Annotated in this window: 166 protein-coding genes, 1 other RNA gene and 32 pseudogenes (1 of these 199 cut by a window edge); 117 read left to right on the top strand and 82 right to left on the bottom strand. The window is 38.4% G+C overall.

What is annotated here, in order from left to right; genetic code table 11:
• Positions 1-209: 209 nt before the first annotated feature.
• From P4S65_RS17160 to P4S65_RS17150, 3 genes are read left to right on the top strand one after another with little or no spacing between them, the layout of a single operon-like run.
• Entirely contained in the window at positions 210-1,325 is a 1,116-nt protein-coding gene (locus P4S65_RS17160) for an HDOD domain-containing protein (protein WP_337120651.1), read from the top strand.
• A gap of 15 nt (positions 1,326-1,340) precedes the next feature.
• Positions 1,341-1,892, top strand: coding sequence for a heme NO-binding domain-containing protein (locus P4S65_RS17155; protein ID WP_033030793.1), 552 nt, complete (start codon positions 1,341-1,343; stop codon positions 1,890-1,892).
• Positions 1,885-2,859 carry a sensor histidine kinase gene (locus P4S65_RS17150; protein ID WP_033023292.1) on the top strand — a complete coding sequence of 325 codons (975 nt, stop codon included), beginning with the start codon at positions 1,885-1,887 and terminating at the stop codon, positions 2,857-2,859. Before P4S65_RS17155 ends, P4S65_RS17150 begins: the two co-directional genes overlap by 8 nt.
• Positions 2,860-2,914: 55 nt before the next feature.
• On the opposite strand, the gene P4S65_RS17145 is transcribed toward P4S65_RS17150, so the two are convergent.
• Positions 2,915-3,130 carry a hypothetical protein gene (locus tag P4S65_RS17145; RefSeq protein ID WP_007376172.1) on the bottom strand — a complete coding sequence of 72 codons (216 nt, stop codon included), beginning with the start codon at positions 3,128-3,130 and terminating at the stop codon, positions 2,915-2,917.
• A 171-nt stretch (positions 3,131-3,301) separates the two neighbouring features.
• Between P4S65_RS17145 and P4S65_RS17140 the strand changes: the two genes are divergently transcribed.
• The 3 genes and pseudogenes from P4S65_RS17140 to P4S65_RS17130 all read left to right on the top strand — a co-directional run bounded on the left by P4S65_RS17140 (position 3,302) and on the right by P4S65_RS17130 (position 7,380).
• Entirely contained in the window at positions 3,302-5,209 is a 1,908-nt protein-coding gene (locus P4S65_RS17140; RefSeq protein WP_337120650.1) for a DUF1800 domain-containing protein, read from the top strand.
• 10 nt (positions 5,210-5,219) lie between these two features.
• Positions 5,220-6,560 carry a DUF1501 domain-containing protein gene (locus P4S65_RS17135; RefSeq protein WP_096793531.1) on the top strand — a complete coding sequence of 447 codons (1,341 nt, stop codon included), beginning with the start codon at positions 5,220-5,222 and terminating at the stop codon, positions 6,558-6,560.
• Between the two features lie 107 nt (positions 6,561-6,667).
• Positions 6,668-7,380 (top strand): annotated as a pseudogene (locus tag P4S65_RS17130) (DUF1499 domain-containing protein).
• Between the two features lie 92 nt (positions 7,381-7,472).
• Here the strand turns inward: P4S65_RS17130 and P4S65_RS17125 are convergent.
• Positions 7,473-8,756, bottom strand: a complete 1,284-nt coding sequence (locus P4S65_RS17125; RefSeq protein ID WP_149615305.1) for an MFS transporter — start codon at positions 8,754-8,756, stop codon at positions 7,473-7,475.
• 929 nt (positions 8,757-9,685) lie between these two features.
• Here P4S65_RS17125 and P4S65_RS17120 point away from each other — a divergent pair.
• The 3 genes and pseudogenes from P4S65_RS17120 to P4S65_RS17110 all read left to right on the top strand — a co-directional run bounded on the left by P4S65_RS17120 (position 9,686) and on the right by P4S65_RS17110 (position 14,639).
• Entirely contained in the window at positions 9,686-10,981 is a 1,296-nt protein-coding gene (locus P4S65_RS17120; RefSeq protein WP_008136983.1) for a methyl-accepting chemotaxis protein, read from the top strand.
• A gap of 334 nt (positions 10,982-11,315) precedes the next feature.
• A pseudogene (locus tag P4S65_RS17115) lies at positions 11,316-13,462 on the top strand (TonB-dependent receptor).
• A gap of 214 nt (positions 13,463-13,676) precedes the next feature.
• A complete protein-coding gene (locus P4S65_RS17110) occupies positions 13,677-14,639 on the top strand; it encodes a TDT family transporter (protein ID WP_008136985.1) in 963 nt (320 codons plus the stop codon).
• Between the two features lie 2 nt (positions 14,640-14,641).
• On the opposite strand, the gene P4S65_RS17105 is transcribed toward P4S65_RS17110, so the two are convergent.
• A complete protein-coding gene (locus P4S65_RS17105) occupies positions 14,642-14,833 on the bottom strand; it encodes a DUF2986 domain-containing protein (protein ID WP_007376860.1) in 192 nt (63 codons plus the stop codon).
• A gap of 137 nt (positions 14,834-14,970) precedes the next feature.
• On the opposite strand from P4S65_RS17105, the gene P4S65_RS17100 reads away from it, so the two are divergent.
• Positions 14,971-16,458, top strand: a complete 1,488-nt coding sequence (locus P4S65_RS17100) for a dipeptidase (RefSeq protein WP_337120649.1) — start codon at positions 14,971-14,973, stop codon at positions 16,456-16,458.
• Positions 16,459-16,764: 306 nt separating this feature from the next.
• Here P4S65_RS17100 and P4S65_RS17095 read toward each other — a convergent pair whose 3' ends face one another.
• Entirely contained in the window at positions 16,765-16,899 is a 135-nt protein-coding gene (locus P4S65_RS17095) for a DUF2256 domain-containing protein (RefSeq protein ID WP_337120648.1), read from the bottom strand.
• A gap of 2 nt (positions 16,900-16,901) precedes the next feature.
• Positions 16,902-18,424: pseudogene (locus P4S65_RS17090) on the bottom strand (deoxyribodipyrimidine photo-lyase/cryptochrome family protein).
• Positions 18,425-18,544: 120 nt separating this feature from the next.
• Between P4S65_RS17090 and P4S65_RS17085 the strand changes: the two are divergent.
• From P4S65_RS17085 to P4S65_RS17065, 5 genes and pseudogenes are all read left to right on the top strand, one after another.
• Positions 18,545-19,153 (top strand): flavin reductase family protein, encoded by a 609-nt coding sequence (locus tag P4S65_RS17085; protein WP_337120647.1) that lies wholly within the window; start codon positions 18,545-18,547, stop codon positions 19,151-19,153.
• A 33-nt stretch (positions 19,154-19,186) separates the two neighbouring features.
• Positions 19,187-20,842, top strand: a complete 1,656-nt coding sequence (locus P4S65_RS17080; protein ID WP_337120646.1) for a YHYH protein — start codon at positions 19,187-19,189, stop codon at positions 20,840-20,842.
• Between the two features lie 9 nt (positions 20,843-20,851).
• Positions 20,852-21,382, top strand: a complete 531-nt coding sequence (locus P4S65_RS17075; RefSeq protein ID WP_096793520.1) for a hypothetical protein — start codon at positions 20,852-20,854, stop codon at positions 21,380-21,382.
• A pseudogene (locus P4S65_RS17070) lies at positions 21,382-22,825 on the top strand (ATP-binding protein). Before P4S65_RS17075 ends, P4S65_RS17070 begins: the two are co-directional and overlap by 1 nt.
• Positions 22,826-22,864: 39 nt before the next feature.
• Positions 22,865-23,539, top strand: a complete 675-nt coding sequence (locus tag P4S65_RS17065; protein ID WP_033023590.1) for a response regulator — start codon at positions 22,865-22,867, stop codon at positions 23,537-23,539.
• A 27-nt stretch (positions 23,540-23,566) separates the two neighbouring features.
• Here P4S65_RS17065 and P4S65_RS17060 read toward each other — a convergent pair whose 3' ends face one another.
• A complete protein-coding gene (locus P4S65_RS17060; protein ID WP_007376869.1) occupies positions 23,567-24,424 on the bottom strand; it encodes a PA4780 family RIO1-like protein kinase in 858 nt (285 codons plus the stop codon).
• Between the two features lie 298 nt (positions 24,425-24,722).
• Here P4S65_RS17060 and P4S65_RS17055 point away from each other — a divergent pair, with 298 nt between their 5' ends.
• Together P4S65_RS17055 and P4S65_RS17050 are read left to right on the top strand one after the other, a co-directional pair.
• Positions 24,723-24,998 (top strand): EF-hand domain-containing protein, encoded by a 276-nt coding sequence (locus P4S65_RS17055; protein ID WP_007376870.1) that lies wholly within the window; start codon positions 24,723-24,725, stop codon positions 24,996-24,998.
• A gap of 12 nt (positions 24,999-25,010) precedes the next feature.
• Positions 25,011-25,463 carry a hypothetical protein gene (locus P4S65_RS17050; RefSeq protein WP_337120645.1) on the top strand — a complete coding sequence of 151 codons (453 nt, stop codon included), beginning with the start codon at positions 25,011-25,013 and terminating at the stop codon, positions 25,461-25,463.
• A gap of 88 nt (positions 25,464-25,551) precedes the next feature.
• Here P4S65_RS17050 and P4S65_RS17045 read toward each other — a convergent pair whose 3' ends face one another.
• The 7 genes from P4S65_RS17045 to P4S65_RS17015 form a co-directional block, all read right to left on the bottom strand.
• A complete protein-coding gene (locus P4S65_RS17045; RefSeq protein WP_096793517.1) occupies positions 25,552-26,925 on the bottom strand; it encodes an FG-GAP repeat domain-containing protein in 1,374 nt (457 codons plus the stop codon).
• 111 nt (positions 26,926-27,036) lie between these two features.
• Positions 27,037-28,995 (bottom strand): response regulator, encoded by a 1,959-nt coding sequence (locus P4S65_RS17040; protein WP_337120779.1) that lies wholly within the window; start codon positions 28,993-28,995, stop codon positions 27,037-27,039.
• A gap of 65 nt (positions 28,996-29,060) precedes the next feature.
• On the bottom strand, positions 29,061-30,332 hold the full coding sequence (locus tag P4S65_RS17035) for a PAS domain-containing protein (protein ID WP_337120644.1): 1,272 nt from the start codon (positions 30,330-30,332) through the stop codon (positions 29,061-29,063).
• A 428-nt stretch (positions 30,333-30,760) separates the two neighbouring features.
• Positions 30,761-31,567: an ABC transporter substrate-binding protein gene (locus P4S65_RS17030; RefSeq protein ID WP_337120643.1), complete on the bottom strand. Its 807-nt coding sequence runs from the start codon at positions 31,565-31,567 to the stop codon at positions 30,761-30,763.
• Between the two features lie 214 nt (positions 31,568-31,781).
• Positions 31,782-32,624 carry a glutathione-dependent disulfide-bond oxidoreductase gene (yghU, locus tag P4S65_RS17025; RefSeq protein ID WP_337120642.1) on the bottom strand — a complete coding sequence of 281 codons (843 nt, stop codon included), beginning with the start codon at positions 32,622-32,624 and terminating at the stop codon, positions 31,782-31,784.
• A 77-nt stretch (positions 32,625-32,701) separates the two neighbouring features.
• Positions 32,702-33,283 carry a rhomboid family intramembrane serine protease gene (locus P4S65_RS17020; protein ID WP_337120641.1) on the bottom strand — a complete coding sequence of 194 codons (582 nt, stop codon included), beginning with the start codon at positions 33,281-33,283 and terminating at the stop codon, positions 32,702-32,704.
• 116 nt (positions 33,284-33,399) lie between these two features.
• A complete protein-coding gene (locus P4S65_RS17015; RefSeq protein WP_170072057.1) occupies positions 33,400-34,083 on the bottom strand; it encodes a type 1 glutamine amidotransferase domain-containing protein in 684 nt (227 codons plus the stop codon).
• Positions 34,084-34,239: 156 nt separating this feature from the next.
• Here P4S65_RS17015 and P4S65_RS17010 point away from each other — a divergent pair, with 156 nt between their 5' ends.
• Positions 34,240-35,163 (top strand): LysR family transcriptional regulator, encoded by a 924-nt coding sequence (locus tag P4S65_RS17010; RefSeq protein ID WP_337120640.1) that lies wholly within the window; start codon positions 34,240-34,242, stop codon positions 35,161-35,163.
• A gap of 32 nt (positions 35,164-35,195) precedes the next feature.
• Here P4S65_RS17010 and P4S65_RS17005 read toward each other — a convergent pair whose 3' ends face one another.
• From P4S65_RS17005 to P4S65_RS16990, 4 genes are all read right to left on the bottom strand, one after another.
• Positions 35,196-35,930 carry a dienelactone hydrolase family protein gene (locus P4S65_RS17005; protein WP_096793515.1) on the bottom strand — a complete coding sequence of 245 codons (735 nt, stop codon included), beginning with the start codon at positions 35,928-35,930 and terminating at the stop codon, positions 35,196-35,198.
• Positions 35,931-36,173: 243 nt separating this feature from the next.
• A complete protein-coding gene (locus P4S65_RS17000; RefSeq protein ID WP_007376880.1) occupies positions 36,174-37,499 on the bottom strand; it encodes a glycerophosphodiester phosphodiesterase family protein in 1,326 nt (441 codons plus the stop codon).
• Positions 37,500-37,573: 74 nt separating this feature from the next.
• The gene (locus P4S65_RS16995) at positions 37,574-38,419 is read right to left on the bottom strand and encodes a carboxylate/amino acid/amine transporter (protein WP_007376881.1); all 846 of its coding nucleotides are present in this window, start codon (positions 38,417-38,419) and stop codon (positions 37,574-37,576) included.
• Positions 38,420-38,533: 114 nt separating this feature from the next.
• The gene (locus P4S65_RS16990) at positions 38,534-40,669 is read right to left on the bottom strand and encodes a M3 family metallopeptidase (RefSeq protein WP_337120639.1); all 2,136 of its coding nucleotides are present in this window, start codon (positions 40,667-40,669) and stop codon (positions 38,534-38,536) included.
• 700 nt (positions 40,670-41,369) lie between these two features.
• Here P4S65_RS16990 and P4S65_RS16985 point away from each other — a divergent pair.
• From P4S65_RS16985 to yegD, 6 genes and pseudogenes are all read left to right on the top strand, one after another.
• Positions 41,370-42,231, top strand: a pseudogene (locus tag P4S65_RS16985) (mechanosensitive ion channel family protein).
• Positions 42,232-42,670: 439 nt separating this feature from the next.
• On the top strand, positions 42,671-44,953 hold the full coding sequence (locus tag P4S65_RS16980; protein WP_096793513.1) for a TonB-dependent receptor: 2,283 nt from the start codon (positions 42,671-42,673) through the stop codon (positions 44,951-44,953).
• Between the two features lie 106 nt (positions 44,954-45,059).
• Positions 45,060-45,359 carry a hypothetical protein gene (locus P4S65_RS16975; RefSeq protein ID WP_096793512.1) on the top strand — a complete coding sequence of 100 codons (300 nt, stop codon included), beginning with the start codon at positions 45,060-45,062 and terminating at the stop codon, positions 45,357-45,359.
• Positions 45,360-45,597: 238 nt separating this feature from the next.
• On the top strand, positions 45,598-46,254 hold the full coding sequence (locus P4S65_RS16970; protein ID WP_096793511.1) for an HAD family hydrolase: 657 nt from the start codon (positions 45,598-45,600) through the stop codon (positions 46,252-46,254).
• A 33-nt stretch (positions 46,255-46,287) separates the two neighbouring features.
• Positions 46,288-47,130: a DNA ligase gene (locus P4S65_RS16965; RefSeq protein ID WP_096793510.1), complete on the top strand. Its 843-nt coding sequence runs from the start codon at positions 46,288-46,290 to the stop codon at positions 47,128-47,130.
• A gap of 62 nt (positions 47,131-47,192) precedes the next feature.
• A complete protein-coding gene (gene yegD / locus P4S65_RS16960; protein ID WP_007376888.1) occupies positions 47,193-48,557 on the top strand; it encodes a molecular chaperone in 1,365 nt (454 codons plus the stop codon).
• A 19-nt stretch (positions 48,558-48,576) separates the two neighbouring features.
• Here yegD and P4S65_RS16955 read toward each other — a convergent pair whose 3' ends face one another.
• The 3 genes and pseudogenes from P4S65_RS16955 to P4S65_RS16945 form a co-directional block, all read right to left on the bottom strand.
• On the bottom strand, positions 48,577-49,041 hold the full coding sequence (locus P4S65_RS16955; protein ID WP_002958191.1) for a methylglyoxal synthase: 465 nt from the start codon (positions 49,039-49,041) through the stop codon (positions 48,577-48,579).
• A gap of 67 nt (positions 49,042-49,108) precedes the next feature.
• Positions 49,109-49,752 (bottom strand): annotated as a pseudogene (locus P4S65_RS16950) (LysE family translocator).
• Positions 49,749-50,947 (bottom strand): annotated as a pseudogene (locus tag P4S65_RS16945) (multidrug effflux MFS transporter). Before P4S65_RS16945 ends, P4S65_RS16950 begins: the two co-directional pseudogenes overlap by 4 nt.
• Positions 50,948-51,130: 183 nt before the next feature.
• Between P4S65_RS16945 and P4S65_RS16940 the strand changes: the two are divergent.
• Entirely contained in the window at positions 51,131-51,604 is a 474-nt protein-coding gene (locus P4S65_RS16940) for a hotdog fold domain-containing protein (protein ID WP_008134698.1), read from the top strand.
• A 21-nt stretch (positions 51,605-51,625) separates the two neighbouring features.
• Here the strand turns inward: P4S65_RS16940 and P4S65_RS16935 are convergent, their stop codons facing one another.
• The 12 genes and pseudogenes from P4S65_RS16935 to bcsR all read right to left on the bottom strand — a co-directional run bounded on the left by P4S65_RS16935 (position 51,626) and on the right by bcsR (position 71,592).
• Complete coding sequence (locus P4S65_RS16935; RefSeq protein ID WP_337120638.1) at positions 51,626-52,108, bottom strand: bactofilin family protein; 483 nt, start codon at positions 52,106-52,108, stop codon at positions 51,626-51,628.
• On the bottom strand, positions 52,098-53,261 hold the full coding sequence (locus tag P4S65_RS16930; RefSeq protein ID WP_337120637.1) for a M23 family metallopeptidase: 1,164 nt from the start codon (positions 53,259-53,261) through the stop codon (positions 52,098-52,100). Before P4S65_RS16930 ends, P4S65_RS16935 begins: the two co-directional genes overlap by 11 nt.
• A 135-nt stretch (positions 53,262-53,396) precedes the next feature.
• On the bottom strand, positions 53,397-54,710 hold the full coding sequence (gene fahA, locus P4S65_RS16925) for a fumarylacetoacetase (protein ID WP_337120636.1): 1,314 nt from the start codon (positions 54,708-54,710) through the stop codon (positions 53,397-53,399).
• Positions 54,711-54,846: 136 nt separating this feature from the next.
• The gene (gene hppD, locus P4S65_RS16920; protein WP_337120635.1) at positions 54,847-55,893 is read right to left on the bottom strand and encodes a 4-hydroxyphenylpyruvate dioxygenase; all 1,047 of its coding nucleotides are present in this window, start codon (positions 55,891-55,893) and stop codon (positions 54,847-54,849) included.
• Positions 55,894-56,196: 303 nt separating this feature from the next.
• Positions 56,197-58,944, bottom strand: coding sequence for a metallophosphoesterase (locus P4S65_RS16915; protein ID WP_337120634.1), 2,748 nt, complete (start codon positions 58,942-58,944; stop codon positions 56,197-56,199).
• Between the two features lie 138 nt (positions 58,945-59,082).
• Positions 59,083-60,576, bottom strand: coding sequence for a peptide MFS transporter (locus tag P4S65_RS16910; protein ID WP_033031529.1), 1,494 nt, complete (start codon positions 60,574-60,576; stop codon positions 59,083-59,085).
• A 247-nt stretch (positions 60,577-60,823) separates the two neighbouring features.
• Positions 60,824-64,642, bottom strand: a complete 3,819-nt coding sequence (locus P4S65_RS16905) for a cellulose synthase subunit BcsC-related outer membrane protein (protein ID WP_337120633.1) — start codon at positions 64,640-64,642, stop codon at positions 60,824-60,826.
• Positions 64,633-65,763, bottom strand: a complete 1,131-nt coding sequence (bcsZ, locus tag P4S65_RS16900; protein WP_096793501.1) for a cellulose synthase complex periplasmic endoglucanase BcsZ — start codon at positions 65,761-65,763, stop codon at positions 64,633-64,635. Before bcsZ ends, P4S65_RS16905 begins: the two co-directional genes overlap by 10 nt.
• On the bottom strand, positions 65,763-68,009 hold the full coding sequence (gene bcsB / locus P4S65_RS16895) for a cellulose biosynthesis cyclic di-GMP-binding regulatory protein BcsB (protein ID WP_337120632.1): 2,247 nt from the start codon (positions 68,007-68,009) through the stop codon (positions 65,763-65,765). Before bcsB ends, bcsZ begins: the two co-directional genes overlap by 1 nt.
• Positions 68,002-70,671 (bottom strand): annotated as a pseudogene (gene bcsA, locus P4S65_RS16890) (UDP-forming cellulose synthase catalytic subunit). The gene bcsB and the pseudogene bcsA overlap by 8 nt, the downstream one beginning before the upstream one ends.
• A pseudogene (gene bcsQ, locus P4S65_RS16885) lies at positions 70,668-71,356 on the bottom strand (cellulose biosynthesis protein BcsQ). Before bcsQ ends, bcsA begins: the two co-directional pseudogenes overlap by 4 nt.
• 44 nt (positions 71,357-71,400) lie before the next feature.
• Positions 71,401-71,592, bottom strand: coding sequence for a BcsR/BcsP family cellulose biosynthesis protein (gene bcsR, locus P4S65_RS16880; protein WP_007376902.1), 192 nt, complete (start codon positions 71,590-71,592; stop codon positions 71,401-71,403).
• 112 nt (positions 71,593-71,704) lie between these two features.
• Here bcsR and bcsE point away from each other — a divergent pair, with 112 nt between their 5' ends.
• The 3 genes from bcsE to tyrR all read left to right on the top strand — a co-directional run bounded on the left by bcsE (position 71,705) and on the right by tyrR (position 76,831).
• Positions 71,705-73,324 (top strand): cellulose biosynthesis protein BcsE, encoded by a 1,620-nt coding sequence (gene bcsE / locus P4S65_RS16875; RefSeq protein ID WP_096793497.1) that lies wholly within the window; start codon positions 71,705-71,707, stop codon positions 73,322-73,324.
• Positions 73,325-73,492: 168 nt separating this feature from the next.
• Positions 73,493-75,073, top strand: coding sequence for a cellulose biosynthesis protein BcsG (gene bcsG / locus P4S65_RS16870; protein WP_337120631.1), 1,581 nt, complete (start codon positions 73,493-73,495; stop codon positions 75,071-75,073).
• 201 nt (positions 75,074-75,274) lie between these two features.
• Positions 75,275-76,831, top strand: coding sequence for a transcriptional regulator TyrR (gene tyrR, locus P4S65_RS16865; RefSeq protein ID WP_007376906.1), 1,557 nt, complete (start codon positions 75,275-75,277; stop codon positions 76,829-76,831).
• Between the two features lie 30 nt (positions 76,832-76,861).
• On the opposite strand, the pseudogene P4S65_RS16860 reads toward tyrR, so the two are convergent.
• Positions 76,862-77,355 (bottom strand): annotated as a pseudogene (locus P4S65_RS16860) (hypothetical protein).
• Between the two features lie 105 nt (positions 77,356-77,460).
• Here P4S65_RS16860 and P4S65_RS16855 point away from each other — a divergent pair.
• On the top strand, positions 77,461-77,997 hold the full coding sequence (locus P4S65_RS16855) for a thioesterase family protein (RefSeq protein ID WP_007376908.1): 537 nt from the start codon (positions 77,461-77,463) through the stop codon (positions 77,995-77,997).
• Positions 77,998-78,058: 61 nt separating this feature from the next.
• Here P4S65_RS16855 and P4S65_RS16850 read toward each other — a convergent pair.
• Positions 78,059-78,711: pseudogene (locus tag P4S65_RS16850) on the bottom strand (OmpW/AlkL family protein).
• 500 nt (positions 78,712-79,211) lie between these two features.
• On the opposite strand from P4S65_RS16850, the gene dapE reads away from it, so the two are divergent.
• A complete protein-coding gene (gene dapE, locus P4S65_RS16845; protein WP_337120630.1) occupies positions 79,212-80,396 on the top strand; it encodes a succinyl-diaminopimelate desuccinylase in 1,185 nt (394 codons plus the stop codon).
• Positions 80,397-80,592: 196 nt separating this feature from the next.
• Here the strand turns inward: dapE and P4S65_RS16840 are convergent.
• Positions 80,593-82,301 (bottom strand): annotated as a pseudogene (locus P4S65_RS16840) (GNAT family N-acyltransferase).
• A gap of 544 nt (positions 82,302-82,845) precedes the next feature.
• On the opposite strand from P4S65_RS16840, the gene P4S65_RS16835 reads away from it, so the two are divergent.
• Positions 82,846-83,766: a 2-hydroxyacid dehydrogenase gene (locus tag P4S65_RS16835; RefSeq protein ID WP_337120629.1), complete on the top strand. Its 921-nt coding sequence runs from the start codon at positions 82,846-82,848 to the stop codon at positions 83,764-83,766.
• 858 nt (positions 83,767-84,624) lie between these two features.
• On the opposite strand, the gene P4S65_RS16830 is transcribed toward P4S65_RS16835, so the two are convergent.
• Entirely contained in the window at positions 84,625-84,870 is a 246-nt protein-coding gene (locus P4S65_RS16830) for a hypothetical protein (RefSeq protein WP_007376914.1), read from the bottom strand.
• A 653-nt stretch (positions 84,871-85,523) separates the two neighbouring features.
• Here P4S65_RS16830 and P4S65_RS16825 point away from each other — a divergent pair.
• Positions 85,524-85,907: a response regulator gene (locus P4S65_RS16825; RefSeq protein ID WP_007376916.1), complete on the top strand. Its 384-nt coding sequence runs from the start codon at positions 85,524-85,526 to the stop codon at positions 85,905-85,907.
• A 67-nt stretch (positions 85,908-85,974) separates the two neighbouring features.
• On the opposite strand, the gene rpsT is transcribed toward P4S65_RS16825, so the two are convergent.
• Positions 85,975-86,235 (bottom strand): 30S ribosomal protein S20, encoded by a 261-nt coding sequence (gene rpsT, locus P4S65_RS16820; protein ID WP_002958225.1) that lies wholly within the window; start codon positions 86,233-86,235, stop codon positions 85,975-85,977.
• Between the two features lie 295 nt (positions 86,236-86,530).
• Between rpsT and murJ the strand changes: the two genes are divergently transcribed.
• The 13 genes and pseudogenes from murJ (at position 86,531) to P4S65_RS16755 (ending at position 101,454) form a co-directional block, all read left to right on the top strand.
• Positions 86,531-88,069: a murein biosynthesis integral membrane protein MurJ gene (gene murJ / locus P4S65_RS16815; protein WP_442961873.1), complete on the top strand. Its 1,539-nt coding sequence runs from the start codon at positions 86,531-86,533 to the stop codon at positions 88,067-88,069.
• An 83-nt stretch (positions 88,070-88,152) separates the two neighbouring features.
• Positions 88,153-89,103, top strand: a complete 951-nt coding sequence (gene ribF / locus P4S65_RS16810; protein ID WP_096793492.1) for a bifunctional riboflavin kinase/FAD synthetase — start codon at positions 88,153-88,155, stop codon at positions 89,101-89,103.
• A 5-nt stretch (positions 89,104-89,108) separates the two neighbouring features.
• On the top strand, positions 89,109-91,937 hold the full coding sequence (ileS, locus tag P4S65_RS16805) for an isoleucine--tRNA ligase (RefSeq protein WP_337120627.1): 2,829 nt from the start codon (positions 89,109-89,111) through the stop codon (positions 91,935-91,937).
• A 12-nt stretch (positions 91,938-91,949) separates the two neighbouring features.
• Positions 91,950-92,450: a signal peptidase II gene (gene lspA / locus P4S65_RS16800; RefSeq protein ID WP_007376920.1), complete on the top strand. Its 501-nt coding sequence runs from the start codon at positions 91,950-91,952 to the stop codon at positions 92,448-92,450.
• The gene (gene fkpB, locus P4S65_RS16795) at positions 92,447-92,887 is read left to right on the top strand and encodes an FKBP-type peptidyl-prolyl cis-trans isomerase (protein WP_337120626.1); all 441 of its coding nucleotides are present in this window, start codon (positions 92,447-92,449) and stop codon (positions 92,885-92,887) included. Before lspA ends, fkpB begins: the two co-directional genes overlap by 4 nt.
• Positions 92,887-93,816, top strand: a complete 930-nt coding sequence (ispH, locus tag P4S65_RS16790; protein ID WP_007376921.1) for a 4-hydroxy-3-methylbut-2-enyl diphosphate reductase — start codon at positions 92,887-92,889, stop codon at positions 93,814-93,816. The genes fkpB and ispH overlap by 1 nt, the downstream gene beginning before the upstream one ends.
• A 26-nt stretch (positions 93,817-93,842) precedes the next feature.
• Positions 93,843-94,876 (top strand): annotated as a pseudogene (locus P4S65_RS16785) (sensor histidine kinase).
• Positions 94,873-95,573: pseudogene (locus P4S65_RS16780) on the top strand (LytR/AlgR family response regulator transcription factor). Before P4S65_RS16785 ends, P4S65_RS16780 begins: the two co-directional pseudogenes overlap by 4 nt.
• A 127-nt stretch (positions 95,574-95,700) precedes the next feature.
• The gene (gene pilV, locus P4S65_RS16775; RefSeq protein WP_007378375.1) at positions 95,701-96,261 is read left to right on the top strand and encodes a type IV pilus modification protein PilV; all 561 of its coding nucleotides are present in this window, start codon (positions 95,701-95,703) and stop codon (positions 96,259-96,261) included.
• Positions 96,262-96,263: 2 nt separating this feature from the next.
• Positions 96,264-97,265 carry a PilW family protein gene (locus tag P4S65_RS16770; RefSeq protein ID WP_337120625.1) on the top strand — a complete coding sequence of 334 codons (1,002 nt, stop codon included), beginning with the start codon at positions 96,264-96,266 and terminating at the stop codon, positions 97,263-97,265.
• The gene (locus P4S65_RS16765; protein WP_007378373.1) at positions 97,253-97,756 is read left to right on the top strand and encodes a hypothetical protein; all 504 of its coding nucleotides are present in this window, start codon (positions 97,253-97,255) and stop codon (positions 97,754-97,756) included. Before P4S65_RS16770 ends, P4S65_RS16765 begins: the two co-directional genes overlap by 13 nt.
• 1 nt (position 97,757) lies before the next feature.
• On the top strand, positions 97,758-101,024 hold the full coding sequence (locus P4S65_RS16760) for a pilus assembly protein (protein WP_007378372.1): 3,267 nt from the start codon (positions 97,758-97,760) through the stop codon (positions 101,022-101,024).
• 10 nt (positions 101,025-101,034) lie between these two features.
• Positions 101,035-101,454, top strand: a complete 420-nt coding sequence (locus P4S65_RS16755) for a type IV pilin protein (RefSeq protein WP_337120624.1) — start codon at positions 101,035-101,037, stop codon at positions 101,452-101,454.
• Between the two features lie 201 nt (positions 101,455-101,655).
• On the opposite strand, the gene P4S65_RS16750 is transcribed toward P4S65_RS16755, so the two are convergent.
• Together P4S65_RS16750 and P4S65_RS16745 are read right to left on the bottom strand one after the other, a co-directional pair.
• Positions 101,656-102,195 (bottom strand): GspH/FimT family pseudopilin, encoded by a 540-nt coding sequence (locus P4S65_RS16750; RefSeq protein ID WP_096793486.1) that lies wholly within the window; start codon positions 102,193-102,195, stop codon positions 101,656-101,658.
• Between the two features lie 81 nt (positions 102,196-102,276).
• On the bottom strand, positions 102,277-102,825 hold the full coding sequence (locus P4S65_RS16745; RefSeq protein ID WP_096793485.1) for a GspH/FimT family pseudopilin: 549 nt from the start codon (positions 102,823-102,825) through the stop codon (positions 102,277-102,279).
• Between the two features lie 160 nt (positions 102,826-102,985).
• On the opposite strand from P4S65_RS16745, the gene P4S65_RS16740 reads away from it, so the two are divergent.
• The gene (locus P4S65_RS16740) at positions 102,986-103,324 is read left to right on the top strand and encodes a P-II family nitrogen regulator (RefSeq protein ID WP_096793484.1); all 339 of its coding nucleotides are present in this window, start codon (positions 102,986-102,988) and stop codon (positions 103,322-103,324) included.
• Between the two features lie 462 nt (positions 103,325-103,786).
• On the opposite strand, the gene P4S65_RS16735 is transcribed toward P4S65_RS16740, so the two are convergent.
• Positions 103,787-104,551, bottom strand: a complete 765-nt coding sequence (locus P4S65_RS16735) for an outer membrane protein assembly factor BamD (RefSeq protein WP_007378367.1) — start codon at positions 104,549-104,551, stop codon at positions 103,787-103,789.
• A 141-nt stretch (positions 104,552-104,692) separates the two neighbouring features.
• On the opposite strand from P4S65_RS16735, the gene rluD reads away from it, so the two are divergent.
• The 3 genes and pseudogenes from rluD (at position 104,693) to clpB (ending at position 109,073) form a co-directional block, all read left to right on the top strand.
• On the top strand, positions 104,693-105,670 hold the full coding sequence (gene rluD / locus P4S65_RS16730) for a 23S rRNA pseudouridine(1911/1915/1917) synthase RluD (RefSeq protein WP_007378366.1): 978 nt from the start codon (positions 104,693-104,695) through the stop codon (positions 105,668-105,670).
• Positions 105,670-106,399, top strand: a pseudogene (pgeF, locus tag P4S65_RS16725) (peptidoglycan editing factor PgeF). Before rluD ends, pgeF begins: the two are co-directional and overlap by 1 nt.
• 98 nt (positions 106,400-106,497) lie before the next feature.
• A pseudogene (clpB, locus tag P4S65_RS16720) lies at positions 106,498-109,073 on the top strand (ATP-dependent chaperone ClpB).
• Positions 109,074-109,181: 108 nt separating this feature from the next.
• Here clpB and P4S65_RS16715 read toward each other — a convergent pair.
• Positions 109,182-110,729, bottom strand: coding sequence for a methyl-accepting chemotaxis protein (locus tag P4S65_RS16715; protein ID WP_337120778.1), 1,548 nt, complete (start codon positions 110,727-110,729; stop codon positions 109,182-109,184).
• Positions 110,730-111,251: 522 nt separating this feature from the next.
• Here P4S65_RS16715 and gshA point away from each other — a divergent pair.
• Together gshA and P4S65_RS16705 are read left to right on the top strand one after the other, a co-directional pair.
• Positions 111,252-112,827 (top strand): annotated as a pseudogene (gshA, locus tag P4S65_RS16710) (glutamate--cysteine ligase).
• Between the two features lie 142 nt (positions 112,828-112,969).
• On the top strand, positions 112,970-113,578 hold the full coding sequence (locus P4S65_RS16705; protein WP_007378361.1) for a transglycosylase SLT domain-containing protein: 609 nt from the start codon (positions 112,970-112,972) through the stop codon (positions 113,576-113,578).
• A 144-nt stretch (positions 113,579-113,722) separates the two neighbouring features.
• On the opposite strand, the gene P4S65_RS16700 is transcribed toward P4S65_RS16705, so the two are convergent.
• Both P4S65_RS16700 and P4S65_RS16695 read right to left on the bottom strand, forming a co-directional pair.
• Positions 113,723-114,991: an HlyC/CorC family transporter gene (locus P4S65_RS16700; RefSeq protein WP_008135726.1), complete on the bottom strand. Its 1,269-nt coding sequence runs from the start codon at positions 114,989-114,991 to the stop codon at positions 113,723-113,725.
• Between the two features lie 61 nt (positions 114,992-115,052).
• Complete coding sequence (locus P4S65_RS16695) at positions 115,053-115,859, bottom strand: cytochrome C assembly family protein (RefSeq protein ID WP_007378359.1); 807 nt, start codon at positions 115,857-115,859, stop codon at positions 115,053-115,055.
• Positions 115,860-116,109: 250 nt separating this feature from the next.
• Between P4S65_RS16695 and ffh the strand changes: the two are divergent.
• From ffh to tyrA, 6 genes and pseudogenes are all read left to right on the top strand, one after another.
• Positions 116,110-117,488 (top strand): annotated as a pseudogene (gene ffh, locus P4S65_RS16690) (signal recognition particle protein).
• Positions 117,489-117,747: 259 nt separating this feature from the next.
• Positions 117,748-117,996, top strand: coding sequence for a 30S ribosomal protein S16 (gene rpsP / locus P4S65_RS16685; protein ID WP_002962192.1), 249 nt, complete (start codon positions 117,748-117,750; stop codon positions 117,994-117,996).
• Positions 117,997-118,013: 17 nt separating this feature from the next.
• The gene (gene rimM / locus P4S65_RS16680) at positions 118,014-118,550 is read left to right on the top strand and encodes a ribosome maturation factor RimM (RefSeq protein WP_008135722.1); all 537 of its coding nucleotides are present in this window, start codon (positions 118,014-118,016) and stop codon (positions 118,548-118,550) included.
• Positions 118,550-119,317, top strand: coding sequence for a tRNA (guanosine(37)-N1)-methyltransferase TrmD (trmD, locus tag P4S65_RS16675; protein ID WP_008135721.1), 768 nt, complete (start codon positions 118,550-118,552; stop codon positions 119,315-119,317). Before rimM ends, trmD begins: the two co-directional genes overlap by 1 nt.
• Positions 119,318-119,350: 33 nt before the next feature.
• Positions 119,351-119,710 (top strand): 50S ribosomal protein L19, encoded by a 360-nt coding sequence (rplS, locus tag P4S65_RS16670; protein ID WP_007581406.1) that lies wholly within the window; start codon positions 119,351-119,353, stop codon positions 119,708-119,710.
• A gap of 234 nt (positions 119,711-119,944) precedes the next feature.
• Positions 119,945-121,078, top strand: coding sequence for a bifunctional chorismate mutase/prephenate dehydrogenase (tyrA, locus tag P4S65_RS16665; RefSeq protein WP_096794129.1), 1,134 nt, complete (start codon positions 119,945-119,947; stop codon positions 121,076-121,078).
• A 136-nt stretch (positions 121,079-121,214) separates the two neighbouring features.
• On the opposite strand, the gene P4S65_RS16660 is transcribed toward tyrA, so the two are convergent.
• Entirely contained in the window at positions 121,215-122,375 is a 1,161-nt protein-coding gene (locus P4S65_RS16660) for a chorismate mutase (protein ID WP_008135718.1), read from the bottom strand.
• A 362-nt stretch (positions 122,376-122,737) separates the two neighbouring features.
• Here P4S65_RS16660 and P4S65_RS16655 point away from each other — a divergent pair.
• Positions 122,738-125,757, top strand: a pseudogene (locus P4S65_RS16655) (bifunctional diguanylate cyclase/phosphodiesterase).
• 12 nt (positions 125,758-125,769) lie between these two features.
• Here the strand turns inward: P4S65_RS16655 and P4S65_RS16650 are convergent.
• Positions 125,770-126,099, bottom strand: a complete 330-nt coding sequence (locus P4S65_RS16650; RefSeq protein WP_007378351.1) for a translation initiation factor — start codon at positions 126,097-126,099, stop codon at positions 125,770-125,772.
• A 135-nt stretch (positions 126,100-126,234) separates the two neighbouring features.
• Between P4S65_RS16650 and P4S65_RS16645 the strand changes: the two genes are divergently transcribed.
• The 4 genes and pseudogenes from P4S65_RS16645 to P4S65_RS16630 all read left to right on the top strand — a co-directional run bounded on the left by P4S65_RS16645 (position 126,235) and on the right by P4S65_RS16630 (position 130,175).
• Complete coding sequence (locus P4S65_RS16645; protein ID WP_008135712.1) at positions 126,235-126,540, top strand: STAS domain-containing protein; 306 nt, start codon at positions 126,235-126,237, stop codon at positions 126,538-126,540.
• Positions 126,540-128,188: pseudogene (locus tag P4S65_RS16640) on the top strand (ATP-binding SpoIIE family protein phosphatase). The gene P4S65_RS16645 and the pseudogene P4S65_RS16640 overlap by 1 nt, the downstream one beginning before the upstream one ends.
• 56 nt (positions 128,189-128,244) lie before the next feature.
• Positions 128,245-128,904: a GAF domain-containing protein gene (locus P4S65_RS16635; RefSeq protein WP_337120623.1), complete on the top strand. Its 660-nt coding sequence runs from the start codon at positions 128,245-128,247 to the stop codon at positions 128,902-128,904.
• An 80-nt stretch (positions 128,905-128,984) separates the two neighbouring features.
• Complete coding sequence (locus P4S65_RS16630) at positions 128,985-130,175, top strand: amino acid aminotransferase (protein WP_033031018.1); 1,191 nt, start codon at positions 128,985-128,987, stop codon at positions 130,173-130,175.
• A gap of 82 nt (positions 130,176-130,257) precedes the next feature.
• Here the strand turns inward: P4S65_RS16630 and P4S65_RS16625 are convergent.
• A pseudogene (locus P4S65_RS16625) lies at positions 130,258-131,459 on the bottom strand (aromatic amino acid transport family protein).
• Positions 131,460-131,674: 215 nt separating this feature from the next.
• Here P4S65_RS16625 and P4S65_RS16620 point away from each other — a divergent pair.
• Positions 131,675-132,555 (top strand): annotated as a pseudogene (locus P4S65_RS16620) (DMT family transporter).
• Between the two features lie 31 nt (positions 132,556-132,586).
• Here the strand turns inward: P4S65_RS16620 and P4S65_RS16615 are convergent.
• A pseudogene (locus P4S65_RS16615) lies at positions 132,587-133,464 on the bottom strand (flagellar protein MotY).
• Between the two features lie 207 nt (positions 133,465-133,671).
• Here P4S65_RS16615 and rnt point away from each other — a divergent pair.
• Complete coding sequence (gene rnt, locus P4S65_RS16610; RefSeq protein WP_337120622.1) at positions 133,672-134,364, top strand: ribonuclease T; 693 nt, start codon at positions 133,672-133,674, stop codon at positions 134,362-134,364.
• Here the strand turns inward: rnt and P4S65_RS16605 are convergent.
• Entirely contained in the window at positions 134,348-135,973 is a 1,626-nt protein-coding gene (locus P4S65_RS16605; RefSeq protein WP_337120621.1) for a DUF342 domain-containing protein, read from the bottom strand. The genes rnt and P4S65_RS16605 overlap by 17 nt on opposite strands.
• Before the next feature lie 556 nt (positions 135,974-136,529).
• Between P4S65_RS16605 and ssrA the strand changes: the two genes are divergently transcribed.
• Positions 136,530-136,885: a transfer-messenger RNA gene (gene ssrA, locus P4S65_RS16600) on the top strand.
• A gap of 246 nt (positions 136,886-137,131) precedes the next feature.
• Here the strand turns inward: ssrA and P4S65_RS16595 are convergent.
• The 10 genes from P4S65_RS16595 to P4S65_RS16550 all read right to left on the bottom strand — a co-directional run bounded on the left by P4S65_RS16595 (position 137,132) and on the right by P4S65_RS16550 (position 144,250).
• The gene (locus P4S65_RS16595; protein WP_337120620.1) at positions 137,132-137,299 is read right to left on the bottom strand and encodes a hypothetical protein; all 168 of its coding nucleotides are present in this window, start codon (positions 137,297-137,299) and stop codon (positions 137,132-137,134) included.
• A 707-nt stretch (positions 137,300-138,006) separates the two neighbouring features.
• On the bottom strand, positions 138,007-138,318 hold the full coding sequence (locus tag P4S65_RS16590) for a hypothetical protein (protein WP_337120619.1): 312 nt from the start codon (positions 138,316-138,318) through the stop codon (positions 138,007-138,009).
• A 38-nt stretch (positions 138,319-138,356) separates the two neighbouring features.
• Positions 138,357-138,989 (bottom strand): zonular occludens toxin domain-containing protein, encoded by a 633-nt coding sequence (locus tag P4S65_RS16585; RefSeq protein ID WP_337120618.1) that lies wholly within the window; start codon positions 138,987-138,989, stop codon positions 138,357-138,359.
• Between the two features lie 2 nt (positions 138,990-138,991).
• Complete coding sequence (locus tag P4S65_RS16580; protein ID WP_337120617.1) at positions 138,992-139,309, bottom strand: DUF2523 family protein; 318 nt, start codon at positions 139,307-139,309, stop codon at positions 138,992-138,994.
• Between the two features lies 1 nt (position 139,310).
• Positions 139,311-140,369 carry a hypothetical protein gene (locus P4S65_RS16575; RefSeq protein WP_337120616.1) on the bottom strand — a complete coding sequence of 353 codons (1,059 nt, stop codon included), beginning with the start codon at positions 140,367-140,369 and terminating at the stop codon, positions 139,311-139,313.
• A 448-nt stretch (positions 140,370-140,817) separates the two neighbouring features.
• Positions 140,818-140,952 (bottom strand): membrane protein, encoded by a 135-nt coding sequence (locus tag P4S65_RS16570; RefSeq protein ID WP_024590800.1) that lies wholly within the window; start codon positions 140,950-140,952, stop codon positions 140,818-140,820.
• A gap of 274 nt (positions 140,953-141,226) precedes the next feature.
• Positions 141,227-141,550 carry a hypothetical protein gene (locus tag P4S65_RS16565; RefSeq protein WP_337120615.1) on the bottom strand — a complete coding sequence of 108 codons (324 nt, stop codon included), beginning with the start codon at positions 141,548-141,550 and terminating at the stop codon, positions 141,227-141,229.
• 338 nt (positions 141,551-141,888) lie between these two features.
• Positions 141,889-143,670 carry a replication endonuclease gene (locus tag P4S65_RS16560; RefSeq protein WP_337120614.1) on the bottom strand — a complete coding sequence of 594 codons (1,782 nt, stop codon included), beginning with the start codon at positions 143,668-143,670 and terminating at the stop codon, positions 141,889-141,891.
• Positions 143,637-143,993 (bottom strand): hypothetical protein, encoded by a 357-nt coding sequence (locus tag P4S65_RS16555; protein ID WP_337120613.1) that lies wholly within the window; start codon positions 143,991-143,993, stop codon positions 143,637-143,639. The genes P4S65_RS16560 and P4S65_RS16555 overlap by 34 nt, the downstream gene beginning before the upstream one ends.
• A gap of 2 nt (positions 143,994-143,995) precedes the next feature.
• Complete coding sequence (locus tag P4S65_RS16550) at positions 143,996-144,250, bottom strand: DNA-binding protein (protein ID WP_304180361.1); 255 nt, start codon at positions 144,248-144,250, stop codon at positions 143,996-143,998.
• Positions 144,251-144,395: 145 nt separating this feature from the next.
• Here P4S65_RS16550 and P4S65_RS16545 point away from each other — a divergent pair, with 145 nt between their 5' ends.
• Positions 144,396-144,758, top strand: a complete 363-nt coding sequence (locus tag P4S65_RS16545; protein WP_304180359.1) for a hypothetical protein — start codon at positions 144,396-144,398, stop codon at positions 144,756-144,758.
• Between the two features lie 73 nt (positions 144,759-144,831).
• Positions 144,832-145,824, top strand: a complete 993-nt coding sequence (locus tag P4S65_RS16540; protein WP_337120612.1) for a phage integrase — start codon at positions 144,832-144,834, stop codon at positions 145,822-145,824.
• 18 nt (positions 145,825-145,842) lie between these two features.
• Here P4S65_RS16540 and P4S65_RS16535 read toward each other — a convergent pair whose 3' ends face one another.
• Both P4S65_RS16535 and P4S65_RS16530 read right to left on the bottom strand, forming a co-directional pair.
• Positions 145,843-146,898: a hypothetical protein gene (locus P4S65_RS16535; RefSeq protein WP_337120611.1), complete on the bottom strand. Its 1,056-nt coding sequence runs from the start codon at positions 146,896-146,898 to the stop codon at positions 145,843-145,845.
• A gap of 154 nt (positions 146,899-147,052) precedes the next feature.
• Entirely contained in the window at positions 147,053-148,159 is a 1,107-nt protein-coding gene (locus P4S65_RS16530) for a hypothetical protein (protein WP_337120610.1), read from the bottom strand.
• A gap of 535 nt (positions 148,160-148,694) precedes the next feature.
• On the opposite strand from P4S65_RS16530, the pseudogene P4S65_RS16525 reads away from it, so the two are divergent.
• From P4S65_RS16525 to P4S65_RS16465, 14 genes and pseudogenes are all read left to right on the top strand, one after another.
• Positions 148,695-148,799: pseudogene (locus tag P4S65_RS16525) on the top strand (site-specific integrase); the annotation flags it as partial.
• A 554-nt stretch (positions 148,800-149,353) separates the two neighbouring features.
• A pseudogene (locus P4S65_RS16520) lies at positions 149,354-150,250 on the top strand (restriction endonuclease).
• Between the two features lies 1 nt (position 150,251).
• Positions 150,252-152,680, top strand: a pseudogene (locus tag P4S65_RS16515) (type I restriction-modification system subunit M).
• Positions 152,680-153,723 (top strand): PDDEXK nuclease domain-containing protein, encoded by a 1,044-nt coding sequence (locus P4S65_RS16510; RefSeq protein WP_337120609.1) that lies wholly within the window; start codon positions 152,680-152,682, stop codon positions 153,721-153,723. Before P4S65_RS16515 ends, P4S65_RS16510 begins: the two are co-directional and overlap by 1 nt.
• Positions 153,716-155,002 (top strand): restriction endonuclease subunit S, encoded by a 1,287-nt coding sequence (locus P4S65_RS16505; protein ID WP_337120608.1) that lies wholly within the window; start codon positions 153,716-153,718, stop codon positions 155,000-155,002. The genes P4S65_RS16510 and P4S65_RS16505 overlap by 8 nt, the downstream gene beginning before the upstream one ends.
• Positions 154,995-156,011, top strand: a complete 1,017-nt coding sequence (locus tag P4S65_RS16500) for a virulence RhuM family protein (protein ID WP_337120607.1) — start codon at positions 154,995-154,997, stop codon at positions 156,009-156,011. Before P4S65_RS16505 ends, P4S65_RS16500 begins: the two co-directional genes overlap by 8 nt.
• Positions 156,012-156,063: 52 nt before the next feature.
• Positions 156,064-156,486, top strand: coding sequence for a hypothetical protein (locus P4S65_RS16495; RefSeq protein WP_337120606.1), 423 nt, complete (start codon positions 156,064-156,066; stop codon positions 156,484-156,486).
• A 23-nt stretch (positions 156,487-156,509) separates the two neighbouring features.
• Positions 156,510-156,950: a DUF4145 domain-containing protein gene (locus P4S65_RS16490; RefSeq protein ID WP_337120605.1), complete on the top strand. Its 441-nt coding sequence runs from the start codon at positions 156,510-156,512 to the stop codon at positions 156,948-156,950.
• A 19-nt stretch (positions 156,951-156,969) separates the two neighbouring features.
• Entirely contained in the window at positions 156,970-160,245 is a 3,276-nt protein-coding gene (locus P4S65_RS16485; RefSeq protein ID WP_337120604.1) for a type I restriction endonuclease subunit R, read from the top strand.
• A 274-nt stretch (positions 160,246-160,519) separates the two neighbouring features.
• Positions 160,520-160,930: a hypothetical protein gene (locus P4S65_RS21955; protein WP_442961883.1), complete on the top strand. Its 411-nt coding sequence runs from the start codon at positions 160,520-160,522 to the stop codon at positions 160,928-160,930.
• Positions 160,923-161,162 carry a hypothetical protein gene (locus P4S65_RS16480; protein WP_008136363.1) on the top strand — a complete coding sequence of 80 codons (240 nt, stop codon included), beginning with the start codon at positions 160,923-160,925 and terminating at the stop codon, positions 161,160-161,162. Before P4S65_RS21955 ends, P4S65_RS16480 begins: the two co-directional genes overlap by 8 nt.
• 325 nt (positions 161,163-161,487) lie before the next feature.
• Positions 161,488-162,057 (top strand): hypothetical protein, encoded by a 570-nt coding sequence (locus P4S65_RS16475; RefSeq protein WP_337120603.1) that lies wholly within the window; start codon positions 161,488-161,490, stop codon positions 162,055-162,057.
• 159 nt (positions 162,058-162,216) lie between these two features.
• Positions 162,217-162,438: a hypothetical protein gene (locus P4S65_RS16470; protein ID WP_337120602.1), complete on the top strand. Its 222-nt coding sequence runs from the start codon at positions 162,217-162,219 to the stop codon at positions 162,436-162,438.
• Between the two features lie 537 nt (positions 162,439-162,975).
• Positions 162,976-164,514 (top strand): DUF2235 domain-containing protein, encoded by a 1,539-nt coding sequence (locus tag P4S65_RS16465; RefSeq protein WP_008136358.1) that lies wholly within the window; start codon positions 162,976-162,978, stop codon positions 164,512-164,514.
• Between the two features lie 11 nt (positions 164,515-164,525).
• Here the strand turns inward: P4S65_RS16465 and P4S65_RS16460 are convergent, their stop codons facing one another.
• Both P4S65_RS16460 and P4S65_RS16455 read right to left on the bottom strand, forming a co-directional pair.
• Positions 164,526-164,840 carry a hypothetical protein gene (locus tag P4S65_RS16460; RefSeq protein ID WP_337120601.1) on the bottom strand — a complete coding sequence of 105 codons (315 nt, stop codon included), beginning with the start codon at positions 164,838-164,840 and terminating at the stop codon, positions 164,526-164,528.
• 13 nt (positions 164,841-164,853) lie between these two features.
• A complete protein-coding gene (locus tag P4S65_RS16455; RefSeq protein ID WP_033028289.1) occupies positions 164,854-165,819 on the bottom strand; it encodes a YHYH protein in 966 nt (321 codons plus the stop codon).
• Positions 165,820-166,037: 218 nt separating this feature from the next.
• Here P4S65_RS16455 and P4S65_RS16450 point away from each other — a divergent pair.
• Positions 166,038-166,798, top strand: a pseudogene (locus P4S65_RS16450) (sulfite exporter TauE/SafE family protein).
• A 206-nt stretch (positions 166,799-167,004) separates the two neighbouring features.
• Here P4S65_RS16450 and P4S65_RS16445 read toward each other — a convergent pair.
• Positions 167,005-167,640: an SDR family oxidoreductase gene (locus P4S65_RS16445; RefSeq protein WP_337120600.1), complete on the bottom strand. Its 636-nt coding sequence runs from the start codon at positions 167,638-167,640 to the stop codon at positions 167,005-167,007.
• Positions 167,641-168,149: 509 nt separating this feature from the next.
• Positions 168,150-170,159 (bottom strand): bifunctional tRNA (5-methylaminomethyl-2-thiouridine)(34)-methyltransferase MnmD/FAD-dependent 5-carboxymethylaminomethyl-2-thiouridine(34) oxidoreductase MnmC, encoded by a 2,010-nt coding sequence (gene mnmC, locus P4S65_RS16440; protein WP_337120599.1) that lies wholly within the window; start codon positions 170,157-170,159, stop codon positions 168,150-168,152.
• A 179-nt stretch (positions 170,160-170,338) separates the two neighbouring features.
• On the opposite strand from mnmC, the gene fabB reads away from it, so the two are divergent.
• Both fabB and P4S65_RS16430 read left to right on the top strand, forming a co-directional pair.
• Entirely contained in the window at positions 170,339-171,550 is a 1,212-nt protein-coding gene (fabB, locus tag P4S65_RS16435) for a beta-ketoacyl-ACP synthase I (RefSeq protein ID WP_007377718.1), read from the top strand.
• A gap of 130 nt (positions 171,551-171,680) precedes the next feature.
• On the top strand, positions 171,681-172,190 hold the full coding sequence (locus P4S65_RS16430; protein WP_337120598.1) for a GNAT family N-acetyltransferase: 510 nt from the start codon (positions 171,681-171,683) through the stop codon (positions 172,188-172,190).
• Between the two features lie 127 nt (positions 172,191-172,317).
• On the opposite strand, the gene P4S65_RS16425 is transcribed toward P4S65_RS16430, so the two are convergent.
• The 6 genes from P4S65_RS16425 to P4S65_RS16400 all read right to left on the bottom strand — a co-directional run bounded on the left by P4S65_RS16425 (position 172,318) and on the right by P4S65_RS16400 (position 176,932).
• Positions 172,318-173,415 (bottom strand): ISAs1-like element ISPsesp1 family transposase, encoded by a 1,098-nt coding sequence (locus P4S65_RS16425; RefSeq protein WP_337119939.1) that lies wholly within the window; start codon positions 173,413-173,415, stop codon positions 172,318-172,320.
• Between the two features lie 176 nt (positions 173,416-173,591).
• Positions 173,592-173,978 (bottom strand): MmcQ/YjbR family DNA-binding protein, encoded by a 387-nt coding sequence (locus P4S65_RS16420; protein WP_007377720.1) that lies wholly within the window; start codon positions 173,976-173,978, stop codon positions 173,592-173,594.
• 326 nt (positions 173,979-174,304) lie between these two features.
• Positions 174,305-175,102 (bottom strand): hypothetical protein, encoded by a 798-nt coding sequence (locus P4S65_RS16415; protein ID WP_007377721.1) that lies wholly within the window; start codon positions 175,100-175,102, stop codon positions 174,305-174,307.
• A gap of 27 nt (positions 175,103-175,129) precedes the next feature.
• On the bottom strand, positions 175,130-175,411 hold the full coding sequence (locus P4S65_RS16410) for a hypothetical protein (RefSeq protein WP_337120597.1): 282 nt from the start codon (positions 175,409-175,411) through the stop codon (positions 175,130-175,132).
• A 250-nt stretch (positions 175,412-175,661) separates the two neighbouring features.
• Positions 175,662-176,333, bottom strand: a complete 672-nt coding sequence (locus tag P4S65_RS16405) for a hypothetical protein (protein WP_337120596.1) — start codon at positions 176,331-176,333, stop codon at positions 175,662-175,664.
• Between the two features lie 56 nt (positions 176,334-176,389).
• The gene (locus P4S65_RS16400) at positions 176,390-176,932 is read right to left on the bottom strand and encodes a hypothetical protein (RefSeq protein WP_337120595.1); all 543 of its coding nucleotides are present in this window, start codon (positions 176,930-176,932) and stop codon (positions 176,390-176,392) included.
• 150 nt (positions 176,933-177,082) lie between these two features.
• On the opposite strand from P4S65_RS16400, the gene P4S65_RS16395 reads away from it, so the two are divergent.
• The 12 genes and pseudogenes from P4S65_RS16395 to P4S65_RS16335 all read left to right on the top strand — a co-directional run bounded on the left by P4S65_RS16395 (position 177,083) and on the right by P4S65_RS16335 (position 195,317).
• Positions 177,083-177,397, top strand: a complete 315-nt coding sequence (locus tag P4S65_RS16395) for a hypothetical protein (RefSeq protein WP_337120594.1) — start codon at positions 177,083-177,085, stop codon at positions 177,395-177,397.
• Positions 177,352-177,753 carry a hypothetical protein gene (locus tag P4S65_RS16390; protein WP_337120593.1) on the top strand — a complete coding sequence of 134 codons (402 nt, stop codon included), beginning with the start codon at positions 177,352-177,354 and terminating at the stop codon, positions 177,751-177,753. Before P4S65_RS16395 ends, P4S65_RS16390 begins: the two co-directional genes overlap by 46 nt.
• The gene (locus P4S65_RS16385; RefSeq protein ID WP_337120592.1) at positions 177,735-178,139 is read left to right on the top strand and encodes a phytanoyl-CoA dioxygenase family protein; all 405 of its coding nucleotides are present in this window, start codon (positions 177,735-177,737) and stop codon (positions 178,137-178,139) included. The genes P4S65_RS16390 and P4S65_RS16385 overlap by 19 nt, the downstream gene beginning before the upstream one ends.
• 266 nt (positions 178,140-178,405) lie before the next feature.
• A complete protein-coding gene (locus P4S65_RS16380) occupies positions 178,406-178,612 on the top strand; it encodes a hypothetical protein (RefSeq protein ID WP_096793462.1) in 207 nt (68 codons plus the stop codon).
• Positions 178,613-178,747: 135 nt separating this feature from the next.
• Positions 178,748-179,998 (top strand): hypothetical protein, encoded by a 1,251-nt coding sequence (locus tag P4S65_RS16375; protein ID WP_096793461.1) that lies wholly within the window; start codon positions 178,748-178,750, stop codon positions 179,996-179,998.
• Positions 179,985-180,911: a hypothetical protein gene (locus tag P4S65_RS16370; RefSeq protein WP_096793460.1), complete on the top strand. Its 927-nt coding sequence runs from the start codon at positions 179,985-179,987 to the stop codon at positions 180,909-180,911. The genes P4S65_RS16375 and P4S65_RS16370 overlap by 14 nt, the downstream gene beginning before the upstream one ends.
• Positions 180,912-180,942: 31 nt before the next feature.
• Positions 180,943-181,644, top strand: coding sequence for a phage tail protein (locus P4S65_RS16365; RefSeq protein WP_096793459.1), 702 nt, complete (start codon positions 180,943-180,945; stop codon positions 181,642-181,644).
• A 6-nt stretch (positions 181,645-181,650) separates the two neighbouring features.
• Positions 181,651-182,427: a sulfotransferase family protein gene (locus tag P4S65_RS16360; protein ID WP_337120591.1), complete on the top strand. Its 777-nt coding sequence runs from the start codon at positions 181,651-181,653 to the stop codon at positions 182,425-182,427.
• 106 nt (positions 182,428-182,533) lie between these two features.
• Positions 182,534-184,463 (top strand): annotated as a pseudogene (locus P4S65_RS16350) (DUF4347 domain-containing protein).
• Positions 184,464-184,711: 248 nt separating this feature from the next.
• Positions 184,712-194,089: an Ig-like domain-containing protein gene (locus P4S65_RS16345; RefSeq protein WP_337120588.1), complete on the top strand. Its 9,378-nt coding sequence runs from the start codon at positions 184,712-184,714 to the stop codon at positions 194,087-194,089.
• Between the two features lie 147 nt (positions 194,090-194,236).
• Entirely contained in the window at positions 194,237-194,809 is a 573-nt protein-coding gene (efpL, locus tag P4S65_RS16340; protein WP_007377734.1) for an elongation factor P-like protein EfpL, read from the top strand.
• A gap of 313 nt (positions 194,810-195,122) precedes the next feature.
• Complete coding sequence (locus P4S65_RS16335; RefSeq protein ID WP_033016303.1) at positions 195,123-195,317, top strand: hypothetical protein; 195 nt, start codon at positions 195,123-195,125, stop codon at positions 195,315-195,317.
• Positions 195,318-195,404: 87 nt separating this feature from the next.
• Here P4S65_RS16335 and P4S65_RS16330 read toward each other — a convergent pair whose 3' ends face one another.
• Positions 195,405-197,666 carry a sensor domain-containing protein gene (locus tag P4S65_RS16330; RefSeq protein ID WP_007377736.1) on the bottom strand — a complete coding sequence of 754 codons (2,262 nt, stop codon included), beginning with the start codon at positions 197,664-197,666 and terminating at the stop codon, positions 195,405-195,407.
• A gap of 54 nt (positions 197,667-197,720) precedes the next feature.
• Positions 197,721-200,441 (bottom strand): annotated as a pseudogene (locus P4S65_RS16325) (insulinase family protein).
• Positions 200,442-200,633: 192 nt separating this feature from the next.
• Between P4S65_RS16325 and sixA the strand changes: the two are divergent.
• Genes sixA through P4S65_RS16310 form a run of 3 tightly spaced genes read left to right on the top strand, consistent with a single transcriptional unit; the run spans position 200,634 to position 202,230 of the window.
• Positions 200,634-201,104 carry a phosphohistidine phosphatase SixA gene (sixA, locus tag P4S65_RS16320; protein ID WP_007377738.1) on the top strand — a complete coding sequence of 157 codons (471 nt, stop codon included), beginning with the start codon at positions 200,634-200,636 and terminating at the stop codon, positions 201,102-201,104.
• A 26-nt stretch (positions 201,105-201,130) separates the two neighbouring features.
• The gene (locus P4S65_RS16315) at positions 201,131-201,484 is read left to right on the top strand and encodes a RidA family protein (RefSeq protein ID WP_024591642.1); all 354 of its coding nucleotides are present in this window, start codon (positions 201,131-201,133) and stop codon (positions 201,482-201,484) included.
• An 8-nt stretch (positions 201,485-201,492) separates the two neighbouring features.
• Positions 201,493-202,230 carry an SDR family oxidoreductase gene (locus tag P4S65_RS16310; protein WP_033028245.1) on the top strand — a complete coding sequence of 246 codons (738 nt, stop codon included), beginning with the start codon at positions 201,493-201,495 and terminating at the stop codon, positions 202,228-202,230.
• Between the two features lies 1 nt (position 202,231).
• Here the strand turns inward: P4S65_RS16310 and P4S65_RS16305 are convergent, their stop codons facing one another.
• Together P4S65_RS16305 and smrB are read right to left on the bottom strand one after the other, a co-directional pair.
• Positions 202,232-203,161: an AEC family transporter gene (locus P4S65_RS16305; RefSeq protein ID WP_096793454.1), complete on the bottom strand. Its 930-nt coding sequence runs from the start codon at positions 203,159-203,161 to the stop codon at positions 202,232-202,234.
• A gap of 27 nt (positions 203,162-203,188) precedes the next feature.
• Positions 203,189-203,745, bottom strand: a pseudogene (gene smrB / locus P4S65_RS16300) (endonuclease SmrB).
• A gap of 152 nt (positions 203,746-203,897) precedes the next feature.
• Here smrB and prmB point away from each other — a divergent pair.
• Both prmB and aroC read left to right on the top strand, forming a co-directional pair.
• Complete coding sequence (gene prmB, locus P4S65_RS16295; protein WP_002962167.1) at positions 203,898-204,833, top strand: 50S ribosomal protein L3 N(5)-glutamine methyltransferase; 936 nt, start codon at positions 203,898-203,900, stop codon at positions 204,831-204,833.
• 64 nt (positions 204,834-204,897) lie between these two features.
• A complete protein-coding gene (aroC, locus tag P4S65_RS16290) occupies positions 204,898-205,995 on the top strand; it encodes a chorismate synthase (protein WP_337120587.1) in 1,098 nt (365 codons plus the stop codon).
• Positions 205,996-206,557: 562 nt separating this feature from the next.
• On the opposite strand, the gene P4S65_RS16285 is transcribed toward aroC, so the two are convergent.
• Both P4S65_RS16285 and P4S65_RS16280 read right to left on the bottom strand, forming a co-directional pair.
• A complete protein-coding gene (locus P4S65_RS16285) occupies positions 206,558-207,256 on the bottom strand; it encodes a spermidine synthase (RefSeq protein ID WP_337120777.1) in 699 nt (232 codons plus the stop codon).
• Positions 207,257-207,426: 170 nt separating this feature from the next.
• Positions 207,427-207,945 carry a hypothetical protein gene (locus P4S65_RS16280; RefSeq protein WP_337120586.1) on the bottom strand — a complete coding sequence of 173 codons (519 nt, stop codon included), beginning with the start codon at positions 207,943-207,945 and terminating at the stop codon, positions 207,427-207,429.
• Between the two features lie 372 nt (positions 207,946-208,317).
• Here P4S65_RS16280 and P4S65_RS16275 point away from each other — a divergent pair, with 372 nt between their 5' ends.
• From P4S65_RS16275 to P4S65_RS16220, 12 genes and pseudogenes are all read left to right on the top strand, one after another.
• Positions 208,318-208,482: a hypothetical protein gene (locus tag P4S65_RS16275; protein ID WP_337120585.1), complete on the top strand. Its 165-nt coding sequence runs from the start codon at positions 208,318-208,320 to the stop codon at positions 208,480-208,482.
• A gap of 202 nt (positions 208,483-208,684) precedes the next feature.
• Positions 208,685-210,685: a winged helix-turn-helix domain-containing protein gene (locus P4S65_RS16270; protein WP_232525472.1), complete on the top strand. Its 2,001-nt coding sequence runs from the start codon at positions 208,685-208,687 to the stop codon at positions 210,683-210,685.
• 56 nt (positions 210,686-210,741) lie between these two features.
• Positions 210,742-211,077, top strand: coding sequence for a DUF4112 domain-containing protein (locus tag P4S65_RS16265; RefSeq protein ID WP_337120776.1), 336 nt, complete (start codon positions 210,742-210,744; stop codon positions 211,075-211,077).
• Positions 211,078-211,442: 365 nt separating this feature from the next.
• Positions 211,443-212,120: a TetR/AcrR family transcriptional regulator gene (locus P4S65_RS16260; protein ID WP_033028251.1), complete on the top strand. Its 678-nt coding sequence runs from the start codon at positions 211,443-211,445 to the stop codon at positions 212,118-212,120.
• Entirely contained in the window at positions 212,117-213,061 is a 945-nt protein-coding gene (locus P4S65_RS16255; RefSeq protein ID WP_050482411.1) for an HlyD family secretion protein, read from the top strand. The genes P4S65_RS16260 and P4S65_RS16255 overlap by 4 nt, the downstream gene beginning before the upstream one ends.
• Positions 213,058-214,007: pseudogene (locus tag P4S65_RS16250) on the top strand (ABC transporter ATP-binding protein). The gene P4S65_RS16255 and the pseudogene P4S65_RS16250 overlap by 4 nt, the downstream one beginning before the upstream one ends.
• The gene (locus P4S65_RS16245) at positions 213,997-215,127 is read left to right on the top strand and encodes an ABC transporter permease (protein ID WP_033028252.1); all 1,131 of its coding nucleotides are present in this window, start codon (positions 213,997-213,999) and stop codon (positions 215,125-215,127) included. The pseudogene P4S65_RS16250 and the gene P4S65_RS16245 overlap by 11 nt, the downstream one beginning before the upstream one ends.
• A 500-nt stretch (positions 215,128-215,627) precedes the next feature.
• Positions 215,628-216,275, top strand: a complete 648-nt coding sequence (locus tag P4S65_RS16240) for a glutathione S-transferase family protein (RefSeq protein ID WP_337120584.1) — start codon at positions 215,628-215,630, stop codon at positions 216,273-216,275.
• Positions 216,276-216,376: 101 nt separating this feature from the next.
• Positions 216,377-216,931 carry an elongation factor P hydroxylase gene (locus P4S65_RS16235; RefSeq protein WP_033028255.1) on the top strand — a complete coding sequence of 185 codons (555 nt, stop codon included), beginning with the start codon at positions 216,377-216,379 and terminating at the stop codon, positions 216,929-216,931.
• A complete protein-coding gene (locus P4S65_RS16230) occupies positions 216,921-218,069 on the top strand; it encodes an ATP-NAD kinase family protein (RefSeq protein WP_337120583.1) in 1,149 nt (382 codons plus the stop codon). Before P4S65_RS16235 ends, P4S65_RS16230 begins: the two co-directional genes overlap by 11 nt.
• A gap of 11 nt (positions 218,070-218,080) precedes the next feature.
• Positions 218,081-218,356, top strand: a complete 276-nt coding sequence (locus P4S65_RS16225) for a YfcL family protein (RefSeq protein WP_007377754.1) — start codon at positions 218,081-218,083, stop codon at positions 218,354-218,356.
• A 141-nt stretch (positions 218,357-218,497) separates the two neighbouring features.
• Positions 218,498-220,050, top strand: a pseudogene (locus tag P4S65_RS16220) (AbgT family transporter).
• A 76-nt stretch (positions 220,051-220,126) separates the two neighbouring features.
• On the opposite strand, the gene P4S65_RS16215 reads toward P4S65_RS16220, so the two are convergent.
• The 3 genes from P4S65_RS16215 to P4S65_RS16205 form a co-directional block, all read right to left on the bottom strand.
• Positions 220,127-220,441 carry a hypothetical protein gene (locus tag P4S65_RS16215; RefSeq protein WP_232224766.1) on the bottom strand — a complete coding sequence of 105 codons (315 nt, stop codon included), beginning with the start codon at positions 220,439-220,441 and terminating at the stop codon, positions 220,127-220,129.
• Between the two features lie 510 nt (positions 220,442-220,951).
• On the bottom strand, positions 220,952-222,784 hold the full coding sequence (locus P4S65_RS16210) for a DEAD/DEAH box helicase (RefSeq protein WP_306723813.1): 1,833 nt from the start codon (positions 222,782-222,784) through the stop codon (positions 220,952-220,954).
• 160 nt (positions 222,785-222,944) lie between these two features.
• Positions 222,945-223,208 (bottom strand): GrxA family glutaredoxin, encoded by a 264-nt coding sequence (locus P4S65_RS16205; RefSeq protein WP_007378969.1) that lies wholly within the window; start codon positions 223,206-223,208, stop codon positions 222,945-222,947.
• Positions 223,209-223,547: 339 nt separating this feature from the next.
• On the opposite strand from P4S65_RS16205, the gene P4S65_RS16200 reads away from it, so the two are divergent.
• Entirely contained in the window at positions 223,548-224,507 is a 960-nt protein-coding gene (locus tag P4S65_RS16200; protein ID WP_337120582.1) for a response regulator, read from the top strand.
• Between the two features lie 258 nt (positions 224,508-224,765).
• Here the strand turns inward: P4S65_RS16200 and P4S65_RS16195 are convergent, their stop codons facing one another.
• Entirely contained in the window at positions 224,766-226,001 is a 1,236-nt protein-coding gene (locus P4S65_RS16195) for a helix-turn-helix domain-containing protein (protein WP_008138531.1), read from the bottom strand.
• A gap of 199 nt (positions 226,002-226,200) precedes the next feature.
• On the opposite strand from P4S65_RS16195, the gene P4S65_RS16190 reads away from it, so the two are divergent.
• Positions 226,201-226,602, top strand: coding sequence for an outer membrane beta-barrel protein (locus P4S65_RS16190; protein ID WP_337120581.1), 402 nt, complete (start codon positions 226,201-226,203; stop codon positions 226,600-226,602).
• A 211-nt stretch (positions 226,603-226,813) separates the two neighbouring features.
• On the opposite strand, the gene P4S65_RS16185 is transcribed toward P4S65_RS16190, so the two are convergent.
• Positions 226,814-228,238: a sugar porter family MFS transporter gene (locus P4S65_RS16185; RefSeq protein WP_337120580.1), complete on the bottom strand. Its 1,425-nt coding sequence runs from the start codon at positions 228,236-228,238 to the stop codon at positions 226,814-226,816.
• A gap of 332 nt (positions 228,239-228,570) precedes the next feature.
• Between P4S65_RS16185 and P4S65_RS16180 the strand changes: the two genes are divergently transcribed.
• Positions 228,571-228,813 carry a hypothetical protein gene (locus P4S65_RS16180; RefSeq protein WP_193226673.1) on the top strand — a complete coding sequence of 81 codons (243 nt, stop codon included), beginning with the start codon at positions 228,571-228,573 and terminating at the stop codon, positions 228,811-228,813.
• A 390-nt stretch (positions 228,814-229,203) separates the two neighbouring features.
• Here P4S65_RS16180 and P4S65_RS16175 read toward each other — a convergent pair whose 3' ends face one another.
• A complete protein-coding gene (locus tag P4S65_RS16175) occupies positions 229,204-230,358 on the bottom strand; it encodes an IS110 family transposase (protein WP_337120579.1) in 1,155 nt (384 codons plus the stop codon).
• Between the two features lie 137 nt (positions 230,359-230,495).
• Here P4S65_RS16175 and P4S65_RS16170 point away from each other — a divergent pair, with 137 nt between their 5' ends.
• Positions 230,496-230,686, top strand: partial view of a hypothetical protein gene (locus P4S65_RS16170; protein WP_226929071.1) — the start only. Its footprint extends 196 nt past the window's final position; only the first 191 of its 387 coding nucleotides appear in the window; its start codon is at positions 230,496-230,498; the stop codon falls past the right edge of the window.

Below are 230,686 nucleotides of genomic sequence, written 5' to 3'. Positions count from 1 at the left end.
GTTTAAGGTGATGAAATTTATGGTATTAGATCATAAAATTTGTTTATTTACAAAGTGTGATCCCGCCCTGATATCCTATCAGAGCTCAATGGCTTTATCTTAATCCTATGAATCTCTAATACGATTAGGCCCTTTTCGTTTTATGTCTATTTGTGAATTTATACTACGCTTTGATTAGAAATTAATACGTTATAGCGAAGGTATAGTGAATGCATGAGCAAAAAATAAATATACTTTTAATTGATGATGACGAATTACTATTACGTGCACTAGCAAAAACGTTGAGCCGCTTATGTGCAAATGTAACTGTAGCCTGCTTACAGTTACCTAATGAATTTGAACGCTACATAGGAAGTAATAAAACACCCGACATTATTTTTTGTGATTCTATGATGCCACTTTCTTCAGGGCTTAAAGTACTAGAGCACGCTAAAGCGATCTGTCCTACAGCCTTAAGGTGTTTATTTACCAGTGATTTAAGTAGTAACTATCAACTACAAGTTAACAACACAATCCACTTTCATCTTGTAAAACCTTTTACACAAAAACATTTAGTCGCGGTGCTAGACAGCGCTAAGTTATTAAAATTACTTCCTATTCATGCTCCTCATCGCGTTATTTTAGGGCAGCTTTCAGACTTGCCATTTTTAGGTATTGTGACTCAAAACTTATTAAGTGAGTTAAACATAAATGAGCCAAACATTTCTATTTTAGAAAATAATATTAGCCACGACCCTGTATTAACGGGAAAAGTTTTGCAGGTAGCCAACTCCGCATTTATGGGGTTTGATAGTCAAACTACAAACTTAAAAGAGGCGATTATAAGAATTGGTTTAGTTAGTTTAAAGGCGATTGTGGTTTTTTCTGAATTGTCTCAACAATTACTTAATAAGGCTAAGCAAGAGACGCTTAATGAGTTAATTAATAAAGGATATAAAAAAGCAAGTATGGCGCAATCGCTCGCTAAGTATTTAAAGCAAGATAGGCAAACACAGTTGTTTGCATTTGCAGTTGGTTTGCTTAGTGTTATTGGTGAATTAGCTGCTATGTGTATTGTGCAAGATAACGAAGATGAAAACGTGCCTAAGTACGCTCTTAGTGCCTACTTATTAGCGCTTTGGGGGTTTGAAAAGTCAATTGTTAGGGCGCAGTTACTGGATGATTTACCTGTGGATGAGGGGATATCATTAACTGTTATTCATATGATTGTTGAGCATGCTTATTGCCAGCAAGTAATTGAGTTTAATCAAACTGAATATGACTTTATTGATGATTTGAAAATACTAGAAGATGTACAACAATGGTTTTTAAGTTTTAAAAAGTGATACACGAGGGGATGTATGAAAGGTGTTATTTTTAGAGGACTTGAAGCCCTCGTTATTGAAAAGTGCGGCATGGCTGCGTGGGATGATTTACTTGAAAAAAATGCACCTAGTGATCGTATTTATATTTCAGCAGAAAGCTATCCAGATGAAGAAATAGTGGGGTTGGCGCAAGATGTAGCTGATGCTTTATCTATGTCTATGCCTGATGTTTTAAAGGCATTTGGTGAGTATTTATTTGGTCACTTAAGGGGCCGGCACCCTACAATAGTTGAAAACTTTAATGGGTTTGCGGACTTAATTATGGGTATCGATAAGGTGATTCATGTTGAAGTTGCAAAACTATATCAAGAGCCAAATTTACCAGAAATTAAAGCAGAGCTTATTGAAGATGGATTTATTTTGATGCATTACTATTCCAAAAGGCAGCTGTGCATGTGCGCTGAAGGGCTTATTTTTGGTGCAGCCTCTCATTATGGTATTGAGGTGGCGCTAAATCATGTTGAATGTATGCATAATGGTTTTGATAAATGTGTAATTGAAGTTAAATATGAGATTGGCAATGAGTGAAGATACCCACAACTACAAAAAAGCATACCTTCGTGAAAAAGCAGCAAGAGATGAACTAGAGATGCTACTTGAGGATAAAACACGCGCATTATTTTGTGCAAACCAAGATCTTGAAGAAAAGCTTAACATGTTAAAAAATCAGCAGGTTACTCTTATGCAAAGTGAAAAAATGGCTACTTTAGGGACGCTATCGGCAGGTGTTGCCCATGAAATAAATAATCCACTGGCATATGTAACAAGTAACCTTGAAAGTATTAAATTTTTTAAACCTACGCTGATAGCATTAATGACTGTTGCAAAACAATATATTAATAAATCAATATCTGCTGCAGAGATGGAAACATTACTAATAAAACTTGATAAAGAAAGTGATATTGATTTTATTTTAGATGATCTAGATGAACTATTAAATGATACGCATGAGGGATTACAGCGAATTGCGGCAATTGTTAATAACTTACTTAATTTTGCTAGACCAAAAAATAATTCCATGGCTATGGCTAATATTAGAGAGTCGCTAGAGGGGGCTATTAAGTTACTCGCTAATCAATTAAAAACATGCAACATAACGTGTTCGGATGATGAGTTACCATTAAGTTATTGTAATTTGTCGGCAATTAATCAAATCTTCGTAAACCTTTTACTAAACGCTAAATATGCCTGTGATTTAGTACAAGACCAGCAAGGAGAAATTCTTGTTAATTTATTCTCAGACGAGAAAAATATCTACATTGAAGTGTCCGATAATGGCTGCGGAATGGATGAAAAAACAGTCAATCATATTTTTGAACCATTTTACACTACAAAGCCTGTAGGTGAGGGAACTGGAATGGGAATGGCTATTGTATATAACGTATTAAAGGAACATAAGGGATCTATAGAAATTGAGAGTGAGCTTAACAAGGGCACTCTAATGCGTTGTATATTACCCATAATAACACTGCCAGACTCATCTCTAGCGTGTTAAAAGTAATTAACGTATTTATATTTAATAAATTACGTATGAGAGGGGTTTTGTTTACTTATATTTCTTTACCTGCGTGTCGCTCAGCTAGGTCATCAAGTTCTGCAATAGTGTAATCAAACCCATTTTCGTCATACTCATAGCTTACTTTTACACTGTCGCCACCATTAAAAAGACGAGTTTTTACATCGTTAACAGACCAATTTTTTAGTTCATGTGAAAATCGGTTGGCAACTTGTGAAGATTCAAAACGATAGCTAATTTCTGTTTTCATAAATAATAAAGCCCAGGCTAATTTAAACCACCGTATTTTTTGTGTTTTTGAGGGTTAGTCAAGCTTCGGTTACAAAAAATAAAGGGTTAAATTGTAAATTTTGTGTTTCAATAAATGCATCAAACTCGGTACATGGTAATGTACCTTTATTAAAAGACGATGACGACTTTCATGCATTATAAATATTTTTTGATGGCAAGCTCTGTTTTGCTACTAAGTGCTTGCGGTGGTTCAGGCTCAGATGATACGCCAACTATTAACGGAAATGAAATTCCTATTTTATCTGTGGCTAATATTCCAAGCGATATAACCAAAAGCCAAACTATTGAATTAACTGCAACAGCGAGCGATAACGACGGCACAATAACAAGTGTGATCTGGGAGCAAACTGCTGGTCTTAAGGTACTTGATGAGCCAATAGCTGCTAACTCTGTGATAATAAATATTCCTTCAGCATTGAGTTATTCACCAAAAGAGTATGCCTTTAATGTAACTGCAACGGACAACGAAGGTGCTATTGCAGTTAAAACGGTAAGTTTTATTGCCAGAAACGCGATGGATGAATTTGCTGCTGCACGTTTGCTACACCAAGGTAGTATGGGGCCAACACTTAATGAAATACGCAAAGCCCAAGGGTTAAGTGAGCAGCAATGGCTTGAAAGCCAAATAGCATTGCCAATTGAATACCACCGAAGTTATTTAGTCAAAAGTCCGGATCAAGATGACTTTAGATATATCAACCGTATTGATGGTTGGTGGAAGGCGACCTTGCGCAGTGACGATCAGCTTCGCCAGCGCGTTGCATTTGCATTGAGCGAGATATTAGTCGTGTCGGATGCCAACAGCAGCTTAAGCTCTCAACCAGAAGGAATGGTTACCTACTACGATTTACTGCTTAAAAATGCATTTGGTAATTACCGGGAGTTACTAGAGGATGTCACGCTTTCGCCAATTATGGGGACTTATTTAAGCCATTTAGGTAACGAAAAAGCAGATGATGCACTTAACATTCGTCCAGACGAAAATTACGCACGTGAAGTAATGCAGTTATTTACCATTGGGCTTGAAGAGCTAAATAAAGATGGTAGCGCAAAGCTTGATGCCCAAGGGAATACCATTGCCACTTACGGGCAGTCTCAAATTGAAGGCTTTGCACGGGTATTTACTGGTTGGACGTTTGCCGATAGTGAAACGTTTAAACGCAAAAGCCGTGATTATATTAAACCAATGCAAGCATTTAGCGAATACCATTCAAGTAAACAAAAAGTACTTTTAAATAATGAAGTAATCCCTGAGGGCTATGGGCCAGAGGAATCACTGCAAATAGCACTCGATAATTTATTTAATCACGCGAATGTAGCACCATTTATTACTAAGCAACTAATTCAACGATTAATTACATCAAATCCAACCCCTCAATATATTGAGCGAGTGGCTAATGTGTTTAACGATAATGGCGATGGTGTGCGTGGGGATTTAGCGGCTGTCATTAAAGCTATTTACTTGGATGACGAGGCTCGTCATTTTGGCAGTGTTTTAAGCTATCAAGGAAAAGTTAAGGAGCCCTTACTAAAAACAGTACAATTTTGGCGAAACCTTGATGCAAGGTCTTTAGAAGGGGAGTATAGAACATGGAATTTAATAAATAATTATGGGCAGGGGCCAATGCGTTCGCCATCTGTATTTAACTTTTTTAGACCCGATTATCAGCCAGCTCAATTACGCAGTGATGAGTTAGTCGCACCGGAATTACAAATAGCGGGTGATACTACATTAATTGGCACTATGAACGAGCATTTCTCAGGTTTAGTATGGGGAACTGCAGAAGCACGTGATGATTTAAATCCCAAAGAGTTATATGTTTATATCAAGAGCGATATGAGCTTTTTAAAAAGTAACGGGGTAGGTGCCTTACTTGAACAGTATAATGTTTTATATTTTGCCGGTTTAATGAGTGCTGATACGCGCCAAGCATTACTTGATTTAGATGCATACTTTAATGATGCCGAATATCGAGAACGGGTATCGTATTTACTTTACATAATTGCTATTTCACCTGAATTTAATCTGCAGTATTAGGAGAGACATAATGAGCATAAATAGAAGACAGTTTTTGTCGTTATGTTTAAAAGGCGGTGTGTCGGCGGCCGCGTTAACAAGTTTACAACTGCAAGCATTAACGGGGTCAGTAAATGCGATTGAGTTGGGGGATTACAAAGCGTTGGTGTGTGTGTTTTTATATGGCGGTAATGATTCACTTAATATGCTAGTACCATTAGAAGGTGAGCAACGTAGTTTGTATGAACAAAGTCGTCAAAACCTTGCTGTTTCGGCGCCTATAGCACTTAATAGTGCAACTAATTTTGTTGGTGGAGTTGGGCTGCATCCTTCGCTTGCGCCTATTAAAAGTGTGTTTGATTCGTCTAATCTAGCGTTTGTTGGCGGCCTTGGAACTTTACTCTCACCTACTACTCTCGATGATTATAAAAATAAAACAGTGACGATCCCCAAACATTTGTTCTCGCATAATGATCAGCAGGCATCATGGATGTATGGGCGTGAAAAACAGTCGTTAAATAGTGGGTGGGGCGCACGTTTACTTGAGCGCTTAGAGCAGCAAGATCAGTTTGCCGCTAATATATCGCTTGATGGTACAAACCTTTGGCAAACGGGTAATCAAACAAAAGCATTTGCACTTAATAAAAGCGGTATAAGTAAAATTAATGCATTTAGTGATTATAAGCCGCGCATGGAACATGTAACTACTATAATGAACCGGATTATGAGTAATACAGTTCATCCCCTCAGTAGTGCTTACGCTGATAGCTTCAAGTCGGCGATTAATAACACCCAAGCGATGAATAATGCGCTAGAAACAGCGCCAGCGTTAATTACTTCATTTAGTGATACAAGTTTATCGGAGCAGTTAGCAGCAGTTGCTAAAACAATTAGCGTGCAGTCAAAATTAAGTACTCAGCGCCAAGTGTTTTTTGTGTCTATGGGCGGGTTTGATACCCATGATAATCAGCTAGATACTCACCCTGTATTGCTAAGCACATTAGCCCAAGGGCTTAGTGAGTTTGATAGTGCGATGAAAGAGCTTGATATGGCAGATAAAGTGACTGCGTTTACTATGTCTGATTTTGGTCGTACGTTGACCTCAAATGGCGATGGTACTGATCATGGTTGGGCAGGGAATCAAATAGTAATGGGCGGCGCAGTAAAGGGTGGCGATATATATGGTGAGCTTTTAACTCAGCATTTAGATGGCCCACAAGATACCAGTGGCGGGCGTTTAATTCCAAGCGTTGCAAATGAGCAGTACTTTGCCACATTGGCTCAGTGGTTTGGTGTGCCGAGCTCTGAGCTTGTTGATATTTTTCCTAATTTAAGTAACTTTGATCACACAACATTGGACTTTTTTGTGTAATTAGTCGCTAATAGTAATCTAAAAGCACTTATAGGCAGTATAAGCTACTCGTTAATAGCGTTTATCTGTTTAATAATAAAAATCACACATAATAAAGGAATCATAAAATGAAAATTTTAGTGAGCTTAGTTAGTTTAATTGCCTTTTTGCTGGTCGTTCTGCCTGGGCCTTTGTACAAATTTGGTATTGTAGAACTAGGAACTGCATTTACAGGCTTTCGATTTGGCGTTTATGCAGGTGGCGCTGCACTTGTGCTACTTTTAATACAGATAATCTTTATGCGTAAAACCGTGACATTTGGTAGTGCAGCTATTGCGGTTGTATTTTCAGCAGTGGCTATAGCAATGCCTTTAAATATGATGAACACAGCTAAAAGTGTGCCGCCAATACATGATATTTCTACCGACTTAGTTAACCCCCTCAGTTTGTAGCTATTGCACCACTTCGTGTTGATGCGCCAAACCCAGTTGCCTATGCAGGCGAAGAAACCGCAATTGAACAACGCAAAGCTTACCCAGAACTTGCAACGCTTAGTTTTGCTCAATCTAAAACTGATTTGCTTGAAGCTACAGAGCAAGCAGTGAAAAACTTGGGTTGGGAACTTGTTAACACAGATACAAGTTTAGGTCTTGTAGAAGCGACTGATACAACAACATGGTTTGGTTTTAAAGATGATGTCGTTGTCCGCATTAACGATGAAGGCAGTGAACGTTTTGTCGATATTCGTAGTAAGTCGCGAGTAGGACGTAGTGATTTAGGCAAAAATGCACAGCGCATTCATACATTAATTAATGAGATAAATACTGAGCTAACAAAATAACGCCCAAGCGTTGTTTGGGCTTTTTTGTGTTTATTATTTAAAACTCAGCTTAATATCAATTCGCCTAATTAATCCCTCAAATTGATTAAGTATTATTGTGGATTGCTATAACTGGCGGCTTGCGCTGTTGGTTGCTGTTTATTTAGTTGTAAGTAACTTAGTAGCCACATCCCCAAACCACCTAAAAATAATGCAGCTGCTACGTAACCTGTTTGATTAGGTGCAGCACCCTGTGCTATTGCAATTCCACCGACCCAAGGGCCTATAGCATTGGCAGTATTAAATGCGCACTGTACTAAGGCGCCAATCATAGCGTGGCCTTCGGGGGCGACGTCCATTAAAAGCGTTTGAATCAGCGTAGCCAAGCCCACACTGCAACCAATAAAGAAGATCACAGCATAAAGAGCCCAAATATTATGGCTTGCCGTTACATAAGCAAAGGCAAATACAATGGTACATACAAGTGCAAGACCAGTGGTTTTAATTGCAGATTTATCGGCTGCTTTACCCAGTACATAGTTACCGAGCGTACAACCGATACCAAACATTACCATTGCGATAGAAATAGTATACGGGGCTGTTTTTGTTACCACTAATATGGTGTCGGCAATGTAAGTATAAATACAAAACACCCCACCAAAGCCAATAATTACAATACCTAAAATAGACCAAACCAGTTTATTTTTAAGTACGCCAAACTCGTTTAGTAAGTTAGAGGGTTTAGCGTTATCGATATTTGGCACTACTTTATAAACAAAAATAAAAGCAATAAATGCAAGCACTGCAGCGCCGGCTAAACAATACCGCCAACTTAAATTTTGACCTACAAGTGTAACTACGGGCACACCAACAATAGTAGCCACAGTTAAACCCATAAACACCTTAGACATAAAGCTAGCACGCTTACCTTTTGGGGCAATATCCGATGCTAATAAAATAGCTGCGCCAAAATATGCACCATGAGGTAAACCACTTAAAAATCTGAATATTACAAGTTGCTCAAGCGACGTTGCCATCGCGCTTAATCCGTTTGAGACAAACATTAAGCTTATAAAAATGAGCAATGCTTTGCGCTTTCTCATATTAGCAGTTGTTAGCATTAAAATAGGCGCGCCCACTACAACACCAATGGCGTAAGCACTAATTGCATAACCACTTTGTGATGGCGTTGAACCAAATGTTTCGCTAATCAGTGGCAGCATAGGCATCATCGAAAATTCAGATAATCCTAAAATAAATGTACCGAGCGCTAATACAAGTAAAATAGCGGTTCTGTTAAGTTGACTAGATGCCGACGTTACATCTGATGTCATAAAAAATCCTTTGAAATTGATGTGAAATACATAGATAAAAGCAACAGTAAAATATGTAAAAATATTATATAGGCTAGATTCTGTTTATCTTTCGAGATTGAATTTAACTGCAGTATATTTTTTAGGCAAGACAGAGCTTTTTAGTGTGATTATTCCCTCATGGATGTAGGTAAAAGGTGTGAGCAGAACGCTGAAGCTTTGCTCTGTTTTTACTTAGCCCACTAGGTTACACAACTCGCGCCGCGATTAAATCGAACCTAGATAGAACGAATTTTAATCTATAAACAGACCCTAGAAAAAATGACGTGATTTAGAGATAAACAGGTGGTTATATTAAGTTAAAAAGTGCGCGGCGTCATGTGCCAAACTGAAATTAAATAAGATATATACGATTTATGCATTTAATAGTGATATTTTTATATATAAAATAGATTATTATTGAGCCCGTTTATCTTTGGAAATTGAATTTACAGGAACTTGTTTACTTTTAAGCACAGTGGCCTTATGTACCCTGGTTAACTCCTATAAGCGTTTGATAACGTAGCGTAAATGCAAAGCATGCGCTGTCTTTACTCACTCTTATGTCAATGTAAATCAGTAGAGTAAGCAGGATCAGTTACCTAGCCTACGCCGCGATTTAATCGGCCAAGATAGAGTGAATTTTAATTTTTGAAGATCAACAGGCTCTAGATAGTTAATCTAAACTCGGATTGAAGTTTTTCCTCTAGCCAGAGATTTTCTGTGAAAACAAGACGAGTTTACGCGTTAATAGCTGGCCTATTGCAAGTAAATTAAACGCAGTTAGCGCTGAAAGTAACCACTTGAGATAGATTGATTATCCAGAGTTTCGGTCAATTAGTGTGATGCGGCGCATAAAGTCTAATTTATTAGATTAAATTTGTATTTTTGCCTATATTTAAATTTTATAGTTGTAGTATAGAGCTTAAATAAACAGCTCATTCAGATTAAACATTTACCCTAAGGCAGCTTATATGTTTGGTATAAATAAAAGTAACTCGAAAATAGAAGCACTTGAGTTACAAGTCGCTCAAAAAGAATCAGTATTAAATGCAATAACGAAGCATGTTGCTTATATTGAGTTTACGGCTGAAGGGATTATTTTAGACGCTAATTTATTATTTTTGAACACAGTAGGTTATACCAAGGATGTTGTTGGTCATCATCACCGTATGTTTTGTGAAAAATCATATGCGGAATCGAAAGAGTATACTCAATTTTGGAAAAATCTGAGAGATGGTAAGTCAGTGAGTGGGTCTTTTTTAAGATATAACTCCCAAGGCGAAAAAATATGGTTAGAAGCAACATACTTTCCAGTTGAAATAGATGGGGTTGTCGTTAAGGTAATTAAAATAGCCTCTGATATTACGGCTAATTACACGCAAAGAAAAGCACAAGAAGCAGTTGCAGAAGCATTAAGCAAAGCGTTGGCAACGATTGAATTTACCCCTCAAGGTGAAATATTAACAGCTAATAACAACTTTTTGTCTGCTACCGGTTATAAGCTAAATGAAATAACAGGTGAGCATCATAGGATGTTTTGCACCGACGAGTTTTACGATAAAAACCCACATTTTTGGGATGAGTTAGGGAAAGGGCAATTCAAATCAGGACAGTTTAAACGAGTAAAAGCAAATGGAGACATAATTTGGCTTGAGGCAACATATAACCCTATTTTAGATAACAAGGGAAACGTGATAAAGGTTATTAAATTTGCTTCGGATATAACTGAGCGCATGTCGCGTAACAGAGCCGTTACAGAAGCCGCAGCGATTGCACACGAATCAGCCGTTTCTACGGTTAAAACCGCCGTACTAGGCTCTGGTATTTTAAGCGATTCGATCGCAAATTCCGATGCCATCGTAAATCAGGTCCTTAAATCAGTTGAGTTAATTAAAAATCTAAATGAACAATCTGCGGTCATAGGATCAATTGTTTCTACTATAAGTAGTATTGCCGATCAAACTAATTTACTAGCTTTAAATGCAGCTATTGAAGCCGCTAGAGCAGGTGAATATGGCCGAGGTTTTGCAGTAGTAGCTGATGAAGTTAGACAATTGGCAGCAAGAACGAGTAGTTCTACAAATGAAATTGCAACGGTTGTAAAAAACAATCAAGAGCTGACCAATGATATTTCAAAGCAAATAACATCTGTTTCTGATTCCTCGGTTAAAGGGCGAGAGTTAATTTCAGAAGTATCTGACGTTATAAAAGACATTGAAGCTGGGGCGGAGAAGGTGTCGGAAATTGTGTCGCAGCTAAATGTATAAAATTTAAAGAATACATTTTTATATAAGGGTCACAGTTTTACTGTTGGCTCTTTTTTATAATTAAAACCATCCTTTATTTATGGCCTGCTTATCTTTTGAGGTTGAATTTTCAGCAGTATGTTTGGTATTTAAGTAAGGCAGAGCCTATGTAGTGTTTATTCCTCATAAATAGGCGATAACGTAGAATAAATGCCAAACACGCGCTGCACGAAGGGTTCTGTCTAGGGGCAATTTAACAACATTCTTAATTGATAAAGTGCGACAATATGTCGCGCTTTTGCTTTTGCAGTTCACACTATAATTACGCCAATTATTACAGTGGCATAAATTAACAATGGTTTATAAAAGCAAAACTCAAAAAACTTACTTACTTTCCCCTGTCGCACTTTTTATTAGCGGTGTGCTATCTCCTTTTGCATTTGCCGACGATACGCCTTTAGAAGTAATTGAAGTACACGGACATGCTCAAAATAAGCATTTAGCACTTGGTTCGTCAGAATCGTTATTAAGTGATTTAGGTGTCGATTTTTCAGCCGCGGGCGGCGTATCTAACCTCCCTATTTTAAATGGTTTAATGGGCGACAGAGTTAAAGTGTTAATTGATGGCGCAGATGTTACCGCTGCATGCGCTAATCACATGAACCCGCCACTTTCGTATATTTCGGCTAATCAAATTACGTCTTACAATGTGGTTGCAGGCGTGTCGGCTGTAAGCGCGGGCGGCGATAATATTGCCGGTGTTATAAGCGTAAACTCTATTTCACCACAGTATAGCGATAAAAGTGAATTAGATTGGCACTCAGGTTATGTGTCAGCAAAGTACAGTAGCGTTGATAACGGACGTAAACTTGGTGTAGGCGCTCGTTTAGCAAGCGACACGTTTAGCCTTAATTATCAGGGTTCGTTTAGTGACGCAGATAGTTATGAAGACGGTAACGGCGATGTAGTGCTTGATACATTGTATCGCGCACAAAATCATAGCTTAACCGCAGCAATGCGCGATGATAAACAGCAATTAGTTATAAAGCTAACACATCAAAAAATCCCGTATCAGGGGTTTGCAAATCAGTATATGGATATGACTGATAACACCAGTTACGGTGCAATAGTTCAATACAAACGCTCTTTTGATAACAGCGAGCTTGAAGGGCAAGTTAATTGGCACAGTGTAAAGCACGAAATGGGTTTTTTAGCCAAGAAAAAACAGGCATCATGCCAATGAAAACCGATGCACAAGATATAAGTACGCAGCTTAAATGGCGTATTGCGCTTGATAAAAATAGCAGTATTTTACTCGCTCAAGAATATTACAATTACAGCATTGACGACTGGTGGCCAGGTATTGCAGGCTCAACCATGATGGGACCAGACGATTACGTAAATATAAATAACGGTAAACGAGAGCGCATAGCGGCATTTGCTGAATTTGAGAGCCAAATAAATATAAAACTGTGGCTAAACGCAGGTGTACGTATTGAAAGTGTTAATACCCAAGTAGGTGAGGTTCAGCCTTACAACGACGGTATGAGCATGATGGATATGGACGATATGAGCAGTATGACCATGAGCGATATGTCTACAGATAACACTATTGCTGCACAGAATTTTAATGCTGGCGACAGAGATAAAACCGACACTGTAGTTGACGCTAATTTATTAATTAACTACCAAATAACAAATTATGATGAGCTGCAATTTGGTCTTGCCCGTAAAAACCGCGCGCCTAATTTATACGAGCGATACAGCTGGGGCGTAAGTAATATGGCAACCACCATGATTGGTTGGTATGGCGATGGTAATGGCTATATTGGTAACCCTGATTTAGACGTTGAAACAGCGCATACTTTAAGTGCTACTTATATTAAATCGGCTAAAGATGATGGTTGGCGATTAAGCACCAATGTTTGGTATACAGATGTGAATGATTATATTGATGCTGATAGTGTAAGAAGCTTCAATAGTTATGACTTGGACAATACAGCGCGTAACATTTTGCATTTTACTAATGTAGATGCCATTTTATATGGTGCAAAAATAGATTTAACAGCCAACATTTATGAATCTAAGAATTTAGGCAATTGGCAGTTACACGCTAATGTTACCAATACCAGAGGCAAGCGAGACGATACTAACCAACCGCTTTATCAAATTAAACCATTGCAAACTCAGCTAGGTATTAGCCAGCAAATAGGTCGATTTGAAAATGCGTTATCTTGGCAGTGGGTCGATACTAAAAGCCGTGTAGATAATAATCGTTTTGAAAACCAAACAGACATCTTCAGCTTGGTTAATTTAAGCTCTAAAGCCACATGGGATGCATTAACGCTAAGCGCAGAAGTGAGTAACGTGTTTGATGAGTACTACCAACTCCCATTAGGTGGCGTAAGCATTGCAGCACTTAAACAAGATAGCAGCAACGGGTTTGAACAACTTGCAGGACAGGGGCGCTCATTTAATATAAGTGCTAGCTATGCGTTTTAATTAACCTCATATTCAAATTTAAAATAAAGCAAAAGCCATAACCATGTTATGGCTTTTTTGCGCTTTAATAATTAAGCCGTAAGCTTATTTTTTATGAAATATTTGTACGCAAAAAGCGTTCTATTAAGCACGCTTGTACTATTTTACAGCGTTATTTTAAGGAAGTGCAGTAAAAAGTAGTAACTTGTTCATCACCCAATGATTAGGAAATACAGTGTTTAAGCAATTTAAAAATAAAGTGATGGGTGCGCCAACAGCTATGGCCGGTTTAGCTTTGGGTATTGCTAGTATGGGGTGGACATGGGAAAACGTTTTTAATTTAAACTCTCAAGGGCAATTTTTGGGATCGGTATTAGCTGGCGTATTAGTTTTACTTTTGGCTGCTAAGTTTTTACTACACCCTCATTTATTAAAAGCCGATTTAGCTCACCCAGTTGCAGGAAGTGTGATCCCTACATTTGCAATGGCTAATCTTGTTATTTCAAACTCAGTTGGGCAATTTAACCCATTAGTTGGCGATATTATGTGGGTTTTAGCTTTTGTGCTGCATCTCATATTTTTGGTGAGCTTTTTATACCAGCGAGCAAAAAAGTTTAATTTTGAAGATATGGCGCCCAGTTGGTTTGTGCCACCAGTGGGGATAATTATTGCAGATATTACTTTTTCGGGAAATCCGACATTAGCGTGGTTAGCTCACAGCGCACTGGTAATTGGTATATCAACGTACAGTATTATGCTGCCAATTATGTTTTATCGTTTTTTATTAGCATTAAAAAGTGACTACGAAATACAGCCAACACTTGCCATTTTAGCTGCGCCTGCCAGTTTAACATTAGCGGGGTATTTTCATATTGTAGCTAATCCATCACTTGTTATAGTGGGGGCATTATTTATATTAGCGATAATAAAAACACTGATTGTTTATGTGTTATTTATAAAGTTATTACGCAGACCTTTTACGCCGAGCTACGCTGCTTTTACGTTTCCAATGGTTATTGGGGCAACTGCATTATTTAAAATGAAAGACTGGATGCAAAGTATAAACCTCGCAATATCATATGTAGATACAGTTAATTACTTAGCTACGTTTGAGCTTATAGTTGCCACGGCAGTGGTATGTTATGTAAGTGGTCGGTACTTTTGCCACTTTAAATTATCAAAGCAACAGGTAACGTAAAGTTACTCTTGGATTACCTGTGGTTCATTATTTTCTTGTTCAGCTAGTTTTTCGCGCTCAGCTTTTGATACATAAGACGGTTTGTTGCTTTTATGCAATTTAGCGTTAGTGCGTTTATCTTTCTTTTGAAATTTAGTGACGATTTTTTTACGACGGTTCACAATTAAATACTCTGTTAATTTTAAGTCGCGCATTATACAGCCATCCTCATAAAAGCTGCTATATAAATATTTACCTTACGTTACCTGTGTGCCTGCCACAAATTGCTATATGTAAGCCTCCCATAGCGTTATAATTAATGCTCTTAGTTATTAATTAAATGGGAATTGTTTTGAAAAAGTTAGCTTTAGCCAGTATTGCTTTATTTGCGTTTGGTGCTCATGCGCAGCTAAATAAAAATATTGATAGCGTTGCCGATTACGCAGTAAATACCTACCAAAATGCTCAAATACACACACTAACTAACTTAGTGGCTTTTCCGACCGTTAATAAAAGCGACATTACCGCTCCTCAAAATCCCGATTTTATTGGCTTTAAAGCACTTTTAAGAATGAAAGCTGCAGAGCTTGGTTTTGACTATCAAGATTTAGGGTACACCGTATTAATTGGTATGGGCGAGCAAAGCGAAAAAGTAACGGTAGTAACCCACGGCGACGTGCAGCCTGCTAATGCTAGCAAATGGAAACAAAGCCCTTTTATTATTGATACATCTGAGCCCGGTAAATTAGTTGGTCGTGGTACTGAGGATGACAAAGGCGCAATAGCGACAGCGCTTTACGCCATGAAAGCAATTAAAGATAAAGGCATAACGCTTAATAACCGTATTGAGCTTATGATTTACCTTGCTGAGGAGTCTGATTGGGGTCCGCTTACTCAATTTATGAAAACGTATGAGCAACCAAAATATGCAGTAACGATTGATGCATCATACCCTGTAGTGGTTGCCGAGAAAGGCTGGAGCTTAATTGCACCTACTTTTAATGCAACATCACCACAGACGGGTTTATATGTAAAGGATGTAACTGGCGGTGCGTTTAGAAGCCAAATTCCAGAAGACGCAAGCTTAGTTTTGCACAATGCAAACGCAGCACTTATTAATATATTAAAAGCAAAAGCTAAAACATTAAATAAAGTTGAATTTAACTTTAGTGAAAAAAGTAATAGCTTAGCAATAAGCGTTAAAGGTATGTCGGCGCATTCATCTGAGCCGGAGTCGGGTATAAATGCCATTGCTTATTTAGCTGAGTTATTTAAAGGCGTGGAGCTTGAAAATAACAGTGACGGCCAGCTAATCGACTTTGTGAATCAGTTAATTGGTTTAGACATTCACGGTAAACAGTTTGGCGAAATAGCTTACAAGCACAACTTTATGGGCCCGATGACAGTGGCACCAACCGTTATTGAGCGCAATGGTAATGCGCTAACACTTGCTGTAAATGCACGTCGCCCTATGGGTAAAGACGAAGCTGTATTACAAAAGCAAATTGATGATGCGCTCGCTAATTGGCAAGCCACTAACAATGTAACGTTTGCCAATATAGAAACAATTATTGGCACACCTATGCTACTTGATAGCGCGCCGCATGCGCAAAAGCTGCTTGATATTTTCAAGCATTTTACGGGCGACGAAAAAGCTGACTTTGTATCAATAGGTGGTGGCACTAACGCAAAGCTGTTTGATAATGCGGTATCGTTTGGCCCTTCAATGCCAGGTAAGCGCTACACCGGTCACTCAGAGCATGAATTTATGACACTTGAGCAGCTTGAGCTAAATTTACGTATGTACACAGCGATGATGATAGAGCTGGGTAATATGTAAGTTGTAGTTGTTTAGAAAAAGCCGCGTTGTTTAACTGAAGTTACCCCCGCAAGGCGGCTTTTTTGTGCTTATTAAATTGGGCTACAAAACTAAGATTGTATCTATCGTAGTTATCATAGTCAGTGTAATTACACCAATTTGCATAAAGATTAAATCAATTTTATCCAGTCACTAGAGTATATGTTTTTAACTGCTTCAGGAGCTAAGATAAATTTATTCCACGCTTGCGATACCTGTTCGACTATCTCTTCATAACCACTAAATAATTGATTATATTGAAAAATAGATGCCAGTTAATTATTACTCTTATTTATTACGCCTACAGCGCTCAGAACAGGAAATAACGTTATCCCAGTCGCGCTGCCATTTTTTACGCCACGTAAAAGGTTTATTACAAATAGGGCATATTTTTTGAGGTAAGTTTAGTTTTTTGTGCGCCATGCTTACTTAGCCTTACTGTTATTTTTAGTATCCGTTTTACTTTTTGTTCGAGTAACTTTTTGAGTACCCCCAACGTGCTTTTTAAGAATTTTGCCTATGGCGCGTTTAACATCGGCTCGCTCACGGTATTGCCATAAGCGCTCGCGTGCTTCTTTTGAAGCCGCTGTTAAATCAAGCATGGGTTCAGGGTAATCCTCCCCTAACTTAAAGTCGTTAAAGAGTGCCTCCATCGGAGTTTGCTCCCAAGGCTGATGTAAATATTCAATAGGGAGTTTTTCAAGCTCGGGGCACCACTTTTTAATAAACGAACCTGTTGGGTCTTGATCTTCTGATTGTTTAATTGGGTTGTAGTGCCTAATGGTATTAATACCTGTGACCGAGGCTTGCATTTGAATTTGTGGGTAGTGTATTCCGGGCTCAAAATCTAAAAAGTAATTAGCGAGAGGAAAGCTTGCTTGCTGCCAGCTTATATTTAAATGATGCGTTACAAAGCTTACAAGCATGGCGCGCATTCTAAAGTTTATATAACCGGTGGCTTTTAAGCAGCGCATGCAAGCGTCAATAATTGGAATACCAGTTTGACCTTGCGCCCAGCGTTCAATATCGTTTTTCACACGTTCATCATCACGATACGGAAATACGTGATAACCCGGATTAAGGGCTAAAAACTCCATAGAGCACTCGCTTTCAAACTTTTGCATAAAGTGGCAGTGCCAATGCAAGCGCGATACAAACGCTGCTAGTGGGCGTTTCCAACCTCTTTTGTCAGGGTGTTTTGAATGATATTCATCAATGGCCATTTGATACACTTGCCTAAGGCTAATGTTCCCCCACGCTAAATACGGGGAAAGCCGAGAGCAGTGGGTTTGGCTTAAACTTGGGCTCGATATTCCTTTTTGATAACCTTTACCACGCTCGGCAAAAAAGCTCTGCATTACAGTTCGCGCATGCAGCGGACCGCCTTGTTGAAAGCTGTCGTGATCTTGCGTGTAGGTAGTTGGTAGCGCTGGTGCTTGGTAGTTGTTGAGGGTAATTGTTTTTATGTTTTTCCAATTAGGAACCGCAATTGGTGCTTGCATTGTTTGCTGCCAGCGTTCGTTCCAATTATTACGATTTTTTTGCCGCGAATTACCGCGCCTGTTTGCGACTCTTGCCAATTAATGTGGTTATGCTGGCACCATGCTTTTATTGCCTTATCGCGCTCAAAGGTATTGTTTAAGCCTATTTCTTGATGGCTAAATATATTTACTATTTCAAACTGCGTCTTTAACGATTCAAGTAAATCGCTCATATTTAAATTAAATACATAAACACAGGCGTTAAAACGCGCTAGCTGATTATTTAACTCAACTATTGATTGATACACAAAGCGCCAGTGCCGCTCATTGTAGTGTGCATCTTCGAGCAGTAATGGCTCAAAGTTATAAAGTAACAGGGTCGGTAAGCCATTACTAAATGCATTTTTTAATGGTTGATGATCGCTAAGACGTAAATCACGTTTAAACCACACGATGTTTATTTTCATATAATTGGTTTATTGCTTTAAATAGAAATAAAAATTAACTTGTTATTTAATTGAGTTAGCCAAACCTATACGTAACTACCTTGAATTAAGATTTAGTTTTAATGTATTAAAAGGAAATGTATGTTTTTAGATCTCACCGAAAATACCAACCAAAATGTTTACTCTTACTTAGTAGGCGGTATAAGCCCACGGCCTATCGCATGGATAAGTACATTAAATAGTGAAGGTATTGCGAATATTGCGCCTTATTCATTTTTTAGTGTGGCTAGCTGCAAGCCACCTGTTTTAAGTGTTACGCAAGTAAACCCTAGTGATAAAACGAATAAAGATACGCTCAGTAATCTAATGGCAACTAAAGAGTGTGTGGTTAATATAGTTAGCCAAGAGCTAGTTGAAAAAATGAATCAAAGTTGTGCAAATTATCCTAGTGATATAAGCGAATTTGATGCAGCTAACATTGCCCAAGCTCCAAGTAAGTTAGTTAACGCGCCAAGCGTTGCCGATTCAAAAGTACGGTTTGAATGTAAGTTACGCGAAGTTATTAGTATTTCAAATGAGCCTGGCGGTGGAAAAATGATGTTGCTGGATGTAGTGGGTATTTGTATAGACGATGAAGTGATGAGTGGTGGCTATATTGACCCTGAATTATTAAATGCAGTGGGCAAAATGGGCGGCGATTACTTTAGTACAACCAAAGATAAGTTTTTGCTTAAAAGGCCACAGTTGTAATTTTAATATAGATTTTTCCTTTGTTTGTGCACATTGTTTGCACTTTTACTTGTTAACTTTGTTTTATTAAACGTTAAAGTAAAGGTTCAAGCATTGAAAACATTTCCTGAAACAAAAGCCGCTAATGCAACTAAGTTATTTGCGTTAAGTGCGCTTTGTATCGCTTTAAGCGCATGTAATAGCGATTCAACAAGTACTGCAACAGACGCCGATACAGTCAGTAATAGTGCTCCAACGGTTGATGCTGGTATTGACCAAACTGTTAATGCGGGCGATACCGTTTATTTAAGTTCAACGGTTGAAGATGACGGTGAAGTATCGGTTAGTTGGTCACAAACATCAGGCACTACCGTTAGTTTATCTTCAAGTACTGCAACGTCTACAGAGTTTGTTGCACCTGAAGTTTTAACCGATGAAGCACTTGTATTTGAGATCAGTGCAGATGATGGCACAAACGATGTCGTTGTAGATACAGTTATAGTTAATGTTATTGCTTCATCAGACTCAGATACAGTTGATAATAGTGCAAAGCTTACCAGCTGGTTAATTAACAAGGATACAACTTCTACATACATACAAAATAATGGTGCAGTGGTTGAAGATGTTCAATCAGTTGAGGTTGTTAGCGTTACTGAGGAAGATGCTGACGTTGAATACATGTATGTGCAAACAACTGACATTCCTAAATATGATGTAACGCTTACACAAGACCAAGTAGACGCGTTAAATAACCGCCCGCGTGCAGCTACCGATTTTTATAACGGTGTAACCTCTGCAGCAGTAGGGCAAACCATTTCTTTTGGTGAAGATATTGGCTATAACAGCAGCACTGAAAACTGCGATGACACAGGCGGTGCAGGCTATTGGCCTCCAGGACCGGGTTGCCCAACAGAACAAGCGGTTGAAGCGTATTTTCCGCTAACACCTACCGATTTATCTGACACTGAAACTTGCGAAACAGGTTTAGGTACAGTTGGCTTAATGGTTAATGGCACCAGTATATTTAACTGGGGCGATGGTATGAGCTACGGTAATAACATTTGGTATACATTAGCGCCCATTGCTGAGCAATACGATGTTGATGTGTGTGGCGGACATGCTGCTAACGGGGAATATCATCATCACTTTTATACGAGTTGCTTAGCTGATTTACTTGAAGATGATGGCGATGCGCATTCACCTATTTATGGGTTTGCAGCTGATGGCTATCCGCTTTATGGTCCTTATGAAAGTAACGGTCAACTTGCATTAAGCGGCTGGGAAATGCGTGATTATGGCGCATCAGAAAGTGAGGGTGGTTGTGGTACTGAGGGCGAGCGAAGCTGTACCTTAGTTGATCAATACGATGTTAGCCAAGGTACACAAACAAGTGATGCAGGTCCTGCTATTGGCGCAGAAGTAACGACGCTCTCTGGTAATACATTAAATGCCGACGATGGTTATTATTTTGAAGATTATTACTACGCACAAAAAACAGTAACCGGTGCTCAATTAGATGAGCATAACGGCCACGATACTAACGATGGCAAGGGTTATCACTACCATATAACACTAACGTTAGACAGCGATGGTAAATTACAGCCTTCTTTTCCTTATCAAATAGGGCCTCGTTTTAAAGGTCAATTAGCCGATAATTCAATTGGTCGCTGTGATACGGGCGAAACAATGGGTCCACCACCGGGAATATAAGGAGTAACTATGCGTTATTTTAAATACGCATTGATCCTAACTACTGCTGCGCTATTGAGCTTTAAGCTCTTTGCGCGGCAGGAAATGATGGATCATAGTCATATGCCTATAGCAGTGCCAAGTGATACGCCAATCCCGGCATTAAGCCTTAAGTTATTAAAAGATAGTATGTCGGGTTATAACTTAATTTTAGATACACAGAACTATGATTTATCTGTACCCCCTGAGGGCGCGATGAACATGCAGCAAATGATGAGCGTTACTACAAACGATGACACGGGCTTTTTACAAGGTCATGCTCATTTATACATTAATGGGGTTAAAATACAGCGAATTTACGGACAAGCGTTGCATTTACCTGCTAACTTATTTAAAACTGGTATAAATACCGTATCGGTTACTTTAAATAATCATGGTCATATGTATTGGACCGTTCAAGGCAAAAAAATAGTTGCTACGTTGTATGTTAGCGATCAAAGCAAAGAGTTTATAACATACCGATTTGAAAGCTTTCCTAGCAAGGTTGAAAACACGCATTAATGAAAATTCATAATAAACTTTTTTAATACTATTTAGTTTTACCTTTAGTGTTATTGCAGGACTGGTGGTACTTATACAATGGAGTATAGGCCAAGGCGTAATTGATTTTGTTAATGCAAAAGAGGTGAAAGCGCTTGAACCACTTGTTGCGCAGCTGTCAAGACAGTACGAACAAACCCCCTCATGGCAACGCGTTGTTGGCGATGACGAAAATTTTAGAAAGCTTGTTGAATCGCAGCTAGAAAATAGCCAGTTTTTACCTAGACCACCAAAAGGTCCGGGTCACAGGGGAGGGATGATGCGACGACCGCCGCCAGATCATGTTCGTTTAGGGATGGATCGCCGCCCACCACCGGACAATATTGCTCACTACGCATTACTTGATGAAAATAAACAGCGAGTAGTGGGTAAATATCTCAGTGATTTAAAATATATAACAACCCCAATTACAGTGGGCGATAAAACAGTGGGTTACTTAGCTGTTTCCAAAAGAGATAACTTGGTTGATGGTTATGAGCTTGATTTTTTACAGCAGCAAACTAACTACTTATGGTTTATTGCTTTAGCTGCGGTATTGCTTACATTACTGGTTACCTTTTTATTGTCTCGCCACTTAGTTAGCCCAGTAAAGCAAATTGCTAACGGTATGCATCGCTTAACGCAAGGTAATTACGAGACCAAACTTACGCTTGAGCGAAAAGACGAATTAGGCCAATTAAGCGAAGATTTTAATATCCTTGCATTTACACTCGCTAAAGATGAGCAAGTACGTAAGCGATGGCTTGCTAATATTTCTCATGAGCTTAGGACGCCAATGAGCATTTTACTCGGTGAACTTGAAGCTATGCTACTTGGTATACGAGAACCGAACACAAAAAATATAAGTTCGGCTAACGATGAAGCTTTGCATTTAAAACGCTTAATAGACGACTTGCATATGCTCAATAGCGCAGAGTTAGGGGGTATGCATTACACTATGCAACCTACTGACATGGCGTTATTATTAAATACTATTGAGCAAAAATATCAGGTTGTGCTTGAACAACATAATATAAAAATTCATTTACTAAATAGCGCTAAACACATAACTGTACAAGCAGATAAAACACGCCTTTTGCAGCTACTCGATAATATTTTAATGAACGCAGTACACTATGCACAATGCTCAACTATTTCATTAACGGCTAGCAATATAAGTATTAAAGGGCAAACCTACTTAGAGCTTATAATTGAAGATAATGGCGTAGGTGTAGAGCAGTCGCATTTATCGCATTTGTTTGAGTATTTATATCGAGTAGATAGTTCGCGTAATCGCCAAGAGGGGGTTCTGGTTTAGGCTTATCTATTTGCCAGCATATAGTTAAAGGCCATAATGGTGAAATAGCTGCTAAAAAAGCCAGTTTAGGTGGTCTTGCCATTATTATTAGATTGCCGACGATTTAGTTTATAAAAATAAAGTTGAGGTTACTTACAGAGATGCCTATGAGTGAACAAATTCTGATTGTGGAAGATGAAGTAAAGTTAGCTAACTTAATGAGTGACTTTTTAAGCAGCCACCACTTTATCACTCATCAAATACATCACGGGAATGAAGTATTACCTTGGCTTGAAATTAACAGCCCGAGTGTAATCTTACTCGACATAATGTTACCTGGCCAAAGTGGCATTGAATTGTGTAAAGCAATCAGGCGCTTTTCAAACGTGCCTATTATTATGGTATCGGCAAGAGTCGAAGAAATAGATAGATTACTTGGACTAGAGTTAGGTGCTGATGACTATATCTGTAAGCCGTTTAGTTATGCTGAGCTGGTGGCACGCGTAAAAGCTATATTAAGGCGATTAAATAACGCAAGTGATGTTACAGAGTCAACAATGAAGCTTGATGAGAGCACCTACAACGTAAAATACAAATCAAGCAGCATAGAGCTAACGAACTTTGAATTTCAGCTATTTAAACCTTTGTTTAACAACCCAAATCGTATTTATTCGCGCGATAGTTTAATGGACACTATGTACGCCGATCAGCGTATTGTGAGCCATCGTACTATTGATAGCCATATTAAAAAGTTGCGTAAAAAACTAGATGAAGTGACACAAACTGAAAGTGTTATTCAGTCTGTTTATGGGGTTGGCTACCGATTTGTGCACCCGCAGTAAGGGGGATTAGTGAGCTATGACGATGAGCTACTCATCATCGTCAGCATTTTTAATTCGCTCTAAACGGTCAAACTCTTCATATTCTGCCGCTTGGATTTCATCAAGAATAGAATCTACATCGGCAAGTTCGTCGCTGTCTTCAAATTCACCTGTAAGCGTTGAATTAGGCGTTAAATTGGCCTCTTCAAATAATGCCCACATTTCTTTAGCGTATTGAGTTTTTAGTATGCTTGGCGCAAATTCACCATAGTAGCGGCGTATGTTATTTACATCGCGTGCAAACATAGCTTGTGCACTGTTATTTGCTGAAGCGTTAACTGCTTGCGGTAAATCTATAATTACAGGGCCGTTATTATCTACAAGTACATTAAATTCAGATAAATCACCGTGTATTATACCTGCGCAAAGCATAAGCTTAATATAATGCATCATGAGTTTATGCTGCTCAATCGCTTGCTCTTCACTAAAAACGACATGTCCAAGTTGAGGAGCTACGTTACCATCCTCGTCCGACACGAGCTCCATAAGCAGCACGCCATCAATACAAAAGTAAGTATCAGGTACACGTACACCCACACCGGCTAAACGAGATAGCGCATCCACTTCGGCATTTTGCCAAATCTCTTCTTCTAATTGACGGCCATAGCTAGAGCGTTTGCCCATAGCACGGGCTTGGCGTCCACCACGTACTTTTCGGCCTTCTTGGTATTGTGCCGCTTTTTTAAAGCTACGTTTAACGGCATCTTTATACACTTTTGCACAGCGTATGTGTTCACCACAACGCACAATAAATACATCGGCTTCTTTGCCGCTCATTAGTCGGCTTATAACTTCGTCAATAAGGCCATCATCAACAAGAGGTTGTAGGCGTTTAGGTATTTTCACAGATTGCCTGCTAAGTAGGGTTGGTTATTAATCATTATTTATGAAAGTGCTCTGTATTTGTTTGTTTAATTGGCTCAAGCAGTATATCAGCTTTGAGAATTAAGGGCAGTAACGCAACTGCTCGTCAGTTATTAATCGTATTATTTTATTAGCTTATATATTGATTGCAATGCAATCAACCATAACTTTTTAAATTAATTTTTTTATCAAAATAATTTACTACTTCCCTATTGTTTGCACATTGTTTGCGTTTTTAAAGCGTAATCTTAATTTAATTCTTAAATACGAGGTTATTACTATGAAGCATTTTTCAACACTTGCCACTGTGGCAATATTATCTATTGCTTTTTCAGCTAATGTAGCTGCACGAGGCGGTGACAATCCTCCTGAAAGACCTGATTTTTCAACTATTGATACTGATGGCGATGGTGTAATTAGCTTTGAAGAGTTTAGTGCTAAAAAACCACCGCACGGCGATGCACAAACAATTTTTGATTCTATAGATGCCGATGGTAATGGCGAAATCAGTGAACAAGAGCTTAGCGATCATAAACCACCTCGTCGTGAACGTTGAAAGGGTACTAAAATGATTAATAGTATTAACAGCAGTTCTGCCAGTTTGATGTCGCAACAAAGCAGCCAAACAGCAAAGCTAACAACAGAGCAAAGCGATTTTATTAAAGAAACGCTTGCACAGTTTGATGCAGAAAACTTAACTAGCGACGATGCGCAAAGTATTCAAGCAGCATTTAAAGAACAAGGTATTGCACCCACTAAAGAGCTTGCTGATTTAATGGGCGAACTTGAATTTGATGCTAAAAGTATTGGTGATGCAGGACGGGCAGAAGGCCAGCGTCCGCCACCGCCGCAAAACTCATTAGAATCAGTCGATACAGACGAAGTAGTCAGCTATTTAGATGAGCTCTTAACTGAGTATTTAAACCAGTTGTCAGGTGAAGATAAAGAATCAATCCTTGCATCAGTGCAAGAGAAATTTGGTTTAAGTGAAGGCGATTCGCTGCTAAATGTAACTGCTTAGGTATTATTACTTAGAGTAAAGCTGACTGTTACTCGAAAGTCTTAAGTCCAAAGCCCAACGGTTAATTCTGTTGGGCTTTTTTATTGGCTTAATTTAACCGTGTTTCTATTTTGTTGGTGCCATCTTCTTCGGTAAATTTAAATACAAAATCTTTTTTACCATCTTGGTTTATATCAACTAACAGAATATCTTTGTTATTTTTAGGCAGCGTTAATTTTAATTTTTTACGTTTTTTATTTAGCAGTGAATCTTGCTCTCCGTAATAAATATACAGTGTTTTTTTACTGTATTTGTATACCGCATCAATATAGCTGTCGCCGTTAATATCGCCTAAATAGAGCGCTGGTTTGGAATCATTGCCGTTCATTCCCACTTCCATTTCTAAATCAAGTTCGATACTCGATTTATTGGCAAATGAGCCGTCGGATTGCTGTTTATAAAGATTCATTTCTACATCTACATCAGTACTGCCACCGCCCAATGCCATAGACGCGATAGTACCTAAGCCAATATCTAAGTCCATTTTTTGTAAATCAATTAAGCCATCATTATTAAAATCAGTTTTGAGCAATAGTTCACTAGGGCCCTGTGTTTCAAATAAGGTAATGGGCGTATTAGTAAAACCTTTAGCGCTCCCTAGGTATAAAGTATGTGCTATTTTTATATCTAACGAATCCATACCTTGCGTAGGCTTAAACTGCCTGGTTGTAAAATCCAGAAATCCGTCGTTATTAATATCAATAATTTGCTTTATTTTTCGAGTTTCACCATTACTTAGTTCGCCTAACTCGATGTCAAAGTCAATTGAGGTAAGCTTTTGCTCAAAGCCCTCTGAATTAGCAAGGAGTACATCTGCTCCAAAGTCGTTTGAAAATACTAGGTCGTTTAAGCCGTCGTGGTTAAAATCAATAACGACGGGTTTATTGCTAATATTAACTTCCAGCGAAAGTCCTTTACTTGAAAAACGACCTTCATACAAAGGTGTTTGCATAAATTGGTTGGGCTTAAAGCTGCCGTCTTTGTTTTGAACATATAAGGTGCTGCTTGTTAAATTAGGGATAAAAATATCACTTAAACCATCGTTATTGGCATCAAAAACAAAATCAATTTTCTCAAACTCATCTACTTTTAATGTATTAAGCACTGATTCATAAGTAAACAATAATGTTGTTTTGTCGCTATTGGTTTTATAAACCCCGTCGTTTGCTAAAATTAGTGCTTGTTTGGTATCGGCATTGGCAAGTGTTGCTACATCAAAACCAATCGCATTATTGGGTAGGGTAAGTTGAATGCTTTTTGCGCTTAGTAAATTGATGCTCTCAAGCTGCTTTAGGGTCTTGTTATATGCAAATACAGTTGCGGAGTCGGTTGTAATTAATGCTTGTGTTGTTTGTATTGCTAGTTTTTGTGCTGATACAAGGCAAGGAGCTAAAGCACATAGCGTTATTATTATTTTATTCATTCGTTAATCCTTTAAATTAACGAGCAATATAGTATTGCTCAAGATTAATTTATAGTACCAACGACTAATTTTAGAACAACTAAATATATGTAAGAAAATGTGGCTGAATGTCTATTTTACAGAGTGAGGAAGCCACTTTAAAAGCTTTTCAAATAAAATATCTTGGGCAATTGGTTTTGATATATAGTCATCCATTCCGGAATCTAAACATTTAGTTTTATCACCGGTCATAGCATTCGCTGTCATGGCTATGATTGTAATGGCGTTTGCTTTATCTCTTGCTTCATTATTTCTAATTAAAGTTGTTGCCTGATATCCGTCCATAACAGGCATCTGGCAATCCATTAAAATAAGAGAGTATGGCTCAATAGTATTTTTTTGATCTAAGTAATCAAGTACCTCTTTACCATTGGTCGCAATATCTACAACACTAATTCCCATCTTTTTCAATGTTGTTGCGGCGACAATCTGATTAATTTGATTATCTTCAGCTAATAAAATACGTATATCTTCACGCCATACAATATCATTCGGCCCAAGTGGTTTTTCGGTTATGGTACAAGTTTGGGTATTTTCACTATGTAAAGTATTTCTCTCGGGTAAGCATTTTGTAAGAAGGTTAAAAATATCTTTAGTTGTCATCGGTTTTGGAAAGTAAGCAGTAAAACCATTTTGTTTATAGTGTTCATTAGTTTCAAACTGATCTATTGTGGTCATCAATACAAGGTTTGCTGTACTGAGAAGATTTAGATCATTAATCGTTTTACCGAGTGTTAATCCGTTACTGTCGCTAAGTTTTGTATCAATAATTACAATGTCGAAAGGATGAGCATGTTGGGTATAAAATTGCTCGTAAGTATTTAGCGCAATTTTTGCTGATGAGCTTATTGTTACGATTGCTCCCCATTGTGTAAGCTGCTTTTGAAGTACGTTAGCTTGGCTTTTGTTACTGCACGCTATTTGTATGTTAATTCCAGTAATATCTATAGGAGGCATTATTTTTTCTGTTTTTTTACTTTTCTTTAAAGTGATATCAAAAATAAAGTTACTCCCTTTATTTTCGTCCGACTTTACCTCTACTTCACCTTGCATCAAATTGCAGAGTTTTTTAACGATAGCTAAGCCTAATCCTGTCCCGCCGTATTTCCGTGTTGTTGAAGAATCTACTTGTGAAAATGATTTAAATAACTTGGCTTGTTGATCTACTGGAATGCCTATTCCGGTATCCTTCACTTGGCAGTTAAAGCGTATTTCATTCCCATTAGTGGGAATTAATTTAGCAATAATTTGCACTTCCCCTACATGGGTAAATTTAAGGGCGTTATTAACAAGATTTGTTAATATTTGTCTGAGTCGTCCAGGATCTCCAATAACGAAAGGGTATTTGATATCTGTAATATCTAAAATAAGTTCAATACCTTTACTATATGCTTGAGCTGCGACTGTTTCTAAAAAATCTCCTAGCATGGCATGCAAGTTAAACTCTAACTCTTCTAGCTCAAGCTTACCTGCATCTACTTTTGAAAAATCTAAAATATCATTAATTATATTGAGTAAAGAATTTGCACTGTTAAGTGCAATACGTGTTTGATATTGCTGCTTTTCGTTTAAAGGGCTATCTAAAATAAAGTTAAGCATACCGAGTACTCCATTCATAGGCGTACGTATTTCATGACTCATTGAGGCTAAAAACTCACTTTTTGCTATATTTGCTTGTTCTGCTAATGCTTTTGCTTCAATTAATGAATGATTGGCAGCAATCCGTTTAGTGATATCTTGCTGAATTCCTACAAAGGCGGTGAGTTTAGAGTGTTCGTCAAAAACAGGGGAGATTTGTAAACTATTCCAAAATGCGGTGCCATCCTTTTTGTAGTTTACTATTTCTACACGCTGAGTTTTTAATGTTTTTATTGCGTTTTTAATGACCGATATTGATTTTTTATCTGTGTTGGGGCCTTGTAAAACACGGCAATTTTTACCGATCATATCTTCTTTTTTGTAACCGGTTATTTTTTCAAACTCGCTATTTAAAAATACTAAAGGTAGACCAGGAACTTTAGCATCTGCGATCGATATTCCTACATTACAAGACTCTATAGCATGGGCTAATAAATCATTTTGTTCTTTGGCTTTTTTTAATGCCTCTTGTGATTTTTTTGTTCAGTGATGTCAGTAATTGAGCCCGCCATTCTGATGGCAATATTATTGCTGTCTCGTAATGCCATGCCTTTCGCTCTAAAGTGACGGTATACACCTGATTTATTCTTTAAGCGGTATTCAATATTATATGGTTTATTTTGCGTTAAATGCGCTTTTAATTGTTTTTGGTTTTCATCTATATCATCAATATGAATTAGGTTATTAAATGTTTCAATTGTATTAGGTAAAAACTCTATATCGTTTTCATTGTATCCAAGTAATACTCTAATCCGTGGGGAAAAATATATTGTATTAGAGAGGATATCCCAATCCCAAATACCATCATTGCTGCCTTCAACTGCTAACTCATAACGGGCTTCACTTAATTTGATCGCTTTTTTTGAAATCTCAAGCTGCTTAAATGGGTTTAATAGTAAATGCCTACCAAAAATTAATAACACAACAGATGAAAGGAGTAGGCTTAAAATAAGAGCTACTGCTATATCTAGCATAAAGGCGGTTACTTTTTCAGCTAACAAGCTGTTTTTTATTAAATAATTTAACTCAATGCCTGTGGAGCCAACCGGTTTTTTACTGATTGAAATATACTGCTGTGTTTCATCTAAATTTGAAAAAGAGACCCAAGGGCCACTGAGTATGATGTTGTGATTATTTAATACAAATTTTGCAGGTAATAACTCCCTAAGCGGTGTGCTAAATTGTACTGTTAGCACCCCTTCACTGAGGTTGTTATATTTTATAGGTACTGCAATGGTAAAAAAATATTGCGATTGTGATGACCGTAAAATAACAGCGCTTTCTATTTGATTGTTAATTATACTATTTAGCCAAGTAGGTTCTGTCGCAATTACCTCAGCTAATGATGAGTCACTGCTATACACAACTTCTTGGAGAATATTTGTAATAACAAGCTTTTCGGTTTTTCCTAAAATTTTATATTCATCAAGGTAATCTAATAGCGCAGCTTTAGATGTCTCTGAGCCCATGATTGCATTTGACAAAATTGGCTGGCGAGCAATATCTTTGAGGATCTGTTCTCGAGTTTCTATAAAAAGCATTAAGTAGCTAGTGGTTAACTCCGATTCAATTTCTATACTTTTACTCTGTAAATCATAAATAGCATCATTAGCTCTGCTCCCAACAAGTAAAAGGCTTATTGTTACTGAAAGTATTAAACTCAATGCTAAAAAAGTATAAAATGCATTGTTTGTTGTCAGTTTAAATTTATTACTCAGTGAGTTTGGCATTATTCTGGAGTGCCTTCTAAATTATTTAATATATGAATACTCCCATCAGGTTTATAATTTGCCATGCATAAATCATCTAACCCAAGTGCTTCATGTGCATCTGCATCATCACTAGACCACAGAGTAAAAGGCTGCTTATATTGTTTAATTAATCCATCGATTGGTTGATTTGAATTCTCTAGTGCGAGCCTAATATTCGCCCTGTTTTTTTGTATATCGTCGGTTAATGTTGTTTGCGAAATAGCTTGTAATAGAATTTTAGTAAGATCATATGCATGAATAAACCCAGCCGGAGAATCCAGCTTTTCTGGTGCTATAGAAGGGGGAAAGCGATAGCGCTTGATTTACCACGTTTTTGGTAAGCTTTGTTTGGGGTTTAGTTAAAAAAGAAAAACAGCTTTGTATGAAATGCAGGTTGAGGTTTGATTTTATTGCGTGCTCAACATTTGTGAAAAAATCCCCCCAGTGATCCCCCAGTGACTAATTATAGGTACTCGCTTATTCTCTACAAAGCTTGCCATAGCGTTAATTATTTCAGCTCCTTCAAGTGCGTTACCCACAAACAAAATACAATCTGCTTGGTCGCTTATGATTTCACGTAGAATTATTTTTGCACTATTCGCTTTTATGTTCCAATTAAACCAATTTACTTTAGTTTTAATATTCCCCAATGCTTTGCTCATCGCAATATTGTTAGACTTACCCCAAGGGGTATTTTCTAATAACAGTTGGGGTTTTTGACAGCCAAGAGTCTGCGTTGCAAATTGGGCCATTCTATGGCCTGCTTTTGTATCGTCTACAGAGAGTCTAAATACCCAGTTTTTCGCGTCAGGGTAGCGGGTAATTGGCCCACCAGCAGCCCAAGGAACTAAAAGTAATAGTTTATTTTTATTTATAAAATCTCTATTTTTAATATAGGGAGGAGAGTGTAGACCTCCCAAAAAAACTAACGCGTTTGAATCTTTTAAAAACTGCTGCATATGCAGCAAGCTGCGATTAGAGTTTCCTCTATTATCTTTTTCAATAAAATTTATTTGGTAACCTTGTACATTATTATTAATTTCGGCGAGTGCTGTAAGTGCTCCCATTTTAATTGCATAGGCGGATTCGTTATGATTAGAGTAGTCAGAATCGTGATAAATAGTCAGTGTTTTAATATTTTCAGCGTAGGTACTAAAGGAAAAAGAGGCCGTATAAAAGAGGCTTATGATGATGAGATAAATAGTTATACGCATAAAAACACTTAGTTTTAATAATTTATATTAAAGTTAGCTTATTTTGGAGCGTTTTCATATTTTAAAAGAAAATAATTTTATAATAAATGATTTAAATAGTTAATTTGTATTAAGCTGTTGCTTTAATTGATTTATTGGCAATAAATGGCGTGTTTTTTGAAGTATAAAAACCAGCAAAGATTACTGGCTTTTATACAAAGATAGCGTGGCTATTTTATTTAAAATCACTGCCTTTATGGCGCTCTGCCATTTGCTCTTCTTCAGGGCCCCATGTGCGATTAACACGACGACCGCGTTTTACAGCTGGACGCTCTGAAACCTGTGTAGCCCAGCGTACAACGTGAGTGTATGAAGCAACATCTAAAAACTCAGCTGCATCATATAAATCGCCTAAAACAAGCGAGCCATACCAAGGCCAAATTGCAATATCGGCAATTGAGTATTCATCACCTGCCATGTATTCATTTTCGCTTAAATGGCGATTTAACACGTCAAGTTGGCGTTTAGTTTCCATTGTAAAGCGGTCAATAGGGTATTGCATTTTACTTGGTGCATAGCTATAAAAATGGCCAAACCCACCACCTAAGTAAGGTGCTGAGCCCATTTGCCAAAATAGCCAGTTACGACACTCTGTTTTAGCTTTTAAATCTTTAGGGATGAGTACATCAAATTTTTCAGCCAAATACTGTAAAATAGAACCTGATTCAAAGATGCGAGTAGGTGGCGTGGTTGAATGATCCATTAGCGCTGGGATTTTTGAGTTTGGATTAATATCAACAAAGTCAGATCCAAACTGATCGCCATCACCTATATTTATTAAATATGCGTCGTAGTCTGCATCGGTGCAACCAAGCTGTAAAAGCTCTTCAAACATGATTGTAGCTTTTTGGCCATTAGGTGTTGCAAGAGAATAAAGCTGAAATGCGTGCTCACCAATAGGTAGGGTTTTGTCATGAGTCGCGCCTGCAATTGGGCGGTTAATGCTGGCAAACTTACCGCCACTTTCACTTTCCCACGTCCATACTTTTGGGGGCGTGTATTCGTTTTTATCACTCATAAATAACCTCTGTTAGATGAAATACATATATGGTAAATGTGGCCATAAAAAATTAATTAAAGGCCCTAATATTTAATTTACCGACCTTTTAATTTATCGGCTTTTGCTAATCTATAACCTAAAAACAATCCGCTTAGCGCTCCAAATAAATGGCTTTCAAACGATACATGATAGCGCTGAGGTAAAACACCCCATATAAAACCGCTATAAAGGACTGCTACAACCACGGCAATAATAATGGATTTTAGTGAACGCCTAACTACGCCGTAGCATAGGATAAAACCCCATAAACCATATATAACACCGCTTAAGCCAACATGGATATTACTGCGACCAAACATCCACACTAACAGCCCACCAACTAAAGCTGTAAAAATTAATACGTTATAAAAGCGTTTTACACTGTACTGGCAAATTAGCCAGCTTAACACCACAAAAGGAATCATATTGCTGGCAAAATGCCACCAGCTACCATGTAAAAATGGTGCACATAAAATACCAATTAAGCCTTGAATGCTACGCGGATAAATACCCAAGCCATTGAGATTAATGCCGGGAAGACTATTGATTATCTGCAAAACAAAACAAATAGTAACAACGCTAAAAATTGCAAAGCGTGTGCTGGTTAGTAATAACTGTGTGGTTGGCTTAGCTGCCATATAATCGTCCTAATTGACTTTAAGAGTTGCCAGTATAGGAATTGTATTTGCTAATGAAAAGCAATTAAAAAAGCACAGCATAAAATGCTGTGCTTAATTTTAATTATTACTCACTATTAACCTAATTTAGTTAATAGTTTTTTGGCTGCTAGTTCAGAACTTGCAGGGTTTTGGCCGGTAATTACTAAACCATCTACTAGCGCTAATACACCCCAGTCGTCAGTTTTTTGATAATCGCCGCCTTTTTTGATTAGCTCATCTTCAACTAAAAATGGCACGATATCGGTAAGTTGCACTGCAGCTTCTTCAGAGTTAGTAAAACCAGTTACTTTTTTACCCGCTACTAGTGCATTGCCATCAGCATCTTTAACATTTAAAAATGCAGCACTTGCATGACATACCGCAGCAACAGGCTTTTGCTCTTTTACAAAGCTTTCGATAAGTGAGATTGAATCAGTGTTGTCAACCAAGTCCCATAATGGACCGTGACCGCCTGGGTAAAATACAGCATCAAAGTCGCTTGAGTTCACTTCACTCAATACTTTAGTGTTTGCCATAAGTGTTTGTGCTGCGCTATCTGCGTCATAACGTTTTGTTGCATCTGTTTGAAAATCGACAAGTGTACTTGTCGGGTCAATTGGTGGTTGGCCGCCAGCTGGAGACGCTAATGTTACTTCAACGCCTGCATCAACAAATGCATAGTAAGGGGCTGCAAATTCTTCTACCCAAAAACCTGTTTTTTCGCCAGTGTTACCAAGTTCTGCGTGAGATGTAAGAACCATAAGTATTTTTTTAGACATTGAATATATTCCTTCTGATGATTTGAATTAGTTTATCTTGCTACCAATTACTATATGCACTAACAGAGCTTTAAACAACGATGATAAATTTAACTTTATTGGTTTAATAATTGATACAATAAGTGGGTTGAATTTAAAACACTCTACGGAGCGCACATGAAGGTGTCGTTTGAGCAGTTAAAGAGCATGGTCGTATTTGCGCAAATTGTAGAGCAAGGCAGTTTAACCGCTGCCGCTAAACAGTTAGGGCTTACGCGAGCCGTAGCAAGTTATCATTTAAAAAAGTTAGAAACTCAGCTTGAAGTTACTTTATTGAATCGATCAACTCGTACCATGGCACTCACTGAGGCGGGCATTGCTTACTATGAACGTTGTAGAATAATTACCGAACAAGCTAATGCGGCTAACCAACAAATAGAAAATATAAAGAGTGAGCCACAAGGTTTACTTAAAATTAGCTGCCCTGTAAATGTAGGAATGCAGCTAATTGTGCCCGCAATAAATACGTTTAAGCGCCAATACCCTAAAATTCAAATAGACTTACAACTTACTGACGATGTGGTTGATATTATTAAAAATGGGTTCGATTTTGCAATTAGAGGCGTGGCACTTAGCGATTCGAACTTGCAAGCAACCAAGCTTACAACAATGAGTACCTGCATTTGTGGTGCACCAGATTATTTTACACATTTTGGGAAGCCTAAAACCCCTTTAGAATTGGCAGATCATCAATGGGTGGTTTATCAGCTAGGAAGTAAAACCTTAACGCTTTCAAAAGATGGTAAAAAACACGACATTACAATGCAAGGCGGGTTGAGTACTAATAACGCAGCTGCACGTACTGCCTTTGTAGAAGCAGGGCATGGCATTGGGCGTATTCCGCTTTACGATGCGTGGCCTAAAGTACAAGCAGGATTACTTGAAATAGTGCTAGATGATTATAAAAGTAAAGATATTGAACTGTATGGAGTATTTCCGCCAGGGGCTGCGGGATCTAAAAAACTACGATTATTTATTGATTACTTAAAAGCCTACTTTGTAAAACAGCATACCGCTTTAGGTATGCTGAAAGGCGTTTAATTATTTTCGCTTTTAAAATATTTATAAAGCACTTATAAAGTACGGCTAAATAATGCAACCGCTTGTTGATACATATTAATAGCAAGGGCAGCGTCGTATCGCTCACCTTCATCACGCATAAAGGCATGCTGTGCGTTAACTTCCTGCCACTGATAATTAATGTTTGTGCTTACACATTGTTGGTATATTTTAGCGCGGCCTTCCTTTGGTACATGCGGGTCTTGTTTTCCCCATATAAAGTGAATTTCACCTTGTATATCAGCCATACGCTCGAATGAGTTGTTGCTTAGTTTTGCCGGTAATGTATTGCTGTGAATATCAGTAGCGTATAAACAAAAAGCCGCTTTAATTTCAGGGTTAAGTGCTGCTCTGTAAGCTAAATGTCCGCCAATGCATACGCCCATTGCGCCTACGGTGCTTGTGCAGTAAGTTTGTTGCTTTATAAAGTCGATAATGGCTTGCGTGTCGCTATCATGATGCTCAAGTGGTTTTGCCCATTTGTCGGCATTGCCTTTGTCTTTACCTGCATCGTCGTAAGCAAGCACAGTGCCTATAGGGTTTAACTCGTGAAATACTTCCGGGACTAACACCACAAAGCCATGGCTTGCTAAAATAGCTGCGCTGCGTGCAATCGGGGCGGTTTGCTGAAATATTTCAGAATAAAAAATGATAGCAGGGAACTGTCCTTGCGCTTGAGGGCGATATACAGTTGTTCGCATTAAACCTGTAGATGTTGGCAAGTCAGCATTATGTTGTTGGATTATCATAAAAGCGCTCAGTTAAATAAAATTATATATAATGATATGGTAACTGAGCGCGATAAAATAAACGACTCTTGTTGTTGAGTATTTATACCAACCTGCATAAATCTTTGATCAATTTAACGAATTAAATTTCACTATAACGTCGTTAAAAATTTTTTATTTAGAACAACTAGATAAAAAATTTTTGCCTAGTTCTAGCGTAATTTTCTTAACGTTAAATAGACCCCATATATAAGCAGATTGGTATTAAATACTTGCAGGCATTTTATTACAACTGGCGTAATAACTTACCGTAGCAGGCCAATCTGAAAATATAGCCATGACCCCCACGTCTTTTGCAAGTACATCAACAACCGTCATCATATCGCCATCGTTATCTATAACATCAGCAATTGATTGATAGTAATAGCCGCCGCCTTCATTTAGCGGGCCTGATCGCTCAAGGCTCCATGCAATAAGCGCTAAACCTGCCGCTTTAGCGTCAATTGCATATTGCGAGGGGACGATATTGTTTTCGCTATCTATTGTTAGCATCATCCAAATAGGAGGGGCTAAAATTTTAACGCCATCGGCAACAAGTTCATCCATGCTTGGTTGCCATGTTTGCGGGTTACTTGGATCAAAACCGGCTTCACTGTCGCGACCATCTAGGTATACGCTTTTGTCTGCAAAGTCAGGGTTGTTGTTAATCCAGTATTTTACGTCATCAAGGTTAAATGATTGCGGGTAAACTTTTGAGGCTGGCACATCCAATTGTGTGTACTCGTCTAGCATTTTTTGCGCATATTGCTCTTGTGTCATTCCATCAAATGGCATACTTACTTGTGGCGATTTTAGTTCTGGGGTCATTTTTACACCCAGCTCATTAAACAGTGCAATGCTTTGTTTATGGGTCATCAATGTGCCGTTGGTGGCATATAAATCAGTGCGCCAACTTGGTGTACCATCCATGTAATCGGCAACGGTAGTTGCATTAGTGTTTGCACCATCCATTTTACCTTCAAGGGTTAAAAACTCCGCTAAGCTTATGTCGCTGGTACAACATTTAGCTGATGCAGCAATACCATTAGCAGGATCGGCTGGTGTAAATGGCACACTGCATTTCGCTGCAAGTTCAGGAATGGCTAAAATATTAGTCGTGGTATGCAAATCGCATTGAGAGTGGCGACAAACAAGCTCTTTGTCGTTTGTAAATGTAACATCGCATTCAACAATGCCTGCGCCCATTCTGGCTGCAGCAATGTAGGCTTCTTTAGTATGCTCAGGGTATTGCATTGGCGCACCGCGATGACCAATGGAAAAATCAGTACGATAAAATGGCCCTTCGCTGCATGACTCTAATTTTGTTTTTAGTGTGCTTTGCGCCATATCATCAATTAAATAGTCGGGGCGAGTGCCTAGCTGAATATTTGCGCCTTCAGCAACCTCTACAACAATGGGCGTAGGTACTTCAACAATTTCCACTTCGGTGTTGGTAACAACCACTTCTTTTTCTACTATTTCTACATCGTCATCACAGCCTGCAAGTGCGGCTAACAATATACAGCTTGTAAGTAAGGTAATACGTTTCATTGTTTATCCTTAAAAAGTAAAATTTGTACTACCTTAATGATTATTAATGACAATTTAGCTACAAACTTATTAATTCACTTTTTATTAAGCATTTGATTGACCAATAATGCACCTAACATTATAGCTGCTCCAATACTTAACCTAACTATGTCAGCGTCTCTGTTCCAAATAAGCACGTTAACAATAATCCCTGCTGGGATAAGTAAGTTATTCATGACTGCTAGAGCTCCAACGTTGACAAGTGTTGCGCCTTTATTCCACATAAAGTAACCAAGGCCTGATGCAACAACCCCTAAATAAATCAGTATGCCCCACTGAGTAGAAGTGGTTGGTAATTTGTTTGAATTGCCAAATAATGCATAACAAATTATGGCAATAATAAGTGCGCCTATAAAAAACCATCCGAACACGGTTTTATCATCAAGTTGATTTTTATTCATTAAGCGTTTATAGGTGACTTGGCCTACAGCAAAACTTATATTCGCACCTTGAACTAATAGTAAACCGATTATGAAATTGTTATTTAGGTTTTCGTAACGAATAGTAATTGCGCCGATTACAGCAATAAGCGCGACTATAAAAAAGCGTGGGTTAAAGCGTCTATTCAATGCATCATTTAGCAAGGTAATGTACAAAGGAGTCATTACAGTAAATAGCAGTACTTCAGGAACGGTTAAAAATAAAAATGAGTGGTAGTAAAAGCTATACATAACACCAAGTTGTATAGCGCCAATCAGCATAAGCTTTAAGGCTAAAGGTTTAGGCGTTTGTTTGAGCTTTAAAAAAGGTAAAAAAATCAGTGTTGCCAGTGCTATGCGTATTAATACGCTAAACCAAGCGTCAACTTGTCCTGCTAAGTACACACCAATTAAACTAAACGAAAACGCCCATAGCAAAGTGACTGTAAATAAGTACTGCATAACCATCATCTTTTAATAAATATTGAGCTAAGTTTATCTGTTATATGTGAGGGTATAAACAATAAAAGCCCGCAAGCGGGCTTTTATAAAAGTGAGCTTAATAAATTAAGTTATTTACTCAACTAAACCACGGCGCTTAAGTAATGCGTCGGTAGTTGGTTTTTGACCTCTAAACTCAATGTAGCTTTGCATTAAGTCGCGGCTGTTACCTTTTGATAGGATTTCTTTACGGAACTTGTCACCATTTTTACGTGTTAAGCCGCCGTTGTTTTCCATATGTGCAAAGGCATCTGCTGCAAACACTTCAGTCCATAGGTACGCGTAGTAACCTGCTGAATAACCACCTGCAAATGTGTGGCTAAAGAAGTTTGATTTGTAACGCGGTGGAACAGGGTAGTAAGCAATACCGTGTTTTTCTAGCGCGTCTTGTTCAAACTTTTGAACATCAGTAATTTTTTCATCAGAACCAAATGAATGCCATTCCATATCAAGTAGTGCAGCGGCTAAATACTCGGTAGTGCCATAGCCTTGGTTGAATTTTTGCGATTCAAGTACTTTATCAAGTAGGGCTTGTGGAATTGGCTCACCTGTTTTGTAATGCTTAGCGTAGTTAGCAAGTACCGTTGGTTCAATCATCCAATCTTCGTTTGCTTGCGACGGAAATTCAACAAAGTCACGCGCCGTTGCAGTACCCGCTAAGCTTGGATACTTAACATCTGAGAATAAACCGTGTGCAGCATGACCAAATTCATGGAACATAGTAGACACTTCGTCAAACGTCATTAGCGTAGGTTCGCCTGCAGCAGGTTTTGGAATGTTCTGCGCATTGTAAATAACTGGTTTAGTACCTTTTAAGCCACTTTCGCTTACGTATGCACTCATCCATGCACCGCCACGTTTACCTTCACGTGCATATGGGTCTAAGTAAAATAAACCGATAGCACTGTTATCAGCGTTAAATACTTCGTATACAGTTACATCTTCATGATAAACGGGAAGATCTTTACGTTCTTTAAACGTAATGCCATATAGTTTATTCATCGCGAAGAATAAACCGTCGTGAATTACCGACTGCATTTCAAAGTATGGCTTAACAAGTGCTGGGTCTAAGTTGTATTTTTCTGCACGTACTTTTTCAGCATAAAAAGTCCAATCCCATGGTTTAAGCTCAAAGTTTTCGCCTGAATCGTTAATCACTTTTTGAATAGCGGCTGCTTCTATTTTGGCTTTTTCAACTGCTTTTGGCGCAAGGTCGTCTAGAATGCCATATACATTGTCAGTTGTTTGCGCCATACGCGACGTCATTACATAAGAAGCCCAATCTTTATAGCCTAAAAGCTCTGCTTTTTGGGCACGTAGGTTGGTTTCTTTAATAATAATAGGACCGTTGGTTTTTGCAGCACGATTTGCAGAAGCTTTAAAAATTTGCTCACGCAGGTCGCGGTTTTCAAGGCTGCTTAAAATAGGCTGTTGCGTTGTATTTACTAACGTGATCATGTAGCCGTCTTTACCCGCCTTTTTAGCAGAAGCTGCAAGACCTGCAATTTCACCTTCAGAAAGACCGGCTAATTTACTTTTATCAGTAACGACAATGACGTCTTCTTTATATGATTTTAAAATGTTTTGTGAAAACGCGGTCGACAGTTGAGCTAGCTCTGAGTTAATTTCACGCATTTTAGCTTTTTCAGCGTCATTTAATTTAGCACCTGCTTTTACAAACTGCTTGTAGTAAAAGTCAACTAGACGTTGATCTTCAGCATTTAATTTATCTTGATTGTCATAAATTGTTTGTACGCGCTTAAATAATGCACCATTTAAGTAAATATCGTCTGAGTGAGCTGATAATACCGGCGCCATTTTTTCATCAATGCGCTGGTATTCGTCATCTGAAATTAAACCCGATAAGTTGTAAAAAGCAGCCGATACGCGGTTCAATAACTCGCCTGATAGCTCCATTTTAACTAATGTATTTTCAAATGTTGCAGGTTTTGGGTTATTAGCAATAGCTTCAATTTGCGCTGTGTGCTGTGCAATACCAGCATCAAACGCTGCTTCGTAGTCTTTTGTGCCAAACTTATCAAATTCTGGCGCCATATATTGCAATGGGCTTGGTTTAAATAAAACATTGTTTGCGTTCATGTCTTGCACTTGTGCTGCGCCTTCTTCTGCCGTTTTTGTTGTTTCATCTGATGAACAGGCCGATAGTATTAGGGCACTAGCAATAGTAGTGGCGATCAGTGTCTTACGCATAATAACTCCATAGAAAGATTAGCCGGAATAGGCTTTATGAGTTTAAAAACCCAGTTAACTTACCAAATTCTGATTTATATACAATAAAGTTTATCGATATTAAGCGGGATTTGAACGCAAATTAGCTAATAACAGGCATTTAGGTAGGTAAATACAGCTCTAAAAGATCGTTTTAACTACTGCTGAGTATCAAAAGAGGCGCTGTTTATACATTTACTCTTGCTATGCAAGTAGACACCCTATTTTATTGCGATGCTCTAAAATGTAGGTTAGGGCGTGTTGAACTTTGGTGGTTGAACTTGCATCAGTATGTTTGGTTTTTAGGCAAGGCAGAGCCTATGAAGTGCGGTTATTCCCCATAAATAGGCGATAACGTAGCACAAAGACCAAGCATGCGCTGCCCGTCGGGTTATTTCTAAGGACGATTAACTCTTTGTTGCTTACAGGATGTAGATAAGGGGCGTGAGCAGGATGCGGAAGCTTTGCTCGGTTTTTACTGAGCCCACTAGGTTACAAACCTCGCGCCACTTTTTAATAACTAGAGGGGACTTGCTGCAGTAGGAGTTAAATCAGTGCATATTGAACTTATTAACAGTGTGTTTAAGTTATATTATGACGTGCTAAACTTACCCAACACTGAATCACTTTCACTCTATAGCGATTTAACTTTAAAGCGCTCCTTGCTTGTATTGGAAAATAAATGACGTTAGAACACATAAACCAAATTCTTGCCTTTGTTGTATTTAGTTACAGCGATGTACATATTACCGTTGCAAAAATCATTAAAGTACCTTTAATACTTTTCGCTATTTGGTTTGTTGTTACGCGTATTGGTAAGTTGATAAAAAAACCTTACTAGCAAAAAAGTTAAGCCAAGACGCTGTGCATTTATTCACTCGTATCTACTTTATTATAAGCATTGCTATTTTAGTTTTTACGTCCTTAGAAGTGCTTAGTATCCCCGTTACTGCATTTGCATTCGTATCGGGCGCTATTGCTATTGGCGTTGGTTTTGGTGCACAAAATATTATCAACAACTTTATAAGTGGTTGGATATTGATGTGGGAGCGACCAATTCGTATTGGTGACTTTTTAGAAGTAGGTAATGCAAAAGGTGTGGTAGAAACAATAAATACACGTTCAACACGTATACGCCGAAACGATGGTGTGCATATGCTGATACCCAATAGCCAGCTATTAGAAAATACAGTAACTAACTGGACACTAATTGATGGTAATGCGCGTTCAGCGGTGAGCGTTGGTGTTGCATACGGATCGGACGTACTGCTGGTTAAAAAGCTAATTCAGCAAGTACTTGATGACCATGAAGCTATATTGGCTAATCCAAAGTCGTCAGTACTATTTGATGACTTTGCAGATAGCTCACTTGTATTTAACGCTATTTTTGGGTGTGCGCAGAGTCGGAGACTATGCTTAGAAAAGTACGCAGTGATATTCGCTTTAGTATTTACGCTGTATTTGAAGAGCATGATGTAGTGATTGCTTTCCCGCAGCGTGATATTCATATAGATGGAGAAATTGCACTTAAGCGTATCAAATAAAAAACATTCAGTTATCTGAGTCCATAAAAAATAAAGCTGCCGTGTGCAGCTCTTTTATTTTCAAACTATGTTCGTGTTTTTTCATTTTTGTTTAAAAAGTGCAAGTGGCTACTTTGTTTGGTGTTTTTTTATAAGGACATATGTCCTTATTTGTTGTGTTTTATGCCTTTAAATGTATAAAAATGGCATAACGTGTAGTTAAATGTTGCAAAAGAGTTTACTTTTTTGCTCATCTTTTTGCAGTAAAATTATTACGTGGTGGTATAATATCGATCGTTCGTTCAGCCTTATAACATCGTTTTTGTACTCTCGATAATAAGGTCCGCGCAGCCTATAGCAAGACGCGAAAAATTGGTCGAACCCGCATCTACCTCCATGGTATAAATTGCGCAACACATAAACCGTTGAATAAGAGTGCACACAAAAGGTTAAACCCAACATGAAAGCAATGAAACGATCTACGTTAGCAACCCTAATTAACGCAACGTTGTTCTCTGCAGTAGCAGGTACTTCATTTTCTTCTTTAGCTGCGCAAGAAACAGCTAAAAAGAGCAACCAATTAGAAGTTATTCAAGTAACCGCTCGTAAACGTGTCGAAAACGCTCAAGAAGTACCCGTGGCAGTATCTGCATTACAAGGTGATAACCTTGATGTGTATAGCTCTGCCGGTATGGATATTCGCTTTATGAATGCGAAAATTCCAAGTTTAGCGATTGAGTCTTCTTATGGCCGTACATTTCCACGTTTTTATGTTCGTGGTTTAGGCAATACCGACTTTGATTTAAATGCATCACAACCTGTGTCACTGGTTGTTGACGATATCGTTCAAGAAAATGCGATTCTAAAAGGTTTCCCTGTATTTGATGTTGAGCGCGTAGAGGTTTTACGTGGTCCGCAAGGTACATTGTTTGGCCGTAATACACCGGCTGGTCTTGTAAAATTTGATTCAGTTAAGCCAAGCCAAGAATTTGAAGGTTTTAGTTCAGTATCATATGGTACTGACAGTGCTGTAGATTTTAGAGGTGCTGTAGGTGGTGGCTTAACGGATAACCTTTCTGCACGTGTTTCTGTTTTATGGCAAGATAAAGATAATTTTATTGATAACCGTGCACCAGGTTTTGAACAAGACGATGTATTAGGTGGTTACACTGATAGAGCTGCACGTGTTCAATTCTTATATGAAAAAGATGATTTTTCAGCCTTACTTAATTATCACGTACGTAATATGGATGGCACACCTATTCCATTTCGTGCGAATGCAATTAAAAGTGGCACTAACGATCTAGTTGATGACTTTGATTATAAAGTTGTTTACCACGATGCAGCAGCACGTGAAAAGCAAACTGTTGATGCACAAGGTTTAAGCTTAAAGCTAGAATATGATTTTAATGATTATACAATTACTTCAATTTCAGGTTGGGAAAGCGCAGAAGTAAACTCGCGTGGCGATATTGATGGTGGTTATGGTGCTGACTTTTTAGGTGAGTTTCATGGTCCAGGTTCAATTCCATTCCCATCAGAAAGTGAAAGTGGTTTACCAGATCACGACCAATACACGCAAGAATTACGTTTAGCGAGTAACTTTGACGGCGAAGTTAATTTTCAAACCGGTTTATTTTATTTTGATGAATCAGTAACGATTGAAAACTTCGGCTATAACACTCTAGCTGGGGGCGCGTTAAACGGTTACGTTAATCAACAGCAAGATACTAAAGCTTGGGCTGTATTTGGTTCTGTAGATTACACTGTTTCTGATGATTTAAAACTAACGGCTGGCCTTCGTTACTCAGACGATGAAAAAGACTTTGAAGCAGTACGTAAAATAGTTAGCGATGACTGCCTAAATAACTTGATACAATGTACAAACGATATCACCCGTACAACTGATGTAAGTGATGATCATGTAAGTTGGGATATTTCAGCGTCTTATAAATTAAATGATGATGTTAATTTATATGCACGAGTTGCAAATACATTCCGCGCTCCTAGTATTCAAGGTCGTATCACGTTCTCTGACGAGGTTACTACAGCTGACTCTGAAACTGTTACTTCATATGAGACAGGTTTCAAATCAGACGTACTTGATGGTCGCGGGCGTGTAAATGCGAGTATTTATTATTTTACTATGGATGATCAGCAATTAACTGCTGTAGGTGGGACTGCAAATACCACAAGTTTGCTCAATGCAGATAAGACAACAGGTTATGGTTTTGAACTTGATACCGAGTGGGTATTAACTGATGAGCTTAATGCCACGTTTAACTTTAGTTATAACAAAACAGAGTTAAAAGATAACAGCATTACCATTCCTGTACCAGATCGTGACACATTGCATATTACTGATACGACAGTAAATGGCAGAGCAATCATTGATGGTAATAGCTTACCTAATGCACCTGAGTTTATTTCTAACATAACACTTCGTTATTCAAAAGAACTAGCCGAAGGTAACTTTTACGCTTACACCGATGTATCGTACCGCAGTAAAGTTAACTTCTTCCTATATGAAGCGGTTGAGTTTGAAGGCAAACCATTAACAGAAGTAGGTGTGCGCGCCGGTTATACTTGGGCTCAGGATGATAATGAATACGAAGTAGCTGTTTTTGCTCGTAACTTATTTGATGAGCAAGTTGCTATTGGTGCAATCGACTTTAATAACAACACAGCAATGGTTAATGAAGAACGCTATGTTGGCGCTGAGTTTAAAGTTAACTTCTTCTAAAGTTAGCTTTAAATTATATTGATTTTTAAAAGCCTGCCCTGTGCAGGCTTTTATGTTTTTTTAAAGCTGGTAAAGTAGCGTAAATTAATTTTAATGAGATAAGATAATGGCTGGATTTTGGAATTACCGTGTAATTTTTTGTGAAGCAACGAAAGACGAAGCAGCGCAATATCAAATACACGAAGTGGAATATAACTTGAACGGCAAAGTAACTAACTGGTCAGAAACAGGCGCAGCCCCTTTTGGTACAACATTAGATGAATTAAAAGATGACTCAGAGCGTTTAAAAACAGCATTTGAAAAACCTGTACTTAAAGTTATGCGCAAAACGCGTGGCTATGAGCTTGTTGATGTTGATACGGGTGAGGAAGCAATGGGTGAGCCGCCAGCAGGCTTAACGCAATAACTGTATTTATATAAAAGGTGCTTAAGGCGCCTTTTTTTATTGTCAAAATTTAGCTTAGGTTAAATAATACCAATCTGCTTATATATGGGTTTTATTTAACGTTAAGAAAATTACGCTAGAACTAGGCAAAAATTTTTGTATCTAGTTGTTCTAAATAAAAAATTTTTAACGAAGTTATAGTGCAATTTAATTCGTTAAATTGATCAAAGATTTATGCAGGTTGGTATAAGGAATGAGGATGACTTTACAAGCAATATTATTTGATATGGATGGCACATTAGTTGATTCAGAAAGTATGCACTTTGTATGCTGGAGTAAACTACTTAAGCCTTACGGTGTTAGTTATTTAGAAAATGATTTTTGTCAGCGCTTTTCGGGACGGCCCACTTTAGAAGCCGCAATCGAAATTAAGCAAGAGCATAACTTATCGGTAAGTGCACAATTTTTAGCAGATGAAAAATACCGTTTATTTGGTGGATATGTAGTAACACATTTACCGCCACTGATGCCATTTACAGAGCAAACGTTGAAAGCTGTAAAAGAGAGTGGCTTAAAAATGGCGCTAGTAACAGGCAGTGCTAAAAGTGAAGCTATGCCAATACTTAAAGGTTTAGGGTTTTATGAGCTGTTTGATACGGTGGTAACAAAAGACGATGTAACTAATCCTAAACCTGCTGGGGACCCATATTTACTGGCACTTGAGCAGATAAATATACAGGCAGGCAATGCAATTGCTGTTGAGGATACATTTACCGGCGTTACGGCGGCCAACAATGCTTTGTTACGTGTGGTAGCCATTGCCAATAGCCATACTAAAGATCACGATTTTAGCCAAGCTACCTATCAAATGAGCAACTTAGATGAGTTTTGGCAATGGGCGCAATCTCAACTATAGTTTAAGCCAACTTTTACATGCTTGGATGCGCCAATGTTTACTATTAAACACCTGCTTTTAATTGTTATTGTACTTTTTACGCAATGCATAAGTGCAGCACAGCCGTCTGTTTTACTGGCTAAAGTATATGACGAAACTAAGCATTATGATGTAAGTAAGTATTTAGTCAGTGAAAAATATGATGGCGTAAGAGCTATATGGACCGGCACGGAGTTTTTAACTCGTAAGGGCAATATTATCAATGCGCCAAGTTGGTTTACAGCGCCATTGCCAAATGTATGGCTTGATGGTGAGCTGTGGACTAAACGTGAGCACTTTTCTGCGCTGAGTGGCATAGTCAGAACTAAAAAACCTAATAATCATGATTGGCAAACTATTACTTATAAAGTATTTGATATGCCAGATAAAAATCTGCCTTTTAGCACTCGCTATAAAAACTATAATGAGCTAATTACTAGCCTAAACTTGCCGCACATTAGTGCAGTAGGTCAATATAGCTTTACAAATAATGAGCAGCTTACAGAGTATTTTGAGAACATAACTAAGCAGGGCGGCGAGGGCGTAATGCTTCATTTGGCCAGCGCGAAGCACAGCAATGGAAGAAGTAATGCATTACTAAAATTAAAACCTTATTTAGATGCAGAAGCGGTTGTAATTGCACACTTACCAGGCAAAGGTAAATATCAAGGAATGTTAGGGGCATTAAGGGTAAAAACAGCGCAGGGGCAGGTATTTTCTATTGGTACTGGGTTTAATGATGCACAGCGCTCCATTCCACCGGAAATTGGTAGTACTGTAACGTACCGATTTCATGGCTTAACAAAAAATGGGTTACCGCGTTTTGCTAGTTTTTTACGGGTCAGAGATAGTTTATAACATTTATAAATTTTACAAAGTGTGCTAAATTGCGCGGCCTTTTTGGTAATGTGTGGTGAAGTATGTTTGTAGGTTTTGATTACGGTAGTTCTAATTGTGCTATGGGTGTAATGAGCGAGGGTAATGTTCAATTAGTACCGCTAGAGCAAGGAAAACATTACTTACCGTCTACACTTTACACTCATCACAGTGCGTTGGTTGTTGATTTTGTTGCTAAGCATTTACATGGCACAGCCCATGAGCATGACTTTTTAACGCAGCGCCAAGCATTATTAAATACCTTACCTCGTATTAAGTCAGACCTTGATTTACAACCTTCAGATGAAACCCTATTTATTGGTCGTGAAGCGATTAGCGAGTACGTGCAGTTTCCTGAAGAAGGCTATTTTGTTAAGTCCCCTAAATCATTTTTTGGTGCAACAGGTTTAAAGCAAGGTCAAATTAACTTTTTTGAAGATATCGCAACCGCGATGATCTTAAAAATTAAGCAACGCGCTGAGCGCTCTTTAGGTAAAACACTTACACAAACAGTGATTGGTCGCCCAGTAAACTTCCAAGCTGTGGGTGGCGATCAATCAAATCAACAAGCGGTCGGTATTTTAGAACGTGCTGCTAAACGTGCTGGTTTTAAAGACGTAGAGTTTTTATATGAGCCACTTGCTGCGGGTATCGATTACGAGAGTGATTTAACTCAGGATCAAAAAGTACTCGTTATTGATATTGGTGGTGGTACAAGTGACTGCTCATTTGTACAAATGGGCCCAAGCTTTAGAGGAAATAGCCAGCGCGATAGCGATTTTTTATCTCACAGTGGTAAACGTGTTGGCGGAAATGATTTAGATATTGCTTTGAGCTTTCATGGTTTAATGCCGTTATTGGGTTTAGGTAGTACGTTTAAATCGGGTTTGCCTTTGCCTAATCAAGCGTTTTGGCAAGCGTGTAAAATTAACGATGTAAACTTACAAAGCCAATTTTATAGTGAAAGCCATACCCGAGAGCTAAATGCACAATTACGTGATGTTAGTGCGCCTGAGCTTTATAAGCGTTTAATACATTTACAGCAAAACAAGCAAGGCCATCAATTAGTGCAACAAGGTGAAGCGGCTAAAATAGCACTTTCATCAGCTAGTGCGTTTGATTGCGATTTAAGCTTTTTAGATAGTGGACTGAATAAAAATGTATCGGTAAGCGATTTAGCTGTTGCCGTTGAGAGTAGTATTAGCCAAATAGTTACTTTAGCAAAACAAGCAATCAGTGACGCTGCGACCACGCCAGACATTATCTATTTAACAGGGGGTAGTGCACAATCCCCATTGATTAAAGCGGCTTTAAGTGAGCACTTAGGCGATATAAAAATGGTTAACGGGGATCACTTTGGTAGTGTAACCGCTGGCCTGACTAAATGGGCCAGCATGCTTTATAAATAACCTAGATTACAATTGAGGTTTAAAGATCTATTTGTCGGGTTGCGAGGTATTTTTCGTAATCTGGCAATGTACGTTCAAGCTCTACGTCCATAAGCGGTGAGCTTAATAACATATCTGCACTCACTTCATTACACGCCACCGGAATATTCCAAACAGCGGCTAAACGCAGTAGTGCTTTAACATCAGGGTCATGAGGCTGTGATGCTAATGGGTCCCAAAAAAATATTAATACATGTATCTCATGTTCTGCTATTTTAGCGCCAAGTTGTTGATCGCCGCCCATAGGGCCACTTAAAAGCTGAACTACATCAAGCCCCGTCGTTTTTTGAATTAAATGCCCCGTAGTACCTGTGCCATATAAAGTGTGCTTACTTAGTATTTCTTTGTGTTTTTCACACCATAATTTTAGTGCTGCTTTTTTACCATCGTGGGCAACTAAAGCAATATTTTTTTGTGCGGGAAGAGATTGTGTTTTTTGTTCCATGCTGATTCTTTTTTATTAGTTAGCTTAAACTCTGGGTAATAAATCTCTTAACCAAAGTGCAGGTTAGTTAAAATAATAGATTGATAGCAAGGGCTATAAATACAGTGCCGGTGATCCTATCAATCCAAAGTTGGCTATTTGGGTTACGTCTAAAAAACTGTGCAATTTTGTCGCCAAAATAAATATACGTGCAGTCAATCGGAAAAGCAAAAATAGGGTAAAGCAAGCCAAAAAAAGCGAGTTGAAAAGTAGCAGATGAAAGCGTTGGATCTACAAATTGCGGAATAAATGCAATAAAAAACAGCGCCACTTTAGGGTTTAGCACTTCAGTCATCATGGCTTGAAACATGACATTACTTTTTTTACTGGTACTTATATGCGGTTTATCGGTTTGCTTGTCATCAGATATAGGCTCTGGCTGCTTTAGCGTGCCTTTAATCATCATAAACCCCAAATAACATAAGTATGCTGCGCCTGCATATTGCACTGCGGCATAGGCACTAGGGAAGCTTTTAGGACTGCGCTTAGCCCTACAACAGCAAATAGAGTATGAATAACCCCACCTAATGCAAAACCAAAAGCACTTTGCATACCGGCGCTTCGACCATTAGCAAATGTTTGTGCCATCAAAAATGCATTTGATGGCCCAGGTGCTACCGCCATTAAAAAGCTGGCTAATAAAAACGAGACTAAAAAATCAGGATTGATCATTGGGCGCTTTTAGTTGGGTGTAAAGTATGTGCTTTTTTGCTCATTAAAATAAGCCAAAGCGGAACTAGTAATAATAAGTGAAAAGCAATTAGCCATGGTGTGCTTAGCCCTAAATACTGGGTCAATACTACCAATATGCTAGCGCCACTCATTTGCATAGCACCGAGTAATGCAGAGGCTGTGCCTGCTTGTTTAGGAAAGCTAGACAGAGACATTCCTGCTGCAGAGCCTAAACTTAAAGCAAACCCTAATGCAGCAATTAAGATAGGTAACATAAGCGCAAATGCTGTTTCTATACCGCTAAGGGCTAACATTAAAATGCCTGAGAAAACCAGTACACTCACACCGACACGCAAAGCACGTTGGCTATTTCGTTTAATGTAGGTTGGTAAAATAAAACTTGCGACAATACTTATTACGGCATTTAACGTAAACCAAAAAGTAAAGTCGGCTACGGTGCCGCCTAAATGTGTAATAAGCCAGCCTGGAGCGAGCGTTACATACACTAATATGGCCGACATTGAGACCATACAAATTAGGCTATTAAACAAAAATACCGGTGTTTTAATAATCGGTGTAAAGCGACGTAAATCTAAAATATGCCCTTGATAATGACTATCAGCAGGGCGAGTTTCTCTAAAAAGAATAGGGTAACAATAAGGCCCAAAATGGCAAACGCGGTTAAAAACATAAAGTTCATACGCCAGCCAAACTGTACGGTAAGCCAAGCCCCTAAAATAGGTGCCATTGCCGGAATGAAACACACAATCCCGTTAAGGTAGGTGATCATCTGACCGCTTCGTTCACTACCATATTTATCACGCACTATCGCAAATGCGACAACAAACGTGGCACAGGCTCCAATTCCCTGAAAAGCACGTGCTATCAGCAATACCTCAAAAGAAGGCGAGTAGTATGCGAGTAATGCAGAGCTTGCATACAAACTAATGCCCACTACTGCCACTGGTTTTCGGCCAAATCTATCAGCTAAAGGGCCCGCAATTAATTGGCCTAGGCCTACTGTTAGCATAAAAATAGCAACGGTTTGCTGTACTTGTTGTTCAGTAACTGCAAATTGTTCTGCAATAGTTGGAAAAGCAGGTAGGTAAATATCGATTGCCATAGGGCAAAATATAACGAGTAACGCTAAGATAAGTAACAAAGTCATATTAGGTTTAGCGGGCTGTGTTTGCATTGAGTCTCCTTTTGCCGAGTATTTTAGGTGGGCACTCATAAAAAAGAAAGGGCTTATGACCCCTGCATAGGCTGTCATTCTTACTTTTTGATTGGATTAAGCTAAAAAGCCAGCATAAATGCACTTTTTAAAACTGGTCTGATGTGTTAATTTTAAAAAAGTAACTGTTGATGGAAAATAATAATGAGTAATAAATCTGCACTTGTAAAAACATGGCACAAGTTTAAGCGCTTACCTTTTGGGAATTGGCTTTTTACTAAAGCTGTTTGCTTTAAAGCGCCATATTTTGGTTCGATGAAACCTTACGTACTCGATTTGAGAGAGGGCCATTGTAGTGCGGTGGTTAAAAATCGTCGCAGCGTTCATAATCATATTGGAACTATTCATGCTATTGCGCAGTGTAACTTAGCTGAATTGTGTGCGGGTGTAATGGTTGATGCTACAGTGCCAGTTAAAACGCATCGTTGGATCCCAAAAGGGATGACAGTGCAGTATTTAGCTAAAGTAGACACTGATGTAACTGCAATTGCAGAGATTGATTTACCGCATAAATGGATAGATAAAGAGGACTTAGTTGTGCCAGTAAAGCTTTATAATACTCGTAATGAACTTGTATTCACTGCTGATATTACAATGTATATTACAGAGAAGAAATAATGAACAGTCAACTGAGTTGATTTAGTTTTTATCTGTGGCTTGTTTATTTACAAACGACAAGCCGCTGTCGTCTTCCTCTAACAACATTTTAACTTCACTGACTGCTTTTAATTCTTCACTAATAAGCTCAATTGCATCTTTTTCAAAACGTTGCTTTAAACTACCTTCAATAATCGCACCGGCATCTATGCTTAAGGTATCGTGGAACACATCGCCATGAACATGTGCGCCGCTTTTAACATTTACTTCACTGGCGTTTATTGAACCAATAACTTTGCCTTTTACAACTACATTTTGTGCTTCAACCATACCTTCAATAATACCTGTTGAGCCAATAACTAAATGTTTTGCTTTAATATCACCATCAATACGACCATCTAATTGTACTTCACCTTGGCTAACTAAGGTGCCTGTGAGACGAACATCTTGTGAAATAATAGAGGGAGTGTTATTTACTCTTTTTAAAGTAGAGCTTCCTGGTTTTTGTTTCTTTCTACCGAACATGAGAAAGCGCCTTTGTTATTTTTAGAGGATTAACATGTTTGCCATCAAGTAATACTTCATAATGCAAGTGAGTACTGGTACTTCTACCGGTGCTCCCCATTAAACCTATTACATCATTTTTAGTAATTAGTTGACCTTTCTTTACTTTAATCTTATTTAAGTGGCCAAAACGAGTCACAAGGCCATTTTTATGTTCAAGCTCAATAAAGTTACCGTAACCACCGTTGCGGCCGGCTCTGAGAACTATAGCGTCAGCAGGGGCAAAAATTTCGGTTTTATGCCAACCAGCTAAATCGACTCCTTTATGAAAGGCTCGACGATTATTCATAGGATCTTTACGAAGACCAAAACTACTTGAAATGTAATATTTTGCAGCAGGCAAAGGTAAAGAATTCGGAAGCTCTGTTAAAAAGCTCTCAAGGTTATTTAATAAGAGTAGTTTATCGGCAATAAGTAAAAATTGGGTCGGAATTTTTGTTTCATCAAAAACATCAAGTGGGCCACCTTGTGCTGTTTTTTGTTCGCTTAGTGCCAAATGTTGTTTAAGTGCCGATTCAAGCCCTGCGCCTTTAAGCATTGCTAAAATATCGTCGTGTCGTTTATTTATTTGGCTATCAAGTAATGCAAAGTTTTTTTGATAAGCTTGTGCTAAATGTTGGTATCTTGCTGAAAAAGTAAGCGGGGTAACTAAGTTCACTTGCTTATTGTTTGGCTCTTCATCAAGTAGTGGAGCATGAAATTCTTCTTTTCGTTCACTAATTGGTGACTCGAGATTACTATCAAGCTGTATTGAATCTTTGCTAATCGAGGCTGGTAATGACTCTATCATGCTTTGCAATAAAGCCTGTTTTTGTTCAAGAATAGCCAGCTGTTCTAACTGATTTGTATAAAGTGCATTTTGTTCGCTGACTTTTTTCTGCCAAAGTAGTTGTTTATTCAATTGGTTTTGCTGGATGTTGGAAATTTTGTTCGTTTGTGAATAAACACGTAATGTAGAAATACTGATCCAAGCTAAAGTAGCAAAAACAAGTACTGCAACAGTAAGCTGAACCCAAGACGGCAAAACAACATGCTTAACTTCACCATTTTGGCGAATAAGTAACTGACGGGCTGGAAATGTTTTTTGATAAAAAGACTTTATAAATACTGACATGGCATATAAACATTGGCTATTAACCGAATTAAGATAGCAATTTGAGTTAAAAAAGCCAGAGAAAAATTGTAACTGTTCAAAAATTAATAAAAAAGGGCTGCTTTTAGTAAGCAGCCCTTTTATTTAATACTCGTATTATTTTGTAGGCAGAACTGTACTCTCTACAGAGCCAAAACCTATACGTGCATAGCCTTCTTTTTCACACCAGCCACGCATAATAACGTTATCGCCATCTTCTAAAAAGCTGCGTTGTTCGCCATTACTTAGCGTAATTTTTTCTTTGCCACCACGAGAAAGCTCAAGTAATGAACCTGCTTCTTCGTGCGTTGGACCTGACTGAGTGCCCGAACCTAGCATGTCACCTGGCATAAAGTTACAGCCATTCACTGTGTGGTGTGTAACCATTTGTGCCACGCTCCAGTAAGAGTGCTTAAAGCTAGATGTTGATACGCGCGTTGGGTTATGGCCTTCGCTACGCATTTTTTGCGTTTGAATTTTAACATCCATTTGAATATCAAAAGCACCTTGGTCGCGATTCGCTTTTGATTCTAAATAGTCCATAGGCTGTGGATCGTTTTCATCACGTGTCCAGCTTGTTCTGTAAGGCGCTAATGCTTCGGTTGTTACAATCCAAGGCGATACAGTTGAGGCAAAGTTTTTAGCTAAAAATGGACCAAGCGGTTGGTATTCCCACGCTTGCAAGTCACGTGCTGACCAATCGTTAAATACACAAAAGCCAAATACGTGGTTTTCAGCATTTTCGATAGCGATTGCATCGCCCAGTGCATTGCCTTTACCTAAGTAAATACCCAGCTCTAGTTCGTAATCAAGGCGTTTACACGGACCGAATGATGGCACTTCAGCGTCTGGCGCTTTGGTTTGACCTTTAGGGCGATGAAATGTTTGACCCGATACGTCAATAGATGAAGAGCGCCCATGATAACCAATAGGTACCCATTTATAGTTAGGTAATAATGGGTTGTCAGGGCGAAACAAACTACCCACAGCAGTAGCATGATAAATAGAAGTGTAAAAGTCGGTGTAATCACCGATGCGACAAGGCAAAGAAAACTCTATATCAGACTGTGCAACCAATGTATCGCTAAGCGCTTGTTGGTGCTCAGAGCCTGCTCTTAGTGCTTTTGAAAGGGCCAAACGAAGGGCTGACCAATACTGCTTCCCTAAACCCATAAATGTATTTAAGGTTGTTTCACTTGCTGCATCTGCGGCTGTTTTAGCGTCACCTTTTAAAACGTTTAATTTACTTAGTTTTGCTAAATCGATTACTTGGTCACCAATTGCAACACCACCACGAAAGGCCTCATCAGACCCTTTACGACGAAATTCTGCAAACGGTAAGTTTTGAATCGGGAAGTCGCAATTATCAACATTAGCTGATTCTACCCAGCTGGTTAAACTAATATCGTGGGTTTCGTTAATTAGGCTCATTACATTTCCTTTGGATTTTACTGTATGGCGACAAGGTATAGTTTATTTAATCATACTTGTACTTGGCGCCATACTTTTTAAATATTAAAACGACAAAAAGCAGCGAAGTTCGCTGCTTTTAATTTACTCAAATATTTTATAAAACGCCGCGACGCTCTTGGTCACGTTCGATTGATTCAAATAATGCTTGGAAGTTACCTTCACCAAAGCCACCATCATCAACGCGTTGGATCATTTCTATAAAGATTGGACCAAATAAGTTTTTAGAGAAAATTTGTAATAAATAACAATTTTCACTTTGGCTATCTACGAGTATCTGATGCTGACGAATTTTTTCTTTATCTTCAGCAACCCAAGGTACACGGTCAAAAATTGTATCGTAGTACTCTGGGATAATATCTAAAGTAGCAATTGTTGATTTATCAAGCTTATCAAGAGAGCTTACTAAGTCATCTGTTAAAAACGCTAAATGTTGAACGCCTGGGCCGTTGTACTCACCAAGGTATTCGTCAATTTGGTTGTTATCGTTACCTTTACCTTCGTTTATTGGGATAGAGAAGGTGCCACAAGGGGACTTAAGTGCATACGAAATAAGCGCTGTTTTTTGACCTTTAATGTCAAAGTAGCGTACTTCAGTAAAACCAAATACGTCTTTATAAAAGTTAGCCCATTTTTCCATGGTGCCTTTATAAACGTTATTGGTTAAATGATCGATTCGGATAAAGCCTTTATCTTCTACAACATTTTGCGTTTCTAAGTCTTCAAAATCACTTTCGTAAATAGTGCCTTTGTCGCCAAATTGTTCAATAAAGTAAATTAGGCTGTCGCCAATACCATAGATTGCAGGATAAGGCATATTTTTATGCGTTGAGTCGGTCGCTGGTTTTGCACCACGCTCTACTGCTATTTCAAATGCTTTTTGCGCATTCTCAACACGCCAACCCATTGAACAAATAGCAGGACCATGGCTTTTAGCAAATTCTGCAGAAAAACCTTCACGCTCGTTATTCAGTAAAAAGTGAATATCGTTTTGGTTGTAATAAACAATGTCTTTACCTTTGAATTTTTTAAGCTTAGAGAAGCCAAAATCAGTAAATACTTTATCCATATAATCAGCATCAGGTGTTGCGTACTCGGTAAATTCAATACCGACTAAACCTAAATAGTTATTTACTTCACTCATTATTATTACTCCCGCAATTAAGCACTGCGATTATGTGTTGTTGTCATATTGCAGTAGATAATCAACCAGATTTTTAATTTGGGGAAGAGGAGGGCGCTATTTAGTGTCTAGTGCATGTGTAAATTTTATAGGACGGTTATTATAAAGTTACGTGTTTGTAATACAGTTAAGTAAAATGAAGTTATATGGTATAAATTCAAGTGGGAGTGCTTGTTTTTAAGTTATTGTATTTAAATACTAAAAAGGAGGTTTAACCTGCGTTAAACCTCCTTTTATAATTAATAAGTAAAAGCTTTTTCGTACTTAATTGTTTACACTTTGAGAGGCGTTGCCAAAAAACTTGTTTCGCTGCTCTAGCCATGGGTTAGTTTTTATTGCTGGAGCTGCTTTGTAGTGACGTTCAATTGTTTGGTTTAAAGTACGTGTAGATTGCTCAAATGTTAATTTTTGTTGTGCAGCGCCCATACGCTTAATTTCATCTCGGGTCATAGCACGGCCAGCATAAAGCAATGCATTCAAGTAACCCGCTACGGTTTCAAAATTATTATCGGTAAATAAAAGCACCGTTTTATTGAGTGCCCATTGACGGTCAATTTCGCCGTCTTCTTTAACGCCAGCTAATTCACCATCAATGTATACTTCAAATACCCCATTTGTAGGTGCTGTGTAGAAAACAAATGCGACACGGTGCCATGCTTCTGCCTGAGTATTACCAAAGTAGCCACTGTCGCTTGTTGATTTACCATAACCACCACTTGGGTCTATAAATATGTCAGCATCGTCATCCAGATAATTGGTTGTTTCTGCTTGCATTATTGCACGATAAATATCTTTGCCTTCTGAAGGCCAATATAAATCCATAACAAGTGTGTAGTCAGATACCATTCCTTCGTTTGCAAAATCACCATTTGCAGGGGTGTTTAATTCAATTAATAAGCCTTCTGTCGGGGAGTGGCGCGAAAATGCCATGACACCCGAAGGGCCGTCAGTTAAATCATCAATATTTAACTGAGTGGTGGTGTTATATTGGGTTTCATCAGTGCCCCAATTTGTTTCATCTGGATCAAAGTAGTTAAGTACTGAAGGCCCAAAATCAGCCGCTAACGGATTGTTAGCATCCTCAAAATTCCATACAGTTACATTTGCTACGTTACTGCACGAGTAAAGCTCAGTGTCGGTATCCAAATGTAGGCATTGGCTTGTTCTAAATCGAGCATATTTATCAAGTAGCCACCAAGCTTCGGCTATTGGCTCTATGTTTGAGAATGTCACACTATTAAAAAATAAATCAGGATTTAAAGCCGCGCCTTTAAATAGCGCAACTTCGTAATTATTTGTGGGTTGTATATCTTCAGGTTTAAGTGAAAACCAATCAGGTTGACTGGCAAACATCGCAGCTAAGTCGCTTCCCGATACTGTTACTTTATAGATAGAATTAAACCCAGGCGTATTTGATGGCTGCCTTTCTACATAAAAAGCTTTATGAAAATCTTCTTGGGTAAGCGCGCCCGGTGTCCAGCGTTTTTGTACTAGCTCAGGATTTAAAAGCGCTGCGCTTATTGAACTTGAATGCTTTGCAGCTAAGGCAGTTATTTCAGCTAATTGTAAAGTAGTTGGATAATTTTCTGAAATAGTTATTTCTGTTTCAGCGTCAGGAGCATAACGACCCATAATTTCATCAATAGCTTGTTTAGTCGTTTCATCTCGTTCATTAATAGAGTCGGTTTCAATTGTTTTGTAATCAACAACCGGAGATGATTTATCCGCTAAATCAAAATCAAGCGTTAAATCAGTAATCCCTTTAGCATAAAAATCTGGCTGAATAACAATCGCGCCGTTGTCTAGTGTCTCGAAACTTTCACCACCATGCGTGTGGCCGCCAAGCACTAAATCAATGCCTGCGACGTTAGTTGCCATATAAGTATCAAGACCGACACCTAAATGGCTCAGCATGATCATATAATCTACGTCGTCACGATATTGACTAACAATGCTTTGCGCCACTTGTTGCCATTGCCAGCTCATTTTAAATTGTTTTATGAAATCAGGGATTGGTTCATCTTCAATTGGTTCATCAAGTTCATTCCATGGCACAGAAGTCATACCAAACAAACCTAAAGTGACACACCCTACTTGTACTTTTGCAAATCCAACGCCTGCAAAATCTTGTAGTTGCTCACCTTCATACCGTGTATTACTCGCCAGTACGATGGCATTCTCGTCTTGTGAATAACTTAATAGTTTTTCTGGGCCCCATGCGTAATCATGGTTTCCAACAACACGAACATCAAATTGCATTGCTTTAATTGCTTCTTCTGTTGCAGTACCTTGTGATAGTTGCTCTGCAACGGTGCCTTTTTCATAGTCGTCACCACCATTTGTAAATAAGGTATGAGGAGTTTGGCTTGCTACTTGGTTGTAGTAGGCTTTAATACGGCTGAAATATTGCTCTTGGTAGCCAAAGCGAGCATGTAAATCGGCAACATGCACAAACCTCACTGATTGTTTAGTGGCACTCGCATCACAAGTTGGACCTATATTGGCAAAGGTTTCATTACGCTGCATTTGTATTGCGTAGGTGCCTAATGTGTTCACTTGCGCGCTAACGAAGCCATCTAACACGGTTGAGTTTTCGATTATGTCCCATGTATTGGTTGATAGTTTTGCTATAAAGAGTTGCCCGCCTAATGCATAGTCCACAGGGATTTTTATTGTAATAGTGATGGGGGTAATTAAAGTCAGCGAGTTTGGTGTAAGACTATGTAAATCTGAAACTATATTTTGTTGCTCATTTGCTTCATCTAATAGTGTTTTCTCGTAAGTAAGCTCTGTATTACTAGAAGTCGCACCAGCAGGAGCGGTTAGTATAAAATTACCTTCATCTAATGTCGTGTCTAAACCAGTCGAGCTTGATAATGTTAATGTACTTGGCTCTGGTTCAACTGGGTTGTTTGGATTGAGTGTAACCTCGTCACTGGAGCCGCCACAGGCTGATAAAAGCATAATTAAAAATGCTAAAATTGTGGCACGTAATATCGTTAACGATTGCATATGCAGCTGTTCCCTGAGTCTATTCTCTAATCAATCAGGCTATAATATCAGTTAACGGTGGTGCGGCAAAGTTGAATAAAAAAATCCCTCATAGCGGTTATGAGGGATTGGTTTTTAGCTATATTATTTAAAAAACAATTAAGAAGCTTTTTCTTCTAGCCCTTGTTTTTCCCATACTTTAGCTTTAAATGTCATGAGTACTAAAACAACACCAACACCAATGCTAAATAATGCAATTTGTAGGTATAGGTTAGGGATTTCTTGGACATTATTCGGATCGAAATTACCAGCAAGTAAACCTGCGATGATGTTACCGATTGAGTAAGTTAATACAAATACACCCATCATTTGACCAGTGTAACGTTTAGGCGATAGTTTACTTACCGCACTTAATGCTACAGGGCTTAAACAAAGCTCACCTACTGTATGTAAAAAATAGGTAGTAACAAGCCAGTAAGGCGCTACTTTTAAGCCTTCAGCAGCGTAATGAGCCGCCATAAACATAACTAAAAAGCCTGACGCCATGATAATTAAACCAAGCGCACACTTAACGCTGTAGCTAGGTGATACTAGACTTTTAGATAAATTAATCCAAAGCGCTGCAAAAAATGGTGATAGGGCAATAATAAACAGCGAGTTTAACGATTGAAACCACGTTGTAGGGATTTCAAAAGTACCAATAAGGCGGTCAGTATAATCGCGTGCAAATAAGTTTAATGATGAACCTGCTTGTTCAAAACCAGACCAAAAACATGCTGATGCAATACATACTAAAAATAGCGCCCACATTCTTTGTTTTTCAGCATCAGTTAATTTACCTGTAAAGTAAATAACACCAAAATAAACAAAAAAGATAATAGTGAATACAACAGCTACGTATCCTGCAACCACTGTTGGATTGATTACAATTGCGCCGGTCATTGCAGCTGTAGTCACTGCTGCAGCTATAATTACAAACGCAGCAATACCACCCCATGCGCGGGAAGTACCTTTAGGGCCTAATGGGTTGGCTGGTAAAACGCTATGCTCTGGCAAGTTATTAAGTGAGCGCTTATATTGCACTAAACCAATAGCCATACCAACAGCTGCTGCGCCAAACGCCCAGTGCCAGCCTACGTTTTCCATAAAGTAACCACAAACGTAGTAACCAATCAAAGAACCTAGGTTAATACCCATGTAGTAAATAGCGTAACCACCATCACGACGTTCGTCGGCATCACTGTATAACTGGCCAACCATTGCGCTGATATTTGGTTTTAATAAACCAGTACCCGTCGCTACAAATATTAAGCCAATAAAAAATGAATAATCATGTGGAACTGCCAAAATAATATGGCCACACATAATAATAATACCGCCATACCAAACCGCTTTTTGACCACCGAATAGTCTATCGGCTAGCCAACCGCCAGGTAAACCTAAAAAGTATACTGCGCCTGTGTATAAACCATATATTGCAGCAGCTGATGCAACGGTAAAGCCAAGGCCTTCTTGTTGTAAGCTTGCCGTCATAAACAATACGAGCATAGCTCGCATACCGTAATAACTCATTCGTTCCCACATTTCAGTGAAGAACAATGTCGAAAGTCCTTTAGGGTGGCCAAACCAGCCACTATCTGGAGCTGAACTCATATTTACTTCCTAACTTTAAGAATTGTTGTAATGGCCTTATAATTTTTTGCTTTAGCTATTTTAGTATTTGTATTTACTAGAATGCTCGACCATCAGTATAGTATTTGTAGCTAAGATAATGATTTGCTATAGGGTAATAACACCACAAGGTAAGAGGCACACCCTTATCCTAGTTACAATTGGGCACAAGTATACATATACCTTAGTGCTAGGGGAAGTATTGCGCGGTGTATCACCTTATGCCGAGTTAGAACTCGGCATAAGGTACAATTGGAGTGCCAGGAAATTCAAGAGTGCCATATACAGGGTTGAAGTAGTATCGCATATACAATTGGCCAAAGTTAGGCTCGTAAAAGTCTGAACGATCTATTGCCAGGTAACCACCAAAAAACCAGTGTGGCGTTATTCTATATTCAAAGCTGCCCTCTAGGTTATAAGAGATACTTGAACTTGTGTCGCCCTCAAACGCTGGATTTGCTCCTGTTTCAAGCTGACGAATAAACGCTTCTGCTTGTAAGTCTGGATCGTTAGGGAAAAAGTCAATTGCTTGGGTTTTAGTTTGTGAATATGAAACGCCCGTTTTCAAACGATAAACAAAATCATTGCCCCAACGTGCGTCATAACTAAGCGGTACTGATAAACCAACGTAATTTTGTGGACTATAGTAACCACCATGCCCCCAAGTTTCTTCACTTAAATTATATTGGTATGCCCAATGTAATAAGCTTGCTCCTACAGTGAATTCGCGTTCTTGATTGCTAATTACGCGATAATAACTGCCACCCATAATACGATATCGCTGATTGTCTTTTACATTTTGGCCCTTATATGAGGTAAAGTCAGCACTAGACCAAAATCCCCAATTACCACCTAAATCGTGTGATATATTTGCAGTAAGGCCTGTAGAACGTACGCCTCCCCATATTTTACCGGTGTTTATATCTTCAAGACCCGCATAAGAAAGTACTGAGCTGGTAACGGGACGCTTCTCTAATTCAAGGCTGTATCCAAAGTCGCCAATATCATCGGCGTAATTTACGCCCCAGACAATATCCTCAATTAAAAACCCTAAAGGGGTTGTACCTATATCTAAACGCCAGTTTTCATTCTGCCAGCCTAATCCAATATCTACGCCGCTTTCTTTTGGGCTTACTTCATCAAGAGAACACGTAAATATACATAAAGCACCTTGGCCATAACGGCTTCCCGCAAATTGCTCATCAAAACGTGTTGTTTGCGCACTAATTGTTGTCGGGTCTATTTTTACAAAGCCTTGACCTTGCCAAAGTGGGAAATAGGCTTCAATAGGCACTAAACCAGCCCCAAGGGTTGCTTCACTTTCAGTGCTTGTCTGGCCACTAAAGTTAACACCAATAGCGATGTAAGCTTGGTTTTTGTTTTGTTCATTAATAAGCTCACGCTTTGCGCCGTTTATATACCACTCATCGCTTTCATTTATTAGCGAAAGCGAGTTATAAAGCTCTTTTTCAGTTAATGTGCGGTTAGGCGAGAGTGTTTGTGTGTACCAAAGTTGAGCTTGTTCTGTTTCATTGAAATTGCTGGCCACTTGGGCGCCCAAATAACGTAACTCTGTATCATTTGACGATTTAGTAATGAGTTCTGTAGCTAAACCAAGTGCGTCACCTGAGTAGTTAAAATCATTAAGAGATGCCATAATTTGACGTTGTAAATAGCTTTCCTGTGATGAAGTTTGCGTTATAGCTTGTTGTGTTACTTCTTTGGCTTGAAAATCATCACCTTGCTCTCTGTACGCTTTAGCAATCGCTAGTAAAGCTTGTGGCTCAATAATTTGCTTATTTTGTACTTTTTGCTGATATAAGATAATCGCTGCTTGGCGTTGTTCAAGCGCTAAATTTGCGTTAATTAATGCTGTGGTTATTGCTGCGTTATTTTTATATTTTTGGTCTAGTTGATTTAGTTTCGCAATTAAATCGCTGCCGCTGTAATACTGGTTAATATAGTTGTTTTGTAACTGTACATATTGATTAACATCATTTTCAGATGCATTTTCTGAAAGAGCATAACTGGTGAACCATTGTTTAGTTTGTTGCTCATTTCCTTGTTCTAATAGCCATTCGCCATAAAGCATATGCCAATAAGCAGAAAGTGTAGGTTGTGCCGTTAATGCTTTATTTATAAGTTTAACAGCGTATAGCTTTTCATTAATTCGATACCAATTACGTGCTAATTCGGCTTGCATTACGGGAGTTAAGTTTTGTGCTTCTAAGGCGCTTAAATGATAGATGGCCGTTGCTTTATTTTTAGCATCAAGATGGCGCTCGCTTTGAGTTAAAGATTCGTTAAGTTGTAGCTGTTGTTCTAGCGTAACAATATCTGCATTTCTGGCTCTAAAGGGAATATATTGCAAGGTTGCAATAGCGCCTTGGTAGTCATCAATAGATCGTAGAAAAAGCGCGTGGCTATAGCGCAACTGAGGGTTTAAAGGGAACTGCCACAATACGTTATTAAACAACGTACGAGCTTTATCAGTAAGCCCTTTTTGTTGGTATATAAAAGCTAAGTCGTAATATAGCCAAGATTGCTCTGGTGCAATATCTATTGCCTCACGCAACACTTTTTCAGCCTGCTCTAAATCACCAGCTTGCGCTAGGGTATTTGCTTTTGCTCGATATTGGCTACTAAGCGATATTGAATAGGATTGCTTAATTTGCTCCTTTTGAGCAAATGTTAAACGGTTATAAAAAGACGTTAAAGCTTGTTCACTTTGTTCAAGTTCAGCTATTTCAAGCAAACCTAATAAGGCGCTGTTATTGAGAGGGTCATTCTTTAAAACAACTTGATAGGTTCGTTCTGCTTGAGAGTATTGCCCTTGAGCAAATTGTAACAAGCCTCTGTTATATAAAACTGCATTAGGGTTTTGCTCCAATGCATCAGCTAAGTCTAATTTTAGCTTTGCTATTTTAAATTCATTCTTATTAATTGCATCTTTGGCTTGGCGTATATAAAGCCAAAACTTTGCTGTTTTAGCTAATCCTTTTAAGGTTTCTCTTTGTGCAAAATCGGCGGTGTGCTGTTGCGCTCGTGTAAAGTACTCATAGGATTTTTGATTGTCACCTAAGCGTAAATAAAGAATACCCAGACTTCGCATTATTGCACCGTCTTGAGGTCGCCCACTTATCGCTTTTAACAGTAACGGTTCAGCCGCTTTTAATTTGTTTTTTTCAAGGAGTTTATCGCCTCTAACCCAGAGCTGATAGGCTGGATCTGCAATTAAGGTTTGACGTGCTGTTAAATCTTTTTTGAAATCCTGATACTGTAACTCACCTTTAGTACTAAACGGGTAAAGCATAAAGTAGGTTTGAAACTCTTTATCAGTGGCACCACTAATTGGCATGTTTGCTAGCGAACCGAGCCAAATCTCTTCTACTTCATTACTAAAGCTAGAAGTTGAGCCGTATTTACTTAGAATACGAATAGCGTGCTTGTCACTTGGGTTACGTCTGAGTAAATGCCTCGCGTAAGCAATCTCAACTTGGCCTATATTAGAGTAACTTTGCAATAATGTTTCGTAACCATTTTTAACACTTTGCCATTGAGAGCTGTCTTGCGCGTACCAGCTTAAATGTTCTAGTTCATAATTGAGTGTTGGGTATACATTATTAAATATTTTATTATAAATTTGACGTGCAGGTTCGTACCGACCTGCGCGAGCTAGTAATTTAGCTTCTTGAATAGCCGATTTATCTTTGCCTTCAATTCGAGACATGACTTTGAGTTTTTCAATGCAAGGGGGTTGCTTAACAAGTCCGTTATTTAATTTGCTTAGTAGTTGATTTGCTTCATCTAAATCACCGTTAACAAAGTTGTAATGCGCTTGAGCACACTGTGTTTCTATGCGGGTTGGAGCAATCGCGACCAGCTTTTTCAAGCTATCTTCAATAAGCCTTTTATTTTTTTGTGCTTCACCAATATTTATTTGGCTTAGTAACCACTCAACAGATCGCGTATCAATATCATTTACTGTTTTTGCGTTTAGCATTGGGCTCAGTATTAATACGCAGAGTAGGGCAACCTTTAGCTGCATTCAGTACTCCATTTAGGTTGTAATGTTCCATCCGCTGTAATTGCAAAACGTTTATTTAAAGTACTTGTACCAAATAAATTTAATACACTGTCGTAGTAACGAGTTTGAGTGAATGACTTATCAACCATTAATTTTTGCTGAATTGTCATCGCTAAGGAATCATCGTCTTGTATTGCAAGTAAAGGTAGTAAAGCAGCGTTAAAGCCTAATGGGCCTCTTTTTTCTGATTTACCTGATTTCGAAAACGTATTTAATGGCACATAACCACGGTCATTAATTGTTTTTAAAAATGGATTAAATTGTGCTAACAATTCTTTTTTATAAGGCGCATCGTTTGCCATCATACTGGCCCATAAATAAACCCTAATAGCGTTGTAGCTTCCTACGTCACTTGTTTTTTTATCGTAATAAAAACCATTATTAGTGTCGTACATTACCCAGTCAGGGCTAACACCTTGTTTGGCCGTATCTAGAATTAACTTTGCTGAGCTTTCATGCAGTTGCTCCCAAGGAGAATGAGGGTATAGTTTTTTAAATTGTTGATATATAAATAAAGGTGAGTAACTAGGGTTTAATTTATATTGTTCATCTTTAAATTCAAAGCCAGCTGGGGCCGGTAGTAATGACAAACCAAGACCGGAAATATAGGCTGTTTCTTCTCGTATTATACGCTGAGCTAGCACGGCCGCTAATATACTATAACGACGGTCACCCCAGAGAATAGCAGCTTGTGATAAGCTATAAGCTATCCATAAATCAGAGTCAGCGGCAGGGTTTGAATCTAAAATTGATCCTGCATTTTTTTCATTTATACCCCATTGCCATGCTGGTAAACGCGTACTTAAATCACCTTCGGATAAATGATTTTCGGTCCAATCAAGTACTAAATCAAACATTGCTTTATCGTTTGCTATTACAGCAAAAAATAACGCGTAAGACTGACCTTCAGATGTTGTAATACTCTGCTTACTACCTAAATCAATAACACGACCATCTGGGCTTATAAAGTGGCTTTTAAATACTTGCCATGCTTGCCACGGTTGACACTGTTCTATCTGTGCTTTCGCATTAAAAGCAAATAATGCCACAGCAACGCAGAATACCTTTATAAGTGACTTCATTATTTATCTCCCTCAGCTAAACGCTTGTATGTAAGTGCTTGTAATAATCGCCATAGAATAAATGAGATCAGCAGTAGCGTTAAAATAGATAATAACGCTAATATAAATGGGTGATCTGATAAGTGAAACCAAATTAAGGTATGAACAGGGATCTGACCAACAAAATACTGTTTATCTGTTTTAATTGTTTCGATCCCTTGTGTTGTAATTATTGTTGCACTGCCCTTAATTTGTTCTCGACTTTGCGAGTTCATCAGTGCGTTATCTAACAGGCCAAACGCTTCATTTGTTGTTGCCGTTAACGATACTATAGAACGTTGCGAGCTAAAGGGGGACTGATAGCCTGTAATCACCGCCATATTGCCGCTACTCGTTACGTTTATTTGTATTTTTTCAGCTTTATTATCGTCATAAGCACCGTTATAAATAGCGAGTTTAATTGCACGTTGATTGTTGTTAAGTAAAATGTTTTTTGGTTCATCTTCTTTTAGCTTGTCACTGCGCGTACTTGGTTTGGTTATAAACAGTATGTCTTTATCGTTGTAGTTTATATCATCACTTAAATATTTTACTGTTAAACGGTGACCAGGGTAGCCTGTTATAGCGCCAAAATGACCGGTTAAATTAAAGAGCATTGAAAGTGCTTTAGGTGTTGGGTTTTCATTCAAAATAACTAATGTTTGTTGTAAATCGGCGTATTTTGTAAACGGGAATCCACTATTAGCAAATACATTTAAATCTGGTAGTGCGATATAGTGATTAAAATTACTTACATCAATATGAGAGTGACCGTCTATAACACCGTATTCGCCGCCAAGAGGAGCTCCAGTACATGTTGCATTTTTTAGTACGTCAAATCGGAAATCAAAATTAAGCTCATTACGTTTAGCCAAGTTAATACCATTAAGCGAAAAGTTTTCAGTACTTTGAGTTGAATCTGTATTAGCAATTAACGGTAACAGTGTTTTTGTTGTACTTACAGTAGAGTCATTTTTTTCTAATAAAAAGCCACTAATAAACTCTTGGTTTATCAGCATATTCAGCCTAGAACTTAGTGTGTCATCTTCTGGCGTATTACGATATTGCAGCGTTATCGGGATCCCTTTTTCACGCCACGTAAATAAATCAGGTGCAAAGCGAATATTCAACTTAACAGGACCGCTATTGAGCCCTGTAGTTTGTAACTGAGTTGGGTAGTCAATTAACTCATCAAAATGTACAGGGCGATCGCTTCTCAGCCATCGAGGTGCATCGTAAGCTTTGCGAAGTGGAATCTTATTCATGCCTTCAATACTTACACTTCGGCCAGTCATTACTTTATGGCCAAACACTAAACCGTTTACTGCGGTTTTTAAATCTTTTTCATCACGTCCTAATATAAGGAGTATTTTTTTATAACGGTGTATTGGATTGGAAATAATCTCTATTGTTGGTTTTTCTACATCAGGGTAGTCGGCTAAAAAAGCAGGTTTAGATGTGTTTGTAATAAATACAACACTGTGTTGATTAGGTGATTGATTAAGTACAACAGGGAAGTTAGCACCACGCCAATCAGCTTGAGCACCAAACCAGCTCGAAAGTGTTGCAGCGGCTTCTATTGCTTCTTCATTTGGTGTGCCGGAAAAAATAAACGGAAGAGTTAGTTTACTGTAATCTTTGCTATCAAAAAATGGTTCAGGTAAATACTCAATTTTACTATCAATAGCCAGTGAAGTTTGGTCGAGAGTTATATTACTTGATTTGTTTATTTCTACCCAAATAGCACGGCTAAAATAGTCTTGACATGACGTACTATAATAACCAACAAGCTCAAAGCGAATTTGATTGAAGTCTTGAATGTATTTTGCGTTGAGCGCTATATTATGTTCAGCGGTATTTTTAATAATATTGGAAGGTTCATTTATAGATAAAACTGTCACTAAATTTTCATTAAAATACACTTTTAAATGCGATACGTTGGCAATTAATGAAGGAGAGTTTGTGTATGAGAAATTCAACATCAAATCTTTACTCAACTTATCAATGCGATTAGTGAAGTCGACATTTGAATCGTTATTTATACCGTCTAGCTTATAATTATTAAAACCCAGAGCTTCAAAATCAAGACGTAAGCTAGTAACTTGAGCACTCTCAGGATAGCCATTGTTGAATATGGTCTTATCACTCATGGGCTCAATAGCATTAGCTTGCCAAGCAATGTTCATGAGTAAAAATATAACGAGTGTACTAAGTAGCTTATTAATCATAATTATTTTGCACTATAGGTTTTTTTGGAATGAATGAGTTTATATACATAACTAAACGAGTTAACAGTTTAATAGTCGGTTGTAATGGCCTAGGCGCATGAAATAGTAAATTACTAAAGCCTCTTAAACTAGTCTTTTGTACTTCTTTGAAGCTGTATGACGGGCGATCATGCCTAAAGTTATTTTGCCAATCAAGCCAGGCATCTGCTCTAGAAAAAGTACACTGTATAAATGCACGTTGTTTTTCGAGCGACAAATCTTTAAGTGTCAGGCCTATATGTTTATTACGGGTATTACACACATGAGTTGTAAACGAAAATTGTTTGTCTCCTCGACTCATTAACAACTCAATTTTATCGTTTACTCTACATAAGTGGGCATGCTCTGTCTCAATACCGACACCATTATCTGAGTAATCAGTGATTCTAACTTTTAATGTGTGCCCATTCGCTAAGCGAATACCCGCTGGAAAGTTGGCTTTTATTCGGTGTGAGTGCCTTACTTGACGCGCTTCTGCTGCAACAGCAACAGCGGCTCCTAGAATAATCATGTTGTAGAGCGCCCAGCCCATACTAATCACTAACACACCTATTTGAGAAGGGTCACCAAAGATCAAACGCAGTACCCCAAACACGATGCCCAGAAGGTTAATTGCTAACAGTATGAGATAGGGTTTCGAAATTCCCCAGTCGTAATGCTCTTCATCATTTAGCCCACCTTTTTCTGTTACATTAAACTTACCTTTATTAGGATTAAATAAGGCAACAGTGGTTGGTTTCAATATGTACCAAGCCAACACCGATTCATACACTTCGCCCCAAAATGAGTACCTGTATTTACCTTGAATACGTGAATTAGTCGCTTTAATTTGAATAAGCGTAGGTACTACATAAATAAAAATAGCTAAAAAAGGCGCATAGATAATATAGGCATTAAAGTAGATCAGTGCTAAAGGGGCTGTTAAAAATACAATACGAGGTATTCCCGATAAAAAATGTAACATTGCGTTTATATAGCACAAGCGTTGAGGAATACTTAACCCTTTGCCTATTAAAGGGTTATCAAGTCTGAAAATTTGCGCCATACCGCGTGCCCAACGAATTCGTTGCCCAATATGCGCCGATAAACTATCAGTAGCGAGTCCTGCGGCTTGTGGAATGTTGATATAAGCTGTTTTATAGCCTGCGCGTTGCATGCGCAGTGCTGTGTGAGCATCTTCGGTTACAGTTTCAAATGCAAAACCACCAATATTATCCAGCGCTTCTCGTTTCAATACCGCACAAGAACCACAAAAGAAAGTCGCATCCCACATGTCGTTACCGTCTTGAATAAGCCCGTAAAATAACATGTTTTCATTTGGGATTTGGCTGTGATTGTTAAGGTTTCTTTCAAATGGATCAGCAGAGAAAAAATGATGTGGTGTTTGCACTAAACAGACTTTACTGTCTTTTAAAAATTGGCCCATGGTTGTTTGCAAAAAAGAACGCGCAGGAACATGGTCACAGTCAAATATAGCAATGTACTCACCATGGGTATAGCGCATAGCGCTGTTCATATTGCCAGCTTTGGCATGATTGTTATCCGGACGCGTTAAATACCCTACGCCAACTTCTTTTGCAAAATCAGCAAATTCAGGACGTTTACCATCATCGAGAATATACACATTTAACTTGTCCTCAGGCCAATCGATACTTAGCGCTGCTAATGTAGTTGGTTTTACAACACTCAATGGCTCATTGTAAGTTGGGATATACACATCAACCGTAGGCCATAAGTCAGTATTTCTAGGTAATGGTATGGGCTTGCGTTCGAGTGGATTAATAGTTTGGAAAAAACCAAGTATTAAAACAAGCCAAGCATATGTTTCAGCAAGTAGTAGTCCGGCTCCTAAGGCTAAAGCAAGAGGATCATCCCAATTGAGTGTTTCAGTGTAACGCCACCATAAGTAACGTGAGGACGTTGTTACCGATAAAGTGATCATTACAATCGTTGCCATCTGGCCTTTTATTCGCTTAAGTGAATAGGCGACTAATAAAATGAAGCTTATAAAAATGGCTTGCGCTTCTAGACTGAAAGGAATAGTGATAAAAATCGTTAATAAAAACAATATGAATGCAATCACAATGTATTTTACATATTTATTTTGCCAAACACGCGCATCGGCAATAGAGTAAAAAGCACTTTGTTTAGGTTTTTTTGCTTTTTGACAGTATACGCCTTAGTAACTTACCTAATTTTAAATCAAACCACCTAAACTGCCTAAAGAGACGATTCACTGAGTCATAGAAATGGTGTGATATTTTTTCTTTCGTCGCCCTTTTTTTGTCGTTTTTTTAACGAACGTCAAAAAAACGCTTTGTAAAATAAAGCGTATTGAATTTGAATAAGGATGGTTTCTATACGGTTGTCTTAAATGCGGATAATTCACGCTTATCGATTCACGAATATTACGCTTATGAACGCTAATTTTTACAAATAGAGAACTTACTATAATCAGAAATGGCATCAGCAATGCTTCAATCGCATTCATTCTGTGTTGATTGAAGTAGCCGTGAAACTTAAACAGAATCAAACGGACTAATTTTTCGCTAAACAATAAACTCAGCACCAGTCGAAAGGTGTTTTGAAAAGGGTGTTTATGAAGTGCCTTAAATGAGATCATAATGCTGTTTTACTTACCAACCAGCCAGCCAGCGTTTCGAAATCGTCGTTAGCAATGCTATAAGGTGCACAGTTTAGTGCCACATTACGATAAGCCGTTGACTCTTTAATCACTTCGTCACTATTTATAAAAAAAGGTGCCATAAGTGGGAGTGTTGACTGCCAAAGTGAGAATAAATCGAATTCTAATTCAGAGGATGAATTGTATCGGTTAACTAAAAAAAGTGATGCCACGAATTTTCAGTCTTTTTTAGTTTTTGCAAACGTCTATAAATAAGACTGTGGCATACCGCATCGCAATTGACTAACTCAATGACAATATCGTCTTTATGTAAGGTGTAGTTACTGATATCTATATGACTTGGACAATCGAAGAGTACCCAAGCGTTTTGAATATTGTCCAGTTTATTGCAATTATCAATCAGTTCGTTTAATGCGGTATTAGAAGGTGTTTTTTCGCCATGGGGTAAAAAAATGATGCCGTCACTATCTTGGTAAAAACATGTCAGGATATCGTTGAAATTTTCAGCGTCGCTCCAGCCTTGTGTATTTTTCCAAGGCAAACCAAAATGCAGCCCTAAATCACTTTTTGGGTCTAAATCAACCGCAATTACGTGTACATCGGATTTTTTCAGCACGCAGGCAAGATTAGCCACAATTGCGGTACAACCTGTACCACCTTTTATACCTTTTAAAAAATTCTTTGCACGTGATGGGGTTACCTATAGTTTCAACGGCTAGTAATAGACGCAAGTTCGTTATCAATTTCTTTTAATAACGCATATTTGTTTATAGTTTGCATGTTTTTTTGCGTATTCACTATTTCAATGTAATCTTCACTTTTACCGCCAAAGCGATGAGCTAAGTTTGCTATATCGTTAGATGTGAGTGTTTGAGGATTTTTTGAAATTAAGTTTTGCATTACTACCTGTATCAGTATGTTTTATTTTATAATATATGGACATTATTTGACTATTATATATAGAATAGCGGCTAAAACTAGTAAAAAAGTATTTTTTTGAAAGGTGTTTTGTGTGCATAAGTTTAACATTTTGGGATTAGACCCCGCAGCTGAAGAAATAAAACCTGCTGCAATTTATGCTGTTTTAGCGCCTTTAGACAATTTTTCTATTGAGTTTATATTGCATTCAATAAGCCCCAATGATGTGAAAGAAAATATTTTTATAGTCTCTTCTCAGATAGAGTCATTCTTTGAATCTTCTTGTTCGAATTTACTACTTGATGCTAGTGAGCAAGGCCGAGTGCATTCTTTTTCATTTACAAAAGAAATTAGTGAGTGGAATGCAAAACGCATAAATAAAGGGATTATTAAAGAGTTAAGTGCGTATGAAAATATAAAAAATGCTCTAATCGTTGTTCATTTTAGTACTCAGCAATTACGTGATACCACTGAACAGCAATTTGAAACGCTTATTGAGCAATATAAATCATTTTTAATTGATACAAATACTAGTCTTCTATTTTTAATCTCAGGTCCTGAAGTTGCTAATTATCGATTTTTAGTAAGGCGCTTAAATCAACTCTTTAGCGGCGTTGTGTTCGTCGATAATGATTCGGCTGCACGAGTACTTGAGTACGACTATTGGAGACACAGCACAGGGATATTATCAAATACTCACTATCAGTTAATTTTGCAAAATGATCGGTTAGTTGTAGAAGAAGGGAAAATAGAAACCCAAACACTTAGCAATAAACATTTTAATGATGAAGATGTTGTGTGGTTAGTACAAAACTCAGTACCAGAGGGAACAAAGCTGCCTGCAAATTATCATGTTGTAAAAAGTAACAGCGATTTATTTGAAAAAGGTCCTCAGCTAGAAGCCGCAACATTAGTATTTTCGGTTACACGCTATACCGACTTATCTGAGTTGGGTAAACAATGTTTTGAATTGAGAAAAAATTGTGGTCGTTGGTTAAAACTCGTGATTCAAAATGTAGATGGGATTATCAGGCACCAAGACGAGTGCTTATTTTTAACGCTGGGTGTTAATCTTATTTTGTATAGCTTTTCCGAACCTTCTCGGTTGTTATCGCAAATTCAGTCGATCCAAGGCTTTCAATTTTCTCGACCATTGCCTCCATCTGTTGAGCATGTATTACGTTATACTGAAAACACGTTTTCAAAAGGTTACTTACCATTTATTGATTTTACTCGCCAAGTTGAAGTGCACAGTGACTCGGCGGTTAATTTAGGTGTCAGTGGGGTACTGGTTGTACTTGAGTTATTACCAAGAATAGATCCTATTCACCCACTTCATCTATTTCACATAAAACGTGAAGGTGATGTATTTAGTGTTGCTGAAAACAAAGTTTACTTGTATCTACATGCTTGTAGAGAAAATGATGTAATGAATGCGATTAAACATTTATTCAAATTAGAAACCAGTGATTTTTTTGCTCAACAGAGCATTATTTCGGACCACTTCTATATTCAGCAAGAATGTAAACAATTACGCCGATATTATAGAGATAAAGATGTGAGTGATTTTACAAATCAACTAAAAGAAAATGACAGTTACAAGTTCGATCCTGCTTTAGCAAAAAATCCCAGTATTGATATTGCTACGCCTGAATTTTTCACTCAGGAACGCCCTGATGCAAAAGCTTTTACAATGAAAGTTAAAGAGCTGTGATATGAGTATTAATCAACTTTTAATTACAGCATTAATCTCGGGGTTATTTGGTGTTTTATTGTGCCTAATTGGCTCTTACATAGTATCTAAATTAAAAAAGTATTATTACAAAATGACATTTAAGCACGAAGTGCTAGAACCCTATACACCTAAAAATAAGGAACGTAAGTGAAATTGTCTGGTCTAGGGGTTTGGAATCTCTATTTTTTAGTTAAATTTGCCCTGTATTATTACGGCGTAATCGATTTTAGTTTTTTGAGCAATGCTGCGTTGGCCGCTTTGTTAGTAATACAATTTAAAAATGCGCGAGTTGAGAAGGTTAAACACATTATCGCACTGATTATAGCTGTGATTTTACTGTATAAAGATTCGTGGTTACCTCCCATTAATCGTTTAATTAAACAGGCTGGTAACGTTCAAGATTTTAGCTTTGATTATTTTATCGAACTAGTTGGGCGGGTAGTTAATGTCGATATGCTACTCGGCTTATTCATTATTGTTGTTTTATTTTGGTACAGCTCTCAATGGATTCGCTTTACTACAGTGACTATTATTGGCTTGGCGTTTATTGGCTGGCAAGGTCAAAGTAACTCATTAGATATTAATGAAAGCCCTACAGTGGTTAATAACAGTAGTATTGCAACTCAAAGTAAGGCGCCTGTTGTAACAACCCAATACCAATCGCCCGACCAAAAGCTTAGTGATTTTTATCAACAACAAAGCTTATTAACAAGTCACTTTCCAAAGGAATACAATGGCGAGTTGTTTGACGTTATTATTTTAAATATTTGTTCTATGGCAGTTGCTGACTTAAATTTTTTAGGTATTAGCGTTACAGACATGTATAAAGATTTTGATGTGGTGTTTCCTGATTTCAACTCAGCCACATCATATAGTGGTCCAGCAGCCATTCGATTATTAAGAGCAAGCTGTGGACAAACAAACCAAGCGTCTTTGTTCAAGGAGGCGCCAGAACAGTGTTATTTATTTAAGAACTTAGAAAAACTAGGCTATCAAAACAACGTAGTGATGAATCACGATGGGCATTTTGATGAATTTAAAGGCCTAATAAATAGATATGGTGGCTTAGACAGCAAGCCATTTAATATTGATTCTATGCCTATTGCTCAGTATGGGTTTGATAATAGCCCTATTTATTCAGATGGTGCGGTTCTAAACGGCTGGCTTGACCAACAAGCTAAAGACTGTGAGCCTTGTGCAATGTACTACAATACCACGAGTTTACACGATGGTAATCAACTTGCTAATAGAGCCCGCATGAATAGCCAGCAAAGTTATCCTCTTAGGCATGCAAACTTATTTTCTGATATTAATGGCTTTATTAAAAATCTAGAAAAACGTGGTAGAAATGTAATGCTGATGGTAGTACCTGAGCATGGTGCTGCACTAAAAGGAGACAAAGTACAATTTGCTGGTTTGCGAGAAATACCAAGCCCAGCTATTGTATCAGTTCCAGTTGCAATTAAATTTATTGGCCCTGATGTGCAAAATTATTCCCAAATTGTAATTGATGATTCAATCAGTTATTTTTCATTGTCAGAATTAGTGAGTAAAACATTGAAAACTAATGTTTTTGGTGGGAAAAATAGTATAGCAAATTTGTTAGATAATTTACCGAAAGCTCCAAAAGTTGCTGAAAATGCAGATACTATAATGATGTATGTTAATCAACGACCATACATACAATTAGATGGCGGTGATTGGTCTGAATACCCACAAGGTGATTAATTTTTATTAAGAACTGCAATAGCAGTAGTGGCATATTTCATGGAGTAAATATGTTATTGCTGTTATTGCGTGAATAAATCCATGTATCTACTCATTAATTATAAACACTAGTATTGTCCAAAAATGTTTACAATAAACTACCTTCTCATAGCCACTTAGCGTATTATTCAATTAATATAGTTTTCCTTCCTTAGAGGATGTATGCGTTTAGATATTCATTGTGCTGACAGAATCGGTATCGCCCAAGAAATTCTCAATATTTTAGTTAATTACAGTGTTGATCTAAAAGGAATAGAGGTTGATTCAGTTAATTGTCGTATGTATGTAAGTTTCCCTGAAATTGAGTTTGAACAGTTCCAGAAAATAATGCCATCAATTCGTTTAATTGATGGTGTTCATGATGTACGTACAACCGCTTTTTTACCCTCTGAGCGTGAGCATAATGAGCTAAACACATTGCTTCGAGCATTGCCCGATGGTGTTATTTCTATTGATGCCAAGGGTTGGGTACGCTTATGTAACGATGCGGCTTGTAAAGACTTACAATTGAGCGAAAAAGAGGTTATTGGTGCAAATATCAATAATTTGTTGAAAGGCTTTAATTTTACTCGCTGGTTAGAAAGTAAAGAAGTATTAGGGCAAACCACCAGAGTGGAAGTCGCTGGTGAAGACTTTATAGCCGATATTTTACCTATTGCTGTGCCGCAAGGTGGTGAAGGTGATGTACTTGCCGGTGCTGTTATTAATATAAAATCACAAAGCCGATTAGGTCAACAAGTTAGTGCATTTAGACGTTACGGACAAGAAAGCTTTGCAACTATTCATAACTTTAGTACTGCTATGCGTCGTGTTGTTCGCGAAGCGCGTAAAATGTCTCAGTTAGAAGCACCAATACTAATTACGGGTGAAACAGGAACCGGTAAAGAGCTATTAGCACGGGCGTGTCATTACGCATCTAATCGCTCAGTGAAGCCTTTTATTGCTTTATCGTGTGCATCGTTACCAGACGATGTTGCTGAATCTGAGTTATTTGGCTACGCAGGCTATGAAGAAAATGCAGCACCTAAACGCGGCGTACTTGAGCAAGCCGATGGTGGGACTGTGTTTTTAGATGAAGTGGGCGAAATGTCGACTCAACTGCAAACTAAGTTATTGCGCTTCTTACAAGATGGCACATTTAGGAAAGTGGGTGATGAGAACGAAGTTAAAGTTAATGTTCGTATAGTCGCAGCTACTCAAAAAGACTTACCTGCTATGGTGCAAGAGGGCGTGTTCAGAGAGGATTTATACTATCGAATCAACGTATTAACATTAGATATTGCACCACTTAGAGATCGCAAAGCCGATGTTGGGCCACTCGCAGAGCATTTTATTCAAAAATATGCACAGCAAAATGGTCACGCGGTGCCACTGTTATCTCAAGAATGCTTAAGCTTTTTACAACAGTATCCTTGGCCTGGAAATGTACGCCAATTAGAAAATGCAATTTATCGTGCGGTATCTTTATTAGATGATAGTGAGTTACGAGTAGAGCATTTACAGTTACCTACGTTTACGCATGACTTAGGGTATTTAGAATCTGATTTTGAAGGTTCACTGGATCAAGCGGTAAAACGTTTTGAAGCAACATTATTACGCAAACTTTATCCAGCTTATCCAAGCTCACGACAGCTCGCTAAACGTTTAGGTCTTAGCCATACAGCAGTTGCAAATAAACTACGAGATTACGGTATTAACCGTAAAACAGTTAAAGTTTAAAATACGGCAATATTTAAAATAGGGCGCTAATTAATTTTTAGTGCCCATATTTTTTTGACACCATCAATGGCAATCGTCTTTATACCATCTTCATCAAATTTCATAACAATACTGGCATTATTACGAGCAAAAAAGTAACTTCGGCCATCTAACTCAATAACATAATTCCCTTTCACTTGATCACTAAACTGTTGTTTTTTTAGAGTGATGGTGTGCTTGCCTATTGTCCAATCAAACGCTTCTATAAATCCATTATTAAATTCTTGAACCCATACTTGGCTGCCGTCTTTTGCAAGCGTGATGGCGACTGAGTAGGAGCTAGGAATTTGATCCATTTCATAACTCTTTGAGCCAATAGTAAATTTTTTAAATTTTTGTTGCCAAGCAAAACCAAATTCAAACGATTTTTCTACCCCTGTAGAGTAAGTAATAGAGCCATTACCGGGGAAATTAAAATCGGCTAACGCGTGGTGGCTCACTGTTAAGAATATACTAGCAATAAGGATGTTTAATTTTGAATTCATAAGTAAATTTTTAGTTGTATTTATAACCTCAGATTAAAGCAGAATATTCGTCTTAGCAAGTGCCTGTGTTACACTCAGGTAAATTGAACTGGTAAGACCTTTGCTGTGAACTTATATATTCGACTTCTTTTATTATTTTTTAAAATTAAGCGTAATCATCAATATCAAGACTTACTTGATACAGTAGATATTGATTACAAAGCACTACCAACTGATTGCGATATAAATCTGCATTTAACAAACTCACGTTATTTAGCCATGATGGATTTGTCACGTACATGGATGACGGAACGAGTGGGTTTGCTTAAGCAAATTTTGAAACGCCGTTGGTTTCCTATTGTTAATGCTACCGCCATCACGTATATCCGTGATATTAAACCAATGCAACGCTACACTATTAGTACAAAACTAGTTGGTTGGGATCATAAGTATTTTTATATAGAACAAAAATTTCATTCAGCACGAGGCTTACATGCTATTGCTTATGTACGCGGTGTGTTTAAAAGTAAAAAAGGCATTGTAAGTATCGAAGAAATGCTTGAAGTCGCTAGTTTCAAAGGTAAAACACCGATACTACCGAGTGAAGTTATGCATTGGAAAGAAATGCTTGAACAGAAAAAAGCAAATAACTTACCCAAATGATTAGTTAATTAAAATAAAAAAGGCCTTTCGGCCTTTTGCACACACATGCATTAAAGCATTTTTAAAAATTATACCTAACCCCAAACATGGCGACTACTGGGTCCAGTTCAACGGTTGAAGTGAGAGCTTTTGCGCCATTAGCATATACTGTTGCATCAGTATCAATATCCATAATTGATACCATTGCATGTAAACCCCATTTTTCATCAATTTTATAATTTGCACCTACTTGTGCTACAAATCCAAATGAGTCATCTAACTTTACTTCTACATCATTTGTACCAAGCGTTGTTTTAAGCGCTTGCGACGGTTGCTCATCAAAGAATGTTGTATAATTAACTCCAATACCCACGAATGGTCTTAATGCATAACTTGTATCTAAAAAGTGATACTGAGCAATAAGTGAAGGGGGAGTTGTTTTATATTCGCGATTTTATTACCCGCTAGCCCACCAGTACCATTAACATCATGCGAAAATGGCGTTGCTGCAATAAGCTCTAGCACCCATTGGTCGTTAAATGCGTAGTCAAGCGTAATACCTAGTTGCGTATCAGAATCACCTTTTAGACCTAAAGTCGGTGCTTCGTTAATTTTTGAGCTGCTGTTATCAGGGTTAATGTTAATAGCACCCACATTTACGCTAAAATTGGCGTGTGCAGCAGGAGAAAGTGCTAATAAAGAAGTCAGTAATGCAATACTAATAGTGGTTTTCATGTTGTTCTCCAAGAACTACTTTTTGATTGACGCTATTATTGCAGTTTTAAAATGTTCAAAACCTGTCCTAGATCAAAGTTTCAAAAATGTTTGAACGTTGTGAAGTGTTTTATTGATTTAGATTAATTTTGATGTTGATTAGCGACAGAGATACTTGACTCTTGATTTCTTAAATAACTAAAAGCGCTGTTCTGAATTTGTTTAGTGCGTGCAAGTTCAGTTTTTTAGGTAGCAAAAGTTATAAATCCCCCTTAACCAGAATCGAGAAAACAACGTCTCTTTTTTTCATGATTAGGCTCTGCCTTACCTGATTGCCACACAGTTTGCTGTAAATTTAACCTCAAAAGTTAAACACCTTATAATAATAAAATATAAAAAATAGTCACAGCTGTGTATTAATACTGACATCGCTTAGTCATAAATTCAGGCTTTAATAATAACTCAATATTTTCGTGAGTCTCTTAACGAAAGTTAGGGCTAAGCAATAAAGGGCGTTTGATATGGCTATCGCTATTTTTGATAAAGCAATCAGTGAAAGAGAATTCCAACGCGACGTTGTTGCATATTTACAAACGCTTATTCGATTTGAATCTGTTACACCTAATCAGGCTGGAGCAATTGATTGGCTTACTAGAGAATTGAGTGACTTGGGATTACAGTGTGAGCATTTTAATGTAAACGGCGTGAGTAATTTAATCGCTTCAATTAGTTTTGGAACCGGACCATGCGTCGCCTTTTCAGGGCATATAGATGTAGTACCAGCAGCAACAGGGCAATGGTTAAGCCCACCTTTTGCAGGGAATATTGTATGTGATTCAGTGTATGGTCGAGGCGCTGCAGATATGAAAGGTGGTGTGGCTGCAATGCTTAGCGCAACAAATAATCTGATTAATAATAGCGAGAATAAGCAAGGAACATTGTATTGGCTTATTACATCTGATGAAGAAGGCGAGGCTGAATTTGGCTCTCAAGTAATCGTTAATAAACTGGCCGAGCAAGGTGTTGTACTTGATGGCTGTATTGTTGGAGAGCCAACCAGCCATATGTGCGTAGGTGACACTATCAAGAATGGGCGAAGAGGTGCACTCTCTGCACGTATTAAGGTAACAGGTAAGGCTGGGCACGTGGCTTATCCTGATAATACGATCAATGCAGCTTTTATAGCTGCTAAAATAGTTAATTACTTGAGTGAACAAACGTGGCAACGTGATGAACAAAGCTCAAAAACCACATTGCAAGTAACGGGTATTAATATTGATAACGTTATTGATAATCTTGTGCCAGCTTATTGTGAGGTTACTTTTAACGTGCGTTATAGTCATGCATATAGCAGCGAGGCGATTAAAGCGTTATTGACACAATCGCTTAGTGAGTTTGCCCATTACTTTACAATAGAGTGGGAGCGTCCGTGTGAGCCATATTATACAGCAGACACTCATGACTGGAGTTTACTTTCTCATGTTGAGCAGGCTATTTACAAGCAAACAGGCTGTTATCCACTGCTCAGTACCAGCGGTGGAACATCCGATGGGCGTTTTTTTGCAAATAACCACACTCAAGTTATAGAGTGCGGTTTGCGTAATAATACGATACATCAAGTAAACGAACATGTACCTATAAGTGATTTAGTAAAAATAGAAGCAATTTATAGCTCTTTGCTCGAGCAGGTTTTTTTAAATTGCTAGGGCGTGTTGACCTTTTGAGGTTGTATTTGTAATAGTGTGTTTAACCTGAACTCTACTTGAGATAGATTTATCCAGAGTTCAGGTTATTTAATCGGCCACGTCTATGCAATGCCGTTACTGTGCATAAATAGGCAATGAGATAACATGAATGCCAAACACATGCTGTAATAAATTTTTCTAGTTTTTGCACTAGTTATTATTTTTTTAAGTAACGTTTTGCTTTGTTCTCTTTTACGCTTTCTAGGTCGACTAAAACCAAGCCGTCTGTACAATTGTTAAAGTCGGGATCAATACTAAAACTTAAAAACTGTACGCCACCGGGCATACAGAGCTCAGTGTATTGCTTAAATAATGTGGGGACTTGCGCTCCCATATTGGCTAATACGTGCTTAAGCTCTACAAAATCTTCTTTCACATTGTTGCCACTGAACACTGTTTGGCATTGTGTTAGTTGTTGATCGCTTAGTCTAAATTCATTGTTAGGCATTGCTAGTTGCACATTGTTTTTGTAGTAATGTTGATAATAATAAACAAGCATGGCTTTTGCCTGCTCTGGTAGGGTATTAGGTACGGTTACAGCGCCAAATAAGTAACGGTATTGTGGGTAGTTTTTAATAAAGGCGCCGATACCATACCAAAGATAGTCTAAGCTTTTACGTCCCCAATATTTTGGTTGTACAAAGCTGCGACCAAGCTCAATACCTTGGTGTAAGTAGGGGGTCATGGCCTCTGTATAGGAAAATAAGCTATCAGTGTAGAGCCCTTTTCGTCCGTGTTTTTTTATTATATCTTGCGCACAAGCTAATCGGTATGCACCAACGAGTTCTAATTGAGTAGGATCCCATAATACAAGATGTTGATAATCCATATCATATTTATCTATATCTCGACGCTTACCGCTGCCTTCTCCCACTGCTCTAAATGCAATTTCCCTTAATCGACCTAGCTCTCTAAACACCGCAGAGCTACCGGTATATTGATAAAGGTGAATATGCATATCGTCGATTGTTTTACCCAGCAACTGGCATTGATCAATCGCTTTTTTAGCTCTTTTCTGCATTCAGGTATAGCAAGAGGCATTTGTGTTTTTAGTGGTAACGGCTTTTTAGACGTTAGCCTATAAAGCTGCTTACGAATAAGGTTTACAACTTCTTTATCTTTTAGATTTTCTATCAAATAAGACTCAGGCGGAATTGAAGCTCCAATTTCAAACTCCAATGACTTTTGACGTTGCTTAAACATTTCTTTGACCAGTAGCAAACTCGCTAGAGGCTTATAAATCATTGATGTGCCATAAAATAAAGGGCTGTTTTTAGCTTTTATAAAAACAGGTAAAATGGGGCAGTTGGCTTTTTTTGCCATACGTAAAAAACCGCTATTCCACTTGCAATCTTTTATGCCTGTGGGGCTCAAACGAGAGACTTCACCGGCAGGGAATATAAGCAGTGCACCTTCGTTTTTTAAGTGTTGGTGGATATTATTGAGTTCTTGTTTTTTACTTGTTCCAGATAAGTTATCAACGGGTAGTAACAGTTCATGCATGGGGGTAACCGACATCAGCATACGGTTAGCTACAACCTTTAAATCTTGTCTAACAGTTGAGAGTACTTTAATAAGTGCAAGTGCATCCAAAGAGCCGATAGGGTGGTTTGCAACAATAACCAGCTTACCTTCATTGGGGATATGTTCAATTTGTTTAGGTTTGTAGCGTGTATCAAAATCAAGCTCATCTAATACCTGTTCAACAAACTCTAAACCTTGCAAGTGAGGGTAAGCATCACCAAAGGCAACAAACTCCTGTTCATGTAACAGATACCCTAGCCCTTTTTTTACAAGGCCTTTTACTTTTGGTGATTTTTCTAATTGTGGTAAATTTGCTGCAATCACTTTATCAATACTAATCATATAAACCTCTTTCACGCATTGGCATGTTTACCATTTACTTAGAATAAAAAAAGGGTGTGACAGTTACTTTGCAGTTGTGTGACTTTTTAAAGTGCGAATTGAGCCAAGGCATGTTTATCTTTTGAGGTTAAACATCCGCAGCCCGTAGGACTCTGCCTAGGGGCAATTTACTCTTTGTTGCTCGGTTTTTATACCAATCAGCTTATATATGGGGTCTATTTAACGTTAAGAAAATTACGCTAGGACTAGGCAAAATTTTTTGTATCTAGTTGTTCTAAATAAAAATTTTTTAACGACGTTATAGTGCAATTTAATTCGTTAAATTGATCAAAGATTTATGCAGGTTGGTATTACTTATTCTTACATGGATGTAAGCCACTAGGGTAACGCAGGAGCAGTTACCGAGCCCGCTAGGTTACAAACCTCGCGCCGCGATTAAATACCCTAGATTGAACGAATTTTAATCTAAAAGGTCAGTAGGCCCTAGGCAAAGATATCTCGATTAGTATAATTAGTTAAACTCGAAACTTATTTGGAAATAAAGATGTCTGTATTAGTTGCTATCACAGGGCGAGATAACAAAAAATTAATGGCGCAATTAAAAATACGGTTACCTAATGTATGCATTGAAGAGTGGCCAGATTGCCAGAGTTTGGATAAAGTCGACTTTGTACTTGCTTGGAAAGCCCCGCAAACAATGTGGTCACAACTTCCTAATTTAAAAGTTGTCTCGTCTTTTGGTGCTGGAGTTGACAGTATCGATTTAGCATTATTACCTAGTAATGTTGAGGTTGTGCGCATTGTTGATACTCAGTTGGCAGAGGATATGGCTGAATATGTACTTGCTCATGTATTAGCGCAAAAGTTACGTTTTAAAGAGTTTTTTATTAAACAAAACCAGCAAAGTTGGCAGCCAAAGCGTGCTTATAGCTATAAAAATGTTGGTATTTTAGGATTTGGTGAGTTGGGCAAGGCGTGTGCAAAAAAGCTTGTTAGTAATGGCTTTCTTGTAAGTGCATGGGCGCAAAGAGAGAGAAAGGCAGTTAATGTTGAAATGTTTTATGCTAAACAAGGCCTTAATAAAATGCTTCCTAATATAGATTATCTAATTTGTTTATTGCCACTTACACAAGAAACTACCGGTATAATTGATCGCACATTATTATCAAAGCTTCCAGTCCATGCAGGACTCATTAATGTTGCCCGTGGGGAGCATGTTATTGAGCAAGATTTATTAGATGCTTTAAATACAGATAGCTTACGAGTAGCTACTTTAGATGTTTTTGAGCAAGAGCCACTCGCAATCGACCACCCATATTGGCAGCACCCAAAAATAACACTGACGCCTCACTGTGCCGCATTATCTGATTTAAGAAGTGTTATTGAGCAAATAGCAGAAAATATTGAATGTTTAAGGCAAGGTAGTAAACTTAATAATCTAATAGATAGAACGAAAGGTTATTAATGGATAGTTAAATAATTTAACAAACTACTTGTTAACACTTGTAATTTTTATTATTGTTGTTAGGTATTCTCATTAATAAAAACAATAAAGAGGGTGTTATGAAGACGAATCAAGGTGGTGTGAAGTTAAGTTTAATTGTTATTTCGATTATTGTATTGGGTGTATCTGCTTGGTTTAATCAACCGACTGTTCTGTAATTACACAATGCCACAGTCAATTATTTAATTTTGCTGTGGTTATTTCTAAATTTTTGCTTTTTTATCGTTTCCATAAATACTATTTAACCTAAACTTTGGTTAAGAGATTACTTAATCGACTGAAACCTTCGGGCTTATTGCAAGTAAATCCAACGCAGTTAGCGCTGAAAATAGCTGCCTGAGATCGATTTATTATCCAGAGCCAAGTTATTTCCTTAGAATTACCCACTCACATCTAGGTAGTACCAATCCGCAATAATACTTAATCAATTTGAGGGATTAAATCTGACGCTAACTGCGTTAAATATTTCTGATATACGGCTGCACGGATGCAGGAGCAATTAGTGATAACAACTAAGTAACGAAATTATTGCCTTGTTATTGGCACGGTTTTCTTACCTCAAAATAGATCACTTAATTAAGCTAATAGGTATAAGAATAAAAAATTCATCGTCTAATTTTTGAATCGAGCGTTGGATGTGGGCGAGCAAGCAATCCATTATACAAATTCAGCCTTAAAAGAGTAAACACGGCCTTACTCACCCAAAATTTCGCTAATGACAATAATTTTTCTAAATTTAGGATGTTTCCGAGAACCTTTCTATTTTTGCAATAAAAAGCCCAGCAATGCTGGGCTATAAAATAATCTAAGGGAAAGTTGTTAACTTTGAGTTACATTGAACTGTCCAAATGTATAAACTTTGAACAAGTAAAAAGTATTTATCAGCACCAAACTCATATTTGAAATAACACTCGACGACATAAGATCTAAGCTAAAAGATAAAAATAACAAACCACATGCACTAATCGCGGCAACGCGTAGCAGTGTTATCTGGTTAATAAAGAATGCACCTAAACCTAGTGCAAGTAGTATCGTGTTTAAAAGCCAATCTAGCTCGTTTAGCATGGTCGTTTCAATAGTTCAGTTGTAGAAAAAAGGAGCGCCATTATGTTGATATTTTGCGCACCTTTCAACCAAGTAATTTTAAATTTTCAGATTAGTTTTTTTAATGCTTAAAATAACTTCCAATCGCTGCAAATAAACCATGATCTGCTATGACTTGATACTTTTGACAGTTATTTAAACTTTCTGGATTAGTACATAAATAAAGGGATTTTCGTCTAGAATCTAATTGTGGGTGCAAGTTTGAATCTATAATGGTAGCTCCGTAGCCAAATACACCAGGCCAATAAATGCTTTCGCTTACCATCCCTAATTTTTTATAGGTGAGTAATGTCGGCTTTGGAAACGTTATTATTATTAATAGAGCAATGCTTAAAGTTATTATTAAACCTTTTTTTGACTTAGTTTCTTTGCCACCTTGGCTAGAAATAGTCGTACTTTGAGTTTCACTTATTGCGCCTTGCGATGCTGTACGAGGCCTACGTTGTTGTACTTGCTTTTTTTGGCAGGCGTTTTTCCAAGTAGTGTTTGTTTTTTTTGTGTTTTTGACATAAAGCAGATCTGGCCTTTTTGGTGTAGGTCTCTATAATTAAATGAATAAATTTATATACCAATATAATAACGTAAATTTGGCTTGTAGCCTATGAGGAATGAAGATGAATACGCAGCTATCAATTTTAATTGTAGATGACGTTAGCACTGTACGCAGCTTTTTAAGTCAAACGCTGATGCATTTAGGGATAGATAACGTAAAGGAAGCATCTACCGCCTCACAGTGTATTAGCGAGTGCCGCGCTGCAAAATATAATATCATCTTTTTAGATATTGAATTACCTGATGGTGATGGTAAAGAATTAATTGCACAAATAAATGAATTAAGCCCTGAGACTAATGTTGTTATGGTATCGGCTCATTCGGGTATAGAGAATGTAAAAGATGCGATAGATAAAGGCGCTAAAGGTTTTGTGGTTAAGCCATTCACTCCTAAAAAAATAGCGGCAATGCTTAAGAAGTTCTATCCAGATTTAGAAAACGTGTAATTATATAATTAAATTTTAAATAAAAAAACCGGCAAAAGCCGGTTTTTTATATTTTATCAAAAACAAATTATAGAGCTTTAATCTTAGCTGCTATACGGCTCTTATGACGAGCTGCTTTGTTTTTGTGAATTAGACCCTTAGTTGCGTAACGGTCTAGGATAGGTGTAGCAACAGAAAAAGCTTGCTGTGCAGCTTCTTTATCGCCCGCTTCAATAGCAACAATTACTTTTTTGAAGTAAGTGCGCATCATTGAACGACGGCTTGCGTTGTGCTGACGGTTTTTTTCGCTTGTGATAGCGCGTTTTTTTGCAGACTTGATGTTAGCCAAGGTTTGCTCCTAACAATCTTAAAATAAAGCTTAAATTAAAGGCCGTGGAATATGCCTGTTTCAATCATGAATGTCAATTTAAATTTAACAATCCAAGAAAAACTGCACCATATAACGAGCATCAATTTGCCGCTTTAGCAGTTAATACCGACATTGTAACAAAGCACAGGCCCCCAGCCTAGTGCTTTAAAGCGATTTATAAAAAAGACTGTGGCATAATTGCCTCTCTTAGGGATTTTTGAGTAGGTTTAAGGTGTCAAAAGGTTTATTTCGCTCCGGTATGATAGTTAGTTGTATGACTATGATATCGCGTATTTTAGGGCTCGTTCGAGATGCAGTCGTTGCTAACTTGTTAGGCGCAAGTGCAGCTGCTGATGTTTTTTTATTTGCTAACCGTATTCCTAATTTTCTACGTCGTTTATTTGCAGAAGGGGCGTTTGCACAAGCATTTGTACCCGTGTTGAGTGAAATTAAAGAGCAACAAGGTGACGACAAGGTCAGGCTTTTTGTTGCACAAGCGGCGGGTACATTAGGAACCATTTTATTGATTGTCACCATTATAGGTGTTGTTGCCTCCCCTGTTATTGCAGCATTATTTGGTACTGGTTGGTTTATAGATTGGTGGCAGGGCGGGCCTAATGCCGAAAAATTTGAACTTGCAAGTTCATTACTTAAATTTACATTCCCCTATTTATTTTTTGTAAGTTTAGTGGCGCTTAGTGGTGCAGTCATGAATGTGTATAACCGTTTTGCTGTTGCTGCATTTACACCTGTTCTACTCAATGTTTCTATTATTACATGTGCAATTTTTTTACATGATAAATTTAGCGTCGGGGCTTATTCTCTCGCAATTGGCGTATTTATTGGTGGCGTTGTACAGCTTTTGTTTCAACTTCCATTTTTATACCGTGCAAAAATGTTGGCGCGTCCGCGTTGGGCATGGCAAGACGAAAACGTAAAAAAAGTACGAAAACTTATGCTACCGGCTTTGTTTGGTGTCTCTATTAGTCAAATTAATCTGTTGTTAGATACCATGATTGCGTCATTACTGATGACGGGCTCAATTGCATGGCTTTATTATTCAGACCGCTTAATTGAATTTCCGCTGGGTTTATTTGGTATTGGTATTGCGACAGTTATTTTACCGGCGCTTTCTAAACTACATAGCAGTAAAAAAAGTAGCGACTTTCAGCAGACTCTCGATTGGGGAGTGCGTTTTGTTATATTTTTAGGCCTACCAGCAATGATAGGTTTAATGATCATCAGTCCACTTATTATTACCGTATTGTTCGACCACGGTGCTTTTAAAGAAGACAGTATTGATCATGTCAAAGCAGTAAGCCTAGGCGTAGCCGCATATTCAGTAGGGCTTGTAAGTTTTATGCTAATTAAAGTACTCGCTCCTGGCTTTTACGCTCGCCAGGACACTAAAACGCCGGTTCGTATTGGTATTACCACCTTAGTACTTAATATGGTGTTTAACATTATGCTGGCTCCTTTCATTGGTTATTTAGGGTTAGCACTTGCTACTTCGTTATCGGCTAGCTGCAATGCATTTTTATTATACAGGCAGCTTAAAAAAGAAAATGTATACCAGTTCTCATCAATGAGTATACGTTTTACACTTAAATGTGTTGTTGCAAGTGCGGTTATGGGAGCTGTTACATGGTTTGTGAGCAGTTACTATTATTGGGCTGCATGGAGCTTTACACATCAGGTAATGTTATTAATAGCATTAGTGGCTTTGGCAGGTATTAGTTACTTTGCAATGCTATTTTTGATGGGTGTTAGACTAAATACGATAAAAAGTGTAGCAATTACTGAATCAAATTAAAAAAAGATTATAATCGGCAACTCTGCGACTTTAATTAATTTTTAGTCGTAATTAATAACTCGCTAAACAAGGCATTAGGTGGCATGGAGTTAATTAGAGGTATACACAATATTCGCCCGCACCATTTTGGTTGTGTGTTAACTATTGGTAATTTTGACGGTGTTCATTTAGGCCACGCAGAAGTATTAAAAGGTTTACTTAGCGATGCTAAAGCACATAGTTTGCCAAGCACTGTAATGCTGTTTGAGCCTCAGCCACAAGAGTTTTTTGCTAAAAATAATGCCCCAGCACGGCTAACGCGCTTGCGAGATAAGCTACGTTTGCTAAGTGATTTAGGTATTGAGCGAGTTATTTGCATTAGCTTTAATCAGCAATTTGCAAACATGCATGCTGAGCAATTCGTTAATGAGATTTTGATTAAAAAGTTAGGTGTTAAAGCACTTACTGTTGGTGATGATTTTAAGTTTGGAAAGCAACGCCAAGGTAACTTTCACTTACTTGCTAGCATGGGTAAGCAAGCGGGCATGGATGTAAAAAGCACCGCGAGCTTTCGTCAATTAAATGCTAGAGTAAGCAGCACTTTAATACGAGATGCTTTAGCATCCGGTGACTTAGCGAGTGCTAAAATAATGCTTGGTCACGATTATGCTATTTCTGGGCGTGTTATACATGGCTGGAAAAGAGGACGCGAACTCGGTTTTAGAACGGCAAATATTGCCCTAAAACGCCAAGTGTGTCCTGTTAACGGAGTGTTTGCAGTGCAAGCAACGATTGCAGGAAAACAGATTTTTGGAGTTGCAAATGTAGGTAATAAGCCGACATTCAATGGAACTCGTGCATTATTAGAAGTTCACCTTTTTGATTTTGCACAGGATATTTACGGACAATTTATGCATGTGGAGTTAATAAAAAAACTTCGCGATGAGAAAAAATTCGAGACATTAACACAATTAACGGCGCAAATAGCAACTGATGTTGCTGCCGCTAAGCAGTGTTTTGGTTTAAATCAGGTAGCCGATAGAGACGGAATGTAGGATAAATGAGCGACTATAAACATACTTTGAACTTACCGGAAACACCGTTTCCAATGCGTGGCAATTTGGCACAACGTGAACCAAAAATGCTTAAAGCATGGTATGAGGACGACCTTTACGGTCAAATTCGCAGCGCTAAGAAAGGTAAAAAAACCTTTATTTTGCATGACGGCCCTCCGTATGCAAATGGCGATATCCATTTAGGCCACTCAGTTAATAAAATATTAAAAGATATTATTGTTAAGTCTAAAACATTATCTGACTTTGATTCACCATTAGTTCCAGGTTGGGATTGTCATGGTTTACCAATCGAGTTAATGGTTGAGAAAAAAGTAGGCAAGCCAGGTGTAAAAGTTACTGCGAGTGAGTTTCGTGAAAAATGCCGTGCATACGCTAAAAAACAAGTTGAAGGTCAAAAAGTTGATTTTAAACGTCTAGGCGTATTTGCAGATTGGGATAAGCCTTACTTAACAATGAACTTTGACTTTGAAGCGAATGCAATTCGTGTACTTGGTCGTATTATTGAAAAAGGTCATTTGCATAAAGGTGCTAAGCCTGTGCATTGGTGTACAGATTGTGGTTCTGCATTAGCAGAAGCAGAAGTTGAATACCAAGATAAGCAATCTCCAGCGATTGATGTGCGTTTTACATTTGTTGATCAAGATGCTGTTGTGAGTGCATTTGATTTGGCTGATGGTCATAAAGGTGAAGGCAGTGTTGGTACTGTTATTTGGACAACAACACCGTGGACGCTTCCTGCAAACCGCGCTGTGGCTGTGCATGCCGATTTAGAGTATGCGTTGGTACAGGTTGAAGATGAAGGCGTACAACAACGTCTAATTTTAGGCTCTGAGCTTGTTAAAGATGCTATGGACCGCTTTGGTTTTAATCACTTTCACGTACTAGGGTATGTAAAAGGTGCTGCGCTTGAAAACTTGCAAGTAGCCCATCCTTTTTATGATTTTAATGTACCAGTGATTGTTGCTGAACACGTAACGACTGATTCAGGTACTGGTGTTGTACATACCGCACCTGGGCATGGTCAAGAAGATTTCGTGGCTGGTTTAAATTACAACCTTGAAGTGGCTAACCCTGTTGGTGCAAATGGTGTTTATTTACCAGATACCGAACTTTTTGCAGGTCAGCACGTATTTAAGGCGAATGCGAGCGTAATTGAAGTATTAAAAGAGCACGGTGCGCTTATGCATCATCATGCGCTTACGCACAGTTACCCACATTGTTGGCGCCATAAGACTCCAATTATTTTCCGTGCTACACCACAATGGTTTGTAAGTATGGATCAGGCTAACTTGCGTCAAGACTCTTTAAAAGAGATTAAAAATACGCAGTGGTTACCAGAGTGGGGCGAAAGCCGTATTTCTAACATGGTTGAAAGCCGCCCAGATTGGTGTATTTCTCGCCAGCGTACTTGGGGTGTTCCAATTGCATTGTTTGTTGATAAAGACACCGGTGCACTTCACCCAAATACACAAGAGCTAATTGCTCAAGCAGCAGCGCTTGTTGAAAAGTCTGGTATTCAAGCATGGTACGATTTAGAACCAGCTACATTACTTGGTGAAGAAGATGCCAAGCAATACATGAAAGTGCAAGATACGCTAGATGTATGGTTTGACTCAGGTGTTTCACATGCATGTGTTGTAGACGCACGTGAAGACTTAGTTGGTCCAGCTGATTTATACCTTGAAGGTTCTGATCAGCATCGTGGTTGGTTTATGTCGTCAATGATGACGTCAGTGGCAATTAATGGACATGCACCATATAAGCAAGTGCTTACGCATGGTTTTACTGTTGATGAAAACGGCCGCAAAATGTCTAAGTCACTAGGTAATGTTATTTCTCCACAAAATGTGATGAATAAACTAGGTGCCGACATTTTACGTTTATGGGTGGCTTCTACCGATTACACGGCAGAAATGACTGTGTCGGATGAGATATTTAAACGCTCAGCCGATCGTTACCGTCGTATTCGTAACACCAGCCGTTACTTGCTTGCTAACCTAAATGGTTTTGATCCAAAAACTGATCAAGTAGCTGTTGATGATATGGTTGAGCTTGATAAGTGGATTGTTGGCCGTGCTGCTCAGTTACAAGACGAGATTTTAGCCGCGTACGACAGCTACCAAATGCTATTAGTAACGCAAAAGCTAATGAACTTCTGTACGGGTGAACTTGGTTCGTTCTATTTAGATGTTATTAAAGATCGTCAATACACAGCTAAGAGCGACAGCCATGCACGTCGTTCTTGTCAAACAGCGCTTTATCATATAGCAGAAGCAATGACGCGTTGGATGGCCCCTATTATGAGCTTTACCGCACAAGAAATTTGGGAAGCTTTACCGGGTGAGCGTAGTGACTACGTATTTACATCAGTTTGGTATGATGGCTTACAAGCACCAACAAATAGCCAATTTAGTAACGATGACTGGTTAGAAATTCTAACAGTACGTGACGAAGTAAACCGCTTATTAGAAGCTGCACGTAAAGAAGAAGTCATTGGTGCAACACTTCAAGCAACGGTTAATTTATTTACGAGTAAAGAGCTTGCCGCTAAGTTAAATGCGCTTGGTGATGAACTGCGTTTTGTATTGTTAACATCAGCGGTAAATGTTACTGAAGTTGATAGCCAGCCTGCTGATACACAAGCTACCGAAATTGAAGGTTTGTTTATTAGTGTTGCTGCAACAGATGCTGCTAAATGTGAGCGTTGTTGGCATTACAGTGAAGATGTAGGTGTTAACCCAGCTCATCCTGAAATTTGTGGTCGCTGTGTAAGTAATGTTGATGGCGAAGGTGAAAAGCGTCAATTCGCTTAGGAGTTATTCTTAGTGAGCAAACTAGCCCAAAAAAGTGGTTTAGTGTGGCTTTGGTTGAGTCTATTACTTTTAGTAATAGACTTTGCCAGTAAAACACTTGTTGTAGGGACAATGGCTTATCAAGAGTCGATAAATTTACTCCCTGTTTTTAGTATTACTTATGTGCATAATTATGGTGCTGCTTATAGCTTTTTAAGTGAAGCGGGTGGTTGGCAGCGTTGGTTTTTAAGTGCAATTGCCATTGCTATTAGTGCTTTGCTTGTGTGGTGGCTAAAACGTTTACCTGCAACAAACAAAGTACTATGCGGTGCCTATGCACTGGTACTTGCAGGCGCTATTGGTAATTTATACGATCGTATTGCGTATGGTTATGTAATCGACTTTATTCACGTATTTTATAAAGACTCACATTTTCCTGTATTCAATATTGCTGATTGCGCTATTTGTATTGGCGCAGCACTATTGTTATTTGACGCCTTTACCGGTGAGAGTCCGAAGGAGCATAAAGCATGAGCCAAGCTGTAATTGGTGAAAACTCACAAGTTATTTTCCATTTTTCTATTAAATTAGAAGATGGTTCTGCCGCCGACTCTACCAAGGTGCACAATAAACCTGCTAAATTAACAATGGGCGATGGCAGCTTAACGGCAAACTTCGAAAAGTGTTTATTAGGGCTAACTGCAGGCGAAAGTAAAACGTTTGAATTAGAACCTGAAGATGCATTTGGTCAGCCAAACCCAGATAATATTTACTACGTTGACCGTAGTAAATTTGGCCCAGAAACACCAGCTAAGATAGGTGCAATTATTGCGTTTACTCAACCTGATGGGACTGAGCTTCCAGGTTTAGTACGTGAAGTGCAAGGCGAGTCGGTAACGATTGATTTTAATCACCCTTTATCTGGTCAGCGTTTAACGTTTGAAGTTGATATTATTGAGGTAGAAGGTTAATGGAAATATTATTAGCTAATCCACGCGGCTTTTGCGCTGGTGTTGACCGTGCTATTAGTATTGTTGAGCGCGCTCTCGATATTTTTGAAAAGCCAATTTATGTTCGCCACGAAGTAGTTCATAACCGCTATGTAGTTGATGGATTAAAAAGCCGTGGTGCGGTTTTTGTTGAAGAGCTTGATCAAGTACCTGACGACAGCATTGTTATTTTTAGCGCACATGGCGTATCGCAAGCTGTTCGCAGCGAGGCTAAACGACGTGACTTAAAAGTATTTGATGCAACGTGTCCGCTTGTAACTAAAGTACATATGGAAGTTACACGTGCGAGTCGAAAAGGTATTGAGTGTATTTTAATTGGACACCATGGTCACCCTGAAGTAGAGGGAACAATGGGACAATATGATAACTCAGCCGGTGGCATTTACCTTGTTGAAACTGTTGACGATGTAATTGCGCTTGATGTAAAAAATGCTGAAAACCTTTTTTATTGCAGCCAAACAACACTCTCAGTTGATGATACCGCTGATGTTATTGATGCACTTCGCAATAAGTTTCCATCAATTGACGGACCGCGTAAAGATGACATTTGTTATGCAACACAAAATCGTCAAGACGCTGTGCGTGACTTAGCTGACAAAGTTGATGTGCTATTAGTCGTTGGCGCTAAAAATAGCTCTAATTCTAATCGCTTGCGTGAGCTGGCAGATAAAATGGGCACGGTTGCTTATTTAATTGATGATGCAACTGATGTGCAAGAACAGTGGGTTTCGGGTTCTAAATCAGTGGGTGTTACTGCAGGAGCCTCTGCGCCAGAAGTACTTGTACAACAAGTTATAAGCCGATTAAAAGAGCTAGGTGGCACACAGGTTGTTGAAAACCCAGGCGAAGAAGAAAATATCGTATTTGCTGTTCCTGTAGAGCTACGTTAATTTAAAATTTAGATAAAGGAGTCGTTATGAGCAAGTCACTTCAAAATGATGGTTTGCTTTTTTCGGCTCTTTTTAATGAGCGAGGCGTATTAGCTTCGCTTATTGTTTCTCAAGTTATTGCTATTGTTTTAGCCTTTGCACCCAATGTAGAAGGTGATATTTGGCTTCGACTTGGGATCATTAGTTTATTTTTACATTTAATTGTTTTAGTCGGCACTTCTTCTTTATATTTTTGTCGTTTTTTTTACAGAACCGTACTCAAGCTTTTCAGTTAAGTCTATTTTTTGCCTCTTTTTTATTATCTACATGCATTTTTAGTATTTTATTTTCCCATTTTGCTTTTGATATAGATGATACAAAGAACCTAATTTATTTTACACTTCGCAATTGCATTATAGTGGCTTTGCTGGCGGCTTTATTCGTCCAATTTTTATTAATTCATTTTGAAAAAGCGCAACAAACTAAGGCGCTCTCTCGTGCTGAGCTTGATGCCTTACAAGCTAGAATACGTCCTCATTTTTTATATAATAGTTTAAACACTGCTGCAGAGCTTACCCATCATGATGCCGATGCGGCAGAGCAAGCCATTTTAGCATTAGCCGCCTTATCGCAGGCTGCAATGCACTCAGGAAAAAATGTACCTCTTGACGATGAAATAACACTGAGTAAGCAATATATAGCACTTGAAACTTGGCGTTTTGGTAACCGCTTAAGAGTTGATTGGCAAATACCCAATGAACTACCTGCATTGAGTATTCCTTGTTTAACCCTGCAGCCATTAATTGAAAATGCGGTATGCCACGGCGTTGAAACAAGTGAGCATGGTGCAGAAATAAAAGTAGAGCTGCATATTACTACCGGCTATATAACCATGATTGTATCTAACCCCATAATAATTTCTAATGCTCAAACTAGGCCTAATAACGGCATGGCGCTTGAAAATATTCGCCAGCGATTAAATATTTATTATAAAAATAAAGCGCAGCTAACAATTACTAGTAAAAATGATGTGTTTAGGGTCAAGGTTGTGATCCCTAAGCTAATTGAGGGCAGTGTATGAATGTACTCATTGTTGATGATGAACCTCTTGCGAGATCGCGCTTAATTCGTTTGTTAGCACACGACAAAAGTATAGTTGTACAAGGTGAGGCAAGTAATGGTAATGAAGCCCTAATACTTGCTAAAAAGCAAACGCCAGATTTAATTTTTTTAGATGTTGATATGCCTGGAATGAATGGTTTACAAGTTGCTAATGAGCTCAATAGTTTAATTCTACCTCCAGCAATTGTTTTTATAACTGCTCACCCTAAGCATGCCTTCGATGCTTTACAATTAAGCGCAGCGGGTTATTTAGTTAAACCTATTTCAGAGCAATCATTGCAAAAGGTGCTTAAGCAAGTCGGGCGTTTAAACAAAGTGCATATTCAAAAACAGCAAAATGTAAAAATTTCTTATCAGCTAGCTGGTACTCTACGTAGCGTTGATATAAAAGATGTTTTGTACTTTAGTGCAGAAGAAAAATACACCAAAATGGTATTTTTAACTGGAGAAGCTTTACTAGAACAAAGTTTAAAGCAGTTAGAATTACTCTATCCAGCGTATGTTTTACGAATTCATCGTAATACATTAGTTAATAAAAAAGGGTTATTGCTTTGCATTCGCAAGGGAGTAGTCATCACATGATTGAACTTAAAGGGAGTCGCGAGTTACTGCCTGTTAGTCGTCGTGAGGTCAAGGCTGTCAAAAGCGCGCTTTGATTTTATACCTCTTAAATATATTCTGTTAACCGCTTATCAACAAATTTAACCGCCTATCGTAGTATTGATTGAACATTACCATTTAGCAGATAAACTAATAATTAGATAATTTTCATTTGGTTTTTTTATGCAATCTTACTCTCCTTCTTCCAAAAAAGGTTTCACACTGATAGAAGTGCTTATTGCATTTATTATTCTCAGCTTTGGTTTGTTAGGTGCTATCGCACTACAAGCTAAAGCAAAGCAAGCAAGTTTTGATTCAATGCAGCGCGCTGCGGCTGTAGCGCTTGGCAACGATATTATTCAACGTATTCGTGCTAATGATACGTCTCAATTAGGCACACTCTATAAACAAACGTTTAATAGCCAAACCGCTATGAAATCGACAACTACTTGTTTTAGTAATTCATGCAGTTCAGCACAAATTGCGCTGTTGGATATTGAACAGTGGAAACGAGCTATACGCGCTCGCGAAAATACAGGAACGCTGGATGGGGCCACTGTATGTATAAACCCTTCAGCTATTGGTGGCTCAGGCGGTAAAGCATTCAACTTAGAGGTTGTTGTCTCGTGGCAAGGCAGGCAAGAATTTACCGCTAATAAAGCGACGGGCGATATTAAATGCGGGACAGCAGATAAACGACGCCGTCTAGTTGTTTTGACCAGCTATATTTATCTTAGGAGCTAAGCATGAAACAAAAAGGGTTTACACTTATAGAAGTCATGATCTCTCTTTTTATTGGTGGTCTTGTACTTGGTGGTGTCATGTTTACCTACATAGGTATGAAAGTAACAACTCGAGATACTATGGCAATAGGCGAGCTGCAAGAGTCAGGTCGCTTAGCTATAAATATAATGCAACGAGATATTGAGCAAATTGGGTTTTGGGGAACATTTTATGATGATTCATTTTCATCAGCGAACACGACGACATTAGCAACACCTAATGCAGCAAACGATTGCCTTGAAGGCTTAAATAACGGCAGTTTCCCAGATCTTTCCAGTACCACTAACTTTCGCACTATTTATGCCAAAACAGCGGGAGCCGTAAAAGAGCTTAATTGCGTAACTAATCCAATAGGTGGAACGGATATCCTGCAGCTTAAGTTTTTACAGGGTGATCCAATTACAGTTAAAGCGGGCAGTAATGAAACACAAAATAAAGAAAATTACTTTATAGCAGAGCAAGAGCGTGCACAATTTGTGCGAAATATTGTTGATCCAGCGACGCTAAATGTTAATGCGACAGTGTGGCCGTATAGTCACCATGTTTATTATATTTCTAATCAAACCTATACGGTAAATAATAATAAGTTAACGGTTCCTGCATTAATGCGTAAACGTTTGGTTGACGATGCTATGAAAACCGAAACAATAATGGAAGGGGTCGAAAACATGCGTTTTGTTTTTGGCTTAGACACAACAAATGATAGTCGAATAGATATGTATAAGAGCATTGATAATATGGCTCCAGCCGATTGGGAAAATCGCAAAGGAATTTTAACTGTGCAAGTATTTTTATTGATACGGGCCCTGCAACCTGATGCAGACCTTAGCATTAAAAATCAAACATACACGTTAGGCGAAGATGCAGATAATAGAGAATTACAATTTACAGATAATTTTAGGCGAACTGTTTTTACAACGACTATTCGATTAAATAACGTTGGGGAAAATTTATGGCGCATTTAATGAAATCACAAATCAAGCAACAAGGTGTTGTACTGATTACTGCTTTGATAATGGTAATTGCTGTCACGGGTATTGCGGTAACATTAATGAGCAGTAGCAGTATTGATATTAAAATTACGAATGCAGCACAAGAGCGCGAAGTAGCTGAAAATGAATTGATAGGCGAAGTACTTCGCGTGATTGCTGAGGAAGCAAATAAAGGTGCGGCTAATCAGTTCTTCTTGTCACCCGAGGAAGTCACTAAAATAGCTGACGAAAGCACCGACGGAATGCTTATTGCTGAACATAATGGTATGCCAAGTAAAATGATTAACTTAAATAAAGGCGCACTTAATCTGGAGTGTCCGAGGTGCTATAGCTGCACAAAAGGGGTTGCTTGCAATATGATGCAAGTATCAACAACAATAGAGTATGGCTCTAAAAGCAAACATCAGTTAACCATTGTTACCGGTATTGCTCAACAAATGGCTAGTACAGGCAAAGGAATTTAAAATGAGACTTAAATTAAATAAATTATTTGCTGCATCTCTAGGGTTAACAATGAGTGTACCGGCTACCGCTGAGGATATAGAGCTCTACGTGAATCATAATATTAACGTGGATGAAAAACCACGTGTGCTGCTTATATTTGATACATCGGGAAGTATGGCGTTTTCATCAAGTTCGGGTAATGATTGTGGGTACAGTAATAATCTAAGACGCTATATATTATGCTCGGATAGTCGCCTAGGTGCGGCACAATATGCGATGAATAAAGTTATAGAAGATAACGATAATATTGACTTTGGTTTAATGCGTTTTAAAGAGACTGATGGCGGTTATATTATAAATGGCTTGGGGAAAGACCCCTCTGTGGTTAAATCGTCAATCGCAAATTTACCAGCGGATGGTGGAACGCCGCTAACAGAGACACTCTGGGAAGCCTATTTATATATTACAGGGCAAAGTGTGAGCTATGGTTTGGGAGCAAGCGAAGTTGAAAGAGATACCAGTGTTGAAGATATTGTAACGACTCAGATAGAAAAAGAGCATTGCTATTGGACTGGTTGGGGGCGAAATCGCAGAGAGGTTTGTTATAACTATTATGATACACAAACTACTTATACGTATGTTTCTCCATTTAATGACAGCGTAGAGGAAGCGAAGCGTTGTGATAACTCGGTAAATATTATTTATATGACTGATGGTGATCCGTCAGGAGATAATGATAGTGATAGCGTAATTAGTGATGAGCATAAGAAGTACTTTGGGCAAGGCCTAAATTGGAGTACTGATAGTTATTACAGTAGCTATTTACATCAGTTGGCTAAAGTTATTCATGGTACGAGTAATGTAAAAGTAGATTTGTATCCAGCGACTCCTGATATTCACGAGACAGGGCGTCTATACACAATAGGTTTTGGTTCTGGAATGAGCGCTAAGGGGCAAGAGCTTTTAGTTAAAGCTTCGTCATTAGGTGGTGGCGAAAACTTTCCAGCCAGTACCCCAGATGAATTATCTAAGTCACTAAATAAAGCAATTTCTAAAATTAGAGAAGTAAATGATAGCTTTTCATCGCCATCTGTAGCGAGTAATAACGTCGATCAAACTCGTAGTCGAAATGCTATTTATTTCGCTATGTTTTATCCTGAAATAGGTACTAGGTGGAAAGGAAACTTAAAAAAATTAAAAGTTTCTGGTAGCCGTATTATTGATTCAACGAATAAAGCGGCGCTTGATTCGGATGGTTTGATTGATGATGATGCAAAAACCTATTGGTTACCAAGTGATCAGTCAGCTGATGGAAGTTTGGTTGCAGAAGGTGGTGTAAATTATCACTTAAGTTCACTCACTGGCAGTGATGCTTTAAAAAGGCGGAATCTTTATACAAATAAGCAAGGAAGTATTGTTGAATTTAACACCACGATTGTAAGCGAGATACTTGATTCATTAGATGACAATCCGATTACTTTAAGTAGCTCTGATATTAAATGGTCTATGGGCATTGATGTTGATGATGAAAACGGTGATGGCGATAGAACAGATCAAAGAGGTAATATTTTTGGTGACCCCCTGCATTCTAAACCGATAGCGATAGATTACGGCAATGATGATATTCGTATTCTAATAGGCACTAATGCTGGATTTCTGCATATGTTCAAAGATGATGATGTTAATAATGAAGTGAGCGAAAGTTGGGCATTTATACCTTCTGATCTATATGACATTATTAAACCTCTTCGCAATAATGAAACCGGTAAACTGTATGGTATGGATGGGCCGATTAGTGTTTATTTTAATAATAAAAACCTAAATGATAATGGCTTAAATGATGGTGTTATTGATGCAAGTCAAGGTGATCAAGTCTGGGCTGTAGCAGGTATGCGACGTGGTGGTAAAAACTATTATGCACTTGATATTTCAGACCCTAGTGAGCCAAAAAAGTTGTGGGCACAGCCAATCGAAGGTGGTAAAGGCGATTTTAAAGAATTAGCTCAAACGTGGTCAAAGCCACAGATTGCTTACATAAAAGCATTTGGTGACAAGCCGTTACTTGTGTTTGGTGCAGGGTATGATACGAATAAGGATGCGGCTATTCGAAGTAAAGATAATATAGGTAGAGGTATTTATATTGTTGAAGCTGAAACAGGAAAAAGAGTATGGGCGCTCACCCCTGATATTAATGGATTTGAGGGCGAACACAGTATTGCTGCTAATGTTTCTTTACTTGATTCCGATTACGATGGATACATTGATAGAATTTACGCATCTGATACTGGAGGAGATATATGGCGTATTGATATGCCAGGAGACGATGTAAATAAATTTAGTCACTTTAAGTTTGCTGAATTGGGGAGTAGTCAAGCAACAGAAGATAGACGCTTTTTTTATAACCCATTAATAGTAAGAACGATGTTTAGCAAAGTTTCTGAAGTGACTGTAAATGGTAAAAAAGTTATAACTCGGCTAGATACACCCTTTGATGCTGTGGTATTGGGGAGCGGTAATCGTTCGAAACCGAATGATACTAATGAAAAAGATCAATTGTTAATGATTCGAGATGAAAACACGGTAACACGAACGTTTACAACAAATACACCAGATGCGATTAAACTAGCTGATTTAATGCCGATGAATTTAGACCCTTTTGGTAATGCATTAAATGATGTTGATAAATTTGTCGACTTAGAAGTCGATTTAGCTGGATTCAAGGGCTGGCACTATGAATTAGGCACAGGTGAAAAGTCGTTAGCTGCAGCTGCCGTTGTAGGTGGTGTTGCTTATTTTTCATCATTTAAGCCAGCTTCAGATACGTCAACTGAAAACCAATGCTCGCTTAGTGGGGGAGGAGGTTCTTTATATGCATTCCATTTACACTACGGGACGAAAGTGTATGACGAATTAAAATTTTCCACGAGTTATGATGTACCCGATACAGCACAGCTTTATTTTGGCGAAGGAGAATCTTGTGTGGATGCAAATAACAATGGTAAATGTGATGCAGAGCCTATTCTGGATGAAAATGACCCCACACCACCAGATATCATTGATACAGACATAGATGTTAAAATGGAAAGTCAGTTCTATTTAATTGGCCCTGGCATCAAAGGCGAAAATGCTGAAAATCCAATGAAACCAGTCGAGATTGTAGGGCCTGGGTTAAATGTTGTTGATGGTAAGATTAAGTTAGTTAATGATGTTCAACCTATCGGCTTTGGCTTCAAAACGCAGCAAACCTATATTTATAAGCGTGAAGAAAATGACGAAATCAAAAATTAAGGAAAAATAGATGAGCAATAAACAAGGTGGATTTACGTTAATTGAGCTAATGATAGCTGTTGCTATAGTTGGTATATTAGCTTCAATAGCATTACCTAATTACACTGAGTATGTTAAGCGCACTTCGCGTGCTGAAGCCGCTGCGGCATTATTGGATGCGGCAAATAAAGAAGAGCAGTTTTTTGTTGATAATAGGGAATACACAGAATCGTTTGATAACCTTGGTATTAATAATAAAACAGAAAGTAAACACTTTGAACTCAGTATCGAAGTGAAACAAACGAATACGTTTACCATTAAAGCAAAGCCCATAGGTGGCGCAGTGAAAGGTGATGGTGATTGTACTGAACTATCTATTACTGATATTGGCTTAAAGGGTGCAAAAGGTACTAAAGGAGCTAGTGATGTTGACTATTGTTGGGGTCGGTAATTACTAGTTAACCTGAACTTTGGATAATAAATCTATCTCAAGCAGCTATTTTCAGTACTGACTGCGTTGAATTTACTTGCAATAGGCCAGCTATTGCAAGTAAATTAGCCTTGTTTTCACTGAAAATCTCTGGCTAGAGAAAATAAATTTAAACATCACTATGATTAAATACGTTAGTAAACCTCTTAACCAGAGTTCAGGTTAGTTACTTTTTTGACATATATCGGTTGATTTAATTCGTATTCGACCCGTTTGACTTACTGACAAGGCAAGCCCTTCAAGATTTGCCTTGTCGCTATTTGGACAATAGATAAAAGTGCCATTTTGAAAGCCATTTAGTGAACCGTCAGGCCTAAAAGTTATTGCATCACGAGGGTATTTTAAGCTATCTGCATCATGAGTATGTTCAAATGTACTCAAAAGTAGTTCATCGTTATTTAGTGTAGTGGATTTATCATTATCGATAAATAAAGAGATTCGACCGTCCCAATCATCTTTCACACATTCCTTTTCTTTTAACGTACATAGCGTAACATAGGTGCTATTTTCGATTGCATACAGCCGTGCGTAGTTAATATTACGATGTAATAGGTTAACTTGATTGTCGGCACGATTTAAGGCTAAAAAATCTGAAAAGAACCATATTGAAAGCTGACTGATGATAGCAATGATTGATAAAGCCACCATTAACTCTATGAGAATTATCCCTAATATTCTGTTTGAACGTGTTTTAAACCTCATCCCTGAAGCCTTAAATCAATCTAAATGATTAATTTAGTCTAGTAAATAATCAGAATATGACAAATTTAATTAGTGTGTTTTTTAATCACATTTTTCTGTGGTATCTCCTAGATAAAAGGCTGTTCCTGATTGAGAAACTCTGAGCGCTTTATTGTTTTCAGTACCGTTATTGGGGCAAAAGATAAAGTCGCCTGGATTAGTCGTGATACGACCGCTGGTATTAAAGCGCAGCATTTTTTCATTTCCAGTGTATTTTAATTTATCTGTAGAACTAATTTTTTCCATTGCTCTAAAAATAGTGTCTGTTTTTCTATTAAATTTACCATTGTTATTTTTATCAACAAATAATGCTATTACCGAATCGCCTTGCCATGTGTTTTGACAATTAAAGAATTTATTTTCGCTTATCTTATTTAATGGTCCAGGGCATAGCACCATTATTTCATCAGTACTTGCTGCTTGAGAACGTGCATAGCTAATATTTCTTTTCAACTCTAACAAAAAATTTTCAGCCCTATTTTCTTCAAGCATGTCGCTACTGTTCCAAAAGGCAATAGAGGCAATAATACCCACAATAGCAACAGTGACCATTAATTCTAAAAGGGTGAATCCGTTTTGTTTATTGTTCATATTAATCTCATTACTGCGAGTTGTTTAAGTATAGCTATTTTTATTTGGTAAATTATACCATGGTTGATTGTTTTATCACCGTCATTCAATTGCTTTGTTTGCTATGAACTCTATGATTGTCTAAAATCGAAGCATCTGAAGCTTTAAAAAAGTAGTTAACATGAAAAAAATAGAAGCAATTATTAAGCCTTTTAAACTCGATGATGTACGTGAAGCATTGTCTGAAATAGGTATCAATGGAATGACCGTAAGTGAAGTTAAAGGTTTTGGTCGTCAAAAAGGGCACACTGAGCTGTATCGTGGTGCGGAGTATATGGTTGATTTTTTGCCAAAAGTAAAATTAGACATCGTACTTGGTGATGATGATGTTGAACGTGCTATAGAAGTTATCGTTAAAACAGCGCAAACAGGAAAAATAGGTGACGGTAAAATATTTGTCACTGATGTTGAGCGTGTCGTACGGATCCGAACAGCAGAAGAAGATGAAGACGCGATTTAACGTTTAAATTAATACAGGATCTGTTTATACCAACCTGCATAAATCTTTGATCAATTTAACGAATTAAATTGCACTATAACGTCGTTAAAAATTTTTTATTTACGACTGCATGGATGCAGGAGGTAGAGCAATGCAGGGAGCAATTGCCGAGAACAACTAGGTACAAAAATTTTTGCCTTGTTCTAGCGTAATTTTCTTAACGTTAAATAGACCCCATATATAAGCAGATTGGTATTACCTTTCAGGTTTAAAATTTGTTCTATTTAGGGGGTAATCGCGGCGCGAGGTTTGTAACTTAGTGGGCTTGGTAACTGCCCCTGTTTGATGTTATTGGCTTACATCCGTGAGAAAATAAGTCAAAATTGAGCAAAGATCCCGTGTCCTGCACACACCCCTAATAAAAAACCCCTGCTAATTACTTAGCAGGGGTTTGTGTATAAGAGGCAGCTTACAAGCGCTTTTCTATTTGGTTCTATTATTCAGTTTTCGCGTTTGCTTTGCATGTTTGCTAAGTTCAGTTAACCCTAGTTTGTCGTAACTTTTTTCCATCATTTCAAGTGCAGGGTCTAAATAGCTGCTTTGTGAATAATGCTCAACAACAAATTTACCACGATTAGCTGCTGCTAAATAAGCTTCACGTTCGTAATAGTAAGTCGCTACTTTTAATTCGTAACGTGCCATGCGGTTTAACAGCCACACCAAACGACGTTTAGCTTCTGGTGCATAATCACTATCTGGAAAACGTTTAACCAATGTTGATAAATCGGTAAATGCAACACGTGTTCGGTTTGCATCACGGTCAGCTCTATCTACACCAAAGTATTCTTGAAATGCATTTTTGTCTGCTTTGATGTTTACCAAACCACGCATGTAATACATGTAATCTAAATCTTTATGATTTGGGTTGAGGCGTATAAAGCGATCGACTGTTGCTAATGCTTGCTCTGTATTACCCGATTGATAATGCGCATACACTAGATCCATTTGTACTTGCTTAGAAAACGGGCCAAATGGATAACGAGAATCTATTGCACTTAGAAGCTCAATTGCACGTGCATATAAACCAGAATCTAGTGTTTCTTTTGCATCTTCATACAAAGCTTGTGCTGATCTGTTTGGTACACGTTGAATATCTTCTTGGTCAGGCGCAGACGAACAAGCGCCTAAACTAAGTACAGAAACTGAAAAAACAATGGCAAATGCACGTTTCCCTATTTTATTTATCATTTTATTTGTTACCTTCGATGTCTTCGGCTAGGCCAAGTCGGTAAAACCGAGTAAACTATACGTATTATATTATGCTTTTATTAAAAGCGATTCTAACCCAGTCGAGCAAAGCTTGCACTGGTAAATTGGGTAAAGTTACTAATGACAGAGCAAATTTCTCTTCAAGCCGAGGTTCCAACTGACTTAGGTGGTAAACGTCTAGACCAAGTATTAGCGCAATTGTTCCCTGATTATTCACGTTCACGTATAAAAACATGGATTTTGGATGATAAAATTACTGTTGATGGCGAAATATTAAACACACCACGTACTAAGTTATTAGGTGGTGAGCTTCTTAATGTTGAAACAACTATTGAAGCACCGCGAGAATACCTTGCACAAAACATCGATTTGAACATAGTTTATGAAGACGATCATATTTTGGTCATCAATAAACCAATGGGACTTGTGGTCCACCCTGGGGCAGGTAATCCAGATGGCACAGTATTAAATGCGCTATTACATCACTACCCGGAAATTATCAATGTTCCGCGAGCTGGTATTGTGCACAGGTTAGATAAGGATACGACAGGATTAATGGTTGTAGCTAAGACGATCCCTGCACAAACGCATTTAGTGACAGCATTGCAAAAACGTGAAAACTTCACGCGTGAATATGAAGCGCTTTGTAATGGAACGATGACCGCTGGTGGCATGATTGAAAAGCCTATTGGTCGCCATGCGACACAGCGTACACACATGGCTGTTCATGAAATGGGCAAACCTGCTATTACGCATTACCGTGTGGCTGAAAAGTTTCGCGCACATACTCGCTTGCGTTTGCGCTTAGAAACCGGTCGTACACACCAAATTCGTGTTCATATGGCTTACTTAAATCACCCATTAATTGGTGATCAGTCTTATGGCGGCCGTCCGCGTCCACCAAAAGGTGCAACTCCTGAGTTATTTGAGCTACTTCGTAGTTTTAGACGCCAAGCTCTCCACGCGGTTAAATTAAGCATTGCTCATCCTATTACGGGTGAAATGATGACATGGCAAGCGCCTATACCTGATGATATGGTTGCTATGACGCTAGCACTACGCGAAGACACCAAAGCTAATCCTGATATAGATAGATAGTGCATTTATTATCAGCGACATGGCAAAACCTTCATAATGTAGGTACGTTAAGTACTACATGTGAAGGTGGTGTTTCTCAAGTCCCATTTAAAAGTTTAAACCTTGGACTTCATGTTAGTGATAATAAAGAGTACGTATTAAAAAATCGCGCATTGTTAAATACGCATATTCCAAAACCAGCGGTATGGCTAAATCAAGTTCACAGTAACAATGTTGTTATTGTTGATGAGCATTTTGACTTCACTGAGTTACATAATGCTGATGCTCTTTATACACAAATAATTGATCAACCACTTGCTATTATGACCGCTGATTGCCTTCCCATATTATTAAGTAGTAATGATGGCAATGAAGTTGCGGCCATTCACGGAGGGTGGCGAGGGTTAGAGCAGGGTATAATTAAAAGTACTCTTGATTGTTTTGATGCAAAGCATAAGGATATCAATGCATGGTTAGGTCCTGCTATTGGTCCAAATAAATTCGAAGTTGGCTCAGACGTTTTTGAGCTATTCCAAGCACAGTCATCTCTTTTTGTTGAAGCGTTTAAACTACAAACTAACCACAAATACCTTGCCGATATTTATAATATTGCTCGTATATTACTAAATCAATCAGGTATAAAAAAAATTACAGGGGAGAGTACTGCACTGTTTCTCGCAAAGACCTGTTTTTTCTTATCGTCGTGATGGCCAAACTGGACGCATGGCAAGTTTGATCTGGCGCAAGTAATTTATCATTGTTGTGATTATATTTTCTGCTACACCTTGAACAAACGCCTAAACATACCCATTAATTAAGCAATTAGATTATTTGATAGGTAAACCCTTATGCGTTTAGATCGATTTACAAGTAAATTTCAATCTGCGCTTTCTGATGCGCAATCGCTGGCACTTGGCCGCGATCATCAATTTATTGAACCTGTACACTTAATGTACTCATTGCTTCAGCAAAGCGGATCAAGTGTTCGAGCGCTATTTGCCCAAATAGGTATAAGTGCAGACGAACTCAATACCAAGCTCTCCCAAGAAATAGAAAAGCTATTTAAAGTAGAAGGGGTCGGCGGTGATGTTCAACTGTCCAATAATATGGTGTCGCTTATCAACTTATGCGATAAATATGCGCAAAAGCGTAAAGATAAATACATCTCTAGTGAATTATTTGTACTTGTTGCATGTGATGATAAAGGCCCGCTTGGGACTATTTTTAAAGCGTTAAATATAACCGCCAGCAAAGTTGAGAGTGCGATTAAGGCGATTCGTGGAGGTCAAAAAGTTGATGATCCAAATGCAGAAGAAACACGTCAAGCATTAGAAAAGTTCACCATTGATTTAACTGAACGCGCTGAGCAGGGTAAGCTTGACCCTGTTATAGGCCGTGATGATGAGATTCGCCGTACGATTCAGGTTCTGCAGCGCAGGACTAAAAACAATCCTGTACTAATAGGTGAACCTGGCGTTGGTAAAACAGCAATTGCTGAGGGCTTAGCGCAGCGTATTATTAATGGTGAAGTACCTGAAGGATTAAAAAATAAACGCGTACTATCACTTGATTTAGGCGCGTTAGTTGCGGGTGCTAAATACCGTGGCGAATTTGAAGAACGTTTAAAATCAGTATTAAATGAATTGGCGAAAGAAGAAGGCCAAGTCATTTTATTTATTGATGAAATACACACCATTGTGGGTGCGGGCAAAAGTGACGGCGCAATGGATGCGGGCAATATGCTAAAACCAGCATTAGCGCGCGGTGAATTACATTGTGTTGGCGCAACCACGCTTGATGAATACCGTAAATACATAGAGAAAGACGCAGCGCTTGAACGTCGCTTCCAAAAAGTACTCATTGAAGAGCCTTCAGTCGAGGATACCATTGCTATATTACGCGGCTTGAAAGAGCGATATGAGTTACATCATTCAGTAGAAATTACAGATCCCGCTATTGTTGCAGCGGCGCAGTTATCTCACCGCTATATTAGTGATCGCCAGCTACCGGATAAAGCGATAGACTTGATTGATGAGGCGGGTTCATCAATTCGTTTGCAAATTGATTCAAAACCAGAGTCATTAGATAAACTCGAACGTCGTATTATCCAACTAAAGTTAGAAGATAATGCACTAGCGAAAGAAAAAGACGAAGCAAGCCAAAAACGCCGAGCTGAAATGCAAGAGTTGATCACCGACCTTGATGGGCAATATCGTGAGCTAGACGAGATATGGAATGCTGAAAAAGCATCACTTCAAGGCACGCAAGTAATTAAAGCTGAGCTTGAACAAGCAAGATTAGATTTAGATGTAGCGCGAAGGGCAAGTGACTTACAGCGTATGTCAGAGCTGCAATACGGGCGTATCCCTGAACTTGAACGAAAACTTGATTTAGCCTCACAAGCCGAAATGCAAGAAATGACTCTGCTTAAAAACCAAGTCGGTGAGGATGAAATAGCAGAAATACTCTCTCGCTGGACCGGTATACCGGTATCGAGAATGCTACAAGGTGAGCGTGAAAAGTTACTGCAAATGGAAGATAAGTTACACAGTAAGGTAATAGGCCAAGATGAGGCTGTTGTTGCTGTTTCTAACGCAATACGACGCTCACGTGCCGGACTTGCTGATCCTAACCGTCCGATTGGCTCATTTTTATTTTTAGGTCCAACAGGTGTGGGTAAAACAGAGCTAACTAAAGCACTGGCTGGTTTTATGTTTGATACCGAAGATGCCATGGTGCGTATCGACATGTCTGAGTTTATGGAAAAACATTCAGTTGCACGTTTAGTTGGAGCTCCTCCAGGTTACGTGGGTTATGAAGAAGGGGGTACTTAACTGAAGCAGTGCGTCGTAAACCTTATTCGGTAATACTGCTTGATGAAATCGAAAAAGCACACCCTGATGTATTTAATATCTTACTGCAAGTATTAGATGATGGTCGTCTAACCGACGGACAAGGTAGAACCGTTGATTTTAAAAATACCGTTATTATTATGACTTCAAACCTAGGCTCAGATATTATTCAAGAGCAGGCTGGAAATAATGATTACACAACGCTTAAAGCTAAAGTGATGGATGTATTAATAAATGAATTTAGACCTGAATTTATAAACCGTATAGACGAGACGGTGGTATTTCATCCATTAGCTAACGAACATATCAAAGAGATTGCTGATATTCAGTTAATGAAATTACGTGAGCGTTTAACTGAAATGGGTTACTTATTGGAAATAACGGACACTGCGCTTGAACGCATTGCAGCAAGTGGTTTTGATCCCGTTTATGGCGCGCGTCCACTTAAACGTGCGATTCAACAAACCATTGAAAATCCACTCGCGCAAAAGTTACTCAGTGGTGATTATTTACCTGGCAGTGTTATCATTATTGATGCAACCGATGAAGGTCTAGTATTTACAAATCGCTAATCAATAGAAGTTAAATATATAAAGCCGCTACCTAAAGTGACACCCAATAGTTGGACATTCCAATTATTGTGGGCCACTTCAATCAGCGGCTTTTTTATAGGTGCTAATTTAAACTTTAAACGTAAGTAAAAGGTCATTTACTTTACGAGAACCTTCAACCAACTCTGCTGCACCTTTTGCGACATTAAAACTTAAATTGAGATTTTCGTCACCAAACCCCTTAATCTGCGATACATTATTACCAATATCATTACTAACTACCTGTTGCTCTTCTGCTGCGGTCGATATTTGAATTGCTAGTTGAGAAATCTCACTTATTTGAACAAAAATACCATCAAGTTCGATCTGAGTTTTAGCTGTTGTATCTACGCAAGTATCGGCTTGAGTTTTAGTGCTCTGCATTACTTTAGACCAGCTAAATAAGGTATCTTGTATTTCTTTAATTGAGCTATGGATTTGTGTTGTTGCATTTTGAGTCCTTGACGACAGGGTTCTTACTTCATCTGCTACAACGGCAAAGCCTCGACCATGTTCGCCTGCTCTTGCTGCTTCTATTGCTGCATTTAATGCCAGTAAGTTTGTTTGATCCGCAATCCCTTCAATTTCACTCATCACTTGACCTATTTTATCAGCCTCAGAAGCTAAGCTGCTTGCGGTTGTCGCGGCTTGTTCCACCTGTGTTGCTAAATCAGACACCATGATACTGTTTTCGGCAATATGATTTTTAATATCAGAGCAGCTTTGGTGAGTGAGGTTTACTTTATCTGCTGTTTCTGTGGTGCTATTTGATATTTCACCAATTGTTGAGCTCATTTGTGCCATAGCTGATGCTATTTGTTCTAAACGCTCACCTTGTGCCGCAATACCTTTTTCAGTCATCGCGGATTGTTTATCTAAGTCGGTCGCAATGTTATTAAAGCTTAATGTTGAATCTTTCATACGACCCAATACAGTACGTAATTTTGCACTGATCATTTGTTCTCTGTAATCACTTATACTATGCGGGTTATAGCCGCTATAAATATAACGAGATACCGAATCAGACTTAGCTTTTTGATCACGTAATATTTTAGGTGTCACAATTAGCTCTTCATAATTAAGAGCAATAACTAAACAGCAAATAAATAAGTTTATTAAGGCAATGCTTAGCGAACCAAATAGAGCAATATAAATTAGCCATAGTAATACGCATACAAAGCTGATGCTTTGTCTTATTGTTGTTTGTTCTTTGAGGCTAAATAGTGACTTACCCGCATTTATTTTATTATATAAGTCTTGTGCTTGTTGTTTTAGTTGTTGGCTTGGTTTTGTTCTTACAGATTGATAGCCAATAAGCTGACCATGTTCAAAAATAGGCGTTACAAATGCATCAACCCAATAGTAGCGGCCATCTTTACAGCGATTTTTTACCATACCTCGCCAAGAATTGCCTTGTTTTAAGATATCCCACATTTCTTTAAATGCTGCTTTAGGCATATCAGGATGACGGACTATATTATGATTTTTTCCTATGAGTTCTTCTGAAGTGTATCCAGCGATGATACAAAATTCTTGATTAGCATAAGTTATTACTCCCCTTAGGTCAGTCGTAGAAACAAGTTCTTGTGACTCATCAAAATGGACTTCTTCATTTTTTAAGCTTTTATTATTGCGCATTGTATTTTTTATCATCCTTTATCGTTGGCGTCATTATATTGCTTGTTAACTACAAAGCAAAAAAACAAAGTATTTCTTTAGTACTTATAATTTAAATTTCATATTTTTATGATCTACATCAAGTAATTGAATTGTTAAGCTGATTATTGAAAGTTAGGTGAGCCAATGTCGTGTAAGTGCCGGTCTATTTATTGATGAAATTTAATCTTTACTCTGAACGCAGATTAAAATGAATCGACTGCAAGTAGATTCAACACCGTAAGTACTACAATGAGAGATTTTGAGTCGCGTGAGTCTTCCGTTTTTTAGGTTAAATACCCATGCAAAAAAATTGTATAATACTAAGAGCGGTGGCAATATTAGGGTTTACTGTATGATGCCTGCCATATCAAACGCATATCCAAATTGGATAAATGATAATTAATTTTGAGAAATTGTTTTGTTCTTAGCAATTTAATCTTGAGTCTAGGTAATTAGCCCCCATAACCCTATGATTAAGCCACGTGGCCCGAGGAAGCATTTTTGACAACACATGATTTAACAAATACGCTAAACGCGTTATCAGCAAATGAGCATAAACACGCAGTTAAAGGCATTAAGCGTGGTATTGAGCGAGAGTCGTTAAGAATAAAAAACGATGGTGTTATATCAGCTCAAGGGCATCCTAAAGGGGTTGGAAGTGCATTAACTAATGGGCATATCACCACTGATTTTTCTGAGTCTTTGCTTGAGTTCATTACCCCTGTTAGCGAATCGTCTATACAGACACTTAAGCAATTAAAAGATTTGCAAAAATTCACTTTAGAAAAAATGGGCGATGAATTACTGTGGCCTATTAGCATGCCGTGCTTTATTGAACATCAAGATGATATTGTATTAGCACAATTTGGCAGCTCAAATACTGGTAAAATGAAAACATTATACCGTGAAGGGTTAAAAAATCGTTACGGTAGTATGATGCAAGCAATTGCAGGCGTACATTTTAATATTTCTTTTCCTGACACACTTTGGCAATCAATTCATTCACTAAAACAAAGTAACGCCAGTTTACAAGATTTTATCTCTGATGGTTATTTAGCACTGATCCGTAATTTTAAACGCGAGCTGTGGTTAATAAGTTATATGTTCGGTGCATCTCCGGCGCTATGTAATTCATTTTTACAAGGTCGCAAAACCGACTTGCCATTTAAAAAATTAGGGAAAGGTACACTTTATTTAGAAGTCGGTACTGCACTTCGTTTAGGTAATCTGGGGTATACAAATAGCGCACAGTCATCATTGCGCGTAATGTATAATTCACTAGATGAATATGTAGCGGGTTTGAAAAAAGCGATCAATACCCCATCTGAAATCTATAGCGATATTGACGATTATACGAGTGAAGCTCCTAAGCAGCTTAATAAAAATATTTTGCAAATAGAAAATGAATTTTACTCACCAATTCGCCCTAAACGAAATGCTAAAAATGGTGAAACGCCGACAGACTCGCTGCTTAGAGCTGGCATTGAGTATGTAGAAATTCGCGCATTAGACGTTAACCCTTTTAGCGAAGTGGGTATTGATATAGAGCAAATTCACTTTTTAGATGTATTTTTAACATATTGTTTATTAAAAGATTCAGCTCCAATGGATTGGAAAGAACAAGCGCGTAGCACTGAAAACCTCGACACAGTAGTAAATCAAGGTCGAGAAGAAGGACTAATGCTTAACTTTAATAACGAAGAACGAAGCCTGCAGTCGTGGGGGCGAAATATTTACCCAGCTAACGGATGTTGCTAAATGGATGGATAATGCTTACGGTGTTAATTATTACTCAGATACTATAAAGCGTATGGCAACGTGGATTGATAACCCCGCACTGACTTACTCGGGGCGTTACGTTTCACAACTAAAAGAATCTGGTTTAGATAACGGGCACTTCGCATTAGCATTAGCTAATAAGTATAAAAAAAGTCATGCTGAAACTGACTATAGTGAGTTTTTAAAGCCTTGGCTGGAACAACAAGTTATAGAGTCTAATGAGGCACAAGTGGCAATTGAGCAAGCGGATACGCAATCGTTCAAAGCATTCTTAGATGCATATTTTGCCAGTAAGTAAGTTTAATGCCCACTATTTTTAGACAAAAAAACGCAGCCCAAGTTGGCTGCGTAAATACTTTTCAGGGATGAAACAATGCTGTACTGCTGCATTATAAAATCAGACCCACACTTTTTATAAAAGTTCAGTGAGATCTAAAAACATGAAAAAAAATGCACTAATGTTATCTCTAGCTATTACTCTTGCGGGGTGCGCTACAGCACCACCAAAGCAACCGAATGATATTTGTAAGATTTTTAAGGAAAAATCCGATTGGTATTTCGATGCAAGAGACGCTCAAGAAAAGTGGGGTTCACCTAAGCATGTATTAATGAGCATGATGTATCAAGAAAGCTCATTTAAACACGATGCAGCGCCACCAATGGAATACTTTTTGTGGATAATTCCAACTGGGCGTGCCAGTGACGCTTATGGTTACTCGCAAGCTAAGACTCCTACATGGGCAGATTATATTCGCGAAACAGGTAATAATGGTGCTGATAGAGATGACTTTGATGATGCAATAGATTTTATGGCATGGTTTGTTTATAAAACGCATAAAGTGAATGGTATTTCTAAATGGGATGCTTATGCGCAATATCTTAATTATCACGAAGGCTGGGGCGGATATAAGCGTGGTACTTATAAAAAGAAAAAATGGCTAATGGGCGTCGCAAATAAAGTTAAACACCGAGCTAGTCGCTATGGCGCACAATTAAAGCGTTGTGAAGAAGAGCTTGATAAAGGGTGGTTAGAGCGATTATTTAGTTAATTAACCTGAATTCTGGATAATAAATCTATCTCGAGTAGCTATTTTCAGCGTTAATTTTATTGAATTTACTGAAAATCTCTTAACCAGAGTTTAGGTTAATTATTTTCATTACTAAAAAAGGAGCCAATTCGGCTCCTTTTTACTTTAACGAGTTCGTTTATTGGGATGTATTTTTACCTGTTTAATCATGTTCTCTTTTACTTCAAGTACTTCAACAGGGTATCCCGCAATACGTAAACTAATATTTGCATCAGGAATATCTTCTAAATATTCAACAATTAAACCACTCAATGTTTTAGGACCGTCAAGTGGGAAATCCCAACCCATTTCTTTATTTAAATCGCGTACGTTAGCACCGCCATCCACAATACAAGAACCATCAGTTTGGGTTGTTACTTCTTCGCTCGGAGTGCGTGTTTGTGTTGTTGTAAAATCGCCAACCACTTCTTCTAAAATATCTTCAAGGGTTACTAGGCCTTGAATATCACCGTACTCATCAACGACGAGGCCAATACGTTCTTTAGATAATTGGAATTTTAAAAGTTGAGTATTAAGGGACGTACCTTCAGGAATAAAGTAAATTTCACGTACAGCACGTAGCAGCGAAGGTTTATCAAACTGCTCTTTTGTAAGAAGCCTAAGCGCATCGCGTGAGTGAATAAAACCGACGGCATCATCTATGTTATCTCTGTATAACAACACACGGGTATGTTGTGCATGAGTTAACTGGCGGCTAATTAGTTTCCAATCATCATTTATATCTATCGCCACAATTTCGTTACGTGGGATCATGATATCTTCAACGGTTACTTGTTCTAAGTCTAAAATTGAGGTGAGCATGCTTTGGTGGCGTGCAGGAATAAGTGCGCCTGACTCATTGAGTACGGTTTTTAATTCTTCTTTACTCATACTGTGTTCGTCTATTTGAGCGGCGCTAATACCAAATAATCGCAGTATTCCGTTGGTCATCCAGTTAATAACAACGACAAAAGGGAATAGAATTTTTAGTAACCCTTTAAGTATTATTGAGCTTGGAAAGGCCACTTTTTCAGGATAGAGGGCAGCAAGGGTTTTCGGAGTTACTTCGGCAAATATAAGCACGACTAAAGTTAACACACCCGTTGCTATAGCAATACCAAGGTCACCGTAAAGGCGAATGCCTATAATTGTAGCCACTTGGGCTGCTGCTATATTAACAAGATTGTTACCGATTAAGATTAAACCGATGAGCCTATCTGGACGGCTAAGTAATTTACTGACTCGTTTAGCTGCACGATGATCCTCTTTAGCGAGGTGTCGCAAGCGTATACGATTGATTGACATAATTCCGGTTTCTGAGCCGGAAAAGTAAGCAGAAAAAAGCACCAAAAAACCTAAAATGATAAATAGGGTACTTGTCGATATGTCGTCCAACGATGGATCCTTTTCTTATAAATCAATGCGTATTAAGCTAGAGTGAGCAAGCAGAGTCAAGTTAAAACTTATTTAGTATTACTTCTTGTATGAAACGGCTGCCAAAATAAGCAAGTGTGAGGATAAATGCAGCAATCATAATTGTAATAACGACCGGTTTTCCTCGCCAACCTTTTTTCATATGACCTAATGCAACAACAGCAAAAATTACCCACGCGATTAACGACAGTATCGTTTTATGGATAAACTCTTTGGCAAACATCCCATCAAGAAATAAAAACCCTGACAGCAATGCAAAAGTAAGAAGGATTGTCCCTAAGTTTAAAAGTTGGTAGAGCTGGCGCTCAACAACCATCAGAGGGGGTAAATGACTGTGTACAATTGCTAAATCTTTTCGTTTTAATCGCTTATCGATAAAGTAAAACTGTACGCCATATAGGGTAGCAATAATCAAAATACAGTATGCGAGTAAAGAAATAGAGATATGTGTCACTAAGCCTATTTCAACATTTATACTTTGCAACAAAAGATGGTGCGGTATAAATAAACTAGCGATAGTTAGAAGTGCTGCGAAACCGTAAACAACCGGAAGTAATAGGGTCGCCGGAAACTTTAATGACACGGCTGTGACAGATACAACAATAACCCAACAGGTAAGTAAAGAGACATTAACGATACTTAAATCTTGACCATCGGATCGAAACACTGAATTCACTAACAGCAGCATGTGCGCCAATATAGCAACCGTACTTAATATTACAGTTACTTTCTGGCTAGGGCCTTGTTGATGAAACAGTCGTGATAGCACGTGAGACGTTGCTAACACATAAAATAAACTGGCAATAATAGTTAAACTAATAATCAGCATTGTGCTTGGGCCACTTAATTTGAGTCAAAAAATCCTTGTTGTTATATTGTCATTGTATTTTATAGCAAAGCAAATGGATAGACCTTAAAAAAAGAAACTCAACTAGCGGCACTTGAACACTGTATTGTCCGGCACCATTTACGGTATACTGTTTTTAATTCAAATTTAATAATATCAATATCCTTAATTGGATGGCTAAATAAAAAAGCTGTGTAATTAGATTGATATAACGTCTTATCGGAACCGATACATGTTTGAGAACCTCCAAGAACGATTAGGTAAAACCTTAAAAAATATCAGTGGTCGTGGCCGCCTAACTGAAGACAACATTAAAGACACTCTTCGTGAAGTGCGTATGGCTTTTTTAGAAGCCGATGTGGCGTTGCCAGTTGTTCGTGACTTTGTAAAGCAAGTAAAGGAACGTGCAGTCGGTGTTGAAGTTACAAAAAGCTTAAGCCCAGGCCAAGTATTTGTAAAAATAGTACGCGAAGAGCTTGAAAAAGCGATGGGTGAAGCAAACGAAGAGCTAAGCTTAAACGCGCAACCGCCTGCGGTTGTAATGATGGCTGGTCTTCAAGGTGCAGGTAAAACAACCAGTGTCGCAAAGCTTGCAAAATTTTTAAAAGAGCGTAAGAAAAAATCTGTACTAGTAGTGAGTGCCGACGTATACCGTCCTGCGGCAATTAAGCAGTTAGAAACGCTTGCTGCTGAAGTTGATGTTGATTTTTTCCCAAGTGATATCTCGCAAAAACCTGTAGATATTGCAACAGCAGCTATTTCTCATGCAAAAAGAAATTCATCGATGTAGTACTTGTTGATACCGCAGGGCGTTTACATGTCGATAGTGACATGATGGACGAAATTAAAGACCTTCATAAAGCAATCAACCCAATTGAAACATTATTTGTTGTTGATGCAATGACAGGTCAAGATGCGGCAAATACAGCTAAAGCATTTGACGAGGCATTACCACTTACCGGTGTTATATTAACAAAGACTGATGGTGATGCACGTGGTGGTGCGGCTTTATCTATTCGTCATATCACAGGTAAGCCTATTAAGTTTATGGGTGTTGGTGAGCGCACTGACGCACTTGAACCTTTTCATCCTGACCGTATAGCGTCACGTATTTTAGGCATGGGTGATGTACTTTCATTAATCGAAGAAGTCGAGATGAAAGTAGATAAAGAGCAAGCTGCCAGAGTTGCTGAAAAAGTATTTAAAGGCGCAGGCTTTACCCTTGATGATTTTGCGGATCAACTAAAGCAAATGAAAAATATGGGTGGCATGATGTCGATGCTCGATAAGCTCCCTGGTATGTCTAACTTACCAGATGCAGTTAAAGGTCAAATGGGTGATAAAACATTTATCCAAATGGAAGCTATTATTAGCTCGATGACTAAAAAAGAGCGTGCACGCCCAGAAATTATTAAAGGTTCGCGTAAAAAACGTATTGCAGCTGGCTCAGGTACACAGGTACAAGAAATTAATAAGTTGCTTAAGCAATTTACGCAAATGCAAAAAATGATGAAAAAAATGAAAGGCAAAGGCGGCATGACCAAAATGATGCGCGGTATGAAAGGCATGTTACCTCCTGGAATGATGGGCGGCGGCGGCCCTAAATTTTAAATATTAGCCTTTAGCTATTTTTGAAAGAATAAATAAACGACAAAAAAGGAGCAAATAGCTCCTTTTTTATTGAATAAATTATGCGCGTAATACCTCATAAGCTCTAATTTTTAGTTGAGATCACGGTTTAACCTACTAAACTGCCTTTTTGCTGCACTTCTTACTTGCGTTATTGCCAAAAACTCGTACAATTCCCCAGCTCCCCATTCTGGGGAGTAAATCTTATTAATGAAAACAGTCAATCTTTATAGAGGACGGTATGGTAACTATTCGTTTGCAACGTGGTGGCGCTAAAAAACGCCCTTTCTATCAAATTGTGGTTGCGGATAGCCGTTTCTCGCGTGACGGTCGCTTCATCGAGAAAGTAGGCTTTTTTAACCCAATTGCTTCAGGTCAAGAAGAAAAAATTCGTTTAGATTTACCACGTGTTGAACACTGGGTAGGTCAGGGCGCATCTCTTTCAGATCGCGTAGCTAAGTTAGTAAAAGACGCTCGTAAAGCGGCTTAATAGGCGTAAGTGTAACCATGAGTCAAGAGAACACCTCATCAATAATTGTCGTAGGAAAGCTCGGTGCCCCATATGGTATAAAGGGCTGGCTTAAGGTACATTCATTTACTGATGATCCCATAGGGATCTTCGATTTCAGCCCGTGGTTGATAGGGCAGCAAGGTAAATGGCAGTCCTTAGAAGTGGTCGACTGGCGTCGCCACAACAAAGGCTTTATCGCTAAATTTGCGCAAATAAACGATCGAGACGAAGCAATGGCTTATACCCATGCAGAAATTTCGATGGATTCAGCGCAATTACCTGAGCTCCCGCAAGGTGAGTTCTATTGGCGAGATCTCATTGGCATGTCGGTTGTAACTGATAAAGGTTATAGCTTAGGCATTGTTGATGACCTGATGGAGACAGGATCAAATGACGTACTAGTTGTGAAAGCAAATAGTAAAGATGCATTTGGTCAAGCTGAGCGTTTGATTCCTTTTTTAACTGATTCAGTTATTAAAGAAGTTAAATACGACGCAAGAGAAATTACCGTAGACTGGGATCCTGGGTTTTAATGACGCAAACTAGTTCATTATGGGTAGGGGTGATAAGCCTTTTTCCAGACATGTTTGACGCTATTACAGACCAAGGTGTTACCGGTCGCGCAGTAAAAAATGGCTTAATTGATTTTAACTGCTGGAATCCGCGAGACTACGCTTTAGATAAGCATAGAACCGTAGATGACCGTCCTTACGGGGGCGGACCGGGTATGTTAATGATGGTTGAACCATTAAAAAAAGCGATTGCCGAAGCTAAAAAAGCTGCTGGTGATGGTGCTAAAGTAATTTATATGTCCCCGCAAGGGCGCAAACTTGATCAGCAAGGCGCTAGCGAACTCGCTAACGCTAAAAAACTGATTTTGATTGCCGGTCGCTATGAAGGTATAGATGAGAGAATAATAGAATCATATGTTGACGAAGAATGGTCGATTGGTGATTTTATTTTGAGTGGAGGTGAACTACCTGCCATGACATTAATTGACGCAGTAGCGCGATTAGTGCCGGGTGTGTTAGGTCATAACCAGTCAGCGGAACAAGATTCATTTTCGGATGGCTTGTTAGATTGTCCACACTATACACGACCAGAAACATTGGACGACAAACAGGTTCCTGCTGTATTACTCAGTGGTAACCACCAAGAGATAGCAAAATGGCGGCTTATGCAGTCATTAGGCAGAACTTGGTTACGACGTCCTGACTTGTTGCATAACCTAGCTCTGACTGAGGAGCAAGCGGTATTACTCGCGAAATTTCAGCAAGAGTACCAAAAAGCTTGTGGCTAGAAGACAGTTACACCTAGGAAAGTGAGAAACATAATGGCAAAAGTAAACCAAAATATTATTAAAGCGCTTGAAGATGAGCAGCTTAAAACAGACGTACCTGCATTTGGCCCTGGTGATACAGTGGTTGTACAGGTAAAAGTAAAAGAAGGTGCTAAAGAGCGTCTACAGGCCTTTGAAGGTGTTGTAATCGCTAAGCGTAATCGTGGTCTTCACTCAGCATTCACAGTTCGTAAAATCTCGAACGGTGAAGGCGTTGAGCGTGTATTCCAAACGCACAGCCCTCTTATTGATAGCGTAACAGTTAAGCGTCGCGGTGCAGTTCGCCGTGCTAAGCTTTACTATCTACGTGAGCGTTCTGGTAAATCTGCACGTATTAGAGAAAAACTTAACTAATACGCGCTGTTTATCAACGCAAAAAAACGGGTTGCATCCTTCGGGTTGCAACCCGTTTTGGTTTTAGAATATTATTTTCTCAATTCTCAATTCTCAATTCTCAATTCTTCATTAGTAAAATTTCCGCTTTAGCCTTTTCTCAGTTACCTGATCCTGTTAGTATTTATCGTATTGATTAGTTTACTTTTATGTAAATTTATATTTACGTTATTTGTTTTTTAAGGTGGGATGAACGTGGCTGACATAAGTGATTTAGCACAGCTAAGAGAGGGTATAGATGAATGCGACGCACAACTTGTTGCCTTACTTGCTAAACGTAACGGTATTACGCAAAAGATTGGTGAGATAAAACAACAAACAGGCGCGCCTTTACATGCACCTGAACGTGAAGCAGAGCTATTAGCAGCAAGACGACAAGAAGCGATCAATCAAAGTGTAAGCCCAGATCTTGTTGAAGATATACTAAGACGCATGATGCGAGAAGCCTATCAAAACCAACAAGCAAAACTTGCATGTGCTGCGCCAGAGCTTTCACCTATTGTTATTGTGGGCGGCCAAGGTGCCATGGGTCAGTTATTTGCTCAGCAGTTTATTCGCTCAGGTTACAACGTTAAAATTTTAGATAAAGATCAGCAAAACGAAGCGCAAGGTATTTTAAAGGGTGCCAAGCTAGTAATGATCAGCGTGCCAATTAACGCATTGGGCGCTGTAGTAGCTAAGTTACCTAAACTAGATGATGATTGCTTACTCGTTGATATTACATCGGTAAAGCAATCACCTATTAAAGCACTAAAAGCCGCGCACAGTGGCCCTGTAGTTGGTTTGCATCCTATGTTTGGACCTGACATATCACACTGGGTAAAACAAACAGTCGTTGTATGTGAAGGGCGAGATCACCAAGCCGCAAAAGGATTATTAGAGCAATTACAGGTTTGGGGTTGTCAGCTTGTTGAGCTTGACGCAAAAAAACACGATGAAGCAATGCAAATTATTCAAGTAATGCGTCATTTAACAACCTTTGTCTACGGACAGTTTTTAGCAAAACAAAGCCATACACTTGAGGAACTACGTAGTTGTTCATCACCTATTTATCAACTTGAATTAATGATGGTAGGGCGTTTATTTGCTCAATCACCTGAGCTTTACTCTGATATTATGTTAGCGCAGTTTGATGATGTAGAGACTTTACTCGCGCAGTATCAAGATACCTTTGCTAACACATTAGCAAAATTAAAGGCGGGAGATAAAGCAGGACTTATTGATTCTTTTGCGCAGGCTAAAGTTTACTTTTCTGACTCGACAGAACACTTTTTAACGCAAAGCAGAAGCTTATTAAATAAAGCGAATGATTCAAAAGTGCTAGATTAATATTTGTTATACCGTTTGCTTAGATATGGGGGGAATCCCTCAAATTGATTAAGTATTATTGCGGGGTGGTATTATATAGATTAGCACTGGTTAACTAAAAGGGCCTATATCGGCCCTTTTTGATTTATAAAATTGCTTATTGAGTATTCACGCTTACTGCCTGCAATGACTCGCTTTGGTAGCATCCTAAAATACGTACATATTGGGTGTGCTCTTTAAGTTTTTCTAGCGCTTCTTTTACTTGGCTATCCGCTAAATTTGCTTCTAAATCGACATAAAAAACCTCTTCCCATGGGTTACCAGGCATTGGGCGAGACTCCAGTTTAACTAAATTAATCTTATGCTGTTTAAAAATCATTAACGCGTCAGCAAGCGACCCCGCTTGTTGTTTTGTAGACATGATCAAACTGGTCTTAGTTGGAATTTGATTCGAAACTTGCAGTGGTTTGCGAGCAACAACAATAAAGCGGCTATGGTTTTCACTTTGATTAGCAAGATTTGTTTTAATAACTTCTAATCCTACGTTTTTCCCTGCTTGCGCTGAACCAATTGCAGCACTCATTGGCGTATTTAGTGCCGACTGCAGCGCGCTTGACGTTGAGTCACAGGTTTCGTGTTGTAACTCACCTAAGCCCTGTAAAAAACGACTGCACTGCGCAAATGGTTGAGGATGGGCGAATATTTTTGTTAATTGGCCTAGTTCTGTATTAGGTGTCGCTAATAAACAATGTTCAACGCTGTGTGTTACTTCACCAACAATAGATACTTGTGCGTGTTGGAGTAAATCAAACACCTCATTAATACTACCCGAACTGGTATTTTCAATAGGTAATAAACCAAAATCAGCTTGGCCGTTTTCTACTTTACCTGTTATTTCGTCAAACGATGTACAACCAATTTCAACTAATTTACCAGGACGGCGGCTAAAGTATTTATGACATGCTAGCTGGCTATAAGAACCCTGACCACCTAAGTAAGTTACACGATGTGTTTCACTAAGGGCATCTGGATTAAGGTTTTTTTGTAGCATAGCTTGTTGGTGTAAAACAGAATCTTCCAAAATAGTTTGAAAAACATTATTTACGTAATAAGCATCTAAACCTAGTGATTTACCATAACCAATCAGTTTCTCTAAAAGTGCGAGTTCACGTGCTTCATCGCGAATTGGTTTATTATTAGCAATTTTGTATTCAACCACACCATGGCTAATGCGGCGGCGCTTGGCGAGCAACACAAGTAAATCTGAATCTATTTCATTTATGTCGTGTCTTAATGTATTTAATACATCATTGGTCATTTTGGTTTCCTCATTCCAAAAAACAAGCTGTTATTATGCAGCAGAAATAAAAAAGCCTCCCGATTGGGAGGCTTTACTATTCGATTGATTTTATCTCACAAACAGGTCAGCCTCTTTTATATAAAGAAGCTAAAAAACGAAAAGGTAGTGTGAGAACAAATAATATTCATAATTACAATGTATGGAGAGTTACCATTAATGTCAACAGACAGTTATGCGAAATAATGACTTAACTATAAATTTAATATTTATCATTCTATTTTTTTAGAGATAAACTATAAAAAATTTATAATTACGAAGCGGATCTGGTATATTTCGGCTACTGGTTAAAAAATAATAACAATTACTAATAAGGTTGGCCTGTGGTGTATCGACGCCCTCCATCGCGTTTTGGTGTTAACTCACTAAGTGTAAAATTATCATTGCTAATATCTGCAATTTGTTTAATTGCGGGCGTGTGTGCGGCCGCCTTAATGCTCAAGTCAGAAGAAAAGCAACTTGTTTTTGAAGAGCACGAAGTACTTAAAGGTTCAACAGAGTTACTTGTTAAGCAATTTGATGGATTGATTAAAAGCAAAGTTAATACCGCAGAGCAGGCCAATAAAGTTGTTGCAGAGCAGCTGTTCTCTACACAAGTTTCAATTGATCTTAAAAACAGGTCTCAGTTACAGTTTAACAGTGATGGTACAATCCGAAGTGCGTCTGCAGATGGTTTATCAGCAGCTTATTTACCGCAAGAGAGTTACTCACCTTTTTATAAGCAATTAATTAACGACTCAGAATCATTATGGCGAATTATCTCCCCAACAATTATTAATGATTTTTTAATTTTTACTTAATTACTAAAGATAACTTTATACGGATATCTCCGCCTAATTGGGCACTAAATGCACCCGCCGAATTTAAGTTCACAAAAGGGCCTACATTTAATTACGCCCAAGGAAAAACTAACCCAAGCCGTGAACCAACGTGGTCAAATGTTTACTACGATAAAGTTTGGCGTAAATGGGTTATTAGTTTATTAGTTCCGATTTATGTCGATAATGAGTTTTTAGGTGTGACAGGTAATGATATTGCGCTTGATACGCTTATATTTCAGTTGCCTGTGGGCGACAAAGAAAAACATTTATTAGTATTTGATAGCAAAGGGCAGCTGTTAGCGCACCCAGAAGTAAGTTCGAGCTTATTAGCCAGTTACGGGAGTAAAGGTAAAGTACTTAAAACCTACGACTTTGTTAACCAAGAACTACAATCGATTATTAGTGATGCAACTAAAAGGAAGTTACCTGAATACGCGAATTCATTTAAGCAAAATGGTGAAGCGCATATTATTAATATCCGTAAAGTAGAAGGTTTAGATTGGTATATTGGTGTCTATAAAAAACGTTCATCGACGCTCTCAGCTCTTCAAGAACTGAAGCTTAAGTTTTTTGGGTTATTCATTCTATATGCGATTTTAGTTGCTTTATTGCTACATCAAGCACTTTATCAGCTTGTTCTTCGTCGCCTTCATACTTTAGTTTATGCAGTGACAAACTTTGGCCAAGGGAAGTTAACAACTGAATTCCCTGAAGAAAATAAAGATGAAATTGGCACATTGAACGGCTCATTTAGAGATATGGCAGTAGAAATACGCAAACTCATTGATGGCCTCAATATGCGTATTACAGAAAAAGAAATAGCAGAAAAAGCAGCTAATCGTTTATCCAAAGCGGTTGCATTTTCTGGGACTGGTGTTGTGATCACCGATGAAAACTTCTTTATAGAATATGTAAACCCTAAAATGCTTGAGATGACAGGGTATCAAGAAAGCCACTTTAGTAGAGCGCCGTTGTTAAGTATTATTGCCACCGAAATGGCCATTTTGGTTGAAGACATAGACATTGATCTGAGAAGTCGTAACTATTGGCGTGGTGATACGCTTATTCAAGCTTTAGATAAACAACCCATTTGGGTTTCGCTGAGTGTTTCTCCAATTCGCGAGGACGGCGGAAAAATAACAAGTTATGTTGCGTCTGCGCAAGATATTTCATTTGTAAAAGAAAGTCAGCGTAAAATGGAGCAGTTAGCTTATTTTGACACATTGACTGGCTTAGCAAATAGAACGTTTTTTAGAATGCAGTTACGCAAATCGATGGCACTTGCAGAAAGAGGGCATTATGCCTTTGCACTATTTTACTTCGATTTAGATGAGTTTAAACGTATTAACGACACACTAGGGCACGATGCTGGGGATCAGTTGTTAATAGAGGTGGCAAATAGGCTAAAAAAACGTTTAAGAGCAGAAGATACCATTGCTCGATTAGGCGGAGATGAGTTTGCGGTTTTACTCAGTGGTATTGAGCATCAAGAGCATGCTACCGATGTTGCTAATACGATTCAAAAAACGTTAAATGTGCCTATAAAACTTGGCAGTAATGAAGTCATTATTAGTGCCAGTATAGGTATTACAATGGCCCCTTACGACAGCCTTGAAGAAGATCAGTTGTTAAAACATGCTGACTTGGCCATGTATGAAGCCAAAGCAAAAGGGCGTAATACATTTCACTTTTATAGCCAAGAATTGGACTCTGCGGCAAATGAGCGATTATTTATAGAAAACGAACTACGACAAGCCTTGAAAGAAAAACAATTCGCTGTTTACTATCAACCACAAGTCGATAGCCGAAGTCAGCATGTTGTTGGCTATGAAGCTTTGCTTAGGTGGTTTCACCCAACAGAGGGGCTTATTCCTCCTACCAAGTTTATACCAATTGCCGAGGCAACAGGTTTAATTGTTGAATTGGGTGCTTGGGTACTTCAAGAAGCATGCGATTTTGCAGTTAGATTACAAGAGAAAGGCCGAAGTAATAATATTTCGATTAACTTATCTGCTCGTCAATTTAAAGATGCTAGCTTAGTACCAATGCTTAGTAAAATGATTATTAAATCAGGGGTGTCTGCTAAGCATCTGCATTTAGAATTAACCGAAAGCATGCTAATGGGAAATGTCGAAGCAGCAATAACGCAGTTGCATGAGCTTAAGGCATTAGGTGTTTCGATTTCTATAGATGATTTTGGTACAGGTTACTCGTCTTTAAGTTATTTAAAACGATTCCCGGTCGACATATTAAAAATTGATCGTTCATTCGTAAAAGACATTCCAGAGGATAGCAATGATATGGAAATCACGGCTGCAATTATTGCAATGGCGCAAAAGTTAAAACTTAATGTGGTTGCTGAAGGTGTCGAGACGATAGAACAAATACAATTTTTGCAAAATAATAATTGTTTTATAGTACAAGGGTATTATTTTAGCCCACCAATTACTGAGGCTGAGTTACCAAAATTGTTTGATAGGCTAAAGGATATACCTGACTTTGAAGCGTTACAAAGTGAGTAGTAAAATGCGGGTTTAGCCACCCGCAATTTTCACTTTAAATTTTAAGCCTTCGAGAATCGCTTTTAGCTTGTCTCGATCATCACCTTGAACTTCAATAGTGCCATCTTTAACTGCCCCACCTTGGCCCATTTTGCTTTTAATTGTTTTGGCCAGCTTTTTTAAATCATGATCTTTTGCATCTATTCCAACAACCAGCATAACTCCTTTGCCTTTACGTCCTTTTGTTTGACGTTCAATACGCAAAAAACCATCTTTAAAAATTTTTCCGGTACTTTCTTTTTCTGGTTTAGGCTGACTAATGCGCCCAGAATCCGTCGAATATACTAAGTGATTATCACTCATACCTAACCTACATAGATAAAATGAATTAAACAATGGCTCAAATGATAACAAATTTGCGCTAGTGTGTTTTTCTTTTTGCTAATTAGTTTTAACAGGTTATATTTAGTTTAAAGGAAATATTATTGGAACCCATATATGAACTTAACTAAGAGCACATCAGCGGATGGAACGACCTTAACAATACAAATTAAGGGTAAGTTTGACTTTAATTTAGTGCAATCTTTTCGACAAGCTTACGCTCAAATAAATGAAAATATAGTAAAAGTAATTGTTGATTTAAGAGAAACAGAGTACATGGATAGCTCGGCATTAGGCATGTTACTTAACATGAAAAAAACAATAGAAAGCCAAGTAGGTACAATTGAGATAAGTAATTGTCAGCCACAGTTACGAAAAATATTACAAATTTCACGCTTTGATAAAAAGTTTGATATTTGCTGATGGTCCATGTGCTTATTGTTGATGATCAGGCGCTTAACCGAATCTTATTAAGTAAGATGCTTGAGGAGGACGGCTACAAAATATCGATGGCGTATAACGGTCTTGAAGCATTAAAAGTGCTTGAAACACAAGATATAGATATTATTTTACTTGATGTAATAATGCCTGTAATGGATGGCTTTGAAGCAGCTCAAAAAATAAAACAACGCTTTGATGAAGTTTACTTACCGATTATTTTTATTACTTCTTTGGATGATCAAGGTAGTTTTGAGCGCTGTTTAGAAGTTGGCGGAGATGACTTTATTCAAAAGCCTTTTGAAAAAGTTATTTTGCATGCAAAAATTAAAGCGCACAGCCGCACTCGCCAATTGAGTAAAAAAGCCAATCAACAAAAAGAACTTCTTCAATATCATCACAACCAAAACGAAAGAGAGCATGAGATTATTGAACATATTTTTAATAACTCACTCGAAAATCAAGATAAATTTAAAGACCACCTCGATTTCAACCTATCACCTGCATCTATGTTTAATGGAGACATGTTTTTAGTTGCACAAAGTCCCATTGGTAACCTTTACTGTATGCTTGGCGATTTTACGGGGCATGGTTTAGCTGCTGCTATTGGTGCATTACCTGCCTCGCGTGCCTTTTATAGAATGGTAAGTAAAGGTATGGCTGTGAACGACGTCGCCTCTGAAATTAATACGTTACTTTATAACTTACTACCTGGTCATATGTTTTGTGCGGCAACAATTATAGAGCTTAGTTCTTCTGGGAAAAGCATATCGGCATGGTTAGGCGGATTACCAGATGCGTATTTAATTGATCAAAATGGTGATGTTAAGCAAGTCCTTGAATCTCAACATATGGCATTAGGTATTTTAGATGAAGATGAGTTTGAGCACGAAGTTATTCATTTTGAAACAGATCATGAAACTCGTTTAGCATTTGCAACAGATGGGATTATAGAAACAACTAATAAAAATGATGTTTTTTTGGTGAAGAACGCTTTTTAGAAACGTTAAAAAGTAAACCCATGGTTAGCTGTGAAAACATAGTTGGATATGTGAGTGAGTTTGCGGATGGGAGCGAGCAACAAGATGATGTCAGTATTGTTTTACTTAATTGTTTGCCTCTTGCTTCGCAAGAGCAGGTTAGAGAGACGTTTTCAACGTTAGCATTTAATTTGTCGCTAAGTTTAAATGCTAAGCAAATAAAGCAAACCGATCCCGTATACGATTTAGTTAATATTTTAAGCGGGGTAGGCGGATTAAAAGATCATCGTTCAAATATATTTTTATTACTTTCTGAAGCTTATAATAATTCGCTTGACCATGGCGTATTGGGTTTAGACTCAAGCATTAAACTACAAGAAGATGGTTTTTTTAAATACTATGAGATGAGAGAAAAAGCCCTCGCAGCGTTGTCAGATGCGATGATTATTATAGATATGCGTTATTGCCCAGATACATTAAGTTTATATTTTATTATTTGCGACTCGGGTCGAGGTTTTAATCGTGGTGAAAGTGAACTTTCTGCTACGAATAGTGAATTTGGTCGAGGTTTGTCATTACTTAAAGAGATAGCCGAGAAAGTAACTTACAATGCCAGTGGGAATCAGGTAGAAATGTGTTACAAGTTGAGCTAGCTCTGTAAAAATATCCATGCTATTATTCTGAAAACTCTAGATGTATGGATGGCTAAATGATTTCTTCTTACCTAAAACAAGCACAACTAAGTGCAAATCCTACTTTGATTTCAACAGAGCTTGAAAAGCTTGAGTTGCATCTTACAAACACAGTTTTGCCTGATGTGCGTTGGGAGTATCAAATACCTGAGCTTGGCGAGGGCGGTGCGTGTAGTTTATTTGGTTACCTACAAGATGAGCCATTCAAATTAACTGACTACCTTAAAAGTGATGAGCAAACACAGTTTAAGCTAGCTAGTCTACAAAGTATTGTAAGCTATATTGAGCAGCAAACAGGTGTCGACTGGTATGGTATTTATCAATCAACCAATACCAGTGAAGGTAAGCAATTGCTCAAATTGGCTTATCATGGGGTGCCAAGTCGTCCGTTGTTTCCATTAACAGAAGCTTTTGCTGCTGGTAGCAACAATGTACAGGTAGCGTTATCTCACCATGGTCGTATTATCAATAACGTCGAGGCGTATTTATCACAAGGTGGTGAATACTACACATGCGATCCTAAAGTTAAATCAGAAACCTGCTTACCTCTATTTAACGCGCAAAATGAATGCGTTGGTATTATAGATGCAGAAGCCTTTAAAAATGACTTTTTTGATGACAAGACACTTGCCGTTTTAATTGCGTGTTGTATTAAAATTCCTCACTTTCTAGTGTAAATAACACTAGTCAATGTGACGTGCTTTTATGTTAAGCTTAGGCTAACAGCTAACCCCTAAATAACGATAAGAGATAGCCAATGTTCTCAGTATTAAAACCATTACCAACAGATCCTATTCTTGGCCTTATGGCGGCCTATAAACAAGATACAAACCCTAATAAAATTGATTTAGGGGTAGGTGTCTACAAAGATGAGCAAGGCAATACACCGGTACTCAAAGCGGTTAAAAAAGCTGAAGCGTTTCGTCTTGAAAACGAAATGAGCAAATCTTACATTGGTTTAGCGGGTAACTTAGATTACTGCCAAAAGATGGAGCAGTTACTACTAGGCGAACATCAAGCATTGCTAGCAAATCGCGTGCGTACCGCGCAGGCTCCTGGTGGTACAGGTGCACTTCGCGTTGCAGCTGAATTTATTAAGCGTTGTAATACTAACGCGACTGTTTGGGTGACTAATCCAACATGGGCTAACCATATTAGCTTGTTTGAAGCGGCAGGCTTAACAGTAAAAGAATACCCGTATTACGATTATGAAAACAAAGACTTACTGTTTGATGAAATGATCAACACACTTAAACAAGTGCCTAAAGGTGATGTGGTTTTAGTGCATGCATGTTGTCATAACCCAAGCGGTATGGACTTAAACGAAACACAGTGGAACACAGTTGCTGAACTTGCAAAAGAAGTTGGCTTTACACCACTTGTTGATATTGCATACCAAGGCTTTGGTGCTTCACTTGAAGAAGATGCACGTGGCTTACGTATTTTAGCTGATGCAGTAGAAGAGCTAATTATTTGTTCTTCATGTTCTAAAAACTTTGGCTTATACCGCGAGCGTATTGGTGCATGTTCACTAATTGCAAAAGACAGCGCAACAGCAGATATTTCCAACTCTGTAATGCTAAGCGTTGTGCGTAGTATTTACTCAATGCCGCCAGCGCATGGTGCTGATATTGTTAATACTATTTTAAGCAGTACAGAGCTTACACAATTATGGCACTCTGAGCTTGATGAAATGCGTAGCCGCATAAACGGTTTACGTAGCTTAATTAAAGAAAGCTTAGCAACTAAAGATATTGCGCAAGACTTCTCATTTATTGAACGTCAAAACGGTATGTTTTCTTTCTTAGGTATTAATAAAGAGCAAATTGCTCGCCTACAAAAAGAATACGGTATTTACATTGTTGGCTCAAGCCGCGTAAATGTTGCAGGTATTAGTCATTCAAATATTGAATACTTTTCAAATGCTGTAGCTGACGTTTGTAAATAAACGCAGTTAGTATAAAAAACCGCACATCATAATATGATGTGCGGTTTTTTATTATCTAAATTTAAACAAAAAGCAGTAACCTTTAACCGATAGCAGGAATAAGCCCCGCCATTTGCATAAACTGCGCAGCAATAATCGTTATGCCACATATCGCTGCTATGCCAAGCCCAACATTCCCACTTTTGACTTTGTAGCCTGTTTTATTTGATGTTGTACGCTGTTTATAAACCATTGCAACGGGTAAAAATACAGCAAGAACAACAAGTGCAATTGCCGCATAACCTAAAGCCATAATAAAGCCTTGTGGATAGAATAATGCAAAGCCAAGTGGTGGCATAAACGTAATTAAGGCTGTTTTAATTCGGTCTGTTTTATTGTCACCTTTTTTAAATGCATCGGCAAAAAGTCGAATAAACCTAAACTCACGCCTAAAAATGATGTTGCAAGGGCTAAATCAGCAAATAACTTAACGGCGGTCGTTACGTTTGGGTTATGCGCAATACCTGCCACGCTAGATACAAACCCATTAAGGCCTTGGCTGTTGAGTAAATCAGCTTGGCTCATAATACCTTGGCTCAGTAATTGCCAAAAAATATAAATCACTAAAGGCAGAGCAGCACCCGCGATCATTACTTTGCGCAGTACTTTTATTTCAAGGCCTACGTATTTAACAATAGATGGAATAGAGCCATGAAAGCCAAATGAGGTAAATATAACGGGGATCGCTGACAATATTAAGCCTTGCTCTACTGGCATCTCTAATAAGTGCTTACCTTGAACGTAGGGCGTTAACATATAGGACAAGCTAGCAAGTACAATGATTTTTATTGTAAATAACACCCTGTTTAATTTATCTACTTTACTGGTGCCTAGTGTTACTACACTCGCAATTATGACCGCCAATACAATTGAACCAAGTTGTGGTGCTATATTCACACTTAAACCTATATTTATACGCTCTTGGAGCTGTGCTCCGCCACCTGCAATATAAGCGGCACAAAGTGCATAAAATAAGAAAATCATCGAAAAATTAGCCACATACTGCCCGCGTTTTCCAAGCCAAAGTTTAGCTAAAGTATTTAAAGTAGCATCACGTGGTGCGTACTGATGAAGCTCTAACATAAGCAACGCTGTGTAAGTCATTAACATCCAGCTCGCGACTATTAGCACTAATGCGGTATTAAAACCAAGACCGGCAGAAGCAATCGGTAATGCTAGCATTCCGGCACCAATAGTGGTTCCTGCAACAATTAACATGCTCCCTATTGTTTTATTTTTAAGCACTTAATTACCTTAATTATTATTAATATACATGCACGATATAACTAGTTACCTAAAACTTAAATAGTTTTATAATAAAACGCTGCAATTAAAATGTAACTTACAATTTACAGCTGTATTTATTAAGGCATTTAGTGTTTAAAAAGTACTAAAATACAGTAGTGAGCGTATAATTTATTCTTTAATATATTCATTTATAAAAAGCATAGGGATGGCACGTGCCTGTTAAAGCTTCGTATTTTTTAATGGTTCTCATATGGTCTACAACGCCGCTAGGGATAGTGTGGAGCAGCGAAAGCGTATCGCCAACACTTGCAGTCCTCATGCGTATGCTTGTGGGATTGTTTATAGGCGGCTTAATAGTTGCTATTACGAATATTAGAGTACCTTGGAGTAAAAATGCGTGCTTGCTTTATTTTTATTCGAGCATTGGTATTTTTGGTGGCATGTTACTTAGCTATATGGCTGCCAAAACGGTTCCCTCAGGAATTATCTCACTCATGTTTGGTCTAGCGCCGATTTTGTCGGGATTACTCGCTCAGCAACTACTAAACGAACCCAAATTTAGCCCAATTAAGTTAACGGCACTGGCATGTGCATTAATCGGTTTATATTTTGTTAGTTACAATCAAGTGCAGCACTCACAAACCCAAGGTATAGGCCTACTTTATGTGTTTATGGCTGTGTGTTTTTTAGCTTAAGTGGGGTAATGATAAAGCGAGTACAAATAGCAATTCACCCAATGGCGACCACCTTTGGTGCTTTAGTTTTTGTAACGCCACTATTTTTTATAGCGTGGTGGTTACTCGATGGAGAGTTGAATACTGCAAATTGGAGCGCAAAATCACTTTGGGCTATTGGGTATTTAGGCGTGTTTGGATCACTGATCGGTGCGCTTGCCTACTTTCATGTTTTACAAAACTTAAATGCAAGTACAGTAGCACTTACTACCTTAATTACCCCCAGTTTTGCTTTAGGGTTAGGTGCATGGCTAAATAATGAAATGCTTAGTCGAGAGTTGCTGATAGGCGCTGTTATTATTTTGATTAGTTTAGGTTTTTTTCAATTTGGAGACAAATTTTTGAAATCGACAAATTAAAAACCCAAGACTAAAAGCGCCCTCAGTGTGATCACATTTTAGCTATTTGGATAACTAAACGACGGTTTTTATTACGCCCTAAAATATTTTCGTTTGTATCCACAAAGCGTTTTTCACCTAAACCAGTTGTTTGCACTTTTGCTTCATCAACACCTAAACTAACCATGTAATCTTTAATTGATTTTGCACGTTTGCGTGAAAGGTCAAGGTTATTCCAACGTCCACCATAGCTATCGGTATACGAATCAATGCTAATGGATTCAATACTCGGATCGTTTTTTAAATACTCGGCAATCTTATCTAAACGCTGCTGCGAAGATTTAGTTAACTTACTGCTATTTGATTGATAATTCATAATGGTAAATGAAATATCTTCAAAGCTATAAGGGAGTAATTCATCTCGACACTGTAAAAATGCCCAATACGCCTGTTTAAAATTAACACTTGAAATACCAACGGCAATTTTATCGGCACTGTTTTGCCAGTCTTGATAGTAAAAGGTAGGGTAAAAGCCCTTTTCAAGTTCGGTTAGCATTTCCCATGATGTTTTATTGTCTAGCTCACCGTCAAACTTTTTGAGTAGCTTCATATTGGCAATATCGCGCGTAGGTAAGCCCGCACGCCAAGTAGGGGGACTGCTTTTAAACCCGCTATGTCATAATTTTCAGGCCTGACAACCATATCTAAATGAAAGCTGAGATTTTTGTTTTTACTTGCTGAAGCTTTAAAAATAGCCTCTCCATAGTAAGGAACTTCATGATTTAATTGGCATTGTAGCCTTGTTGTTTTAACCACTTCCCAGTTAGAGTTATCTTGATTAGCTGTATATTGGCGCATAGCAGCATAGGCACTACTATGGCATAGTGCGCTGGTGATACTCAGGCTAATTAATAGCAACTTAAACTTCATGGGGCATGCTCCAACACATCTTTCATGCCAATAATTTGGCAAAATACAGAGTAATTATATTTCAAGGTCAATAACACCTAGCTAGCTTAAACTTTAAAGCAAATTACATGCCTACAATTTAAGGCGCAATTAATCTAGCAATGCACTAGCCGAAAGGTACTCACTTTTGACATAATAGTGGGCTTATACCTATAAACCAAGAATACTATGGCAAATACTGAGCAAACACTTTTCGCAAAACGCTTTCGTGGCTTTTTTCCGGTTGTAATTGATGTTGAAACAGCGGGCTTCAATAAAAATACAGACGCTTTACTAGAAATTGCCGTTTCAGTTTTAAAAATGGATGACGAAGGGTTGCTCAGCATAGATCATACCGTGCACTTTCATGTAGAGCCATTTGAAGGCGCAAACATAGAGCAAGCTGCAATTGAGTTTAATGGTATCGATCCCTTTTCGCCATTACGCGGCGCAGTGCTAGAAGAAGACGTTATTAAAGAAGTTTGCAAAGTGGTACGCAAAGCTCAAAAAGCAGCAGGGTGTCAACGCTCTGTTATTGTGGCGCACAACGCAGCGTTTGATCATGGCTTTTTAAATGCAGCTATAGAGCGTAATAATATAAAACGAACACCATTTCATCCCTTTGTAAGTTTTGATACAACCACTCTTGCAGGACTTGCGTTAGGGCAAACTGTATTGGCTAAAGCATGCCGCGCTGCCGGTATTGAATTTGATAACAGCCAAGCACATTCAGCACTTTATGATACCGAGCGTACCGCTGAGCTGTATTGTTTAATTGTAAACCGTTGGCAGCAACTAGGTGGTTGGCCGTTAGCGCCACTAGATGATAGTGACGCCGAAGTGGATACACAAGATGGCACAGAAACTAAAATGACTGAGTAATTTTTCCTTCATTTAGTTTTAATAAATGGGGTGGATAAATACGCGAAAACTGTTTTGAATCTTTTGCTATTTTAAGCTCTACCCCTGGGTGCATTAACTCATTCACTTTTAAGCGGCAACTTGAAAGCAATTGCGTGATTTTTCGCTTAATCAACAATTTTTGACGATTAACATGCTCTGTACGTGCTTTTATATGTTGTTCATTTTCGGTTATTTTATTCAATAACTGCTGACGCTGAGTGGGCTCTGCAACTTGTCCCGCTTTTTTACGAGCTTGTTTTAAAGCAGTTACTTTAGTTGCAAGCACTTTTTCAAAATCAGCAATCTGGATCTGCTTGTCACGAAGTTCAAACCAGTTTTGTGCTAAAAGCACACGAGTTTTTGTTCCCGCTGGTGCACCGAGTTCGCCGGTTTCAATACGCATAGCGTCTAAAATATTGCCACCAATAATTTTACCGCGAGGTTTATCTGCTTTACCAACGCGTATTAACCGCCTTGCACTCATATCACAATGCAGTGCTTGACGTTCAACAAATAAATCTTGTTCTGTTTTTATATTACAATATTGAGCGTAGCCAATTGAAATAGTACGCAAAGCTGTAATATGACATGTAAATGTTTCATTGTTTTCGCGTTTTCGACCAATAGCCCCCTGCATAATTGTTACTGCACTTTTGCTCTCAACAATACCTGATTCTACAAACCCTATAACGGTAATATCGCCGTTTGCTTTAACATGCATACCGTCTTTTATATCACCGCTGATTATTACGCTACCATCAAAATCGACATGGCCAGTACTTACATCAATGTTATCAAAGCATAAAACATCATCTACACGCATACCGCGAGGCAAAGCAACGGGTACACCTTTGCAATCTGCAATAAGTATATCTGGGTTGTTGGGGTCTATTTTAGTCCCTTCGAAAGGTTGTAATTGATGTTCTTTTCCTGGTGTTGCAGGAATAATTTCACCAAATATAGTGTAGCCATCTTCACCGCGAGTGGCGGGTATGCGCTGCATAAGAGGTGTACCTGGTTTTACCGTGATGATTGCGCCAAGGTTTTTCATATCAACCTTACCGCCTTGAGTTGCTTGAGGGCTAAGCACACGATCTTGGGCTGTTGAGCATAAACGAACAAATCTAGCATCTTTGCCATCTTTAGGGTTACGTCCGTGAGCAATTATTGCACTGTAAGAGCTTCCAGCTGGTTGTTCAAACTGTTGACCTAAAAAGGAATCAAGCGCGCGAGGGCTTATTCCTTTTTTAACACCGGCATCAGCCAGTGCTTTTTGCGCACCTTCCATCGATAATAATAAACCACCTTTTGTAGTGGTAATGGTTGCTTCTGCTACCATGCCTTTTTCATCGATATTAATAACAACAGTTGCATTTACAGCCTGAGCAATAATTAACGACTCTTCTTTATAATCTTTGCTTTGAGAAAAAAGTTTACCAATGTTGGCCGAAATAACGTCAAAATCACAGTAGTCAGATTGTTCTAGCAGTTCAATTAACTGCGTTGCAGTTATTGGAAAACCACTATCAACAGGGTGTGCTATTAAAGATAAGTACCCCGTTTCTTCATTAAATGAAAAAACCGACATTTATTTATTCCCTACTTAATGTGCTTGTTATTATAATTGTTATATTTTTTCATTGCTTTAAGGTGCATTTTTAATACGATCAAAAAAGCCAGCACTCTATTGGAGCACAACTAGAGTCTCGTGTTAAGTAAATGTTGTTTAACTATGCAGCTATTTATAAAAATATGATTATTTAATAGCCAGTTAGTATGAGGGCCTGCTTATTTTTTGAAGTTAAATTTGCCGAAGTGTATTTGGTTTTTATGCAAGGCAAAGCCTATGCTGTGCGGTTGTTCCCCATAGATAGGCGATAACGTAGCATAAATGCCAAACATACGCTGTCCTTTGGGCTCGCTCCAAGGGCTATTTACTCATTGTTGCTCGATTTTTACTTAGCCTACTACCTACTGCTAGGCTACAAACCTCACGCCGCAATTAAATCACCTCTATATAGAACAAATTTCAACCTAAAAGGTCAGCGAGTCCTAACAGATAAAATAAAAGCGAGTTAGTTCTTGAGTATCAGCGCCTTACTCAGTTATACTGCTCGCACGCTCTGAATGAGTTTACTGATTCAGGGGCTGATTAGGATTCGACGGAATTCAAGACGCCCAAGGTGCATGTCGAGGTGCGGTTTGCCTCGTTAAACAGCCGCAACCTAAAGTAATCGCAAACGACGATAACTACTCTCTAGCAGCTTAGGCTAGCTAGCGCTCCTTCCATGTATTCTTGTGGACTGGATTTTGGAGTGTCACCCTAACACCTGATCGCGACGGAAACCCTGGCCGGGGTTGAAGCGTTAAAACTAAGCGGCCTCGCCTTTATCTATCGTGTTCGTCCGAGATTTAAAGGTTAATTAAATGACGATACTAAACATGTAGTACCGACGGTTGAGGCTTTTCGGACGGGGGTTCAAATCCCCCAGCTCCACCACTTTAAAGTGATACAAAACAGCCAGTTAGAGTATATTGCTCTAACTGGCTTTTTTATTTCTATTGCACTTGTCCACTTAGTGCCCACATTGGATTTATAAAGGTTTATCAGGGGCGCTTTGCGCGGTTCCGTGCAAAAATAGTTTATGATGCGCTTCGCTTGGTTACGACCTAGTTAACCAGGAGGTAAATCAGGCATTTTTGTGAGGTCTACATGGCTTCGCCATAGCAATAGTTTAGCCTGGCGTTAGTCATTAACTTTTGATGACGAATGTTTAGTCTTCCAATGTTCTTTAAAAGCTTGTTCAAGTTTACCATCTTTGTTAGATAAAACGTCATCGAGCTCTTGCATCACTTCTTCTTGTTCTTCAGAAGTTAAATCATCAAACGGTTTATTATTGTCAGGTAATGTCATTTTCAGTCCTTATTAAAAAACGTATAGATAAGGTAGGGGATATTATAAATCTAGTAAAGAGTTTAAATTTGGCTGCGAAGTAAAACTAAATAATTACTATATAAGCCTTAGAATTGCTCAAAAAGTAACTTTTAGTGTAATGCACATTACACAATTAAAATACATGTAATGCACATTACACATATAAAAACTTGTCACCGTGAAAATAACAGCCGGCGAAGGGTAAGGTTAGTTCACTGCGATTTGTCACCGTGAATATAACAGCCAGCGCAGGGTAAGGTTAGTTCACTGCGATATGTCACCATGAAAATAACAGCCGGCGTAGGGTAAGGTTGGTTCACTGCGATTTGTCACCGTAAAAATAACAGCCGGCGCAGGGTAAGATTAGTTCACTGCGATTTGTCACCGTAGCAATAACAGCTAGTGTTCGATGAAATAAGTTTGATGTATCAAGAGAAATTATCAGAATAACAGGTTCCCCTCCCGCAAGCGGGTCCCTCCCCGTTATTCTGATAACTCTTTTGGGGCTTCGTCAAAAGCACCTACCCTAGGTGAATCACAAGTTATAAAATCATGGTAGTTTCTAAATTTAACCTCAATTGAACATTGGGATTTAACAGATACGTAATAGCCAGCAAGTAGTAGGTCACGGATAGAAATTTCAAAAACGAACTGACCATTTTGACTAGCAGATAAATAATAATTTTTTATAATTCGACCTCTATCTGAGTATTCTGCCCAGCCAGATATATGTAGCGAGACCTTATAAAAAGGATGCTTTTTTCTTCCTGTAAAGCTTCTTGACGCTGTTTTTCTTTAATGTCTGCAAGTTCTTTCAATTGTTCTTTATGCTCTTGCGTTAAAAAAGACGTAGAAGAAAGTTGTGGAGGAACTGAGCTAGAGTTAGCTGTAGATAGATTTGAAGTTGAAGGCTTAGTTATTGCAGTGTTCGCTTCTGTTTTTTCAGACTGTTTTTGAAAAGCTGAATAAAAGATAACTAGGGAGAAGAACAGTAACAAAGCAGAGCCTTTAATAAACCAATTATCGTACCACTTCTTTATATCACTTGGAGCTGCCTCCTTGATAGCTTGGTCACTTTTAGTATGTGAACGGTAAAATTTGAAATATTTTTTTCATATTCTCGTTCGTGTGTTGCTATAACAGAAGAATTAGACTGAGAATGGCCGTCGTGGACTTTTAAAATATATTTATCATCTTGACCCATCATTGATTTTTTTATAGCACGATAATGATTAGATACTAAATCACGTATATCTCTGTCTACCTTCCTAAAATTCTGAGTAATGAGCATTATGTCAAAACCGTAATGACGGTGAACATCATAAAATTGTTTAACTTCGGCATCACATGACCGAGATGGTAAAGCAAAGTGACATTCGTCTATAAAAAAATAAACCCTATTACCTTGCTCATTCTGCCAATGTTCATATTGAAGGTAATGCTCTTTTTTTGAAAAAGGACGTTGCCCCCCATAGTTATGAAACTCCCCATCAATAACTTCAATCAAGTCTCTGCAATAGTCACCATAAATAAGGCAAAAATGATCTACATTTAAAGGTAAGTTAGTTACTACTTTTCTCTTGTGCTCTGTGACAGTAGGTATTATATGCCGAACAACAGCCTCATAACTTTTTCCTCCACCAGTTCGGCCAGTTATGCCATGAATCATATTTAACTCCCTAATCTAATAAATGGTATTAGCTGTAATAAAAACCTAATTGTTATAGATATAATTATCATCGACATAGCTTGCGATAAACCAAGTGCTGAAGCGTAATAGGTAACTTCTGGAGGTAAAGAGCTGAAGTGTTGAGCTATATCGAGTCCATCAAATAAGCCATCTAAGGCACTAACAGCCAAAACAGATATATTTAAAAAACTCTCATAAATAAAAATAAACAAGTCTTTTAACAGAGTTCCTATAGTTAAAAGTAAGCTATAAAAAAATTGCTGCATTTCAACCCACTTTTGTGCAAGCCAATCCAACATATTAACCCCCGAATATTAGAGCGCGGCATAAGAATGCGGCTGTTATTAAAATAAAAACTTTAATGATTGATAATAATTGGACTGATGGAAGTGGTAAATCCGCACAACCAAAGTCCATGTGAGTGCCTAAGTTAAAGCATATTTGAGTTTGAGGTGGTGCACCTCCAGATTGAAACTGAAACTGCTGAATGAACTGATATGCATCAGATGATTTCAATTCTTCAGATTTTTCATTCCAAACTCCTTCAAAACCATCAGGGTAAGATGACTCTAAAAAGCTTGCTGAATTATCTGGATTAAATTCGCCAGAGTAGGAGGTATTATTTAGTTTTTCTAGTTCTGAAAGAATATCCTTCTGACCATCAATTTGTTCTTTTTCACTTTGGCTTATATCAAGAAGGAGCTCGTTACTTGTATTGGACTTTGAATTTGCGAGATCAGCAAGCTCATTAGATATTTGGATTTCTTGAGCGATTCGGTCAAGTCGTTGGACATTAGCATCAACACCAATGTTTAGGTTATCGTTTATAGATTTTAAATTATCGTTAATTTGATTTGCAGCATCGATAAGTTCAGTTTTGTCACTGTCATCAGCTTCAGCTGGGTCTTCTGGGGGTTGTGGTTCAGGAGTAGGTTCCACTGGAGGGTCGATAGGAGGCTCAACTGGTTCTGTTGAGTCTGGAACACAAGTCACAGGCTCTTGTGAAGAATAACTAATAGGTAGAAGATAAGAACCATCAGGGTTTGTAAAAATGGTACATTGCCTGTTATTGCCGGCATCATAGCATACAGTTGTTGATTGATTAGAAACACCCGACACAAATAAGTCGCCTTGGGTCGGTTCTGGGCAATCAGGGTCAGAATCAATCTTGTAGCACCACATTTCAAAATTATACTCAGTAGGGCCATTAGGATAGTTTGGATCTGGGCATATAAAGGAAGATGTATCTGGTTGCTTGTTATCTAAAGAGCCAACTTTTGATGACTCAAAAAGCTCAGGTGAGCGTGTATTATCAGGCTGAATAGGACTTGATATAAATTCTTGTATACAGGTAATCATGTAATAAGATCCATTCCCTAGCAAGTCACGACTTGAGCAAGAGGCGGGTCCGTTTTGAGACCAATCAGTAAAGCCACTGGAAACGCTTGGGAAAGTTGTATCTTGAAGAATGCCTGTTTTTATAACATCTTCACAAACTGAAAACTCTGTATCTTTAACCTGGGCAACGTTACCGTTGTAAGTACAATTAAAGGTAAAACCTCCATTATTCTCTGCGAGTATTTTTTCGACAGCAAACAATTTAAAGCAAAAAAACGCAAATAAGCGCTAATATATTTAATAGTAACTTCATTATGAACTCTCGCAGTATGAAATGACGTTAAGCGATAGTGAGGTTAAAAATCTAACCCCACCCAAAATTTTTACAAACTATGAAAGCAGAAATAGCCCCTATCAACGCAATGATTGTGTAGATAAGGGCGACTATTAAACCGCCCATAAATAAACCTTATGCTTTTGAAACAGCACGTTTTGCAAGTGATATGCCTTTATAAGCAAGGGCAACACCTACGATTAAAACACCAGTTGCACCAACGAAAGTAGCAACACCAGCCATATCAACAGCAGCAAAAATATCAGTCATAATATTAATTCCTAAAATTTATTAATTAATTGTCGGGACAATTTCACTTTGTAAGAAATATACCCCAGGGTTAAAACGAGGCCGAAGCCCCAAGTGAATGACTCTCCAATTTCAAGAGCCGTTATCTGAACGCTATCAACATATGAAGCTGCTTCATGGCTGGGTACTAAAACGTAACCGGTGCATTGTTCTAGTGTTTCAGTTGTCGCAGTTAATGTGCCGTCAGCATTCAAATAAATACATTGCATGGTGAATTTTTACCTTTTATCTTTACTTATTTATTTGGTTGCTCGGTATCAGCAATCGAATTAAGTCGGAAGCCTTTCCATTCCATCTGGCGAGCTACGTTAGCGCCTTCGTAATATTCAAGGTTTAATAAAACTGGTTTTAAGCCCCAGCCACTAGGATCTGATTGCAGCTTTTCTAGTTGCTTATAAACACCACTTTCAACTTGGTCAGGCGTTACCTTTACACTCCAAATGCTTGCAGGGCTTTTTGTATGAAACTTAAATTCACCTGCCACAGGCAAGGGAACACCTTTGTCATCCGTTTTGTTTACGAGTTTTAGATCTGTTATTGCACCTTCGATGCTAGCCATAGTTATTGCTCCTTTGAGTAGTCTTCTATTAATTGTTTCTGTGAAGTTATTAAATCTATAATTCGCTGCTGATAATCCATAAATTGCCTCAAGTCGTTACACAAACAGCGTGAACTGTAGGATTTTTGTTTAATTTTTCCAGCTTAGCTAAATCTGTTTCTAAGCTGTGCTTTTGATAAGTATTTGCACCGGCTAAACACCAAGCTGTCTTTACTCTTGATGATTTACCGAATCCGCAAAAAAACGGTCATTAACTTTTATGATGTAAGCTGTATTTGGGGACATAAATATACCTATTTCTTATCTGAATAAATTGTTATTAAAACAGTTGGTTACACTTAGTGACACAAGTCCAAGGGCGCGACTTCGTCGCTTAAAACATTAGAAGCCAAAGCTTCGTAGTCCATGAATAAACACATGTTTTGATAATCTTCGATTGCACAAGATTCAAGGAACTGCATTTCCTCTTCACTAGGTGCAAATAAGCGGCCGTCGTCATGCCAACTTTGTATTTGCTCAGAAACACCAGCCATCATCTTGCGTTGAGCGTTAAGCTCTCTTTCTGTAAGGATTTGAGATGTACCACGACGAGTAATTACAACTATTGAATCCCATGCAACACCTATAATTCTGTGTGATGCGAGTTCTCCATATTTATTTTTTGCGCGACAAACTTCTCCTGTTATTTCATCAACTATGTCTGGGATATGATATTGAATGCGTATAGGCTGACTATCTCGCTTTACTTGTACGCCTCCCATAGCTAAACAGAATTCTTTCCAATTTCCAGAATCAGCAGCACGTCTTACTTTTTCCAAAGCATATTCAGATATTTTATCAAGAGTTGTATTCATGGCATTTGCAACCTCACATTTACCTTTATCACCTTTACCCAGCATTCTCAGTTCTCTCCAAAGTGTGATAGAGGGACCACCAATTTTTTGAAACCGTCTAATTCGGGAAGCCTTTGCCCAAGCTGTAGCTCTTTCAGCTGCGTCAGCAGGAGCAATGTCGATTTGACCAGCTTTGGAGCAATTTATGCTTTCTAAACCACTTCCTGTTATTGCTTTCAATATGTATTTAAGTATGTAACCAGCGGCTGAACCTTTACTATTTCTAATTCGAATAGGTTTAAATCGTGTTGTGCTACGTGGTATCTCTTCAGGGGTGTCTTCTGTTAGAAGTGTACGTAGTGTTTTGCGAACAGTATGTACATGCTCTTTTTCCATAAATAAAAGCATGTGCCAGTGTGGACAACCATCATGATGAGGTTCTACAACTCGATGGCCATAAAGTCTAATACCAGCTTTTGCAAATATAGCTCTTGCTCTACGCCATTTCTCATTAAAATACTCTTGGCATTCTTTAGCTGTAGAGCCATCGTATTTATCGTTTGGAATACCATTTTTGTTTACGGAGTGAAACCTACTTGGAGCAGACCCTGTATAAAACTCTTTTGCATGTCCCATTTCATCTGCAAATTCCTCAAATCCGCGGCTACAAGTCATAATCTCAGATACTTGTTGTATTCCTGAATTATGTGAGCGCTCAACGACTGATGCCAGAGTTTCAAAATCCCCAAAAGGATTTGAGTTTTCAGGGACAACAAATAGGCCTTTCATCATCTCAGCTGTTTGTCGATTTCGGTATCTTCGATTTTTAACAGTAAAGTCAGAAGCGTATGCAGAGGCTTTTGCGTGTACTAGCCTAAAATCGCGATGTATTTGCTCAACTGTTTCAGCTTGTATTTGGCGTAATTTTCTACGCCACCATATTGGATCTGCAAAACGGTTTAGTGAGCCTATAATTGACTCCATGTTAAACTCTAATTCTGGCGGTGATATCTTGAATGTTCTGATAAAAGAACTTAATTGCTGGTATACACGAACCCCATAACCAAATTGTGCTATTTTCAACTGGCAGAATCGCGCCTTATTTTCTGCTGCTTCAATAAGCTCTGAATCAGTGCATGAAAGCTTTATTTCACCAATTAAATCATCACCAAACTTGAAGCCTCCAAGAGTTAATGCATTATCTGCCTTACTTAAGACTTCATTCGCTTTATCAAGGTCATAAAACTTTTCAACTAGGGAAAAGCCAGTGCTAAGTATTTTTGCCAAATGTGGGTGACGCTTAAAAACTTGATTACGCCACGACTTGTGATCAAAAAAGAATTTAGGGGTTTTTTATTAAACTTCTTTAGAGCTATGCGTTGTTCCCTATTTAAAAGGTAGTTAGGTAGCTCTTTAGTTAAGCCATTAACAATATCAGTAGCAGTTCCTCTTGGCCGTATGGATTCAGTAGCTTTGCAAGCTGCATCAACTGGAAATAGATCTGAAAATTCAGCCTCAGACAAAACACTTAAATCTTGTACATGGGGATTAAAAGGCTCTGGTGCAGATGTTCTTTGTGGCTTAAAGGATTGTTGCTCTGCCATCTTCATAATTAATTACCTTGATTGCTAGTTAAGGTCATATCGATATTTGCTGCTTTTGCTGCTTCGGCATAAAGGGCAATCATGTTGATATATTTTTTTACTCGCGCAGGATTTTCACCAGGAGAACACGGTGGGGTGTATACTGGTAACCTACCTGCAAAAACAGCGTTAACGACATCCTTTACAGTGATACCTTGTAAACGTGCGTATTCCTGATAGGTCAGAATTGGGGTTGGAATTGATAAAATTAATTTGTCGTGCATAGTTTACTATCTCAATCCTTTAATATAGTATGTATGTACTATATTATATCATTTTGCTGTAAATGTTATTTATTATATATACTGGTTATTTAAATTTATGTAAAGTTTATTTAAATGGGTAGGTATGAAAATATGAGTGTGTTTCATGAGTAAAAAATTAAAAAGTACCAAAGAAGTAATTGAAACTATTAAAGATATTTATAGTTTTAAAACATTAACTGAAGTATCAATTTATTTTGGAAAACAAAGGAATTGGGCTACACAAATGATTCAAAAAGAGTCCATTCCATACCCTCAATGTGTTCAAGCATGTAATGAAAAAGGTGCTTCAATGGACTTAATTTTGTATGGAATTAACGCTCCTATTTTTGATAAAAAAGTTATGCTTGAACAAATTAAAGAGGGGTTGTTTGAGAGTGTTGATCTTGGAATTTTACCTAATTTAAATAAAGATAAATTAACAAGCACAGCGGTCATTGTGATGAAGGGTATTGAAAAATCATTTTAGTTTTAGGTATGTAATAGTTTAAGCTTGTGTAAGAAATTGCATAATAAGCGCATGTTTATACCTGAGAAATTAAATGACAATCAAAAAAGTTGATGGTGGTTATAAAGTTGATATTCGTCCTTGGGGTGCTGTTGGCCGTAGAATTAGAAAGGTTTTTCCTACTCGCGGCGAGGCGCAACGATTTGTAAATCATACTATTGCTGAGGCGGAAGATAAGCCTTGGAAACAAGAGAAAATTGATAGTCGTCACTTATCTGATTTAGTTCAGCTTTGGTACAAAGTGCATGGTCAAACTTATGCTTCACCGCAGCGGGCTTTAGCTAAATTAGAAATGATTTGTGAAGCGCTGAACAATCCAATTGCTATGAATTTACAGGCTAAAGATTTTGTTAAATGGCGTGGTGAACGTATGTCGGGTGAAACACCAATAAGCCCAAAAACCGCGAACAACGACCTTGTATTAATTAAGAGTATGTTCAATAAGTTAATTGAAGTAGGGGAGTTAAAATACCCTAACCCTCTAGCTGAAATTAAGCCATTCAAACTACAGCAAACAGAGCTTTCATTTTTGATGGAAGACGAAATAATTACTCTACTTAATGAACTAAAACGCTCTACTAACCCGCATATTTTAATCGTGTCTAAAATTTGTTTAGCTACTGGTTGTAGGATAAGTGAAGCGTGTAATTTAAAAGGTTCTCAGGTTATTAAATCAGGCGATAGCTACCGCATCACCTTCATTAATACCAAGGGTAAAAAGAACCGAACTGTACCAATTAGTGAAAAGCTGTTTAATGAGATCCCTAAAAAGTCAGGGCCACTATTTGCTGATTGTAGAAAGGCATTTGAAAGGGCGGTAAATAAAACCGATATTAATTTGCCAAAGGGACAGTGTAGCCATGTTTTAAGGCATACTTTCGCTAGTCATTTTATGATGAACGGAGGTAATATATTAGTATTGCAGCAGATACTTGGTCATGCAAAGATTGAGCAAACCATGGTTTACGCGCACTTCGCACCAAGTCATTTAGAAGATGCTATTAGACTAGGGCCGAAACTGTTCTAATTTTAGCCCTTAATCAATCTATTGAGTAGATGGGTTAATTGCTTGTGTTAGGTTCTTCCTTGGAATTTTCCAAGTATCTAGGAGGCAAGCGATTAGGCTTCTTAATTCTATGGAGGCTTCTGAATGACTATTGAAATTACGTAACATTGACAGCTGCTCTAGCTCTTTTGCTACTCTAAACAATGATTTACCTACCTCATTAGCTGCAAAATACTCACCTAGAATAGTTGTAGGTAAAGAATCAAAGTCACTCATTACCTTTGATCTTATTTGAGAAGAAGTCGTTTTACCTTCATCTGAAAATTGATCTAATAAAGACAGTGATAAAGTAAGCATTTTATCAACTCCACTTTTTCCTCTGGAGCCAAAAGTAAACCCATCAACTAGACGTTCAATTCTCTCATTATGATCTAAAAATGATAATTCTTTTAACACAAAGTCTACTCCAATCACAAACAGTGATAAAGAATAGTAAAAACACCTTAAAGCGACTTCTGTTTGGCTTGGCTTAGTTAAAACTTGGTCAACAAAATAGTGAGCTACTTCTAACCACTGATTACATGAGTCAAAAGTAATACCGTTTGCCAATAACCCTTTGCATTTATGAATCTGTCCTTTCCAGTCCCCATCAAGTTTACCTAAATTATAATCACTTATTTTTTTAATAAATTCTTCATCGGATAATCTAACATTTAATATTCTTTCAGATTTTTGAAGTTTGGACAAAAATGTACCATCGAGCACTAAAACATTCAGATCACGACCAAAATCTTTTACTGCTTTTCTTCTATCTGTGGTTGCAACTATTACATTATCAGCTTTTACAGCTTTGCTTAAACCTTTAGCCCAGAAAATTCTTTCAATTGCCTGTGGGGTTTTTTTATTTTTTATGTCAACAATAGTTATACTTCGAGTTACAGAGGACTCTCTACTGTAAAGCCACAAATCAATATCAGTTACATCAAAGCCATCATAATTAAAGGGCAGACCTCTCACAACAAAATAACCTGATTCAAGGAAGTAGCTACGAAGATATTCTTCCATTTCAAACCCTTTACCTATTTTCATAGTCATAATTAGCTCCTTCCTGTTCTGAGAGAGTTAATCATATCATTAGTTTCAAATGGGCTTCTTATGATTTGTTGTCTTCGTATCATTTCTCTATTAGCTTCAGGACCTCTAAATTTAGTGATGGCGGCACCCGGTAAAGATTTAATTGATTGTTCGCTCACATCACCCTGTCTAATTGCTTGAAGAGCGAGCTCACCAACTTCTTTTTTAATAATCGCATTATTGGCCCATGACGGCCATTTTTCATTCCTATCCTGATAGAAACAACACCTTTTAATTCAAGCATTTTGTAGTCTTGTCCGATAGCTTTAACTGGGCCAACTTCACGGCCATCTATTAAAGCACCTAATAGCTTATCAATCATACTTATCTGCCCCCTAGCATGATCACTTTTAGTCATACCATACGTTAAGGAAGCAACAAAGGCTTTGGCTAAATCAAAAGCGTCGTCAACCATTGAGTTACTAAACTTTGAAAATGCTGACGGAAGTGTTAAAAAACCGACTTCCTCTTGATGATTACTTACAACATTAATATCAAAAAAGCCAATGGAGTTGACCTTATTAAATAACGTAGTGCCTAGTATACGAGAAGCATCATTGCATGAAACACAAGAATTTCGTTTAAGCATGAGGGTTAGTTCATTTAATGAGGATTGCTCTACAGTATTCAATGAATCTAATACAGATTTTATTTTTGTAGCCGAGTCTCTTCGAAAAAGATTCCCATTAAAAAGGACTTTTTCGTTTGCATTAATATTTTCAACATCAACAAAGCCTATTTGCTCAGAATCATGGAATAGTTGGGTGACTTCTGCACGAGCTAATTTATATTTGTCGGAGATTTCTTCTGATAACTCATTGCTACTAAATGGTTTTATCGAAACAGTTTCAGCTAAATCTAAGGCTGAAGATTCTATAGCTTTTGGATTAAGTGATTCAAAAATATTTGATGTATGCTGTAAAGCTGAAGAAGTGGTTATTCCTAATACACCAACACCAGATTCACTTAAGTCAATTAATTCATGCTCAGCTAAAACATTTTTCAATATTGGAAGCTCAAATCCGATATTAATATTTGCAGCACTTGCTAATATTTCTAACTTATCATTTGAAACCACGGTTTCCTGAGACTCTGAAATAGCTGATAATAGAATTCCTGCTTTACCAGCAACAAAGGTATTTTGGTAAGCACCTTGACTATTCATATTCTGTAATTTATTTGTGTGGTGAATTAACCATGACCCTTTAACTTTGTGGTCCATCAATAAGGTTCCTTGAAATTTTATCATTAAGTCGTCTTGTCCACATAATGCCCAAATCAGATAGATTGCACAAGACTTTAAAAGATAGCATAAGAAACTAAGTTTTTGATTTTAAATTAAGTCATTGTTTTATATATCCACATGTAACAATTGAGGCTTTTCGGACGGGGGTTCAAATCCCCCAGCTCCACCAATAAAGGTTTTTGAACTCGTTATTCGAAAACCATAAGAAACCCGCAAATTTGTTAATCCAAATTTGCGGGTTTTTTTATGCTTATAATTTAATTATTAATGATTGTTCAACGTTTGTAATAACTAATACCAATCTGCTTATATATGGGGTCTATTTAACATTAAGAAAATTACGCTAGAACTAGACAAAAATTTTTGTATCTAGTTGTTCTAAATAAAAAATTTTTAACGACGTTATAGTGCAATTTAATTCGTTAAATTGATCAAAGATTTATGTAGGTTGGTATAAGCCTTAGCTGCTATTTCAGCGTTGTACAGCGCAGTAAGTAAAACCAATATTAACTTGCCAGAGGGGCAATGTAGCCATGCTTTAAGGTATACTTTCGCGAGTCATTTTATGATGAACGGAGGGAATATTTTACTGTTACAACAAATACTTGGTTATGCTAGTAAGCTTGGACCAAAAGTATAAAAGTGAGTTAAGAAACTCATTGAATGAGGGTTCGATTTAATTCAAAAATTAAATCAATGTAAAGTAGCGCTTAGTCTTTTTTACTTACTAACCAGCATTCTTCAAAAAGGAAGCTCTGCTCTTCGAAAGACATTAGCTCATTACTGGCGTGTCTTGCAATCAGTAAAAAACGACTCTTCAAGTATACTTGCATATAGAGAGGGTAGTTAAATGGCTAGAGGCGGTAAAATAAAAAACAGGAAGTAACCGAACAAGCTACCAAATAATCAAATAAAAATATTATTTCCTTTATTAACAGTTAATTAAGTTTATTTAAAATCGTTCGAGTTTAATTTTAAAGAGTGATCGCTCTTATATTCGATCACCTTTGGTGCTCAATTTTATCATTTAACTACCATGTAAAAGTTAAACCAGAGTTTGCTTTGATAAATAGCATAACTTTATATAGTATCCTTATATACATTAATGGATTAGCCCCACTCTTAGGCTGTAAAGGAATACTTGTGTCACTCCCTGATTACCAATCTTTTATGACCCCGTTGCTAGCATGTTTAGCAAATGGTAAGACCGTTAAGCTGCGTGATATTGATGCAGATGTTTACCGTAAACTTGGGCTTAGTGCCGATCAACTAAAGCTCCGCATACCGAGCGGCAAGCAAACATATGCTTATCATCGTTTGGGGTGGGCTAAAACTTACTTAGTTCAAGCAGGTTTAATAGAACAACCCAAAAGAGCATTTTGCAAAATCACACAAAAATGGCTAGCTGCAATCGAGTCAGGCGCGCCAATCAATAACCAATACTTAAGTAAGTTCGATGCTTTCCTTGATTTTAAAACACGCTCTAAAGACGCAAATGAGCCCACACAAGTAAACACCACCAGCATAGTAAGTAATAACTCAGATAAAACCCCTGAAGAGCTTATAGAAGCTGCAGTAGACACGCTCAATACCAACCTAAGTGACGAAATACTAAAAGCGATATTAGCAGCATCCCCCGTATTTTTTGAAAACCTAGTGGTCGATTTAATGCTCGCCATGGGTTACGGCGGATCACGCAAAGATGCAGGCCAAGCCACTCAATACACGCAAGATGGTGGTATTGATGGTGTAATCAAAGAAGATAAACTTGGCCTTGAAATGATATAGTTGCAAGCCAAGCGTTATACCAATAAAACAGTTGGCCGCCCAGATATACAAGCCTTTGCAGGTGCGCTTGATATGCACCGTGCTAAAAAGGGCGTTTTCATTACCACCAGCAGCTTTAGTAAAGATGCCCTTGAATATGTCGGCATGATAGAAAAACGCATAGTGCTGGTGGATGGCGCACAACTAACCGAACTCATGCTTACCCATAATTTAGGCGTAAGCACCAAACATGTATTTGAAGTAAAAGCGCTCGATAGCGATTACTTTATGGAAGATTAAAATGACAACTAATAATAACTTTTCTCAAACCGCTGCATTTATCTGGTCAGTAGCTGATCTCCTTCGCGGTGACTTTAAGCAGTCTCAATATGGCCGTGTTATTTTACCCTTTACCTTATTACGTCGCCTTGAGTGTGTGCTCGCACCAAGTAAAGATGCAGTAGTAGCAGAGTTTGAGCGTATTAAAGTCTTAAACCTGCCAGAAGATGCACAAGAAAAACTATTAATAAGAGCTACAAACGGCTTAACCTTTTTTAATACCTCGCCTATGGATTTAGGTAAAATGGGGCAGGGTGATATTAAAGCTAATCTTGAGCGTTATTTTCAATGCTTTTCAGCCGATGCCCGCGAAATATTTGAGCACTTTAAGTTTGATGAGTTTATAGGGCTATTAGACGACGCCAACTTACTTTTTAAAGTCGTTAAAAAATTCGCAACGACCGACTTAAGCCCACAAGCTATATCAAACCACGATATGGGTTTAGTGTTTGAAGAGCTAATACGTCGCTTTGCTGAAAGTTCTAACGAAACCGCAGGGGAGCACTTTACCCCACGCGATATAGTGCGTTTAACTACCTCATTGGTATTTATGGAAGACGACGACGCCCTAACCAAAGAAGGGATTATTCGTACCATTTACGACCCAACAGCAGGTACTGGCGGCTTTTTATCATCAGGTATGGAGTACGTGCACGAGCTTAACCCTAATGCGGTTATGCGCGCGTTTGGTCAAGAGTTAAACCCTGAGTCTTACGCGATATGTAAAGCCGATATGCTTATTAAAGGGCAAGACGTTAGCCGTATTAAACTAGGTAATACCTTATCGAATGATCAGCTAGCAGTAGATAAGTTTGATTACATGCTGTCTAACCCGCCATTCGGTGTAGATTGGAAAAAAATTGAAGGCGATATTAAAGACGAACATACCATTAAGGGCTTTGATGGACGCTTTGGCGCAGGCCTACCAAGAGTGTCTGACGGTTCGCTATTATTTTTAATGCACCTTATTAGTAAAATGCGCGATGCATCACCCTCTGCAAATGATTCTAACAGCGGCGGGCGTATTGGTATTATTCTAAATGGTTCTCCTTTATTTACGGGCGGTGCAGGCAGTGGTGAAAGTGAGATTCGTCGTTATATTTTAGAGTCTGATTTACTTGAGGCAATTATAGCTTTACCTACCGATATGTTTTATAACACAGGTATTGCTACCTATGTATGGGTTTTGTCGAACAAAAAGCACAGCAGCAAAGCGCTGAGCGTAAAAATAAAGTTCAGCTAATTAATGGGGCTAACCTGTGCGGTAAAATGCGCAAATCTCTTGGCTCTAAACGTAACGTTATGAGCGAAGACGACATTAAAGTAATCACTCGCAGCTTTGGTAATTTTGAACAAGTAGAAACAACAACGCTTGAAGAGCTAGGCTTAGCCAAACCAACCGAAGCTAAAAGTAGCCGAGGTCGCCAAGCGGCTAACCCTAAAGCTGATGTAGCAAAAACCTTTGCCAGTAAAATATTTAATACCTATGAGTTTGGTTATCGCCGTATCACTATAGAGCGCCCACTTAGGTTGTCAGCTCAAGTAACTGATGAAGCTATTGCATCCCTGCGTTTTGCACCAAAACCATACAATGCAGCCATGATGGCGCTGTATGAAAAGTTTGGCGCACAGTGGACTACTGACGACAAGTATGGTGATTTAAGCACTGTTGAAATTGAAGCCAGAGCTATTATTAAAGCCGACTTCACAGAGCTGAAAGAAAAACAAATTAAAGATGTATTAGAGCCTAAGCTTTGGTTATTCCAAAAAGCCCTTATGGAAAAAGCACAGCAGCTAAAAACGCAATTAGGTGACGATGCTGGTGGCAAGCACTTGCAATCAGACGATTTTAACCAGTTTGATATTACCTATACACAAGCGCTTAAAGCACTCAATATTAAGCTCGACACCAAAGAGAAAAAACAACTACTTGATGCCATTACCTTTAAAAACCCAGCAGCGGAGTGCGTGGTTGATAAATTATTCAAAGATGCAGCAAACCCAATGTACGGCGCATTTGAATACAAAGGTAATGTTAAAAAGTGGCAAGGTAAAGTAGTGACTTATAAGCAAGATGGCGACTTACGCGATAATGAAAATGTACCGCTAAAAGAGGCTTATTTAAACGGCTCAGCTCAGCCAAGTATTAGCACAACCCAAATGGTTGAAAACTACTTTAACCGCGAGGTAGCACCCCATGTAAGTGATGCATGGATAAACGACACTAAGCGCGATGACAAAGACGCCGAGCTAGGCATAGTTGGCTATGAAATCCCCTTTAACCGCCATTTTTATGAATATCAGCCACCACGTGATTTAACTGAGATTGACAAGGAGCTTGATGCTGTGAGCAGTGACATAATGAAGTTGTTGCAAGAGGTACACTCGTAATGAGCGACAAACACCCAGCATTACTGCAAAGTGCAGAATACAAACAATGGCTAATAGAGCTTAAACAAAAAGTGGCATCAAGCCAGCAAAAAGCCGTTGTTAAAGTGAATACCGAGCTTTTAACCTTGTATTGGCTACTAGGCGAAGAAATAGTTGCCCGCCAACAGCAAGCCGCATGGGGCGATAAGTTATTAGCTCAACTCAGCCAAGATTTAATGGCCGAATTTCCGCAAATGAAAGGGTTTTCACAGCGCAACCTTAAGTACATTCGCCAGTGGTATCAATTTTTCTCAAGTGATGCAATTGGGCAACAGCTTGTTGCCCAATTAGTGCAAATTCCTTGGGGTCACAATATTCAAATTATCAGTAAGTGCAAAACCACTGACGAGGCGGCCTATTATGTTAGCAACACACTCGCACATGGCTGGAGCCGTAATGTTTTGGTGCACCAAATTGAAAGTGGCCTGTGGCAACGCGACGGTCAAGCCCTACATAATTTTGAGCAACGTTTGCCTGCCGCGCAATCAGAGTTGGCAATTCAAACCTTAAAAGACCCATACATTTTTGACTTTTTAAGCCTTGCCAAAAATCATTCAGAGCGCGAATTAGAGCAAGGGCTGGTTAAACACATTACCCAGTTTTTGCTCGAACTAGGCGCAGGCTTTGCCTATATCGGCAAACAATATCCGTTGCAAGTGGGCGAGCGTGACTTTTATATCGATCTGTTGTTTTATCATGTGCATTTACATTGCTACATAGTGATCGAATTAAAGCTTGGAGACTTTGAGCCAGAGCACGCAGGCAAGCTAAATTTTTATATTAAAGCGGTTGATGAGCAACTTGCTAAAGTAGGTGATGCGCCCACCATTGGCCTGTTACTGTGCAAAACCAAAGATAAGTTAGTGGCCGAATACGCCCTTAGCTGCATGGATAAACCCATGGGCATTGCCGAGTACCGCTTAACCCAACAACTTCCCGATTCGTTGAAAAATGAACTGCCCAGTGTCGAAGTCTTAGCACAGCTAGGGGACGATCATGAGTGAATTAAATACTGGCAAATATCAGGCATATCCTGAGTATAAGGATTCTAGCAGTAAATGGTTGGATTCAATTCCATCACATTGGAAAGTGACATTTTTAAAGCATGTACTATCAACTCCAATTACAGATGGGCCCCATTCAACACCAGTATTTATTGATGAAGGTATTCCATTTGTGTCGGCAGAAGCTGTTTCTGGCGGGTATATTGATTTTGATAAGATTAGAGGTTTTATCTCTAAAGAAGATGATGCTTTTTTTAGTCAGAAATATAGTCCAAAAAGACATGATGTCTATATGATTAAATCAGGCGCAACAACTGGTATTACTGCGATTGTAGAGACGGATAAGCATTTCAATATTTGGTCACCGCTTGCTGTTATGAGATGTAAAAATACATATAATCCATACTTCTTACTAAATAGTCTTCGTTCCGATTTCTTCCAAAAGTCAGTGCAATTAAGTTGGACTTTCGGCACTCAGCAGAATATAGGGATGGGGACGTTAGAGAATCTGACGGTGTGCTATCCGCCTTTGGAAGAGCAAATTCAAATCGCTAACTTCCTCGATCACGAAACGGCCAAAATTGACATGCTTATCGAAAAGCAGCAGCAACTGATTAAGTTACTAAAAGAAAAGCGCCAAGCGGTGATCAGCCATGCTGTGACTAAAGGCCTCAACCCACAAGCCCCGATGAAAGATTCCGGTGTGGAGTGGTTGGGTGAAGTTCCTGAACATTGGGTTATATGTCGTTTAAAAAATGCTTTAACTATCAGAAATGGTAGAGATTATAAACAGGTTGAGGTTGAAAGTGGCGGATATCCTGTTTACGGTTCAGGAGGAGTATTTAAAAGAAGCTCAAAGTACTTATTTGATGGTAGCTCAGTCCTATTTGGGAGAAAGGGAACAATTGACAAACCACTCGTTGTGAGTGGGAAGTTCTGGACTGTAGATACGATGTTTTATAGTGAAATAAACACTTTCCATGAAGCTAAATATATTTATTACCAAGCATCTATGTTTCCGTTTTCATTGCTTTCAACAAGTACTGCATTACCAAGCATGACTCAAGAAGATCTTTTGAATTTAGGTTTTGTATCTCCACCATTGACTGAACAACAAAAAATTGTTGAATATCTAAAAATTAAATTAGATAGGTTTGAAGTGTTAATAAGTAAAGTTGAACAATCAATTATACTATCTAAAGAACGCCGCACCGCCTTAATCTCTGCCGCAGTCAGCGGCAAAATCGACGTGCGACATTGGGAGCAACCTAATGACTAACGATATTACACCACCGCTTGGGCAGTTTATTTTATTTGAAACAGATGAAGGCCAAACCAAGGTTGAATGTCGCTTTGAAACTGAAACGCTTTGGCTAACTCAAAACCTAATAGCTGAGCTGTATCAAAAGAGTGTACCGACTATAAATGAGCATTTAAGTAACATTTATAATGAGGGCGAACTTGAACAAAATGCAACCATTAGGAATTTCCGAATAGTTCGAAAAGAGGGTACTCGAGAAGTTGCTCGTGATGTGGCGCATTATAATTTAGAAGCCATATTAGCGGTGGGTTACCGTGTGCGCTCTAAGCAAGGCACACAGTTTCGCCAGTGGGCGACGAAAACATTACAAGAGTATCTAACTAAGGGCTTTGTAATGGATGACGAGCGCCTTAAAAACCCAGATAACATGCAGTACTTTGATGAGCTGTTAAATCGTATACGTGATATACGTTCATCAGAGAAAATATTCTGGCGCAAAGTATGCGACATATATGCCACCAGCATTGATTACGATGGCAAAGCACAAACTAGTGTTGACTTTTTTGCTAAAGTGCAAAATAAAATGTATTGGGCTGCACATGGTAATACCGCAGCAGAGCTCGTGTTTAAACGAATTGATGCTGAAAAGCCAAATTTAGGTTTAACCAGCTTTGCAGGCACAGAGCCAACTCGCAAAGAGGTGGTCACAGGCAAAAACTACTTAAATGAGCAAGAACTTGATACGTTAAACAGGCTGGTTAACTCCTACTTAGAATTTGCAGAACTTCAAGCCCGTAATGGTAAGTTAATGAAAATGGCAGACTGGGCAAGCAAGCTCGATGACTTTTTACGCTTAAGTGATTATGAAGTGCTTAACCACGCTGGCAATATTTCACAGGCACAAGCCACTGAAAAAGCAAAACAAGAATACGATAAATACCGCAGAGTAATTGATGCCCAGCCATCAAAGGTTGATTTAGACTTAGCCAATGCACTCAAGCAATTGCAGGGTAAACCTGCAAAGTAACTTAAATAAGACTTTGCATATAAAGTAAAAAATAAATAAAGGGATAGAAGTAATGGATATAGAATTATGGAAAAGGATTTCAGGCTTTGCTAACTTAGATAATTACCCTAAGCTTCCTTGCCCTCACTGTAATAAGTTGGCGCTAAAGTTAGATAAAGAAAGTATTCAAACAAGGCCAACATCAGAAAAAAGTTTACTGCTATCGAGCAGGAAGTTTCGTTCAGAAAAAGAAACTAGGCGGGTTAAGTTAGAAGCTAGCCAAGAGGTGATTAGTAAAAGTGAAGGTTTTTGGTTACCCCTAATGGGCGCAATTGCTACGGTGTACTCTGACCATATTGATCCGATAAATGGTGATACTTATTTGTTTAATAGCTTTTTTAGCTGTAGCGAATGTAAAAAAAGTACTACCGCATCGGGTGTATTACTTGAATCGAGTAATAGCTTTGATACCAAGGCAAAAAAACAAAGCAAATAAAAATAGACCATTTTTCGCCAACCGTGCCTATATTTCCTCTATCGATAAACACCCCGAAAGAAATTAGTGAAGAACTATTTGACGCATTTAAACATTTTCATTTTGATCCACCATCATCAGCCTCTAAGTTAAGACGAGCAATCGAGAAGTTTTGTAAGGATATGAAGGTTGAGGGAAGTAATCTTAACCGTATGATTCAAAATTTGGCTAAGACCCGCCCTGAAGAAGCCTCGTATCTTGAGCCATTGAAATTAGTAGGGAATGAAGGAACTCATAAGTCAGATGTTACTGAACTCGATTTATTGTATGCCTTCCAAATGTTTCAGTTTGTTTTAGAGCTCTACGATCGTAATGCTCGCTTTGATGAGCTTAAGGACGTTTACGATAAGCTAGCTTTAAGATTTGGAAAAGACAAGTTACAGCTAGAACATAAGCAAGCAGCTCCAGAAGTTTTAAATAACTAAACATTATAAGAATAAAATCATGAATGATGTAACTCAAGAACGTATTTTTCAAGACGACATAATTAGCCAGATGGTTGCGAATGGTTGGGTTGGAGGCACAGGTGCTGGCTATAACTGCGAAACCGCTTTGTATGAACAAGATGCGCTGGCCTTTGTTAAAAACACCCAACCTAAAGAGTGGCAAAAGCTGTGTAAGGTGTTCCCCAATGACCCTGAACGCCACTTTTTAGAAGCGCTGGTGGCACAACTTAAAAAAGCCGATATAAACGCCACAGATAAAGCCTCACGCACGTATGGTGTATTAGGTGTGTTACGCCATGGTTTAAAAATTCGTAATGCGCGTTTTGAGCTTTGCCAATTTAAACCAGAGCACAACCTAAACCCCGAAACCCTAGCGCGTTATGAGCAAAACACTTGTCGTATAGTACAAGAGTTAGTGTATAGCCCGTATGCGAATGCTGAGCACTTGGCAGCAACAGGTAGTAAAGCTAAAAGTTGGCGCATAGATTTAGTATTATTTGTAAATGGCTTACCCGTATCAACCCTAGAGCTTAAATCAGAATTTAAACAAGCGGTTGAAAATGCAATTAAGCAGTATAAACAAACACGCTTACCTAAAGACCCTGCTACTAAAAAGCCAGAGCCGCTACTTACCTTTAAGCGTGGTGCATTAGTCCATTTTGCTGTAAGCCAGTACGAAGTGTATATGACCACTAAGCTTGCGGGCGACGACACCTTCTTTTTACCCTTTAACAAAGGCACAAGCGAAGGTGGAGCAGGTAATGATGTACCTGAAGATACTAGCCGTTATGCAACCGATTACTTATGGAATGAAGTGTTAGTGCCTAAAAATCTGCTTAACATTTTAGGCAGCTTTGTACACTTGCAAATAGAAGAGTTTGAGAATTGGGAAGGGCTAAAAGATAAAAAAGAAACGCTTATTTTCCCGCGCTATCATCAGTGGGATGTAGTAAGTAAGCTTATTGAGGCTGCAATTGAAGAGGGCACAGGTAATAAGTATTTAGTTCAACACAGTGCGGGCTCAGGTAAATCAAACTCTATTGCATGGACAGCCCACCAGCTTTCTACCTTGTATGACGAGCAAGGTAATAAACAATTTCATTCAGTGATTGTTGTAACAGACCGAACAGTACTTGATGATCAGCTGCAAGATACTATTTATCAGTTTGAGCATGCAGACGGTGTAGTAGGGCGTATTAATAATAAAGAAGGTGACGGTTCTAAATCAGAAAAGCTCGCCAGTGCACTTGAAAACGCTCAGCCTATTATTATTGTAACCATTCAAACTTTTCCGTTTGTATTACGTGCTATAGAGAACAGTACCAGCTTAAAAGAGCGCAGCTATGCTGTTATTGCCGATGAAGCCCATTCATCACAAAGCGGCTCTACAGCTCGCCAGTTAAAAGAAGTATTAATGACAGAAGAGACTGATGACGACATTGAGTTATCTTCAGAGGATATACTCGATGCCACCGTTGCTGCCCGCCGTGGTAGTGCAAACCTTAACTACTATGCGTTTACTGCCACACCTAAAGCAAAAACAATAGAGCTGTTTGGTCGATTACCTGACCCAGAACTACCGCCATCAAAACAGAATAAGCCAGTGGCGTACCACATATATTCAATGCGCCAAGCAATAGAAGAAGGCTTTATATTAGATGTACTTAAAAATTACACTAACTATAAGGTGATGTACCAACTTGCTCAAAAAATAGAAGCGGCAGATGAAGAGGTTGATAGTAAAAAGGCAGCGGTAAAACTTAACCAATGGGTGCGTTTACACGACCATAATATATCGCAAAAAGTTAAAGTGATTGTTGAGCACTTTAAAGATAACGTAATGGGTTTATTAGGCGGGCAAGCCAAAGCAATGGTAGTAACTGGCTCACGCAAAGAGGCGGTACGTTACAAACTAGCGTTTGATAAGTATGTAGCTGAAGCTCTAGCAGAGCAAAAAACAGGTTACTCGACAATACGCGCTATGGTGGCTTTTTCAGGCGAAGTTGAGTTTACGAAGAGCGATCCTGATAGCGCTGCATTTTTAGATAAAAAGTTTACTGAAAAAAATATGAACCCTGACCTCAAAGGCCGCGATATGCGCAAAGCCTTTGATAGTGATGATTACCAAGTAATGCTGGTGGCTAATAAGTTTCAAACAGGGTTCGACCAACCAAAACTATGCGCTATGTATGTAGATAAAAAGCTAGGCGGCGTTGAGTGTGTACAAACCCTGTCACGATTGAATCGTACTTACCCAAGTAAAGCTGAAACAGGCACGTTTGTATTGGACTTTTTTAATGCCCCAGAAGACATACTAGAAGCATTCCAGCCTTACTACCAAACAGCAGAGCTTGCCGATGTTACTGACCCTCAGATTGTTTTTGATTTGTTTGAAAAGCTGCGTGCCAGCGGTATATTTTTGTGGTCTGAGGTTGAGCAGTTTTGTGCAGCCTTCTTTACCAAGAACAAGTCAAACGCGGCGATTAGCAATATTATTCACCCCGCTAAAGAGCGTTGGCAAAAGCGTTACGCATCGGCAATTGAGGCGTATATAAAAGCGAGAGAAATGTTTGAACGCACCAAAAAGACTGAAGACGCTGTATTAATAGCTAACGCAGAAACAAGCTTTAAAGAGTGCAAACAAGAAAAAGACCGCCTAGAGATATTCAAAAAGGATTTAGGCAGCTTTACCCGCTTTTACGAGTTTATGTCGCAGCTGGTGGAATACGACGACAAAGAGCTTGAAAAACTAAGCTTGTTCGCCCGCCACTTACGCCCACTGTTACGTGAAAAAGTAGTGACTGAAGATGAGCTTGATTTAGACAACGTAGTAATGAGCCATTACCGCCTATCAAAAATACGTCAGCAAGATATACAGCTAAAAGAAGACGCGCCTGATTACAAGCTTGAGCCAAGTAATGATGTGGGTAGTGCTAAAGCGAAAGATAAAAAAGAAGCGTTCTTATCTCAGATAATCGACAAGCTTAATGAGGTTTTTATTACTGATAACCTAACTAATAAAGACATGCTTAACTATGCCTATACAGTACGCGATAAACTAACCGAAAACGCCTCTGTAATGAGCCAGATTGCAAACAATAGCCCAGAGCAAGCAATGCTAGGTGATTTCCCTCAAGCGATGGATGACGCCATCTTAGGAAGCAGTGATGCACACCAAGAACAAATGATGCAGCTACTGTCAGATCCCGCAAGAAACCAGCAATTCGCGCGAGTGATATTTGATATGTTGAGCGGGTTAAATAGTAGAAAGTGATTTCTGTATTTAGCTAAGAAAGCTGAATTATTTAAAGAAAGGTTTAATACTAAAAATATTTTAGAACACTTCATTATCAAAGTGCTTAACTGGATAAACCAATAGTGGGCTTTAGTCTAGAAATAAACTATACAACACAAACTCCGTATTGTATAAATGCTGTGCAGCTAGATCAAACATGACTATTTAGAATAAGGGAATTAATTATGATTACATTGGAACAAGTTATAATCAGTCGGGGCGATATTGAAAAAATTTACCGCGCAGAAAAAAGCTGACGCTTTGGCGAGGGCTTCATAACTCTGAGGTCGACAATAAGCTTAATCCTTTATACCCCGATTTTTACAGTAAGCAGCTGCCTAATGGCGATATTAGAGCACCTGATGTTACTATTATTAAAGAGGGATCGAAGGAAGTAGTACTTTCAGAGGAAGGGGTAGGCACATCTCTGGTAGACAAAGAAGGTATTTTTGGCTACAAAAACTGGGAGTACTTTGTAATCCCTAAAGGAACCCATATCCCCTCAGAATTAATAATTACCAAAGATCATTATATGGCAAGGAAAAAGTGTTGGCATTACTCAATATCTCCGAACTTTGAAATGCCGTTAGATAGATTCATCGAAGCTCTTGATAAGCTGGCATATAACGCTGGAATTAAAATAAAAGGAGCAAAACATGCCTAGCATTGAGGCAAGAACTCTATCAGTCTGCATCCAAGCTTTACAGGCTGCAATTAAGCATAATGATTTTTTATCTCAGTCTGAGACCGTAGATAAAGATGACTACGAAGAAAGTTCGTACATGTATGAGTTGGAGTTAGTGAAATTAATAAAATTGTATAAAAAAGCAGAAGAAAATGGAGTTCCAATTCCACTAAAAGATCTGCTCAAACCTCCTTTCGAAGAACTTGGCTAAAAATGATAGGGTAAGCTCAGCATATTTTGTGGCTTACTCGCTCTTTCTAAATATGTTACCAATGATCTAAATTGGCAACAGTAGCCATAATCGAGTGATAACTTGGTATTATGACTCTATACAGATATGTCTGCATAGAGTCATATGCCATCGTTATTTAGTAGCAATAAAGCTATTTGTGGCAAAGTTAAAAACTCTTCTCTAACAATGCTTGGAAATGAGCGAGAAGCATTTTGCTGCGGGGATTGGGACGCTTTAAGTGTAAAAAAATGCACTTATTCAAACAACAATGCATGCAGAGTAAGATCATGAGATTTTAATAGTCATGAAAGTATATAGAATTAACTGTAAGAATGACCAAGGGGATATATTAGATTTTGACCCTTATTCAATGTATCAATCACTAAAAGGCAATACGGACACTGCTGAGGCAGAGTTTATGGTAAAAATTTTTGATTTACATGCCAATAATGATTCTATTCTTAATATATGGCCAGATGTTATGCCTATTAAGCCGTTATCTATTGATTATGATAAAGTTGATGTTTATATCCAAGGTGGTTTTTTACTATTATCTAAGGGAGCTTATGATTACCTATATCACTTTTTAAATGAGTATGGCGAGTTCCTTAAAATAGACGTGAACGGCTCAGAAATGGTACTTTTTAACTTGCGTGTTTTTGGGCAAGAAGATCTTGATAAATGTATTGAGGACTACACTAAAGGGTTGAGAAGTGGCTTTAAAAGCTTTGCATTTATTGATTCAGATATAGATAGTAAGTTGCTATTTAAATCTAAGTTGTTAGATGGGATAGGGCTATTTTGTGGTGAAGAATTTAAGCAATTAGTTGAAGTGAAAAGTTTAAATGGTATTGAGTTTAATGAAATTAATTAGCTTAGTATTTCACTTAATTGTTTGAGCTCGATTTTGAGCATAATAATTATGATTGGCAGTAGTTTTATATTCTAAGTATGAGCTAGTTAGTTTTTCATATTTGAATACTTAGCTAAAAGAGCCGAAGTGTTCAGAGGACAATTTAAATCTAGAGTATTAATGAAAAGCATCAATTGGTTTACTGATGAACTTTCAGAGATAGGTCTTTATTTTGTGGCTGTAAAATATGGTGAAGGGGCTGGGACATTCGATTTTATAGAGTGGGATGGCAATAAATGGCTAACTGAATATGAAGGTAACGTTATTGCATACACTACACTGGAAGGTTTAATAAGAGATATTAATATAGAATGGCCAGAAGAAACTAAAAAATACAGCTGAAAAAGACCCAAATATAGATGCTGATAATCTATGGGAAAAAATGTAGGACAAAAAGTTATAAAAGTTTTATTAAACGAATTTAGCGTAGAGATTCGAATGTGATATTAGCTTTTAGTACCACGGTTAGTGCCTATGGTTGCAATTCTCGACATTAAAGATCAGTTAAAACAGTGCGTTATGGCTCCTATTACGACTCCCCCAGCTCCACCAATAAAGGTTTTTGAACTACAGATCTTCGTTTTTAGGATTTTATTTTTGACTAATTAACGTTTGTCACTTAATACTTGAACTCAAGTAACAATAAGTAATACCAATCCGCAATAATACTTAATCAATTTGAGGGATTAAATCTGGCGTTAACTGCGTAAAAATTTCTGATATACGACTACATCTCGATGCTGGATGCAGAGCAATGAGTGATAACAACTAAATAACGAAATTTTTGCCTTATTATCGATACGATTTTCTTAGCTCAAAATAATCTCTTAATTAAGCGAATTGATATAATAAACATTAATTGATGCAAGGAAGTTAATTATGGCTAACTTAGTAATTTGCTGTGACGGCACATGGAATAATCCTCAACAAGAAGACAATGGTGCTCCCGCACCAACCAATGTCGTCAAGCTCTACCACGCGCTAGCGAAAAAAGATAATTCAGAGGTCACTCAAAAGTTGTACTACCACCCAGGTCTTGGGGGCGAAGAAACGGGGCTAAAAGATTCTATAATTGATGGAGCTTTAGGTAAAAGTATAAAAAGGCATATTTGTAGTGCTTATCATTGGTTAGCGAGTAACTACAACGAAGGCGACAAAGTATTTATTTTTGGGTTTAGCCGAGGAGCATTTACGGCGAGGAGTTTAGGTGGGTTGTTAGGGCTTGGGCTACTTGATTTTAATAAGCTTGAAAATAACAAAGCGCGGTGGGAAAAGACTCATGGACATTTTGAAAACTATAAGTCAAAACTAGAGAGGATCCCTAAGAGTTTATATATTAACAATAAAAAAAGCTTACCGATTCATTTTATAGGCGTATGGGAAACGGTGGGGGCGTTGGGTATACCAAATGACATGGAGCTATTTAACTTGTTGGATAACCCTGCGTCATGGCGTTTTCACGATACTAGTTTGGGAAAACATATAAGTATTGCTAGGCACGCAATGGCAATGGATGAGAAGCGAAGTAGTTTTTGTGTTACTCGCTGGAGTGAAAATTTAGTTGATCGAGACGTTAAAGAAATGTGGTTTCCGGGCGTACATTCCGATGTAGGTGGCGGGTATTATGATACAGATTTATCAGATATTGCACTTGAGTGGATGATAAAGGAAGCGCAGGAGAGCGGTTTATTTTTTCGGGATAACATTTTAAATCAGCTTAATCCAAATCCTTGTGGCGTACTTCATAATTCATTTAAAGGAATATTTGCTAAGTTTAGATCTCGTCCGCGCAATGTGGATTGTGTGATTACAGCAAATAATGAAAACTTCCACGAGAGTGTATTTAAGCGTCAAGAAATATCGCCTATTGAACATCCTGAATATTGGCCAACAATAAAATTAGAGGTTGGGGAATCGACGGTTGTTAATGTATTTGCTAAGCAACATTGGACTCCAACGTATATTTACATGAATAAGGGTGAGCGGTATATTTTTGACTCTGAAGGCGAGTGGCAAGATAGTAAAGATGAATGTGATTGGCTTGGTACAGAGGATGGAAAATTAACGGCGGGCGACATTATTCGATTTGCATCGTCTATGTTGGGAATGACTGAACGAAAATTTAAACAAGCAACGCAGAATCGCTCTACCGATTTTTGGGGAACTAAACGGGTAGAGCATATGCGATGGTTTATTGCTGTTGGGTGTATCGCAAACGATTCTGGTAAAGCGCAGGCGGTTACAAACGATGGTAGTCCGCACCCTCATCAGTATGAAGCTCTCTCGCATTATCAAAAAAACTCGAAGACGTTACAGATTAGCTCCTCGGGCTATTTTTATGCTTTCCCAAATGATGTGTGGTCCTTGTACCATAATAATCAAGGCTGCATTCAACTCAGGGTAACTCGAAAGTCATAGTGGCTAAAATATTAATGTGTAGCCTGTTTACTTAACTTATAAGTAGAGCTTTGAGGAGTCACTTCATTTTTCGTCCTTTTAGTGGCTTTTTCTATTATGTTTTCGAGAGGTTGAGTACGTACACACATAAGTACATTATTCATTGCTTGGCAAGTACCGGTTGCTTTTTGATTATGTGTTGTATAAGTGCACGTTTGGTTAAGTTTTTTGTTTTCACATGCATGCCAAGGTGCGGTATTACCATGGCCTGCGTGGCTAAGCGCATAAAATGAGTTGCCTAATGTAAAAATCACAATAACCATTTTTGATATAGTTAACATTTTCATGTTGTTGTCCTTTTTATTGTGCGGTTTCGCCTTTGTAACAACCAATAAACATATTTTCTGAGACGCTTGCTGCATGGTAATGATAGCCGCGTGTGTCGTCGTAATGTCCTCTGCATTCATCTAAATCAGTTGGTTCTGTATTATTGCTCCCTAGCATGGCAAAGATCCCAAAACCATCAAATGCATAACCTACCATTGCAGCATGTCCGTCTGATTGAGCTTGCGTTTGGCTACAACCTGCTTCGCCATGATAGTGGTAGCCTTCATTAAGGTTTATGTGGCCTGCACAATCATCAAATGCGGCTATGGTATAGGCACTCAAAATTGCATCTACAGGGGCTGGAGCAGCTAACACAACTCCATTAAGCGCGATGCCTATATTTGATCTACCAACACTATTTGCTTGGTTTGCGGTTACGGGGGTTATAGGTATTAGAAATGATTGCGAGATACCACCATTTACATACTCTATTGAACATTCTACGCAGTGGTTTTGGTATTGTTCTTCTACATTGGGCCTTGCTGCACCATCGCATGATGCATACGTATTTGTGATATTTACTTGTCCTGTGCTTTCGTCATAAAGTTTCCAGTGGCTATCATTATATAATGCGGGTAAATTTAAAATAAAATCACCGGTAATGTCATATACCTTGCCATTACCATCAAACCAAATACCCGCTTCATCAGCATTTGAGGTAATCGTGTTTGGGCAAAAAATACCTATTTCATGATTTGCAGGTGCACCTGCAATCTCAATTTTATAGCATGACGTTTCATCGCCATTACTTAATGTACACAATTGAGTTGTTATAGCTGATACCAATGCACCACCTTCGAAATTAAAAGGGTCTACTTCTATTACTGTAGTCGTTGTTGTATTGGGTGAAGTATTATCAATAATAATCGCTTCTGTTTCAGTTGTGTCTTTGTCGTTATTGCTACCACATGCTGATAACCCAATGGCTGTTACACTCATGAAAACAAGCTTTAAAAACTCTGATTTTAGTTTTATCACGTGATTAATCCAAATAATGAAGTGGGGTATAGGGTATTTGTTAAATGTGCAAATAAAGCGCAAAAATTAAGTAACATTACACGCAGGTAAAATGGCTATTCAGGTTGATGAAAAATAGCAGTAGACCTTGGTATATTTAATCGCCATTATTATGGCTCTATTAAAAGCATGGTTTACAGATGGATTTATTTACCACTGATCTTATTTCGCCTCTGTTGGCGAGCGTTTTTATTGTGTTAGCGGGCTTCACTTCATTTTTTTCAGCTGCATTTGGTGCCGGCGGCGGGTTGATGTTGCTTGTTGTAATGGCATCATTTATGCCAATGACGTTGGTTGTGCCTGTACATGGGCTTGTGCAATTAGGTTCGAACACAAATCGGTTATTACTCACTTTTAAGCATATAGACAAAAAAATGTTTATTTATTTTACGCTTGGAGGGAGTGCAGGGGCTATATTATCGAGTTTTGTTATTGTCGATATTCAACTTGATGCTATGAAATTAATAGCGGGGCTTTTTGTAATTTATTTATTGTGGGGAAAAATCCCCACTGCGTTACAAAGCAGTTCGGTCGTGTGGCGTTTTTTTCCGGCTTTGTTACCACGTTTATTTCTATGTTTGTTGGGGCAAGTGGGCCACTCGTTGGAAGTTGCTTGCACATGAGCAATTACAGCAAGCTGCGATTTACGGCGACGTTTTCTGGCATTATGTCGGTTCAACATTTATTTAAAGCGGGTGTATATGCAGCGGTTGGTTTTAGCTTTTGGCAATGGTTGCCTTTGGTTGGAGCAATGATTTTAAGTGGTGCATTAGGTACATGGTTGGGTGTTCGATTACTGCATCGTATACCGACAGAAAAATTTAAGTGTATTTTTAAATGCATATTAACATTACTGGCATTACAGCTAGCTTGGCAGGGCCTTGAGGTAATATTTAATTAACTTGAACTCTGGGCAATAAATCTATCTCAAGTAGTTATTTTAAGCGCTAACTGCGTTGAATTTACTTTGTTCTCACTGAAAGCTCTGGCTAGAGATAAATAAATTTAAATATTATTATGGTTCAATATGTAATACCAATCCCTTAACCAGAGTTCTGGTTAAGGGATTGGTATTACATTGTACTAATTTTGTGGTTTTGTTGGCGTTTATTTAACAGCGGATTTGATAGGTTTGTCACCATCGAACAGTTCAAAAATACGGTTGCTATTTGGGCTGTTAGTTGAAATATGAAGTAATGCATTAGCAACATTTTCTCGGCTAATTTTAGCTTTGTCACTATCTTTAGGGCGTTCGGTTGTTACTGCTAACGATGCTTTTTCGTCGGTTAATGTAGCAGGGCGAATAATTGTGTAATTTAAGCCACTGTTAATTAAATGCTCATCAGCCATATGCTTAGCTACAAGGTATGGTTTTAAGTCGCCATCTATTGAGTCGGGATCGTCTGCACCAATAGAGCTAACCATGATGAAGTGTTTTGTTGAATGTTCACGGGCGTAGTTTGCAGCTTTAGTTGCTGCCCATAAATCAATTAAAACGGTTTTGTCGTCGCCAGTACTACCGCCCGAACCTGCAGCAAATATAACTTGATCGCAGCCTTTTAGCGCGTTGCTAAAGTCGCCTTCGAGATCTTGCTCTACAATACTTAAAAAAGGGCTTTTTAAATCACTTAGCTTGTTTTTATCACGCACTAGGGCAACCACATTTTGTTCATTTTTTAATAATAACTCAGTGGTCATTTTACCAATTTTACCGCTTGCGCCAATAATTAAGGTCTTGCTCATAATTAATTCCTTCTTAACTAGTACCAATTTTATTAAAAAGTGAATATTCTGGCGAAGATAGTAACTTACTAACGTTGTTAAAATTATTTATACAGATCACTCTATGTCATAATTTTTACTTTGTTATTAAGCTATTTTTCATCGTTATAATAAATCACTAATTTAATGCTGTTGGTATAAATAAATTGAAAAGTAATGTGCTGTGTAAACAGACCTTGGGGTAGGCGTTAATTTTTAAAGGGTAAATTTGAGTTTAAATGAGCTAATTTCAAAAAATACTTTAATTAAAATACGATACTTAACTGAGTATTAAAATTAGCTGTTTTTATCGTGTTTTTTAGAGTTTTTTGATTGGTTGTTATGCTTTTTACATATTATCGCGATGGTGTAAGTTAACAATACTTTTTGGCAGTTATATTTTTAGGTTGTGTAGCGTTTTTGTTGGGAAGGCTTTTAATTATAACTTTTTAAGCGGTGTTTTTTAGCTTACCAAAAAGCACCGCTGTTGCTTAAATTTTATTACGAATTAAATCTCTGACGATAAACCGGGCAGGATGAATCGCTTGGCTAACACGTTCGCTTAACGGGCGAGGTTCATTGTTTAAACAGCTAATAAGGTGCTCTGCACTGAGTGGGGCACTACACAAAGCACGTGCGCCAAAACCGGTAAAAATATGCAGACCTTGCTGTGATTTAGTTAGTTGCTGGTACTGATAGCGCTTACCTAGGCGCAAGTTAGCAAAGGCTGTAATGTAATCACTTTGTTCACACCATTGTCCTGCCATTGGCAGGTGGTCGATAAATGTGCAGCGCACAGCCGCTTTTGCAGAAGTTATGTTGCCAAGCGTTGTTGCAAATTCACTTTGTTTATAAAAGTTAAGCAGTTGTTCGCGGTTTAATTGATTGTCTTGATCTGTTACTTGACGACTTTTAGTGTTTTTTTCAAATGTGGCACCCATACAGTGATGATCTAAATAAGCAGGAGTAAAATAGCCTTTATGACATAGTACTGTTTTTAGTTTGTTTGATTGCTTACTTGCCTGAACATGCGAAACTTGACCTCTTACGCCTACAATAGGCAACGCTTTTGTTTGCTCAAATGAATCACTGTGCTCGCCTGCACAAATAATTACATCACTAAAAGGACCTAACTGCTCATCATTCGTTAATAAAAACCAACCGCTGTCAGTTTTTTTAAGCTGTTTTATATTGCAGTTAAATACGCTTTTAAATGGGTTTATGCTATTTGCAGCGCTTAACATGGCGTTTACTAATTGCGGAGGGTTAACCCAGCCGCCTTGTTCAAAAAACACGCCCGAATAACCTGTTTTTACACCCACTATTTCATCACCTTCCTCGGCTGTTACATTACGCATTAGCTGGGTTGGCCACAGCTGTTTTTGCGCTAAGTTTCCGTGTTTATCGGCGAGAGGCTTTTTTACTGCGTGTTGTAATACGCCGCACCAATCGTAATCAAAGCTAAAGCCGCTACCGAGTAACTGGTTATACAAACGTTTTGCGTATAAAAAGCTATGTGCGAATAATTCACTGTGCGGTGAATTTTTAGCTTGTAGGTGAGGGTAAATAGCACCTTGTACATTATGCGAAGCGCCCATTGCGGGCTTTTCATCTTGGCAGAATAATTGGCTTGCAATACCACGCTTAGCTAAGCTGTATAAAACACAACTACTGGCAATACCACCGCCAATTACAGCCACATTTTTAAGTGTGCTTTTATCTTGGTTAAAATAAGATGGAGCCGATTGTGAACTATTAGCTTGTTTGAGCTTTGCGAACAGTATGTTTTGTTTTTTGCTAAAGCCTTTTGTTTTTTCAGCACTAAAGCCAGCCTCTATTAATCCTCGTTGAACAAAGTCAGCGGAAGTAAAAGTCGATAAGGTTGCATTAGCTCTTGTTATATCAGCCATGGAGTTAAATAAACTTTGTTGCCACATATCAGGATTTTTACTTGGCTCAAGCCCATTTAAATACCAAGCATCAACGATTCCAGATTGTGGGTAGCTCATTGCTTGTATTGATTCAAGTGCATCACCTAAGTACAAATCGAGGATAACACGGCCATTATTAAATTCGAGTCGATGACATCCTTCTAAATTTATAGGGTACTGGGCAAGTAACTCTTCACTTAATGGCTGAAAAGAAGGCCATGCTTGTAAAAGTTGGCTTAAGTTAGCTAATTTTAATGGGTGCTTTTCAAAGGAAATAAAATGCAGCCGTTTAACACCTATATCTAATTGATTTTGAACTTGTTGGCGTGCAATGTGGTCATTAAAGCACTGCCATGCATTTAAAAAGTTAAGGCCGGTACCAAAAGCGGTTTCGGCTATAACAAAATGTGGTTGGTCATGATTTTGTAATCGAGTATCTATATTGTTTTGATCATAAAACACATAATGGGATTCGGCCAAGCCATTATCATCAGAAAAATAAATATCATCGAAGTCGCTGGCAACAGGAGTACCTGAGTGATTAAAGTGTATTTGCGCGTTTTTGATCATGACTTATAAGGTTTACAAATAATATTTTTAATTATTTTACGTGTTTTCTTTGTAATAGTCTGGCGTTATTTATAAGCTAGCGGTTCAGAGTACAAGTGTACGCTAGAAAGCTGACCACTTAGGTGATTAAATTCGCGTAAAATAGAACACAATTGAGTATTAAGCTAAGGGAATTACCCATGAGAAGAGCTGTAATTACAGGTATCGGTGTTGTATCAAGTATCGGTAACAACAAAGAAGAAGTATTAGAATCGCTAAAAACAGGTAAGAGCGGTATCGCTTTTAACCAAGAATTTGCTGATTATAAGTTACGTAGTAACGTATCGGGTAAAATTGATATTGATGTTAAAGCCCATGTTGATCGCAAAGCAATGCGCTTTATGGGTGATGCTGCTGCTTATTCTTATATTTCGATGACACAAGCAATCGAAGACTCAGGTTTGTCTGACGAACAAGTATCTAATGAGCGCACGGGTATTATTGTTGGCTCTGGTGGCGGTTCGTCTAAATGGCAAGTAGAAGCCGCTGATATTTTACGTGAAAAAGGCGTAAAACGTGTGGGGCCTTATATGGTGCCACGTACTATGGCAAGTACAACTTCTGCTTGTTTAGCAACCCCTTTTAAAATTAAAGGTGTTAACTATTCAATTAGCTCAGCATGTGCAACATCTGCGCACTGTATTGGCAACGCGGTAGAACAAATTCAACTTGGTAAACAAGACGTTGTATTTGCTGGTGGCGGTGAAGAATTACACTGGACATTAGCAATGGAATTTGACGCTATGGGCGCACTTTCTACTAAATACAACGAAACACCCGAAAAAGCATCTCGTACATATGATGCAAACCGTGATGGTTTTGTTATTTCTGGCGGTGGCGGTATTGTTGTAGTTGAAGAACTTGAACATGCCCTTGCGCGTGGCGCACACATTTACGCTGAAATTGTTGGCTACGGTGCAACATCAGATGGCTACGACATGGTTGCGCCATCTGGCGAAGGTGCGGCACGTTGTATGCGCCAAGCTATGCAAGATGTAGACAGTATTGATTACTTAAATACTCACGGTACATCTACACCTGTAGGCGACGTTAAAGAGCTTGGTGCAATTCAAGAAGTGTTTGGCGGTAAGTCACCAATGATCAGTGCAACTAAAGCTATGACAGGCCATGCTCTAGGTGCTGCGGGTGTTCACGAAGCAATCTTTTCATTATTAATGCTAGAGCACAGCTTTGTAGCGCCTTCAATTAATATTGATGACCTAGATGAGCAAGCGGCTGGTTTAGATATTATTACTGAACGTCGTGATGTTGAACTCAATACGGTTATGTCAAATAGCTTTGGCTTTGGTGGCACAAACGCGACTTTAGTAATGAGCAAATATAAAGGCTAATTGGTTCTACTTAGTTTTTATATAATTTATAGCCGCTCACTTTATAAGTGAGCGGCTTTTTACTTAAGAATTTATAAGTTATTGCGATTGTTTTTCGTGCTTTTTATTAATAATCATTTGTGGAGGGCCTATGCAGTTATTTACAGAACGATTAAAAATGCGGCAATTGAGTGATGCTGATTGGTCTGTTTTTTTGCAGCTCCATCGTGAACCCGACGTGCTTGAATATTGCTTTGACATGCCAAAAGAAGTATTTGTGAGACAGCGGTTTGAGCAGCGCTTACCTATTTGGGATCCAGACTCTCGCCATCCATTATGCTTTGCTGTTATAAACAATGAAACACAGGAGGTTATAGGTGTTACTGGTTTTACTTATGATGGAATAACTGCTGAACTAGGGTATTTATTTTTAACAAAACACTTCTCTAAAGGGTACGCAACTGAGTCGTTAAGAACCGTAATCGAATGGGCGTGGCAAGAATGTGGTATCAAACAGTTTAAAGCTGTGGTGACACGGGGTAATACAAGCTCAGAAAATGTATTGAGCAAATGCGGATTAACACAGACAGATGCTATACCTCAATCACATATTATTGCTGGTACGCGTTATGATGATTTAATTTACACACTCAAAGTCTAATACCAATGCGCAATAATACATAATCAATTTGAGGGATTAAATCTGGCGCTAACAGCGTTAAACATTCTAAGTTATAAATTTATCAAGGCTATTAAACACAGGGCGCGAGCATACTTTGTTAAAATTGTTAACCAAAAAGAAGTTCTTCTCTAAAAGCATCATCATAACAAGCTCTTACACACTTACTTCTTATTGACCCCTTGCTTTTCGTATGCTGCTTTATCATGTTCCTAACGACGCGTCTAAATAGTGCCATATGTTGCGCACTTAATGGCTCATGTATTTGACAGGCATCTTCTTTAAATACGACATCTAGTATCCAGTGTTGCTGATTTTCTATCAGCCAATGTTGTCTTATTGCTTTATTTATCAATATATTGTCTGTCAACGATGTTAGGTAGTAATGTGTGTCAATACTCGTTCTATTACCCTTCGTTCGCTCTCGTTGCACCGCAACGATTGTCCTAACTGATGGCCAGCTCTCTTTAATTTCACTCGGTAATAAACGCGCATCAAGACAATCTATCGTGTGTACTTCTTTTCGCCCATGCCCTTCATCTTGTGTTACATGACTAAGTATCTCTGAGTTTTCAGATTCATACTGGTGTGTAAATGCATCTTGAATCGCGCTATAAAGTTTCTTTTGATTACCCTTTGCTTGCACTAGATAATCTGCATGTCTGCTAATTAGCTGTTTTAGCGTTTCTTTTTGGCAGTGCAAAGCATCAAGTGTAATGACGGTGTTATTGATATCGAGTATTTTCAATAAATCCCGAACTGCCGGTATTTCATTCGTCTTACTGCCAACTGTTTGGTGGAATAATGTGAGACCTGCTTCACAATCAAATGCTGAGACGAGATGTAATTTATCAGCAATGTGTTTACTTGCTCCGCGAATAGTTTTGCCATCGAAGGCAATGACAGGATGCGCTGACTTAACGCGGTTTTGATTGACCCAGCTATACATCGCGAGTAGTAATGAGTCAGTATCAACGGTTCTAAAAATCCGAGCAATACTATGTCGAGTGGGTATGCCATTTTTGAAAGAACGAAATCCTCTTAACCAATTAAGCTTACTTTCGCCATATATTTCAATATCTTGCCAGTTTTCACACCCTGATGTAACGGCAGTAATAATAAGAAAAAGCACATCAACTAAGTTATGGTGCTGATTTATATGTGAACGATTATCTTTGACGAGTTCTAAATGTGAGAAGAGTGACATAATAAGTTTAAGGTGATGAAATTTATGGTATTAGATCATAAAATTTGTTTATTTACAAAGTGTGATCCCGCCCTGCTATTAAACAGCCCAAGACTGGAAGATTCTAATCTTGAAAGGTTAACAACGTTAGGTGGGTTTATTGGGCTAGAAAGCTAGCCCCTAATAGAAGTAGACGTTTACAAATGCTGCTCTATTGTTTTGCGATCTTTTTCTGGCATGTTTTCCACGACTAAATTAAATGAATTATCGATCATTCGTTCTATTTCGCCTTGTGGAATCGAACCATCTAAAATAACAGTATTCCATAACCGTTTATTCATATGATAGCCTGGGATCACTGCAGGGAAAATGTCGCGTAACGAAAGTGCTTCATCGGGATCGCACTTTAAATTAAGCCACCAAATAATTTCTCCATCGTCATTTGTTTCACCATCATTGCCAACGGCAAGAGTAGCAAACATTTTATGATTCACTTTATAAACATCAACCTCTTGAGCAAACGGTTTTGTAACTTGAACAAGTGGCTTTTTAATTAAATACTCATGCACTCTTATTTGGTCCATGATCCATTCCTTGAAGTCATACTCGGTACACATACCATAGCATTATTTTATTAGTTTTGTGATACGAAATATCGATTGTCTTCATTTTTTTTAGCATTAATACACTGAAGTATTGGAAGTTATTTATATTGATACAGAGATAAACCTTCTAAATACAAAAATCAGCCTATGAGATATTATACCAACCCGCAATAATACTTAATCAATGTGTGGTATTAAATCTGGCGTTAACGGCGTTAAAAACTTCTGACAAAGAGCAACTAAATAATGAATTTTTACCTTGTTACCAACAAGGCTTGCTTACCTAAAGTAAACCAGTTAATAGGCTAAACTGACTTTGGTAAAGACGAATAGGCAATGACAGCGGCATCACGTTGAGCGAGATCTGGTTTAGTTGTATTTTTACTATAAAGAAGGCAAAACTCTGTGGGATCCCCTTTGGCTGTTAAGTAATATTCATGAGTGAATTGTAATAGAACTTCTTTCCAACGCTTTGTAATTGAATCGGGGGCGCTTGGTAAAGAATTTAAAATGAGTTTCGATTCTTCAAAATTACTATTAATTGCAACATTCAGCATGTCATCGTTAGCAGCCGCCAACCAACTAGATCCATTATTACCTACGCAAAGCAATGGCATATAAGGTGCTAGAGCTGGGCACACATCATTTTTGTATATTTCGACTTGCCAGTATGGACGGGCTATTTTTATAAACTGAGTAAAACTTTCAATTGTTGTAAATTTGGATGTTGCCAAAGGTAAAATTTCGACTCTTGGCTTATTTGCATTAACGGTGTCATTGGCAACATCGATATACCATGGCCCGAATATGAGTGCGTTTTGAAAGTATTCATCTCGTAATGACCCCCATGCTTTTTTTAAATCGGTACCTTGGTTAATACGCTTTTTTAATAAGCACAGACCCGGTTTATCTGTTTGTGGTAGTTGTGTTTGCAATAATGAAAACACTTCATCGCGAATTTCTCTACAACGCCCTATTGGGTAGGGTTTATTGGCAAAATAAGGCATTTTAGGCGCAAGTGTTAAATCGGCAATTAATCTAAGTTGTGCTAAATCGTTGCACAACATAGTTAGCTGCTTTGGCGTAAGGCTGTTATTAAGCACTCATATTCCTTATAAAATCTACTGCGACTATTTTAGCTGAGCTTGTGTATAAGCGTCATTTCTTAGCCACCTTAACATGTTTGGATAACCGTTTGGGTGATTGGGCTGTTCACACATAAACCATGAATATAAAAGAGGGTAACCAAAACCAGTGCTGTTGGTAAAGGCCTCGATTAAGTTATCAGATGCCCCTTTATAACCCTGTTCATGAAATAAAATATCCGGGGCGATATTTAAATAGCAAGCTGCTGCCCACGACCAAGCTATTGCAGTCATTTCTTCGGCCGCTTGATGATCATGGTTTTTCATATCCCCTGTTAAACAAGTTCTTGTCGCTTCTGAAGTAACTGCAATATGACCTGCTTCATGAAGAATATCACCTGGGTATAACAGTTTTTCTAAATCAAGTAATAAAGTGCCTTGTTCTATTTTAAGGCCGGGTAAAAAGTCTTTTCGTGTAACGTTTCATACCGGTGGTTTATACCTATATCAGTAAGAAAGGCTAAAATATTTTCAACCTCAGTTAACTGCTTATCGGTATTGTGTTCAGTGCTAATAGTCATAATGATTTGAGATTACTGTTAGTGACTAGCCAATGTTCAAATTCTTCAATACTTTGGCTTTGATAAAGTGCTGCAGTTGTTTCATGGTATGGCAGCGTTAATGAATCTAGTAGCTCTGTCCATAATGCCCATTCATCGTCGGCAATACTAAAAGGGTGACCGGATTTAGCTGCTTGTGCATGCTCAAACATACGCTTTACAGCAGGCAATCCCAAGTTATTGAGATCTGTAAATCTTGCCAATTCATTCATCGTTTTAATCGTGTTTTTTATTGGGAATGTAAATATAAAGTCTGCATTGTTAGGTGTTATGTATTCATAATGAATAGCTTCACCACCACGAAGCTGCGCATCATGAGGTAAAAAAGTAAGCGGTATATTTAAACTACATTGATTTTCCGTTAGTTTATGGTGTTTGTATACTTGAATGTCGGTTGTTAGCTTGAGTCTGTAATTAGTATCAACGCCATTTGGGATCAGCATACTGCCTTTAAAGGTGGATGTATCCCCTGCATTTAAACGCCTTGCTTCGTCGATGTTTAAGCAATAAAACTCTTTTAGGAGTATGTTAGTGGTAATACTCCCTTCTATAGACATTAAAGATTTAAAAGGTGTTAGCCATGCCTTTAAAGAAATATTTTGTGGGATTAAGGTGCCAGAATTATGCAAGTATTGGCATAAATGAGAGAAAATGAACACTTGAGGTTCTCGCTTTAATAGCGCTGTCATAGTTTCTGAAATAATGATGTCAAATTGCTGAGAGGGGGCGCTTGCCAACAAGTTGCGTCATCACACGTAATTGCAACAATGTTTTGGGTGATTGAAAAGTGCTTTACTAGCTTTTTAATTGCACTGATGTTTTCTGGGTGAATGTCAATGAGTGTGACTTTTATACGTGAGTTTGTGGCAAGACTTAAGTAAGGAATAAGTAACGTGCCATAAGGCCCCGTACCAGCATAAAGAATATGAATATCATCAGTCTTTGCCTTTAAACGTTCTTCAATGGCGAGCTTAATACCTTGCATAAATATTTGTGTGCGAAGAGTCTCTTCAGTGCATTTAGCTGCTTGTACAGGAGAAATTGCAACGCCTTGGGATGTATTTTCATCATTCCAGTCATTCATATCTAAGTCAGTTGAAATAGACGTAATATTCCCTAAGTAATTTTTTAAATCGTTGATAAAAGGCTTCATCAACCCCGCATCAGCTGGCTCATTTAGCAAATGTGTAACCGCATTACGGTATCTGTTCAGTAACTCAATAGTCATATCGCTCCCTGTATTTATCTACAACAATTGTTGCTTGCAATAATATAGCACTCTATTCTAATAAAGTTTAGCTTGTGTTAATAAATCAATTTAAGGAGTTTTACGCGTGGCAGATTCAAGTCTAAAATCAGGCAAGAAAAAGGAGTTATTATGCAAAATGAGTTGATAGTAAAAGTACCACCTCCGCACACAATAACGCAGAATACACTTCCTTGTTATAAAGAAACTGGGCGCTTAGGTCTATTTCAATTAAAGCGAATGTGGCACAAAGTACAGTTACAAAAACAAGGCTGTGCGGATAAAAAAATAATAGAAGATGAATGGTCGCTTGATGTCATGATTATGGACACTTTAGGCTTAGGGCTCACACCGACTATAGAGTCTATTTTTGCGAGTGATAGTTTTTTCGAATTTGAAAGTTGGGTAAAAAAACGCATGGTAGAGCTATTTCAAACGCAAAAATAAATCAGCTTAATAAAAACATTGTTTCATTTTTTGAGAAAACAGACATAAAAAATGAAACAGTATTAGTAGAGACGCCTCGTCACTATATTTTAACGCCAGTGCATTGGCAAAGCTGGGATGATAATGGTTATGTTATTATTCCAGCGTTGGTGTCAAAAAAATTATGTGAAGACGTTTGTAATATGCTTTATGAACGTTTGAAAATGGATAAAAACAACCCCGCTTCATGGTATAGCTGTCATGCGCTTAAACAGGGGGTTATGGTACAAATATTTAATGATATAACCATGCAAGTTATACGTTCTCTTCCTCAAGTTCGAGATGTTTTTGAGCAACTTTGGGGAGAAAAAACTTAATAGTAAGCACTGACAGACTTAGTTTTAATCCACCGCAGACAGAAAGTTGGCAGTTTCCTGGGCCAAATCTTCACTGGGATATAGACTTTAATAAAGCACTCACCTTTGCAACGCAAGGGTTGTTGTACCTTACTGACGTTGCCGCTGAGCAAGGTGCGTTTAGTTGTGTACCTGGCTTTCATAAAAAAATAGATAACTGGCTAGCTAACTTACCTAAAAATACTAATCCACACTCTTTTAATTTCGATAAATGCAACAGCACTCCATTAGCGGCAAAAGCAGGTAGCTTAATTGTTTGGCGACATACATTACCGCACGGTAGTTGTCCAAATAAGGGAAGTAGACCTCGTATTGTGCAATATATAAATATGGCTCCATTAAAGTAAGTAGCTAAAGACTCGCTATGAGTAATAAACAATGCCGTGTAATAAAGTGTAATATTTTTTATCTTTAACTTGTGCCACACTTATAGATAGTTTGTTAACAATAAGTTGATTGGTTTTTAGTGTTTTATGCAAGTCAGTGATTATTAAAAATAATAGAACTAGAAAAGTTGCACTCTATACTTTCTGGGTTATTATGTTATCTGAACATAATATTAATTTGCGATAGAATTTTATATTGCAATAAAAGCTCAAAAGAGTGTTTAAGTATGAAAAAACATAGTCCACAGCTTATAGCATGTTTAGAGTACGCACTACCCAAAATTAATAAGCTATTAAAGCACTCGATTCGTACTCGGTTTGAATTTCTTTTAAAAGCGAAATTAACAATCAGGCAACAACACCTACTTTTGCAAAATAGTTTTATTGATGCGATGGCTTTGGCTTTGAGCAACGCTCAAGTTGAACACCTTTAATTAGTTAAAGCTTTTAAGGCCATACATGATCAAGTTGTGCAATCAATAATATTGATAAAATGGATGGCTTCACAGTTTAATTGCTACATCATTGTACGCTAAGAAATATATATTATAAATTATAAGGAGTGTGTGGTGCTACACCATCAATTGTCTAAGTCAGCCGCATGTATTAGTGAAGAGCCAGTTGTAACTGGGTTACTTAATCAGGCACTGCGCGATCAAATTAGTTTGCTTAAACAGCAACCAGCTACAGCGTTGACTCTACAGCAGTCTTTTTTAGCAATCGCAGATCAAGCACTGACTGAAAGAGACGATGCTGTGTTAATTGAAAAACTTTTTGTTGACGCTTACGAAGAAGCAATGAAAGTCCTTAGGCAAGCTCAATTGCATGAAGTTGAAATGACAAAACAGTATATTAATCAACATGGCCTAGTGATGTCGGTTTTAAACTGCACAACAACAATAAAAGATGTACATCGCAACACCCGTTTCTACAAAGGGATTTTTGAGCTTATTAATGATTTACAACAACGGGATTCGCAAATAAATATTGTCTACCCAGCTTGTGGGCCATTCGCCCCGTTATTATTACCTATTTTGCTGTATATGGATCAGCAAAAAATTATTTCACCACAAAAAGTACGCATTTCTTTAGTCGATATTCAACCTGGAGCGATCAAATCTCTCAAGGTGTTAGTTAATGAGTTGCAACTTAATGACTATATCGATGGCATTTACGAGGCTGATGCTGCTTTGTTTAAAGGTAACAAAGCGTTTGATATTTTTATTGCTGAGGCATTTCAGCATGGTTTTTCTAAAGAAGCTCATTTGAGTATATGCAGAAACTTTGCCTCTCAACTAAGCCACCATGGAGTAATGTTACCGTGTAAAATCATGGTTAATGCTGCATTAGTTAATTGCCAACGAGAATATGTTGAACAGTGGCTGCAACCGCAAAGCGATGCTGCGAATCCGATATTAAATCAAGATACGTTGAATGAAAGAATTGAGCTGGGAAATATATTAACTCTTGATCGTCATAGTTTGCTCACGCTAGACATAATTGCTCTTGGAGAACAACAAGTTGTACGCTGTAACACAGTTTCTATTCCTCAAACAGCCACTGATGTAAGCGAACTAACGCTTGTCCTTTACGCTGAAGTAATGACGTATAATGGGCATTGGTTACAGCAATATCAGTCAGGCATTACGCATCCATTGCCTATTTTTTCGGTATGTATTGATTTTGTACCAAAGGCCCCCGCAGTAGATGGTTTATTACTTACAAAAAAAGATAAAATAGATTTTTATTATAAGCTTACCGGTTTAACAGGTTTTTTGCCGACGAAAGCTGACGAAGAGGTACACTATGGAGCAAATTAGCAAGGTAGTGTTATTTACTTCAAGTTGTTTATCTATACCTACGATTGATATGTTGATACAGCGCCAGTTGTTAGGCGCTGTAGTATTAGTGCCAACGCAAACAAATAACATGCAAAGCGAAATTGGTCAATTGCAAGCACATTGCACATCACAAAATATACAATTTTCAGTATGGAATAATGATGATACGTTGCTTGCACAACTCGATGATTGGCAAGTATCAATGGCCTTGAGCTGTTTTAATGCGGGAACTCAAAGTCAAACGATTATTGATTTTTTTCATGGTAATGCTTATGGAATTTACCCTGCAAAGTTATCAGATTATCAAGGTACTGATCCACTCTACTGGCAAATTAGAGAGCATCAAGATAATTTGTTACTAACTGTTTATCGCTTAAGCTGCGAACACCCCCTACAATTTTCGTTACAGCAGAGTATAGCCATTCACCCATTTGATACTTATCAAAGCCTTGCTATTCGCGTTGCATCTGCAATCCCACAAGTGTTGAGTATTTTCTTCGAACAATTTGATAATTTGCATTGGCAATCAGATACCGACATTGAACAAATCAAGGTCGCGACAGCCCTGAACTATGATAATTTAACATTGTCTTTTGAACAGTACAGCGCGGTTGATTTAGTCGCGGCGGCAAGAGCGGGTAACCCGCTTTATGGTGGCTTTATTTTATCGGGTAAATTTGGTGATTTTAATGTGCTACAAGCATCCTTTGTTGATCAAGCCTCATTCACAGAGCCAGCTGGTACGGTCTTAAGTATTGACAAGTCACAAGGGTTAGTTGTGCAGACTAAACAAGGCTCAGTGGCATTAGATATTGTTTCATGTCAGTTTGGGTGTATTTCAGGTTATCGTTTTGCATCTTTAGCTAATATTACAGCTGGTATGCAATTGTAATTATATAAATTATTTTAAAAGGAAATACGTTATGAGCGCAGACCCATTTTTAGGCGAAGTGGAGATTTTTGCAGGAAATTTTGCCCCTAGAGGTTGGGCTATATGTGCAGGACAGCTATTGAATATTGCTCAAAATACCGCCCTTTTTTCACTTGTTGGTACTACTTATGGTGGTGACGGCCGTTCGTCAATGGGGTTACCAGATATCAGAGGACGTACACCGATAGGTGTTGGTAGTGGGGCTGGCTTGTCCAGTCGTAGGTGGGGCCAGCGTGGCGGAAGTGAACTTAGTAATATTACATCTAATAATTTGCCACCGATGCAAAGTACGATTGCATTGCCAAGTTTTGCACAGTCAGTTTCTGTCAGTATTCCTGGGCAGACGATAAGTGGAGTAACGGGATCTGCAAACATTGCAACAACACAAGATGCTAATAGTGGAGAACCAACAGCAGGTGCAGTACTTGCTACGGTTGTTGCTGGTGGTGGGCCTGATAAACAAGAAAAAATATATCAATCTACGGCACCAAGTTCATTGATCAGTATTGGTAATGTGACAGTTGATACATTTGATGTTCCAGCACAAGATAACATTGCCCTAACTCTGCCCGCGAATAGTTTAACAGGTATCGTTAATTTACATGGTGGTGGCCAACCGCTTTATTCTCAGTCACCATTTGTTGCTATGCATTATATCATCGCCATGCAAGGGATTTATCCGAGTCGGAGTTAACTATTTATGTCGCGTCATTATCATTTTATCGCTGGTTTACCGAGGACTGGTTCAACATTATTGGCTGGTATATTACGGCAAAACCCCGATTTTCATGCCGATATGTCAACCCCTGTAGCTGGTTTTGTTACTAGTTTACTTGAGCAAATGGGAGCTGGGAGTGAGTTTGCTAGTAGCATAAGCTCAGCGCAGCGCTTGAATATATGTCATGGGGTTTGGTCTGGGTATTACCAAGATGTTGAAAAGCCCATTATTTTTGATACCAATAGACTGTGGACTGCAAAGCTTAATATCTTAAATTCCTTATTTGGTAATGATTTTAAAGTGATTTGTTTAGTCAGAAATCCAGCTTGGATAATGGACAGTTTTGAACGTGTCTATAGGCAAAACAGTCTTGAATTTAGCCGTATTTATTCCCCCGCAGCACGACAAAACGTGTATACCCGCTGTGAGCACATTGCGTCTAATCAAGGGCCTTTTGGTAGTGCTTGGGCTGCGCTAAAAGAAGGTTTTTATGGTGAGTTTTCGGATCAGTTATTACTGATCGACTACGATTTGCTCGTAAGTAAACCTGAAAAGAGTGTGGCTCTAATTTATCAGTTTTTAGGCTTACCGAACTTTGCGCATGACTTTGAAAATGTGACATATAACGCCAGTGAATTTGATAAAAACTTAGGTGCAGATGGCTTACATACAGTGAAAAATAAAGTGGCTTTTACTGGGCGTAAAACAGTACTCCCCCAGAACTATTTAAAAAATACAGCGATATGGCTTTTTGGTTAGAACCACAAGGCAGTAACGCAAGTTTAATAACACAAAAAACACCTTAATTTACCAGTAATGGTATTAAAAACGTTGTTCTCCATAAATATATTAAAGGATTGAATACATGCTGAAATTCTCCTTATCGCCTATTTCTATTGTTGTCGGTTCGGTTTTAGGGCTCACTCAAACCGCAGGCATTGCACAGAGTGTACAAGTGCCAGTGCAATCAGAGTTTAAACTCACCCCACTTATAGTGCCAAGTATTAATTCATTTAAGGCAAAGGCTGATGATCTTGTGTTAACTGCTGCAAGCAGTGTTAACCATCTAGTCATTATCGATGCGGGAGTACCTGATAAAGCCTTATTTTATAGCGATTTAAATGCAGAGACAGAGATTGTTGAACTCAATGCTGATGAATCAGGTATAAATCAACTTGAAGAGTTGCTTGGTCGTTACCAACAGTTAGAGAGCGTGAGTATATTTTCTCATGGGCGCAGTGGCGAGCTACAACTAGGTAACAGCCAAATAAATACTGCGGTTATTGAAAGTAACCCACAATTTATGGCGGTATTTAAGGGGGCTGTAAAACCTGGTGGGGATGTTTTTTTATGGCTGTGACATTGGTAAGGGTCTGCAAGGCGATCAATTTTTAACACTCTTTAGTCAGTCAACGGAGCTTGATGTAGCCGCTTCTAACGATTTAACCGGTAATAGTCATAAAGGCGGAGATTGGGATTTAGAAATAGTTAAAGGGGATGTCGATTTTGCTGATAGACCATTTTCAGAGCGAGCCTTGATTGACTTTTCTGAGGTGTTAGCGTTTGATGGTACATTGAATTTTGATAATGTACCTACGGGATACGCTAATAATAAGAGTTATATAATACCGGGTACCAGCTACAGCATAAAAGTTAAGTCTGGGGCTGGTGGGGGTCAAGATTTATATAATTTTTCAGCGGGCTATGTTTATATATCTACAGACTCATCAACTCAGACATACAGTAAAATATATTTTACAAATAACGAAACGTTTGATTTATCTAGTTTATATGTTTATAACTCAAGTGGTATTAATAGAGTTATACGACTAACAACGGATAAAGGAGGCGTAGCGGATAGCGGGACTTTACCGAGCGGTAGCAGCGAGACTATAAATGCTTCTGGTGCGTTATTTACAGAAATAAAATGGTTAAAAATAGCTTATTCTGATAACTCTACTCTTAGCTGGTTAAAAATTGACAACCTTGCCATCACTAACTTGTCTTCAACTCCTGTTAATTCAGCGCCTGTTGTTGATTTAAATGGTGGGATTCCAGGTACAGGGAGTTTTTCGGCGTTTACTGAAGGCAGCCCTGCTACCGTGATTGCACCCGATGCTGAAGCCGGTGATAGTGATGGCGACTCAATAACAACAATAACCGTTGCATTAACAAATGATCAAGATGGCGCCTCAGAAGGTCTTAATGTATCTGCCAGTGCGCAAAATGCACTGAGTGGAATTAGTGGTGCATCAGATATTAGTTTACAAGATACAATTTCTATTACAGGTGCAACTGCAACAACGGCTGAAGTTACCACTTTCCTTAAAGCAATCACGTATAACAATACCAGTTCGTCGCCCAACACAACTTCGCGGACAGTATCAGTTGTTATCAATGATGGCACTGAAAACAGTACTAGCCGTACCGCGACAATTTCAGTGGCTAATCTTACAGCAGCTAGCTCTACAGCAGCGGGTTTTAGCACCTTAGATGGTACAAATTTAAATCCGGCAATAACGTTTAGTAGTGACTCCGAAACATTAACGATAAGCAATCCATCACATATTACAGGTTCAGTGGCTGATGGTGGTACTGGTACAGATACCATTCACGTTCCGACTGGATCCGATTTAACGGCTTTTACTACATTAACAGGCTTTGAAACATTATCAGTGCCTAGCAGCGTCACTTTAACGTTAAGTGAAGCGCAGCATGAGCAATTTACAACGATTTCGGGAGCGGGGCTCCTGTTTTTACGATTACAGCAGGCAGTGGGGGCGATGCAAATTTAACGGCAAATAGCACCATCGCAACATACGTTTTAAATACACCAGTTTCATTAACGCTTGTAGACAGAGACCAGTCTGTTACAGGCAGTAATTTAGCTGATTCAGTCGATATTTCCAACTTTTCGTACCGAGGAACTCTCGATGGTGGGGATGGCACAGATACACTTACGCTAGCTAATGGCGCGAGTTTAGCGGCGGCAACGATTTCGAACTTTGAAACACTTAATTTGAGCGGCGGCGTATCTGTCACGATGAAAGAAGCGCAGCATGATGCGTTTTCTACAATTTCAGGCGCAGGTACAGATCAAATTACCATTTCAGACGCAACTAATGGTTTAATTGCTGCGAATGATATTGAAACGTATGTGCTCGGTAGTGCAAACACAATTACCTTATCAAATGGCTCACAAAATATAACAGGCAGCACGGGCAATGATACGGTAAATATTGCAGGTTTAACGGTTACAGGTACACTCAATGCAAATGGTGGTACCGATACATTAAGCATGGCAACAGGTGCCGACACCACAAGTGCTACAGTGTCTAGTTTTGAAAACTTAACCCTTGCAACAAACTCATCGGTGGCTTTATCTGCAGCGCAAGTGAGTACATTTACAGGCACTATTACAGCGTCTGGCGCTGAAACGATTACGGTTTCGGGTGATGGTAACTTTACAACACTTAGCAATATTGAAACGTTTAACGTTGGTGATGATTCAACAAATACACGAACAATTACGTTAGGTTCTTCGTCTGTCAATGTGACAAGCGCATCAACAACCGATGCAAATACGTTTGATGTCAGTGGATTAACGTTTACTGGAACAATAACAGGTGAAGCAAGCGTTAATGATACGCTATCTATCAGTAATACGGGGGATATTACTGGAGCAACAGTTTCCAATATTGAAAACCTAACACTTAGCAGTGGTGCACGGGTTTCAATGACGCGTTCGCAACACGCCGGTTTTATAGGCACTATATCTGCAATAGGTTCTGAAACAATTGATGTTTATGGCGATGGTGATTTTTCTACTTTCAGTGATGTTGAAACTTACAACGTATTTGATGATTCTTCAAACAGTAGAACAATTACGATAGTCTCAGCGACCCAAAGTATAATAGATAGATCTAGTAACACAGCAATGACCTTTGCACTTGGTGGCGCTGGCTTTAGTGGTTCATTAACCTCAGAGCTAAATGCTGCAGATAAGGTGAGTGTTACTGACGGTGCTGACGTGACTTCTGGCTCATTCTTTAATATTGGTACATTAAGCTTAGCCTCTGCAGCAACAGTAGCAATTGATGTTAATAATATTAATGATTTTAATACTGCAATTACAGGCTCTGCTGGCGCTGATACGCTAAAACTGATGGATGGTGGTATTTTTAATTTTTCCAGCACCACGGTATCGGGTATTGAGAATCTGGCAATCGGCACTAATAACAACACGACTATCACCTTAACCGATAATTTTAATACTGATGCTGGCGTTGTATCTTTTTCTAATGCTAGTGGCAGTGCTATTACAGCTGCAGTGACCCTGGATGCAAGTGCATTTAGCGCCGACATTTTAACCATGACCTCATCAGATTTTAATGGTGATGATGTACTTAAAGGTGGCTCTGGCGCCGATACTTTACGCCCAGGCGCTGGTACAGATACGCTAACAGGCAATGCAGGTAATGATAATTTTGTAGGTAGCTCATCACAATTATCAGGAGATACAATTACCGATTTAGCCGCAGGCGATCGTATTACTATTACCGGTATCACAGGGCTTTCGGCCAGTAACGTTCGTTTTAATGGCACGAGTACATTAGAAGTAGATACCAACGCCACCGATTTTAATATTTCTGAACTTACTCTTTCACTTACTAATGCGCCTGGTAATGATTTGGCCTTTACGGTTGCTGATAGCGGATCAGATTCCGTTATTACATTTGTTTCAGCAAATTCTGCGCCTACATTTAGCTCGCTTAATGGCGGTGCTACGTTTATCGAAGGTTTAAGTGCAGTGAGCATTGATAGCGATATGACAATTGCAGATGCTGAACTTGATGCACTTAACAGCAACGCAGGGGATTACAACAATGCTAGCTTAACTATTCGCCGACGTGGCGGTGCGAGTGCCGAAGATCGATTTGGTCATTCGGGGCTATTAGGGACGTTAATTGAAGGTAATACATTTAGTTATAACGGTAATAATGTAGGGACTGTTACCACAAACTCGGCAGGTACTTTAACGCTAACATTTAATAGCAATGCTACTTCTGTAATTGTAGACTCTGTTGCGCAAGCAATTACCTACGCCAATAACTCAGATATTCCTCTAAATGCAACTGTGCTTGACTATACCTTTAATGATGGTGTCGTAGATAGTACAGGTACTAATCAGGCATCAGTTACAATTACCTCGGTTAACGATGCTCCTACTGTATCAGCAGTCGGGGCTAATCCAACATTTACAGAAAATGGCTCACAAGTTGGTATTTTCTCTTCAGCCTCTATTAATGCTATTGAAAGTGGACAAAATATTGAGCAAATATTACTGACGGTAAGTAATGTAAAAGATATTGGCAATGAGTTCCTTCAATTTGGCACTGATGTTATTCGGCTAGAAAATAATGCATCCGGTACATATTCGGGGTCAGTTAATTTTAGTTATGTTGTCACTCTTAGCGGTTCAAAGGCAACGGTAACGATTGTAGCCTCAGACACCGCGACCGTATGGCAGAACTATGTTCCTTTCTTAGCTTATAAAAATACGAGTGAATCACCGACAGAAGGAGATAGAGTTGTAACGCTAACGTCTATAAAAGATAGCGGTGGTACATCTAATGGTGGTGTTGATAGATCTACAGGTAGTTTTGGTTCTTCTACGGTTAAAGTAGTGGGTGTAAATGATGATCCAACAGACATTACTTTATCGGCAACAAACATCAATCAATCTTTAGTGTCTTTGGGCGCTGATGTTGGGACTTTAAGTACAACGGATCTTGATGATAGTACGCATACTTATACATTGGTAGCTCCTAGTTCATCAGCCAGTGGTTCGTGTTCATCAAATAGTGGTAACAGTAGCTTTCAAATTAATGGGAGCGTGCTAGAAACTCAAGCCGCCATTTCAGCAGGCACCTACATAGTATGTGTGCAAGCGGATGATGCTTCGTCATCGTTTAAAAAATCATTCACAGTAACGGTGACTGATAATATTGCACCGACAGGGCACAGCGTTTTAATAACTCAAGATACGATTACTCGAGATAATGAAGCCGCGTTAGGTTTTACTCTAAATGGGCTTGAAAGCAGCGGTTCATTTACTTACAAAGTGACTGATGGCTCTAATGAAATTATAGGTAATTCTAGAGCAATAACGGGAGCTTCAGCTCAGGTTTCGGGTGTTAATGTAACCACTTTAAATGAAGGTACACTTACACTTTCGGTGACAGTATCAGATACCGCAGGGAATGAAGCCAGCGATGTAACGGCAACAATTGTTAAAAGCTACAACATTAAACCTGTACTATCAGGTACGCCATTGGCGACAATAGATGAAGATTCTCAATACAGCTTTACCGCAACGCTCACGGATCCGGATACAAGCGACATACATACGTTTAGTATTACTAATAAGCCAAGTTGGGCAACATTTGATACGGCCACAGGTTTACTGTCAGGAACACCCACCGATCAAGATGTAGGTACCTCAGCGAATGTCAGTATAAAGGTATCCGATGGTACTGAAGATAGCGCAGCGATGATATTTGATATTGAAGTAAAAAATACCAATGATGCGCCTGTAGGTCAAAACTTTGCATTTAGTTTAGATGAAGGGGCATTATTTGCAGCCATCCCTGTTAATGGTGTATTAAGCAATGCCACTGATGATGACCTTGATAGCGGTGATACATTCACTGCAGTGAAAGTGACAAACCCGTCATCGGGTACGGTTACGCTTAATAGCGACGGTAGCTTTAGTTATCAACATGATGGCAGTGAAAGCACGTCTGATAGTTTCACCTACCAAGTAGAAGATGCCGCAGGAGACAAGTCAGCCGTTCAAACGGTAAGCTTTACCGTTACGCCAGTAGAAGATGCCCCTATTGTGGTTGCCGACTCTATGACAACTGATGAAGATACTCCTGTTACTTTTAGTGTTGTTAGTAATGACAGTGACGCTGAAGATAATATGGTTGTATCTTCTGCTGCGATAGTGGACACTCCGACTAAAGGGCAAGCTAGTATTGCAAATGGAATCGTAACTTATACACCATTGAGTAATGTATCTGGTACAGATTCATTTACATATACAGTAAAAGACAGCACGGGTTTAATATCTGAAAAAGCGACTGTATCGATTACTATAACCCCAGTGAATGATGCGCCGATTGCTATTAATTTTAATGAGATGGTCGATGAAGATACACCAACTTCTGCACTTTCAATTAGAAGCAACGCTACCGATATAGAAGATACTATTCCAACGGGTGATATTAGTGTTGTAGCACAACCATCCAAAGGGTCAGTGAGTGTTGATCAAAATGACGGTACTTTAATTTATACACCTACAGGCAATGAAAACGGAAGCGATACATTTACTTATACGATAGCCGACAGCAATGGTTTGGCATCAAATACAGCCTCTGTGACGGTAAATATAGGTGCGGTGAATGACCGTCCGGTTGTCGTTAATGATGCAGTGACGACCGATGAAGATACTGCAACCAGTGTGGCTATTTTAGCGAATGATTCAGATGTAGAAGACCAAGGTTTTAATGGCGCAAATGTGCTGTTAGAAAATAAAGGCGATGGTGCAGGTGAATATGATTTTGCCAGCGTAAGCGTGAACCTTGATGGTAGTTTAGCAATTACCCCTAAAGCAAATATAAATGGGGTTCACAGTTTTACTTACACCGTTACTGACAGTGAAGGACTTACTTCGCTACCAGCTACAGTTACACTGAGTATTACGGCGATAAATGATGCCCCAGTTGCCGTTGATAACACTGCACAGTTACAAGAAGAAGGGCAGTTTGAGGTCAATGTTCTGGGTAATGATAGTGATGTTGATATTGGTGATAGCCTTAACGCGAGCTCTGTAACGATTGTTACTAACCCTGCAAATGGATCCGTGAGCGTATCAGTAACTGGTGCAATTGTTTACACGCCTCAAGCGAACTTTTTTGGCGATGATAGCTTTACCTATACGGTTGAAGATAGCAACGCAGCTGTATCAAATATAGCGACAGTGACTATGAGTGTCGCTCCCGTGAATGATAAACCGATTGCCGTTGCGCAATCGCAATCACTGGATGAAGATGGCTCAATACTACTGACGTTAGTTGCAACAGATGTAGATCAAGACACGTTAAGTTACCGGATAGTCAATGCGCCAAGCAAAGGAACTTTGGTACAGCAAAGTAACGATAGTTGGCTTTATACGACGAATGAAAACATTAATGGTACAGACAGCTTTACGTTTGTGGCCAACGATGGTGAAATTGATTCTGATGAAGTCACTGTATCGTTAATTATCAATGCAATTAATGATGCACCTACGGTCGCTGGGCAAGTACTTTCAACACATGAAGATACAGCGCTAACGGTTACTCTATCGGGTAATGATATTGAAGAGCAGTCTCTAAGCTATCGAGTGGTAACTGAGCCTGCTAATGGCAGTACGACCTTAACCGGTAACATACTTATTTATACACCAAACAGTAACTTTAATGGCAGTGACTCTGTGAGCATTGTGGCTAATGATGGTGAGCTTGATTCAGAGTTTGCACGTATTTCGATTACGGTCGACAGTGTTAATGATGCACCGTTGATAAGTGGGATACCTGCGGCATCAGTGAACGAAGACAGTGAGTATTTATTTATCCCGATAGCAAGCGATACGGATAATGATACGCTGACATTTAGTATTAGTAATAAACCTAGTTGGGCGAGCTTTAATAGCGAAACCGGAAAATTAAGTGGTACGCCACTCAATGCGCAGGTAGGTAGCTACAGTAACATCGTTATAAGTGTTAATGATGCAACAGTGACTCAAAGTTTAGCGCCATTTAATATTACGGTTATTAATACTAATGACGCACCAACAATCACGGGTACGCCGACAGCACAGGTTAATGAAGAAGAGTCGTACAGCTTTACACCAAGTGCACAAGATATGGATGGGGATGCATTAACCTTCAGTATCAGTAATAAGCCAAGTTGGGCTAGCTTTAATAGCGCAACAGGGCAACTTAGTGGCACACCAGTAAGAGAAAATGCAGGTCAATTTACTAATATTGTTATTGCAGTAACTGACGGACAACTTGAAGCACGCTTACCAGCATTTACAGTAACAGTAAATAACACAAATAAAGCCCCAGTGTCGCAAAGTATGATGTTAGATGTTCTTGAAGACGCTTCCATTACTTTTGCTCCAGATGTCTCAGATCTTGATGACGATATACTTACGCTAACAGCCATATCGCAGCCTCAATTTGGTACTTTAAGTAAGCAAGGCAATGTGTTTACGTACTCACCAAATGCGAATTACTTTGGTATTGACAGTTTTACGTACATTGTAAGCGATGGTACAGAACAATCTGCAATCGCTACGGTAAGCTTGAATGTTATTTCAGTGAATGACAGACCTGTTGCAAATCCTGATGTATTCTCATTAGATATAAATGAGGAAAACACGTATTTATTGGATGTATTAGCCAATGATACCGATGCTGATGAACAACCATTGAGTATTATCGGTGCAAGCGCGAGCGTGGGGAGTGTAACAATTGAAAATGGTGTGATTGCATATAAATCGCAAGCGAGTACACAAGGGATTATTCAGATTAGTTACCTGATTGAAGATCCAGATAAAGCAAGAAGTAGAACGACTGCTAAATTAACGTTGAATAAACAAACAGATGATGTGCCAACGATTGAAACACCGGTTGATTTGGATATTAATGCTAAAGGATTGTTCACTAAGGTGGATTTAGGTGTACCGCTTGCTACTGACAATCAAGGTAACCGATTGGCAGTATCACTCGTTGATTCAACGTCACTGTTTACTCCTGGAAGTCATTTGGTCTATTGGCAGGCTTTTGACAGTAATGGGCTTGAAGCAATTGCTACACAGAGCATTAATGTTAATCCGCTTATTTCTTTAAGTAAAGATAGCCAAGTAGCAGAGGATCAAACATATCGCTTTAATGTATTTTTAAATGGCGAGTCACCGACCTATCCAGTAACAATTCCTTATACTGTTTCAGGTACGGCCAACAGTGCTGACCACGATTTAACATCAAGTGAATTAGTTATTGAAAGTGGCGTCCAGGGGCAAGTAAGCTTTACTGTTTTTGCTGACTCAGAAATTGAAGGCAACGAAACAATTATTGTTTCATTAGCGAATACGTTAAATCTGGGTGCGAGATCAACGGTTAATATTACGATTGTTGAAGATAATGTAGCACCTACAATCTCTACATCGATTAAGCAAAATGAGGAAGCTAGATCGCTTGTCGCGATAGGCGAGGAGTTAGTCACTATTACTGGGGTCGCAGAGGATGTAAACCCAAGTGATAACGTAACACTAAATTGGCTATCACAAGATGATCAGTTAACTAATACCAGTACAAATGAGGGGGAATTTGTTTTTTCAACGCAATCACTTGCTCCGGGTATTTATAAAGTGTCAGTGACGGCTGAAGATGACGGTGAACCAAACTTATCAACAACAAAAGAAATCTATGTTGAAGTAGTACAGTCTCTTGATACCCTCGATTCGGGTGATTCTGATGGCGATCTAATACCGGATGATCAAGAAGGCTTTACTGATACTGATAATGACGGCATACCAGATTACCTAGATGCTATTAGTCAATGTAATGTGGTACAAGGTCAAGTCAAAGACAGTGACAAGTTTTTAGTTGAAGGCGAGCCAGGTGTCTGTGTTAGAAAGGGCGTGACTGTTGTACAAAATGTGACAGGAGGAGTTCAATTATTAGAGAGTGAATTACCAGCCGACGCTAACGCATTAAATATTGGTGGAGTATTTGACTTTATTGCGACAGGGCTTCCAAACCCTGGAGATACCTACAGTATTGTATTTCCACAAAGAAAGCCAATCTCACAAAATTCCACTTATAGGAAGTTTAAAGAAGGCCAATGGGTTGATTTTGTATCTACAGCACATGACCAAATATTATCTGCTGCGGGTGAACCAGGTTATTGCCCACCACCAAGAAGTAGTGAATGGACGCAAGGCCTAGCGGAAGGCGCATGGTGTGTGCAACTACAAATTGTTGACGGTGGTCCAAATGATGATGATGGAAAAGCAAATGGCTCTATTGTAGATCCTGGCGGTGTTGCTGTTGTGCGTACAACGAATCAATTACCACAAGCAAATCAAGATGAAGTAACGATAGGTGCAGGTGAATCTATTACTATTGATGTGCTAGAAAATGACACAGACATAGATGGAGATGCATTAACACTGACGGGTGCGACGGTTGATTTTGGGCAAGTGAGTATTATTGATAATCAGATACTTTATACTCCGCCTACATCATTTATCGGTATTGCGACCATTGAATACAGCATTACTGATGGACAAGGAGGAACATCTAACAATAATGCTAAGGTTAACTTAGTGGAAAATAATGCACCAACAGCAATATTTGATACAGCTAGTACCACCGATCGCGTATCAATAGAAATTGATGTACTTGGTAATGATACTGATATTGATATGGATGAATTATTTATTATTAGTGCAGCGGCAACTTATGGCACTGTATCAATTAATATTAATGGCACTTTACAATACATGCCAAAGGTAGGTTTTGAAGGTGTTGATACTGTCGACTATACTATTAAAGACAGTAAAGGAGCTAAATCTTCGGCACAAGTTGAAATTACCGTTAGTGCAGTAAAATCAGTTTCTATTAGTAATAAGTCATCGGGAGGAAGTATGGGAGGCGTTGGGTTGTTGCTGATTTCAATGTTGGTATTTAGCCGTCGAAAGTCATTGTTTCCAAGTTTTGCGATAATTACTACAAGTTGCTTAATAAGTGGCAGTGCACTCGCTGATGCATGGTCTTTTGAGGGAACTGTAGGTCAAGCTAAAGCTAAGCATTCTTTGGCAATAACGGGCAGTGATGTTAAGACCATTTCAGTTGATGATAAAGATACTAGTTGGTCAGTGGGCGCTTACTATGAGCTAGCTCCTAATTGGGAAGTTGCAATACGGTATATTGATTTAGGGCAAGGACGTGTTGAATTAACAGCGGATACAACAACACCAAATGACCTTCATCATGACTACGCGCGTTATGCTCCAATCTTACCAAAAGGTGTTGCCACGGAAGTCGGTTATTTATTTATGCCTGCTGAATCATTTAGTACTAAGTTGTTTTTGGGGGCTTATCGCCATCAATATAAAATACAAAGTGATATAACCAATGGTGCAACGCTAGAGTCTAAAAAGCATACGACCAAGCTTTATGCGGGTGGTACAGTTGGGTATTCGATTTATAAAAATACCGAGTTACTACTCAAGTATAGCTACTATAAAGTGTCAAAAAACGATGTAAGTGAGCTATCTGCTGGCGTTAAAGTCCGCTTTTAAAGTCACTCTTAATAAATCAGCGCGCCATTTAGGGGCGCTGATTTTAAGTATTATTCAAAAAGTATCACTAAGTTGTTTTGTTTCTATTGAAGAATCCTGAGTTCGTGGTATGTTTCTCGCAATCAAAAAAATAATAGGAATTCACACATGCCAAAGGCGAGTGATGTTAAAAAAGGTACTGCTATTGATTTTAATGGCCGAGTGCTAGTTGTAAAAGATATTGTGCGCTCTGTGCCGCAAGGCCGTGCTGGTGGCAGTTTATATCGAATGCGTTTATACGATGTAGTAACTGGCAGCAAAGTGGATGAAACATTTAAAGACAGCGATATGCTAACGCTTGCTGATTTAACACGTCGCGAAGCAATGTTGTCGTATATTGATGGCGACGAGTATGTTTTCATGGATAACGAAGATTACACGCCATATAACTTAAATAAAGATGCTATTAGCGAAGAGATTCAATTTGTAAATGAAGAAACCCAAGGTGTGCATGTTATTGTCATTGACGGTGCACCAGTAGGCCTTGATTTACCATCAAGTGTTGAGCTTGTTGTTGAAGAAACCGATCCTTCAATTAAAGGGGCTTCTGCAAGCGCTCGTTCAAAACCTGCACGTATGTCTACAGGCTTAAATATTTCTGTGCCTGAGCATATTTCAACAGGTGACCGTATTCGTATAAATACTGTTGAACATAAATTCATGGGCCGTGCTGAAAAGTAAGTTATAAACTTTAAAAAAGCCGAGCCTTAATTTAGATGGCTCGGCTTTTTTGTATGTAAGAGGTTTATTGCTGTAAATTCAACCAAAATAACGCTAGAATACACGCCTTATTTTTAGGCTATTTAATACCAATCCGTAATGATACTTAATCAATTTGAGTGATTAAATCTGACGTTAACAGCGTTAAAAATTCTGATACATGACTGCGGGGTAATGCAGGAGTTAAATAACGAAATTTTTGCCTTGTTATCGACACGATTTTCTTACTTCAAAATAGATCACTTAATTAAGCGAATTGGTATAGGGTGTAGATTTGTTTATTGTTTTACTAAGTTGTGTGTTTATAGCCGTGATGTATTTGGAAACGATTAAAAAAGGCATGCCAATTAAGCGATGGCTTATTTTGGCTGGTTTACTTGGGCCGGTAGCATGGTGCTTGTTTAACTTACATTATCGCCGCGCATTGGTACGAAATGTAGGGATCAAAGCATGTATATGGCGCCCTTAATTTATACCGTTCTGAATAAGTGTTGGGACAATTTAATGAATTAAATCACCCCATACCTAAGCAGATTGGTATTAACTGGAAGTCTGGTTAGCTTATTGATGCCATATTTTCAGTATCCGTTCTAATTAGACTAGGCGCAGCTTTAGTTTGTTGTTGTTTCAAAAAATCAGTAAACTCGTCTTTAGAGAGTGGCTTAGAATAAAAGTAACCTTGTACTGTTTCACAATTCAATTTTTTTAGTATTTCAATTTGTTCAGCCTGTTCAACCCCTTCGGCAACGACATGTAAATCAAGGTTATGTGCAATCGTTACAATTGAGTCGACCATGTTACGACCACGTTCATTTTTCATATCATCTATAAATGCCTTGTCTACTTTTAACGTGTTAAGCGGAAATTGTTTTAAGTACGCCAAGGAAGAGTAACCGGTGCCAAAGTCATCCATTGCTAAGTGAATCCCTCGGGCACTTAATGAGCGCATAATCGCAATGGCTTCTTTGGGATCATCCATTACAGTACCTTCGGTAATTTCAAGCTCTAAGAAATACGAAGGCAGTTCATTTTTTTGTAAAATAACGTCAATGCGAGATGTTAAATCGGGTAGGCTGAATTGTTTAGCGGATAGATTAACGGCGACTCGACCACTAAATAGACCGCTATCAAGCCATTGTTTAACATCTCTGCAAGCTTTATTTAATACCACTTCACCAATTTCAATTATTTGACCTGTTTCTTCAGCTATAGGTATAAATACACCAGGGCTAATAATGCCTTTTTTAGGGGTTATAAAGCGAACCAACGCCTCCATCCCTGTTAACTTTCCGGTGCGAATATTCATTTTTGGTTGATAGTAAACCTCAAAATGATCTTCTTTTAGGCCAAAACGCATAAGGTTTTCTATTTGCAGGCGTTTAACTGCTTGGCGGTTCATCGTGTCGTTAAAAAACAGATAACTATTACCTTTCTTTTTAGCGTGATACATGGCCGTATCTGCATTTTTCAAAAGTAGTTCTGGTGTATTACCATCTTCAGGAAAGAGTACAATGCCAACGCTTGAAGTAATCGCGAGCTCATGACCAGCCATTTTAAAAGGTGTAGCAATAGCGGCTAAAAACTGTTTAGCCGTGCGGGTGATCACATGAATATCATTGGTATCAGACATTACTAGAGCAAACTCATCGCCCCCTAAACGGTAAAATACATCGTTCTCTCGGGTTAGTTTATTTAAGCGCATAGCGAGCTTTGCAAGCAGGCTATCGCCTAACTGGTGTCCTAAAGAGTCGTTTATCTTTTTAAAGTTATCTAAATCGAATACAAGCAGCGCATGGTGTGAATTTTGTTTAACTAACTTATGTAAATCGGTAAAAAATAAATTTCGGTTAGGCAGGCTTGTTGTACGGTCGCGATTTGATAAATTATGCAGTTGTGATTCTGCTTTTTTACGTTCAGTTAAGTCAGAGTAAACAATCACGTAATTTGTAATTTGGTTTTGATCATTTTTAATTTCATCAATTGAAATTTCAAATGGTAGTAAAACACGTTCGCTATTACGTAGCTTTACCTCTCGTTGAATATGTTCATTCTCACGTACAATTTCGATAATTGTATCAATGAAGCCTTGTTCATAACCAGGTAAGGTAAAGTCTTTTTTAAGGTATTGTTCTCGCACACCGCCAAAGAGGGTTAAAAAACTAGGGTTTATATCAACTAACTTAAAGTTTTTGTCGTAAATAGCCAGCGCATCAGTTAGCGACTCAACACATTTTGCAAAGAGATTCAAACGCTCTTCGGTTGATTTTAACTGTGATATATCTCGTACAGTACCCGTCATTCTTAGTGGTGATAGGTTGGTATCTTTTTCTATAATTTTGCCGCGATCAAGTACCCAATGCCAACGGCCAAAGGTATCTTTAATACGATAAGTCGCTTCGAAAAAAACGGTTTTTTCTGCAAAGTGTTTTTTAAGTAAGTGTTCAACGTTTGTAATATCGAGTGGGTGAATGAGACTTTTATTTGGAGGGAAACCTATTAACGTAGTTGAGTTCATCATATATTTGTCGTTTATTCGAATAACTTCCCCCGTTTTTATGTTCCAATCCCATAAAGTATCACCACTGCCTTCAACAGTACTTTTAAGGCGCCTTTCGGATAAACGAAGTTGTCGACGTGAGCGCTTAAGTTTGTGGATGACAAACAACAGATAAGGCAAAGCAAGCGCTATAATGGCGCTTGCTAAAATAAGGATGGTATCTGAATTGTAATTAAATGATGACTCAAAAGCATAAAGCTTAAATGAGTAAGCAAGTAATACAACTGACAAGCTTAATTTTGTTATTATTTTGATTATCATTTTTTTATTACTTCAAATTTACAAATGATAATCTAAAACAAGCTAAACCAAGAGTCAAAGAGAATGCGAATAAACAGGCATATTTTGAGGTTTATTGTCTTTAGCTGAGCTTAAAAGCTCATATCTTGGTCGATTTTCATCAAATAGGATGACGGCATACTCTTTTATATCTTTGAGTGTTAATGCGTTTAATGCATTAAGTAACTTTTGCTGCATATTAAATTCATGATCTCTGTTGCCTATTGCAAGCCAAAAACGTTGCGAGCGTAACCGAAGGTTTTTATCTTTTTCAGCAATATGGGTCGTTAAGCCATGTTTCTGTTGCTGCCAATTTTCTTCATTAAGCTCATCGATGTTGGTTAAATATTTATTAACAAAGCTGTTATGTCTATGCATTAATGTTTTTGCGATAAACTTTGGCGATTGTATATAAAAAGCAATACCCGCACGAGTGTTAAAAGGAGCATAACCAGCCCCAACTAAATAACCTAGCTGTTGTGTGGTTCGTAACTCGTTAAAGTAGTCTTGGTTCATTAAGTGATTAAGTGCCATTAATTTAACTTTTTCGATTACACAATCAGTTTTTGCTTGATAATACACAACCATTGCATGGTCACTGCAAGGCAGCTCTAGTTCGTAGCGTGTTACTTTTTCAATTTCAAATAGCGGACGTCTTAAATCATCAATTATGGCTGCGTTTTTTAAGTGTTCGGCGACCTTTTTTGAAAGGCTATTGCATCACTTTGCTGCCAGTTACCATGTAAAAATGATTCAACATGTAGTGCTTTAAAAAAGTCTTGTCTGAATTCATTAAATTGCTGAAAACTTGTGTTTTTTAATGCTGATGCAAGTTGGTCTGGTTGTGGATTCCAAGGCATTACTTTAGCACCTAAAATACTAAACAGTTCACTAACTGGTTTGTTTTGGTTGCTATTTCGCCAGTGCCTGACAAGTTGTTTTTTGTATTCAGCAAAACGTTTTGCACAAATGTCGACATTAAAGAGGGCGTCAAGAAGCTCATCAACTAATTCTAATTGGCTAGACGATAATCCGGCTGTATGCAGTGTTAAACCGCCTTGGTGAGATGTTAAATGGTAACTTAGCCCTGCCAGCTCCGCTGGGTAAAATTGTTCACCTACGCTATCCATAAATAAATCAGTAAATAAGCGAGTCAGTGCCATGTGTTTTACGTCTTTTACTGCAAAGTCAGAGTCCAAGGCTAAATAAAAATGGCCTTTTGCTACTCTAAAAGTATTGTCTTGCTTAAACCAAAAGTCAAAACCGGGCTCTTTTACTAAAAGTTCAGGTTTTATTTGTGGTTTTTCTACATCATATAGCACTACATTTTTTGTTAAGTAAGGGTTTGCCGTTGGCAGTAGCATATCTTTCAGTGGTTTATTTATATCACTTAAAGCATCGAGCCAGCTGGGTGATATTTTTTCAACTTTATAAGGGGTGTTATACCATGCAGTTTTGTGTTCTGCTTCTACATCAGGGTGGATAAGAACAATACGCATATTATGCGGCGTTAACCATTGCATTGTGATTTCGTGGGTGGCTTTTTTAAAGCCCTCCATCAAGTAGTCGCCTTGTACATAATTGACTTCATCGTAATGTTGCATATTTATACTTAAATTACTGACCCAATCGATTAGACGTGACTTTTCTTGATTATCGAAAGCAATTTGTAATAGGTTTTTTTATCTTGATAAAGACGAGGTAACTTCTCTGTATTGGCATTAATTAAGCAAATATATTCAAACACCATTTCAATAATGTCTTCAAAATATTCAATACCTTCGTCAGTGAGCGCCATGCTTATATTAAAATCTTTAAAGTTACTGCCGTTAATACCGCCGCCAGCTGAGAGCGCATTTATCCAACCTTGTTCTTTTAAAATAGAGTAAAGAGAACCTGCACCTTCATAACCTAATAAATGAGCAATAAAACTCACCGTTTTATGGCGATAAAAATCATCAATATTTGGCATCGCAAAACTGACAATCAGTTTTTGCATATGTTTGTGCGGCTCAATATGCAGCACTTTCCCTATATCTTGTTTACGGTAAAGTGGCTCACTGATCTCTGGTTTTTTAAGGTTTTTATTACCGTTAATTTCGTTAAAATATGTATTAGTCCAGCTTTGTAAGGTGTCGAGCTCTTCATTGGCGCAAATAACTAACGTCATCCACTGGGCTTGATAAAAAGCATTAAAAAAATCCCGAAGTTCGTCACTTATACAGCGCTCCCTGTCTGCCAACGTTTGTAGATTACCAACTGAAAACTTGGCAAAAGGGTGGGCTGGATTTACCGTTTCTTTATGTGCTTGATAAATACGGCGGCCATCGTCTTTAATTTTTAGTTTAAATTCGGCTTCAATTGCGTTACGTTCTTTTTCGGTTTCGGCTGAGTTTAAAAGTGGCGCAATAAAAAAGCGGCTAAATTGCTCTAATGCATTTTTAAATTCTTGATTATTAATATCAAAAAATAGCAGGTATGCTCTGTGCCAGTCCACGCATTAGTGTTTCCACCGGCTTGAGATACATAATTATTAAAACTACCAGAGTCTGGAAATTGGTCAGTACCTAAAAAAAGCATATGTTCTAAAAAGTGTGCGAGGCCTTGTCTATCAAGAGGATCGTCAAAATGACCAGCATTTACTGCCATAGATGCAGCCGCTTTTGTTGAATCTTTATCTTGCACAAGTAGTACTTTTAGACCATTGTCCAGTGTAAGAGCTTTATATGCTCTGTTATCATTGCGACTGATATTCAAATGATGCTCCTGAAATTAAACGTTTGCTTGTTAACAACAGATGATAACTTCAGGAAAGTGGAATACGACTAAAAGGTTTACCTGAATATCACGAAAGAACTATTTTAGAAAAAAATAGGTTTATGTTTTTAATATAGCGGACAAATGGGCAAATTGGCTACTGTTTTATACTCTTTAATCGGTTGATTTTTTATGAAAACAATCCTAATAATGCGCCACGGCGAAGCAACACCGATGCAGGCTGATGATGCGGCTAGAAATTTGACTCAAACGGGTCATACTGAAGCCGAGAAAATGGGCCTATGGCTTGCTAAACACTACCCACCTGATGCCTTGTTAGTTAGCCCTTACATTCGTGCTCAGCAAACTGCAGAAAACGTTGCTAAAAATGCAGAGTTTAAATTTAGCGAAACATGCAGTGATATTGTGCCTGAAGGAAAACCGCAAATAGCAGCGGATTATCTCGAAACGCTTATAGCAGCACACCCCCAATGCAACACTTGGCTTGTGGTAGCACATATGCCAATTGTGAGTTATTTAGTTGATCAATTATGCCCTGGTAACATGCCTATTTTTAATACGGGTGCCATTGCTGTAATAAGTTACGATGAAAGAACTCAACGCAGCCAGTATATGAGTATCAATGCTCCCGATAATGTATAAATTTAATTAATAATATGAGTGAAGAAATGACTATTGAACGCCTTCAAACCGGTGCGCGCATGAGCCGTATTGTAAAACATAACGGCACTGTGTATTTATGTGGGCAGGTATGCGCCGACGCGCAAAAAGATATCAAAGAACAAACTCAAACTATGCTTGATAAAGTAGAGGCGCTGCTTGATGAAGCGGGAAGTTCAAAAGAGCATATGCTTAGCGCGACTATTTATGTAAAGAGCATGGAATACTTTGCTGATATGAATGCAGTATGGGATGCATGGGTAACCGAGGGTTATGCACCAGCACGTGCCTGCGTTGAAGCTAAAATGGCACGTGATGCACTGCTTGTTGAAATTTCAGTAGTTGCAGCTTTAAAAGAATAGTAGCTTTAATGAATCGCTCCCCCGTTGTACTTATTACAGGCTCTAGCCGAGGTATTGGCGCAGCTACCGCACTATATTTTGCAAAGCACGGTTATAATGTTTGCATTAATTATAAAGCTGATTTAGCTAGTGCAATGTTGGTGGCAGAAAAAGTAAAGCGATTAGGCGTTGAGGCTGAAGTAATTCAAGGTGACGTATCACTAGAGGCTGACGTTTTAGCTTTATTTATGCATATAGATAAAGTCTTTGGTCGGCTTGATGTACTAATAAATAACGCTGGTATTTTAAAACCACAAATGCCTTTGTTAGAAATGAGTGCTGAGCGCATAAACGTAGTTTTGACTACAAATATTACCAGTGCTTTTTTATGTAGCCGTGAGGCTATAAAGCGAATGGGAAATGGCGGCAGTATTGTTAATGTATCATCGAGGGCTGCTAAAACGGGCTCTCCTAATGAGTACATTGATTATGCAGCATCTAAAGGTGCAATGGACACATTTACTATTGGCTTGGCAAAAGAGGTGGCAAGTAAAGGTATTCGTGTTAATTCGGTTAGACCAGGGCTTATTTACACTGATATGCATAGCGATGGTGGTGAAAAAAACCGAGTCGATCGCCTTAAAAGTAAATTACCCCTTGGCAGAGGCGGTACACCCGAAGAGGTTGCTGCAGCAATTTACTTTTTAGCTTCGGAGCAGGCTTCTTTTACAACGGGTAGCTTTGTTGATGTAGCCGGCGGTTTGTAAGCTAAAGTAATAAAGCTAGCCAAAACGTAAAGCTAATAACACTTAAGATAGTAGAAAGTACGACAGCCCCAGCAAGGGTAGCTTCATGCTGCTTTATTTGATTCGCAATAAGATAAGCATTTACGCCAACAGGGGACGCACTTAAAAGTACCAATACATTAAGTATTTGCGTGTCTAGCTTAAATACATAGGTGCCTACCAATAAAACTAGCGCAGGCAATAAAAATATTTTTAAAATTGATGCTATTAACGCCGGTTGCCAATTTGCAGCTATTTTATAAAAAGCTAAATTTGCACCAAGTACAAATAGCGCACAGGCAATTGCTGGTTTAGCTAATAGCTCTAAACTATTTGCTAAGTCGGTAAACATTGTTACTCCTAATATGTTTAATATAAGCCCGCACCCAATACTCAGTACTATTGGGTTTAACACCATACTTTTTCCAAAGTGCGACCACGAAAATTTATCGCTACTACCTTTAGCGCCTATTAAAAAAGTAAGTGCAAATAACAATGTGCTATGAAAAGTAATGATCATAAACGCAATGGCTATCATCTCTTTGCCAAGCGATGCAATAACAATAGGGATACCCACTAACACCATATTTGAATAGCTAGAAGCAAGTCCAAAGACACCGTGTTGTTGGTAATTTTTTAAATGTTTTTTACTTAAATAAAAGCGGTCAATTAAAATACCCACCCCAAATACACTCAGAACAGGTACGTAAAAGCTCAAAAATGCAAAAAGGCTAATGCTTTGCTGTAAGTTAATTTGCGACATATTTAATAATAAAAAAGCAGGCAAACTAATATAAAAGGTAAACTTACTCAGGCCTGCAATATGCTGCTTGTCGAAAAATTTTAATCGGCAACAGCTATAACCAAACGCAACAATAAAAATGAGCGGAAAAATAATTGAAAAAATATGCACGTAGTTACATCCTAGTAATGGCTAAAGTTAGCGTCTAAATTCATCACTTTGCGGTAAATTAATTAAAATAAGTACAGCGCCTCTTCCACCATATTCGAGAGGGGCTTGGTGCATCGCTATTACGTCAGGGTGCTGTACTAAGTACTGAGGCACTTTGTGCTTTAGTACGCCACCACCAATACCGTGCACGACACATGCACAATAATAATGCTGCTTTTTACATTCGTGAATGAGTCCAGCGAGTTCGTCTTTAGCAAGTTCTTTATTTAAGCCGTGTAAATCTAGCGTCAAATCGGGTGCAAAGTCACCACGGCGAAGCTGTTTAGCTAGGAAAGTATCTTGGCCAGGTTTTACATATTTAACCGTGCCGTGGGTGTCTATATCGGGAATATAAACGTCTGAGAAAAAAATTCAGATTGAGCCTGCTTTTTTTGCTGGGCAAATTGCTTAGCTTGTGACACCTTAGGCTTTGTATCAAAACGATGAGTATCTTGTTTAAATACTTTGGCGCCTGTGATCGTTTGACGAAATAAGCTTATGTCGTCATTGCTTAGGGACGAATGTGATGGAGTGTCTTTTTTCATAACTATTACCTAAACAAAAAAACGTAAAAACGCAGCGCAAAAGGCGGTACAATACTTAAATGAGGGGCAATTGTAATTTGCCCAGCGCAGATAGGCAATGCAATCGTCTTAAAGACTCAAAACAGTCAGTAAGCTAATACAGGTAAAAATATATGAGCGATTTACAAATAGAAGAAGCAACACTCGAAGAAGCCGTTGCAGAACTGTCAACTTTACATGACTGGTTACGTTGGACTACAAGCCAATTTGCAAGTAGTAGTATATTTTTTGGACACGGTACAGATAACGCATGGGATGAAGCTGTAAGCTTATTACTGCCTGCGCTTAGCTTGCCTGTTGATGCGCCAAAAGAATTAATGCACGCGCGTTTAACAAGCACAGAAAAAAACCGACTTGCGGGTCTTATTGCAGAACGTATTAACGACTGCACACCAGTACCTTACTTAACAAACATTGCATGGTTTGCGGGTATGCCATTTTATGTGGATGAACGTGTACTTATACCTCGCTCACCGTTTGCTGAGCTTATCAGCAACCGCTTTACACCCTGGCTTGAAGAGCCACAATCGGTAAACCGTATATTAGATTTATGTACGGGTTCGGGTTGTATCGCAATTGCACTTGCGCAAGCTTTTGAGCAGGCACAAGTTGACGCGGTAGATATATCGTATGAAGCGCTTGAAGTGACAGACATAAACATTAACGATTACATGTTAACTGAGCGCGTGTTACCGATTCAGTCTGATGTATTTAGCGGTGTACCAGGTCAAAAATACGACCTAATAGTAGCAAACCCACCATATGTTGATGCAGAAGATATGGCTGACTTACCACGCGAATTTCATCATGAGCCAGAGCTTGGACTTGCATCAGGCCACGATGGTTTAGATGTAACCCGTACTATATTGAGCGAAGCGAGTGAACATCTAACTGATAACGGTTTGTTATTTGTAGAAGTTGGTAACTCTATGGTACATATGGATGCACTGTATCCGGGCGCGCCGTTTGAATGGATTGAATTTGAACAAGGCGGCTTAGGTGTATTTGTAATTAGCAAAAAGCAGCTAGATGAGTATTTTGCAAAATAAGTAAAAAATGAATAGCCAAGCCCTGTGCTTGGCTATTGGTAGTCATTAGGAATGAGGAAAGTTAATGGCAGGTAATAGCATTGGGCAGTTATTTAAAGTGTCCACCTTTGGTGAGAGCCACGGCGTTGCATTAGGCGGCGTTGTTGATGGTACTCCCGCAGGTCTCGAAATCACAGAGGCCGACTTACAAATTGATTTAGATCGCCGAAAACCAGGCCAAAGCCGTTACACAACGCAGCGCCGTGAAAGCGATCAAATAAAAATATTAGCAGGCGTTTTTGAAGGTAAAACCACAGGTACCAGTATTGGTTTACTTATCGAGAACACCGATCAACGCTCGCAAGATTATGGCAAAATAAAAGACGTATTTCGCCCTGGCCATGGCGATTACACGTATTGGCATAAGTACGGCTTGCGCGATTATCGTGGTGGTGGTCGTTCGTCTGCACGCGAAACTGCAATACGCGTAGCGGCAGGCGCAATCGCTAAAAAATACTTAAAGCAATTTCATGGTATTGAAGTTAAAGCCTGTTTAAGCCAGCTTGGCCCTATTAAAGCGGAAACGTTTGACTGGGACGAAGTGGAAAACAATTTATTCTTCTTCCCTGATGCGAGTAAGCTTGAAGCGCTTGACGACTATATGCGCGATCTAAAAAAACAAGGTGACTCAGTAGGCGCTAAAGTAAAAGTAGTGGCAAGCAACGTACCGGTAGGACTTGGTGAGCCAGTATTTGACCGCCTAGACGCCGAACTTGCTCACTCATTAATGAGTATTAACGCAGTTAAAGGCGTGGAAATTGGTGATGGCTTTGATGTAGTAGAGCAAAAAGGCTCTGAGCATCGCGACGAGCTAACCCCTGAAGGTTTTACATCAAATCATGCAGGTGGTGTACTTGCGGGTATTTCGACAGGGCAAGATATTATTGCTTCTATTGCGCTTAAGCCAACGTCGAGCATTACCATCCCAGGTAACAGCATTAATACAAGCAACGAAGCGGTTGAGATGATCACCAAAGGTCGTCACGATCCGTGTGTTGGCATTCGTGCAATCCCGATTGCTGAGGCAATGATGGCTATTACATTAATGGACCATTTACTGCGTCAACGCGGACAAAATCCACATGTAAACCACGAACACGGGCCAATTAACGGCTCAGTGTGATTAATTTATTTTTTAAATTAAACTGAGTGGTTTAGTGTATTAGAGCACGGTTTTATATCGTGCTTTTTTACGTTTACTCTTTTATAAATCAAGTTTTGTGACTATTAAAAATTTGCAGTGATTATTTCACTAACTCTTGTTTTAGCGGATTATGTGGTTGCTTGCTCGGTGTTACAGTACTAGGGCGTGTTGACCTTTGTGGATTGAAATTTGTTCAATCTAGGGTCGATTTAATCGCGGCGCGAGGTTTGTAACCTAACGGGTTAAGTAAAAACCGAGTAACAAAGAGTTAATTGTCCCTAGAAAGAACCCAAAGGGCAGCGCATGTTTGGCATTTATGCTGCGTTATCGCCTATTTATGGGGAATAACCACACATCATAGGCTCTGCCTTGCTCAAATACCAAACATACTGCTGCAAATTCACCCACGAAAGGTCAACACGCCCTAGGTAACTGAATCAAATACAGAAACCAATATTGTTGCTGTCATTAAGAGGGGGATATAACTTAAATACGAAGTGGTTTTTTATATTTTTAAGGGGGCTGTACCCCCAAGTTTAGCTTAAAATTTTAATAGCGGTAATGAGCTATTTTTTTGATCTGTCCAATGTACTAACTCAGTTTTTGGATAGGATTTCAACGGCGATAAATCACTTACCTTAATAGCATCCAAAAATAGTTGATTACTTGTTAACACAACCCACTCCGAACCTAAAGCGGTGAGCTTTGTTGAATTATGTTTAAATTTTATTAATGCTTTTGCAAAGTTAGTACTATGCGCTTGGAGTACTGGTAGTAAATCTATATGGTTATTTGATATATGGATAACTAAAATACCGTTTTCACTTAATCGTTGCCAGTAAAGCTCAAGCGCTTCCTGAGTTAATAGGTGGGCGGGAATTACATCACTAGAAAATGCATCAATAACCAAGGCATTCATTAAAGGGGCATTGTTTTTAAGCTCGTTTACTAATGAGACTCTGCCATCACCAATGGTTACATTTACTTTAGCTTGGGTGTTTTTAAGATAATCAAAATATGTATTAGCCATTTTGTATACTGCGGGGTTTAGCTCATAAAAATGGACTGTATCGTGCTTGTCAGCCAGGCTAGCCAATACTCCTGCACCTAACCCTATGACGCCCATGCTGAGGTTTTCTTGGCTTTTAAGTATCGCCAGCGACTTAGCTACGCCAGTGTGCTGATGATAGTAACTGTTAGTGAGTGAATTTTGACCATGCAAAGGCTGCGAACCATGAATTGTGGTGCCATCAATTAAACGTCTTTGTGCAAGCTCTGCAGTATTGATATCTTTTACTGTGAGGTAGCCATAAAAATTTCTTTGTGATGCAACGTTATATTGATTGAAACTAAAATAAAGAACGAGATAACAGCCACACCACAGAGCTGACGCGCCGATTTGCAGCGTATTTATTTTTTTAATTTAGTTATTTGAATGTAGCTAATGAGAGTAAGTAGTACTGCCAAGCTGACTATATATTCGGTGATTTGTTCAAATAACACCGGAGCAAGTAACGTGGTAAATAAGCTGCCAAGCGCGCCACCTAAAGCAATATACAGGTAAAAGTGTGTTAGTAATGTGCTTTGTGGTGCAAGTTCTCTAAGTTCACCGTGGCAAATCATGCAGCCAGTAAATAAAATAAAGCTATAAATTATAATTTGTGAAACAGCGTTAAATTGGCTCCCTAAAAAGTACATTATCAACCCTGCAAACGCGCTTAATATAAAAGCATATACCCAAACAGAACGGTTATAGTTGTTTTTATTGGCAAACGTATAGCTAAAAGTCACTAAATAGATAGCAAGCGGCATGACCCATACAAGTGGCATTGGTGGGATATTAGTACTGATCATTTGTGTTGTCGCAATTAACATGATTGAGCTTGTCGCGGATAAAATAATCCAAAGTACATTTGGTTTTTTTGACATTTTTTGTGTAAGCGGTAACGGTGATTTATTTTTTTGGTGCTCATGCTCAATAGCTTATAAGCTAAACTGATTAATAGCATGCAGTAGATAAGCAGCCCGATTTGCCAGTAATCTTTTTGTTGCTGTAGTGAAAAAAACACCTCAAATATAATTGGGTAGCTTATTAAAGCTAATAAAGAGCCGAGGTTAGAAACCGAATACCAATGATAAGGCACTGTATTTTCACCGCGCTCTATGTACCATCGTTGCATAAGCACACTTGTGGCACTTAGCAGCATAAATACTAAGCCAATTTGATTCAGCAAGTTTGCAATCACTGACCAGTAGGGGTTAAAGTAAAATTAACTTGGAACTTGTTAAGGCTAATTAAGCTTGCTAAAACAACAAGCGAAATATGGATTACCATTTGTTTTTTTAGTGGATAACGAGTTAAAAAGTGTGCGTAAAAATAGCCAAGTAATAAAACAGTTTGATAAAAAAATAGACTGGCAGACCACACCGATGCGCCGCCCCCAAATCGAGGTAACAGCTCTTTAGATAACATAGGTTGAATTTGAAATAGCAAAAAAGCGCTAACAAAAATGGTTAAGATAAATAAGATACGAAGCATGGATTTTAATTGTTAATGAATAATGCGAGCAGCATTGCGGATAATAGATTAAGCAGCAATGGAATTACCCTAGAGTTTCTCTTAAGAAAACCTTAATATATGATTTATAGTAATTTATTGGAGTAGCCAGTGGGCCGTTTTGTAATAGGGGAATTTGCTATAGATGTAAGCCGCTGTAAAATATCATCAGCTGACACAGAGCAAGTCGTTGAACCCAAAGTAATGGATGTACTGCAATATATGTATTCACATCGGGGCTCTGTGGTTAGCCAAGAACAAATTTTTTCAGCCGTATGGCCAAATGCTACATTTAGCCCCAGTTATGTGCAGCGCTGTATTGCATTGCTTAGAAAAGCATTGGGTGAAGATTCAAAAAATCCACGATATATTATTACTCATCCAAAACGAGGCTATAGCCTTGAAGTAGCTGAGCCTCAGCCTAATAAACCCAAGCGTATATACTTATCAGCGTTGGTAATTTTAATGGTTACACTGGGTGGGATCGCAAGTTGGCTTTACCCCGATACACCGCAAGTAAAGACACGTTTTACCAAATTGATGCCTATTTCTTCGAGTGAAGAAAATGAATCGAGCATTTCTTTGTCACATAATGGTGAGTATATAGCCTTTGTGCGTGGTGATAAGTCAAAGCAAGCTATCTGGTTAAAAAACTTACGCTCAGGAAAAGAAGTTAAATTAACACAAAAGCAATCAACCTATCACAGCCTAGGGTGGAGCAGTGATGACAGTGAAATCGCATTTGTGAATCAGGATGATACCCAGATATTGGGGTATTTCACTTTAGACAAGCTGACATTACAATCGGCAAACTATAGAACAATTTATACTTTTAAAGACTTTAAGATTACGAGCCAGCAGTTAGAGTGGGCGAATAACAATCATATTTATTTCATTGAAAAACGCCAAAGCGATAATCATACTCAACTAAGTACAATTGATTTAATAACCCAAGAAAAGCGTGTTATTAAGGAAGCTGCGGGGCAAGATTGGATGATGTTACATGCATTATCACCGAGCCAGAAGTCTATTGCTCTAGCTTCTGAATCTGGTCAAAACCAATACAGAATTGATTTGTTCGACATTGAAACAAGCTTGACTAAAACATTAGCAACGGTTGAAGATGGAGTGCAGGGGTTGAGCTGGCACCCCAATGCACAACAATTATTGATTAGTAATAAACATCAACTTCAGCTATTAAATTTACAGGGGCAACTGACAAAGTTGGCGTTTAATAACTACCACATTATTAGAGACGCGCATTTCTCGTTGTCAGGTAACGACATTTTAATGGAGTTAGTAAAGGTTGATGTGGATATTATTCGCTCAACTCGTCAAGAGCCAACGCAATTTGAAACGCTTGTAGATACCTCATCAGTTGACTTTTTACCGGTGTACTCTCCCGATTCGTCTAAATTTGTATTTGAATCTCACCGATTTGGTACAAAGCAATTATTTTTGTATGAGAATGGGACGCAAACGCTGATTTTTTCTAACCCAAACAATGAAGAATTATTTGGTATCGTGTGGTCAAAAGACGCAGAAGAAGTGATCACTGCCAGTAAAAATACACTCTTTAGAATTAATCTAAAAGAACAAAGCTTTGATAGTATTCCTCATTCCTACCATTCATTTTATCTACGAGAAATGTATCACCACGAAGCTGCTATTTTAGTTTCTTATCGCGCTGCAGACGGAGTTACTTTCCATCCTGCTAAATTTGATTTAGAGACGCTTGAATTAACACCATATACAGGTTCAGGAAAGCGCTTGGCGTGCTATGCAATGGATATTGATGAACAGGATCTGGTTTACTTTTCTAATGAAAAACAAGTGTTTAGGATGAACGAAAAAAACGAGCTAGAAATTATTTGGAAATCACCAGCAAAAGAGATTATTGGTTTGGCCGTTCACGAATCGGTTATGACAGTAACATTTGCAGATAAAGACGGGTATGAGATGAATGAAATAGACTTCAGAACAGGAAGTAGTAAGGCGATCTTTAAAGGCAATGATGATGGAAAAATGTTAATAAACGCATCTCATGACTTTCAGCAGTTTCTTTATTTAACAGAGCCGAAAAGAATACGTACCTTAGTGCGCTTAAATTAACAGCTTTCATGAATGAGTAGGCGTTAATTTATGATTATTAAAGTGAGATTTTATGAATAATAACGCCAAAAAAAGCAACACTCGAGCGTTTTAGTCAGATAACAGATAGTAGTATCCGAATTCCCTTTACCAATTTTAAATTTGGGGTTGAAGCAATAATTGGTATTGTGCCAGTTATTGGTGATTTTGCAGGCTTAATCTTATCAAGCTATGTATTATTTGAGGCTCAAAGATTAGGTGTAAGCTGGCATATCAAATTTCGTATTTTACTAAATATTGCAATTGATTTTATTGGCGGGTTAGTTCCTATACTTGGTGATATTTTTGATGCCTTTTTTAAAGCAAATACGCGTAACACCTGCTTGTTAAAAAATCATATCAAAAAAATATGAAATTAACTTAATATAGTATTCAGAATATGAGCTTCGCGTTGAAGCTGTTTATATTAAAAATTTAAATAAAATTGATAACTTTTCTTACGTATTGTCCATTCACTTGCCTGTAACATATTGGCAGCAAAATGTAGCGGCTATTCCTAAGACGTAATCATAAACGATTAGTTTTTTACAAAAAAATATACACAACTTATAGAATAAATCGTCAATGTTTAGAAGTTTTTCTCATTAATGAGTTTATTTTTTCGCAATTGATTTATTAAACTCTTCAACAAGGGTTATTTTGAGGAATTATCTTCATATCAAGCAATGCTAAAGTGGTTTATATTCATCAATAGATGAATTAATAAGCAGAGAGCATTATGACAGCCAAAGCAGGCAGACCCAAACAAGATGACCCTAACCAAGAATCAGCCAGACAAAGCCTGATTGACGCCGCCAAAATTTGTTTTTCAGAAAAAGGGTTTGATAGCGTTTCAACGCGAAAGATAGCTAAAGAAGCGAATGTAGACGCTGCAATGATTCGCTATTATTTTGGTTCAAAAGCAGGTTTGTTTGAAGCCGTAATGCAAGATACATTAGCGCCCGTGATAGCGCAATTTCAGCAAGATTTGACTCCAGATGCACAGCTCAACCCATTACGACTAATGCAGACCTATTACCGGATGATAGCAGCAACTCCGATGCTACCAAAACTGATTTTACATGTACTAGGGCAAAAGGATAATCCGCAAACTTTCGCTATTTTAACTAGTGTTTTTGATAACATTTTACGGTGTTCCGAAAGCTGGATAAAAGCATTTGAGCAGCAGGGTCACCTTAATCCAAACCTTAATACAGATTTTATACGTTTAAGCTTTATGAGTTTAATGGTGTTTCCGTTACTAGCTCCTGAATATGTACAAAAGCAACTAGGTGTTGAGATAAGAGAACGCTGGTTAATGGGACTGGCGGAACATAATCAGACTCTTTTAGAACAGGGGTTGTTTAACTTTCCAAATAACCAAAGTGATGACAATGAGGAGGGCGGATCATTATGAAAATGTGCTTGTTATTGTTATTTATAGGTCAACTTTTTCTATCTGGTTGCGATACGCAAGATATTGATTATGCAATGGGAACTGTAGAGCGCGACAGAATTAAGCTTTCATCCCCTGCGTCAGAGCAGATTGTTGATATAAAGGTACACGAAGGGCTTGTTGTTCATCAAGGAGATATTTTATTACAGCTTGATACAGTGCGTGCGAATGCACTGGTTTCTCAACGAAATGCCGAACTAGCACAAGTAAGTGCGGCATTGAGTTTACTAAATGCTGGTACTCGTGTTGAGCAATTAAATGCGGCAAAAGCAGCCCTAGATGCTACACGTTCAGACAGTAAAGAAGCTCTGCATCAGTATCAACGTATTATTAAACTTTATAAAAACCATGCTGTTGGTACTGCTGATATGGATGTAGCAAAAGCAAAGAGAAATAGTACCAAAGCTAAACAAAATCTTGCTCATGCGCAGTGGTTAGAGTTAAAAAATGGCGCGCGTCAGCAAGATTTGTCACAAGCTCAGGCTCGAGTGGACGCTGCAAAATCGGCTTTATTATGGCAACAAAAAACAGCAGAAGACCTAACTATTAAAGCACCTGTCGATGGCATTATTGACAGCCTACCTTGGTATAAAGGTGACCGTGTAATTACAGGGACGGAACTAATGAGTGTTTTAGCTATTGCTAAGCCTTATGCCAGAGTTTACTTACCTGCATCAGCATTGATGAAGGTTAAGGTAGGTGATCCAATTGATGTATTTGCTGATGGAATTAATACACCTATTAAAGGACGAGTACGCAATATTCGTTCACAACCTGCCTACACTCCATTTTATGCTTTAAATGAACGCGATAGAGCGCGATTAATGTACTTGACTGATATTGATCTTTTGCAAGCAGAAAGCTTACCCACAGGGCTTGCTGTTGAGGTGCATATACCATGAGTAACTATGGAAATATTGTGTCTGAAACAGTTGAGCATGCAATACAAGCTAAAGGTTTAAGTAAACGTTTTGGTGATAAACTAGCTGTGAATAAGCTCGATTTAAATATTCCAAAAGGAAGTATATATGGTTTTTTAGGACCTAATGGGTGTGGTAAGTCGACCAGTATTCGTCTATTAACCGGTTTATTAACGCCGACAGAGGGAGACGTTACTATTCTAGGAAAGCCATTATTAGGTAATGAAGAGTTGTTTAAAAAGCGTATAGGTTATATGACGCAAAAATTTTCCTTATATGACACTTTAACAGTAGAAGAAAACTTAAATTTCGTTGGTTCAATTTACAGCTTTTCAAGACAGCGTAAGAAAGTTCGGGTTCAAGAGTTACTCCACTTATATGGCTTAGAACAACAGAAAAATCAATTTGCAGGCTCTATGAGTGGCGGACAGAAGCAACGTTTAGCACTTGCTTGTGCAACTTTACATTCCCTGAACTCTTATTTCTTGATGAACCAACTTCTGCTGTCGATCCTCAAAATCGACGTGAGTTCTGGGAGCGGTTATTTGATTTGTGTGATGTAGGAACCACTATTTTGGTATCTACGCATTACATGGATGAGGCCGAACGTTGTCATGCACTGGCTATCTTAGAACAAGGTAAAAAGCGCGCTGATGGTTCCCCTCAAACATTAATGGATGCAATGCCAGCGCATGTTGTCGAAGTAAGTGGAGACAAATTAAGAGAGTTAAAGCATACACTCATTATAAACTCTAACGTCTTGTCAGCGGCTCAAATTGGTGCACACCTTAGAGTATTAGTAAAACATTGTGTACAAGACCCATTAACGTTTATAGCAAAATTTAGCAACAATCGAAAAGCACTAATCGTTCGCCCAAGTCTTGAGGATGTTTTTGTCGCCTGTACTGGAGGTAGAAATGTGGACTAGAATTTATGCGATTTTTATTAAAGAATTAAAACAACTATCTAGAGACCGAATGACTTTTGCTATGATTTTGATGATCCCATTAGTACAACTAATGCTATTTGGTTATGCAATTAATACTGATGCAAGGCATATCCCGGTTGCGCTCGTGGATTTTAGCCAAACATCACAAAGCAGAGCCATTGAACAAGCAATTACGGCTACTCAATCGGTTAACTTTGTTGCACGATATAATTCAATCGAAGAAGCTGAGCAAGCAATTATACAAGGCAAAATTAAAGCGGTATTATATTTACCAAGTGATTTGACTCGGCGGCTATTTGATCATTCTCTTTATAATCATCAACAAATTAATTCGTCAATGACTAGACCTATTGGGCAATGGATAGTGGATGGTTCTGATACGGTTATTTCATCTGCAATTAGAGGGCTACGTAATATGCCGTTGGATGAGATAAGTAATCGGCCTATTATTCAAAAGGCTCCCAGTTTTGCTGTGGTTCAGTATTTTAATCCAGAGCAAAGAACAGTGGTTAATATTGTTCCAGGTTTAGTGGCTGTTATTTTGACAATGACAATGATTTTGTTTACTTCATCGGCAATCGTTCGTGAACAAGAACAGGGAAATATGGAGTTTTTAATAACTACTCCGGTGCGGCCGATTGAGTTAATGGTTGGTAAAATAACTCCTTATGTGTTCGTTGGGTTGATACAAGTTGTTATTATTTTAAGCGTTGGTTTTTGGGTTTTTTCTGTCCCAATTCATGGAGGGATACTTTCTTTGCTAGTAGGATCTATTTTATTTATTGCAGCAAGTTTAACATTAGGGTTAATGATTTCAACGATAGCAAAAACGCAATTGCAAGCTATGCAAATGACTATATTTATTTTACTACCCTCTATTCTGCTATCAGGGTTTATGTTTCCTTATGAGGCGATGCCTATTGTTGCACAATGGATTGCTGAGGCGCTTCCTGCAACTCACTTCATGCGAATTATCCGTGCTATTGTATTGAGAGATGCAAGTATTTTAATATTAGAATATGATGCTATTTGGTTAGGGGTATTTGTCTTCGTTGGGTTAATTATTGCTTCGTTGCGCTTTAATAAAACATTAGAATAGGGAAGTTTCTCCAGAACAATTATATGGATTCACATAATTAATCAATTCGTTCTACACAATAGAGTTTAGATGAGCACTTATGTATAGCTCTAATTGCTTTTTATGTCGCTGGTCCAGCTGTTTTGTAGTCATAATTATTTTTATTAGTGCGTAAGCTCTCCTGACCGTTTTGTTAGTAAACGTAGTTAGTGCTGAAAATAGCTGCTCGAGATAGATTTATTACCCAGAGTTCAGGTTAACTATTATGTTGTCAGGAAAAGGTGCTTTACATACTTGAAAAACATCTTTGCTAAATCAATAGCCAGTACATTATGATATTTTAATTTACTTTTCTCTAGCTATGCACTTTTAATAGTAACTAGTCAGATTTATGCGTAAATAGCTAGTTCATTGCAAGTAAATTCAATGCAGTTAGTCGAAAATAGTTGCTTGAGATAGAATCTTTCCAGTGTTCAGGTTATTCATTTTCCCAAATATGTATTACTTAGTGAGAAATTTAAATGCATTTATTTATTGGAAACAAAAATTACTCTAGTTGGTCGCTCCGAGCTTGGTATTTGATGAGTAAATTTAATATACCGTTTGAAGAAATCCAGCTGGTACTCGACACCCCCGACTTTTACAATGAACTAAAAAAGACCTTTGCTGTGCAAAAAGTTCCAGCGTTAATCGATGGCGATTTACAGGTATGGGATTCGCTAGCAATTTGTGAATATATTAACGATGCTTACTTATCGGGCGCTGCATGGCCAAAATATATTACCCAAAGAGCTAAAGCGCGTGCGCTAAGCGCTGAAATGCATTCAGGCTTTATGGCGTTGCGCAGCGAAATGCCAATGAATATAAGAGCTACCCGTAAAGTAGGCTTATCGAGCGAAGCATTAAAAGACATAGCCCGTATAGACGAGATATTTGTACAGCAACAAGATGTGTTTCCAAATGAGTGGTTTTTTGGTGACTTTAGTATTGCTGATGCTATGTACGTACCTATTGTATTGCGTTTAAAAACGTATCAAATTACGTTATCGCCAGAGGCGCAACAATATTGTGACTTTGTTATGCGCTGCTCAGTATTACAAGTATGGATCACTCAGGCATTAACCGAAACCGACATAGTAGACTGCGACGAAGCAGGAAAAGACGTTTGACACCCTCATCACTTTTACTTTAAGGGTAAAAGCCCGTACAATTCGTCTCGTTTTTAGTGCGCTAATATGGCGCTGTAACCGAGACGAATTAATCAATTTTTATGCATCAAATAGCTGATCTAATTTCAATTTTTGAGCGCACTTTTTATCAAAGTCACAATACACGACTGATAAAAGGCGATTGTGAGCCTGTGTATTTACCAGCAACAGAGCAGGTGCCATATCACCAAGTTGTATTTGCGCATGGTTTTTATGCCAGTGCATTACATGAAATAGCACACTGGCTGGTGGCCGGTGATGCACGTCGGTTATTAGAAGATTACGGCTACTGGTACTGCCCAGACGGGCGCGACAAACAAAAACAAGCTGAGTTTGAAAAGGTAGAAATAAAGCCCCAAGCTATAGAGTGGTTATTAAGCACCGCAGCAGGGTTTAATTTTAATGTGTCGGTGGATAACTTAAACGGCGAGCAAACATGTCGGTTTGATTTTCAGCAGCGAGTACATGCACGGGTATTATCGCTAATCGAAAATGGCTTTAACTCTCGTACAGAGTCACTTTTAAAAGCACTGTGTGATTTTTACAATACAACGTGGCCCTTAACAGCGCAGCAATTTAATTGGCAACATCCAAAGGAGCTTTGTAATGGCGTTTAAATTAGGCTTAATTGTAAACCCTGTAGCAGGTTTAGGCGGCACAGTTGCCTTAAAAGGCAGTGATGGCGCGCACACAGCCGCTAAAGCAATTGAATTAGGTGCAGAGCCAAAAGCAAATATCCGTACAAAAGCAGCGCTTGAGGTGCTATTACCTTATAAAGAACGCTTAACTATTTACACTGTTAACGGTGACATGGGTGAGCAAACAGCAAAAGCTTTGGGCTTTAATGTAGAGGTTGTATATAACACTTCAGCAATAACAACCTCAGATGACACAGAACAAGCAGCAAAAATACTTAAAAACTCTGGTGTTGATTTAGTTTTATTTGCCGGAGGCGATGGTACAGCACGTAACATTTGCCATGCAATAGAGGATACCATTCCCGTACTTGGTATCCCCGCAGGTTGTAAAATTCATTCTGGTGTTTACGCTATTACGCCAAAGGCTGCAGGGCGCGTAGTCGAAATGTTGGTTAAGGGTGAGTTAGTTACCTTAGCCGATGCAGATGTAATGGATATAGATGAAGATGCTTTCAGACAAGGCACAGTAAAAGCCAAACGCTACGGCGAAATGCAAACACCTAGCGAAGTACGCTATATGCAAGCGGTTAAAAATGGCGGTAAAGAAACCGACGAACTCGTACTTGCCGACATTGCAGCGCATGTTGTATCGCAAATGGATGAAGACACATTTTATATTATGGGTAGCGGCTCAACGGTTGAAGCCATAATGGAAGAAATGGGGCTTGAAAATACGTTACTTGGTGTTGATTTAATAAAAGATCAAACCTTAGTTGCCCAAGATTTAACGGCTAAACAATTACTTGAGCTTACACATGATCAAAGTACTAAGTTAGTCATTACGCTTATTGGCGGGCAAGGGCATATATTTGGCCGTGGTAACCAGCAATTGAGTCCTGTGCTTATACGTGCAATTGGTAAAGAAAACATTATTGTAGTAGCAACAAAAACAAAACTACAAGCGCTTAATGGCCGCCCCCTTATTTGTGATACAGGCGATGGCGAATTAGATGATGAATTAACGGGTTATATTAAAGTAACCACCGGATTTAACGACCATATTATGTATGCAGTAGGGCACCAAAACCTTGAAAAATTGGATGCTTTGCAAAACTAGGAGATTAATAAATGAGTTTAGTGAACTATATCGATGCAGCCCAGCAGTACTTCGATGATTTAGTAATAAAAGCAACTGACGATGAGTTATTTGCAGGCGGCTATTTACGAGGCCACTATGATCTTGCAGTAGGCTATGCCGAAGTAGAAAAGCTAACAATTAGTATCGATGAGCTAAACGAAACAGTAGAGCAAAGCTTAGTTAAAGCATATCGCAACGGCGAGCTTAACGAAGAAGACAAAACATTAGTTGCACGCTTGTGGGATGAAGTTAAAGCCCTCGCTTAACCCTAAGTGGCAAAAAAACACGATTTGTTTATCACTATCGTGTTTTTTTGTGCCAAAATTTTTAAAGCAAATCCTCATGTTAATTTACTGTTTCGTTTTTGTGCGGTATTGTTACTGAAATAAACTTTAGGAGCGGTAAAAATGAATAATAATCAAGACGCTTTACCTTCAGGGGTCGCTGCGCGTTTTTTAAATTTTGTTGAGCGGGTTGGGAATAAGCTTCCAGATCCAGCCGTAATATTTCTATTTGCAATGTTATTAATTTGGTTGTTGTCGTGGTGGTTTTCAGGCGTAAGTTTTGATGCAATAGACCCACGTACCGGTGAAGCGATTATTATTAATAATATGCTGGCAAGTGATTCGCTTGCTACCTTTTTATCCTCTATGGTAAAAACCTTTACTGGCTTCGCTCCCTTAGGTGTCGTTTTAGTAGCTATGTTAGGTGTCGGTGTTGCAGAGCATTCGGGCTTTATTAATACCGGCCTTAAGTTAATGCTTAAAGTTACTCCTAAAAAGCTATTAACGCCTTCAATCATTTTAGTGGCCATTGTGAGCCATACCGCTACTGACGCAGGTTATGTATTAGTTATTCCACTTGCCGGCGTTATATTTTATGCTGCAGGACGCCATCCGCTTGCGGGTATTGCAGCTGCATTTGCAGGAGTCAGTGGTGGTTTTGGGGCTAACTTTATTCCATCAGGTATCGACCCATTACTACAAAGCTTTACCCAAAGTGCGGCGCAAATAATTAATCCTGCAATAACAATTAACCCGTTAAATAACTGGGCATTTGCTTCAGCATCTAGCTTATTTATTGTGGCATTAGGCTGGTACATTACCGATAAAATTATTGAACCACGTTTACAAAAAACAGCGGTTGATGGTGTTAAAGAGGATTTACCTGTATTTGAAGATGCACGTGGTGATGAAAAACGGGCCTTTTATATAGCCAGTACCGTGATGATTACAGGGCTTGCGTTATTAGCATTTGTTTCTGCTCCAGACGATTCTGCAATGCGCAGTATTGATGGATCCCTTACTAATTTTAGCTCTCCTTTAATGCAATCAATTGTACCACTAATATTTTTACTTTTTGGATTCCAGGCACTGTATATGGTTTTACGGTAGGTACCTTTAAAACTTCAAAAGATATGATTGATGCTATGAGTAAAGCGATGAGCGGCATGGCATATTATATCGTTATGGCGTTTTTCTGTTCGCTATTTATTGCTGCATTTAGTAAATCAAATTTAGGTGCATTACTCGCAATCGAAGGCGCGCAGTTATTAAAGGCAATGGAATTGCCAAGTGCAGTAACGGTTGTGGGCATTATCTTTTTAACTGGCTTTGTTAACTTGTTTGTAGGTTCAAGTTCAGCAAAATGGGCGTTACTTGGCCCCATTTTTGTACCGATGTTAATGCAACTTGGCATTTCGCCAGACTTAACTCAAGCCGCTTATCGTGTAGGTGACTCAAGCTCTAATATTATTACACCGTTAATGCCATACTTCCCATTGGTGGTGGTGTACTGTCAAAAGTATGTCAAAGGCACCGGTATAGGCACTTTAATTGCTATTATGCTGCCGTACTCAATCGCCTTTATGATTGGCTGGAGTATTTTTTTATTAGGTTATTGGGCACTTGGTATTCCTTTAGGTTTAGATGCAAGCTACATTTATCCAGCATTGCCTTAACCTAAACCTTTATGAACCTCACTTACTTGAGTGAGGTTTTTAAATAAAAGTCCTGTAATGTAAAAGTAAGTCTAAGTTACCTTTCTAAATCTCTCACTATATAGCCAAACAAGCTGGTCTCACCAACAATATACACATAATCATTTTTGTTGTTCATTATTGTAGACTTATCGTCATACCACCTAAAATCATGAATCTTATTCGTTTTAGGGTCTTTGAAGTATAAACGAGTACAGCTATCTTCATACTCAGTGCCACACTCTTGTACATCGGTCAGGATGTATTCTTTATACCAATAGTCGCCTTGCGTGTAGTAAGCCCATAATTTAATAGGATCAGAGATAAAAACATAGAGTATTCCAAAGATTAATAAAGGGGATAATGGGTACATGAAAATGGATGCTAATTTTATTTTAGTATCTGATAAATTGTATTTAAGTGATTCTCTATATTTACTGCAGCGTTTATATTTATTGAATATAAGTATATTTAAATAGATAAATAGTGCACAACAGATAATAGGAAGGGTTATAAAGAAAACAACGTCGTATAGTTCATTTGAGATGAATGGTGGATCTGTAAAGTCCATTAAAATAGGTATAGTGATGCATAATAAAATGGGGAGTACTATTGCTACAAAGAGCAAGTTGTCGTAAATCTTTTTCAATTTTTAATTCGTCCGTGAATTATAGCCTTTGTCTAGTTTACAGAATTTTTGTTATTTTAAAATCAGAGAAATGTATTTATAGGCATTAAGTAACCCGAACTCAGGCTAAAAAAACTATCCCTAGCTGCTATTGAATTGACGCGAAAGTTTACCTTGTTTTCATTGTAGCAACAGCTTAAAAACAAAAAAACCTTGTCACTTTCGTGGCAAGGTTTTTTATTAAAGAGTCGTTGCTTATTTAGCTGTGAAGCTTACAGGGCGACGTTCTTTACGAGGACCGCTGCGCTTATCACCGCGTGCGCCGTCATCTTTATTAAAGCTGCGTTTCTTATCACCAGCTGGACGCTCAGAGCGTTCGCCACGTGGTTCAGCAGGGCCTTGATCAGTGGTAATTGTTAAGCCCATAGGGCGTTTACAAATAAACACTTTTTGGAAATGATCAAGTACATCTTTAGGCATGTTTTGCGGTAATTGAACCGTGCTGTGATTGTCGTGCAGACGAATATCACCAATAAACTTGCTTGAGATGTCAGCTTCGTTAGCGATAGCGCCAACAATGTTTTTAACCTGAACACCATGTTCACGACCTACTTCGATACGGTAAGTATCCATAGGACCTGCATCACGGCTGTTACGTTCGCGAGGTTTACGCTCAGCGCGTTCACCACCACGTTCGTTACGACGTCCACGGTCACCACGGTCGTTGCGTGAATTACGGTCGTTACGCTCGTTACGTTCACGAGGTTGAATCTTAACTTCTTCAACTTTAATTGGCGACTGTTGCTGTGCTAAACACAGTAACGCACCCGCTAAGCTTTCAAGAGGAAGGTCAAGTTTTTCAGCCATGTTAGTAGCTACTTCATTGAAGAACGTGATGTCTTTGTTTTCAAGCGCAATAGTTAATTTTGCTTGTAACGCTTCGATACGTTTTTCTTCAACAATTTTTGCTGTTGGTAATTCAACTTGAGCAATTTCAGACTTCGTATGACGAATGATATTTTTAAGTAAATAACGTTCGTTATGTTTTACGAATAAGATTGCTTTACCAGTACGACCAGCACGACCTGTACGGCCGATACGGTGAACGTAGGCTTCAGAATCTTGTGGGATATCGTAGTTGATAACTAAGCTTAAACGGTCAACATCTAGACCACGAGCTGCTACATCTGTTGCAATAACAATGTTTAGCATGCCACTTTTTAAGCGATCTACAGTGCGTTCACGTGCTTGCTGGTTCATGTCACCGTTAAGTGGAGCAGCAGAGAAACCTTCGCGCTCTAATAACTCAGCAAGTTGTACTGTATCGTTACGTGTACGAACGAAAACAATAGCACCTTCATATTGCTCAGCTTCTAAGAAGCGAACAATTGCTTTATTTTTATGTACGCTTGCATTCCAAAACACTTGCTCAACAGATGATACTGTCGAGTTACGCGCAGAGATATGAACCTGTTCAGGATTGTTCATATATTTGCTGCTGATGTTTTGAATTTGCTTAGGCATAGTCGCAGAGAAAAGACATGTTTGCTTTTCGCGCGGTGTTTTTTCCATGATGTTTTCTACATCATCGATAAAGCCCATACGTAACATTTCATCGGCTTCATCAAGTACAAGTGCTTGTAGAGCATCAAACTTGATAGTGCCACGGTTAATGTGATCGATTAAACGACCTGGAGTTGCAACAATAACCTGAGCGCCACGACGAAGTGCGCTTAATTGGATACTGTAGCTTTGGCCACCATAGAGTGCCAATACTTCAATACCACGAACATGTTTAGCATATTGTTCGAATGCCTCAGCAACTTGGATCGCAAGCTCACGTGTTGGTGTGAGTACAAGGATCTGTGGCTGTTTCACAGACGGGTCAATATTATTTAGTAATGGCAGTGCAAATGCTGCGGTTTTACCTGTACCCGTTTGAGCTAGTCCCAGTACGTCCTTTCTTTCTAGCAATAACGGTATACATTGAGCTTGGATTTCAGATGGTGTCTTGTAACCCAACTCTTCAACTGCCTTCAAAATTGCAGGAGAAAGATTTAGAGATTCAAACGTGACTGGTTCTGACATTAATACGCCTCAACGAATTTAAAGAGGCGCGCATTATATAGGATTCGCGAGGCAAATGCTTGTATAAATTGAAACTAATTTCTATGTGTTTGATGTTGGTCGAAATTTAACCAGTTCAATATTGGGTTTATTGATCTGGTTAACATATTTGATACAAAGCTTATTTATACAAGCCTAGGTTTTCTTTTGCGTAAGCTTCAAATTCGGTAAATCCACCAATGTGATTTTGGTCTACAAAAATTTGCGGCACTGTTGGGCAAGGTTTGCCTGCTGACTTTTCAAGATCGGCCTTACTAATGCCTTCTTTAATTATATCGATGTAACGAAATTTAAAGTCATCACGTTCATTTGTTAATTGCTCTGCTACGTCTTTGGCGCGTACACAAAATGGGCAGCCTTCACGGCCAAAAATTACTGTTAGCATAATGCTCTCCTTTATTTGATTGATATCATTTTAAATGATTAAAAAATATTTTAAAGCGCAAAAAATCGATTGGACTGTTCTAATAAAGCATAAATACAGGAAGTCGCCCCAATATGCTTCGCATTATGATTTTTAAAATGCGAATACGGCTAAAGTGTTTTTAATATTAATTTTTAAGTTATTGAATATAGTCAATAAAGAATGTTTATAAATGTGGCATGTAACTTGATTTAAGCTAAGTATACAAAGTTACATAAGATACATATGAATACTCAAAGCCATATTTTAAAGATTATCCAAGGGGTAATAGGTAAATACTGCGAAACACAAGAGCGGTATATGTCAATTACTTTAATCAATGAGCTGCAATGCAATTACGTATGTTTACATGCGCCTTATGAACACGTTTTAGCGCAATGCGAAAAATTTATTATTCCTGCTTTGAAGTCAGTAAATGATAATTTTGTGCTAAAAGTTAGATCGAATACCTTAGGAGTTAATGTTTGCTATTGGATAGATGATGCTAACCAAGAAAATACATTTGATGTGGATGGTCTGTTAGTTACCAAACAACCTATTGATTTAGCACTTAGGCTTAATCAAAATGTTGGTGTTTTAACTGATTGCGAAACATTATTTAAAAGCTGTTCAATAATGTCAGCGCACACTCATGAGCTGTATGCTTTTAATTTTAGATTATACGAAAATACTTGTAATGAATTTCTACAACTCGAGGACTTACGACACTTAAATAGTCATTCTCTAATGCGAAAGCTGGATACTAACTTTTTAAAAAATAGTATAAAACTTTATGCTATTGGTAAAGTTGATGAACTAAATAAAGACATAGAATTATCAGGCAATGTGCTTGGATGGCCCTTTTTTGATACAGACTTGGTCGCTATTCGAACTTCATTGTATGCCCAGAAACGCTTGTCTGTATTAGTTGCTGACGATAGCTTACCAAGTCAAGTAGCGACTAAAGTGATGCTTGAAATGCTCGGTTGTTCGGTAACATGTGCAGATAACGGTGCTAGTGCATTAACGCTAGCTTTAAATAATCAATTTGATTTACTGCTTTTAGATGAATGTATGCCAGAAATATTTGGCAGTGATGTAGCGCAGCAGTTAGTAAGCAAAAGTACTTTAAATACTGATACACCAAAAGCTATCTTGTCGGGTCTCACAGATGATGTTCAAATAGCAAAATTATTTAAAAAAGGCATTACGCATTATTTACAAAAACCAGTCACAAAAGCGGATCTGGAAAAATTTATTAAGCCTTGGCAGCTTAATTAAATTAGCCGGCTAATAATACCAACCTGCATAAACCTTTGATCAATTTAACGAATTAAATTGCACTATAACGTTGTTAAAAATTTTTTATTTAGAACAACTAGATACAAAAATTTTTGCCTAGTTCTAGCGTAATTTTCTTAACGTTAAATAGACCCCATATATAAGCAGGTTGGTATAAGTGAGTTTTTACAAATGAGTGCAATAAAACTACATCACCTGAACTCTGGTTAAGAGATTTACTAACATATTGAAAACATACTAGCTTAGCTTAGTTAACCATGGCTGCCAAAGCGGGAGTGAGAGCTGAGTTAGTGTGTTTTCAATATGTGTTAATTTTTCAGATGCCTTGTGCATCTCACCCTGCTCTATATTTATTAAATAAAGTTGATATATAGCAAAGGTGTTAGGGACTGTAGCGGTGTTACAAATTTTGTTTAGTGCGTTTAAAGAAACCGCGAATTTTGAACTGTTCCCAGTTTTTCGGTAAATAAATAATGAGATACACAACAAGCTCGGTAGTGCAATATCTTCGTCACTTACTAAGGCAATACTCTGGGCTATAAGTTGCTCTGCAAGTACATAGTTTGCGTTTGTGCAATGAATAGCGGCTAAGTATCCTTTTGATACCGCAACACAGCGATTATACCCAGATAGATTGGCTACGTTTAGTGATTCAGCGCAAAGTGTATACGCTAATTCAATATCGCCTTGTAACAAATAACACGCGCCGAGCAGCTGTAAAGCGGTACTCTTAAATAGATTCTTTTCTATTGAATCGGTTGTTATATCACATTCGTTTAAGCATAAATTAGCTGATTGGATTGCAGCGTTTATATCACCAGAATATAAATAGAAAAGTGCATTTGTGCTGTAATAGTGAGCCTTCTCTTGGTTCGCGTGTTGTAATGTGGCATTACATATTACTAAGTAATGGTGTGACCTTTTAAACTCACAAGAGAATAGTAAAGTAATTGCAGTGCCTAAATTAGCAGAAAACACTAACGGAAGATCATTCACTTTAATTGCTTTATTAAGGCCTTTATCAAAATATTGTAGTGCTTTTTCATATTGACGATGAATAAGCGCGGCATAACCAAGTTTAATATAGAAGTTGGCCACAATAGCGCTTGGTAATGCGGAGTGAAATGTTGATTTAATTAAAGAAATAGCGAGCTTAATCTTACTGCTCATCATTAATTCATACAAAAGCCCATCGTTATGCAATTCATTTACTAAAATATCTCGGTTCTCTTCACTCGGGTAAATATCCACTTCTGAACGGGCAATCAAGCTTCCTTTTTCACAATTTAAAGCACTCGCAAGCTTATTTAAATTACTCAGACGTATTCTTGTAACTGAGCCATTAAGCCATCGAGTAAGGGTTTTTTCGCTTACACCTATTTGATTGGCAAGCCATAAATGTTTTATCGATTGCTCTATTATATATTGTTGTAATTGCCCTCGATTTAGAAGGGCAGTTTTTGAATTGTTCAATTTTTACTCTTGTAAGTCGGTATTAAATATTTTACGGCTTAGGAGGGATTTCAATTCTGACAAAAGGTTTCCTAACGCAATACATAAAATGTCCGGTTATGTCCGTGGATTAATTTGGGTACGCTTAATATCATATATTGAACACACCCTTGGAGCAACAAAGTGTCGTTTTAAGGTCAACTCAATATTGGATAATAAAATGAAAAAAATAATCACACTTAGTGCATTTACATTGTTAATGAGTAGTTTTACTACACATGCCAATGAGGCTCAAATAAGAATGGGCGTTGAGCTTGGTACAGGAAAAATAAAAGTAGATAAAGATTTTGCAATTTTAAAAGAAGATTTTGACACCGACGGGTTTTCGCTTGGTTATATACTCGGTTATAAGTTTGAAAACAATGTAGTCACAGAGGCTAATTTAGCCTATACATCAAGTGATGTATTATTTGGTACTTTTGATAGTTACGAAACGTATGAATTTAAGGCAATGATAGGGTATTCATTTGATTTAGCAACACACTTTAGGGTTGTGCCAATGGTTGGGTTATCGCGCTGGGAATTAGACACTAAACAAGGGTTTTTTAAACCCAGGCCCTGAGGCAAAAGAGGAATTTTCAGGAACTGATTTTACTTATAAAGTAAGATTTGAAGTACCGCTGGGTGATTTGGTTCTACTTTCACTTTCGTATGCGAGTACTGAAGTTGAGTTCGGCCGCAATGAAACAACTCAATTGGGTATATTATTTGAGTTTTAAAGCTCGTAGCTAAATGGCGAGTAGCCTCGCCATTACTGACTATGTAGATTGATATTACATAGATTCGAGCGTTTTACCGCGTGTTTCTTTAATATATTTAACAACAAAAAATATACTTATAAGTGCCGATAACGCATAAAAGCCATAAGCGCCAGCAAGGCCAATATTGGCCAGCATAATAGGGAAGGTCATGGTAATGGCAAAGTTAGCAATCCACTGCGCACTAGCCGCAACAGCAAGCGCTGCCCCCCGAATACGGTTATTAAACATTTCGCCTAATAATACCCACACAATTGGGCCCCAACTTAAGCCAAAAAATACCACAAATAAGTTAGCCATAATAAGCGCAAACGTACCCATGTTATCGCTAAGTGCAAGTTTGCCTGCTTCATCAAGGCCTGCACTGCCAAATATATAAGTAAGCGCGCTTAAGCTGATAAACATACCAATACTGCCGACTAATAGCAGTGGTTTACGGCCAATTTTGTCAACTAGGGCAATGGCAATAAAGGTCGATACAATATTAGTAGTACCTGCGAGCACATTTATAAATAGCGATTGCGACTCATCAAACCCAGCGGCTTGCCAAAGCTCAGAGCCGTAATAAAACACCACGTTAATCCCCACAAATTGCTGAAATACACTCAGCGCAACACCCACCCAAACAATTGGGTGTACTTTTTTACTGTTATCAATAAATAAATCACGAATACTTGGCTTTTTATCGCTATGCAAAGAGCCTTTAACATCGCTTATTTGCGCATCAACATTGTCGTTCGAAATTTTACTAAATACCGATTTTGCATCGTCTACTTTACCTTGCGCCACTAAATAACGAGGCGACTCTGGAATAAACAAAACACCGACTAAAAACAACACAGCAGGCACAAGCTCAGCCCAAAACATCCAGCGCCAAGCAGCTATATCAAGCATTAAAATATTTTGCGCGCTGCCTGCTGCATCAGCAATTAAGTAGTTACTTAAAAAAGCAGCAAATAAACCCAATACAATAGCGAGTTGTTGCAATGTAGCTAAACGACCACGTAGTGCTGGTGGCGCAACTTCTGCAATATAAGCTGGCGCTAATACCGATGCAGCACCAATACCTAAACCACCAAATAAACGGTAAAAAATAAACTCCGCAGAGCTTTCGCTAATGCCCGAACCAAATGCACTAATGGCAAAAATAATCGCAGTGATGATCATAATTGCACGCCGACCAAATTTATCAGCCAGCGGTCCCGCAGCAAGCGCACCTAGGGCGCAGCCAAGTAACACAGAGGCAACATTAAAGCCCGTAGCTACACTGCTTGAATTAAATGCATTACCAAGTGCCGACACTGTGCCGTTAATAACGCCTGAGTCAAAACCAAATAAAAAGCCACCAATAGCAGCCACGGCCGATATAAATATTACGTAAAAAAGAGAGGTGTTTTCAGCTGTGTTGGCTGAGTGGGAAGGCGGTGTGTGCGTTGTCATTATATGCCCTGAAAGTTAATTTAAAGGTATTAGCTTACTGGCGTTACTTTAAAATTAAGTTACTGCCTTTTTAGATAACACAGACTGAATTTTAATAAATAATATGCTTTGTATAGGAAGTGCCTGTTGGAACAATATTACTGATCTGTACCTTTAAGTGTGCTTTTGCAATTACATAAATTGATTGGAAGTTAGGTAATTGTTTACAAGTGATTATTTGGTGGTTAAGGTAAATGCATTGAATATAGGAACATTGTCGGTTTATAAAACGACAAATATCGTCGATTAAGTTGTTATGTTTACTTCAAGCTCAGAGTGTTAATGGAATATTTATGCCAATAAAAAAATGGATTTTTCAATACGCTATAGCTCTACCAATTATTTTTTCTCTGTTGACAGGCGTTCAATACTTAAAAGGCAGAAGTCTAGAATACTCTATTGAATTCGGTATTTTGTGGGCCTTAGTATCGGTAACCATTTTTGCTATTAGGCGTTTCTACAATTATCGCAAAAATATTAATTGTGCTGTATGTAATGATATACCTAATAACAATCAAGATTCTGGTGGTAGGTAAACATAATAAGTAACAGTTGGCTACGTTTCGCTTCGCTACACAGTTTAGCCAACCATTACTTAGCCTGTTATCTAAGCGTTGGTATGACTACCACTGTCAAGTTAAACGCACTGATCCCTGCCTAACTTTTTTAAGCCATAATTACTTTAGCTCGAATTAGAGCGAGTTAATACATAGGATGAAGCAAGTAATGTCGTCGGTTATCTTGCTGATATTCGTTGGTTATTACTATTTCTAGTAACAGAGCAGACCTTACTTATTTCGTCGTGGCACCTGTCTTCAGTCTATGTTCGTGGTTCAATGAAGCGTTAGCTACATTGCCATCCTAACGCCGTCGGTGGTTGTGCCACTCCCGATGCTTGATCCTATGCATTAACTCTAATTCGTTTATCATGCAGGTACTCTTGCCAATCTAAGTTTTGTATTTAATGGCGTTAGCACCACTTCTTTTGCAATTGCCCATATGTATGCAATCATTTCTCGAGCAATGGCGGTGACAACCAGGTTGTAATGTTTCCCTTTGGCTATCATTTTTTTATAGCGCTTGCAGAGCCTAAGTTGTGCTTTCCACGCAATATCAATAATGTCCTTTGGTAAACCCTCTTGTCGTTTTTGCATATCTGTCGATATATTTGCCGCATACCGATAAGTGTGTGCGCCTTCAACGAGAAGGCGCCTCGCTCGGCCGTTTCCGCATTTTGTGATGGCGCCAATATGGCGTTTGCCACCACTCGAGTGCTCACTAGGTACAAGACCAAGATAACTCATTAATTTGCGGGGGTGGTCGAAGCGCGATAAATCGCCAAGCTCAGCAACAACGCCGGTGGCGACCAACAAACGAACGCCACGCATAGCTTGTATTGCTTTTACTACAGGATAATAACGCCACTGGTGAACATGGTGTGTTAGTTCATTGTCTAGCCGTTCAAGTCGGCTTATTCGTTCATTAATTGTGTGTAAAAACTCTTGTAAGACGATGTGCTGCGCGGGATGTGGCAACACAAGCTCAGTGAGCCAACGTAAATGTTTTTGTGACCAATTTGCAGTGCCTCTGTAATTAATATTATTGCGAAGCAGCAGTGCCTTTAATTGATATTTAGCATCTTTTAAATCCTTCATTGCCACTTCGCGTGCGCGAGATAAATCACGTACGGCTTCATCTTCAGGCTCGGGAACATAAATAGGTGTTAAATCTTCAGATTTAAGTAATTTAGCGAGCTTAAGGGCATCACGTTTATCGGTTTTAATCTTCTCACCTGGCTTTTTGGGAATAAGAGAGGGTGCAACCACATAACAGCAATGGCCGAGACTGGTAATTAATCTGTAAATCCAATAACCACATGGGCCAGCTTCATAAACAAAATGAAGTGTTGCGCCAGGGTATTTGGATTCAAACTGACGAACAAGCTTTTGAACAGCCACTTTGGAAGACGAAACTCGGCCAAGATGAACGGGTTTCGCACCTCTATGTTCTTCAATATAGGCGACTTCATTGAATTCTTTATGTGTATCAAGACCGATAAAAAGTATGCTATGTTTATTCATGTTAGCCTCTGCTGTTTAGTTAATTGACAAACTAATTATGGCTCTGGCTTTGAATTAAGCTAACCCACGAAAAGCGGAGGCTAACACCGTGTGGGAGTCATTATGTCTAGTTTTCAAATAAACTTATGGAGTCAATTTTGAGGTTATTTTGTCTTATTTTAATCATGTTCGTATCTGGATGTGCAAGTATTTATGGGATTACTGGTGCTGATGAAGGAAAAAGAGTCGGCAACTCCTTTAAGTACAATATTATCCATCCGGGCTTGGGTGTAACAATCATTGAACCATATAGTGAAAAATTAATTCCTATAGAAACTATTGGTAAAAG

The sequence above is a fragment of the Pseudoalteromonas sp. B131b genome (assembly GCF_037162545.1).
Lineage (GTDB): Bacteria > Pseudomonadota > Gammaproteobacteria > Enterobacterales > Alteromonadaceae > Pseudoalteromonas > Pseudoalteromonas fuliginea.
The sequence above is the reverse complement of the archived record's forward strand: the minus strand, read 5'-3'. Positions and strand labels throughout refer to the sequence as shown.

Coding starts and splice junctions, on each gene's coding strand:
- P4S65_RS17160 (WP_337120651.1), top strand. CDS start 210: ATGCATGAGCAAAAAATAAATATACTTTTAATTGATGATGACGAATTA.
- P4S65_RS17155 (WP_033030793.1), top strand. CDS start 1,341: ATGAAAGGTGTTATTTTTAGAGGACTTGAAGCCCTCGTTATTGAAAAG.
- P4S65_RS17150 (WP_033023292.1), top strand. CDS start 1,885: ATGAGTGAAGATACCCACAACTACAAAAAAGCATACCTTCGTGAAAAA.
- P4S65_RS17145 (WP_007376172.1), bottom strand. CDS start 3,130: ATGAAAACAGAAATTAGCTATCGTTTTGAATCTTCACAAGTTGCCAAC.
- P4S65_RS17140 (WP_337120650.1), top strand. CDS start 3,302: ATGCATTATAAATATTTTTTGATGGCAAGCTCTGTTTTGCTACTAAGT.
- P4S65_RS17135 (WP_096793531.1), top strand. CDS start 5,220: ATGAGCATAAATAGAAGACAGTTTTTGTCGTTATGTTTAAAAGGCGGT.
- P4S65_RS17120 (WP_008136983.1), top strand. CDS start 9,686: ATGTTTGGTATAAATAAAAGTAACTCGAAAATAGAAGCACTTGAGTTA.
- P4S65_RS17105 (WP_007376860.1), bottom strand. CDS start 14,833: ATGCGCGACTTAAAATTAACAGAGTATTTAATTGTGAACCGTCGTAAA.
- P4S65_RS17095 (WP_337120648.1), bottom strand. CDS start 16,899: ATGGCGCACAAAAAACTAAACTTACCTCAAAAAATATGCCCTATTTGT.
- P4S65_RS17085 (WP_337120647.1), top strand. CDS start 18,545: ATGTTTTTAGATCTCACCGAAAATACCAACCAAAATGTTTACTCTTAC.
- P4S65_RS17075 (WP_096793520.1), top strand. CDS start 20,852: ATGCGTTATTTTAAATACGCATTGATCCTAACTACTGCTGCGCTATTG.
- P4S65_RS17065 (WP_033023590.1), top strand. CDS start 22,865: ATGAGTGAACAAATTCTGATTGTGGAAGATGAAGTAAAGTTAGCTAAC.
- P4S65_RS17055 (WP_007376870.1), top strand. CDS start 24,723: ATGAAGCATTTTTCAACACTTGCCACTGTGGCAATATTATCTATTGCT.
- P4S65_RS17050 (WP_337120645.1), top strand. CDS start 25,011: ATGATTAATAGTATTAACAGCAGTTCTGCCAGTTTGATGTCGCAACAA.
- P4S65_RS17045 (WP_096793517.1), bottom strand. CDS start 26,925: ATGAATAAAATAATAATAACGCTATGTGCTTTAGCTCCTTGCCTTGTA.
- P4S65_RS17035 (WP_337120644.1), bottom strand. CDS start 30,332: ATGCCAAACTCACTGAGTAATAAATTTAAACTGACAACAAACAATGCA.
- P4S65_RS17030 (WP_337120643.1), bottom strand. CDS start 31,567: ATGCGTATAACTATTTATCTCATCATCATAAGCCTCTTTTATACGGCC.
- yghU (WP_337120642.1), bottom strand. CDS start 32,624: ATGAGTGATAAAAACGAATACACGCCCCCAAAAGTATGGACGTGGGAA.
- P4S65_RS17020 (WP_337120641.1), bottom strand. CDS start 33,283: ATGGCAGCTAAGCCAACCACACAGTTATTACTAACCAGCACACGCTTT.
- P4S65_RS17015 (WP_170072057.1), bottom strand. CDS start 34,083: ATGTCTAAAAAAATACTTATGGTTCTTACATCTCACGCAGAACTTGGT.
- P4S65_RS17010 (WP_337120640.1), top strand. CDS start 34,240: ATGAAGGTGTCGTTTGAGCAGTTAAAGAGCATGGTCGTATTTGCGCAA.
- P4S65_RS17005 (WP_096793515.1), bottom strand. CDS start 35,930: ATGATAATCCAACAACATAATGCTGACTTGCCAACATCTACAGGTTTA.
- P4S65_RS17000 (WP_007376880.1), bottom strand. CDS start 37,499: ATGAAACGTATTACCTTACTTACAAGCTGTATATTGTTAGCCGCACTT.
- P4S65_RS16995 (WP_007376881.1), bottom strand. CDS start 38,419: ATGCAGTACTTATTTACAGTCACTTTGCTATGGGCGTTTTCGTTTAGT.
- P4S65_RS16990 (WP_337120639.1), bottom strand. CDS start 40,669: ATGCGTAAGACACTGATCGCCACTACTATTGCTAGTGCCCTAATACTA.
- P4S65_RS16980 (WP_096793513.1), top strand. CDS start 42,671: ATGAAAGCAATGAAACGATCTACGTTAGCAACCCTAATTAACGCAACG.
- P4S65_RS16975 (WP_096793512.1), top strand. CDS start 45,060: ATGGCTGGATTTTGGAATTACCGTGTAATTTTTTGTGAAGCAACGAAA.
- P4S65_RS16970 (WP_096793511.1), top strand. CDS start 45,598: ATGACTTTACAAGCAATATTATTTGATATGGATGGCACATTAGTTGAT.
- P4S65_RS16965 (WP_096793510.1), top strand. CDS start 46,288: ATGTTTACTATTAAACACCTGCTTTTAATTGTTATTGTACTTTTTACG.
- yegD (WP_007376888.1), top strand. CDS start 47,193: ATGTTTGTAGGTTTTGATTACGGTAGTTCTAATTGTGCTATGGGTGTA.
- P4S65_RS16955 (WP_002958191.1), bottom strand. CDS start 49,041: ATGGAACAAAAAACACAATCTCTTCCCGCACAAAAAAATATTGCTTTA.
- P4S65_RS16940 (WP_008134698.1), top strand. CDS start 51,131: ATGAGTAATAAATCTGCACTTGTAAAAACATGGCACAAGTTTAAGCGC.
- P4S65_RS16935 (WP_337120638.1), bottom strand. CDS start 52,108: ATGTTCGGTAGAAAGAAACAAAAACCAGGAAGCTCTACTTTAAAAAGA.
- P4S65_RS16930 (WP_337120637.1), bottom strand. CDS start 53,261: ATGTCAGTATTTATAAAGTCTTTTTATCAAAAAACATTTCCAGCCCGT.
- fahA (WP_337120636.1), bottom strand. CDS start 54,710: ATGAGCCTAATTAACGAAACCCACGATATTAGTTTAACCAGCTGGGTA.
- hppD (WP_337120635.1), bottom strand. CDS start 55,893: ATGAGTGAAGTAAATAACTATTTAGGTTTAGTCGGTATTGAATTTACC.
- P4S65_RS16915 (WP_337120634.1), bottom strand. CDS start 58,944: ATGCAATCGTTAACGATATTACGTGCCACAATTTTAGCATTTTTAATT.
- P4S65_RS16910 (WP_033031529.1), bottom strand. CDS start 60,576: ATGAGTTCAGCTCCAGATAGTGGCTGGTTTGGCCACCCTAAAGGACTT.
- P4S65_RS16905 (WP_337120633.1), bottom strand. CDS start 64,642: ATGCAGCTAAAGGTTGCCCTACTCTGCGTATTAATACTGAGCCCAATG.
- bcsZ (WP_096793501.1), bottom strand. CDS start 65,763: ATGAAGTCACTTATAAAGGTATTCTGCGTTGCTGTGGCATTATTTGCT.
- bcsB (WP_337120632.1), bottom strand. CDS start 68,009: ATGATTAATAAGCTACTTAGTACACTCGTTATATTTTTACTCATGAAC.
- bcsR (WP_007376902.1), bottom strand. CDS start 71,592: ATGCAAAACTTAATTTCAAAAAATCCTCAAACACTCACATCTAACGAT.
- tyrR (WP_007376906.1), top strand. CDS start 75,275: ATGCGTTTAGATATTCATTGTGCTGACAGAATCGGTATCGCCCAAGAA.
- dapE (WP_337120630.1), top strand. CDS start 79,212: ATGGCTATCGCTATTTTTGATAAAGCAATCAGTGAAAGAGAATTCCAA.
- P4S65_RS16835 (WP_337120629.1), top strand. CDS start 82,846: ATGTCTGTATTAGTTGCTATCACAGGGCGAGATAACAAAAAATTAATG.
- P4S65_RS16830 (WP_007376914.1), bottom strand. CDS start 84,870: ATGCTAAACGAGCTAGATTGGCTTTTAAACACGATACTACTTGCACTA.
- P4S65_RS16825 (WP_007376916.1), top strand. CDS start 85,524: ATGAATACGCAGCTATCAATTTTAATTGTAGATGACGTTAGCACTGTA.
- murJ (WP_442961873.1), top strand. CDS start 86,531: ATGACTATGATATCGCGTATTTTAGGGCTCGTTCGAGATGCAGTCGTT.
- ribF (WP_096793492.1), top strand. CDS start 88,153: ATGGAGTTAATTAGAGGTATACACAATATTCGCCCGCACCATTTTGGT.
- ileS (WP_337120627.1), top strand. CDS start 89,109: ATGAGCGACTATAAACATACTTTGAACTTACCGGAAACACCGTTTCCA.
- fkpB (WP_337120626.1), top strand. CDS start 92,447: ATGAGCCAAGCTGTAATTGGTGAAAACTCACAAGTTATTTTCCATTTT.
- ispH (WP_007376921.1), top strand. CDS start 92,887: ATGGAAATATTATTAGCTAATCCACGCGGCTTTTGCGCTGGTGTTGAC.
- pilV (WP_007378375.1), top strand. CDS start 95,701: ATGCAATCTTACTCTCCTTCTTCCAAAAAAGGTTTCACACTGATAGAA.
- P4S65_RS16770 (WP_337120625.1), top strand. CDS start 96,264: ATGAAACAAAAAGGGTTTACACTTATAGAAGTCATGATCTCTCTTTTT.
- P4S65_RS16765 (WP_007378373.1), top strand. CDS start 97,253: ATGGCGCATTTAATGAAATCACAAATCAAGCAACAAGGTGTTGTACTG.
- P4S65_RS16760 (WP_007378372.1), top strand. CDS start 97,758: ATGAGACTTAAATTAAATAAATTATTTGCTGCATCTCTAGGGTTAACA.
- P4S65_RS16755 (WP_337120624.1), top strand. CDS start 101,035: ATGAGCAATAAACAAGGTGGATTTACGTTAATTGAGCTAATGATAGCT.
- P4S65_RS16750 (WP_096793486.1), bottom strand. CDS start 102,195: ATGAGGTTTAAAACACGTTCAAACAGAATATTAGGGATAATTCTCATA.
- P4S65_RS16745 (WP_096793485.1), bottom strand. CDS start 102,825: ATGAACAATAAACAAAACGGATTCACCCTTTTAGAATTAATGGTCACT.
- P4S65_RS16740 (WP_096793484.1), top strand. CDS start 102,986: ATGAAAAAAATAGAAGCAATTATTAAGCCTTTTAAACTCGATGATGTA.
- P4S65_RS16735 (WP_007378367.1), bottom strand. CDS start 104,551: ATGATAAATAAAATAGGGAAACGTGCATTTGCCATTGTTTTTTCAGTT.
- rluD (WP_007378366.1), top strand. CDS start 104,693: ATGACAGAGCAAATTTCTCTTCAAGCCGAGGTTCCAACTGACTTAGGT.
- P4S65_RS16715 (WP_337120778.1), bottom strand. CDS start 110,729: ATGCGCAATAATAAAAGCTTAAAAAATGAAGAAGTCCATTTTGATGAG.
- P4S65_RS16705 (WP_007378361.1), top strand. CDS start 112,970: ATGAAAAAAAATGCACTAATGTTATCTCTAGCTATTACTCTTGCGGGG.
- P4S65_RS16695 (WP_007378359.1), bottom strand. CDS start 115,859: ATGCTGATTATTAGTTTAACTATTATTGCCAGTTTATTTTATGTGTTA.
- rpsP (WP_002962192.1), top strand. CDS start 117,748: ATGGTAACTATTCGTTTGCAACGTGGTGGCGCTAAAAAACGCCCTTTC.
- rimM (WP_008135722.1), top strand. CDS start 118,014: ATGAGTCAAGAGAACACCTCATCAATAATTGTCGTAGGAAAGCTCGGT.
- trmD (WP_008135721.1), top strand. CDS start 118,550: ATGACGCAAACTAGTTCATTATGGGTAGGGGTGATAAGCCTTTTTCCA.
- rplS (WP_007581406.1), top strand. CDS start 119,351: ATGGCAAAAGTAAACCAAAATATTATTAAAGCGCTTGAAGATGAGCAG.
- P4S65_RS16660 (WP_008135718.1), bottom strand. CDS start 122,375: ATGACCAATGATGTATTAAATACATTAAGACACGACATAAATGAAATA.
- P4S65_RS16650 (WP_007378351.1), bottom strand. CDS start 126,099: ATGAGTGATAATCACTTAGTATATTCGACGGATTCTGGGCGCATTAGT.
- P4S65_RS16645 (WP_008135712.1), top strand. CDS start 126,235: ATGAACTTAACTAAGAGCACATCAGCGGATGGAACGACCTTAACAATA.
- P4S65_RS16635 (WP_337120623.1), top strand. CDS start 128,245: ATGATTTCTTCTTACCTAAAACAAGCACAACTAAGTGCAAATCCTACT.
- P4S65_RS16630 (WP_033031018.1), top strand. CDS start 128,985: ATGTTCTCAGTATTAAAACCATTACCAACAGATCCTATTCTTGGCCTT.
- rnt (WP_337120622.1), top strand. CDS start 133,672: ATGGCAAATACTGAGCAAACACTTTTCGCAAAACGCTTTCGTGGCTTT.
- P4S65_RS16605 (WP_337120621.1), bottom strand. CDS start 135,973: ATGTCGGTTTTTTCATTTAATGAAGAAACGGGGTACTTATCTTTAATA.
- P4S65_RS16595 (WP_337120620.1), bottom strand. CDS start 137,299: ATGACATTACCTGACAATAATAAACCGTTTGATGATTTAACTTCTGAA.
- P4S65_RS16585 (WP_337120618.1), bottom strand. CDS start 138,989: ATGATTCATGGCATAACTGGCCGAACTGGTGGAGGAAAAAGTTATGAG.
- P4S65_RS16580 (WP_337120617.1), bottom strand. CDS start 139,309: ATGTTGGATTGGCTTGCACAAAAGTGGGTTGAAATGCAGCAATTTTTT.
- P4S65_RS16575 (WP_337120616.1), bottom strand. CDS start 140,369: ATGATTACCTGTATACAAGAATTTATATCAAGTCCTATTCAGCCTGAT.
- P4S65_RS16570 (WP_024590800.1), bottom strand. CDS start 140,952: ATGACTGATATTTTTGCTGCTGTTGATATGGCTGGTGTTGCTACTTTC.
- P4S65_RS16565 (WP_337120615.1), bottom strand. CDS start 141,550: ATGGCTAGCATCGAAGGTGCAATAACAGATCTAAAACTCGTAAACAAA.
- P4S65_RS16555 (WP_337120613.1), bottom strand. CDS start 143,993: ATGAAGATGGCAGAGCAACAATCCTTTAAGCCACAAAGAACATCTGCA.
- P4S65_RS16550 (WP_304180361.1), bottom strand. CDS start 144,250: ATGCACGACAAATTAATTTTATCAATTCCAACCCCAATTCTGACCTAT.
- P4S65_RS16545 (WP_304180359.1), top strand. CDS start 144,396: ATGAGTAAAAAATTAAAAAGTACCAAAGAAGTAATTGAAACTATTAAA.
- P4S65_RS16540 (WP_337120612.1), top strand. CDS start 144,832: ATGACAATCAAAAAAGTTGATGGTGGTTATAAAGTTGATATTCGTCCT.
- P4S65_RS16535 (WP_337120611.1), bottom strand. CDS start 146,898: ATGACTATGAAAATAGGTAAAGGGTTTGAAATGGAAGAATATCTTCGT.
- P4S65_RS16530 (WP_337120610.1), bottom strand. CDS start 148,159: ATGGACCACAAAGTTAAAGGGTCATGGTTAATTCACCACACAAATAAA.
- P4S65_RS16510 (WP_337120609.1), top strand. CDS start 152,680: ATGAGCGACAAACACCCAGCATTACTGCAAAGTGCAGAATACAAACAA.
- P4S65_RS16505 (WP_337120608.1), top strand. CDS start 153,716: ATGAGTGAATTAAATACTGGCAAATATCAGGCATATCCTGAGTATAAG.
- P4S65_RS16500 (WP_337120607.1), top strand. CDS start 154,995: ATGACTAACGATATTACACCACCGCTTGGGCAGTTTATTTTATTTGAA.
- P4S65_RS16495 (WP_337120606.1), top strand. CDS start 156,064: ATGGATATAGAATTATGGAAAAGGATTTCAGGCTTTGCTAACTTAGAT.
- P4S65_RS16485 (WP_337120604.1), top strand. CDS start 156,970: ATGAATGATGTAACTCAAGAACGTATTTTTCAAGACGACATAATTAGC.
- P4S65_RS16480 (WP_008136363.1), top strand. CDS start 160,923: ATGCCTAGCATTGAGGCAAGAACTCTATCAGTCTGCATCCAAGCTTTA.
- P4S65_RS16475 (WP_337120603.1), top strand. CDS start 161,488: ATGAAAGTATATAGAATTAACTGTAAGAATGACCAAGGGGATATATTA.
- P4S65_RS16470 (WP_337120602.1), top strand. CDS start 162,217: ATGAAAAGCATCAATTGGTTTACTGATGAACTTTCAGAGATAGGTCTT.
- P4S65_RS16465 (WP_008136358.1), top strand. CDS start 162,976: ATGGCTAACTTAGTAATTTGCTGTGACGGCACATGGAATAATCCTCAA.
- P4S65_RS16460 (WP_337120601.1), bottom strand. CDS start 164,840: ATGAAAATGTTAACTATATCAAAAATGGTTATTGTGATTTTTACATTA.
- P4S65_RS16455 (WP_033028289.1), bottom strand. CDS start 165,819: ATGAGTGTAACAGCCATTGGGTTATCAGCATGTGGTAGCAATAACGAC.
- P4S65_RS16445 (WP_337120600.1), bottom strand. CDS start 167,640: ATGAGCAAGACCTTAATTATTGGCGCAAGCGGTAAAATTGGTAAAATG.
- mnmC (WP_337120599.1), bottom strand. CDS start 170,159: ATGATCAAAAACGCGCAAATACACTTTAATCACTCAGGTACTCCTGTT.
- fabB (WP_007377718.1), top strand. CDS start 170,339: ATGAGAAGAGCTGTAATTACAGGTATCGGTGTTGTATCAAGTATCGGT.
- P4S65_RS16430 (WP_337120598.1), top strand. CDS start 171,681: ATGCAGTTATTTACAGAACGATTAAAAATGCGGCAATTGAGTGATGCT.
- P4S65_RS16425 (WP_337119939.1), bottom strand. CDS start 173,415: ATGTCACTCTTCTCACATTTAGAACTCGTCAAAGATAATCGTTCACAT.
- P4S65_RS16420 (WP_007377720.1), bottom strand. CDS start 173,978: ATGGACCAAATAAGAGTGCATGAGTATTTAATTAAAAAGCCACTTGTT.
- P4S65_RS16410 (WP_337120597.1), bottom strand. CDS start 175,411: ATGAAAAACCATGATCATCAAGCGGCCGAAGAAATGACTGCAATAGCT.
- P4S65_RS16400 (WP_337120595.1), bottom strand. CDS start 176,932: ATGACTATTGAGTTACTGAACAGATACCGTAATGCGGTTACACATTTG.
- P4S65_RS16395 (WP_337120594.1), top strand. CDS start 177,083: ATGCAAAATGAGTTGATAGTAAAAGTACCACCTCCGCACACAATAACG.
- P4S65_RS16380 (WP_096793462.1), top strand. CDS start 178,406: ATGAAAAAACATAGTCCACAGCTTATAGCATGTTTAGAGTACGCACTA.
- P4S65_RS16370 (WP_096793460.1), top strand. CDS start 179,985: ATGGAGCAAATTAGCAAGGTAGTGTTATTTACTTCAAGTTGTTTATCT.
- P4S65_RS16365 (WP_096793459.1), top strand. CDS start 180,943: ATGAGCGCAGACCCATTTTTAGGCGAAGTGGAGATTTTTGCAGGAAAT.
- P4S65_RS16360 (WP_337120591.1), top strand. CDS start 181,651: ATGTCGCGTCATTATCATTTTATCGCTGGTTTACCGAGGACTGGTTCA.
- P4S65_RS16345 (WP_337120588.1), top strand. CDS start 184,712: ATGAAAGAAGCGCAGCATGATGCGTTTTCTACAATTTCAGGCGCAGGT.
- efpL (WP_007377734.1), top strand. CDS start 194,237: ATGCCAAAGGCGAGTGATGTTAAAAAAGGTACTGCTATTGATTTTAAT.
- P4S65_RS16330 (WP_007377736.1), bottom strand. CDS start 197,666: ATGATAATCAAAATAATAACAAAATTAAGCTTGTCAGTTGTATTACTT.
- sixA (WP_007377738.1), top strand. CDS start 200,634: ATGAAAACAATCCTAATAATGCGCCACGGCGAAGCAACACCGATGCAG.
- P4S65_RS16315 (WP_024591642.1), top strand. CDS start 201,131: ATGACTATTGAACGCCTTCAAACCGGTGCGCGCATGAGCCGTATTGTA.
- P4S65_RS16310 (WP_033028245.1), top strand. CDS start 201,493: ATGAATCGCTCCCCCGTTGTACTTATTACAGGCTCTAGCCGAGGTATT.
- prmB (WP_002962167.1), top strand. CDS start 203,898: ATGAGCGATTTACAAATAGAAGAAGCAACACTCGAAGAAGCCGTTGCA.
- aroC (WP_337120587.1), top strand. CDS start 204,898: ATGGCAGGTAATAGCATTGGGCAGTTATTTAAAGTGTCCACCTTTGGT.
- P4S65_RS16280 (WP_337120586.1), bottom strand. CDS start 207,945: ATGTCAAAAAAACCAAATGTACTTTGGATTATTTTATCCGCGACAAGC.
- P4S65_RS16260 (WP_033028251.1), top strand. CDS start 211,443: ATGACAGCCAAAGCAGGCAGACCCAAACAAGATGACCCTAACCAAGAA.
- P4S65_RS16255 (WP_050482411.1), top strand. CDS start 212,117: ATGAAAATGTGCTTGTTATTGTTATTTATAGGTCAACTTTTTCTATCT.
- P4S65_RS16245 (WP_033028252.1), top strand. CDS start 213,997: ATGTGGACTAGAATTTATGCGATTTTTATTAAAGAATTAAAACAACTA.
- P4S65_RS16240 (WP_337120584.1), top strand. CDS start 215,628: ATGCATTTATTTATTGGAAACAAAAATTACTCTAGTTGGTCGCTCCGA.
- P4S65_RS16235 (WP_033028255.1), top strand. CDS start 216,377: ATGCATCAAATAGCTGATCTAATTTCAATTTTTGAGCGCACTTTTTAT.
- P4S65_RS16230 (WP_337120583.1), top strand. CDS start 216,921: ATGGCGTTTAAATTAGGCTTAATTGTAAACCCTGTAGCAGGTTTAGGC.
- P4S65_RS16225 (WP_007377754.1), top strand. CDS start 218,081: ATGAGTTTAGTGAACTATATCGATGCAGCCCAGCAGTACTTCGATGAT.
- P4S65_RS16215 (WP_232224766.1), bottom strand. CDS start 220,441: ATGTACCCATTATCCCCTTTATTAATCTTTGGAATACTCTATGTTTTT.
- P4S65_RS16210 (WP_306723813.1), bottom strand. CDS start 222,784: ATGTCAGAACCAGTCACGTTTGAATCTCTAAATCTTTCTCCTGCAATT.
- P4S65_RS16205 (WP_007378969.1), bottom strand. CDS start 223,208: ATGCTAACAGTAATTTTTGGCCGTGAAGGCTGCCCATTTTGTGTACGC.
- P4S65_RS16200 (WP_337120582.1), top strand. CDS start 223,548: ATGTCAATTACTTTAATCAATGAGCTGCAATGCAATTACGTATGTTTA.
- P4S65_RS16190 (WP_337120581.1), top strand. CDS start 226,201: ATGAAAAAAATAATCACACTTAGTGCATTTACATTGTTAATGAGTAGT.
- P4S65_RS16185 (WP_337120580.1), bottom strand. CDS start 228,238: ATGACAACGCACACACCGCCTTCCCACTCAGCCAACACAGCTGAAAAC.
- P4S65_RS16180 (WP_193226673.1), top strand. CDS start 228,571: ATGCCAATAAAAAAATGGATTTTTCAATACGCTATAGCTCTACCAATT.
- P4S65_RS16175 (WP_337120579.1), bottom strand. CDS start 230,358: ATGAATAAACATAGCATACTTTTTATCGGTCTTGATACACATAAAGAA.